The sequence below is a fragment of the Nocardia panacis genome (assembly GCF_003598715.1).
Taxonomy (GTDB): Bacteria; Actinomycetota; Actinomycetes; order Mycobacteriales; family Mycobacteriaceae; genus Nocardia; species Nocardia panacis.
Genome location: NZ_QZFU01000023.1, coordinates 343,592 through 569,628 on the forward strand (window position 1 = coordinate 343,592; position 226,037 = coordinate 569,628).

General features: G+C 67.1%; 225 protein-coding genes, 1 tRNA gene and 1 pseudogene (2 of these 227 running past the window's edge). 97 read left to right on the plus strand and 130 right to left on the minus strand.

All coding sequences use genetic code 11. From position 1 onward, the window contains the following. Positions 1-864, minus strand: the 5' portion of a protein-coding gene (gene pdhA / locus D5S18_RS20440; RefSeq protein ID WP_239003892.1) for a pyruvate dehydrogenase (acetyl-transferring) E1 component subunit alpha. 258 nt of this gene lie to the left of the window's left edge; only the first 864 of its 1,122 coding nucleotides appear in the window; the start codon lies at positions 862-864; its stop codon lies beyond the left edge, outside the window. A 154-nt stretch (positions 865-1,018) separates the two neighbouring features. On the opposite strand from pdhA (D5S18_RS20440), the gene D5S18_RS20445 reads away from it, so the two are divergent. Both D5S18_RS20445 and D5S18_RS20450 read left to right on the plus strand, forming a co-directional pair. Beyond that, entirely contained in the window at positions 1,019-1,501 is a 483-nt protein-coding gene (locus tag D5S18_RS20445; protein WP_120042895.1) for an Lrp/AsnC family transcriptional regulator, read from the plus strand. Between the two features lie 168 nt (positions 1,502-1,669). Then, complete coding sequence (locus D5S18_RS20450; protein WP_120042647.1) at positions 1,670-2,872, plus strand: PucR family transcriptional regulator; 1,203 nt, start codon at positions 1,670-1,672, stop codon at positions 2,870-2,872. On the opposite strand, the gene D5S18_RS20455 is transcribed toward D5S18_RS20450, so the two are convergent. The 3 genes from D5S18_RS20455 to curA all read right to left on the minus strand — a co-directional run bounded on the left by D5S18_RS20455 (position 2,873) and on the right by curA (position 5,017). Continuing rightward, positions 2,873-3,289 carry an organic hydroperoxide resistance protein gene (locus D5S18_RS20455; protein ID WP_120042896.1) on the minus strand — a complete coding sequence of 139 codons (417 nt, stop codon included), beginning with the start codon at positions 3,287-3,289 and terminating at the stop codon, positions 2,873-2,875. A 159-nt stretch (positions 3,290-3,448) separates the two neighbouring features. Further along, entirely contained in the window at positions 3,449-3,730 is a 282-nt protein-coding gene (locus tag D5S18_RS20460; RefSeq protein ID WP_120042648.1) for a hypothetical protein, read from the minus strand. Between the two features lie 276 nt (positions 3,731-4,006). Beyond that, a complete protein-coding gene (gene curA, locus D5S18_RS20465) occupies positions 4,007-5,017 on the minus strand; it encodes an NADPH-dependent curcumin/dihydrocurcumin reductase (protein WP_120042649.1) in 1,011 nt (336 codons plus the stop codon). Between the two features lie 248 nt (positions 5,018-5,265). Here curA and D5S18_RS20470 point away from each other — a divergent pair, with 248 nt between their 5' ends. Further along, positions 5,266-6,678: an MDR family MFS transporter gene (locus D5S18_RS20470; RefSeq protein ID WP_120042650.1), complete on the plus strand. Its 1,413-nt coding sequence runs from the start codon at positions 5,266-5,268 to the stop codon at positions 6,676-6,678. 46 nt (positions 6,679-6,724) lie between these two features. Here the strand turns inward: D5S18_RS20470 and D5S18_RS20475 are convergent, their stop codons facing one another. After that, the gene (locus D5S18_RS20475) at positions 6,725-8,152 is read right to left on the minus strand and encodes an amino acid permease (RefSeq protein WP_120042651.1); all 1,428 of its coding nucleotides are present in this window, start codon (positions 8,150-8,152) and stop codon (positions 6,725-6,727) included. 318 nt (positions 8,153-8,470) lie between these two features. Here D5S18_RS20475 and D5S18_RS20480 point away from each other — a divergent pair, with 318 nt between their 5' ends. After that, entirely contained in the window at positions 8,471-9,463 is a 993-nt protein-coding gene (locus D5S18_RS20480) for an LLM class flavin-dependent oxidoreductase (protein ID WP_120042652.1), read from the plus strand. Between the two features lie 69 nt (positions 9,464-9,532). Here D5S18_RS20480 and D5S18_RS20485 read toward each other — a convergent pair whose 3' ends face one another. Next, positions 9,533-10,498 carry an Rpn family recombination-promoting nuclease/putative transposase gene (locus D5S18_RS20485; protein WP_120042653.1) on the minus strand — a complete coding sequence of 322 codons (966 nt, stop codon included), beginning with the start codon at positions 10,496-10,498 and terminating at the stop codon, positions 9,533-9,535. A 243-nt stretch (positions 10,499-10,741) separates the two neighbouring features. Between D5S18_RS20485 and D5S18_RS20490 the strand changes: the two genes are divergently transcribed. Together D5S18_RS20490 and D5S18_RS20495 are read left to right on the plus strand one after the other, a co-directional pair. Continuing rightward, entirely contained in the window at positions 10,742-11,983 is a 1,242-nt protein-coding gene (locus D5S18_RS20490) for a YbfB/YjiJ family MFS transporter (RefSeq protein WP_158607912.1), read from the plus strand. Between the two features lie 102 nt (positions 11,984-12,085). Then, the gene (locus D5S18_RS20495) at positions 12,086-12,847 is read left to right on the plus strand and encodes a siderophore-interacting protein (RefSeq protein ID WP_120042655.1); all 762 of its coding nucleotides are present in this window, start codon (positions 12,086-12,088) and stop codon (positions 12,845-12,847) included. Positions 12,848-12,915: 68 nt separating this feature from the next. On the opposite strand, the gene D5S18_RS20500 is transcribed toward D5S18_RS20495, so the two are convergent. Next, positions 12,916-14,505 (minus strand): purple acid phosphatase family protein, encoded by a 1,590-nt coding sequence (locus tag D5S18_RS20500; RefSeq protein ID WP_120042656.1) that lies wholly within the window; start codon positions 14,503-14,505, stop codon positions 12,916-12,918. 184 nt (positions 14,506-14,689) lie between these two features. On the opposite strand from D5S18_RS20500, the gene D5S18_RS20505 reads away from it, so the two are divergent. Further along, positions 14,690-16,306, plus strand: coding sequence for a phospholipase C (locus D5S18_RS20505; RefSeq protein WP_120042657.1), 1,617 nt, complete (start codon positions 14,690-14,692; stop codon positions 16,304-16,306). A gap of 44 nt (positions 16,307-16,350) precedes the next feature. Here the strand turns inward: D5S18_RS20505 and D5S18_RS20510 are convergent, their stop codons facing one another. The 3 genes from D5S18_RS20510 to D5S18_RS20520 form a co-directional block, all read right to left on the minus strand. Next, positions 16,351-17,238: an alpha/beta fold hydrolase gene (locus D5S18_RS20510; RefSeq protein ID WP_158607913.1), complete on the minus strand. Its 888-nt coding sequence runs from the start codon at positions 17,236-17,238 to the stop codon at positions 16,351-16,353. A 92-nt stretch (positions 17,239-17,330) separates the two neighbouring features. Next, a complete protein-coding gene (locus D5S18_RS20515) occupies positions 17,331-17,996 on the minus strand; it encodes a response regulator (RefSeq protein ID WP_120042659.1) in 666 nt (221 codons plus the stop codon). Then, the gene (locus D5S18_RS20520) at positions 17,993-19,663 is read right to left on the minus strand and encodes an ATP-binding protein (protein ID WP_120042660.1); all 1,671 of its coding nucleotides are present in this window, start codon (positions 19,661-19,663) and stop codon (positions 17,993-17,995) included. The genes D5S18_RS20515 and D5S18_RS20520 overlap by 4 nt, the downstream gene beginning before the upstream one ends. A 148-nt stretch (positions 19,664-19,811) precedes the next feature. Here D5S18_RS20520 and D5S18_RS20525 point away from each other — a divergent pair, with 148 nt between their 5' ends. The 5 genes from D5S18_RS20525 to D5S18_RS20545 are packed head-to-tail and all read left to right on the plus strand — an operon-like array spanning position 19,812 to position 24,377. Continuing rightward, positions 19,812-20,618 carry an ABC transporter ATP-binding protein gene (locus D5S18_RS20525; RefSeq protein ID WP_120042661.1) on the plus strand — a complete coding sequence of 269 codons (807 nt, stop codon included), beginning with the start codon at positions 19,812-19,814 and terminating at the stop codon, positions 20,616-20,618. After that, complete coding sequence (locus D5S18_RS20530) at positions 20,608-21,483, plus strand: ABC transporter permease (RefSeq protein WP_239003893.1); 876 nt, start codon at positions 20,608-20,610, stop codon at positions 21,481-21,483. The genes D5S18_RS20525 and D5S18_RS20530 overlap by 11 nt, the downstream gene beginning before the upstream one ends. Positions 21,484-21,486: 3 nt before the next feature. Further along, positions 21,487-22,536 (plus strand): ABC transporter substrate-binding protein, encoded by a 1,050-nt coding sequence (locus tag D5S18_RS20535; protein ID WP_120042662.1) that lies wholly within the window; start codon positions 21,487-21,489, stop codon positions 22,534-22,536. Between the two features lie 58 nt (positions 22,537-22,594). Next, entirely contained in the window at positions 22,595-23,971 is a 1,377-nt protein-coding gene (locus D5S18_RS20540) for an MFS transporter (protein ID WP_120042663.1), read from the plus strand. Next, positions 23,961-24,377: a MarR family winged helix-turn-helix transcriptional regulator gene (locus D5S18_RS20545; protein ID WP_120042664.1), complete on the plus strand. Its 417-nt coding sequence runs from the start codon at positions 23,961-23,963 to the stop codon at positions 24,375-24,377. Before D5S18_RS20540 ends, D5S18_RS20545 begins: the two co-directional genes overlap by 11 nt. A 100-nt stretch (positions 24,378-24,477) precedes the next feature. Here D5S18_RS20545 and D5S18_RS20550 read toward each other — a convergent pair whose 3' ends face one another. Further along, on the minus strand, positions 24,478-25,167 hold the full coding sequence (locus D5S18_RS20550; RefSeq protein WP_120042665.1) for an HAD family hydrolase: 690 nt from the start codon (positions 25,165-25,167) through the stop codon (positions 24,478-24,480). Then, complete coding sequence (locus D5S18_RS20555; protein WP_120042666.1) at positions 25,164-26,738, minus strand: mannitol dehydrogenase family protein; 1,575 nt, start codon at positions 26,736-26,738, stop codon at positions 25,164-25,166. The genes D5S18_RS20550 and D5S18_RS20555 overlap by 4 nt, the downstream gene beginning before the upstream one ends. A gap of 699 nt (positions 26,739-27,437) precedes the next feature. On the opposite strand from D5S18_RS20555, the gene D5S18_RS20565 reads away from it, so the two are divergent. Together D5S18_RS20565 and D5S18_RS20570 are read left to right on the plus strand one after the other, a co-directional pair. Further along, the gene (locus D5S18_RS20565) at positions 27,438-28,490 is read left to right on the plus strand and encodes a Gfo/Idh/MocA family protein (RefSeq protein WP_120042668.1); all 1,053 of its coding nucleotides are present in this window, start codon (positions 27,438-27,440) and stop codon (positions 28,488-28,490) included. 59 nt (positions 28,491-28,549) lie between these two features. Then, the gene (locus D5S18_RS20570) at positions 28,550-29,332 is read left to right on the plus strand and encodes a M50 family metallopeptidase (protein ID WP_120042669.1); all 783 of its coding nucleotides are present in this window, start codon (positions 28,550-28,552) and stop codon (positions 29,330-29,332) included. Positions 29,333-29,348: 16 nt separating this feature from the next. On the opposite strand, the gene D5S18_RS20575 is transcribed toward D5S18_RS20570, so the two are convergent. Continuing rightward, positions 29,349-29,819 carry a gluconokinase gene (locus tag D5S18_RS20575; protein ID WP_120042898.1) on the minus strand — a complete coding sequence of 157 codons (471 nt, stop codon included), beginning with the start codon at positions 29,817-29,819 and terminating at the stop codon, positions 29,349-29,351. A 414-nt stretch (positions 29,820-30,233) separates the two neighbouring features. On the opposite strand from D5S18_RS20575, the gene D5S18_RS20580 reads away from it, so the two are divergent. After that, entirely contained in the window at positions 30,234-30,578 is a 345-nt protein-coding gene (locus D5S18_RS20580) for a hypothetical protein (protein ID WP_120042670.1), read from the plus strand. A 19-nt stretch (positions 30,579-30,597) separates the two neighbouring features. Here D5S18_RS20580 and D5S18_RS20585 read toward each other — a convergent pair whose 3' ends face one another. From D5S18_RS20585 to hutH, 6 genes are read right to left on the minus strand one after another with little or no spacing between them, the layout of a single operon-like run. Further along, positions 30,598-31,518 carry an LLM class F420-dependent oxidoreductase gene (locus tag D5S18_RS20585; protein ID WP_120042671.1) on the minus strand — a complete coding sequence of 307 codons (921 nt, stop codon included), beginning with the start codon at positions 31,516-31,518 and terminating at the stop codon, positions 30,598-30,600. Positions 31,519-31,565: 47 nt separating this feature from the next. Then, entirely contained in the window at positions 31,566-32,729 is a 1,164-nt protein-coding gene (gene hutI / locus D5S18_RS20590) for an imidazolonepropionase (RefSeq protein WP_120042672.1), read from the minus strand. Then, entirely contained in the window at positions 32,717-34,018 is a 1,302-nt protein-coding gene (locus D5S18_RS20595; RefSeq protein ID WP_120042673.1) for a formimidoylglutamate deiminase, read from the minus strand. Before D5S18_RS20595 ends, hutI begins: the two co-directional genes overlap by 13 nt. Next, entirely contained in the window at positions 34,015-35,214 is a 1,200-nt protein-coding gene (locus D5S18_RS20600) for an allantoate amidohydrolase (protein ID WP_120042899.1), read from the minus strand. Before D5S18_RS20600 ends, D5S18_RS20595 begins: the two co-directional genes overlap by 4 nt. A 5-nt stretch (positions 35,215-35,219) precedes the next feature. Continuing rightward, positions 35,220-36,872, minus strand: coding sequence for a urocanate hydratase (gene hutU / locus D5S18_RS20605; RefSeq protein ID WP_120042674.1), 1,653 nt, complete (start codon positions 36,870-36,872; stop codon positions 35,220-35,222). After that, positions 36,869-38,431 (minus strand): histidine ammonia-lyase, encoded by a 1,563-nt coding sequence (gene hutH / locus D5S18_RS20610; protein WP_203236828.1) that lies wholly within the window; start codon positions 38,429-38,431, stop codon positions 36,869-36,871. The genes hutU and hutH overlap by 4 nt, the downstream gene beginning before the upstream one ends. Before the next feature lie 87 nt (positions 38,432-38,518). On the opposite strand from hutH, the gene D5S18_RS20615 reads away from it, so the two are divergent. After that, positions 38,519-39,301, plus strand: coding sequence for an IclR family transcriptional regulator (locus D5S18_RS20615; RefSeq protein ID WP_120042675.1), 783 nt, complete (start codon positions 38,519-38,521; stop codon positions 39,299-39,301). 6 nt (positions 39,302-39,307) lie between these two features. Here the strand turns inward: D5S18_RS20615 and D5S18_RS20620 are convergent, their stop codons facing one another. Next, the gene (locus D5S18_RS20620) at positions 39,308-40,828 is read right to left on the minus strand and encodes a phytoene desaturase family protein (RefSeq protein ID WP_203236829.1); all 1,521 of its coding nucleotides are present in this window, start codon (positions 40,826-40,828) and stop codon (positions 39,308-39,310) included. A 236-nt stretch (positions 40,829-41,064) separates the two neighbouring features. Between D5S18_RS20620 and D5S18_RS20625 the strand changes: the two genes are divergently transcribed. Further along, positions 41,065-41,460 (plus strand): QcrA and Rieske domain-containing protein, encoded by a 396-nt coding sequence (locus D5S18_RS20625; RefSeq protein ID WP_120042676.1) that lies wholly within the window; start codon positions 41,065-41,067, stop codon positions 41,458-41,460. Here the strand turns inward: D5S18_RS20625 and D5S18_RS20630 are convergent. Both D5S18_RS20630 and D5S18_RS20635 read right to left on the minus strand, forming a co-directional pair. Beyond that, on the minus strand, positions 41,450-42,937 hold the full coding sequence (locus D5S18_RS20630; RefSeq protein WP_120042902.1) for a mannitol dehydrogenase family protein: 1,488 nt from the start codon (positions 42,935-42,937) through the stop codon (positions 41,450-41,452). The two genes, D5S18_RS20625 and D5S18_RS20630, sit on opposite strands and share 11 nt — an antisense overlap. Before the next feature lie 181 nt (positions 42,938-43,118). Beyond that, a complete protein-coding gene (locus D5S18_RS20635; RefSeq protein ID WP_120042677.1) occupies positions 43,119-43,760 on the minus strand; it encodes a hypothetical protein in 642 nt (213 codons plus the stop codon). Positions 43,761-44,070: 310 nt separating this feature from the next. Here D5S18_RS20635 and D5S18_RS20640 point away from each other — a divergent pair, with 310 nt between their 5' ends. After that, on the plus strand, positions 44,071-44,820 hold the full coding sequence (locus D5S18_RS20640) for an IclR family transcriptional regulator (RefSeq protein WP_120042678.1): 750 nt from the start codon (positions 44,071-44,073) through the stop codon (positions 44,818-44,820). Between the two features lie 50 nt (positions 44,821-44,870). Here D5S18_RS20640 and D5S18_RS20645 read toward each other — a convergent pair whose 3' ends face one another. From D5S18_RS20645 to D5S18_RS20655, 3 genes are all read right to left on the minus strand, one after another. Beyond that, positions 44,871-45,752: a bile acid:sodium symporter family protein gene (locus tag D5S18_RS20645; RefSeq protein ID WP_120042679.1), complete on the minus strand. Its 882-nt coding sequence runs from the start codon at positions 45,750-45,752 to the stop codon at positions 44,871-44,873. Between the two features lie 143 nt (positions 45,753-45,895). Beyond that, complete coding sequence (locus D5S18_RS20650) at positions 45,896-46,276, minus strand: Ig-like domain repeat protein (RefSeq protein ID WP_120042680.1); 381 nt, start codon at positions 46,274-46,276, stop codon at positions 45,896-45,898. A 146-nt stretch (positions 46,277-46,422) separates the two neighbouring features. Then, positions 46,423-47,640: a PucR family transcriptional regulator gene (locus D5S18_RS20655; RefSeq protein ID WP_345789780.1), complete on the minus strand. Its 1,218-nt coding sequence runs from the start codon at positions 47,638-47,640 to the stop codon at positions 46,423-46,425. 172 nt (positions 47,641-47,812) lie between these two features. Between D5S18_RS20655 and pruA the strand changes: the two genes are divergently transcribed. Both pruA and D5S18_RS20665 read left to right on the plus strand, forming a co-directional pair. Beyond that, a complete protein-coding gene (gene pruA, locus D5S18_RS20660; RefSeq protein WP_120042682.1) occupies positions 47,813-49,450 on the plus strand; it encodes an L-glutamate gamma-semialdehyde dehydrogenase in 1,638 nt (545 codons plus the stop codon). 3 nt (positions 49,451-49,453) lie between these two features. Next, a complete protein-coding gene (locus D5S18_RS20665; protein WP_120042683.1) occupies positions 49,454-50,410 on the plus strand; it encodes a proline dehydrogenase family protein in 957 nt (318 codons plus the stop codon). A gap of 102 nt (positions 50,411-50,512) precedes the next feature. On the opposite strand, the gene D5S18_RS34945 is transcribed toward D5S18_RS20665, so the two are convergent. The 4 genes from D5S18_RS34945 to D5S18_RS20680 form a co-directional block, all read right to left on the minus strand. After that, positions 50,513-50,671, minus strand: a complete 159-nt coding sequence (locus D5S18_RS34945; RefSeq protein WP_158607914.1) for a hypothetical protein — start codon at positions 50,669-50,671, stop codon at positions 50,513-50,515. A gap of 102 nt (positions 50,672-50,773) precedes the next feature. After that, positions 50,774-52,201, minus strand: coding sequence for an amino acid permease (locus tag D5S18_RS20670; protein WP_120042684.1), 1,428 nt, complete (start codon positions 52,199-52,201; stop codon positions 50,774-50,776). Between the two features lie 172 nt (positions 52,202-52,373). Further along, entirely contained in the window at positions 52,374-53,774 is a 1,401-nt protein-coding gene (locus D5S18_RS20675; protein ID WP_120042685.1) for an FAD-dependent monooxygenase, read from the minus strand. Continuing rightward, on the minus strand, positions 53,771-54,346 hold the full coding sequence (locus tag D5S18_RS20680; protein ID WP_120042686.1) for a TetR/AcrR family transcriptional regulator: 576 nt from the start codon (positions 54,344-54,346) through the stop codon (positions 53,771-53,773). The genes D5S18_RS20675 and D5S18_RS20680 overlap by 4 nt, the downstream gene beginning before the upstream one ends. Positions 54,347-54,444: 98 nt before the next feature. Here D5S18_RS20680 and D5S18_RS20685 point away from each other — a divergent pair, with 98 nt between their 5' ends. Further along, the gene (locus D5S18_RS20685; RefSeq protein ID WP_239003894.1) at positions 54,445-54,978 is read left to right on the plus strand and encodes an Lrp/AsnC family transcriptional regulator; all 534 of its coding nucleotides are present in this window, start codon (positions 54,445-54,447) and stop codon (positions 54,976-54,978) included. A gap of 73 nt (positions 54,979-55,051) precedes the next feature. On the opposite strand, the gene ald is transcribed toward D5S18_RS20685, so the two are convergent. Together ald and D5S18_RS20695 are read right to left on the minus strand one after the other, a co-directional pair. Beyond that, positions 55,052-56,158: an alanine dehydrogenase gene (gene ald / locus D5S18_RS20690; RefSeq protein WP_120042904.1), complete on the minus strand. Its 1,107-nt coding sequence runs from the start codon at positions 56,156-56,158 to the stop codon at positions 55,052-55,054. A 190-nt stretch (positions 56,159-56,348) separates the two neighbouring features. Beyond that, a complete protein-coding gene (locus D5S18_RS20695; RefSeq protein WP_120042687.1) occupies positions 56,349-57,164 on the minus strand; it encodes a TetR/AcrR family transcriptional regulator in 816 nt (271 codons plus the stop codon). A gap of 116 nt (positions 57,165-57,280) precedes the next feature. Here D5S18_RS20695 and D5S18_RS20700 point away from each other — a divergent pair, with 116 nt between their 5' ends. Together D5S18_RS20700 and D5S18_RS20705 are read left to right on the plus strand one after the other, a co-directional pair. Continuing rightward, positions 57,281-58,072, plus strand: coding sequence for an ABC transporter ATP-binding protein (locus D5S18_RS20700; RefSeq protein WP_120042688.1), 792 nt, complete (start codon positions 57,281-57,283; stop codon positions 58,070-58,072). Then, on the plus strand, positions 58,069-59,406 hold the full coding sequence (locus D5S18_RS20705; RefSeq protein WP_120042689.1) for an FtsX-like permease family protein: 1,338 nt from the start codon (positions 58,069-58,071) through the stop codon (positions 59,404-59,406). The genes D5S18_RS20700 and D5S18_RS20705 overlap by 4 nt, the downstream gene beginning before the upstream one ends. On the opposite strand, the gene bioB is transcribed toward D5S18_RS20705, so the two are convergent. From bioB to D5S18_RS20720, 3 genes are all read right to left on the minus strand, one after another. After that, positions 59,389-60,453, minus strand: coding sequence for a biotin synthase BioB (gene bioB / locus D5S18_RS20710; RefSeq protein ID WP_120042690.1), 1,065 nt, complete (start codon positions 60,451-60,453; stop codon positions 59,389-59,391). The genes D5S18_RS20705 and bioB overlap by 18 nt on opposite strands. Before the next feature lie 63 nt (positions 60,454-60,516). Then, complete coding sequence (locus tag D5S18_RS20715) at positions 60,517-62,022, minus strand: alpha/beta fold hydrolase (protein ID WP_239003895.1); 1,506 nt, start codon at positions 62,020-62,022, stop codon at positions 60,517-60,519. Positions 62,023-62,191: 169 nt separating this feature from the next. Further along, the gene (locus D5S18_RS20720) at positions 62,192-63,676 is read right to left on the minus strand and encodes an alpha/beta fold hydrolase (protein ID WP_120042692.1); all 1,485 of its coding nucleotides are present in this window, start codon (positions 63,674-63,676) and stop codon (positions 62,192-62,194) included. A gap of 242 nt (positions 63,677-63,918) precedes the next feature. On the opposite strand from D5S18_RS20720, the gene D5S18_RS20725 reads away from it, so the two are divergent. Continuing rightward, positions 63,919-65,829, plus strand: a complete 1,911-nt coding sequence (locus tag D5S18_RS20725) for a cytochrome c oxidase assembly protein (protein ID WP_120042693.1) — start codon at positions 63,919-63,921, stop codon at positions 65,827-65,829. Between the two features lie 26 nt (positions 65,830-65,855). Here D5S18_RS20725 and D5S18_RS20730 read toward each other — a convergent pair whose 3' ends face one another. Then, a complete protein-coding gene (locus tag D5S18_RS20730) occupies positions 65,856-68,096 on the minus strand; it encodes a heavy metal translocating P-type ATPase (protein WP_203236831.1) in 2,241 nt (746 codons plus the stop codon). A 17-nt stretch (positions 68,097-68,113) separates the two neighbouring features. Then, the gene (locus tag D5S18_RS20735; RefSeq protein ID WP_158607915.1) at positions 68,114-68,857 is read right to left on the minus strand and encodes a zf-HC2 domain-containing protein; all 744 of its coding nucleotides are present in this window, start codon (positions 68,855-68,857) and stop codon (positions 68,114-68,116) included. An 86-nt stretch (positions 68,858-68,943) separates the two neighbouring features. Between D5S18_RS20735 and sigC the strand changes: the two genes are divergently transcribed. Further along, positions 68,944-69,516: an RNA polymerase sigma factor SigC gene (gene sigC, locus D5S18_RS20740; RefSeq protein ID WP_120042696.1), complete on the plus strand. Its 573-nt coding sequence runs from the start codon at positions 68,944-68,946 to the stop codon at positions 69,514-69,516. A gap of 3 nt (positions 69,517-69,519) precedes the next feature. On the opposite strand, the gene D5S18_RS35390 is transcribed toward sigC, so the two are convergent. The 6 genes from D5S18_RS35390 to D5S18_RS20770 all read right to left on the minus strand — a co-directional run bounded on the left by D5S18_RS35390 (position 69,520) and on the right by D5S18_RS20770 (position 72,509). Further along, complete coding sequence (locus D5S18_RS35390) at positions 69,520-69,837, minus strand: ATP-binding cassette domain-containing protein (RefSeq protein WP_203236832.1); 318 nt, start codon at positions 69,835-69,837, stop codon at positions 69,520-69,522. A gap of 58 nt (positions 69,838-69,895) precedes the next feature. Beyond that, positions 69,896-70,684, minus strand: coding sequence for an alpha/beta fold hydrolase (locus D5S18_RS20750; RefSeq protein ID WP_239003896.1), 789 nt, complete (start codon positions 70,682-70,684; stop codon positions 69,896-69,898). A gap of 43 nt (positions 70,685-70,727) precedes the next feature. Further along, entirely contained in the window at positions 70,728-71,147 is a 420-nt protein-coding gene (locus tag D5S18_RS20755; protein WP_120042697.1) for an SHOCT-like domain-containing protein, read from the minus strand. 12 nt (positions 71,148-71,159) lie between these two features. Further along, positions 71,160-71,420: a hypothetical protein gene (locus D5S18_RS20760; RefSeq protein WP_120042698.1), complete on the minus strand. Its 261-nt coding sequence runs from the start codon at positions 71,418-71,420 to the stop codon at positions 71,160-71,162. Then, positions 71,417-71,779, minus strand: a complete 363-nt coding sequence (locus D5S18_RS20765) for a DUF2089 domain-containing protein (RefSeq protein ID WP_120042699.1) — start codon at positions 71,777-71,779, stop codon at positions 71,417-71,419. The genes D5S18_RS20760 and D5S18_RS20765 overlap by 4 nt, the downstream gene beginning before the upstream one ends. Positions 71,780-71,963: 184 nt before the next feature. Beyond that, on the minus strand, positions 71,964-72,509 hold the full coding sequence (locus tag D5S18_RS20770) for a TIGR03086 family metal-binding protein (protein WP_203236833.1): 546 nt from the start codon (positions 72,507-72,509) through the stop codon (positions 71,964-71,966). A gap of 212 nt (positions 72,510-72,721) precedes the next feature. Here D5S18_RS20770 and D5S18_RS36140 point away from each other — a divergent pair, with 212 nt between their 5' ends. The 3 genes from D5S18_RS36140 to D5S18_RS20785 all read left to right on the plus strand — a co-directional run bounded on the left by D5S18_RS36140 (position 72,722) and on the right by D5S18_RS20785 (position 75,949). After that, complete coding sequence (locus D5S18_RS36140; protein WP_120042700.1) at positions 72,722-74,575, plus strand: cytochrome D1 domain-containing protein; 1,854 nt, start codon at positions 72,722-72,724, stop codon at positions 74,573-74,575. A 67-nt stretch (positions 74,576-74,642) separates the two neighbouring features. Further along, positions 74,643-75,290, plus strand: a complete 648-nt coding sequence (locus D5S18_RS20780) for a TetR family transcriptional regulator (protein WP_120042701.1) — start codon at positions 74,643-74,645, stop codon at positions 75,288-75,290. Continuing rightward, positions 75,287-75,949 carry a VC0807 family protein gene (locus tag D5S18_RS20785; protein WP_120042702.1) on the plus strand — a complete coding sequence of 221 codons (663 nt, stop codon included), beginning with the start codon at positions 75,287-75,289 and terminating at the stop codon, positions 75,947-75,949. Before D5S18_RS20780 ends, D5S18_RS20785 begins: the two co-directional genes overlap by 4 nt. Here D5S18_RS20785 and D5S18_RS20790 read toward each other — a convergent pair. The 5 genes from D5S18_RS20790 to D5S18_RS20810 are packed head-to-tail and all read right to left on the minus strand — an operon-like array spanning position 75,924 to position 82,033. Further along, on the minus strand, positions 75,924-77,009 hold the full coding sequence (locus tag D5S18_RS20790) for an XdhC family protein (RefSeq protein WP_120042703.1): 1,086 nt from the start codon (positions 77,007-77,009) through the stop codon (positions 75,924-75,926). The two genes, D5S18_RS20785 and D5S18_RS20790, sit on opposite strands and share 26 nt — an antisense overlap. 8 nt (positions 77,010-77,017) lie before the next feature. After that, positions 77,018-79,345 (minus strand): xanthine dehydrogenase family protein molybdopterin-binding subunit, encoded by a 2,328-nt coding sequence (locus D5S18_RS20795; RefSeq protein WP_120042704.1) that lies wholly within the window; start codon positions 79,343-79,345, stop codon positions 77,018-77,020. After that, positions 79,342-80,697 carry an 8-oxoguanine deaminase gene (locus D5S18_RS20800; protein WP_439651152.1) on the minus strand — a complete coding sequence of 452 codons (1,356 nt, stop codon included), beginning with the start codon at positions 80,695-80,697 and terminating at the stop codon, positions 79,342-79,344. The genes D5S18_RS20795 and D5S18_RS20800 overlap by 4 nt, the downstream gene beginning before the upstream one ends. Continuing rightward, complete coding sequence (locus D5S18_RS20805) at positions 80,694-81,164, minus strand: (2Fe-2S)-binding protein (RefSeq protein WP_120042705.1); 471 nt, start codon at positions 81,162-81,164, stop codon at positions 80,694-80,696. Before D5S18_RS20805 ends, D5S18_RS20800 begins: the two co-directional genes overlap by 4 nt. After that, the gene (locus D5S18_RS20810; protein ID WP_120042706.1) at positions 81,164-82,033 is read right to left on the minus strand and encodes an FAD binding domain-containing protein; all 870 of its coding nucleotides are present in this window, start codon (positions 82,031-82,033) and stop codon (positions 81,164-81,166) included. Before D5S18_RS20810 ends, D5S18_RS20805 begins: the two co-directional genes overlap by 1 nt. Positions 82,034-82,251: 218 nt before the next feature. Here D5S18_RS20810 and D5S18_RS20815 point away from each other — a divergent pair, with 218 nt between their 5' ends. Then, positions 82,252-83,748, plus strand: a complete 1,497-nt coding sequence (locus D5S18_RS20815; RefSeq protein WP_120042707.1) for a PucR family transcriptional regulator — start codon at positions 82,252-82,254, stop codon at positions 83,746-83,748. 20 nt (positions 83,749-83,768) lie between these two features. Here the strand turns inward: D5S18_RS20815 and D5S18_RS20820 are convergent, their stop codons facing one another. Continuing rightward, complete coding sequence (locus D5S18_RS20820) at positions 83,769-84,140, minus strand: cupin domain-containing protein (RefSeq protein ID WP_147404034.1); 372 nt, start codon at positions 84,138-84,140, stop codon at positions 83,769-83,771. A gap of 81 nt (positions 84,141-84,221) precedes the next feature. Between D5S18_RS20820 and D5S18_RS20825 the strand changes: the two genes are divergently transcribed. After that, entirely contained in the window at positions 84,222-84,887 is a 666-nt protein-coding gene (locus D5S18_RS20825; protein WP_120042908.1) for a TetR/AcrR family transcriptional regulator, read from the plus strand. A 50-nt stretch (positions 84,888-84,937) separates the two neighbouring features. On the opposite strand, the gene D5S18_RS20830 is transcribed toward D5S18_RS20825, so the two are convergent. Further along, positions 84,938-85,576: an HD domain-containing protein gene (locus tag D5S18_RS20830; RefSeq protein WP_120042709.1), complete on the minus strand. Its 639-nt coding sequence runs from the start codon at positions 85,574-85,576 to the stop codon at positions 84,938-84,940. 112 nt (positions 85,577-85,688) lie between these two features. Further along, positions 85,689-86,639, minus strand: coding sequence for a GlxA family transcriptional regulator (locus D5S18_RS20835; RefSeq protein WP_282434864.1), 951 nt, complete (start codon positions 86,637-86,639; stop codon positions 85,689-85,691). Between the two features lie 158 nt (positions 86,640-86,797). Here D5S18_RS20835 and D5S18_RS20840 point away from each other — a divergent pair, with 158 nt between their 5' ends. Beyond that, positions 86,798-87,442, plus strand: coding sequence for a hypothetical protein (locus tag D5S18_RS20840; protein ID WP_147404035.1), 645 nt, complete (start codon positions 86,798-86,800; stop codon positions 87,440-87,442). On the opposite strand, the gene ligD is transcribed toward D5S18_RS20840, so the two are convergent. The 3 genes from ligD to D5S18_RS20855 form a co-directional block, all read right to left on the minus strand. Next, positions 87,410-88,381, minus strand: a complete 972-nt coding sequence (gene ligD / locus D5S18_RS20845; protein ID WP_239003897.1) for a non-homologous end-joining DNA ligase — start codon at positions 88,379-88,381, stop codon at positions 87,410-87,412. The genes D5S18_RS20840 and ligD overlap by 33 nt on opposite strands. A gap of 214 nt (positions 88,382-88,595) precedes the next feature. Beyond that, on the minus strand, positions 88,596-89,396 hold the full coding sequence (locus D5S18_RS20850) for a GNAT family N-acetyltransferase (RefSeq protein ID WP_239003898.1): 801 nt from the start codon (positions 89,394-89,396) through the stop codon (positions 88,596-88,598). Positions 89,397-89,475: 79 nt separating this feature from the next. Further along, complete coding sequence (locus D5S18_RS20855) at positions 89,476-89,730, minus strand: SbtR family transcriptional regulator (protein ID WP_439651154.1); 255 nt, start codon at positions 89,728-89,730, stop codon at positions 89,476-89,478. 23 nt (positions 89,731-89,753) lie between these two features. Between D5S18_RS20855 and D5S18_RS36405 the strand changes: the two genes are divergently transcribed. Then, positions 89,754-90,140, plus strand: a complete 387-nt coding sequence (locus tag D5S18_RS36405; protein WP_439651155.1) for an NmrA family NAD(P)-binding protein — start codon at positions 89,754-89,756, stop codon at positions 90,138-90,140. 15 nt (positions 90,141-90,155) lie between these two features. Here D5S18_RS36405 and D5S18_RS34480 read toward each other — a convergent pair whose 3' ends face one another. Continuing rightward, positions 90,156-90,542 (minus strand): hypothetical protein, encoded by a 387-nt coding sequence (locus tag D5S18_RS34480; RefSeq protein WP_147404037.1) that lies wholly within the window; start codon positions 90,540-90,542, stop codon positions 90,156-90,158. Between the two features lie 752 nt (positions 90,543-91,294). Then, positions 91,295-91,954, minus strand: a complete 660-nt coding sequence (gene lexA, locus D5S18_RS20870) for a transcriptional repressor LexA (RefSeq protein ID WP_120042911.1) — start codon at positions 91,952-91,954, stop codon at positions 91,295-91,297. 130 nt (positions 91,955-92,084) lie between these two features. Between lexA and D5S18_RS20875 the strand changes: the two genes are divergently transcribed. Beyond that, a complete protein-coding gene (locus tag D5S18_RS20875; protein WP_120042714.1) occupies positions 92,085-92,315 on the plus strand; it encodes a hypothetical protein in 231 nt (76 codons plus the stop codon). 122 nt (positions 92,316-92,437) lie between these two features. Further along, a complete protein-coding gene (locus tag D5S18_RS20880) occupies positions 92,438-92,668 on the plus strand; it encodes a hypothetical protein (RefSeq protein WP_120042715.1) in 231 nt (76 codons plus the stop codon). A gap of 41 nt (positions 92,669-92,709) precedes the next feature. Here D5S18_RS20880 and D5S18_RS20885 read toward each other — a convergent pair whose 3' ends face one another. Further along, positions 92,710-93,276, minus strand: a complete 567-nt coding sequence (locus tag D5S18_RS20885) for a TetR/AcrR family transcriptional regulator (RefSeq protein ID WP_120042716.1) — start codon at positions 93,274-93,276, stop codon at positions 92,710-92,712. Between the two features lie 119 nt (positions 93,277-93,395). On the opposite strand from D5S18_RS20885, the gene D5S18_RS20890 reads away from it, so the two are divergent. Together D5S18_RS20890 and D5S18_RS20895 are read left to right on the plus strand one after the other, a co-directional pair. Further along, positions 93,396-94,823: an MFS transporter gene (locus D5S18_RS20890; protein ID WP_239003899.1), complete on the plus strand. Its 1,428-nt coding sequence runs from the start codon at positions 93,396-93,398 to the stop codon at positions 94,821-94,823. A 9-nt stretch (positions 94,824-94,832) separates the two neighbouring features. Continuing rightward, positions 94,833-95,264, plus strand: a complete 432-nt coding sequence (locus D5S18_RS20895; protein ID WP_120042717.1) for a type II toxin-antitoxin system Rv0910 family toxin — start codon at positions 94,833-94,835, stop codon at positions 95,262-95,264. Positions 95,265-95,332: 68 nt separating this feature from the next. Here the strand turns inward: D5S18_RS20895 and D5S18_RS20900 are convergent, their stop codons facing one another. From D5S18_RS20900 to dapA, 3 genes are all read right to left on the minus strand, one after another. Continuing rightward, on the minus strand, positions 95,333-96,118 hold the full coding sequence (locus D5S18_RS20900; RefSeq protein WP_120042718.1) for an NAD-dependent epimerase/dehydratase family protein: 786 nt from the start codon (positions 96,116-96,118) through the stop codon (positions 95,333-95,335). Positions 96,119-96,237: 119 nt separating this feature from the next. Beyond that, positions 96,238-97,782: a DHA2 family efflux MFS transporter permease subunit gene (locus D5S18_RS20905; RefSeq protein ID WP_120042719.1), complete on the minus strand. Its 1,545-nt coding sequence runs from the start codon at positions 97,780-97,782 to the stop codon at positions 96,238-96,240. 44 nt (positions 97,783-97,826) lie between these two features. After that, on the minus strand, positions 97,827-98,717 hold the full coding sequence (gene dapA, locus D5S18_RS20910) for a 4-hydroxy-tetrahydrodipicolinate synthase (RefSeq protein ID WP_120042913.1): 891 nt from the start codon (positions 98,715-98,717) through the stop codon (positions 97,827-97,829). Between the two features lie 70 nt (positions 98,718-98,787). On the opposite strand from dapA, the gene D5S18_RS20915 reads away from it, so the two are divergent. Further along, positions 98,788-99,666 carry a LysR family transcriptional regulator gene (locus D5S18_RS20915; protein ID WP_120042720.1) on the plus strand — a complete coding sequence of 293 codons (879 nt, stop codon included), beginning with the start codon at positions 98,788-98,790 and terminating at the stop codon, positions 99,664-99,666. Positions 99,667-99,670: 4 nt separating this feature from the next. Here the strand turns inward: D5S18_RS20915 and D5S18_RS20920 are convergent, their stop codons facing one another. The 6 genes from D5S18_RS20920 to D5S18_RS20945 form a co-directional block, all read right to left on the minus strand. Next, positions 99,671-100,918 (minus strand): dihydrolipoamide acetyltransferase family protein, encoded by a 1,248-nt coding sequence (locus D5S18_RS20920; RefSeq protein WP_203236834.1) that lies wholly within the window; start codon positions 100,916-100,918, stop codon positions 99,671-99,673. 13 nt (positions 100,919-100,931) lie between these two features. Beyond that, the gene (locus D5S18_RS20925) at positions 100,932-101,915 is read right to left on the minus strand and encodes an alpha-ketoacid dehydrogenase subunit beta (protein WP_203236847.1); all 984 of its coding nucleotides are present in this window, start codon (positions 101,913-101,915) and stop codon (positions 100,932-100,934) included. Positions 101,916-101,949: 34 nt separating this feature from the next. Further along, positions 101,950-102,993, minus strand: coding sequence for a pyruvate dehydrogenase (acetyl-transferring) E1 component subunit alpha (gene pdhA / locus D5S18_RS20930; RefSeq protein ID WP_120042722.1), 1,044 nt, complete (start codon positions 102,991-102,993; stop codon positions 101,950-101,952). Between the two features lie 10 nt (positions 102,994-103,003). Beyond that, positions 103,004-104,446: a dihydrolipoyl dehydrogenase gene (gene lpdA / locus D5S18_RS20935; protein WP_120042723.1), complete on the minus strand. Its 1,443-nt coding sequence runs from the start codon at positions 104,444-104,446 to the stop codon at positions 103,004-103,006. A gap of 172 nt (positions 104,447-104,618) precedes the next feature. Further along, positions 104,619-105,821: a PucR family transcriptional regulator gene (locus D5S18_RS20940; RefSeq protein WP_120042724.1), complete on the minus strand. Its 1,203-nt coding sequence runs from the start codon at positions 105,819-105,821 to the stop codon at positions 104,619-104,621. A gap of 71 nt (positions 105,822-105,892) precedes the next feature. Next, entirely contained in the window at positions 105,893-106,213 is a 321-nt protein-coding gene (locus tag D5S18_RS20945; protein WP_120042725.1) for a hypothetical protein, read from the minus strand. An 84-nt stretch (positions 106,214-106,297) separates the two neighbouring features. Between D5S18_RS20945 and D5S18_RS36145 the strand changes: the two genes are divergently transcribed. After that, positions 106,298-106,906 (plus strand): TetR/AcrR family transcriptional regulator, encoded by a 609-nt coding sequence (locus tag D5S18_RS36145; RefSeq protein WP_120042726.1) that lies wholly within the window; start codon positions 106,298-106,300, stop codon positions 106,904-106,906. Between the two features lies 1 nt (position 106,907). Then, positions 106,908-107,741 carry a TIGR03620 family F420-dependent LLM class oxidoreductase gene (locus tag D5S18_RS20955; RefSeq protein WP_239003900.1) on the plus strand — a complete coding sequence of 278 codons (834 nt, stop codon included), beginning with the start codon at positions 106,908-106,910 and terminating at the stop codon, positions 107,739-107,741. Positions 107,742-107,800: 59 nt separating this feature from the next. On the opposite strand, the gene D5S18_RS20960 is transcribed toward D5S18_RS20955, so the two are convergent. From D5S18_RS20960 to D5S18_RS21000, 9 genes are all read right to left on the minus strand, one after another. Continuing rightward, positions 107,801-109,162 (minus strand): hypothetical protein, encoded by a 1,362-nt coding sequence (locus D5S18_RS20960; protein WP_120042728.1) that lies wholly within the window; start codon positions 109,160-109,162, stop codon positions 107,801-107,803. Between the two features lie 317 nt (positions 109,163-109,479). Continuing rightward, entirely contained in the window at positions 109,480-110,700 is a 1,221-nt protein-coding gene (locus D5S18_RS20965; protein WP_120042729.1) for a cytochrome P450 family protein, read from the minus strand. A 10-nt stretch (positions 110,701-110,710) separates the two neighbouring features. After that, positions 110,711-111,955: a cytochrome P450 family protein gene (locus tag D5S18_RS20970; RefSeq protein WP_120042730.1), complete on the minus strand. Its 1,245-nt coding sequence runs from the start codon at positions 111,953-111,955 to the stop codon at positions 110,711-110,713. Continuing rightward, positions 111,952-112,551, minus strand: a complete 600-nt coding sequence (locus tag D5S18_RS20975) for a GTP-binding protein (protein WP_120042731.1) — start codon at positions 112,549-112,551, stop codon at positions 111,952-111,954. The genes D5S18_RS20970 and D5S18_RS20975 overlap by 4 nt, the downstream gene beginning before the upstream one ends. Further along, the gene (locus D5S18_RS20980) at positions 112,526-112,873 is read right to left on the minus strand and encodes a DUF742 domain-containing protein (RefSeq protein WP_120042732.1); all 348 of its coding nucleotides are present in this window, start codon (positions 112,871-112,873) and stop codon (positions 112,526-112,528) included. The genes D5S18_RS20975 and D5S18_RS20980 overlap by 26 nt, the downstream gene beginning before the upstream one ends. Beyond that, entirely contained in the window at positions 112,870-113,286 is a 417-nt protein-coding gene (locus D5S18_RS20985) for a roadblock/LC7 domain-containing protein (RefSeq protein WP_120042733.1), read from the minus strand. The genes D5S18_RS20980 and D5S18_RS20985 overlap by 4 nt, the downstream gene beginning before the upstream one ends. Continuing rightward, a complete protein-coding gene (locus D5S18_RS20990) occupies positions 113,286-114,674 on the minus strand; it encodes an ATP-binding protein (RefSeq protein WP_120042734.1) in 1,389 nt (462 codons plus the stop codon). The genes D5S18_RS20985 and D5S18_RS20990 overlap by 1 nt, the downstream gene beginning before the upstream one ends. Before the next feature lie 473 nt (positions 114,675-115,147). Continuing rightward, positions 115,148-115,594: a DUF4291 family protein gene (locus D5S18_RS20995; RefSeq protein WP_120042735.1), complete on the minus strand. Its 447-nt coding sequence runs from the start codon at positions 115,592-115,594 to the stop codon at positions 115,148-115,150. Between the two features lie 130 nt (positions 115,595-115,724). Beyond that, complete coding sequence (locus D5S18_RS21000; protein WP_120042736.1) at positions 115,725-116,573, minus strand: SAM-dependent methyltransferase; 849 nt, start codon at positions 116,571-116,573, stop codon at positions 115,725-115,727. Between the two features lie 407 nt (positions 116,574-116,980). Here D5S18_RS21000 and D5S18_RS21005 point away from each other — a divergent pair, with 407 nt between their 5' ends. Next, positions 116,981-117,649 (plus strand): TetR/AcrR family transcriptional regulator, encoded by a 669-nt coding sequence (locus tag D5S18_RS21005; RefSeq protein ID WP_120042737.1) that lies wholly within the window; start codon positions 116,981-116,983, stop codon positions 117,647-117,649. A gap of 35 nt (positions 117,650-117,684) precedes the next feature. On the opposite strand, the gene D5S18_RS21010 is transcribed toward D5S18_RS21005, so the two are convergent. From D5S18_RS21010 to D5S18_RS21030, 5 genes are read right to left on the minus strand one after another with little or no spacing between them, the layout of a single operon-like run. Next, positions 117,685-118,767: a hypothetical protein gene (locus D5S18_RS21010; protein WP_120042738.1), complete on the minus strand. Its 1,083-nt coding sequence runs from the start codon at positions 118,765-118,767 to the stop codon at positions 117,685-117,687. A 46-nt stretch (positions 118,768-118,813) separates the two neighbouring features. Beyond that, positions 118,814-119,365, minus strand: coding sequence for a hypothetical protein (locus D5S18_RS21015; RefSeq protein WP_162500984.1), 552 nt, complete (start codon positions 119,363-119,365; stop codon positions 118,814-118,816). A 1-nt stretch (position 119,366) separates the two neighbouring features. Continuing rightward, positions 119,367-120,497, minus strand: coding sequence for a hypothetical protein (locus D5S18_RS21020; protein WP_239003901.1), 1,131 nt, complete (start codon positions 120,495-120,497; stop codon positions 119,367-119,369). Between the two features lie 25 nt (positions 120,498-120,522). Continuing rightward, positions 120,523-120,951, minus strand: coding sequence for a FixH family protein (locus tag D5S18_RS21025; RefSeq protein WP_203236835.1), 429 nt, complete (start codon positions 120,949-120,951; stop codon positions 120,523-120,525). Beyond that, on the minus strand, positions 120,948-122,345 hold the full coding sequence (locus tag D5S18_RS21030; protein ID WP_239003902.1) for a DUF8832 domain-containing protein: 1,398 nt from the start codon (positions 122,343-122,345) through the stop codon (positions 120,948-120,950). The genes D5S18_RS21025 and D5S18_RS21030 overlap by 4 nt, the downstream gene beginning before the upstream one ends. A gap of 191 nt (positions 122,346-122,536) precedes the next feature. Here D5S18_RS21030 and D5S18_RS21035 point away from each other — a divergent pair, with 191 nt between their 5' ends. Continuing rightward, on the plus strand, positions 122,537-123,715 hold the full coding sequence (locus D5S18_RS21035) for a sensor histidine kinase (RefSeq protein WP_120042919.1): 1,179 nt from the start codon (positions 122,537-122,539) through the stop codon (positions 123,713-123,715). Next, positions 123,712-124,359, plus strand: coding sequence for a response regulator (locus D5S18_RS21040; protein ID WP_120042739.1), 648 nt, complete (start codon positions 123,712-123,714; stop codon positions 124,357-124,359). The genes D5S18_RS21035 and D5S18_RS21040 overlap by 4 nt, the downstream gene beginning before the upstream one ends. On the opposite strand, the gene D5S18_RS21045 is transcribed toward D5S18_RS21040, so the two are convergent. The 4 genes from D5S18_RS21045 to D5S18_RS21060 form a co-directional block, all read right to left on the minus strand. Continuing rightward, complete coding sequence (locus tag D5S18_RS21045) at positions 124,343-125,194, minus strand: serine/threonine-protein kinase (protein ID WP_120042740.1); 852 nt, start codon at positions 125,192-125,194, stop codon at positions 124,343-124,345. The two genes, D5S18_RS21040 and D5S18_RS21045, sit on opposite strands and share 17 nt — an antisense overlap. Before the next feature lie 7 nt (positions 125,195-125,201). Beyond that, positions 125,202-126,653, minus strand: coding sequence for an AfsR/SARP family transcriptional regulator (locus D5S18_RS21050; protein ID WP_120042741.1), 1,452 nt, complete (start codon positions 126,651-126,653; stop codon positions 125,202-125,204). 60 nt (positions 126,654-126,713) lie between these two features. Then, positions 126,714-127,364 (minus strand): hypothetical protein, encoded by a 651-nt coding sequence (locus D5S18_RS21055; RefSeq protein ID WP_147404040.1) that lies wholly within the window; start codon positions 127,362-127,364, stop codon positions 126,714-126,716. A gap of 159 nt (positions 127,365-127,523) precedes the next feature. Further along, positions 127,524-127,814: a hypothetical protein gene (locus D5S18_RS21060; protein ID WP_120042743.1), complete on the minus strand. Its 291-nt coding sequence runs from the start codon at positions 127,812-127,814 to the stop codon at positions 127,524-127,526. 23 nt (positions 127,815-127,837) lie between these two features. Between D5S18_RS21060 and D5S18_RS21065 the strand changes: the two genes are divergently transcribed. Continuing rightward, positions 127,838-128,095: a hypothetical protein gene (locus D5S18_RS21065; protein WP_120042744.1), complete on the plus strand. Its 258-nt coding sequence runs from the start codon at positions 127,838-127,840 to the stop codon at positions 128,093-128,095. Positions 128,096-128,142: 47 nt separating this feature from the next. Here D5S18_RS21065 and D5S18_RS21070 read toward each other — a convergent pair whose 3' ends face one another. From D5S18_RS21070 to D5S18_RS21080, 3 genes are all read right to left on the minus strand, one after another. Next, the gene (locus D5S18_RS21070) at positions 128,143-128,535 is read right to left on the minus strand and encodes a helix-turn-helix domain-containing protein (protein WP_120042745.1); all 393 of its coding nucleotides are present in this window, start codon (positions 128,533-128,535) and stop codon (positions 128,143-128,145) included. A gap of 35 nt (positions 128,536-128,570) precedes the next feature. Next, the gene (locus D5S18_RS21075; RefSeq protein ID WP_120042746.1) at positions 128,571-129,440 is read right to left on the minus strand and encodes an SAM-dependent methyltransferase; all 870 of its coding nucleotides are present in this window, start codon (positions 129,438-129,440) and stop codon (positions 128,571-128,573) included. A gap of 226 nt (positions 129,441-129,666) precedes the next feature. Then, positions 129,667-130,509: a TetR-type transcription factor C-terminal domain-containing protein gene (locus D5S18_RS21080; protein WP_120042747.1), complete on the minus strand. Its 843-nt coding sequence runs from the start codon at positions 130,507-130,509 to the stop codon at positions 129,667-129,669. Positions 130,510-130,660: 151 nt separating this feature from the next. On the opposite strand from D5S18_RS21080, the gene D5S18_RS21085 reads away from it, so the two are divergent. Then, positions 130,661-132,301 (plus strand): long-chain-fatty-acid--CoA ligase, encoded by a 1,641-nt coding sequence (locus D5S18_RS21085; protein WP_120042748.1) that lies wholly within the window; start codon positions 130,661-130,663, stop codon positions 132,299-132,301. Positions 132,302-132,305: 4 nt separating this feature from the next. Here D5S18_RS21085 and D5S18_RS21090 read toward each other — a convergent pair whose 3' ends face one another. Continuing rightward, entirely contained in the window at positions 132,306-133,199 is an 894-nt protein-coding gene (locus D5S18_RS21090; protein WP_239003903.1) for a TIGR03621 family F420-dependent LLM class oxidoreductase, read from the minus strand. 278 nt (positions 133,200-133,477) lie between these two features. Between D5S18_RS21090 and D5S18_RS35840 the strand changes: the two genes are divergently transcribed. From D5S18_RS35840 to D5S18_RS21100, 3 genes are all read left to right on the plus strand, one after another. After that, complete coding sequence (locus tag D5S18_RS35840) at positions 133,478-133,666, plus strand: hypothetical protein (RefSeq protein ID WP_239003904.1); 189 nt, start codon at positions 133,478-133,480, stop codon at positions 133,664-133,666. Then, a complete protein-coding gene (locus D5S18_RS21095) occupies positions 133,663-135,732 on the plus strand; it encodes an amylo-alpha-1,6-glucosidase (RefSeq protein WP_239003905.1) in 2,070 nt (689 codons plus the stop codon). Before D5S18_RS35840 ends, D5S18_RS21095 begins: the two co-directional genes overlap by 4 nt. Positions 135,733-136,097: 365 nt before the next feature. After that, on the plus strand, positions 136,098-137,156 hold the full coding sequence (locus tag D5S18_RS21100; RefSeq protein WP_120042751.1) for a glycosyltransferase family 4 protein: 1,059 nt from the start codon (positions 136,098-136,100) through the stop codon (positions 137,154-137,156). A gap of 56 nt (positions 137,157-137,212) precedes the next feature. Here the strand turns inward: D5S18_RS21100 and D5S18_RS21105 are convergent, their stop codons facing one another. After that, positions 137,213-138,070, minus strand: a complete 858-nt coding sequence (locus D5S18_RS21105) for a GAF domain-containing protein (protein WP_147404042.1) — start codon at positions 138,068-138,070, stop codon at positions 137,213-137,215. Between the two features lie 174 nt (positions 138,071-138,244). Between D5S18_RS21105 and D5S18_RS21110 the strand changes: the two genes are divergently transcribed. Beyond that, positions 138,245-138,910: a response regulator transcription factor gene (locus tag D5S18_RS21110; RefSeq protein WP_120042753.1), complete on the plus strand. Its 666-nt coding sequence runs from the start codon at positions 138,245-138,247 to the stop codon at positions 138,908-138,910. A gap of 1 nt (position 138,911) precedes the next feature. On the opposite strand, the gene D5S18_RS21115 is transcribed toward D5S18_RS21110, so the two are convergent. After that, positions 138,912-139,421, minus strand: coding sequence for a MaoC family dehydratase (locus D5S18_RS21115; protein WP_120042754.1), 510 nt, complete (start codon positions 139,419-139,421; stop codon positions 138,912-138,914). Positions 139,422-139,486: 65 nt separating this feature from the next. On the opposite strand from D5S18_RS21115, the gene D5S18_RS21120 reads away from it, so the two are divergent. Next, positions 139,487-139,840: a hypothetical protein gene (locus tag D5S18_RS21120; protein WP_120042755.1), complete on the plus strand. Its 354-nt coding sequence runs from the start codon at positions 139,487-139,489 to the stop codon at positions 139,838-139,840. Positions 139,841-139,843: 3 nt separating this feature from the next. On the opposite strand, the gene D5S18_RS21125 is transcribed toward D5S18_RS21120, so the two are convergent. Further along, entirely contained in the window at positions 139,844-141,256 is a 1,413-nt protein-coding gene (locus tag D5S18_RS21125; protein WP_120042920.1) for an acyl-CoA synthetase, read from the minus strand. Between the two features lie 102 nt (positions 141,257-141,358). On the opposite strand from D5S18_RS21125, the gene D5S18_RS21130 reads away from it, so the two are divergent. Next, positions 141,359-142,093: an IclR family transcriptional regulator gene (locus D5S18_RS21130; RefSeq protein ID WP_120042756.1), complete on the plus strand. Its 735-nt coding sequence runs from the start codon at positions 141,359-141,361 to the stop codon at positions 142,091-142,093. A 55-nt stretch (positions 142,094-142,148) separates the two neighbouring features. Here the strand turns inward: D5S18_RS21130 and D5S18_RS21135 are convergent, their stop codons facing one another. Then, positions 142,149-143,102 (minus strand): helix-turn-helix transcriptional regulator, encoded by a 954-nt coding sequence (locus D5S18_RS21135; protein ID WP_120042757.1) that lies wholly within the window; start codon positions 143,100-143,102, stop codon positions 142,149-142,151. A 156-nt stretch (positions 143,103-143,258) separates the two neighbouring features. On the opposite strand from D5S18_RS21135, the gene D5S18_RS21140 reads away from it, so the two are divergent. Further along, a complete protein-coding gene (locus tag D5S18_RS21140; RefSeq protein ID WP_120042758.1) occupies positions 143,259-144,695 on the plus strand; it encodes an amidase in 1,437 nt (478 codons plus the stop codon). Positions 144,696-144,876: 181 nt separating this feature from the next. Then, positions 144,877-146,268: an FAD-binding oxidoreductase gene (locus tag D5S18_RS21150; protein ID WP_120042760.1), complete on the plus strand. Its 1,392-nt coding sequence runs from the start codon at positions 144,877-144,879 to the stop codon at positions 146,266-146,268. Positions 146,269-146,707: 439 nt separating this feature from the next. Here the strand turns inward: D5S18_RS21150 and D5S18_RS21155 are convergent, their stop codons facing one another. Continuing rightward, the gene (locus D5S18_RS21155; protein WP_239003906.1) at positions 146,708-147,172 is read right to left on the minus strand and encodes an NUDIX hydrolase; all 465 of its coding nucleotides are present in this window, start codon (positions 147,170-147,172) and stop codon (positions 146,708-146,710) included. Between the two features lie 314 nt (positions 147,173-147,486). On the opposite strand from D5S18_RS21155, the gene D5S18_RS21160 reads away from it, so the two are divergent. Then, positions 147,487-148,329, plus strand: coding sequence for an ADP-ribosylglycohydrolase family protein (locus D5S18_RS21160; RefSeq protein ID WP_120042762.1), 843 nt, complete (start codon positions 147,487-147,489; stop codon positions 148,327-148,329). Positions 148,330-148,400: 71 nt separating this feature from the next. On the opposite strand, the gene D5S18_RS21165 is transcribed toward D5S18_RS21160, so the two are convergent. From D5S18_RS21165 to D5S18_RS21205, 10 genes are all read right to left on the minus strand, one after another. Then, positions 148,401-149,060 (minus strand): TetR/AcrR family transcriptional regulator, encoded by a 660-nt coding sequence (locus D5S18_RS21165; RefSeq protein WP_120042763.1) that lies wholly within the window; start codon positions 149,058-149,060, stop codon positions 148,401-148,403. A gap of 97 nt (positions 149,061-149,157) precedes the next feature. Beyond that, a complete protein-coding gene (locus D5S18_RS21170; RefSeq protein WP_120042764.1) occupies positions 149,158-150,306 on the minus strand; it encodes a serine hydrolase domain-containing protein in 1,149 nt (382 codons plus the stop codon). 147 nt (positions 150,307-150,453) lie between these two features. Continuing rightward, positions 150,454-150,822: a DUF427 domain-containing protein gene (locus tag D5S18_RS21175; protein ID WP_120042765.1), complete on the minus strand. Its 369-nt coding sequence runs from the start codon at positions 150,820-150,822 to the stop codon at positions 150,454-150,456. Between the two features lie 151 nt (positions 150,823-150,973). After that, complete coding sequence (locus tag D5S18_RS21180) at positions 150,974-152,740, minus strand: ABC transporter ATP-binding protein (protein WP_120042766.1); 1,767 nt, start codon at positions 152,738-152,740, stop codon at positions 150,974-150,976. Beyond that, positions 152,737-153,456, minus strand: a complete 720-nt coding sequence (locus D5S18_RS21185) for a lasso peptide biosynthesis PqqD family chaperone (protein WP_120042767.1) — start codon at positions 153,454-153,456, stop codon at positions 152,737-152,739. The genes D5S18_RS21180 and D5S18_RS21185 overlap by 4 nt, the downstream gene beginning before the upstream one ends. Further along, a complete protein-coding gene (locus D5S18_RS21190) occupies positions 153,453-155,270 on the minus strand; it encodes an asparagine synthase-related protein (protein WP_158607916.1) in 1,818 nt (605 codons plus the stop codon). The genes D5S18_RS21185 and D5S18_RS21190 overlap by 4 nt, the downstream gene beginning before the upstream one ends. A 133-nt stretch (positions 155,271-155,403) precedes the next feature. Next, positions 155,404-155,541: a hypothetical protein gene (locus tag D5S18_RS34950; protein WP_158607917.1), complete on the minus strand. Its 138-nt coding sequence runs from the start codon at positions 155,539-155,541 to the stop codon at positions 155,404-155,406. A 477-nt stretch (positions 155,542-156,018) separates the two neighbouring features. Next, on the minus strand, positions 156,019-156,156 hold the full coding sequence (locus D5S18_RS34955) for a hypothetical protein (protein WP_158607918.1): 138 nt from the start codon (positions 156,154-156,156) through the stop codon (positions 156,019-156,021). A gap of 563 nt (positions 156,157-156,719) precedes the next feature. Next, complete coding sequence (locus tag D5S18_RS21200) at positions 156,720-157,544, minus strand: hypothetical protein (RefSeq protein ID WP_120042770.1); 825 nt, start codon at positions 157,542-157,544, stop codon at positions 156,720-156,722. Positions 157,545-157,612: 68 nt separating this feature from the next. Then, positions 157,613-158,722, minus strand: coding sequence for an FAD-dependent oxidoreductase (locus D5S18_RS21205; protein ID WP_120042771.1), 1,110 nt, complete (start codon positions 158,720-158,722; stop codon positions 157,613-157,615). A gap of 68 nt (positions 158,723-158,790) precedes the next feature. Here D5S18_RS21205 and D5S18_RS21210 point away from each other — a divergent pair, with 68 nt between their 5' ends. Next, entirely contained in the window at positions 158,791-159,471 is a 681-nt protein-coding gene (locus D5S18_RS21210) for a TetR/AcrR family transcriptional regulator (protein ID WP_120042921.1), read from the plus strand. An 11-nt stretch (positions 159,472-159,482) separates the two neighbouring features. Here D5S18_RS21210 and D5S18_RS21215 read toward each other — a convergent pair whose 3' ends face one another. After that, complete coding sequence (locus D5S18_RS21215) at positions 159,483-160,232, minus strand: class I SAM-dependent DNA methyltransferase (protein WP_162500985.1); 750 nt, start codon at positions 160,230-160,232, stop codon at positions 159,483-159,485. A 173-nt stretch (positions 160,233-160,405) separates the two neighbouring features. On the opposite strand from D5S18_RS21215, the gene D5S18_RS21220 reads away from it, so the two are divergent. Both D5S18_RS21220 and D5S18_RS21225 read left to right on the plus strand, forming a co-directional pair. Then, positions 160,406-160,618, plus strand: coding sequence for a GNAT family N-acetyltransferase (locus D5S18_RS21220; protein ID WP_120042773.1), 213 nt, complete (start codon positions 160,406-160,408; stop codon positions 160,616-160,618). 93 nt (positions 160,619-160,711) lie between these two features. Beyond that, a complete protein-coding gene (locus D5S18_RS21225; RefSeq protein WP_239003907.1) occupies positions 160,712-161,080 on the plus strand; it encodes a hypothetical protein in 369 nt (122 codons plus the stop codon). A 184-nt stretch (positions 161,081-161,264) separates the two neighbouring features. Here the strand turns inward: D5S18_RS21225 and D5S18_RS21230 are convergent, their stop codons facing one another. Beyond that, positions 161,265-161,828, minus strand: coding sequence for a GNAT family N-acetyltransferase (locus D5S18_RS21230; protein ID WP_120042774.1), 564 nt, complete (start codon positions 161,826-161,828; stop codon positions 161,265-161,267). 124 nt (positions 161,829-161,952) lie between these two features. On the opposite strand from D5S18_RS21230, the gene D5S18_RS21235 reads away from it, so the two are divergent. Together D5S18_RS21235 and D5S18_RS21240 are read left to right on the plus strand one after the other, a co-directional pair. Continuing rightward, a complete protein-coding gene (locus tag D5S18_RS21235; protein ID WP_147404044.1) occupies positions 161,953-162,240 on the plus strand; it encodes an alpha/beta fold hydrolase in 288 nt (95 codons plus the stop codon). Next, positions 162,216-162,473 carry an alpha/beta fold hydrolase gene (locus D5S18_RS21240; RefSeq protein WP_120042776.1) on the plus strand — a complete coding sequence of 86 codons (258 nt, stop codon included), beginning with the start codon at positions 162,216-162,218 and terminating at the stop codon, positions 162,471-162,473. Before D5S18_RS21235 ends, D5S18_RS21240 begins: the two co-directional genes overlap by 25 nt. Positions 162,474-162,756: 283 nt before the next feature. On the opposite strand, the gene D5S18_RS21245 is transcribed toward D5S18_RS21240, so the two are convergent. Then, positions 162,757-163,665, minus strand: coding sequence for a CPBP family intramembrane glutamic endopeptidase (locus D5S18_RS21245; protein WP_120042777.1), 909 nt, complete (start codon positions 163,663-163,665; stop codon positions 162,757-162,759). Between the two features lie 110 nt (positions 163,666-163,775). Between D5S18_RS21245 and D5S18_RS21250 the strand changes: the two genes are divergently transcribed. Both D5S18_RS21250 and D5S18_RS21255 read left to right on the plus strand, forming a co-directional pair. After that, the gene (locus tag D5S18_RS21250; protein ID WP_203236836.1) at positions 163,776-165,002 is read left to right on the plus strand and encodes a sensor histidine kinase; all 1,227 of its coding nucleotides are present in this window, start codon (positions 163,776-163,778) and stop codon (positions 165,000-165,002) included. Further along, positions 164,993-165,625, plus strand: a complete 633-nt coding sequence (locus D5S18_RS21255) for a response regulator transcription factor (protein WP_120042923.1) — start codon at positions 164,993-164,995, stop codon at positions 165,623-165,625. The genes D5S18_RS21250 and D5S18_RS21255 overlap by 10 nt, the downstream gene beginning before the upstream one ends. 19 nt (positions 165,626-165,644) lie before the next feature. Here D5S18_RS21255 and D5S18_RS21260 read toward each other — a convergent pair whose 3' ends face one another. Continuing rightward, positions 165,645-166,793, minus strand: coding sequence for a serine hydrolase domain-containing protein (locus D5S18_RS21260; RefSeq protein ID WP_120042778.1), 1,149 nt, complete (start codon positions 166,791-166,793; stop codon positions 165,645-165,647). Between the two features lie 102 nt (positions 166,794-166,895). Here D5S18_RS21260 and D5S18_RS21265 point away from each other — a divergent pair, with 102 nt between their 5' ends. Further along, complete coding sequence (locus tag D5S18_RS21265; protein ID WP_120042779.1) at positions 166,896-168,056, plus strand: ArsR/SmtB family transcription factor; 1,161 nt, start codon at positions 166,896-166,898, stop codon at positions 168,054-168,056. 62 nt (positions 168,057-168,118) lie between these two features. Here D5S18_RS21265 and D5S18_RS21270 read toward each other — a convergent pair whose 3' ends face one another. Next, positions 168,119-168,784: a hypothetical protein gene (locus D5S18_RS21270; RefSeq protein WP_120042780.1), complete on the minus strand. Its 666-nt coding sequence runs from the start codon at positions 168,782-168,784 to the stop codon at positions 168,119-168,121. A gap of 524 nt (positions 168,785-169,308) precedes the next feature. Here D5S18_RS21270 and D5S18_RS21275 point away from each other — a divergent pair. Further along, positions 169,309-170,025 carry a M24 family metallopeptidase gene (locus D5S18_RS21275; RefSeq protein ID WP_120042781.1) on the plus strand — a complete coding sequence of 239 codons (717 nt, stop codon included), beginning with the start codon at positions 169,309-169,311 and terminating at the stop codon, positions 170,023-170,025. A gap of 109 nt (positions 170,026-170,134) precedes the next feature. On the opposite strand, the gene D5S18_RS21280 is transcribed toward D5S18_RS21275, so the two are convergent. Next, positions 170,135-170,848: a hypothetical protein gene (locus tag D5S18_RS21280; RefSeq protein ID WP_147404046.1), complete on the minus strand. Its 714-nt coding sequence runs from the start codon at positions 170,846-170,848 to the stop codon at positions 170,135-170,137. A 168-nt stretch (positions 170,849-171,016) separates the two neighbouring features. Next, positions 171,017-171,979, minus strand: a complete 963-nt coding sequence (locus tag D5S18_RS21285; RefSeq protein WP_120042783.1) for a DUF5996 family protein — start codon at positions 171,977-171,979, stop codon at positions 171,017-171,019. 230 nt (positions 171,980-172,209) lie between these two features. On the opposite strand from D5S18_RS21285, the gene D5S18_RS21290 reads away from it, so the two are divergent. Beyond that, positions 172,210-172,806, plus strand: coding sequence for a putative DNA-mimic protein (locus D5S18_RS21290; RefSeq protein WP_120042784.1), 597 nt, complete (start codon positions 172,210-172,212; stop codon positions 172,804-172,806). Positions 172,807-172,833: 27 nt separating this feature from the next. Here D5S18_RS21290 and D5S18_RS21295 read toward each other — a convergent pair whose 3' ends face one another. The 4 genes from D5S18_RS21295 to D5S18_RS21310 all read right to left on the minus strand — a co-directional run bounded on the left by D5S18_RS21295 (position 172,834) and on the right by D5S18_RS21310 (position 175,748). After that, positions 172,834-174,180 (minus strand): oxygenase MpaB family protein, encoded by a 1,347-nt coding sequence (locus tag D5S18_RS21295; protein WP_120042785.1) that lies wholly within the window; start codon positions 174,178-174,180, stop codon positions 172,834-172,836. 490 nt (positions 174,181-174,670) lie between these two features. Continuing rightward, the gene (locus D5S18_RS21300) at positions 174,671-175,084 is read right to left on the minus strand and encodes a contact-dependent growth inhibition system immunity protein (protein ID WP_147404048.1); all 414 of its coding nucleotides are present in this window, start codon (positions 175,082-175,084) and stop codon (positions 174,671-174,673) included. 41 nt (positions 175,085-175,125) lie between these two features. Next, the gene (locus tag D5S18_RS21305) at positions 175,126-175,392 is read right to left on the minus strand and encodes a polymorphic toxin type 28 domain-containing protein (protein WP_120042787.1); all 267 of its coding nucleotides are present in this window, start codon (positions 175,390-175,392) and stop codon (positions 175,126-175,128) included. Further along, positions 175,341-175,748, minus strand: a complete 408-nt coding sequence (locus tag D5S18_RS21310; protein WP_120042788.1) for a hypothetical protein — start codon at positions 175,746-175,748, stop codon at positions 175,341-175,343. The genes D5S18_RS21305 and D5S18_RS21310 overlap by 52 nt, the downstream gene beginning before the upstream one ends. A 106-nt stretch (positions 175,749-175,854) precedes the next feature. Here D5S18_RS21310 and D5S18_RS35845 point away from each other — a divergent pair. Beyond that, a pseudogene (locus D5S18_RS35845) lies at positions 175,855-175,998 on the plus strand (IS21-like element helper ATPase IstB); the annotation flags it as partial. Between the two features lie 37 nt (positions 175,999-176,035). On the opposite strand, the gene D5S18_RS35175 reads toward D5S18_RS35845, so the two are convergent. Further along, the gene (locus D5S18_RS35175) at positions 176,036-176,293 is read right to left on the minus strand and encodes a hypothetical protein (protein ID WP_162500982.1); all 258 of its coding nucleotides are present in this window, start codon (positions 176,291-176,293) and stop codon (positions 176,036-176,038) included. Between the two features lie 503 nt (positions 176,294-176,796). On the opposite strand from D5S18_RS35175, the gene D5S18_RS21325 reads away from it, so the two are divergent. Continuing rightward, positions 176,797-177,111: a tyrosine-type recombinase/integrase gene (locus D5S18_RS21325; RefSeq protein ID WP_239003908.1), complete on the plus strand. Its 315-nt coding sequence runs from the start codon at positions 176,797-176,799 to the stop codon at positions 177,109-177,111. A 65-nt stretch (positions 177,112-177,176) separates the two neighbouring features. Here the strand turns inward: D5S18_RS21325 and D5S18_RS21330 are convergent, their stop codons facing one another. Continuing rightward, entirely contained in the window at positions 177,177-178,043 is an 867-nt protein-coding gene (locus D5S18_RS21330; RefSeq protein WP_120042790.1) for a helix-turn-helix transcriptional regulator, read from the minus strand. A gap of 141 nt (positions 178,044-178,184) precedes the next feature. Between D5S18_RS21330 and D5S18_RS21335 the strand changes: the two genes are divergently transcribed. From D5S18_RS21335 to D5S18_RS21350, 4 genes are read left to right on the plus strand one after another with little or no spacing between them, the layout of a single operon-like run. After that, entirely contained in the window at positions 178,185-179,234 is a 1,050-nt protein-coding gene (locus D5S18_RS21335) for an aldo/keto reductase (protein WP_120042791.1), read from the plus strand. Between the two features lie 26 nt (positions 179,235-179,260). Then, positions 179,261-179,548, plus strand: a complete 288-nt coding sequence (locus D5S18_RS21340; protein WP_120042792.1) for a putative quinol monooxygenase — start codon at positions 179,261-179,263, stop codon at positions 179,546-179,548. 27 nt (positions 179,549-179,575) lie between these two features. Further along, positions 179,576-179,992, plus strand: coding sequence for an NAD-dependent epimerase/dehydratase family protein (locus D5S18_RS21345; RefSeq protein ID WP_239003909.1), 417 nt, complete (start codon positions 179,576-179,578; stop codon positions 179,990-179,992). Positions 179,993-180,038: 46 nt separating this feature from the next. Beyond that, on the plus strand, positions 180,039-180,893 hold the full coding sequence (locus tag D5S18_RS21350; protein WP_203236837.1) for a hypothetical protein: 855 nt from the start codon (positions 180,039-180,041) through the stop codon (positions 180,891-180,893). 386 nt (positions 180,894-181,279) lie between these two features. On the opposite strand, the gene D5S18_RS21355 is transcribed toward D5S18_RS21350, so the two are convergent. The 3 genes from D5S18_RS21355 to D5S18_RS21375 all read right to left on the minus strand — a co-directional run bounded on the left by D5S18_RS21355 (position 181,280) and on the right by D5S18_RS21375 (position 186,827). Next, entirely contained in the window at positions 181,280-183,337 is a 2,058-nt protein-coding gene (locus tag D5S18_RS21355) for a PBS lyase (protein WP_147404050.1), read from the minus strand. Positions 183,338-184,727: 1,390 nt separating this feature from the next. Then, positions 184,728-184,804: transfer RNA gene (locus D5S18_RS21370), tRNA-Pro, on the minus strand. Between the two features lie 1,390 nt (positions 184,805-186,194). Then, entirely contained in the window at positions 186,195-186,827 is a 633-nt protein-coding gene (locus tag D5S18_RS21375) for a TetR/AcrR family transcriptional regulator (protein ID WP_120042795.1), read from the minus strand. Positions 186,828-186,939: 112 nt separating this feature from the next. On the opposite strand from D5S18_RS21375, the gene D5S18_RS21380 reads away from it, so the two are divergent. After that, positions 186,940-187,581 (plus strand): SRPBCC family protein, encoded by a 642-nt coding sequence (locus tag D5S18_RS21380; RefSeq protein ID WP_120042796.1) that lies wholly within the window; start codon positions 186,940-186,942, stop codon positions 187,579-187,581. Here D5S18_RS21380 and D5S18_RS21385 read toward each other — a convergent pair. Then, positions 187,578-187,811 carry a hypothetical protein gene (locus D5S18_RS21385; protein WP_120042797.1) on the minus strand — a complete coding sequence of 78 codons (234 nt, stop codon included), beginning with the start codon at positions 187,809-187,811 and terminating at the stop codon, positions 187,578-187,580. The genes D5S18_RS21380 and D5S18_RS21385 overlap by 4 nt on opposite strands. 65 nt (positions 187,812-187,876) lie before the next feature. Further along, entirely contained in the window at positions 187,877-188,740 is an 864-nt protein-coding gene (locus tag D5S18_RS21390) for an SAM-dependent methyltransferase (RefSeq protein ID WP_120042798.1), read from the minus strand. 98 nt (positions 188,741-188,838) lie between these two features. On the opposite strand from D5S18_RS21390, the gene D5S18_RS21395 reads away from it, so the two are divergent. Together D5S18_RS21395 and D5S18_RS21400 are read left to right on the plus strand one after the other, a co-directional pair. Beyond that, positions 188,839-189,474, plus strand: coding sequence for a TetR/AcrR family transcriptional regulator (locus D5S18_RS21395; RefSeq protein WP_158607919.1), 636 nt, complete (start codon positions 188,839-188,841; stop codon positions 189,472-189,474). Between the two features lie 54 nt (positions 189,475-189,528). Further along, positions 189,529-191,130: an FAD-dependent oxidoreductase gene (locus D5S18_RS21400; RefSeq protein ID WP_120042800.1), complete on the plus strand. Its 1,602-nt coding sequence runs from the start codon at positions 189,529-189,531 to the stop codon at positions 191,128-191,130. A gap of 176 nt (positions 191,131-191,306) precedes the next feature. Here D5S18_RS21400 and D5S18_RS21405 read toward each other — a convergent pair whose 3' ends face one another. Next, entirely contained in the window at positions 191,307-192,035 is a 729-nt protein-coding gene (locus tag D5S18_RS21405; RefSeq protein WP_120042801.1) for a FadR/GntR family transcriptional regulator, read from the minus strand. Between the two features lie 74 nt (positions 192,036-192,109). Between D5S18_RS21405 and D5S18_RS21410 the strand changes: the two genes are divergently transcribed. The 3 genes from D5S18_RS21410 to D5S18_RS21420 are packed head-to-tail and all read left to right on the plus strand — an operon-like array spanning position 192,110 to position 194,939. After that, positions 192,110-192,862 (plus strand): (Fe-S)-binding protein, encoded by a 753-nt coding sequence (locus D5S18_RS21410; protein WP_120042926.1) that lies wholly within the window; start codon positions 192,110-192,112, stop codon positions 192,860-192,862. After that, complete coding sequence (locus tag D5S18_RS21415) at positions 192,859-194,328, plus strand: lactate utilization protein B (RefSeq protein ID WP_120042802.1); 1,470 nt, start codon at positions 192,859-192,861, stop codon at positions 194,326-194,328. The genes D5S18_RS21410 and D5S18_RS21415 overlap by 4 nt, the downstream gene beginning before the upstream one ends. Beyond that, positions 194,325-194,939, plus strand: a complete 615-nt coding sequence (locus tag D5S18_RS21420) for a LutC/YkgG family protein (RefSeq protein ID WP_120042803.1) — start codon at positions 194,325-194,327, stop codon at positions 194,937-194,939. Before D5S18_RS21415 ends, D5S18_RS21420 begins: the two co-directional genes overlap by 4 nt. Before the next feature lie 45 nt (positions 194,940-194,984). Here the strand turns inward: D5S18_RS21420 and D5S18_RS21425 are convergent, their stop codons facing one another. From D5S18_RS21425 to D5S18_RS21435, 3 genes are all read right to left on the minus strand, one after another. Continuing rightward, complete coding sequence (locus D5S18_RS21425; protein ID WP_147404054.1) at positions 194,985-196,280, minus strand: MFS transporter; 1,296 nt, start codon at positions 196,278-196,280, stop codon at positions 194,985-194,987. A 172-nt stretch (positions 196,281-196,452) separates the two neighbouring features. Next, positions 196,453-197,310, minus strand: a complete 858-nt coding sequence (locus D5S18_RS21430) for a fumarylacetoacetate hydrolase family protein (RefSeq protein WP_239003910.1) — start codon at positions 197,308-197,310, stop codon at positions 196,453-196,455. After that, positions 197,307-198,029, minus strand: coding sequence for a FadR/GntR family transcriptional regulator (locus D5S18_RS21435; protein ID WP_158607920.1), 723 nt, complete (start codon positions 198,027-198,029; stop codon positions 197,307-197,309). The genes D5S18_RS21430 and D5S18_RS21435 overlap by 4 nt, the downstream gene beginning before the upstream one ends. 233 nt (positions 198,030-198,262) lie before the next feature. Between D5S18_RS21435 and D5S18_RS21440 the strand changes: the two genes are divergently transcribed. From D5S18_RS21440 to D5S18_RS21460, 5 genes are read left to right on the plus strand one after another with little or no spacing between them, the layout of a single operon-like run. Beyond that, positions 198,263-199,195 carry a C-terminal binding protein gene (locus tag D5S18_RS21440; RefSeq protein ID WP_158607921.1) on the plus strand — a complete coding sequence of 311 codons (933 nt, stop codon included), beginning with the start codon at positions 198,263-198,265 and terminating at the stop codon, positions 199,193-199,195. Further along, positions 199,192-199,962: an MBL fold metallo-hydrolase gene (locus D5S18_RS21445; protein ID WP_120042807.1), complete on the plus strand. Its 771-nt coding sequence runs from the start codon at positions 199,192-199,194 to the stop codon at positions 199,960-199,962. Before D5S18_RS21440 ends, D5S18_RS21445 begins: the two co-directional genes overlap by 4 nt. After that, the gene (locus tag D5S18_RS21450; protein ID WP_120042808.1) at positions 199,959-200,726 is read left to right on the plus strand and encodes an SDR family NAD(P)-dependent oxidoreductase; all 768 of its coding nucleotides are present in this window, start codon (positions 199,959-199,961) and stop codon (positions 200,724-200,726) included. Before D5S18_RS21445 ends, D5S18_RS21450 begins: the two co-directional genes overlap by 4 nt. Positions 200,727-200,734: 8 nt before the next feature. Further along, positions 200,735-201,748 carry a zinc-dependent alcohol dehydrogenase gene (locus tag D5S18_RS21455; RefSeq protein ID WP_120042809.1) on the plus strand — a complete coding sequence of 338 codons (1,014 nt, stop codon included), beginning with the start codon at positions 200,735-200,737 and terminating at the stop codon, positions 201,746-201,748. A gap of 20 nt (positions 201,749-201,768) precedes the next feature. Continuing rightward, positions 201,769-204,423, plus strand: a complete 2,655-nt coding sequence (locus D5S18_RS21460) for an alpha-L-rhamnosidase (RefSeq protein WP_120042810.1) — start codon at positions 201,769-201,771, stop codon at positions 204,421-204,423. A 20-nt stretch (positions 204,424-204,443) separates the two neighbouring features. Here the strand turns inward: D5S18_RS21460 and D5S18_RS21465 are convergent, their stop codons facing one another. Next, positions 204,444-205,286 (minus strand): phosphotransferase, encoded by an 843-nt coding sequence (locus D5S18_RS21465; protein ID WP_147404055.1) that lies wholly within the window; start codon positions 205,284-205,286, stop codon positions 204,444-204,446. A gap of 190 nt (positions 205,287-205,476) precedes the next feature. Here D5S18_RS21465 and D5S18_RS21470 point away from each other — a divergent pair, with 190 nt between their 5' ends. After that, positions 205,477-206,184 carry an SDR family NAD(P)-dependent oxidoreductase gene (locus D5S18_RS21470; RefSeq protein WP_120042812.1) on the plus strand — a complete coding sequence of 236 codons (708 nt, stop codon included), beginning with the start codon at positions 205,477-205,479 and terminating at the stop codon, positions 206,182-206,184. Here D5S18_RS21470 and D5S18_RS21475 read toward each other — a convergent pair whose 3' ends face one another. Then, a complete protein-coding gene (locus D5S18_RS21475) occupies positions 206,185-207,210 on the minus strand; it encodes a phosphotransferase family protein (protein WP_120042813.1) in 1,026 nt (341 codons plus the stop codon). 271 nt (positions 207,211-207,481) lie between these two features. On the opposite strand from D5S18_RS21475, the gene D5S18_RS21480 reads away from it, so the two are divergent. Next, the gene (locus tag D5S18_RS21480) at positions 207,482-208,177 is read left to right on the plus strand and encodes an LmeA family phospholipid-binding protein (protein WP_120042814.1); all 696 of its coding nucleotides are present in this window, start codon (positions 207,482-207,484) and stop codon (positions 208,175-208,177) included. 124 nt (positions 208,178-208,301) lie between these two features. Here D5S18_RS21480 and D5S18_RS21485 read toward each other — a convergent pair whose 3' ends face one another. Beyond that, a complete protein-coding gene (locus tag D5S18_RS21485) occupies positions 208,302-208,658 on the minus strand; it encodes a hypothetical protein (RefSeq protein ID WP_120042815.1) in 357 nt (118 codons plus the stop codon). A gap of 149 nt (positions 208,659-208,807) precedes the next feature. Here D5S18_RS21485 and D5S18_RS21490 point away from each other — a divergent pair, with 149 nt between their 5' ends. The 7 genes from D5S18_RS21490 (at position 208,808) to D5S18_RS21525 (ending at position 216,245) form a co-directional block, all read left to right on the plus strand. Beyond that, positions 208,808-209,173: a MarR family winged helix-turn-helix transcriptional regulator gene (locus tag D5S18_RS21490; RefSeq protein WP_239003923.1), complete on the plus strand. Its 366-nt coding sequence runs from the start codon at positions 208,808-208,810 to the stop codon at positions 209,171-209,173. 375 nt (positions 209,174-209,548) lie between these two features. Then, positions 209,549-210,208, plus strand: coding sequence for a pentapeptide repeat-containing protein (locus D5S18_RS35395; protein WP_239003911.1), 660 nt, complete (start codon positions 209,549-209,551; stop codon positions 210,206-210,208). Positions 210,209-210,338: 130 nt separating this feature from the next. Next, on the plus strand, positions 210,339-211,337 hold the full coding sequence (locus tag D5S18_RS21505) for an ABC transporter permease (RefSeq protein ID WP_120042817.1): 999 nt from the start codon (positions 210,339-210,341) through the stop codon (positions 211,335-211,337). A 44-nt stretch (positions 211,338-211,381) separates the two neighbouring features. Continuing rightward, entirely contained in the window at positions 211,382-213,154 is a 1,773-nt protein-coding gene (locus D5S18_RS21510; RefSeq protein ID WP_120042818.1) for an ABC transporter substrate-binding protein, read from the plus strand. A gap of 57 nt (positions 213,155-213,211) precedes the next feature. Continuing rightward, entirely contained in the window at positions 213,212-214,192 is a 981-nt protein-coding gene (locus D5S18_RS21515) for an ABC transporter permease (RefSeq protein ID WP_120042819.1), read from the plus strand. Beyond that, the gene (locus tag D5S18_RS21520) at positions 214,189-215,217 is read left to right on the plus strand and encodes an ABC transporter ATP-binding protein (RefSeq protein ID WP_120042820.1); all 1,029 of its coding nucleotides are present in this window, start codon (positions 214,189-214,191) and stop codon (positions 215,215-215,217) included. Before D5S18_RS21515 ends, D5S18_RS21520 begins: the two co-directional genes overlap by 4 nt. Beyond that, complete coding sequence (locus D5S18_RS21525) at positions 215,214-216,245, plus strand: ABC transporter ATP-binding protein (protein ID WP_120042821.1); 1,032 nt, start codon at positions 215,214-215,216, stop codon at positions 216,243-216,245. Before D5S18_RS21520 ends, D5S18_RS21525 begins: the two co-directional genes overlap by 4 nt. Here D5S18_RS21525 and D5S18_RS21530 read toward each other — a convergent pair whose 3' ends face one another. Both D5S18_RS21530 and D5S18_RS21535 read right to left on the minus strand, forming a co-directional pair. After that, positions 216,246-216,920: a DUF5995 family protein gene (locus D5S18_RS21530; protein WP_120042822.1), complete on the minus strand. Its 675-nt coding sequence runs from the start codon at positions 216,918-216,920 to the stop codon at positions 216,246-216,248. It abuts the gene before it with no gap. A 162-nt stretch (positions 216,921-217,082) separates the two neighbouring features. After that, the gene (locus D5S18_RS21535; protein ID WP_120042823.1) at positions 217,083-217,520 is read right to left on the minus strand and encodes a DUF6463 family protein; all 438 of its coding nucleotides are present in this window, start codon (positions 217,518-217,520) and stop codon (positions 217,083-217,085) included. A 201-nt stretch (positions 217,521-217,721) separates the two neighbouring features. On the opposite strand from D5S18_RS21535, the gene D5S18_RS21540 reads away from it, so the two are divergent. The 7 genes from D5S18_RS21540 to D5S18_RS21570 all read left to right on the plus strand — a co-directional run bounded on the left by D5S18_RS21540 (position 217,722) and on the right by D5S18_RS21570 (position 223,843). Further along, positions 217,722-219,281: an MFS transporter gene (locus D5S18_RS21540; protein ID WP_120042824.1), complete on the plus strand. Its 1,560-nt coding sequence runs from the start codon at positions 217,722-217,724 to the stop codon at positions 219,279-219,281. Positions 219,282-219,313: 32 nt separating this feature from the next. Continuing rightward, complete coding sequence (locus tag D5S18_RS21545; RefSeq protein ID WP_120042825.1) at positions 219,314-219,670, plus strand: YciI family protein; 357 nt, start codon at positions 219,314-219,316, stop codon at positions 219,668-219,670. Continuing rightward, positions 219,667-219,978 carry a YciI family protein gene (locus D5S18_RS21550; RefSeq protein ID WP_120042826.1) on the plus strand — a complete coding sequence of 104 codons (312 nt, stop codon included), beginning with the start codon at positions 219,667-219,669 and terminating at the stop codon, positions 219,976-219,978. Before D5S18_RS21545 ends, D5S18_RS21550 begins: the two co-directional genes overlap by 4 nt. A gap of 1 nt (position 219,979) precedes the next feature. Then, positions 219,980-221,203: an RNA polymerase sigma factor gene (locus D5S18_RS21555; protein WP_120042827.1), complete on the plus strand. Its 1,224-nt coding sequence runs from the start codon at positions 219,980-219,982 to the stop codon at positions 221,201-221,203. A gap of 324 nt (positions 221,204-221,527) precedes the next feature. Next, on the plus strand, positions 221,528-221,980 hold the full coding sequence (locus tag D5S18_RS21560) for an RrF2 family transcriptional regulator (RefSeq protein ID WP_120042828.1): 453 nt from the start codon (positions 221,528-221,530) through the stop codon (positions 221,978-221,980). 5 nt (positions 221,981-221,985) lie between these two features. Next, complete coding sequence (locus tag D5S18_RS21565; protein WP_239003924.1) at positions 221,986-223,230, plus strand: NO-inducible flavohemoprotein; 1,245 nt, start codon at positions 221,986-221,988, stop codon at positions 223,228-223,230. Between the two features lie 52 nt (positions 223,231-223,282). Further along, a complete protein-coding gene (locus D5S18_RS21570; RefSeq protein ID WP_120042830.1) occupies positions 223,283-223,843 on the plus strand; it encodes a TetR/AcrR family transcriptional regulator in 561 nt (186 codons plus the stop codon). Between the two features lie 3 nt (positions 223,844-223,846). On the opposite strand, the gene D5S18_RS21575 is transcribed toward D5S18_RS21570, so the two are convergent. After that, entirely contained in the window at positions 223,847-225,199 is a 1,353-nt protein-coding gene (locus tag D5S18_RS21575; protein WP_120042929.1) for a carotenoid oxygenase family protein, read from the minus strand. Positions 225,200-225,379: 180 nt separating this feature from the next. On the opposite strand from D5S18_RS21575, the gene D5S18_RS21580 reads away from it, so the two are divergent. Then, on the plus strand, positions 225,380-226,037 hold the 5' portion of the coding sequence (locus tag D5S18_RS21580) for a serine hydrolase domain-containing protein (protein WP_120042831.1). Its footprint extends 497 nt past the window's final position; 658 of the gene's 1,155 nt are visible here — the first part of the coding sequence; its start codon is at positions 225,380-225,382; its stop codon lies beyond the right edge, outside the window.

Consider the following 226,037-nt stretch of genomic DNA (forward strand, 5'->3'; position numbering starts at 1 on the left):
GGTCTGCACCTCGCTCGAATCCCGGTAGCGGGAGGCGTCATCGGCGTTGGTGTGCGCATCGATGCGATAGGTGTGCGCCTCCACGATGACGGGACCCCGCCCCGCCCTGGCGTATTCGACGGCGGCGTCCAGCACGGCGAGCATGGCGACCGGATCGTTGCCGTCCACCTGTTCGGACCCGATCCCGTAGCCGACACCCTTGTGCGCCAGCGAGGGCGCCACACTCTGCCGCGCCAGCGGCACGCTGATGGCGAACCCGTTGTTCTGCACCAGGAACACCACCGGTGCGCGGAAGACCGCCGCGAAGTTGAGCGCCTCGTGGAAATCGCCCTCGCTGGTCGCACCGTCGCCGCACAGCGCGAGCACCACCGTGTCGCGGCCGCGACGCCGTTCGGCGTGGGCAAGTCCGGCGGCGTGCGGGAGTTGGGTGGCCAGCGGGGTGCATTGGGGAGCGGTCCGATAGGCGGCGGCATCGTAGCCGCAGTGCCAATCCCCGGCGAGCAGCCCGAGCAGATCGACCGGGTCGAGTCCGCGCGCCGCGATGGCGACGGTGTCCCGATAGGTCGGGAACAGCCAGTCGGTGGGCGCCAGGCACATCGCGGCCGCGATCTGGCAGGCCTCCTGGCCGCGTGAGGACGGGTAGGTGGCCAGTCGGCCCTGTTTGGTCAGCGCGGTGGCCTGCTGGTCGAAGCGCCTGCCCAGCACCATCTTTCGATACATCTCGACGAGCCGGTCCGGAGTGGGCCGCGGATAGCGGGCGGTGGCCGCGACCGGTTCACCTGCGGGATCGAGGTACTGAACGGCCTGGTCGGCGGGGAGATATTCCCGATACGTCGGTGTATCGGTTCGGTCTACTAGGGGCACTTGCACCTCCAAAGGCAATCTGCCGGATATGCTGGCCGTCGAGAGGCAATGCGACGATGAATACGCGAATTCGCATGACAATCGGTGGCTCTCGGCCGCAGATCCGGGCAAAACGTCTCGGAGCACCGCGAATTCGATCGGCAGGTATGGACAGATGGCACCCGGCACCCCTCCCCTCACGCACGAACTCGACGATATCGACCGCCGCCTGATCCGCGAACTCGTTGCCAACGGCCGGATCTCGATGCGCGCGCTGGCCGAATCCGCGCACATCTCGCGCGCGCACGCCTACGTGCGGGTCGAGCGGTTGCAGGAGGCGGGCATCATCGACGGGTACACCACCCGGATCTCCCACGAGCGGGCCGGTTTGGGGGCGTCGGCGTTCATCGCGCTGTCGATCAAGCAGGATTCGTGGCGCGGGCTGGCCAAACAGCTGCGCACGCTGCCATTCGTGGAGCATTTCGCACTGGTCGGCGGCGATTTCGATGTGCTGGTGCTGGTGCGCGCGCCGGACAATCACACACTGCGCAATATTGTGCTCGACCAGCTCAACAGTCTGGAAGGTGTGCGAGCGACCCGCACCTGGCTCATCTTCGACGAGGCGAACGGTCCCGGAGCCTGGCTCGGCCTGCGCTGACCTTGCTCGTGCCGGGTTCGACCTTCCACGGGACCGGAAGCGGCAACGACATTTGTCTCCATAAGCCGACGATCAGATATCGTGCGGCCGAGCGACGGGGCCGCAGGCGGCAGCGGAGTCTAACTCCGCAGATCACCGGGAGGCCGCAAAATCAGATAGGGAGCGGCGATGTCCGGAGAGCTTCAGCAGTTGGTGGACAACGCGGGCCGACGACTCGGCCGCTCCGTCGCCATCGATGACGCCAAGGTGCGCCTGCTCGCCTACAACGCGCACGCCGCCGAGGTGGACGCGGTGCGGGTGGGTTCGATTCTGCGCCGCGAGGTCCCACCCGAACTGGTCGCCTACATCTACGCGAGCGGCGCGGGCACGGCCGAGGGCATGTTCGTCCTGCAACCCAATGACGACCTCGGCGTCGAAGTGGCCCGCTACGGGATGCCGATCCGATACGGCGAGACGCTGCTCGGTTTCGTGTGGTTGCTCGCCTCCGACGGCGCGGTGGGTCCGGCGCAGGAGCGCCTGATGCGCAGCGCCGCCGACGCCGCCGCCGACCTGCTGCATCGCGGCCAACTGCGCGACCGGTTGACCCGCGCGCGGGAATCGGAACTGGTCCGCGATCTGCTCGGCCGCGCGCCCGAACTGCGCGACCGCGCCGCCACCCAACTCGCGGAGGAAGCCCTGCTCGCGCCCGGTCCGGCGCTCGTGCTGACGGTTCTGCTGACCGGGGTGACCATTCGGGAGCGCGATCGGTTGGCGCTGGCGGTCGGCACGGATCGACTCGCGCGCCGATTACCCCGTCGCCACGCCATCCCCCTCGACCGCCCCGACCACAGCCTGATCCTGGTCTCGCTGCACGATGCGGCGACCCGCGCCGATCTGGACACCCTGGCCGAGGCGCTGCGCGAGCGGGTCCTGCGCGACAGCGGCAGGGCGCACTGCTGGATCGGCCTCGGGACGGCCCGCGACGATCCGGCCGACCTGCACGAGTCCTACACCGAATCGCGCCGGGCGGCCGAGGTCGCGCGCGCCGTGCGCACCCTCGGATCCGTGGTGCGACACCAGGACCTGGGTGTCTACGCACTGCTGTCCGAGCTGAGCCCGGAGCGGCTGCAGCGCGGTCTGCCCGCGGGCCTGCAAGCACTTCTGGTGTGCGAGAACAGCAATCGCGACGCCCTCATCGAAACCCTGGAGTGCTTCCTCGACTACGCGGGTGATATCAAACGCACCACCGACCGATTGCGTCTGCATCGCGGCAGCCTCTACTACCGACTGCGCCGCATCGAGGAGATCACGGGCACCGATCTGGCCAGCGGCGAGGATCGCTTGGCCCTGCACCTTGGCCTGAAGACCCTGCGCCTGCTCGACGTGCGCTGACTACGCCACCTGCAAGGTGACTTCGATGTTCCCGCGCGTGGCATTGGAGTACGGGCACACCTCGTGCGCCGTGGCGACCAACTTCTCCGCCTCGGCGCGCTCGATACCGGGCAGCGCCACCGTCAGGGTGACGGCAAGTCCGAATCCCGCGCCGACCTGCCCGATCGACACCGCACCCGTCACCGTCGATCCCTCGATCCGCACCCGCTCGCGCCGGGCCACCACCTGCAGCGCGCTGTGGAAGCAAGCCGCATAGCCCGCGGCGAAGAGCTGTTCGGGATTGGTGCCTGCACCGCCCGCGCCGCCGAGTCCGGTGGGCACGCTCAGGTCGAGAGTCAACACACCGTCGGAGGATTCGACGTGTCCGGCGCGACCCGCGCCGCTCGCGGTGGCCGTGGCGGTGTACAGAGCTTGCATGGTCACTCCTCGATGAATTCGACGGACCGAGCGCCCGCCCTCCCATCAAAGTAGTACGCAATTATATTGCACACAATATAATTACAGGTGATGCGAGACACATGTCAGGGCGTCGAGCCACTCGGCCCGACGCCCCAAGTATTCAGCCGATAACGGCGCTCAGCTGCCGATGACGGCGTTCATGATCGTTCCCGCACTCGTCGCGACCGCACCGCCCGCCATGGCGCCCGCGATCATCTTGGGCGACTGCAATCCGCCGCCATTCCACTTCTCCCAGGCGAATCGGCCACCGCCGTAGGTAATTGCGGTAATCCCGGACAGCTCTACCATCCAGGTGAAGTAGCGGCCCATCTGCATCAGCTTGTCCGCCAATGGCGGGGCCTCCGGCGTCGGATTGCCGACCTGCGCAAGAACCGTTTCGTGCAGCGCGGACAGAATCATGCTCACTGTCGGTGCTCCTTTTCGGATGCTGAGGTGATGCCCGAGATTCGAATAGACAGCCGTCCGGCCGCATTCGGGCCGGTAGAACACATCATCACGACACAACCCGCTGAACCCCTAGATTCAAGCGCACCAAGATCGAGCGAGCAGCCCGACACACCGGATTGGCGCCCAATGCAATCTAGTTGTGACCCGCACCACTAAGGTGCCGAAACGCCGAACGCCGCCGCTCGACGGCGTGTCGGCCGCATCCGGGGAGGCGACCGACATCCCAGCTCAGTCGACCCGCACGATGAGTTTGCCGAAGTTTCGACCCGACAGCAGGCCGATGAATGCCTCCGGCGCGTTCGCCAATCCGGTCACGACATCCTCGCGGTAGCGCACCGTGCCGTCGGCGACCCATCCGGCCATTTCCCGCAGGAACCGCGGCCGCAGTTCCTCGACGAACTCCGACTGGATGAACCCACGAATGGTGAGGCTGCGGAACAGGATTCGCCCCACGAATGCGGGCAATCGATCCGCGCCCTCGGATCCCTCCTCGTTGTAGTGCGCGATGAGACCGCAAACCGGAACGCGCGCGAAATTATTCAGCAGCGGATAGACCGCCTGCGCGACCGCTCCGCCGACATTCTCGAAATAGATATCGATCCCGTCGGGCACCGCGGCCGCCAATTGCGCCGCGAAATCCGGCGCCCGGTGGTCGATCGCGGCGTCGAAGCCGAGTTCGCGCAGATACGCCACCTTCTGCGGGCCGCCCGCGATACCGACCACCTCGAGCCCCTCGCGTTTTGCCAATTGGCCGACCACCGAGCCGACCGGTCCGGTCGCCGCGGCGACCACCAGGGTCTCCCCCGCCTTCGGCCGACCGATCTTCAGCAGACCGGAATACGCGGTGAAGCCGGGCATCCCGAGCACGCCGAGCGCCGTGGAGACCGGGGCGATATCCGGATCCAATGTGCGCAACCCGGCCGCCGCCGTCACCTGATGGGTCTGCCAACCCGACTGGGCGAGAACCACATCGCCTTTCGCGTATCCGGCGGCGCGCGACTCCAACACCTCCGACACCGTCTGGCCCACCATCACCTCGCCGATCGCCACCGGCTGGGCATAGGATTTCGCCGCGCTCATCCGACCGCGCATGTACGGATCGAGCGAGAGATAGCGGGTGCGCAGCAGCACCTGGCCCTCGGCAGTTTCGGGCAACCGGTAGGTCTCGGTGCGGAAATTCGCCGGGGTCGGCGCGCCAACGGGGCGCGCGGCCAACACGATTCGCGTCGACTCGGTCATACTCGACACCCCGCATCGGTAGCCAATGAGTAGCTGATCGCAGCGATCATCGATGGACTCCTTCGTCGTGTCCCGTCGCACGCGACAGGCGCGGTTTCGCCCTCGGCACAACAGAACACGCCTCGATCGCGAAATATGCCCGCCACGCCGAGAACATCGGTTGATCCCATCAACGGGAATGGCGGGAATAGCCGCGCGGGGAATATGTTGCTTGCGGGTGGTTTGACAGACTAACGAAAGGACCGGGGATGGCGACCGGCACAGAAGAGGTATCCGTCGGACTTCGCTCCGCACGCGGCAAGGTGCTGGCCTCGCTCATGCTGGCCAGCGGACTGGTGGCCCTGGACTCCACGATTATCGCCACGGCGGTGCTTGGCATCACCAACAACCTGGGCGGCTTCGCCCAATTCCCCTGGCTGTTCTCCATCTACCTGCTCGCACAGGCCGTCAGCACCCCCATCTACGGCAAGATCGCCGACACCATCGGACGCAAACCCGTCATCCTCATCGGCATCGGGACCTTCGCCCTCGGCTCGCTGCTGTGCGGGATGGCGACCAGCATGGTCGCCCTCATCATCTTCCGGGCGGTGCAGGGCCTGGGCGCCGGCGCGATCGGCCCGATGTCCATGACCATCGCGGGTGATGTCTACACCCTCACCGAGCGGGCCAAGGTGCAGGGCTACCTCGCCTCGGTCTGGGCACTGTCTTCAGTGCTCGGCCCCCTACTCGGCGGCATCTTCACCGACTACCTGAGCTGGCGCTGGATCTTCTTCGTCAACCTGCCGCTCGCGGCGGTAGCCGCCTGGATGCTGGTACGCCACTTCAACGAGAACACCCCGCGCCAACGCCACCGGGCGGACTACCTCGGCGCGGGCCTGCTGACCCTGGGCGCGGGCGCGCTCATCCTCGGACTGCTCGAAGGCGGCCAGGCGTGGGCATGGAACTCCCCCACCAGCATCGTCATCTTCGCGGGCGGCGCGGCGGTGCTGGCACTGTTCGCGTTCGTGCAGACGCGGGCCGCCAATCCCGTTCTGCCGCTGTGGATCTTCACCCGGCGGGTGGTGATCGCCAGCAGTACCGCATCGATGCTGATCGGCGCGATAATGGTCGGACTCACCTCGTATGTGCCCACTTTCGCGCAGGGCGTGCTCGGCAGCAGCGCGCTGCTCGGCGGACTCACCGTCGGCGCGCTGACACTCGGCTGGCCGCTGTCGGCCTCCCAAGCCGGAAAGGTGTACCTGCGCATCGGATTTCGCGCGACCGCGGCCATCGGCAGCGGTCTGGCCGCACTGGGCGGCGCGTCGACCTTGCTGATCAATCAGCAGTCGAGCCTGCTGCAGATCGCCGCCTCGTGTTTCGTCATCGGCAGCGGGCTGGGCCTGGTCGCCACGCCCACGCTGATCGCCGCGCAGATGAGCGCGGAGTGGACCGAGCGCGGCGTGGTCACCTCGGCGAATCTGTTCGCCCGCTCACTGGGCAGCGCGGTCGGCATCGCCATCTTCGGCGCGATCGTCAACGCGGCCGTGCACCATGCCGATCACCCTGCGGCCGAGCAGCTTTCACCCGCTGTGCACAAGGTCTTCCTGGCGGTGGCCGGTATGGCGATCGTGATGCTGTGCGCCTCGGCCATGATGCCGCGACGCGACGCGACCACCGCATGAGAATGCGCCGGGGCTTGTCGAAACGCCCCGGCGCACAAGGACTTTCTCAGTGCGCGACCTTGCGGGCGCCGAGCCTGTTCCACACCGCGTAGCCGCCGCAGACCAGCGCCGCCCACACCACACCGACGATGACGGCGGTGCGGCCGCTCTCGGTGAAGAAGAGCAGCACCACCACGAAGGCCAGGAAGCCCAGCGCCAGCACCGTGGTGTAAGGCGCGCCCGGCAGCCGGTAGTCACTGGCCGGCAGCTCACCGCGCGCCACCTTGGCCCGATAGAACAGATGACAGACCAGGATCATGCCCCAGACGAAGATGATGCCGATGGTGGACACCGAGGTGATGTAGGCGAACGCCTTGTCCGGGGAGATGATATTGACGATCACGCCGATCACCATGGCCGCCGCCGAGACGCAGATACCGACCCACGGCACCGACCGCCTGCTCAACGCACCCAGACTCGAAGGCGCCTCCTGCCGCAGCGAAAGGCTGCGCAACATGCGACCGGTCGAATAGATACCGGAATTGCACGAGGACAGCGCCGCGGTCAGCAGCACGAAATTGATGATGCCCGCGGCCGCCGGAATCCCGATCTGCTGGAACACCTCGACGAACGGGCTGCGACCCGCGTGGAAGGTCCGCCAACCCGCCACCGACATGATGACCAGCAACGCGCCCACATAGAACAGGCCGATACGGAACGGCAAGGTATTGATCGCCTTGCGCAGCGTGGTCTTCGGATCCCGCGCCTCGCCCGCCGTCACACCCACCAGTTCCACACCGACGTAGGCGAACACCACGATCTGCAACACCAGCAGCGCCTGACCGAAGCCGTGCGGGAAGACGCCGCCGTCATTCCACAGATTGCTGACCGTGGGATTGGCTGCGTGGCCGAAGCCGAACACCAGCACACCGATACCGATGGCGATCATCGCCAGGATCGCGGTGACCTTGATGGCGGAGAACCAGAACTCACCCTCACCGAACAGGCGCACCGAGATCAGATTGGCCGCGAACATGATGGCCAACACCACCAGCGCCGTCAGCCACGGCGGGACATCGAACCAGTACTGCACGTACTTGCCCGCCACGGTGATCTCGGCCATGCAGGTACTCACCCAGACCGCCCAATACGACCAACCCGTCACGAAACCCGCGAAGCGGCCGAGGAATTCGTGCGCGTACTCGGCGAAACTGCCCGAGACCGGCCGATAGGTCAACAACTCGCCCAAGGCGCGCATGATGACGAAGATGGCCAGACCGGCCACCAGATAGGCCAGGATCAGTGCGGGTCCTGCCTGCGCGATCGCGCCGCCCGCACCGTAGAACAGACCGGTGCCGATGGCGCCGCCGATAGCGATCATCTGAATGGTGCGGGAGCTGAGCCCGCGCGAATACCCCTCGGAGTCGGTGGTGCCGACCCCTGCCTCCGGTGCCACGCGATCAGCGTCCGGCGCCTGGCGGTCCGAGGTTGTCATACTGCGTCCTTCCCTCGTTCGGTGCCGGCCGGGCGCTGCGCGCCGACCGTCCGAACCATGTGCGGCAGGATCATCGCATGGCCGGTGTGACGGTCGTATTACGCACCCGAGTAGGTCCCGCTCCGGCCCGGCCGCTGCGCACACGGCCACGACCTGGTGTGTCGCCATGGTGACGCCGTGTGTGCCAGGACACACCCTAGTCGAATCCGAAAGTCGGGCAACGGTAAACAACAGACCACTCGGTTGCGGCCGTATGGCGGAAATAGCCGACCGGTGCGCGATGTTGCACAACGAGTCATCCGCGTCCCGAGGAGATCCATGATCGACATCCCGCTTTCCGTGCTCGAACTCGCCCCGGTGCAGCAGGGACGCAGCGCGGGCGAGGGCCTCGCCGCCGCGACCGAAACCGCGCGCCGCACGGAAGCACTTGGATACCAACGCTTCTGGGTCGCCGAACATCACAATATGCCCGGTATCGCCAGCTCCGCGCCGAGCGTGCTGCTCGCCCACCTCGCCGCCGCCACCAACCGCATCAGGGTCGGCTCCGGCGGTGTCATGCTGCCCAACCACGCGCCACTGGTGGTCGCCGAACAATTCGGCACCCTCAATGCTCTGCATCCCGACCGCATCGACCTCGGCATCGGACGGGCGCCCGGCACCGATCAGGCCACCGCGCTCGCACTGCGCCGCACCCGCGAGGGGTTGTCCGGCGATTCATTCCCCCGGGAACTGGCCGCGCTACTGGCCTACTTCCGCGACAGCGGGCCGGGCGGCATCATCGCGACACCCGGTCGCGGCGAGAGTCCGGAGATCTGGCTGCTCGGCTCCAGCGGATTCAGCGCCCAGGTGGCGGCGTTGCTCGGACTGCGCTTCGCCTTCGCCCACCACATCGCGCCCAACAACACCGAACAGGCGCTGGCCCTCTACCGGGACAAATTCCAGCCCTCCGAGTATCTGGATCAGCCCTACGCCATGGTCGCCGCCGCCGCGATCTGCGCCGACACCGACGAGCGCGCCGAAGCCCTGTCCCGACCGCGGGAACTGGCCTTCGCCTACCTCACCTCCGGGCGACCGCGCGCCCTGCCGACCCCCGAGGAGGCGGCCGACTTTCCGCGCAATGATCGGGAGCGGGAATTCGTGGCGCAGCGTCGCCAAGGACAGTTGCTGGGTTCGCCCGAGACCGTGCGCGCCCAACTCACCGATCTGGTGCGGCGCACCGAACCCGATGAGCTCATGTTCAACACCCTGGTCTACGACGTGGACGAGCGGGTTCGGTCCTTCGAATTGATCAAGGAGAAGGTCGTCGCCTGAATCGGGTGGGGCCTGAATCGGGTGAGCTGGTCAATTGTATCGTTGCGCGCCTGCGCGGCTCCGATCGCGCTAGGGAGTGAAGACGGCATCGAGGTTCTCGGCAGTCAGCACACGAAGCGCCCATCGGTCCAGATCAGCGACGTCCGCGTGATGGACGAGATAGCTGACGGCCGCCGGTAGAGTACCGAATTTGAAGGTCAACAGATTGATCAGCAGTATGGCTCGCCCACTGACTTCTCCTTCGGCCTTGAGTCTTTGTGCAGTGGACATCGCGATCTCCCTGGCGTCTTGTCCCAGTGGTTCGAACATGTTGGCCAACTCCTTAGGATCGAGACCCGCTGCATAGTAAATGTAGTCGGCCATCGCCTCGATGTCGGCAGGAGTAATCGTCCCGTACGGTGCCTCGACAAGATCGCCGATCACCTGTTTCAAATGGATCCTGACCTTGGGGTTGTTCTTCGTACCGATCAGCATGGTCAGCAACGCGAAGGCCTGCGGGGTGAGATGACGCGCCCGCAACGCGTCGACGTCCATCGCCGAGACATCGTCGAGAATAAAACGCAACTGCGGCAGGTATTCGCCGATCTCCGCGCGGGTGTCCGGGTCCGCGTCGATCAGGTCGTGCAGATCGACAGGACCGTTCCACCTGATCCCCTGTTGGTCGGCGTGCACGACCACGGGGATCACCGGCGGCAACGTCTGCGACTTCGGGTGGCGTTTGAGGTAGCGACCCCAGATCCGGACGATGTACTCCAACATCCGGAACGGCATGAGTGGATCGGTCTTCGTCTGGTGCTCGATCAGGATGTAGATGTAGGCGTCGCGTCCGTCCAGGGTCGTTCGATACACCAGATCGGAATGGCGGGCCTTCAGTTCGCTGTTGACATAGGTATCCGGTTCGGGGGACAGATCCTCCCAGTCCACACGGGCCACAAGCTTTTTCGGTAGCACCGCGCGCAGTTCGGACGCGGCATGCGGCGGCGCCTCCATCACATACCGGAAGAATTTGTCGTGGTGTGTCAACCCCCGTTCCATGCGACACAACCTACACCCGTTACCCCTCCGTGACAAAACTCAATTCCATTGATGCACAGGAGATTTGGTTGTGAAATCGACACGCCTCTGTTTCGGATTCGGGGTGCCGAGGTGCATGGAGGATGCGAACGAAACTGCGCGACCTTTCATGCCTCGCGCGCATAGATGGTGTTGATAAGGCATTTCCCGCCGAAATGTCGGTGGCATACCGTCATTTGGTGGCTCGGATGCGGAGGTATTGAGATGGCGGTGACGGTGGTGGCCGATGGGGTGGATCGGGCAGCGGTATGGCGGGCCGTCACCAGGGGCGGGGCGGCTATGGTCGCGGCGATGGGGGTGGGGCGCTTCGCGTTTACGCCGATCCTGCCGATGATGCATGACCAGGCGGGGATGTCGACGCAGACGGGTGCGCTGCTGGCGACCGGGAATTACCTCGGATATTTCGTCGGCGCGCTGGCGGTCGCGGTCGCGCCTCGACTGTTGACCGCGCGGATGGTGTGGCGGGTGGCGCTGGTGGCGCTTATCGCGACCTTGGCGGCGATGCCGTTGTCGCACAGCGGGATAGCGTGGTTCGTGTTGCGCACCATTACCGGGGTGGCGAGTGCGCTCATCATGGTTATGGCGATTCACGCCGCAGGGGTGGCGGCCGGTGGGCGAAAGGTGTTGACCGGTTGGGCATTCGGTGGGGTCGGGGTGGGGATCGCGGCTTCGGGGGTGCTGGTTCTGGCGCTGTCGCATGGGTCGTGGGAGTCGACGTGGGTGGGATGCGCGGTGCTCGGGGTGGTGTGCGTCGTATATGCCTGGCCGCTGGTGGGCGGTGCGGTGGATCCGATGCCCGCTCGGGCGACCACGCAGACAACCTCGGACGATCTCGCGCGACATGCGCCACTCGAACCGAGCGAAGGACACACCGCGCCGGAGTCGAATTCCCCTGCGCCCGTGGATGACTCCCGTACGCGGAGTCGAAAGTTCGCCGCGCTCATGACGAGCTACAGCCTCCAGGGCGTCGGGTACATCATCGCGGGCACCTTCCTCGTCGCCGCCGTCCAACGCACCGCTCCGGCCGAAATCGGCAATGCCGCTTGGATTCTCGTCGGCCTGGCGGCCTTCCCGTCGACGGTGCTGTGGACCCATCTCGCACATCGCCACTCCCCCGCATGGTTACTGATCGCGGCATTGCTGGCGCAGGCGGTCGGCATGGCATTGCCCGCACTGATGGGCGGTATGGTAGCGGCGCTGATTTCGGCGGTGCTGTTCGGGGCGACGTTCATGGGCATTGTCGCTTTGGCGGCGGGTATCGGCGGGAACCTGCGCGGTCCGCGCGCGCTCGCGGTACTGACCACGGGATACGCGGTGGGCCAAGTGGTCGGACCGCTACTGGCCGCGCCACTGCTGCACAGCGGCTACCGGTCGGCGCTGCTGCTCGGGTCGGGTCTGGTGGTGTTGGCGGCGATCGCCGCGCTCGGCGCGCGAGATCGCCGATAGGTCGCCGATAGGTCGGCGATAGGTCGGCGATATATACAATTCCAAAGTCGGGGCGTAGCTTGTAAGGTATACCTAACTAACCCTGATATCGGAGGACGATCCATGGCCCGGACTCGCACCACACTGACCGTGCTGCGCACCGAACGGCTCACCCCGCACCTGATCCGCGTCTGGTTCGGCGGACCGGGCTTCGCCGACTACCAGACCAACGAGTTCACCGACCAGTACGTGAAATTCCTGTTCCCGCGCGAGGGTGGCGAGGTCATGCGCACCTACACCATTCGCAAGGTCGATGCGGAGAAGGGCGAACTGGCCGCCGATTTCGTCACCCACGGCGATGAGGGCATCGCGGGTCCGTGGGCCGCCGCGGCGCAACCCGGCGAAACCCTCTCGCTGCTCGGCCCCGGCGGCGCGTACGCCCCGCGCGCCGACGCCGACTGGCACCTGCTGGCCGGCGACGAATCCGCCATCCCGGCCATCGCTTCCGCGCTGGAGGCCATGGCGCCCACCGCCGTCGGCCGCGTGTTCCTCGAGGTCTCCGGCCCGGAAGACAAACTGCCCCTGGACAAGCCGGAGGGTGTCGAACTCACCTGGCTGGAGCGCGGCGACCGGGCACCGGGCGAACTGCTCGCCGCGACGGTCCGAAATGCCCCGTGGGACAGCGGCAATGTGCAGGTCTTCATGCACGGCGAGGCCCACGCCATCATGCATGATCTGCGCCGCTACATCCGCCGCGAACGGACTGTGTCCGCCGAGTGGGCACAGTCCATCTCCGGCTACTGGCGGCGCGGCCACACCGAGGAGGGTTTCCGGGTGTGGAAGCAGGAGCTCGCCGAGGCGGAGTCGGTGCCGAATCCGGCCTGAATCAGGCGGTGCCGAATCCGGCCTGAATCGGCCCGCCGCACACCGGATTCGGTGTGCGGCGGCCGGTACTAATCGGTACGCGGTCGACTCAACGTGAACCGGTCCACCGGCGTCAACTCCCCGGCGGGACCGGTCAGCGCGTAGTAGGTGGCGCGCATTGTCGTCCGCCCGCCCTTCTGTCCCGGCTCGACATCGAAAGCGACGAACCCGTATGGGTTCTCGTGGTCCCGGAAGGCGGACCACACCGCGTCCTCCTCGAGATAGTTCTGCGCCTTGCGCCGGATATTCGGGTCGTAGTCGCCGACGCTCATGAGCACCCGCGCGCGGGGCGTGTCGAACAGCGCTTTGTTCGACGGCGTGGAAGTGCCGCCACCGCCGATGACCAGGTGGACCGTGCCTTTCGAGGTATCGATCTCGGCTCCCCCACCGAAAACCGGTGCGGGCGTGACGGTATCGGTGCCGAGCACACCCCGCACGGCATGCGAGCGCTCGTAGTGGTGCTCGTGCCCGCAGACCACCAGATCCACGCCGTACTTGTCGAACAGCGGCAGCCACTCCTGTCGGATGCCGAGATCGGCCCCGTTGCCGACGCGCGCGGTGGAAACGGCGGTCTGATGCATGCACACCACCACCCAGTCGATATTCCGATCGGCGCGCGCCTTGGCCAATTCCGTCTCGAGCCAACGCTTCTGCGCGCCGCCGGAGTACCCGCGGACGTAGGAGTTGCCGCCGTCCTGTAGGCAGATGTCGTCATTGGCCAGGCTGATCACCCGCATCGCGCCGACGGTGAACGAGTACCACAGCCCGCGCGTCTGCGGATCCGAACCCGAGTCGGGCAGGTCGAAATACGCCTGGTACGCGCCGAATCCGATGGGGCCGTTGCCCAGTTCGTTCTCATGGTTGCCCGGTGCGGGCATCCACGGCCGGTAGCGGGCGGAGCGGGAGTTGTTGTCGAACCAGTCCGACCAGGTGCGGACCCGGTCGGTGGCCAGGTCGGCGTAGCAGAGGTCGCCGTTCATGAGGTTGAACAGGGGGGCCATCTGTTCGATGCCCGCAGTGATATCGCCTGCGGCGGGGGTGCCGCGATTGTCGTTGGTGTACGCCCCGTTGATCTGTTTGGTGAGGGTCGGGGTGGCTTGATCACCGAAGCTGGTCCAGCGGAAGGCGGCTCGGCCGCGCGGCGCGGTGCGCAGCGTGCCGAGTTCGGGGGTGGCGCCGTCGTGGACGGCGGCGTAGACGTAGTCGGTGTCGGGGGTCAGGCCGGTCAGTCGCGCGTGGTTGACCCGAACCTCCTTCTGCGACTTGCCATCCCGATAGGTGACGGTGCGGGCCGGGAAGGTCTGGCCGAATCCGCCGGTGGGCGAGCCGAGCAGCACCCTCGGATTGGCGATCGGGGTGGTGCTGTGCCAGGAGACCACCGCCTCGGTGGCGGCGTCGCCGCCGAATTGCAGGTGCAGTCCGCCGACGCGGGGCGCGCCCGAGGTGTCGGGTCGCCGCCACAGGTCCGGCGCGCTCGGTTTGCCGAATAGCACCGCGCCGCCGCCGAGTCCGACCGCGCCGCCCGCCACGGCGGCCGCGCCCGCCGCGCCGAAGAGGGTGCGGCGGCTGATTTTTCGCGGGGTCTCGGTCGGGCGTTCGTTCTCATCTACCACCCGCATGTCCTATCGCGGGGTCGCGAATTCCAACCGAACGCCGCGTGAACTCCGGCGCGGCCCGCAGCGTTTGTCTGCTTTTCAGCGGACGTTCATCAAGGTCAGCGCATGATTACCCGAGCGTTCGCGCCGCGCCCGGTGCAGGGTCGGTGTCGCGGACGTGCGTTTGTTTCATCGACCAGGAGGTCACATGTCCACCATCCGGGGCAGCCGCGCTGCCCACCGGGTCCGGCGCGCGGCGGCGGCCGGGGCGCTGCTCGCGCTCACCGCGACAGCGTGTTCGAGCAGTTCCGACAGGGCGTCGGAGACGGCGACACCGATCAAGCACCTGGTGGTGCTTTTTCAGGAGAATGTGTCCTTCGATCACTACTTCGGCACCTACCCGAATGCCGCCAACACCGATGGCGCCAAGTTCACCGCGAAGGCGGGTACGCCGCGGGTCGACGGGCTGACTCCCGATCTGTTGACGCACAATCCGAACAGGTTCCAGCCGATCCGGCTCGGCGGTCCCACGCAGCAGGTCACCTGCGATCAGGATCACGAGTACAAGGATGAGCAGGCCGCGTTCAACGGCGGCAAGATGGATAAATTCGTGGAGCACACCGAGGTCGCCGAGGGCACCCAGTGTCAGGCCCCGCTGTATGGCCCGCAGGGTCTGGTGATGGGCTACTACGACGGCAATTCGGTGACGGCGCTGTGGAATTACGCCCAGCAGTACGCGATGAGCGACAACTCTTACGGCACCACCTTCGGCCCGTCCACGCCGGGCGCGCTGAATTTGGTCTCCGGTCAGACGCACGGGGTCGGCGCGAAGCAGCCGCCCGCGGGCAAACCCTTCCCCGAGGACACGGTCCTGGAGAACGCGGGCAATGGCCAGGACACCGTCATCGGCGATCCGCAGCCGCTCGGTGACGACTGCTCCACCCGCGACCAGGTGCGGATGACCGGAACCAATATCGGTGATCTGCTCAATAAGAAGGGCATCACCTGGGGTTTCTTCGAGGGCGGTTTCAAGCCGACGGCGACCGAGGACGGCAAGGCCGTGTGCGGTGCCAAGCACAATGTCGGCATCGCGCTCGGCGGCACCGGTAAGGACGGCGCGAAGCCGTTCGGCGTCAAGGACGACTACATTCCGCATCACGAGCCGTTCCAGTACTACGAGTCCACGGCCAATCCGCATCATCTGCCGCCGAGTGCGGTGGACAAGATCGGGCAGACCGATCAGGCCAATCACCAGTACGACATGTCCGATTTCTGGGCGGCGGCCGGTGGCGGCCATCTGCCTGCCGTCAGCTATCTGAAGGCGCCGGGCTATCAGGACGGTCACGCCGCCTACTCCGATCCGCTGGACGAGCAGCAGTTCCTGGTGGAGACGGTGAATCATTTGCAGAAGCTGCCGCAGTGGCAGGATACGGCGGTCGTGATCGCCTATGACGATTCCGACGGCTGGTACGACCACAAGCCCGCGCAGGTCGTGATGAACTCCGCCTCCGAGCAGGACGCGTTCAGTTCGGCGGGCGTCTGCGGCGAGGTCAAGGCCAAGCCCGCCAAGTATCAGGGTCGCTGCGGATACGGCCCGCGCCTGCCGCTGCTGGTCGTATCCCCTTACGCCAAGTCGAATTTCGTCGATCACACGCTGACCGACCAGACCTCGATCCTGCGCTTCGTCGAGGACAACTGGAAGACCGGCCGCATCGGTGACGATTCCTACGACGAGCGCGCGGGCCTGCTCGACGGCATGTTCGATTTCGGTGCGAAGACGCAGCCGACGTTGCCCCTGGACCCCAAGTCGGGCGCGACCCAATAGTTTTCACCGCCCCGGCATCGAGATCGCCTCGATGCCGGGGTTTTTCATGCGTCGGGATGGACGTGGGCGATGGCGGCGAAGGTGGCCGCCGAGTAGATGTCGGGATCGTCGAGGAAGACATCGTGCCCGGCGTCGAGTTCGAAGACCCTGGCATCGAGCAGTGCCGCGAGTTCGCGCTGATCGGCGGGCGGGACGGCGCCGTCGCGGGTGGTGATGACCACCGAGATCGGCAGTCCGGCGAGGATATCCGCGTGCGGTCGGAAGTCGAAGGCGTATTCGGCGAGGATGACGTCCACGATCACTCGCGGATGGCACAGCATGAGTTCGCTGCGCAGCCACGGCCACCAGGCGGCATTGCGCGCTCCGCGCGTGCGGACGTGGCGGAAGTAGGTGACCGGCGCGGAGCGGCCGATGCCGGGACTGCGGTCGGCCAGCGGGCGTAGCCCGCGAAACAGCCACCGCCCCAACCGATCCGCCGGACTCGCGAAGGCCATGGCGGTGGCCTGCAGGACCAGTCCGGCCACGCGATCGCGATGGCGGCGGGCGAATTCCAGACCTACCGGGCCGCCCAGCGAATAGCCGCACACCACCACCCGATCGATGCCGAGCGCGTCCAGTAGGGCGGCCGCGTCGTCGGCGCAGCGGGCGATATCGAAGCGGCGGCCCGGTTCCAGCGCCGGACCGCGACCGTGCCCGCGCATATCCATGGCGAGGACCCCGTACTCGCGCGCCAGCGGTTGCATGATGTGACAGAAGTTCACATCGGCGGTGATGGCCCAGCCGTGCAGCAGCAGGATCGGGACCGGGCCGTCGGCCACTCTGGCCACCACCCGCTCACCGTCGGCCAGGTCGACGCGCCGCCACGGCGGCAGTTCGGCGGGCGCGGCCTCACCGCCCGGCGTCCATTCGTGCCCCCGTCTCCGCACACCCACCCGACGCGCACCATCCACAATCCGACCGTAGCCGATGCCGGCGAACACCCGCGGTCCGGTGCAGGCGCCGTGACCGACCCGACCCTGCGTGTTCACCCTCGTGGCGAGTATTCCTGCTCCGGTCGCCCCGTCGTCCCGTAGCGCAAGCGCATCAGAATGCGCCCCGACCCGACCAGCGCGGCCAGGTAGCGCTGTGCCGTGGCCCGCGAGATTCCGATCGCGCCCGCGACCTCCCCCGCCGACAGCGGCACCGCCGATTCCAGGATCGTGTGCAGCACGAGCTCTTTGGTGGGTGACGCGGCGGCAGCGCCCGCCCCGGCCGACGCGGCGGGCCGCAACGCCTGCAATGCCGACTCCACCCGCGCATTGTCCACCTGCGCCACCGACAGCGCCCGGCGATAGCGGGCGTATCCGGCGAGGCGGGCCGCCAGCATGGTGTGCGGAAAGGGCTTCACCAGGAAGGCCAGCGCGCCCGCCGCGACCGCGGCCCGCACCGAGGAACTCTCCGTCGACGCGGTCAACACCATGGTGTCGCAGGACAGTTCGCGCACCAGGTCGAGTCCGGAGCCGTCGGGCAGATACACATCGACGAGCGCGAGGTCCACGGCGAATTCGGTGGCCGCCGTGCGCGCCGCGGCCACCGTGTTCGCGGTGCCCGCCACCGTGAAACCCGCGATGGCGGCCACGATCGCGGCGTGCAGTTCGGCGACGCGGAAATCGTCGTCGACCACCAGGACGGTCAGATCTGTCACGCTCATCCCACCTCGCTGTCTTCCAGTACGCCCGGCATCCGGGCGATGAACTCCGCTCCGGCCAGCGGCGGATCGCCCCGCCGCCCGCAGCCCAGCCGCACCTCGCCGCCGTGGGCGCGGGCGATCTGCCGGATCAGCGCGAGGCCGACCCCGCGCCCGCCCGGCACGCCCTTGTCCGCCTTAGTGGAGACGCCCTCGGTGAACAGCGCGTCCGCCAGGTCGCTCGCGACACCGGCGCCACTGTCGGCGACCGCGATGTGCAGCGTCGAATCCTCCTGCAGCAGTTCGACTTCCACCACCTTCACGGAATCGCTCACCCGCGCCGCCTCGATGGCGTTGTCGAGCAGATTGCCGACGACGGTGGTGACATCGACCGGGTCGACCAGGCGACCCGTCACCCAGGTGTTCGCACCGAGCATCAACTCGACACCGCTCTCCCTGGCGTGGGCGGCCTTCGCGGCGAGGAAGGCTTGCAAGTAGGTGTCGTGGATGGCGTCGATACCCGGTGTGGCCGGTCCGAGCGGACCCGCGCCGACCAGTTCGTCCACCACCTTCGCCGCCTCCGTCACACTGCCCCGGTGCAGCAGCCCGCTGAGCAGGTGCAGCTTGTTGGAGAATTCGTGGCGCTGGGCGCGCAGCACGGTGCTCATGGACTGCACCGCGTCGAGTTGCCTGGTCAGCGCCTCGACGTCGGTGCGATCGCGCACGGTGAGCACCGCACCGAGGTCGCGGCCGTCGCGGCTGACCGGTCGCGCGGCCACCACGACGATGTGCGAGCCGACCGCGGCGAGCCTCGGCTGCCCGTCGAGGGTCCCCAGCACCTCCGAGACCCGAGGCGTGAGTCCGATCCCCGCGACCGGCTGACCCACCTCGGCCTCGATGCCGAGCAGCCTGCGCGCCTCGTCATTGACGAAGGTGGTGCGCCCGCGCGCGTCGACGGCCAGCACGCCGCGTCCGATACCGTGCAGCACCGCGGCCTGTCCGCGCACCAGTTCGGCCAGCTCATTCGGTTCGAGTCCGAGGGTCAGGCCGCGCCAGCGCCGGGCCAGCAAGGCAGATCCGAGGACACCGAGTGCCAGTGCGGCGCCGACGAGCAGTGCCGCCGTGCGCAGATCGGCGAGCAATTGATCGCGAATGTCCTCGGTGGAGATGCCGACACTCACCGCGCCGACCACCCGATTGGCATTGGGTTCGAGCACCGGAACCTTGGCGCGCACCGAATTGCCCAGGGTGCCGCGCTCGGTCAGGATCGGTTCGCGGCCCGCCAGCGCGCCGGAGGGATCGGTGCTGACGTGTTCGCCGAGTCTGCCCCGGTCCGGGTGGGCCAGCCGGATGCCCGCGTCATCGGTGATCACCACGAACAGCGCGCCGGTGCGCTGGGTGGTGTCCACGGCCAATCGCTCGAGCGGGCCGTCGGAGAGACGTTCGCGCAGTGCGGGTTCGGGGAGCAGGTTCTGCGGCGCGTAGCCCGCGACCTGTGCGCGGACCATCGGGTCGGCGGCCACGGTGCGGGCGATGGCGAGCGCGCGCTGACCGTATGCCTCGCCGAGGCGGCGGTCGCTGATATAGCCGAAAACCGCGAACGCGACGCCGAGGGTCAGTGTCACGATCACGATCTGCAATATCAGCACCTGGGTGCGCAACCGGAAGGCCGGTGATCCCGCTCTGGCCATTGCCGCAGCTTAATGCACCTATTCCTGGTCGAGCACAATGCGCAGAACCCGCGAATCGGCCGGTTTGTCACGGTTGTGCGCAATACCGGCGGACTGTGACCGCGCCCACGTAACTTCCGGTGCACCAATCTGTAGGAGTTACATCAGCATGACCGATCCACTCATCGAGCTGCGCGACGCGACGAAGCGATTTCCCGGCTCGGGCGGCGGTATTCACACCGCCGTGGCACATCTCGATCTTCAAGTCGCCGCAGGCGAATTCGTCGCCGTGGTCGGGCCGACCGGCTGCGGCAAGTCGACCACCCTGTCGCTGGTCTCCGGGCTCGAACCCGCCTCCTCGGGCCGAACCCTGGTGCACGGCAAGGATGTTCGCGGCATTCCCGACGGCGTCGGCTACATGTTCCAGCAGGACGCGGTGCTGCCGTGGAAATCCGTGCTGGACAATGTGGCACTCGGCCCGCGCCTGCGCGGCGCGACCAAAGCGGCGGCCAGGGAGCAGGCGGCGGCTTGGGTCACGAAGGTCGGCCTGGCCGGATTCGAGGGCTACTACCCGCATCAACTTTCCGGCGGTATGCGCAAGCGGGTCGCGCTGGCGCAGACACTGGTCAACGAGCCCGAGATCATTCTGATGGACGAGCCGTTCAGCGCGCTGGACGTGCAGACCCGCCAACTCATGCAGGACGAACTGCTGCGGGTCTGGTCGGGCACCGGGGCGGCGGTCATCTTCGTCACCCACGATCTGGAGGAGGCCATCGTGCTCGCCGATCGGGTCGTGGTGATGACGGCGAGCCCGGCCACCGTGTGCGGTGATTTCCCGGTCGGGTTGGCCCGGCCGCGCGCCGTCGAGGAGGTGCGCCTGACCGCCGAATTCCGGGAAATCTACCGGGAGATATGGGAAACGCTGCGCGATCAGGTCGAGGCGGCGCGAGCGCAGGGAGCCTCCCGTGTCGCATGAGGTGATCGAGAACGAGGTCCGCGATGCGGGCGAGACCGACGCGCAGATTTTGGCCAGAGTGCGGACCACCGTGCGACGCGACCGGATTCGCACCTGGGGTCTGCGCCTGGCGCTGGTCGCGCTGTGGCTGGGCTCCTGGGAGCTGACGGCGACGCTGTGGATCGACCCGTTCTTCTACTCCAAGCCGTCGCTCATCTGGCACCGCCTGGTCGAATGGTTCGGCGAGGGCACCCAATTCGGCTCCATCTGGTTGCAGATCCTCACCACGGTGCAGGAGGCCGTCCTCGGCTTCGCCATCGGCACGGTGGCGGGTGTCGTGCTGGGCACGCTGCTCGGGCGCAGCCGGTATTGGGCCGAGGTGCTGGCGCCGTTCATCAAGGCGCTCAACGCGGTTCCGCGCATCGTGCTCGCCTCGCTGTTCATCATCTGGTTCGGGCTCGGATTGCAGTCCAAGGTGGCCACGGTGGTGGTGCTGGTGTTCTTCGCGGTGTTCTTCAACGCGTTCACCGGCGCGCGCGAAGTGGACGGCAATGTCATCAACAACGCGCGCATCCTCGGCGCGAGCAAGCGGCAGGTGCTCACCGCCATCGTGCTGCCCAGCGCGACCACCTGGATCCTGTCCAGCCTGCACACCGCATTCGGCTTCGCCCTCATCGGCGCGGTCGTCGGCGAATACGCCGGGGCCTCGAAGGGTTTAGGTCTGCTCATCAGCAATGCGCAGGGCACCTTCGACTCGGCGGGCATCTACGCGGGCATGATCATCATCACCGTGATCGCCCTCATCGCCGAATGGGCCATCGGTTTCGCCGAGGCGAAGTTGCTGAAATGGCGTCCGTCGCAGGCGCAGTCGAGTCACGGGATCTGAATCATGGGTTATGGCAAACATTTCGCGGCTGCCTTGCTGGCCGCGACCACCCTGTTCGCGGCGGGCTGCCGGGATTCGCGCACCATCCCGATGGCCGACGGACGACCGCAGATCACCATCATGGTCGGCGGTCTGGAGAAGGTGATCTACCTTCCGGCCATGCTGACCAAGCAGCTCGGCTTCTTCGAGAAGAACGATATCGATGTGAAGCTGCTCGGCGAGCAATCCGGCGCGAATGCCGAAACCGCGCTGCTCACCGGCGATGTGCAAGGGGTGATCGGCTTCTACGACCACACCATCGATCTGCAGGCCAAGGATCAGTGCCTCAAATCGGTGGTCCAGTTCGCCGATGTGCCCGGTGAGGTGGAGTTGGTGTCCAAGGCCGACACGGCCGCCATCACCTCGGTGCGAGATCTGAAGGGGCGCAATCTCGGCGTCACCTCGCTCGGGTCCTCCACCGACTTCCTGACCCAGGCGCTCACCGGTCAGGAAGGTTTGACCACCGCCGACTACACCCGCGTGAAAGTCGGTGCGGGACAGACCTTCATCGCGGGGATGAACCACAATGGCATCGACGCGGGCATGACCACCGATCCGACCGTGGCGCAGATGGTGACCTCCGGCGAGGCGAAGGTGCTGGTGGATATGCGCACCGAGGCGGGCACCCGCGCCGCACTCGGCGGGCTCTACCCGTCCACCTCGCTGTACATGCGCTGCGACACCATCGACGCGCATCCCGATATCGTCCGCAAACTGGTGGCGGCCTTCGTGCAGACGCTGCGGTGGATCACCGCGCACACGCCGGAGGAGATAGCCGCCAAGATGCCCCCGCAGTACGCCAATGCCGGAAAGGATCTCTACATCCAGTCCATCCGCGACTCCATAGGCATGTTCAACGGCACCGGCCTGATGAAACCCGAAGGGGCGCAGAATGTCCGGAACATCCTGGGCAGGTACTCCCGCAATGTGGCCCCGGTGCGGGACCGAATCAAGGTGGAAGAGACCTATACGACCGCATTCGTGGAAGAAGCGTTGCGCGGCGCGCGGCGGTGATCGTCGCCACAGCGCGAAACGTTTGCCATTCGAACAGTTGTAACGACACAATCGTTGTATGACTACAACGGTGGCGGACCCGTCCGCGCGGCGGAAATGGCTCGTCCTGGCTACCTGCTGCCTGAGTTTGTTCATCGTGTCGATGGACGCCTCCATCGTCAATGTCGCCATCCCGGCCATCCGCACGGACCTGAACGCCTCGATGACCCGGCTGCAGTGGATCATCGACATCTACACCCTCACCCTGGCCACCTTCTACCTGCTCTCGGGCGCGACCGCGGACCGGTTCGGCCGCAAGCGGATGTTCCGCATCGGGCTGATCGTGTTCGGCATCGGTTCGCTGCTGTGCAGCCTGGCCCCCAACATCGAGGTGCTCATCGCCGCGCGCCTGGTGCAGGGCCTGGGCGGGTCGATGCTGAATCCCGTCGCCATGTCGATCATCACCACCGTCTTCCCCGGCAGAATGGAACGCGCACGCGCCGTGGGCATCTGGGGCGCGGTGGTCGGCATCGCCATGGCGCTGGGACCGATCGTCGGCGGCGTGCTCATCGACGCGTGGGGCTGGCAGTCGGTGTTCTGGATCAACCTGCCGATCTGCGCGGTCGCCGTCGTGCTCACCACGATCCTGGTGCCCGAATCGAAGTCGAGTCGGGTGCGCCGATTCGATCCGGTGGGTCAACTGCTGGCCATGATCTTCCTGTTCACCCTGATGTTCGGGCTGATCGAAGCCCAGCCTGCCATCTTCCTGGCCGCCGTCCTCGCGGTGGGCGCGTTCATCTGGTACGAGCGCAGGCACGCGGAGCCGTTCATCGATCTGCGCTTCTTCCACAGCGCACCCTTCTCCTCGGCCACCGTCATCGCCGTCTTCGCCTTCGCGGGCCTTGGCGCGTTCCTGTTCACCAATTCGATCTATCTGCAGTCGGTGCGCGGATATTCGGCCGTGCACACCGGCATCCTCTACCTGGCCATGGCGATGGCCACGCTGGTGTCCTCACCGCTGTCCGGACGACTGGTCGGCCGCTACGGCACCCGCCCCTCACTGCTGATCGCGGGCATCGCCATGACCGCCGCCGCGCTCGCGCTCACCCAACTCGATCCGCACACCCCGGTGTGGGTGCTGCTGAGCATCTTCGCGGTCTTCGGTCTCGGCTTCGGCGCGGTGAACGCGCCCATCACCACCTCGGCCGTGAGCGGGATGCCGCTGGATCGGGCGGGCGCGGCCGCCGCCGTCGCCTCGACCAGCCGCCAGGTCGGCGTCAGTGTCGGCGTCGCACTGTGCGGACTGCTGAGCACGACCGGAGTGTGGTGGGTCATCGCGGTATTCACCGCGGGGGTGGCGCTGCTGGGTCTGCTCTCGAATACTGCGTGGGCGCGACGTTCACAGGAACGCGTCGCCCCGATGCTCGAACAGAAGGTGCTCGCCGATGTCCGCTGAACCCACCGCCGACACGGTCTGGTCGCTGCTCACCCACACGGTGATGGAGCACCGGGATCCGTGGCGGCGCGCCGTCGCCGAGCGAACCGGTCTGCCGTTCAGCCGGATTCGCGTCCTCAAACGGCTGCGCGCGGGAGCCATGACCCTGTCCCAACTGGCCGCCGCCGCCGTCGTCGACAAACCCGCGGCCACCGTGGCCGTCAACGACCTGGTCGAGCGCGGCTTGGTCGTGCGCGATACCAACCCCGACAATCGCCGCTGCAAACTCGTCACCCTCACCGAGGCGGGCCGCACCGTGCTGGTTCAGGCAGCGGAGATACCCGATCCGGCTCCGCCGGCCCTGACCGAGCTGTCCCCCGCCGAACTGCGCACCCTGCACGACCTGCTGACCCGACTCCAGCAGTGAGTGTTCCGCGCCGGGCGAATTCACCCGGCGCGGAACGACACTCCCCAATGGACGCTGCCGGCGAAGCCGACCTCGGACCGGCGCACGGCCGGAGCTACACCTACGCCGCGCTATCGCGCCAGGAGTTGGCCGCGGCGATGTAGTCGATGGCGCGGAACAGATCGGGATAGATGCGATGCGCCTTGCCCATCGAGGCGACGGTGGGTTGCACCAGATCCGGGATGAGCAGGCAGCGCAGCCCCGCGGCATGGGCTGCGGCCAGGCCATTGGGCGAATCCTCCAGGGCCAGCGTGGTTTCCGCGAGTCCGCCGAGTGCGGACACGGCCGTGAGGTAGGGCTCGGGATGGGGTTTGCCGTTGCTCACGTCCTGGCGGGTGATCACGGCGTCGAAGCGGTTCGCGATACCGACCAGCGCCAGATGATGATCAGCGCGCTCGCGCGAGGACGAGGTGGCGATGGCTTTCGGAATCCCGCGACGCGCCAACTCGTCGAGCAGTTCCAGTGCGCCCGGTTTGGTGGCGAGTCGACCCGCGTCGACCAGATCGCGCAGATGCCGCTCGTGCAGCGCGAAGAACCGCCGCACCGGGAAATCCGGGCCGTGCGCCTCGACGGCCAGTTCGCGGCAGCGGTCGGCGGGCACGCCGATCATGCTGCGGCACAGCGCACCCGACATCGGGTAGCCCAGTGCGCTACCCACGCTCACCAGCGACTCCATCGCCAGTGTCTCCGAATCGATGAGCAGTCCGTCCATATCGAAGACCACCGCGCGCACGGGTTTCACCGCCGTCATGCCACACTCCTCTCCAATTCCGGTGTCAGCCTGCGCCGCACCGTCGCCGAAATTCCGTCGCGGGCGAATTCGCCCAGTGCGGCGGCCACTTCGCCGCGCACCCGCCGCGGGTCGGGCAATGTCCCGAATATATCCCTGCGCCGCAGGAACTTCGCCGCCCTGCGGTGCGGATCCGGTTCGGCCGCCGCCGCCGCGAGCGTCTCGGCGTGCGGATCGAGCACCTCGAGCACCGCACCGGGTCGGTCCGCGACGGCGAAGGTCTGGATCCAGGCCGCGATGAGCAGGGTCGCGGCGGGGGTCGGGCGGCCCGCGGCGATGTTCTCGCACATCGCGCCGACCACGCGCGGCACCATCTTGTCCGAACCGTTGCGGCCGACCCTGGTCATATCGTGGCGGATCGCCGGATTGCGGAATCGGCGCAGCAGTCCGTCCACCGTCCGGCGCAGTTCGGGGGCGGGCAGCCGCAGCGTCGGCCCCTGTTCGCGCACCATGAATTGCCTTGTCAGCGCGGCGAGATCGGGATCGGCCGCGGCCTCGGCGATGGTGCGGTGACCCGCGAGCGCACCGAGGTAGGCCAACAGCATGTGGGAGCCGTTGAGCAGCCGCAGTTTCGCCTGTTCGTAGTCGGTGACATCGCTGACGAAGCGGGCGCCCGCCGCCTCCCAGGCCGGGCGCGGACCGTCGAAATCCTCGATGGTCCAGGTCATGAAGGGTTCGGCAGCGATGGGCGCGAGATCTTCGATACCGCCGAGCGCGTTGCGGGCCACCGCCAGTTCGGCGGGGGTGCCCGGCTGCACGATGCGGTCGACGACGCTGTTGGGGAAGCGCACATTGCGGGCGATCCAGTCGGCCAGTGCCTCCTCGCGCAATCCGGCCAGTTCGATGACCGCGCCGCGCAGTTTGGTTCCGTTACCGCAGAGGTTGTCGCAACTGATGATCGCGGGCGGGGTGCCGCCGCGCCTGCGCACCAGGTCGAGTCCGGCGGTGAGCATACCGATCGGGGTGCTGGGTGTCGCGGGGCTGCGCAGGTCGTGGTGGATGGCGTCGGCGCCGAGGTCGAGCCGACCGGTCACCGGCGAGAGGCCGTATCCGCTCGCGGTGACCGTCAGGGTGATGATCCGGGTGTTCGGATCGGCGATGCGAGCCGCGATGCCGCGCCGGTCGGTCGGGGCGTGGACGGCTTCGGTGAGCGCGCCGACCACCTCCACCCGCGCCCCGTCCGCGTCGTGCAGCAGGGTCGTGTAGAGGTTGTCCTGGGCGCGCAGCGCCGTCACCACCTCGGGTCGCGACATGGCGACGGCGGCGATGCCCCAGTTCCGCTCGCCCGTCGCGGTCATGGCGTGCTGGGTCAGCAGCGCCTGATGGGCGCGATGGAACGCGCCGCAGCCCAGGTGCAGAATTCCGGTGGTCAGTTCCCGCGGCAGGAATCCGGGTCGGAGCACCGATTGCGGGAGCAGCCGCAGATTTTCCGCCGAGAGCCGGGGAATAACCCGAGCCTCCGGTATTTCGGCCGACGGCCCGGCCTGGGATGTGCCATTGTTCGCGTGCGCGGTATGCAGTGGGATACGCATGAGCTGGCTCCGTTCGTTCCGTGAGATAACGAACTCACCTTGCCGAGTTCGCCGCGATCACAGGCGTCGAATCAACGTTGAATCGGATGCGTTTCAGAACCGTAGGTCAGGTCGGTGAATATTTCGATGAACACGTTCACCGCTCGGGTCGAAATCGGAGCGTGATCGGATCGCGTAGGAATTCGTCAACGAAACGTAAATCCGCATGTCAGTCGCGCAAAATGCTCGAACAAATAGAACATCGATCGTGCCGGGAAATTGCCGAAGTGACGTTTGCCACGCTAATTATCCGGAGATTGATCCGTTATGCGAAGATTTCAGGAGATATTAATATTTGCCAGAAGATTGCCACTGCGTCTCCGATTCGGGTATTCATGGACGAACGTCCAGATAGCTGAGGGATCGCCTGCGGCGCGTCAAGAGCCGATTTACGAGCGAAACCGCAGCGCCGAGCGCCGCCGAACCGTCCAGCACCGCCGACACCCCCCACCGCCGACCCGCGCACCCCGACCCGCCCTCCGGTTGCGCCCGGCGATCCACCACGGCATCCTGAACGCACCGACCCAATGTGCCGAACCGACCGTCCTTACCGAAGCCACCGGTTTGCTCGAACACCTCGAATCGTTCGGGCCGCCACCGAACCCGCCATTCCACCCACCCCGGCCCCGCAATCCGCCTGCGTCCCGTAGATTTTCGGGAATGAGCAGACTCCAGGTCGCCATCGTCGGATACGGACTCGCCGGATCGGTATTCCACGCGCCGCTCATCGCGGCCGACCCGAGAATGCGGGTATCGACGGTGGTCACCGCCTCGGCGGAGCGCGCGCGGCAGGCGCGCGCGGCGTATCCCGGTGTGCGGGTACTGGCCGACGTCGAGGAATTGTTCACGCGCCCAACCGAAATCGACCTGGTGGTGATCGCCACCCCGAATGCCGCGCACGCGCCGCTCGCCGCGCGGGCGCTGGCGGCCGGATTGCCGGTGGTGGTCGACAAACCGTTCACCGTCACCGTCGCCGAGGCCGAGGATCTCATCGAGCGAGCCGAACGCGCGGACCTGGCCCTGTCGGTATTCCAGAATCGCCGCTGGGACGGCGACTTCCGGACCGTGCGGGCACTGGTCGATGGTGGGCGGCTCGGCACTGTCGCACGCTTCGAATCCCGATTCGAGCGCTGGCGGCCGGTGCCCAAGGGCAGTTGGCGCGAACTCGGCGGCAGCGCCGAGGGCGCGGGCATCCTCTTCGATCTGGGGCCGCACCTCATCGATCAGGCGCTGACACTGTTCGGTCCGGTCCGCTCGGTCTACTGCGAATTGGACGCCCGCCGCGCCGGAATCAGTTCCGACGACGATGCTTTCGTCGCCTTGACCCACACATGCGGGGTGCGTTCACACCTATGGATGAGCGCGGTGACGCCGCGACTCGGCCCCCGCTTCCGGGTACTCGGCTCCACGGCAGGCTACGTCTGTCACGGCTTGGACCCGCAGGAGGACGAGCTGCGCGCAGGCCGCCGCCCCGATGACGGAAAGCCGTGGGGCGCAATAGCATCCGAGCGCTGGGGCACACTGGGCACCGAGCCCGATCCCACGCCGGTGCCTTCGCTGCCCGGCGACTACCCGGCCTTCTACGCCGCGATGGCCGACGCGCTGCTCGACGGCGCGCCCGTCCCGGTCGATCCGCGCGACGCGCTCGCGGGCCTCTCCGTCTTGTCGGCGGCATTGCGTTCGGCCGAGTCGGGCGCTGTTGTCTGTCCCTGAAGGCCCGGCCCTGAACAGCGGACCTGACGCGGCGGCAGCCCGGCGGCTATGGTGCGGCAGTGGACACCGCGGAATTCGTCGAGCACGGCACCTCCATCCTCGATCGGCTCACCACCACGCAGACTCCGCCGCCGTGGCAGCTCATCGCGGCGACGGCGGCGGGCGCGCTGATCCTGGTCGGCTATACGCCGCTGTGGCGGTTCGCGCGCAATGTGGTGACGATCGCGCACGAGGGCGGGCACGCGCTGGTCGCGCTGCTGACCGGGCGCAGGCTCAATAGCATTACGCTGCACTCGGATACCTCGGGTCTGACCGTATCCAGCGGTAAGCCCTACGGACTCGGCATGATCCTCACCGCCTTCGCGGGCTATCCGGCCCCGGCGCTGGTGGGGCTCGCCTTCGCGGCGCTGCTCGGCGCGCACCGCATCACGCTCATGCTGTGGGTCATCATCGCGCTGCTGCTCGCGCTGCTGATCAAGGTGCGCAATATCTACGGCCTGTTCACCGTATTCCTGGTCGGCGCCGCGGTTTTCGCGGTGTCGTGGTTCGGCACCGATGTCCTTCAGGCCGGATTCGCCTATCTCGGCGCGTGGTTCCTGCTGTTCGCGGGCCTGCGGCCGGTGATCGAATTGCAGCGCAGCCGATCCCGCCGCCACGGCGGGACCCGCGATTCCGACGCCGATCAACTCGCCCGGCTGACCCGCCTGCCCGGACTGCTGTGGGTGCTGGTGTTCGCCGCGGTGGCGCTGGGCGCACTGGTGGTGGGGACCGGGCTGCTCATCGCGGATGCGGGCGGGGTCTGCATTCCGCAGCTGTCGGAGAAGGTTTGTCCGGCCGCGTGATCCGGGCGGATCTCGGCTAGACCAGCGCCCCCAGCGCTTCGTCGACGAGTTCGGCGGGCGCCCTGGTGGCGTCCAAAGTGGTGCCCTTCTCCTCGACGGTGAGTGGTTCCAGCGCGGCCAACTGTGAGTCGAGCAGGCTAGCGGGCATGAAATGCCCGGCGCGGCCGGTCATTCGTGCCATGAGCTCGGCGCGGTCGGCGGCGAGATGCAGGAAGAAGGCCTCCGGGGCAGCGGCGCGGAGGCGATCGCGGTAGCTGCGTTTGAGGGCCGAACAGCTCACCACGCCACCCCGTTCCCGGTGCGCCGTCAGCCAAGTCGCGATCAGGTCCAGCCACGGCGTCCGGTCGGCGTCGGTGAGCGGGATACCCGCCGACATTTTGGCCACATTGGCGGGCGGATGGAATTCGTCGCCCTCGGCGTAGTCCACACCCAAGCGCGCGGCGAGCAGCGCGCCCACCGTCGACTTGCCGGATCCGGAGACGCCCATCGCGATCACGAGGCCCTGTGTCGGACGGTCGGTCACTGACAGCTCCTTCGTGGGCGGGTGCGCGATTTGTCCGGTGAAGTCTACGGAATGCAATCTCGCATCCTGTGCGCGACCAACGTGTAGTATCCCGATTCGGATGGTTTTTTGACCCATTTCGGGTGCGCGCAAGTGTGCGCAAGCCAATAATCATCACCGGGACACCCGGTGGGCGTCAATGCATCTCGCACTTTCGAGCACTTCTGTGGATCGATCTCCGACCCGGCTCCTAATGTCGAATTCCGCGCGAATACCAGGAGGCGGCGTCATCGCTCGCCCGCGCGCAGCCCAACGATAACGCAGGGGGTACATGGTGTCGGTGTCGGAAAACCATTCCGCCGCGGCGGCGGCCGCCGAATTCGGCCGGGACGGGAGCCGATGAGTACACGTCCTATCGCGCTCGGCTATCTGCGGCGCGATGTCTCCGGAGTCTCCCAGGTCTGGGACGAAACCCAGATCCGCAGCCTGGCAAAGCGATTCGGCTACGAACTGGCCAAAACGGTGACGTTCGGCCCGGATACCGCCGAACGAATGGCCAAACTGGTGGCGGCGGTGCGGCGCGCGGCGGCCGAGGCCGTATTCGTGCCCAACGTCGAACATTTCGACGGCGGCCGCGTCCCGGCCGAACTGGTGCGCCTCTGCGATGTCACCACCATCTCGCCCGAGTACACGCACGCCCGCTGGGCGATCCCGCTGGGTGGTCCGGCCCCGGAGCCGGGCTGACTCCGGAGCCCGTACCCGCTCAGAGTTGCGATTGCACCTGCGCGGCAATCAATTCCAGGTGATCCAGATCGCTCAGATCGAGCATCTGCAGATAGATTCGACTCGATCCGGTCTCGGCGTAGCGACCGATCTTGTCGACCACCTCGGCGGGCGAACCCGCCAGCCCGTTCTCCTTCAGCTCGGCAGGCTCGCGGCCGATGGCGGCGGCACGGCGCGCCACTTCGGCGTCGTTCGCGCCGACACAGACCACCAGGGCATTCGAGTAGACCATATCGTCGGCCGGACGCCCCACTCGCTCGACAGCGGCCCGCACCCGATCGAAGCGCTTGGCGGTCTCCTCGACCGAGAAAAACGGCACATTGAATTCGGTGGCGTACTGCGCGGCCAGCCGCGGCGTACGCACCGCGCCGCTCCCGCCGATCAGCACCGGCATCCGCTCCTGCGCGGGCTTGGGCAGCGCCGGGGAATCGCTGAGCTGGAAGTGCTCGCCGTCGTAGGAGAAGGTGTCACCCGGTTTGGTGGACCACAGGCCGGTGATGATGGCCAACTGCTCCTCGAAGCGGTCGAACTTGTGCTCCGGGAACGGGATGCCGTAGGCGCGGTGCTCCTCGGCGAACCAGCCCGTGCCGAAGCCGAACTCCACGCGGCCGCCCGACATCTGATCCACCTGCGCCACCTGGATGGCCAGCGGCCCCGGCAGGCGGAAGGTGGCGGCGGTCACCAGCGTGCCCAGCCGGATGCGACTGGTCTCGCGCGCCAATCCGGCCAGGGTGATCCACGCGTCGGTCGGGCCGGGCAGACCGTCGGCGGCACCCATCGCGAGGTAGTGGTCCGACCGGAAGAAGGCCGCGAATTCCAGATCCTCGGCGGCCTTGGCCACCCGTAGCAGGGTGTCATAGCTCGCGCCCTGCTGCGGTTCGGTGAAAATGCGCAACTCCATGGGCCATATCCTGGCACGGCGCGCTCGGTGTCCGCGCGCCGGCTGATTCAGATCGGATCCGGCCCGGAGATATCGAGCCGCTGCCCCTGCAACCAGACGGCGGCGGTGAGCGGCACACCCGGCCGGTAGGCGAGGTGGGTGGCCGACGGCGCGTCGAGGACATGGAGGTCGGCGCGGGTTCCTGCGGCGATGGATCCGATATCGGTGCGGCGCAGCGCCTTCGCGCCGCCCGCGGTGGCGGCGTACACGGCTTCGGCCACCGACAGCCCCATCTGCAGGACGGCGGTGGCGACGCAGTAGGCCATGGAGGTGGTGTAGGAGGTGCCGGGATTGGCATTGCTGGCTATGGCCACCGTGACGCCCGCGTCGAGGAGTCGGCGGGCCGGGGCGAGCGGCTGCCTGGTGGACAAATCGCAGGCGGGTAGGACGGTGGCCACGGTGTCGGAGGCGGCCAGCGCCTCGATATCGGCGTCGGTGAGGTAGGCGCAGTGGTCGACGCTGGCCGCGCCGTGGCGCACGGCGAGCTGGACGCCCGGACCGTGCCCGAGTTGATTGCCGTGCACCCGCAGCCCCAATCCGCGGGCGGCGGCGGCGCGCAGCACCCGGTCGGATTGGTCGGCGTCGAAAGCACCGGTCTCGCAGAACACATCGGCCCAGCGCACGAAAGGCGCTACCGCGTCGAGCATTTCACCGCAGACCAGATCCAGGTAGGCGTCGGCCGAATACCCTTCCGGAATCAGGTGCGCGCCGAGATAGGTGACCTCGTCGGCTATCTCGGCGGCCAGCCGCGCCGACCGCCGCTCGTCCGCGACATTCAGTCCGTAACCGGTCTTGGTCTCCAGGCAGGTGGTGCCCTGTCGGCGCGCCTCGGCGATGTGCCGGGCGAGATTGGTCGACAGCGTCGCGTCGGTGGCGGCGCGGGTGGCGGCGACGGTGGTGGCGATACCGCCCGCGCGGTAGGGCGCGCCGGCCATCCGCGCCTCGAATTCGGCGGTGCGATCACCGGCGAAGACGAGGTGGGTGTGGCTGTCCACCCAGCCGGGCAATACGGCCCGCCCGTCCACGCTCACCCGCGCGTCGGCGGCGGGGGCGGCGGACGCGGATCCGACCCAGGCGATGCGTTCGCCCTCGACCACCACGGCCGCTTCGCGCAGCGGGCCGCCCTCGGTATTGGTGGTGAGCTCGCCGATATCGGTGATCAGGATTGCCACAGCGCCCGAATCTCCTCTCGCAGTGTGGTTTCCACGTTTTCAATGCGGGTATGCCGTCGCTGCGACACGGTGCGGCGGCCTGCCACCAGCACCTCGGTGATATCGCTCGCCGTCGCCGCGTACAGTGCGGCAGCCGGATCGACGCCCGCCGTGCGGACCGATTCCAGATCGATGGTCACCAGGTCGGCCGCGCCGCCCGCCGCGATCCGACCCGCCTCCGGCCAGCCGACCGATTCATGCGCCGTCGCGGCGGCGAACAGTTCGTCCAGTCGGAAACGGCCGCGCTCCTGCCCGGCGAGCCGGTCGTCCAACTCCAGCGCCCGCCACTCCTCCGGACCGTCGACGATCGCATTGCTGTCGCTGCCCAGGCACAGTCGCACGCCCGCATCGGCCAGATCCCGTGCGGGACCGATACCGTCGCCGAGATCGCGCTCGGTGGTCGGGCACAAGCACACGCTGCTCGCGGCTGCGGCGAGCAGCCCGATGTCGGTCGGCGTCAAGTGGGTGGCATGCACGGCAACGGTAGTCGGTCCGAGGAAGCCCGCTTCGGACAGCAGTTCGGTGGGCGTACAGCCGTGCGCGGCGAGGCAATCCCGGTTCTCGGCCGGTTGTTCGGAAAGGTGGATGTGCAGCGGACGACCCGCGGCCTGCGCGGCGACGGTCCGCAGCGCCGCGGCGGGCACCGCCCGCACCGAATGCGCCGCGACGCCTTTGCGCACGAATTCGCCCTTCGGGTCGAATGCCGCCTCGCGCTCGGCCCACGCCGTCACCTCGCCGTCACCGAATCGGAGTTGATTCGAGGTCGGTTCCTGCGCGAATCCGCCGGTGAGGTAGCAGGTGTCGAGCAGCGTGAGTCGAATTCCGGCATCGTCGGCCGCCGCCGCGAGCGCGGCGCCCATCGCATTCGGATCGGCGTAGCGGACGCCGCCCGGAGCATGGTGCAGGTAATGGAATTCGCCGACGCTCGTATAGCCAGCCAGCACCATCTCCGCGTAGACGCCGCGCGCCAGCCGGTAGTAGCTGTCGGGATCCAATCGCGCCGCGATGGCGTACATCTGGTCGCGCCAGGTCCAGAAGTCACCCCGTCCGCCGTGGGTGCGCCCGCGCAGCGCGCGGTGGAAAGCGTGCGAATGCCCATTGGCGAAACCGGGGATGGTCAAGCCGCGCAGGATATTTCCGGTGCGCGCGGTATCGGCGGTCACCCGGGCGATGGTCGATCCGGTCACCTCGATGGTCACCGCTTCGGCCAACCCCGTTGGCAGCCAGGCATATTCGGCCCAATACCTCATCGTGCCAGTTCCTCCAGCACCAGGGCGAGTCCGTGCGCGCCTGCGGCGATATCGGCGGCCTCGGCGAATTCCTCGGGCGCGTGGCTGATTCCGGTGGGATTGCGCACATACAGCATGCCGGAGGGCACATGGGCCGCCAGCACGCCCGCATCGTGTCCCGCGCCGGTCGGCAACGCTGGCACGCCGCCGAGCACGCGGTCCATGCCGCGCCGCAAGGACTCGTCGAAGACCACGTCGTCGGTGTAGGACTCCTCGGTCACGGTGAGCGTGCACCCTTCCTGTGCGGCAGCCTCTTTCGCCACCGCCTCGATCTGCGCGACCAGCGCCGGTGTCCGTCCCGCGCCCGCCACCCGCGCGTCCAGCCACAGATCCACCGTCGAGGCGATGACATTCGTCCCGCCCGGTGTGGGCGCCAGTCGTCCGACGGTGGCCCGCGCGTCGGGCGTCGCGGCGGCCACTGTTCGCGCCGCGGCCACCACTGCCGCGGCGGGCAGCATCGGATCGTGCCGGTCGCCGATCAGCGTCGCGCCCGCGTGATTGCCCTGCCCGGCGAAGCTGAACCGGTAGCGACCGTGCGCGATGATGCTGCTGCCCGTGGCGAGGGGGCTGTCCAGATCGATCAGCCCGCGCCCCTGTTCGACATGCAGTTCCACGAAACAGCCGATCCGCGCCAGCGCCTCGGGATCGGCGCCGAAGCGCTCCGGCTCGTAGCCCGCCTTGGTGGCCGCCTCGGCCAGGGTGATTCCCGCGCCGTCGCGCAGTCCGCGCGCCCGGTCGGCGTCGAGCGCACCGGTGAGCAGCCGCGAACCCAGACACGGCACCCCGAATCGGCCGCCCTCCTCCTCGGCGAAGACCAGGATGGCGAGGGGTTTGGCGGGCCGGAATCCCTTGTCGCGCAGAATATCCACGGCGGCGAGCGCACTGGTGACGCCCAGCGGTCCGTCGAAGGCGCCGCCGCCCGGCACCGAATCCAGATGACTCCCGGTGACCACCGCTCCCGGACCCGGCGAACCCCACCACGCCCAGATATTCGCATTGCGATCGGTTCGCACCGTGAGGTCGCGGCGCATGGCCTGTTCGGTGAACCAGTCGCGCAACTCGAGTTCGCCCGCGTCGAACAGGTGCCGGGAATACCCGCCGCGCGCGACATCCCGCCCGACACCCGCGATATCGGCGAGCAGCTCAATGGCTTTCATGGTCGTCACGCGTTGTCCCGCATCGGAATTCGCACCCCGCGCTCGGTCGCGACCTCGGCGGCGCGCTCATAGCCCGCGTCGACGTGCCGAATGACGCCCATACCGGGATCATTGGTGAGCACCCGTTCGATCTTCTGCCCCGCCAACGCGGTGCCGTCCGCGACACTCACCTGACCGGCGTGAATGGAGCGGCCCATCCCCACACCGCCGCCGTGGTGAATCGAGACCCAGCTCGCTCCCGACGCGGTATTGAGCAGCGCGTTGAGCAGCGGCCAGTCGGCGATGGCGTCGGAGCCGTCGGCCATGGCCTCGGTCTCCCGGTAGGGCGAGGCGACGCTGCCCGAATCCAGGTGATCGCGCCCGATGACGACGGGCGCGCTCAGTTCACCACTGGCCACCATCTCGTTGAAGCGCAGCCCGGCCAGATGCCGCTCGCCGTAGCCGAGCCAGCAGATCCGGGCCGGAAGCCCTTGGTAGGCAACGCGTTCGCTCGCCATCGTGATCCATCGGCGCAGCGATTCGTTTTCCGGGAACAGCTCGAGGATGGCGCGGTCGGTCGCCGCGATATCGGCCGGGTCGCCCGAAAGTGCCGCCCAGCGGAACGGCCCCTTGCCTTCGCAGAACAACGGTCGAATGTAGGCGGGTACGAAGCCCGGAAAGTCGAAGGCCCGGTCGCAGCCGCCGAGTTTGGCCTCACTGCGCAGCGAGTTGCCGTAGTCGAACACCTCCGAACCCGAATCGAGAAAGCCGAGCATGGCATTGACGTGGTCGGCCATGGACTCGCGGGCGCGTTCGGTGAATTCGTCCGGCTTCTTGCGCGCGTAGTCCGACCAGTCGTCGACCTCGATACCGCGCGGCAGGTAGGACAGCGGATCGTGGGCCGAGGTCTGATCGGTGACGATATCGACCGCCAACCCACTGGCCAGCAATTGCGGCAGCACCTCGGCCGCATTGCCGATCAGCCCCACCGACAGCGCTTTTCGCGCCTTGCGCGCCGCCGATACCCGGCGCACCGCATCGTCGAGATCGGTGGCGATCTCATCGAGGTAGCGATCGTGCAGGCGCCTGCGCGCGCGGGCCGCGTCCACCTCGATCACCAGTGCCACACCGCCGTTCATGGTGACCGCGAGCGGTTGGGCGCCGCCCATGCCGCCCAATCCCGCTGTCACCGTGAGGGTGCCCGCGAGCGTGCCGCCGAAGCGCTTGTCCGCGATGGCGGCGAAGGTCTCGTAGGTGCCCTGCAGGATGCCCTGGGTGCCGATATAGATCCAGGAGCCCGCCGTCATCTGCCCGTACATGGTCAGGCCCAGCGATTCGAGTCGCCGGAACTCGGGCCAATTCGCCCAGTCCCCAACCAGATTGGAGTTGGCGATCAGCACGCGGGGCGCCCACTCGTGGGTGCGGAAGACACCGACGGGGCGACCCGACTGCACCAGCAGCGTCTCGTCGAGTTCCAATGCGGTCAGTTCGCGGGTGATGGCGTCGAAGCTGGCCCAGTCCCTGGCGGCCTTGCCGGTGCCGCCGTAGACCACCAGATCCTGTGGCCGCTCGGCGACCTCGGGATCTAGATTATTGTGCAGCATACGCAGCGCGGCCTCGGTCTGCCAGTTCTTGGCGGTCAGCGCCGTTCCGCGCGCCGCGCGCACCGTGCGAGTCATGAATCGTGCCTTTCGTTGTCGAGGTAGGGGGCCACCGCACGCCGCAGCGCGCCGGAGCGGAGCAGTGCTTCGGCGGCGGCGATCTCGGGGGCGAGGTGGCGGTCCGGGCCGGGGCCCGGGACCTCGGTGCGCAGCAATGCCAGCGCGGCGGCCGTCGCCGGACCGGGCAGCAGCGGCGCGCGCAGGTCCAAAGCCCGCGCGGCGGTGAGATATTCGATGGCCAGCACCGTCCTCAGTCCGTCCACCGCCCGGCGCAGCTTGCGCGCGGCCGACCAGCCCATGGAGACGTGATCCTCCTGCATGGCGCTGCTCGGAATGGAATCCACCGAGGCGGGCGCGGCCAACCGCTTGAGTTCGCTCACCACTGCGGCCTGGGTGTACTGGGCGATCATATGGCCGGAGTCGACGCCGGGATCATCTGCGAGGAAGGGCGGAAGTCCGTGCGAGCGCGCGACATCCAGCATCCGGTCGGTGCGCCGCTCGGCCATGCTCGCCACGTCCGCGAGCGGGATCGCCAGGAAATCCAGGACATACGCCAGCGGGGCGCCGTGGAAATTGCCATTGGATTCCAGGCGGCCGTCGGCGAGCACCACCGGGTTGTCCACGGCGGCGGCCAATTCGCGATCGGCCACCGATTCGGCGTAGGCGACGGTGTCGCGGGCCGCGCCGTGCACCTGGGGCGCGCAGCGCAGCGAGTAGGCGTCCTGCACCCGATTGCAATCCGGACCCCGGTGGCTGGCCACGATCGGAGAATCGGCCAGCGCCAGTCGCATACGCCGCGCCGATACGGCCTGCCCCGGATGCGGACGCAGCGCCTGCAGGTCGGCGGCGAAGACGCGGTCGGTGCCGAGCAGCGCCTCCACACTCATCGCGGCCGTCAGATCCGCGATATCGAGCAGGGCGCGCAGATCGTCGAGCGCGAGCACCAGCATGCCGAGCATGCCGTCGGTGCCGTTGGTCAGCGCCAGACCCTCCTTCTCGTGCAGGGTCACCGGCTCGATGCCGTTGGCGCGCAACGCTGTCGCCGCGTCGACCGGTTCGCCGTCCGCCCCGGTGACAACGCCCTCCCCCATCAGTGCCAATGCCACGGCGGCCAGCGGGGCCAGATCGCCCGAGCAGCCGAGCGAACCGTATTCGTGCACGACGGGTGTGAGGTCGGCGTTGAGCAACGCCGCCAATGCCGCCGCCGTCTGCGGACGCACCCCGGTGTGCCCGGTGGCCAGGGTGCGCAGCCGCAGCAGCATCTGCGCGCGCACCACCTCCCGCTCCACCGCCGGACCCGCGCCCGCCGCGTGCGAGCGGATCAGCGAGCGCTGCAGCGCGACCCGCCGCTCCGGAGGAATCCGGCGGGTGGCCAGCGCGCCGAATCCGGTGGATACGCCATAGGTCGCGGTGGGGCTCTCGGCCAGCGCGTCCACATGCGCGCGCGCTGCCGCGATGCGGGCTTCGGCGGCGGCCCCGACCTGGACCCTGGCCCCCGCGCGGGCGACGGCGACGACGCTGTCCCTGGTCAACGGGTCGTCCACGGATACGGTGGCGATCTGCGCAGTTTCCGGCATGGGGCTATTCCACCGTCGCGGGGGCCGCGACGGTATGAGGCCGCGCCGGAATTAGTCTGGGATCTCAGACAGTGACCTGGAGGCGACATGGGAACCAGCACCGATATCCCGGCGCTGCGGCGCGGACTGGCCGTGCTGCGGCTGATGGCGGGCAAGGCCGGACCGGTCTCGGCCTCGGCCATCGCCCGCGAACTGGCGCTACCGCGCTCGACCACCTATCACCTGCTGGCCGAACTGGAGCAGGCCCGATTCGTCACCCGGCTGCCCACCGAACGGCGCTACGGGCTCGGTATCGCCGCTTTCGAACTCGGCTCGGCATATCTGCGCCACGAACCCCTGGAGCGATTGGCGGGCACGCTGCTGCGCGAATTGGTGGAGCAGGTCGGCCACAACGCCCACCTCGGCGTGCTGCACGGCAACGAGCTGGTCTACCTCGTCAAAGAGCGCCCCGCCCGCCCCGAGACCCTGGTGACCGACGTGGGTGTGCGCCTGCCCGCGCACCTCACCGCGTCCGGTCGCGCCATCCTGGCCCACCTGCCCGCCGCCCACGTGCGCGCCCTCTACCCGACCGCCGCCGCGTTCGTCGGCCGCACCGAGCGCGGCCCGCGCACCCTCGCGGCCCTGCGCCAAATCCTCGCCGCCGAACGCCGCCGGGGCTTTGCGAGCGAGGACGGCCACATCACCCCCGGTTTCGCCTCCGTCGCCTATCCGGTCTTCGACCACGGCAGACATCCGATCGCCGCCATCAGCGTCACTGTCCGCCACCACTGCGCCGACGCCCCGTGCGGGTGCGACCGGGCACCCCTCGCCGGCCGCGTCCGCGCCACCGCCGATGCCCTCACGCACCGAATCGGCGGCCGCACCGCCTGATTCGTGCTACTGCGCGAGCACCGCCATGGCGGCATTGTGGCCCGCGATGCCGCTGACGCCGCCGCCGCGGACGGCGCCCGCGCCGCACAGCAGGATGTTGGGGTGGGCGGTGGCCACACCCCAGCGATCGGACTCGTCGGTGCGGAAGGGGAAGGCGAGGTCGCGGTGGAAGATGTGGCCGCCGGGGAGGGCGAGTTCGGATTCGAGGTCGAGCGGGGATTTGGCCTCGAGGCAGGGTTTTCCGTCCGCATCGGTGGCGAGGCAATCGGCGATCGGTTCGGCGAGAACCGAATCCAGTTGCGCGAGAGTGGCTTCCACCAGCGCCCGCGTTGCCTGGTCGTCGGTGAAAAGGCGTGCGGGGGTGTGCAATCCGAAAAGTGTGAGGGTGTGCAGGCCCGAGGCCGAGCCGGAGAGGATCGAGGGATCGGTGAGCGTGTGGCAGTAGATCTCCGAAGGTGGGGCGCCGGGCGGACGCCCCGCCGCCGCATCCCGGTACGCCCGCTCGAGTTGGGTGTAGGACTCGGCGATGTGGAAGGTGCCCGCGAAGGCGTCGCTCGGAAGGATGGAGGTATCGCGCAGACGCGGCAGCCTGCGCAGCACCATATTGATCTTCAGTTGGGCGCCTTCGGGTTTCGGTCCCGGATCGGCGCCGAGCAGGCGATCCAGCTCGTACGGTGCGGCACCGACCAGGACATACCCCGCTCCGAGGACACCGCCGCGATACCGCACCTCGGCCGCGCGGCCATCGGTATCGATACCCTCGACCGGGCAGTCGGTGACCAGTTCTGCACCCGCCGCGCGCGCCGCCGCCGCGAGGGCATCGGTGAGCGCGCCCATACCCCCGACCGGCACATCCCAGTCGCCGGTGCCGCCGCCGATGATGTGGTACAGGAAGCAGCGGTTCTGGCGCAGCGTCGGATCGTGCGCATGGGTGAAGGTGCCGATGAGCGCGTCGGTGAGCACCACACCGCGCACCATGTCGTCGGCGAAACTCGACTCGACGACCTCGCCGAGCGGGTTGTCGAACAGCGCCGCCCAAGCCGTCGGATCATCGATGCGCCCGGCCAGTTCCGCGCGGGTCGGCAGCGGTTCGGTCAGCGTCGGAAATACCCGGCGCGCCACATGATTGGTCATCGAGTAGAACTCGCGCCACGCGTCGAAATCCCGCTCCGATCCGGTCACCGCGCGGAAACTCGCCCGCGTTCGCTCCTCGGATCCGGTATCCACCAGCAGGCCGCCCGCGCCGACCGGCGTGTACGAGGAGATCCGCCTGCGCCGCACGGCGAACCGCAGCCCCAGATCCTCGACAATCCGGCGAGGCAGCAGGCTGACCAGATACGAGTAGCGCGACAACCGCGCCTCGACCCCGGCGAATGGCTGCTCCGAGACCGCCGCTCCCCCGAGGTGCGCGCGCCGCTCGAGCACGGCCACCGACCGTCCGGCCCGCGCCAGATAGGCCGCGGCCACCAGCCCGTTATGACCGCCGCCGACAACCACCACGTCATAAGACCGATGCTCGGGAATCATCCCTCCTCGATAGCACGATTCCGGTCGGGTGGAAATCCACGGGATTCCGCACGACCGAACTCGCGGCGGCCACACCGGCGTGGCGGCGGGTCCTCGACTGGTTCGGCCGCTACCTGACCTGACATTTCGGACGGATTTCGGGATGGACCGAACCCGCGAGCCCGCCGCCTCGTATCCCTTTTGGACCGGCCACCACCCGGATCAGCCGGGAAGCCGGTCGGGAACGCGAGGTTCGCATGGCCATCGAACAGTTCAACCGACGCACGGTGGTGCTCGGTGCGAGCGCGGCGGCCGTCGTCGCCGCGTGCGCCGTCAAAGCAGCAGGCAAACCCGCCCGGTCCGCCGCCGACGGCGGCCAACAACTCGCCCGCACCGGCGACGTGCCCGTGGGTTCGGGCATCATCGTCGGCGGCACGGTGCTCACCCAGCCCGGTCCGGGCGACTTCCGGGGCTTCTCGACCACCTGCACCCATCAGGGCTGTGCGGTGAACGCCGTCGCGGGCGGCACCATCAACTGCCCCTGCCACGGCAGCCGCTACAACCTCGACGGGTCGGTGGCCAACGGTCCGGCACCGGCCCCGCTGGCTCCCGTGGCAGTGCACGTCCAGGACGACTGGATCGTCACGGGCTGACCGGATGGCCTGCCGCCAACTCCCGCACCGTGGCCCGAGCGCCGCGGGTGCGCAGGGATTGCAGTGCCTTGCGATAGGCGGCGACGAAGCGCGGCTGCTCGCCGAGCGTGCCGAACAGGGTGCGTTCGCTCAGGAACGCGCCCGGCTCCCACTCCTCGCGCGCGGCCAACTCTCGCAGCCGATCGCGCAGCGGGTCCACGATCTCGATGGGTTCGCCCTGCTCGTCGACGCCCGTGCAGTAGCGCGCCCATCCGGCCACCACCGTTGCCGCGCAGGCGATCTCGCCTTCGCCTGCGAGCCTGTCGCTGATAACGGGCAGCACCCATTTGGGTATGCGGTCCGAGGCGTCGGCACCGAGCCTGGCGATGGTGTCGCCGATCGCGGCATTGCCGAACCGCACCAGCAACTCGCGCCGATAGGCGACCAGGTCGATACCCGGCACCGGCGGCAGCGTCGGCAGCGCCTCGGTGGCCATGTAGCGGGACAGGAATCCCGCGAAATCCGGATCGGCGGCCGCCTCGTGGACGAGTCGATAGCCCGCCAGGTGACCGAGGTAGGCCAGCGCCTGGTGACTGCCGTTGAGCAGGCGCAGCTTCATCAGCTCGTAGGGCGCGACATCGCCGACCAACTGCACCCCGACGCGGTCGAGATCCGGCCTGCCCAACGGGAATTCGTCCTCCAGCACCCACTGGGTGAATGGTTCGGTCAGCACCGGCCAGCTATCGTCGACCCCGAAGCGGCGGGCCAGTTCGGCCCGCATGGGCTCGGTGGTGACCGGCGTGATCCGGTCCACCATCGAATTCGGGAACGCGCCCTCCGCCGAGAGCCACCGCGCCAGTTCGGGATCGCGCAATCGGGCGAAGGCGGTGAAGCTCGCGCGCGCGATGCGGCCGTTGCCCGCGATATTATCGCAGGACACGATGGTGAACGGGCGCAGCCCGCGCGCCCGGCGCCGCGCCAGCGCCTCGGCGACGAGCCCGAAGACGGTGCCCGGCATGGCATCCGGGGCGAGGTCGGCGCGGATCGCCGGATGGTCGACATCGAATTCGCCCTCGGGGGTGCAGTTGTAGCCGCCCTCGGTGATGGTGAGGGTGAGGATCCTGGTGCCCGGCGCGGCCAGTCGCTCGATCACCGTCTCGGGATCCTCTGGCGCCCAATGGTATTCGACGATCGAGCCGACCACTCGCGGCGTCCATGCGCCATCGGGCGCGGCGACGCACAGGGTGTACATGCCGTCCTGGGTCGCGAGCGCGTCGCGCATGCGTCGGTCGGCGGGCAGCACGCCGACGCCGCAGATGCCCCAATCCGGGGCCGCCTGCGCCTCGTGCAGCAGGTCCAGATAGCGGGCCTGATGTGCGCGATGAAAGCCGCCGACACCGAAATGCACTATGCCGGTGGATATCTCGGACCTCCGGTAGCTCGGTACGGAGATCGTGCCCGCTAGGTCGGGCAGGGTTCGCGCGGTGATCGGGATCATGACACCACTCCAGAGTGAGTTGCGGGGGTGTGTTGCGTACATCACATCACTCCGAATGGTATCGCACTGAGCATCGGCTCAGTAGATGAGCATTTGCTCTCCTAGCGAGAATGCCGGTGGCGCAGTCCGATTCAGGTGCGAGCGCCCGCGGCGGGAGATCCGACCGCGGGCGTCGTTCACCTCACTTGGCCTCCTGTGCTGTTCGGATGCCGCAGGCTGCGGCGAAATCCAGAGGTGAAAGGCCATCGGCGGAGTTCATATCGCAGTTGCCGAACGGCGAGCAGCCCTCCGGCAATCCCCCGCCGTACCCCTGGCCGTCGGTGTATTGATGCGCGATCTGACCCGGTAGTCCCGGATCCGCGCCGTATCCCGCACCGATCACCCGCAGCCCGTCCGGCCGGTCCGGCCACAGCTCGAAGAAATCGGAGCGATTGGCATAGCCGATCACCCGGCGCGGATGTCCGAGCCAGTCGGCCAGATTCCAGTAGGCGCGATTGATCCCATCGGATTGATCGCCCCGCGGATTACCGCCGGACTCCACATCGATCATGGAGATCATGCGCGGATGCGGACCGCCGAGCGCGGTCACCATGTCCCGGTGGACATTCACGCAGTCCGACCAGTTGGGCCGCCAGTAGAAATAGGCGATGAAGCAACCCAACCGCCCGGAATCGGCCGCCCGGCAGGCCCATTCGTAGTTGGCGGCGAAATTATCGTCGCGAAAGGTGCCGTCATTGGAGCGAAAGCTGAAGATCCCGTACGGATAGGAATCATCGACCCGCGCCTGAAAATATGACACATCCGCGAAGAGACTGTCGACCATGCCGTTCTCCCTCGACTTCGGATTCCGAATATTTCCCGATGCGCCGCGTCCCCCGGATCCCCGCTGCCCGCGAGCGGCGTGAGATGCCCGTGAAATCCGGGTGAAGGGTATGCGCCGCAGACTTCTTCGGGTGGAGGAAACCGTTCCGACGCAGCCCGACGCACCGGGACCCATGGTGAATGTGGGCTACCGCCGAGCGAAAGCAGGCGGTCGGTTGAATGGACCAGGGGTTCCATTCGTCGAACCGAGGCACGATAACAGTTCGCGTGCTCGGTTTTTGGTTGCGGTATCTGCATTGCGGGAGGACAGAGTGGACGAGGCAACATTGGAACGACCGGCACCGGCGCTCGGGGGACGCGGGGTGCTGGAAGGGGCGTTCGCACTATTGGAGGCGCTGGCGCACGGTGCGGAGACGGGTCTGACGCAGTTGGCGACCGCCGCCGGACTGCCGAAGGCGACGGCCTATCGGCTGTTGAATCAATTGGTCACCGAGGGTGCGGTGCAACGCCGCTCGGGCCGATATCGGCTCGGACCCCGCGTGTACCGGTTGGGCCAGACCTGGGAGCCCGCGCGCCTGCTCCGGTCGGCCTCGGCGCAGCCATTGCGGCAACTGGTGGCCGGATTCGAGCGCGGCGGGTTCAGCCTGGCGGTGGCGGATCGGGGGCAGGTCATGCTGGTCGGCGGGATCGGGCGCGAGATCGATGAGATATTCCCGCTGCGAGCGGGCACGCTGCTGCCCTCGGGGACGGCGGCCGAGCAGGTGCTGTTCGCCTCACAAGGGGAACGACCGGTGCCGCACGGGTTCTCCTACCGGGAGTGGGAGCGGCTCAGCGCGGCTGCTCGCACCAGGGGCCTCGGCTACGACCTCGATGCCAAAACGCATGGCCTGGTCTGCGTGGCGGCCCCGGTGCGCGGTCCGGAGGGTGCGGTGGTGGCCGCGCTGGCCTGCACCCTCACCGAACCGCAGCGCGTTCCGGTGCTCGCCGAGGCGGTGCAGCGGGCGGCGGGGCTGGTCACCACCAATCTGGCCCGGTTGATCCGCGCCACCCGCGCGCTGTAGCCGGCGTCGCACGGCAGCGGATTCCTTTGAATCCGCTGCCGTGCAACAATTCACGCCTCTACCGCGACCGGCGCGGGCTTGCGCAGAAAGCGGGCCAGCAGGAACGCCGCGATCACCGCGGGAATATTCATCGACAGGCCGTACAGCGCGGGGGCGACGGCCATTTTCTCGTTGTGCAGCACCGAGACCGCCACCGTGATGGCCAGCGCGCCATTGTGGATGCCGATCTCCATGGCCGAGGCAATGGCCTGATCGGCGGCCACCCCGAACAATCGGGGCACGACGAAGCCGAGCGCGAAACTGAGCGTCGACAGCACCAGGCACACCGCGATGAGCGTGCCGAAATTCTCGGTGAACGTCTTGGGCTGCTGGGCGAATGCCCCGACGACGACCAGCGCCAGCACCGCGATCGACGCGATCTTCACCCCGCCGCGCATCCGCTCGGCCCGGTCCGCGAAGCGGTGCCGCACGAACATGCCGATCGCCACCGGCACCAAGACGATCGCGAACACCTGGATGAATTTATCCGGGCGCACACCGAGTTTCGCACCATCGTCGAGGAAGCGATCGAAGGCGAACGCGGCGATGACGGGCATGGTGAACACCGCGATCACCGAATTGATCGCGGTGAGTGTGATATTCAACGCCACATCGCCGCCCGCGATATGGCTGAACAGATTCGCCGACGGGCCGCCCGGCGCGGCCACCAGCAGCATCATTCCGGCCGCCAACGCACCGGTGAGTCCGAACAGTTGGATCAGCCCGTAGCAGATCACCGGCAACACCAGGATCTGACAGGCCAGCGCGACCGCGGCCGCCTTGGGATAGCGCGCCACCCTGGCGAAATCGGCGACCGTGAGGGTCACACCGAGCCCGAACATCACCAGGGCCAGCGCCAGCGGTAGGAATACCGCGAACATCGTCGAACCCACTGTGTCTCCTCATCCACGAATAGGTCGGTCGGACAATGAATCTCGACGCTATCGGCCCGCTCGGCATTTCCCATGTCTGGCACTGGAATTCCCCACGCTATGGCGCGAAGAAATAGCTTTCACCTATGGCATGGGCGCGAGGATCAGCCGAAAACGGCGCACGCGTAACCCACATGCCGCCCCTCGGCGACGCGAACCTCGGTCCGTGCCGGATCGTCGGCGGGCTGGTCCGCGCTGAGGGTGTGCATACCGATGCCCGCGGGCACCCAATCCAGCAGCGCGATCCCACCCGAGGGGCGTACGGTGCCCAGCACGCTGCCATTGTCGTAGAAGGTCACCGGCGCGACCGGGTCGCTGACCCTGGCCCGGATCGTGTACGTGCAGCCGGTGCCGTAGTTGGTGCCGAACCCGTAGTTGATACCGGGCAGCACGCCGATCCCGACCACATCCGCTCCGGCGGCGGGCGCGGCGAACAGAACCAGACCCGCGGCGAGGACGCAGGCGGCCGCGATGCGATTACCCATCTCTACCCCGTCCGGTTCGACGACGACCCCGCGTCGGGGCCGTATCGATCCTCACCCGAACCGGCCGCACGCAGCGGGCGAATCGCCGGAACCCGGTGCCGCGACCGTCACACTTTGAGCGCCGCATCCACCGCGACGGTCACATCTCAGCGCCGCATCCGCCGCGACAGTGCCAACTGGACCTCCAGCAGCATCCGATCGCCCGGATCGCCGAGGTCGATGCCCAGAATGTGCTCCACTCGCCGCACCCGGTAGCGCAGGGTATTGGGGTGCACGCACAGCAGGGTCGCGGCAGTGCGCACATCCCCGTGCTCGCGCAGGTAGGTCTCGACGCTCTCGCACAGGTTCGCCGAATGCTTGCGGTCGTAGTCGAACAGCCCCTGCAGCCGGGGATCGTGCAATTGCGGATGCGCGGCCACCAGATCCAGGATCTCCCCCAGCAGCACCGAGGTGCGGGATTCGGCCAGTGTGCTCACCCCGGCCTCGGGATTGCTGTCGAGCACCCGGTCCACCTCGGCGCGGGCGGGGGCCACATTCACCAGATCCGCCACCGGACAGGCGATGGCGGCGCGCAACCGCACCGCACGCTTGGCCTCGAGCTGTTCGACCACTTGCCGCGCCCACGCGGTGACCGCGCGCGCCGACTGGTACTGCGGGAACAGCACATACGCCCTGTCGCCCAGCATGGTGGTGACCGCGTCGGGCCGGAATGAACTGGCGCGCAGGCGAAGCAATGTCCCGAACGCGGATTGATCGCCGACGCCGGTCAGCTCGAATCCGATGACGGCGGCGGGACCGGTGGTGGGAATGTTCAAAGTGCTTGCCGCGCTGAGGATATCGACACTGCCGGGACGCGCGCCGAACAGGCGCTGAACCAGCACCGCCTCGGCCGACGGCGCGGCCAGGCTGCGCGCGATGATCCTCGCGGCGATGGCGGAAGCTCCGCGCAGGATCACCGCGGCGTCCGATTTGAGCGGCCTGTCCCCCTGCTGCAACCAGATGGAGCCGAGCATCCGGCCCGCCGTGCCCGCCTCCTCCGCGGGCCGGTGAATGCCGACGACCAGCCTGCGCTTGATGCGCAACTCCTCGTGGGCGGGCACATCGATGACCTCGTCGGTGCGCCGCAACCGGTCGAACACACCCCATTCGCGCAGCACCCGAAGGTATTCGCGCGGCCCCTCGCGCCCCAGGATCGACTGGACCCGCATGTGATCGGCGGTCTGATCCGATGCGGAGTAGGCCAGTACGTGCGACTGCGGATCCTCGATGGACACCAGACCGCCCGCGCTCTGCGCGAGCATCTGCGCGAGCCCGAACAGATCGGTATCCATCGCCACTAGGTCGTCCCCGGTCGCCACCTTCATCAAGCCTCCTGCACAACACCGCGGGGATCGCCCGCACCTGCCTAATCCACACGCGTTTAGGCCAGTACGCCAACGCACACATCCCATCTTTGTCCGACTGGCTCATCCTCCGGGGTGTTTTGCCGGTGTTGACTTCGGCTGATTCACCACGCACGACCCCGCAGGAGGACCCATGGACGCCATCGTGGCCACGCCGGCGCCGCACAACGAGCCCGTCGGCACCTTTGCGCCCGGAACCCCCGAACGCGCCCGCTTACAGGCGAAACTGACCGAAATCGGGTCGGAGACCGCCGAATTGCGCCATGTGATCGGCGGCGCGCACCGGCGCGGGACCGGACAGAGTTTCGCCGTTGTCCAACCGCACAGACACGCCGCCGTCCTGGGCACCTTCGTGGCCGCCGAGGCCGCCGACGTGCGCGCGGCCATCGACGCCGCGACGGCGGCCGCGCCCGAGTGGCGGTCGCTGTCGTTCGAGGATCGGGCCGCGGTCTTCCTGCGGGCCGCCGATCTGCTCTCGGGGCCGTGGCGCGAAACCATCGCCGCCGCCACCATGCTCGGTCAGTCGAAGACCGCCTATCAGGCCGAGATCGACGCACCGTGCGAACTGGTCGACTTCTGGCGCTTCAATGTGCATTTCGCCCGGCAGATCCTGGCCGATCAACCGGTGTCGGGTCCCGGCACCTGGAATATGGTCGAGTATCGACCGCTGGAGGGGTTCGTCTACGCGATCACCCCGTTCAATTTCACCGCCATCGCCGCGAACCTGCCGACCGCGCCCGCGCTGATGGGCAATACGGTGCTGTGGAAGCCCTCGCCCACCCAGGCCGTCGCGGCCTACTGGACCATGAAGCTGCTCGAAGCGGCGGGTCTGCCGCCGGGTGTGATCAACCTGGTGCACGGGTTCGGACCCGAGGTCTCGCAGGTGGCGCTGGCCGATCGGCGGCTGGCGGGCATCCACTTCACCGGGTCCACCGGCACCTTCCAGCAGTTGTGGCGCACCGTTGGGGCGAATATCGCCGCCTACGACACCTATCCGCGGCTCGTCGGCGAAACGGGCGGCAAGGATTTCGTGGTCGCGCACAGCTCCGCCGACCCGGAAGTGCTGACCACCGCGCTGATTCGCGGGGCCTTCGACTATCAGGGTCAGAAATGTTCGGCGGCCTCGCGGGCCTTCGTCCCGAAATCGGTGTGGGCGCGCATGTCCGGCGATTTCCTGGACAAGGTGGCGACGCTGCGCTACGGCGATATCACCGATCTCACCAATTACGGTGGCGCCGTGATCGATAAGCGCGCCTTCGACCGCAATGCGGCGGCGCTGCGCCGGGCCGAGGCCACACCGGGCCTGAGCGTCGCGGTCGGCGGCGGCGCCGAGGACAGCGTCGGCTATTTCATCGAGCCGACCGTGCTGCTCGGCGAGGATCCGACCGACGAGGCGTTCCGCACCGAATATTTCGGTCCGATCCTGGCGGTGCACGTCTATGACGACGGCGCGGCGGGCGCCTTCGAGCGGACACTGGAATTAGTGGATCGCGGGTCGGCCTACGGGCTCACCGGATCGATCATCGCGACCGATCGCGCGGCCGTCGCGCGAGCCTGCGAGGCGCTGCGGTTCGCCGCGGGCAACTTCTACATCAACGACAAACCGACGGGTGCGGTCGTCGGCCAGCAGCCCTTCGGCGGGTCGCGCGCCTCCGGTACGAACGACAAGGCAGGCTCGGCCCAGAACCTGCTGCGCTGGACCTCGGCCCGCACGATCAAGGAGACCTTCGTCCCGCCGACCGACCACCGCTACCCGCATATGGAGGCGTGAACCATGGCCAATCCGCTCCGCCCCGCACTGCTGGCCGCGGCGAGATCGCCCCGCATCGCCCGCACCCTCACCGGGCTGCGCACCACCAAGAAGGTCGTCGACCGGTTCGTCGCAGGCGATTGCGAGGATCAATTGGTGGCTGCGGCGGACACGCTGCTCGCCTCCGGCCGCCACCTCACCATCGACTATCTCGGCGAGGACATCACCGATATCGCCCAGGCCAAAGACACTGCGGCGCATTACCGCACGGTGCTGAGCGCACTCGGCGAATCGGGCGCGACCTCGGAATCGGTGCGCCCGCTGGAGGTCTCGCTCAAACTCTCGGCACTGGGTCAATCGCTGCCGCGCGACGGCGACGCCATCGCCCTCGAGCACGCCCACCAGGTGTGCGAGGCCGCGGCGGCGGTGGGCGCGTGGGTCACCATCGACGCCGAGGACCACACCACCACCGATTCCACGCTCGGCATCGTGCGCGAGCTGCGCGGCGAATTCCCTTGGCTCGGTACGGTTCTACAAGCCTATCTGCGACGCACCGAGGCCGACTGCCGCGATCTCGCCGGTCCCGGTTCGCGAATCCGGTTGTGCAAGGGCGCATACCAGGAACCCGCCACCGTGGCCTATCGGGAGCGGGAGGCGGTGGACCAGTCGTATCTGCGCTGTCTGCGGGTCCTCATGGAAGGGCGCGGCTATCCGATGGTGGCCTCGCACGATCCGGCGATCATCGAATCCGCGCTGCGCATGGTCGCGACCACCGAGCGCAAGAATGACGAATTCGAATTCCAGATGCTCTACGGCATCAGGGATGCCGAGCAGCGACGGCTCGCCGCGGCCGGATATCACCTGCGCGTCTACGTCGCCTACGGCAGCCAGTGGTACGGGTACTTCATGCGCAGGCTCGCCGAGCGGCCCGCCAACCTGACCTTCTTCCTGCGCGCCATGGCCGAGCGAAACCGCGCCTGATCCAACACCTTTCGACCCCGTCGACCCCACGAATGCCGGGATCCAACCCCCGTGACGCCCCGGATCCCGGCATTCGCCCGGTCGACGGGGTCGCCGCGCGCCTCATTCCGATTCGGGTCGCGCCTTCGGCTTCGGCGACAACCGGACCACGCCCGCCTCCAAGTCGAGGTCGACGCGCGGACGCTCCACCTGACCATTGGCCTGCTCGCCGCCCTCGTCGGTCAGCTTCTGGCCCGGAAACAGTTCGCCGATGACACCCATACCTCGACAATAGGCTTCCGCCGAAGGCCCTTCGCAAAAAACCCAAGGGACTGCCGCATCCCCTCATCCAGGATGAACAGTCCCTCGGGCGTCTGCGCGACCCTATGCGGTCGCGGGCGCGGCGCCCTCGAGCCGGGAATGGCGCCGGGAGTAGCCGAAGTACACGATCAACCCGACGACCAACCAGACCGCGAAGCGCACCCAGGTCTGCCAGGGCAGCGACCAGATCAGATAGAGCGAGAACCCGATGCCGATCACCGGAACCACCGGCATGAGCGGCAACCGGAATTCGCGCGGCTCCTCGGGGCGGGTGTAGCGCAGCACGATCACCGCGACGCTGACCACGATGAAGGCCATCAGGATGCCGATATTGGTCAATTCGGCGACGGTATTGATATTCAGCAGCCCGGCCAGCGCCGCCGAGCCGATGCCGACGATCCAGGTGACCCTGGTGGGCACCTTCCGCTTGGGATGGGTCTTGGCGAACCATTCGGGCAGCAGACCGTCGCGGCTCATGGCGTACCAGACGCGGGTCACGCCGAGCATGAAGGTCAACACCACGGTGATGATGCCGACGATCGCGCCGACGGCGATGATGTTGGCGACGCCGTCCATCCCGACCGCCTTGAAGGCGTGCGAGAAGCCGCCGGTCGGATCGATATCGGTGTATTTCTGCATCCCCGTCAGCACCAGCGTGGCCAACACGTACAGCACCATGGCGATCGACAGCGAGTAGATGATCGCCTTGGGCAGTTGCTTCTTCGCCTCGATGGACTCCTCGGCGGCGGTGCTCATGGCGTCATAGCCGAAGACCGCGAAGAAGACGGTGGCCGCGCCGGTCCACACCGCGCCGGTGCCGAACGGGAAGTACGGGTGATAGTTGGCGCTGTTGATATGGAAGACGCCGAGTCCGACGATCAGCAGCACCAGCGCGACCTTGATGCCGACGGCGACGATCTCGAACCGGCCGACACTGCGGATGCCGCGCGAGAGCAACCAGGCCGTGCCCAGACAGAACAGCACCGCGAATACATCGATCACGTGGCCGTCACCGGTGCCCATCGCGCCGAGCATCCAGGCGGGCAGGTGGACGCCGATCTGGTCGAGCAGGAAGCCGAAATAGCCGGAGACGCCGATCGCGACGACCGCCGCCACCGCCACGTACTCCAGCAGCAGATCCCAGCCGATGAACCAGCCCGCGAGCTCCCCCAGCGACACATAGCCGTAGGTGTAGGCCGAACCCGCCTTGGGCACCATGCCCGCGAATTCGGCGTAGCACAGTGCCGCGCACGCGGAGGCGACGCCCGCGATCAGGAACGAGATGAGCACGGCGGGGCCGGTGGTCTTGTGCGCCACCGATCCGGCCAGGGCGAAGATGCCCGCGCCGATGATGCCGCCGACCCCGATCGCGGTCAACTGCCACAGGCCGAGATGTTTGGACAGCCGCTCGTCGGGCGGGGTGTCCTCGTCCTCGACCAGTCCGATGGGTTTGCGGCGCAGCATTTGGCCGCGCAACTCCGCAAGGGACATGGGGCTTCCTTTCCGTCGCCGCGTCGCGCCTCGATGCGTAACGCGGGTCACACTGTGTAGCCGCAAAAAGCTAATACGACCACAGTGACGCACGGATCGGCGGATTGGCTAAATAACGTTCAGGAATGCTTGTCCGGACGGACAAACCCGGCGGTCTCCCGCCGGGTTCGCGTCACCGTGACAGATATTTCCGGACGACATCGGCTGATTCGCTGATCGCCCCGATATAGCCGTCGGGGCGGACTACAACATATGTGCCCGGCGCGACGTCGTATCCCTCGCACGGCGCCAATTCCACGGTGGGCACCCCGAAATTCGCCGATTCCGCCAGGAAGGCGAGCACCGTGTGGTGCGTGCCGCGCAACACATCGAATAGTCGCCCGGACTCCAGGACCCCGTCCGGCGCCCGATCACCGGCCCGCAACGCGCCGGGTTCGACACGATCATCGAGGGTCAAGGGGCCGAATCGGTAGCTGATATCCAGCTGATCGATCGCGGGCGCCGAACCGCCCCGGAAATCCTGCAGGTGCAGCTTGGTCGTCAGGCCGAGCACGTCCGCCGCGACCGTCATGCGTTCGGCCGCATAGGATTCCAGCAGTTCCTGATCCGCGCCCGCCTGCACGGCGGCGAGTTTCCAGCCGAGATTGTAGGCGTCCTGCACACCGGTGTTGAGGCCCTGACCACCCGCCGAGGAATGCACGTGCGCCGCATCGCCCGCCAAAAGTACACGGCCCGAGCGGAATTGATCGACCATGCGAACATTGACCCGGTACAGCGAGATCCAGCGCAGATCGTGCAGCACGATATCGTCGCGACCCGATCGCTCGGCGCACAGCCGCCGCACCGCGTCCAGGGTCAACTCGGGAACCCGGTCGGTAGGGACCGTCGCGACGAACTGATAGTAGTCGCTCTGCGGCAGGTTCCACAGCGAAAACCGTTCGCTCACATCACCATTCCCGGTGAACATATGGCAGAAGCGACCGTCGAGGCCATCGGCGCGCACATCGCCGATGAGGGTGCGCTCGGTCTCGAAGGTGTCACCGGCGAAACCGATGCCGAGCGCCTTGCGCACGGTGCTGCGGCCACCGTCGGTGCCGACCAGATAGTCCGCCCGGATCGCGCCCGCCGCGGTCTGCGCCGTGACTCCGGTGGAATCCGCTGTGACACCGATGATCTCGGTGTTGTACTCGATGCGGCCGCCGAGCTCGATCAGGCGGGCGCGCAGGATCTCCTCGGTGCGCCACTGCGGGATCAGCCAGGTATCCGGATACGGGATGGTCCGGGTGGCCGCGCGCGGCGGCGTGCCGAGCATCTGCGAGACGCTGCGCTCCCACACCACCGCATGCTTGTTGTAGAGGCGGAATTTCGGGAATGGCTCGCCGCCCGCGAGCACCCGATCGATAATGCCCATATCGTCGAATACTTCGAGGGTGCGGGGCTGCAAACCCTTCGCACGGGATCCGACGAACAATCCCGACGCCTTTTCCACCAGCCGGAACGGTGTGCCGCGCCGGGCCAGTTCGCAGGCGAGCGTCAGTCCGGTCGGGCCGGCCCCGACAATCAATACGGTCACGCTGATTCTCCTCGTTTGTTCAGCAGGACGAGCAGGACGTCATCCACCAGTCGGGTGATGAACGGGGCGTCGAATCCGCCGCCGGTCTGCAATTGCCGCAGGATCATCGCCTCGGCCACATCGTGGATCAGGTCGAAATCGGTCTCGGCGGGCAGTTCGCCGCGCTCGACCGCGCGCCGCAGCGCGTCGTGGAAGGGGGACAGCTCCTCGTTGTCCAAATGCGCGCGCAGCGCCTCGGCCAACTCCGCGTCGTGTCGCATGGCGGCGGCGAGGCCGCCGATCATGGCCAGATACCCCTCGGAACTGCGCGCGCACAACGCCTCCAGCACCGCGACCAGATCGCCGCGCAGGCTGCCGGTGGCCGGGATATCGGCATTGTGGACCGCGTCGTGGGCATCCAGTGCCGCCCGCACCAGTTCGGGTTTATTGCCCCAGTGCCGGTAGATGGTCGCTTTGCTGGCCTTGGCCCGTTCGGCGACGGCGTCCATGGTGAGCGCCACGTAGCCGCGTTCGGCGAGTACGTCCAGCGCGGCGGCGAGTATCGCGGCGATGCGCTCCGGTCCCCTTACCATTCCTGAAGTGTACGAAACTGTTTCGTACACTTCAAGTCGCCGCCACGGCCCTTGACACCGACCGGCACCGGCGAAGAATGTTCGATACCATGCCGGTCGTGCGGAAAAATGAGACGCCTCCTCGGACGCCTACCGCAGGATCATCATCGAAAGCCCGCGCGGCCTCCCCCATCGACGAGATCGACCGCATCCTGCTCGACAATCTCGCCCGCGACGGTCGCATGACCAATAACGCACTGGCCGAGGCGGCGGGCATCGCACCGTCCACCTGCCTCGGTCGGGTGCGAGCGCTGGTGGAGCGCGGCATCATTCGCGGCTTCCACGCCGATATCGACCCGGCCGCGGTCGGCCGCAGCCTGCAGGCCATGGTGGCGGTGCGGGTGCGGACCGACGCGCGCGGGCAGCTCGCCGCCTTCGGCGACAAGATGGCCGATATCCACCAGGTGCTCAACGTCTACTTCATCGCGGGCGCGGACGACTACCTCATCCACGTCGCCACCGCCGACTCCGACGAACTGCGCCGCTTCGTCCTCGACCACCTCAGCGCCGATCCGGTGGTGGCCTCCACCGAGACCATCCTCATCTTCGAGCACACCCGCACCCGAGCGGGGACGGCGACCGGAGCCCCCTGAGGCGCACCTGCGCGCCTTCGCTCCGGCCACGCGCAGGTCAGCGCCGCGCCCATGGTCTCAGGACGCCGACTACTCAGCCCACCAACTGCTGAGCGGCGTATCCGTGTGCGGCGGCGACGGATTCGTTGAGCAACTGCCCCTCGTGGGTGCTCAGACCCGCGGCCAGACCCGCGTCGGCGGCGGTCGCGGCCCGCCAACCCTTCTCGGCCAACGAGATCACATACGGCAGCGTGGCATTGGTCAGCGCGACGGTGGAGGTGTAGGGCACCGCGCCGGGCATATTCGCCACGCAGTAGAACACCGAGTCGTGCACCTTGTAGGTGGGGTCCGCGTGCGTGGTCGGATGCGAGTCCTCGAAGCAACCACCCTGGTCGATGGCGATATCGACGAGCACCGATCCCGGCTTCATCTGCGCGACAAGGTCATTGGAGACGAGTTTGGGGGCCTTCGCGCCGGGGACCAGCACCGCGCCGATCACCAGGTCGGCCGCGCGCACGGCGCTCTCCACCTCGTGGGCGTTGGAGGTGATGGTCCGGACCCGGCCGCCGTAGAGCGCGTCGATCTCGCGCAGCCGGGCGATATTCAGGTCGAGCACCGTCACCGACGCGCCCATGCCCGCGGCGATGCCGATGGCGTTGCTGCCCGCGACGCCCGCACCGATCACCACGACCTCGGCGGGCCGCACACCCGGCACGCCACCCATGAGCACGCCGCGACCGCCGCCGCTGCGCATCAGGTGGTACGCACCGGCCTGCGGGGCCAGTCGACCGGCGACCTCGCTCATCGGTGCCAGCAGCGGCAGCGAACCGTCCTTCCCGGTGACGGTCTCGTAGGCGATGGAGGTGATGCCCGAGCCGAGCAGCGCGTCGGTGCACTCCTTGGAGGCGGCCAGGTGCAGGTAGGTGAACAGCACCTGATCGCGGCGCAACCGCGAATATTCCTCGGCGATGGGCTCTTTCACCTTCAGCACCAGTTCGGCGGCCGCCCACACCCCGTCGGCGGTCGGCAGGATCTGCGCGCCCGCGACGGCGTACGCGTCGTCATCGAAGGCCGAGCCGACGCCCGCCCCCGCCTCGACATACACGGTGTGCCCGCGCGAAACCAGCTCGCGCACCCCCGCGGGTGTGCACGCCACCCGGTACTCGTGGTTCTTGACCTCGCGGGGAATTCCGATCTTCACCTTGTCTCCTGACTCGATCACGGGAAGGTCCAACCCATGAGATGGATCACCTTTCGGTGAGTGAGTATGAAGAATCGTTGGAAATCAGTCCAGAACTGTGAAGATGATTCTTGAATTGATCATACAAGTGCCTGAATATTCGGACCGCACCCGGCCTCCGGGGTTCGACTCCGAATCATCTTCGCCCGATTCAACCCACGACATCCCGGTCGGCGATCATGCCGTCGACACCGTCGAGCAGGCAGCACAGGCCGAATTCGAAGATGCTTTCCGGCTGCGAGGCGTCGAGCGCGTCCGCGCCGAAGCGGGCGATCATCGGCAGCGTTCCGGCGGCCAGCGCCTGCCGGATCTGCCCGTCGCGCGCACCGAGCCACTGCTCGCGGGAATGCCGCGCGAACTGTTCGCGCGCGAGCGGATACGCCGAACTCTGCGTGTGGGTGCCCACCATGATCGCGATCCGGACCATGGTGGGGAAGTCGAGTCCGAGATCGTCGACGGCGCGGATGCGCCAGTCGGTGTAGCCCATCATGCTGGGCGCGATCGGCGGCCTGGTGGTGAGCGCGAAAAGCTGTGGCACCCAAGGATGGTCGAGGTAGATCTGCCATTCCCGGCGCGCCGACAGCTCCAGCTTGGCGCGCCAGCCGGGCGGGCCGGGTTCCGGCAGGGGATGGTCGCCGAAGACGGCATCGATCATCAAACGCCCGAGTTCCTCTTTTCCCGGAACATAGCGATACAGCGACATCGCCCCGACGCCGAGTTCGGCCGCGACATGCCGCATGGACAGGCCGAAAGCGCCGTCGCGGTCGACCAATTCGATCGCCGCGCGCACCACGCGATCCAAAGACAGTCCGGGGACGACCGCCTCCACCGGCGCGGCGAACTGTTCCTGATTCGCCGAGACGCGCTCGCGATAGGCCCGAGCCCGGCAGGCACGGGAGCAGTAGGTGGGCGGGCGGCCGCGCACGGCGGGCGCGAGTGCGCGCCCGCAGACTTGGCAATTGGGCATTCGAGGCTCTTTTCGTCACAAGATCGGGTTGGTGTCGAAATTCTACTACTTCGTGTCGAAATCAAGATATCTCCTCTAGTTGCGCGAATATCCCGGTTTGTGGGTACGGTGTATTTATGACTCGTACGGTGTACCCGAAGGAAAGAGCTGAAGCGACCCCCGCCCGCTTCAGCGTGGAACTGCGTCAAGTGGTGAAGGTGTATGGCGAAGGCGCCGCGGCGGCCAGGGTGCTCGACGAAGTGAGCCTGGGCTTCCCGCACCACACCTTCACGGCGGTCATGGGACCCTCCGGCTCGGGCAAGAGCACACTGCTGCAGTGCGCGGCCGGATTGGACCGGCCGACCTCGGGTTCGGTCACGGTCGAAGGCACCGAACTGACCACACTCGACGAGACCGAACTGACCCGGCTGCGCCGCGATCGACTCGGCTTCGTCTTCCAGTCCTACAACTTGGTTCCGACCCTGACCGTGGCGCAGAATGTCACGCTGCCAATGGAATTCGCCTCTCGGCCGGTCCCCGCCGACGCGCTGCGCGAGATCCTCGCCCGGCTGGGCCTCGAGCGACACGCACACTCCAGACCCGCGGAACTGTCCGGCGGCCAGCAGCAGCGCGTCGCCATCGCCCGCACCCTGCTCAGCGCCCCTTCGGTGATCTTCGCCGACGAGCCGACCGGAGCGCTGGACAGCCGCGCCGCCGCCGAAGTCCTCGGCTTGCTGCGCCAAGCCGTGGACGGCGCGGGGCGCACCATCGTGATGGTGACCCACGATCCGATCGCGGCCGCGACCGCCGATGCCGTCGTCTTCTTCGCCGACGGCCGCGTCGTGGACATGATGCATCGACCCCGCCCGGACGCGGTGGCGGCCTGGATGGCGCACCTGGGCGCGGCGGCACGCGGGGGTGTCCGATGATGTGGCGGTTCGCGCTGCGCACCGTGCGGGCGCGCACTTCGGCCTACCTGGCGGCGGCGGCGGTGATCGCGGCCGGAACCGCGCTGCTCGTCGCCTTCGCCGCACTCGTGACCTCCGGGAACGCGGTCGCGGATGGTCGCGGCGAATCGTTGACCATGCTGGCGCTGATCATGGGTGGTTGGACCGTGGTCGTGGTGATCTTCGGCATCGCCGCCACGGTCTCCCTGGTGATCGCGCAACGCACCAGGGAATTGGCGCTCATCAGGTCGATCGGCGCCGTTCCCCGACAGGTGCGGGCGCTGGTGCTGGTGGAAACCGTTGCCGTCGCGGTGCCCGCACTGCTCGCGGGCGTGCTGCCGGGAACCGGACTCGGCGGGTTGCTGCTCGACCGCATGGCCGCGCTCGGGGTGGTCACGGTGTCGGCCCGGCTCGTCGTGCACGGTTCGACGATCGTGGCGGGTGCGGGCGTTTCCTTGCTGGCGGCCGTGATCGCGGCGCTGCTGGCGGGTCGACGCGCCGCGACGATCGCGCCGGTGCAGGCCCTCGCGGGCGAGGCGGGCCCGGCGGGCGTCGCCCTCTCCCGAACGAAAGCCCGTCTGGGAGCACTATTCCTGGTCATCGGATTCGGCAGCGGTGTCGGCACCCTGTTCATGGCCGACGGACCGCTGCTCGCCGCCGGAGCCGGACCGGCGTGTATCGGCGTCGCGATCGGCCTGGCACTGCTGAGCCCCGCTACCGTCGCGATACCCGATGCGCTCACCGCCCGATTGCCGAGCAGCACTTCACGATTGGCCCTGCGCAACCTCGCCGCCCGCGCCGCGGAAGCCACTCCGGTCGTCGGGGCGCTCACCCTGCTGATCGGTATCGCGACCGGCACGCTGTACATGCAGGCCACCGAGGACAGCATCACCAACCGCGCCCCCGATGACGTCGCCCCGCAATTCGCCGCGGCGAACTACATGATCGTCGGCTTGATCATCGCCTTCAGCGCGATCACCGTCGCCAACTCGCTGGTCGCGGCCACCTGGAAACGTCGCCGCGAGTTCGGCCTGCTCCGGCTGACCGCCGTGACCCGACGCCAGGTGCTCGGGATGGTCGTGATCGAAAGCGCGGCGGCGACATTCGTCTCGGTCGTCCTCGGCACGGTCGCCGCGGCGGCCACCATCGTCCCCTACAGCCTCGTCAAGACCGGCTCTCCGATACCGGGCGGACCGGGGTGGATGTTCCCCGCGATCGTCGCGAGCGGGTTCGCGGTAGCCCTCGCCGCCACGACCGCGACGAGCCTGCGGGCCACCCGCGAACCTCCGCTCACCGCTCTAGGCGTTGGCGGGTAGCTCGGTGCCCGCGCCGCGCCTGCGGACGGTGACGAGGTCGTGGCGGGCGGCGGGGAGGGTGGGCTCGTCGGCTCCCTCGATGACGAATCCGGCGTCGGCGATCAATTGTCGGTCGTCGACGCCGGGTTGGCCCTCGCTGGTGAGGTAGTCGCCGAGGAATATGGAGTTGGCCAGGTGCAGAGCGAGGGGTTGCATTGCGCGCAAATGGATTTCGCGGCCGCCCGCCAGCCGCACCTCGACATCCGGGAAGTGGAAGCGGAATACGGCCAGGATGCGCAGGCAGCGTTCAGGGGTGAGTTCCCAGCGACCTTCGAGGGGCGTGCCGTCGAAGGGGATGAGGAAGTTGACCGGCACCGAGTCGGGATCGAGTTCGCGCAGGGCACGGGCGATATCGACGATATCGTCATCGGATTCGCCCATGCCGAAGATGGCGCCGGAGCAGGGTGAGAGTCCCGCGCGACCCGCGCGGCGCACCGTGTCGGTGCGGTCGGCGAAGGTGTGGGTGGAACAGATGTCGGCGTAGCGGGATTCGCTGGTATTGAGGTTGTGGTTGTAGGCGTGCGCGCCCGCCGCGGCGAGGCGTTCGGCCTGCCCATCGCCGAGCAGGCCGAGGCAGACGCAGACCTCCACCTTCGGATGGTCGTCCTTGATGGCGGCGATGGTCTGTTCGAGGCGCGTGATATCGCGCTCGCCCGGTCCGCGCCCGCTGGCGACCAGGCAGACCCGCTTGGCGCCTGCCTCGACGGCCTGCCCGGCGACCTCGGCCGCCTCGGCGGGCGTGATCCACGAATATTTCAGCACGTCGGAGGCGGAGCCGAGCCGCTGCGAGCAGTAGCCGCAGTCCTCCGGGCACAGGCCGCTTTTCAGGTTGACGATGGTGTTGAGTTTGACGCGATTGCCGAAGTGCGCCCGCCGCAGTCGCGCGGCGGCCGCCACCACCTCGAGCAAATCGTGCGTATCGGACAGCAGTTCCAGCGCTTCGGAGCGGGTCGGCAGTTCGCGACGGAACGCCTTGTCCACCAACACGTTCAACAGATCATTTCCCATGCCGGGCAACCTAGCAAAGAACTTGAACGGCGTTCAAGTATTGACTTGAACGCCGTTCAAGTTCTACTCTGCGAGCGGATCGGGTTGGCAGGTGACGTCGGCGGCGGGCAGCACACCGGAGCGCAGATAGGCGTTCACGATTTGGCGCGCGCATTCGCTCTGCGGGATCACCCCGTGCGCCACCCGATCCGGCATGGTCACCAACCGGGACCCGGTCAAGACGCGATGCAGGCCCACGCCCTGCTGATAGGCGGTGTGCGTATCCCCCATCGCCTGCAGGATCAGCGCGGGCGCCGCATTGCGCACCACCGTGGGCGGTTCGAGCGGCGGCTGCCAGAAGGTGCAGCCGTTCGGCGCGTTGACCAAGGGACCGAAGATCGGCTGCGCCGCGCGGCTGGCCTCGATATTGCGCCAATACCAGGTCGGATCGCGCGGGGCGGGCGCGTCGCCGCACAGGATCATCGTCTGCGCCGCCTCGTCCTCCTGCGGACGCAGCGCCTGCTTCAGATAGTCCTCCAGGCTGCCCTGCGCCCGCACCGGAATACCCGCCGCCGCATCGGCGATCTGGCGCAGATTCACCGCCAGGTCCTGGTATTCCCGCGCCGCGGCCACGCCCTCGAACAGGATCATCGGCAGCAGGTGGGCGTCGAGGTCGTACTCGCCGAGGCGAATCGGCTGCCGTGCGGCCTGCTCGATCAACCCGGTGACGGTCGCGCGGACAGCCGGAGCCGTTGTGCCGAAATGATATTCGGCATCCTTGGCCGCGGCCCAAGCCGCCCACACATCGAAGGCGGCCTCACTGGGCGCGCCCATGTCCTGCACCATCGGGACGTGGTAGCGGTCCGGATCGACCGCGCTGTCGTAAACCAATCGGTCGACGCGCTCCGGGAACATCTGGGTGTAGACCGCGCCCAAATACGTTCCGTAGGAACCGCCTATGTAGTTGATCCGCTCCTCGCCGAGCACCGCGCGGATCACATCCAGATCGCGGGCGGTATTGCGCGTGGTGATGTACGGCTGGGTCGCACCATTGGTCGCCACGCAGCGCGCGGACAATTCCGCTTCCAGCGCCAGGGTTTTATCGAAGCCGACCTGATCCAGCCCGGCCGAGCGCATATCGGTGGACACCGGCCAGCCGCAGTGCAGCGGGGTGGAGCGCCCGACGCCGCGCGGATCGAATCCGATCAGGTCGTAGTTGTCCGGCACACCGCCGCCAAGGTATTCGGCCACCCGCAGGGCGAAGGCGAGCCCCGACGCGCCGGGACCGCCCGGATTGGCCAGCAGCACACCGCGCCGCTGCGCGGGATCCTTCGCCCGCGACCGCGAGATGGTCACCGTGATCGCACGATCGCGCGGCGCGGAGTAATTCAGCGGCACGGTGACCTCCGCGCACTGCGCGCCCGCCGCGTCCAACTTCTCCTCGCCACACTTGGTCCACTGCACCTGCTGCCGGTAGAACCGGTCCATCTCATCGGGCTCGGCCGACGAAATCCCGCACCCCGCCACCGATCCCGCGACAACCATGGCGGCAGCGACCACAGCGCCGCGCCGAAACATCTTTCTCAACACCGGATACCCCATCGCTCGGAACGATCCCAGCATAGGAATCGCGGCCGCTCGGCACATCGGGTGGAACCCTGATCTCGAGCGCGACCTTCGGCCTACGGGCCGCTGCCTGCCGTCATAGATCTGCGCGTGACCGCAGCGAAGGCGCAGGCTCGCCGACGTGGTGCCCGCACTACCCTCGGTCGGCCGGGCAGGTGATGTCCTCGGCCGGAAGCACCCCGGTGCCCAGATAGACCTCGGCGGCGTGACTCGCGCACGAACTCTGCTTCATGACGCCGTGCGCCACCCGATCCGGCATGGTCACCAGCCGTGATCCGGTCAAGGCCCGATGCAGGCCGACACCCTGCTGATACGCGGTGCGGGTGTCCTGCACCGCTTGCAGAATCAGTGCGGGCACCGCATTGCCGACCACGGTGGGCGGTTCGATGGGCGGCTGCCAGAAGGCGCACGCGTTCGGACCGTTGGCGAATGCTCCGAAGATCGGCTGGCTCGCCCGACTGGCCTCGATATTGCGCCAATACCAGGCCGGGTCGCGCGGGGCCTCGGCATCGCCGCACAGAATGATCGCCTCGGCGGCCTCATCCTCTTTGGGACGCAGGGCCTGTTCCAGATACTCCGCGAGGTTTCCTTCGGGCCGCACCGGCTGATATTCGGCCTGCGCGAGTTGCCGAACGCTCGCGGCCAGCTCCGGATACGCCTTCGCCTCGCGAATCCCCTCGAACAGGATCATCGGCAGCAGATGGGCGTCCACCTCGTACTCGCCGATCCGGATCGGTCGGCGCGCGGCCCGCTCGATCAACCCGGTGACGGTCGCGCGCACAGCCGGACCCGTTGTGCCCAAATGGTATTCGCCGTCGCGCGCGGCCACCCAGTCCGCCCACACATCGAAGGCGGCCTCATTGGGCGCGCCCTCGTCCTGGATCATGGCGACGTGGTAGCGCGCCGGATCCACCGCGCTGTCCAGGACGAACCGGTCGACGCGCTCCGGAAACATCTGGGTGAAAACGGCTCCCAGATATGTGCCGTAGGAGGCGCCGATGTAGCTGATCCGCTCCGCCCCCAGCACGGCGCGAATCACGTCCATATCGCGGGCGGTATTTCGGGTGGTGATGAACGACTGTGTCGCGCCGTTCCGCGCCAGACAGCGCGCCGCCAGTTCCGCCTCCAGCGCGAGGGTCGCGCCGAATCCGACCGAGTCGACACCGGCCGAACGCAGATCGGAGGACACCGGCCAACCGCAGTGCAGCGGCGTGGAGCGCCCGACGCCGCGCGGATCGAATCCGATCAGATCGTAACCGTCCCGAATATCGAGATGATCGCCCAACTGCGCCGTGAATCCGAGTCCGGAGCTGCCCGGTCCACCCGGATTGCCCAGCAGCACACCGCGTCTGCGCGCCGGATCGCCCGCCGACACTCGGGAGATCGCCACCGTGATCGCGCGGCCTTGCGGCTCGGCATAATTCAGCGGAACAGCGATATCGGCACATCGCGCTTTCGCCGCATCCAATTTCGCTTCCCCGCACGGCCCCCAGCGCAGTTCCTGCCGGTAGAACCGATCCAGCCCGGCCTCGGCGACGGAAATACCCGATCCGGCCGTCGATCCGACGATCAGCACCGCCAGCGCCAGCACACCTCGCCGAAGTCTTCCTCGCGACATCGGACACCTCCTCACTCGCAGGCAACCAGCCTAGAAATCCCGCCTGCCTGCCGCATCGGGTCCAATCCCGATCTTGCGGACGACCTTCGACCCATCCCGATACCAACTTTCGTCCAATCACGCCGTCGGACTCACATTTCGCGACAAGTGACCAAGTCTCGGGAACTTTCGCACCGCCCAACCGACCCGTAACTCATATGCGGTTCGATTCCGGTGCGCGACGCGAGGGTTGACGTTTCACGATGATGGACAAGAGGTGGCAGGTCGCGGCAGCGGTCCTGATCTCGGTGTTGGTGTTGGGCACCTTCGTGGCGGCGGGCGCGTGGCCGTACGCGTCGGCGGGCACCGCCTATCCGGGTCCCTTCGACGCGGCACTGTATTCCGGATTGCGGGCGGTGGCCGATATCGCGGGCGCGCTCACCCTGGGGGCCTTGGTCTACGCCTTGTGCGCGTCCGCGTCCACCAAACGGCTCGATGTGAACGGCTATGCCGGAATGCGATTGGTCGAGCGGGCGAGCCTGGTGTGGGTGATGGCCGCGGTCGCGCTGATTCCGGTGGCGGCGGCGCAGGCGGGCGGAATGACCACGGCCACGCTGCTGCGCACCGGCGCGCTCGTCCCGCTGCTCGAGGCGAGCGAGAAGCCCAAGGCGTGGGTGGTGGCCGCCGTTTTCGCGGCGGTGATCGGGGTCGTCTCGCGAATCACCCTGTCCTGGAATGGTTCCGCGATACTCACCTGGATCGCCGTCCTGGGCGTGCTGCCCGCCTCGATGGTCGGGAACGCGGGTGAGGGGCCGGACCACGACTACGGCACCGGGGCGATGGTCGTGTTCCGGATCGCGATCTCGGTGCTTCCCGGCCTGCTCTGGTGCACCGCCGAACACCTGTGGCGCGGCGCGGAATCCGAGATCGTCCTGCGGCGCTGCGTCCTGCTGGTGCGGCTGTGTCTCGGCGCCGCGACGGTGAGCGGGTTGGTGCTGGTCGCGGTGCTGCTGCCCCCTGCCGCGCTACCGAACACCGGCTACGGGCGGCTGGCCCTGTCGGGAGTCGCTGCCGCCGCGGCGATTGCGCTGCTGGTGCGCGGGAATTCCTCGATGAGCCGAATCGCTTGGGCGGCCGCGGTTTCGATCATCGGGCAGGCGATCGTGGTGGCCATGGCGCTGCGTCCGGCCCCCGCCTTCGCCGATCGCAAATTCACCGCCCAGCAGGTCTTCCTCGGCTTCGATCTACCGCACGCACCTACGGTCATGCGGCTGATCACGCTGTGGCGCTTCGATATCGTGCTCGGCACGGCTGCCCTCGCGGGTAGCGCACTCTATGTCGCCGGGGTGCTGCGGCTGCGCGGACGCGGGGACGAGTGGTCCCGGTGGCGCACCACGTCCTGGATCATCGGATGGCTCGCACTGCTGCTCGCCACCTCCTCCGGACTCGGCTCCTACGGCTACGGCATGTTCAGCATGCACATGATCCAGCACATGGTGCTGAATATGTTCGTACCGGTGCTGCTGGTGCTCGGCGCACCCGTGACACTGCTGCTGCGCGCCGTGGCCCCCGCGCCGCGCGGCGGGCCGCCCGGCGTGCGCGAATGGGTGCTGTCCCTGTTGCATTCGCGCGCCACGGCGATCGCCTCCCATCCCGGTATCGCCTTGGCGCTGTTCGCCCTCTCCCCCTACGCGCTGTATTTCACGCCGCTGTTCGACGCGCTGATCCGCTACCACTGGGGTCACCTGGCGATGAATGTGCATTTCCTGCTGGTCGGCTATCTCTTCTACTGGGGCATCATCGGCATCGATCCGGGTCCGCGCCGCCTGCCGCATCTGGGTCGACTCGGCATGCTGTTCGCGGTCATGCCCTTTCACGCTTTCTTCGGTATCGCGGTCATGTCCATGACCACCGTCATCGGCGACCGCTTCTACCCGCAACTCGAACTGAACTGGCCCATCGATCTGCTCTCCGATCAGCACACCGGCGGCGGAATCGCCTGGGTCTCGGGCGAAGTCCCGATTCTGCTGGTGGTCGGCGCACTGCTCACCCAGTGGGTGGCCCAGGACCGCCGCACCGCCACCCGCACCGACCGCCGCGACGAGGAATACGGCGACTCGGACCTGGCCGCCTACAACGCCATGCTCGAACAGCTCGCCCGCACCCGCCGTTGAGCCGGCCCAATCGAATACCAGCTGTGTCAGCCCAATCGAACACGACGCAGGCGCAGGCTGTTGGACACGACGAAGAACGAGGAGAAGGCCATGGTCGCGCCCGCGATGAGCGGGTTGAGCGAGCCGAGGGCGGCAATCGGGATGGCGACGATGTTGTAGCCGAAGGCCCACACCAGATTTCCCTTGATGGTGCGCAGGGTGGCGTGGGCGAGTTCGATGGCGTCGGACACCGCGCCGAGATCGGGCCGGACCAGGATGATGTCGGCGGCGGCGATGGCCACGTCGGTGCCCGCGCCCACCGCCATGCCGAGATCGGCGGTGGCCAGTGCCGCGCCGTCATTGATGCCGTCGCCGACCATGGCCACCCGCCTGCCCTGCTCCTGCATGCGGGCGATCAATTCGACCTTGCCCTCCGGGAGCAGTTCCGCGACAACCTCTTCGATGCCGATCTCGTCGGCGACCGCCTGCGCGGCATAGGCGTTGTCGCCGGTGAGCATCATGGTGCGCAGCCCGAGTCGCCGCAGCCGCGCGACCGCCGCCGCGGCACCGGGCTTCACGGTGTCGGCGACGGCGAGTACCGCCACCACCGTGTCGTCCACGGCGACGAGCACCGCCGTGCGTCCGAACCGTTCCTGTTGGCGCACCGCGCGATTCATCGCCTGCGGCGCCCGCCCGTCGAACAGTGTCGGCCTGCCGATCGTCACCGTTCGGCCCTCGACCACACCCCGCGCGCCCAAACCCGGTAGTGCCGCGAAGGATTCGACCTCGGGCAGTGCGGCGCCGCGCTCCCGAGCGGCGGCCACCACGGCGGCGGCGATCGCGTGCTCCGAGGCGGATTCCACGGCGCCCGCCAGGCGCACCACCTCGTCCTCGGTCCAGCCGTCCGCGGCGGTCACCGCCACCAGGCTCATCGCGCCCTCGGTCACCGTCCCGGTCTTGTCCAGGACGACGGTGTCGACATCGCGGGTGGCCTCGAGTGCCTGATGTCCCTTGATGAAGATGCCGAGTTGCGCCCCGCGCCCCGAGGCCACCATCAGCGCGGTGGGGATGGCCAGCCCGAGCGCGCACGGGCAGGCGACCACCAGCACCGCCAACGCGGCGGCCCCGGCCCGCGCGGCATCCGCGCCCACCAGCAGCCAACCGGCGAAAGTCAGTGCCGCGACGGCGAAGACGATCGGTACGAAGACCGCCGACACCCGGTCGGCGACCCGCTGCATGCGCGCCTTGCCGGTCTGGGCCTGTTCGACGAGCCGAATCATCCCCGACAGCTTGGTATCCGCGCCGACCGCCGCCGCCGCGACGACGAGCCGCCCGGTCAGCGCGGTGGTGCCGCCGACGACCTCCATACCGGGACCGATATCCACCGGCAGCGATTCACCCGTCATGGCACTGGCATCGATACTCGATGATCCGGTGAGCACCAGACCGTCGGTGGCGATCGTCTCCCCCGGCCGCACCACGAACCGCTGCCCTTCCACGAGTTCGCCGATGGGCACCCGCATCTCGCGATCGTCGCGGGTCAGCACGCTCACCTCCCGCGCGCCGAGCGCCGCCAGCGCCCGCAGCGCACCGCCCGCAGCGCGCTTGGCCTTCGCCTCGAAATACCGCCCGGCCAGCACGAAAGTGGTGACGCCCGCGGCGACTTCGAGATAGATGGAATCGCTCGACCAAATCGCCTGCCACACACCGACCGCCGCGGCGCCGACCCGATCCGGGTGCAGGAACATGGTGTCCAGCGACCAGAGCGTGGCCGCGAGCACACCCACCGATACCAGCGTATCCATGCTCGCCGCACCGTTTTTCGCACCGGAGAGCGCCTTGCGGTGGAAGGGCAGGGCCGCCCAGGCGACCACCGGCAACGCCAGCGCGGTGAGCAGGTACTGCCAGCCGGTGAACCTGGTGGACGGCACCGTGGCGAACATCACCGAGAGATCGGCCAGCGGGAAGAACAGCACCAGCGCGACCACCAAGCGGCGGAACAGGTCCCGGACGGCGACCGCCTCGGGGGCCGAATCCAGCCGGGGCGTGTGCGGCGAAACCGGTTCCGCGCCATAGCCCGCCGCCACCACCTCGGCGCAAAGGTCATCGGCACTCACCGTTTCCGGAGCGTCGACGGTGGCGACGCCGGTGGCGTAGTTCACCGAGGCGGTGACTCCGTCGACGCGATTGAGCCTGCGCTCGACGCGATTGGCGCAGGCGGCGCAGGTCATTCCGGTGACGGCGAGTGAGATCCGGGTGGGCTCGGGGCGCAGGGCTAGGTCGGTCATCGTCCGTTTCTCGTGGCTCAGGCGGCGGGGTCTCGGGTGGCGCGCAGGTGCGCGGTGCGGCGGCCCAACCGCGCGCCGGGCGGGAGCACCAGCTCCGTCGGCGCGGGCAGGGCTTCCCTGGCGGGCGGCGAGGTCCCGGACCGCCGCATCCGATGCACGACCGCGACCAGCACCAGCGCGGCCACCAGCACCAGATGCGAGAGCACTCTGGACACCGGAACCACACCGGAATACAGGTCGCCCGCGACGAACGCGGTGAGCGCGACCACCAGCACCCCGAGCACCGGCAGCACCCCGGAGGTGGCGCGCGGGCGCAGGGCGCAATAGAGCACCCCGATACCGATGGCCAGGCTCCACGCCGTGCTCTCGTTGATCAGATGCCGGGTCGCCTGCGCGCCGTGGTGGTGACTCATCCCGAAATCGAGACCGCCGAACTGGGCGAGCGCCAACCCGACCTGGGCGATACCGAGCAGTGCCAACAGGATTCGGGCCGCGCCGAGGCGCACCGGAGGACGGGTCCATCGATGCAGCCGCGACCAGCGCGGACGCTCGAGATCCGCGGCGGCGAAGATGGCGGCGGTGAGATCCGGCGCGGGGACCGAGGTCCCGCGCAGCTGACCCGACAACTCGACGGCGGCGGCATACCAGGAGCAGCATTCGGCGCACCCCTCGAGGTGCGCGTCCACCAGCGGCGCGGGAACGGTTTCGCGTTCGCCGTCGATGCGGGCCGACAGCGCCGTCCGGCACACTTTGCACTCCACACCAAGATTGTCGGACAAACCGGGAGCGAAGTTCCCGCCGCCGCCCCCGGATTCGCCACATCCGGGGATTGGCTATTGTCGGATCCATGCCGACGCCCGCCGAGGACGACCAGACCACTCGGCTCGCGCTCGCGGCGGCCCACGGGGACCGGCGCGCGCTGGAAGCCTTCATTCGCGCCACGCAGGGCGATGTGTGGCGGCTGCTGGCCCATCTCACCGAGGTCGGCCGCGCCGACGACCTGACCCAGGAGACCTACCTGCGCGCCCTCGGCAGCATCCGCCGCTTCGAGGGCCGCTCCAGTGCCCGCACCTGGCTGCTGTCCATCGCCCGCCGAGTGGTGGTGGATCAGGTGCGCATGGCCGTGGCACGCCCTCGCATCGCCGACGGCGTCGACTGGGTGGCCGCCGCCGATCGTCAAACCGGGAATCGCCAGGGCGGCCCCTCCGATATCGTCGAATTGAACCTGCTGCTCGACGATTTGGCGCCCGAGCGGCGCGAGGCACTGGTCCTCACCCAGGTGCTGGGGTTGTCCTACGCCGAGGCGGCCGCGGTCTGCGGTTGCCCGGTGGGCACGGTGCGCTCGCGGGTCGCGCGGGCGCGCGAGGATCTCATCACCGCGACGCGACTCGGCGGGCAGCGCAGAGCCAGCGGCGCATAGGCCCTAAGCCAAAGGTTCTGCCGCGTAGTGCAATCGGATGATGCCGTCCGAGTGGCGCCGCGCGGTGGCGACGACACCGAAGACGGTGCACAGCAGCCGCGGCGTCATCACCTCGAGCACTTCCCCTGCGGCGACGACCTTTCCGTGATCCAAGACCACCGGGCGGTCGCAGCAGCGGACGGCGAGGTCGAGTTCGTGCAGGACATGTCCACCACCACACCCGGATCGAAACCGCCCGCCCGCGCCGCCCGCACCGTCGCATCGATATCGTCGGCGCGCACCGCCCAGCTCACCAATCGCGCCTTGGTCCACTGCGCTCACACCCCCACGGTACCCACCCCAATTCCCCGACCCCCGTTGGGAATTCAGCAGAAGAAAATCAGCTCACGGCGTGGCCGCGAACGGCGGCGACCTCGCGAATCGCCTCGGCGACGGCGCGCCAGTCCTTGCGCATGATGGTGCTGTGGTTGCTCGCGACCTTAGCGCTCACCTTGACATTCGGATTGTGGGCCAGCACGGGCGCCAGCGAGGCCCGCGTCTTTTCCATCTCGCCGTCCTCACTACCGAGGCTATTGCCCGTGGCCAGGACGAAACGCACCGGGCAGGTCAACTGCTCCAGCAGCGGCACGGCGGCCGCGGCGTACCTGTTGGCGTCGATGCCGACCTCGGCGTGCTGGGCGGCCGACATCCGTCCGGCCAAACCGAACAGCGACGCCAACGGCAGCACGAACCGCATGCGGTGGAACAGTTTCCGGATCCGCGCCTCGCCCTCCGGGCCGGTCAGACCCGACGGGGCGGCATCGACGGTCACCAGCCCGTCGGTGCGGTCCGGGTTGCGTTCGGCCCAGTACCACGACAGGAGTGCGCCGTAGGACCAGCCCGCCAGAATCGCGCGCTCCACCCCGCGTGCGGCTAGTACGGCCGTGATATCCCGCACCGCCCCTTCGAAGGAGTAGTCCGCCGACCGCTTCGATTTGCCGCGCGCCCGCTCGTCATAGGTGATGTGCCGGTAGCCGTCGCCGAGATCGGCGATCACCCGCCGCCACGTGGTTTGGCTCGCGTAGCCGCCATTGAGGTAGACGATGACACGTCCCGAACCGCCGGTGTCGGTGACGGCCAGTGCGGTGTCGTCGACCGACACCATGCCGGTCCAAGGTTTGATACTCATGGTTCTCTCTTCTCTCGGTGGAAACCCGCCCCGCGAGACGGGGTCATTCGCAATAGACCTGGACCTTGTCGTCGAGCTGATCGACGTCGACAACGAGGTCGTCGAGCTGATCGATGAGCTCCTCGAGATGCTGGGGTTTGAGCTCGGTGAGGTCGACCGAGATCCCGGCGCGTTTGAACTCCGCGTTCAGCCGCGCCACCGCCCACATGGGCACGAGGCTGGTGAGCCGGACCCCGGCGCGCAGCAATTGGAGCGGGATCCGAATATTCACCCGGCCCGGCTCCGCGCCACCGGCGTTCTCGGTGACCACCACGCGCAGATACTTCGGTTTCGCGCCGCGCTCGACGCGCTGCGGCGCCTGCGGCGGCACTCGCTCGAGGGCATCGATCAGCCGCTCGGCCTCGTCGGCGGTGATCTTCCCCTCCGCCAACATCTCCAGGATTCGGCGACGCTGCTCGTTCACTGACCTCTCCTTTCATCTGACGCTTATCAACAGAGCCGTTGGCCCCTGCTCGATTTCGATCCTTGTGCCGGGCAGCGCCCACAGCACTCGGCCGATGCCGCGCAGCGCTCCCACCGGAGGCACTCCGGCGGCAAGGCAGGCGATCATCGCGACCGGCAGGGCGAGCACCAGAAATGGCCACAGCACCAGCAGTACCGGCGGCACCGGAATCCACAGTCGCAACCTGCGACCGTCGCGACGGTGCAGGCGCATCGTCACCAGATACGGAATCATCGCGGACGCTCCAACTCGGCCAGGGCCTCCTGGACACTGATCTCCCCGCGCTGCAGGCGATCGACGACATCGGAGCCGGTGGGCTCCGGATCGGTGTCGACGAAATCGAACAGTTCGGAGATCCGGTTCAACCGGGATTTGATCGTCGGGTAGCTGACCCCGAACATCCGCTCCATCTCCTTGATCGACCCGTGCGAGCGCACGAACGCCGCGACGAACACCTGGTCCTCGACGCTGAGTCGAGCCAGCGGCGGCGGCTCGAACTGCCCCTCGATCGCGATACCACTGCCCGCGAGGCGAACCCGCTCGACTACGAACGACTGTCCGTGCGTCAAGTCCGTCAGCTCCTGCCACTCCACGCTCGGCTCCCTTCGGTCGATGACATCTTTATTTCTACCTTGAATTTCTTAATATCTCAACGGGTCAGGATTAATTTTCTGAATGCCCTGGCTGCGTGAGCCGCAGACACGAACGCCCGCGCACGGCATGCCGTGCGCGGGCGTCGGTGCATCCTGCCGCTTCGACAGGGGCGATCTGTTCGAACTAGAACGGCCAAGCCGGATTGCGACCGAACCAAGCGGCGAGCCGGTCATAGACCGGCGCATCGGCGGCGACCGGGACTTCGGGGCCGAATCCCATACCCGCACCTCGATATTCGGGCAGCAGGGCAGTTCGAGCCCAGGCGAGGGAATGCTCGGCCAATGCCGGGTCGAGCGGGGTGGGCTGGTTGGTGGCGCGGGCCAAGTCCCAAGAGTGCGCGGTCAGTTCGGCGATCTGCTGGTCCAGGCTCGAGCGCAGGGGGCCGTCGAGGTCGGCGGCACGCCAGACCGGAAGCAGCGGCGCACTGGCGGCGGCGTAATCGGCGGACCAGTCGGGACCGAGCGGATCGGCGGGTTCCTGCCAGTCCGGCCTTTCGCCGCGGGCCGAGACCAGGAAGTTCCGCAGATCCAGACCGATGACGTGTTGGGCGAGGGCGCGCACATCCCAGTCGGCACACGGCGTCGGCAGGTCCGCTTGCTCCGGGCGGATATCGGCGATGACGGTGCCCAACTGATCCACGGCGCGTCCGAGAAGTTCGATGGTGTCCACGGACCTGGATTCTGCCCCGATTCGGCGAGCCCGACCTCGGGTCGACACTCCGGGCGTGGCGAGTCCGGATGATGGCCGATCGGCGCGGCCACGTGCCAAGGTGGTGAGGCGGACCCGGCGACGAATAGGCCCGGCGCGGTGGCGGAAGATGATGAGGAACAAGACCGGGTCGGCGCGGCCGATCGGAATCCGGTGCGAGCGAGGGGATATCGGTGGAATCAGGTACCGAGGCAGGCGGTTCGCTGCCGGAGATCATTGCCGCGCAGGGACCGCTGCCCGCGGACCTGGTGCGACAACTGGCCGTCGACCTCGCGCGCAAGCTGGCCCGGCTGCACGCCGCCCGCCGATCGCACGGCGCGATCACCCCCACCGCCATCCGCATCACCCCTTCCTCCGCCGAATTGCGCACGGCCGCCGCGTCCACCGCCGACGCCGCGGGCTACCTCTCCCCCGAGGCCGCCGCAGGCGGCCTGGTCGGTCCGCCCGCCGATGTCTACGGACTCGCCGCATCGCTCGTCTATGCCGCGACGGGCAACGGGCCATTCGGCAATGGCGCACCGATCGAGTTGCTGCATCGGGTTCTCGAAGCCGAACCGGATCTGCGCGCCGTCCCGGAACCGCTGCGCGAACTGCTGCGCGAGTGTCTGGCGAAGGATCCCGACGCCCGCCCGCTGGCCGCTCAGCTGGTCGTTCGTCTCGATCCCCCGATTCCGCAGACCGTCCGGATGGCGACGGTCGCGACCGCGGAGCCCGCCACACCGGTCACTCCCGAATCATCGCCCACCGAATCCCTTCGGCCCGTGGAGATTCCACCCTCCCAAGCCCCCACCGAACCGTATCGACTCCAACCCACCCCGACGCGAACCCCTGGCGGCCAACCGGTTTCGCAGCCCTACGGCCCCGCCCTCGGCAGCGCGACGCCGCAACAGTGGGATCAGCGCACGGCCGGGCTGCGGCCGGGACCGCGGGGATTACCGCCGCACCCCGGCAAACCGCCCGTATTGTCCCGCAAAGCGCGCAAGATGCTGCCGTTCCTGGTGGCCGGATGCGCCCTGGTGATGGCGCTGATCATCCTCGGCGTCCTGGTGGCGTTCTCGTCGAGCGGATCGCGAGACAGCAAGGACCGCAACGCATCCGGCCCGTCCATCGGCATCAGCACCCAGAGCGGGCCGCCCAGGGTGTATACCGCCGATGTCGGCAGTATCGCGGTGGGGCGGGATGCGCGCTGGGTGTTCGCGGCCAATCGCAAGGACAAGGCCGTCTCGGTCATCGATGCGGAGTCCACCAAGTTGGCCGCGACCGTGCCGACACCGGGCACACCGTACGCGCTGGCGGTCGCACCGGACGGCGCCTACGTCTACGTCGTGACCGATGGCGCGTTGGCCGCCATCGCCACGACGAGCAATAGCGTTGTCCGGCAGACGGTTCGGGAGGGTCACGCGTCGGGACAGACCATCGCGGTCGCGCCGGACGGGCGCAAACTGTACGTGGCCAATGGCACGAAACCGACTGTCACGGTGTACGACACCCAGACCCTGGCCCCGCTGAACACCGTCTCCTTCGGCGCGAGCGACCTGCAAGGCGTCAAACTGCTCGTCGTCTCCCCCGATGGCCGACGCGTCTATGTCGGTGACCCGCACGGGGTTTCGGTGGTCGACACCGCGACCGACACGGTGATCGCGCATATCGCCCGCGAGCAGCAGCCCACGCGCCTGGCGGTGAGTCCCGACAATCGCTTCCTGTATCTGCCGCGCCCCGGCGAGGGTCTGGACCTGGTGGACACCGCGACCAACGCGGTCGTCAGTACGGTGAACTTCCGGGTGTCCGGCGCGGCGCTCGCGGTCGCGCCGAGCGGCAAGTACGTCTTCGCCGTCGGCATGAAGGATCCCACCAGCAGTGTGGTCGAGGTGATCGATACGACCAGCCGCACCGTCGTCGACGCCATCCCGGCCCCGAACGGTTTCGAACCGGTGCTCGCCATCTCCGCCGACGGCCGCAAGCTCTACCTGGCCGCCACCATCGGCGGCAATGAGCTCACCGTCCTGGATATCGCCCGCTACGCCTGACCCATCGGACTTTTGCTCGCATAACCCATTTCTTGCTCATTTGAGCAAGGCGCGGTAAGTTTTGCTCATGCAAGCAAAAGACAGGTCGCGCAAGCAGGAGGAGCGCACCTTCACCGAGAACGCCCGCCGCGCCCAGATCGTGGACGCGGCCATCGAGGTGGTCGCCGAGCACGGATATCCGAACACCTCCTTCGCGAAGATCGCCAAGCAGGCGGGCCTGAGCAGCACCGGCATGATCTCCTACCACTTCAATGGCAAGAACGACCTGATTCGCGCGGTCACCGCCGAAATCGTCCGCGTCGCCTCGGAATTCGTCACCGCCGAACTGGATGCCGAGGCCGGGCGCGCAGCGCGACTGCGCGCCTACTTCGCCGCCAATCTCGCACTGCTGGACAAATATCCGCATCACCAGCGCGCGCTGTCCAGCATTGTCGCCAATGCGGGCGCCGAGGATCCGCAACTGTTCGGCCTGCTCGACAAACTGGCCGAATTCGCCGCCACCCAGGAGCAGTGGCTGCGGGACGGCCAGCGGACCGGCGAGTTCCGCGACTTCGACGTGCCCACGATGGTGTTGGCCATCCGGGGAGCGCGCGACGCCGCCATCGCCCGCGCCATCGCCGATCCGAATTTCGACACCGCGGCCTGCGCCCGCGAACTGGCCGACACCTTCGACATCGCCACCCGCCAAACCACCGCGACGGAGCCGAAATCATGATCCCCCAGGCCGTTTCCGCGCCGAGCACACCCGCCGAGCGCCGCGCCGCCCTGCGCCGCCACTTCGCCCGACAGCTCCTGCTCGAAGTGGCGCTGCCCCTGGGCGGCTACTACGCGCTGCGCGCGGCTGGCGCGCATCCGCTGCTCGCCCTGCTGGCCCCCGCCCTGATCACGGTGCCATTCCTGATCCATGGCGCGGTGCGGCAGCGCAGGCTCGACATGGTGGCGCTGTGCACGCTCACCCTCATCACCCTCGGCGCGGTGATGTCGCTGATCACCGGCGATGCCCGCACGCTGCTGGTGCGCGACAGCTGGCTGTTCGGCGCGCTCGGCGCGTGGATCCTGCTCACGCTATGGACCCGGCGGCCCTTCATGCGGATCACCGCGCAGGCGATCGTCACCGCGAAGATCGGCGAGGCGGGCTATCGACAGTGGGATGCGCGCTGGGACACCGACTCTCGCTTCCGCCACCACCTGCGCCTGCTGACCGCCGTCTGGGGAGTCACCTTCCTCGTCGACGCGGTGGTGCGCATCGCGCTGGCCTACACCCTGCCGGTCGATTCGGTGCCGCTGGTCAGCACCGTGCAGTGGCTGGTCGTCCTCGGCGGGCTGATCTTCTTCCAGAACGCCTATGTCACGAAGCACGGGTTGAAGGTCTGAAGACGTCCGGATCGTGGTGGATGGGAATGTCCACACCGCTGAGCGAGCGCCCGGAGCCGCCGCGCCGCACCGCCACGATCTCGGCGGCGACGGCGACGGCCGTCTCCTCGGCGGTGCGGCCACCGAGATCGAGTCCGATCGGCGAACGCAGCCGCGCCAGTTCACTTTCCGACAGTCCGGCCGCACGCAACCGGAGCAGTCGATCCGCGTGGGTGCGTCGCGAACCCATCGCACCAACGTAGGCCACCGGAAGTCGCAGCGCCGCTTCCAACAGCGGCACATCGAATTTCGGGTCGTGGGTGAGCACGCACAGCACGGTCCGCGCGTCCACCGCCGTCGCCGCGAGATAGCGATGCGGCCAATCCACCACCACCTCATCGGCCTCGGGAAACCGCGCCGCCGTGGCGAATACCGCGCGAGCATCGCAGACGGTCACCCGATAGCCGAGGAACTTCCCGATTCGCACCACCGCGGCGGCGAAATCCACGGCGCCGAAAACGAGCAAACGTGGTGGCGCGACGCGCGACTCCACGAAAACCGTGCGCAACTGCGGATCGCACCCCACCACCCGCACTCCGGTCGCGCCCAGTTCGAGCGCCACCCGCGCTTCGGCGATCACCTCGGCGCCGAATTCGGCGCCGACACACCACGACTCCCCCAACGCCATGGCCGCACCGGTCGCGAGATCGCGCACCAGGGTCACCGCCTCCTGCGCCCGCAGCGCCGCGTCGAAAACCACACGCGCGGCCGCCCGCACCGGTTGCACGAACACCTCGAGCGAACCGCCGCAGGTCAATCCGACCGCGAAACCGTCCTCCCCGCTGTACCCGAACCGCTCCCGCAGCGGCGCCCCGCTGCGCAACACCTCCCGACACAGCTCGTACACCGCGCCTTCCACACATCCACCGGAAAGGCTCCCGATGACGGCGCCCGCCGAATCCACCGCCATCGCCGCCCCCACCGGACGCGGCGCGCTGCCGCGCACGCCGATCACCGAGGCCAGCGCATACTCCCGCCCCGCCGCATGCCATTGCCGCAGCCCGTTCGCGATATCCCACATGCCATCCCCTAGGTCGCCCGAATGATGTCGTCGGGTCGGACCGGTACCCGGGTGATACGCCCGGTTCCGCCCGCTCGACGACACGCGTCGCGAATGGCCGCGACAATGGCGGGTGTCGAGGACAGGGTCGGTGGTTCGCCCGCGCCGCGCAGACCGTAAGGCGCTCGCGGGTCCGGGTTTTCGAGGATCTCGAGCCGCTGCGGCGGCGTATCGAGAATCGTCGGGATCAGATAGTCGGTGAAGGACGGGTTGCGCACCTTCCCGTCGCGCACCTGGATCTCCTCCATGACCGCCAGACCGAGCCCCTGGATCGCGCCGCCGTGAATCTGCCCCTCCAGGGCGACCCGGTGCATGACCCGCCCCACATCCTGCACCGCGTCCAGGGCAACGACTTTCACCAAGCCCAACTCGGTGTCCACATCCACCACGGCCCGATGCACGCACAGCGCCAGTTGGGTGTGGCTGTCGCCCTGACCGGTGACCGGATCCATGGGCGTGGTCGGCCGATGCCGGAATTCCCTTGTCTCCTCCAGGAAATCCTCGCCGAGCAGGTCCGCCACGGCGACCAGCACCGCACCGGAGTGTGCGACGATCTTGCCGCCGACCACCGAATCCGCCGAAAGGCCCTGCGCGGCCGCCCTTTCCAACAGCCGATCGCGCACCGCCACGCAGGCTGCTCGCACCGCGCCACCGGTCATGTAGGTCTGTCGCGAGGCCGAGGAGGAGCCCGCGTCGCCCACCGCGTTGTCGGCCGGATGCATATCGACCCGCTCGATGCCGAGTTCGGTGCGCGCGATCTGCGCCTGCACCGTCACCAGGCCCTGACCCACCTCGGCCGCCGCCGTATGCACCAGCGCGACCGGTTCGCCGCCGATGACCTCGAGTCGCACCCTGGCGGTCGAATAGTCGTCGGAACCCTCGGAGAAGCAGATGTTCTTGAGGCCGACCCCGTAGCCGATACCGCGCCGCACGCCTTCGCCATGCGTGGTCTGCGAGACGCCGCCGGGCAGATTGCGAATATCACCGGAGTCCAAAGGATCCGGTAGCGCGAGTGCCGCCGCGCGATCCAGCATCGACGCCAGTGGCGCGGGCGCGTGCAGCACCTGGCCGGTGGCCAGTCGCGACCCCTGCGCCACGGCGTTGATCTGCCGCACCCGGACCGGGTCGAGCGAAAGCGCCCGCGCCACCAGATCCATCATCGACTCGTGCGCGAAACACGCCTGCACCGCGCCGAATCCGCGCATCGCCCCGCACGGCGGGTTGTTGGTGTAAACGCCGTAGACGTCGATCTCCAGATTGGGAATCTCGTACGGACCCACCGCGAGCGAGGCGGCGTTGCCCACGACATTGGGGGTCGAGGAGGTGTAGGCACCACCGTCGAGCACGGTGCGCACCTTGGCGTAGACGATCTTTCCGGCTCTGGTCGCCCCGTATTCGTAGTGCAGCAGCGCCGGATGACGGTGCACGTGACCGAAGAACGATTCCGCGCGGCCGTACACCATTTTGATCGGCTTGCCGGTGCGCAGCGCCAACATGCCCGCATGGATCTGCATGGACAGATCCTCGCGACCGCCGAAGGCCCCGCCGACGCCCGCGAGGGTCATCCGGATCCGTTCCGGCGCGAGTCCGAGGCTCGGCGCGATCTGGGCCAGATCATTGTGAATCCACTGGGTGGCGACATAGAAGTCGAGTCCGCCGTCTTCGGCGGGAACCACCAGGCCCGACTCGGGACCGAGGAAGGCCTGATCCTGAATGCCCACCGAATAATCCTCGGACACAACGACATCGGCGAGCGCGCGAGCGGCCGCGACATCCCCGACCCGAACCGGCTGATGCCGCACGATCCCGCCGCGCTCCTGCACCCGGTGCCGGTCCGGATCCCGCAGTACCACTAGCGGATCGGTAATCGGTTCCAGCACCTCCCATTCGACGGCGATGGCGGCCGCGGCACGGCGCGCGATCTCCGGATGATCGGCCGCGACCACCGCGATCGGCTCGCCATGGTGGCGCACCTCGCCCATGGCCAGCACGGGTTGATCGGGCACCCGGTCCAGTCCGTACAGCTTGCGGCCCGGCACATCCTCGTGGGTGAGCGCCGCGCGCACGCCGGATATGGCCAGCGCGGGTCCGAGGTCGATCCGAACGATCCGGGCGCGCGGATGCGGGCTGCGCAGCGTCGCGCCCCACAGCATTCCGTCCAGCCAGAGGTCGGAGGCATAGGCGAATTCGCCCTTCACCTTCAGCGCGCCGTCCGGACGCGCCGGGCTCGCGCCGATGCCGTCGCGTCCGGGGGCCGCGACCGCGCCGGGGAATCGGGTGGTCCTGGTCTCGGTCATCGCCCCTCCTGCTCGAATCGCCGCAGCCGCCGGTGCGCCAACGCGCCCGCTCGACCGACCACATCCTGTGCCGCCGTCCGCAATTCGCCGTCGGCCACCACGGTCCGCCCGCCGACCAGCAGTCGAACCAGCGGCGGTCGCGGTCCGAAGACCAGCGCGCACACCGGATCCGCCACCGCCGCGCGGAAGCCGTCCACCCGCCACACCGCGATATCGGCCAGCTTGCCGGGTTCCAGGGTGCCGATCTCGCGCTCGCGCCCCAGGTTTCGGGCACCGCCCACCGTCGCCAACTCGAGCGCCTGTCGCGCGGTGAGCGCCCGAGGTCCGCGCACCGCCCGCTGGAACAGCAGGGCTTGGCGCATTTCCCCGGCGAGCGAGGTCAATTCGCTGGAGGCCGCGCCGTCCACTCCCAGCCCGATCGTGGCGCCCGCCGCCAAAAGATCTGTCACCCGGGCGATTCCGGCGCCCAGGCGGGCATTGGAACTGGGGCAGTGTGCGATTCCGGTGCCGGTCTCGGCGATGCGGCGAATATCGGTGTCGCGCAGGTGCACCGCGTGCGCGAGCCACACATCGGGACCGAGCCAACCCAGTTTGTCCGCGTATTCCACCGGGGTACAGCCCATTTGCGCGCGGCAGTGCTCCTCTTCGTCCAGTGTCTCGGCCAGATGGGTGTGCAGTCGGACACCGCTGCGGCGGGCCAACGCGGCCGATTCGATCATCAGGTCGGCGGTCACCGAGAACGGCGAGCACGGTGCGACGGCCACCCGCAGCATGGATTCGAAGGACGGATCGTGGTACTCCGCAATGGTTTCCAAGGTGCGGGTCAGGACCTCCTCCCGGTCCTCCACCACTTCGTCGGGCGGCAGTCCGCCCGCGCTGCGGCCCCGGTCCATCGAACCGCGACACGGATGGAAGCGCAGTCCGATCTCGCGCGCCGCGCGCACCTCGGCCGCGAACAGGTCGCCACGCCCCTTCGGGAACAGGTAGAGGTGGTCGCTACTGGTGGTGCAGCCGCTGAGGGCGAGCCAACCCAATCCCGCCGCGGCGGTGTCGTGGACGATCTCGGCGTCCATCCGCGCCCACAGGCGGTAGAGGCCGGTCAACCATTCGAACAGGGAGGCGTCTTGATACAGGCCCTGGGTCGCCCACTGGTACAGGTGGTGGTGGGTGTTGACCAAACCGGGCGTCACCAGGCAGCCGGTGGCGTCGAGGCGGCGCGCGGCCGGGAGGTCGGGGCCGGGTCCCGCACCCAGCGCCGCGATCCGACCGTTCTCGATGACGAGATGACCGGAGGCGATCTCCGGACCGGCGACCGGGGTGAGATAGGCGTGCTCGATGATCAGCGCGGTCACTGTTCGGCCCGCCGGCGCACCGCGAGTCGCACCGCGTCCACGATCTTCTCGTAACCCGTACAGCGACAAAGATTTCCGGCCAGCGCCTCGCGAATCTCGGCATCGGAGGGATCGGGCACCCGCGCGAGCAGATCGTGCGTCTGGACAATGAGACCCGGTGTGCAGAAACCGCATTGGACCGCACCCGCGTCGAGGAAGGCGCGCTGCACCGGATCGAGTTCACCGCCCGGCGTCAAACCCTCCACCGTGCGCACCGAACGCCCCTGTGCCTGACCCGCCGCGACCAGGCAGGCGCAGACCGCGACGCCGTCCAGATACACCGTGCACGAGCCGCATTCACCCTGTTCGCACGCGTTCTTCGCCCCCGGAAGACCCATTCGCTCGCGCAGCATGTACAGCAGGCTCTCGCCCTCCCAGATATCGTCCACCGTCTCGCGAACCCCGTTGACCTCGCAGTTGACCCGCATCACGCCGCCTTCCCGTGCGCCACATGGTCTTTCCAAGACCAGTCGAGGGTGCGGCGCGCCAGCACCGACAGGGCGTGCCGTCGATAGTCCGCCGTCCCTCGCACATCATCGATCGGCTGCGCCGCCTGCGCGACCATCGCCCCGAATTCGCGCCCGATCCCTGCCGAGAGCGGTGCGGGATCGTTCCAAGGCAACCGTGCGGCGAGGAATTCCTCGGCGGCGACTGCCCGCAGCGGGGTCGGTCCCGCCGAACCGATCCCGGTGCCAACGGATCTCGTGCCGGGATGCAGGGCGATGGCAAAGGAGCACACCGCGATGACCATGGCGTTGCGGGTCCCGACCTTCGCGAAATACTGTGGCCCGTCTGCCTTTTCCATCCAGATCGCGGCGATGAGCTCATCGGGCTCGAGCGCATTGCGCTTGGGTCCGAGGAAGAACTCGTCGATGGGGATCATCCTGGCGCCGCGCGCCGCCGAGGCCACCTCGATCACCGCATGGGTCGCGAGCAGCGCGGGATGGCTGTCACCCGCCGGGGAGGCCGCGCCGAGATTGCCGCCGACGGTGCCGCGATTGCGGATCTGCGGTGATCCGACCGTGCGCGCCGCCTGAGCCAGCGCGGGTGCGTCGCCGCGCAGGTCGCGAATGATCGCCGCGTACGAAACGCCCGCGCCGACCCGTAGCGCGCCGTCCACCTCGCGCACGGCGCCCAGTTCGCGGCAGGGCGTGAGGTCGAGCAGCGCGGGTGGGCGGCCGCGATCGAAATTGAGTTCCACCATCACGTCCGTACCGCCGTGAATCGGCAGGGCGTCGGGGTGGTCGGCCGCGAGACGCAGTGCGTGCGACCAGCTTTCGGGTCTCAGGAAATCCATGCTCGCTCCAGAAGCTCCGCGGCTCGGGCCGCCCGAACGCACCGGATAGCGCGGGAAGTGCGGGCAAGCGGCCCGGTGCGTCGCGGTCGAACCGGGTGCCGATCCAAGTACACCCGCTGTGGACATCCACGAACCAGGACCGATATCTCCGAATTCGGACCGGACTACCGGCGGCGTTTTCGTACTTTTGTCCAACAGCGGCGCTAACGTTCGCAAACGTGCGCCTACGATCCCTGCTGACCATGCCCGAACTGGGCTTGGAGCTGGTCACGGGCGAGGACGAGCTGGACCGGTTCGTGCGCTGGGTGGTCGTCACCGACATGCTCGACCCCAGCCGCTACCTCTCCGGTGGCGAACTCGTGGTTACCGGCCTGTACTGGCATCGGGAGCCCGCCGACAGCGAGATCTTCGTGGCCGCGGTGGCGCGCGCGGGCGCGGCGGCGCTGGCCACCGGCGACGCCCGCTACGGTGGTGCGCCACCGGATATCGTCGCCGCATGCCGCCGCTATCGGCTGCCGCTGTTCCGTGTTCCGGAGAACATCGCCTTCGCGCAGGTCACCGAGCGGATCACCCGGCGGCTGTCGACCGGGAGGGCGGCGGATCTGACGGCGGTGCTCGACCGGCACCGGCAACTGGTCGCCGGTGACGGCCTTGGCCCCGTGCTCGACCTGATCGAACGCGATCTCGGGATGCGCTGCTGGGTCCTCTCGACGACCGGGCGGCTGGTCGCCGGACGGGCCGAACCACCGCCCGGCGTCACCGCCGCCTTTCTGGCGGCCGACCGGCTACCGCGGTTGATCGCCGGCGACGAACCGCTGTCGCTGTTCGCCGTCGACGAGCACGCCACCTCGCGGGCCGCCGATTGGCTGCTCGTCTTCGAGGGCGATCACCGCTACTGGCCCGAGGAGCGGCGCGCGCTCGCGGCGGAATTGGCGGCGGTGGCCGCGCTGGAACGCGCCCGCCACGACGACCGCCAACACACCTCGGGACGGCTCGCGCAGGAGTTGATTCAGCTCATCGTCTCCGATGCCGCGCCCGCCGAAGTGCGGTCCCGGCTGGAATTGACCGGCGCGAGTACGGGCGAACGCTATCTCGCGGTGGCCGCCGACGCCACGCCGCTGCGCCCTGGCGAGGTGCGAATGCTGGTGCGCGAGATACTGTTCGGCCGTGACCCCGCCGTCGGCGTCGTCGAATCCGAGGTGATCGCGCTGGTCGCCACGCACCGGGCCGATGCGGTGGTGCACGAAATACGCACCGCCGTCGCGGCTTTGACTGCCGGGCTGCGCGGCGGCAGGCTCTCGGTCGGCGTCAGCGGGGTGGTGGATCCGGACGGGGTGCGCGGCGCGGTCGAGGAGGCCCGCTACGCCCGACGGATGGCCGCGGCCCGCCCCGAACCCGCCTGCGTCGTCGAACACGGCGAATTGGGTACGCACATGCTGCTTTTGGCAAGCGTCCCCGATGAGGTGCGGCATATGTTCCGGCTGCGCCTGCTCGACCCGCTCACCACCTACGACCAGGACAACCGCGCCGACCTCGTGCACACCCTGGAATCCTTCCTCCAGGTCTCGGGCTCGTGGACCAAATGCGCCGAACTGCTGCACGTCCACGTGAACACCCTGCGCTACCGCGTCCAACGCATCGAGGAACTGACCGGCCGCGACCTGTCCCGACTGGCCGACCGCGTCGACTTCTTCCTGGCGCTGGCGCTGCGCTGAACTAAGGCCCCGAAAGCGCCTCAGGCCGAGACGGGTTCGTGTTCGGTGTCGACCCTGGGCGTGATGCTCAGCAGGTCGCCGGGCTCCTCGACGGTGAGTCGATGCCAGGCGCCCGCGGGCACCAGGTAGTAGGCGCCGGGCCGCAAGGTGGTCGGCGGGTGATCCCCGTGGCGCAGGTGGACGGTGAGCACGCCGGACAGGACCAGCAGCAGTTCGTCGCCGACCGGATGCCGCTCCCAGTGGTCGGCGTGCAGACTGGTATTGCTCTGGGCGTGAAAGGCCGAGATGGTCCACAGTCCGGCGTCGCGGTTCCCGCTGCGTGGCGTGGCGTCGATGACACCGCCGTCGCGCAGGTGGATCAGGGATTCGAACATATCGATCGGTGCGCTCACCGGTTGCTCCTCCACTTTTCGAACATGTACGAAAAGTATGCCGACGCGACCGGGAAATGTCGAGGGACCGAAGATGGTGTGATGCCATCGACAGCACGGCGCACCGGCCGACCCCCGCGCACCTCCCGCGCGGAAATCCTGGCGGCCGCCCAACGGCTGATCGACCGAGACGGCTGGCAACAGCTCACCATCCGCCGCCTCGCCGCCGAGACCGGCACCGCCGCGACCACGCTCTACCACCACGTCCGCGACCGCGAGGATCTGCTCATCCAACTGCTCGATCACTACGCCGAGGCGATCGAACGCCCCGCACTCCCCGACAACCCCCGTCAACGGATCCGCACCGCCGCCACCACGATGCGCGACGCCCTCGCCGCCGCACCGTGGATCGTCGAAATCCTCACCGCCGACGACCTTTTGGGCGCGGGTGCCCTGTGGATGGTCGAGGCCATGGTGTCCGGCGCGCTCGACGCGGGCTGCACCGAAGACGAAGCGGTGCGCCTGTATCGGAGCATCTGGTACTACACCGTCGGGGAGATCCTGGTCCGCACCCGCGCCGGACAACGCCGCGAACGCACCGACCCGATCTTCCGCGACGCCGTATTGCATTCCCGGACAACCGAATCCGAATGGCCACGATTGGCCGCACTGGCCGACCGCTGGCCCGAACTGGCCGCCCGCGACACCTACGCGGATGGCCTGCGCGCACTGGTCGACGGACTGCTCCCACCGCGACCGGCGGATTGAACGGCTCAGCCGACTGATGGCGGACGCCACCCCGGCACGCACCGAAAGCGCTACTGCGGCCAGACACTGTCGCGGATGACGGCAACGAAATCCCCGCGGTGGAAATTCGGGTCGAAATGGGCCAGAACGTCGGCGTTCACGGTACCGAATGTGGTGTCGGGGCGGTGGGAAATGCCGTCGTAGAAAGCTCGCAGGATGCGGTTCTTGAAATCGGGCCGCGGGTGGGCTGCCACGACTTCGGCGCGTTGGCGGTCGGTGATCTCGAGCAGGTCCAGGCCGAGGACATCCGTCTCCACGCCCAGGGTGACCACGGCGACCTCCGGAGCCAAGTGCAGCGGGATCTCCGGGGTGGTGTGCAGGGCGATGGCCAGCCAGACGGCGCGGGCCTCGTCCTCGGTGCGGCCGTGTTCGAGCAGGAAGGCGCGGGCGGCTTCGGCTCCGTCGAGTTCGAAGCGCTGATTCCTCGTCATATAGGTCGGGGTGAGGCCGAGGTCGTGGAAGAGGCCGCCGACATAGGCGAGTTCGAGATCGACTTCGAGTCCGCGCGCGGCCGCTTTCAGCGCACCCCATAGGAATACCCGGCGCGAATGATGGAAGAGGGTGTCATCGGCCGCCTTTCGGACGAGTGTGGTGGCGGCTCGGGTCAGTTCGGTATCGGGAATGGTGATTCCCGCGATGATTTCGGACATCGGTTCCTCCGGGATTCGCGCGTCATGCTGACCACTTCCACTTTTCGGGAGGGTGCGAAAGTTTCCCACCGAGGATTTTGTCCGGTTGCCCACAGATCCGGACACCGGCGCGTCAACGCCCCGTCGTACCGAACCGGTCCCGATAGTGGCTCGGCGAAACACCGAGGCGCGCGACGAATGTCCGCCGCATGGTCTCCGAACTGCCGAATCCGGCGGCCCGCGCGGCCGAGGCCACACCGTGACCGGCGTCCAACAGCGATTTGGCGTGATCGAGCCGCACCCGCTCCACGAACTTCGCGGGCGTGGTGTCCAACTCGTCGGCGAACAGTCGAGCCAACTGGCGCGGGCTGACCCCGACCCGCGCCGCCAGGGTGCGCGCACTGTGATCCAACGCGGGCCGCGCCGCGATCAGATCGACCACCGTCCGTACGGTCGGTGTCCGCACCGGCCGCACCTCGAGCGGCGCCGAGAACTGCGACTGCCCACCCGGCCGCTGCATGAACATCACCAGACTCCTGGCCACCTCGCGCGCCAGCTCCGGCCCGTGGTCCTGTTCGACGAGCGCGAGCGCCAAATCCATCCCCGCCGAGACGCCTGCCGTCGTGAAAACACCGGTGTCCTCGACGAATATCGCATCGGGCAGCACCTCGACCTCCGGATATCGCCGGGCCAGCAGCGCCGCGTGCCGCCAGTGCGTGGTAGCGCGCCGCCCCGCCAGTATCCCGGCTGCCGCGAGCACGAACGAGCCCGTACAAACCGAGACCATCCGCCGCGGCTCGACCATACGCACCGAGGCCGTCAGGGCATCCGGAAGCGGTTCGGCCACAAGCACATCCCCGCCCGACACCAAGACGGTATCCGCGTCGAAAACCTCGGCCACAGCCCCCTCGACAGGCAACCGGATCCCTGTCGAAGTGCGCACCGACTCCCCCGACGGCGAGAAATACCCGATCGAGTACGCCGCACCCGACAGATTCGCCTCGGCGAAAACCTCCGCGGGTCCGGCCACATCGAGCATCTTCATGCCATCGAACACAATGAACACGATCGACCGCCGCGCCACAACCCTCCCTCGATTCGATGCGCCGAGTATGTCAGAGACTGTGGGCTATCCCGACAATCGAGAGCGATGCTCTTGCCATGGGCGTCGAACTGTGAGACTCTTGCTCTCCAGAAAGATCAATGCTCTCTGTTCTGTTTCGGATCTCGGCTGGAGTTATCGTGCATGAATCACGCGTTCGTATCGGCGCTTTGGGGCTTGCCCTGGCCGGCATCCTCTTCCTCGTCTACGAGACAGTTGCCCCGCGCACCGCGCAGAACACGCTCGAGGGGGCGGCATCCTGGACCTCGCCGGGGTGGTCGATCGGTCATGTCGCCGCCATCATCGGCCTCATCCTGATTCCGCTCGGGTGGGCCGGGCTTCGAAACACCCTGGCAGACAAGCGGACCGAACGCCTGGCCGATCTCGCGGCGACGCTCGGCCAGATCGGCTCGGCGCTGGCCATCTCGTACTACGGTGCGGAGGTGTACGGACTGCGGGCAATCGGCGCGCGTGCCGTGGCCGACGGCGACGCCTCGCTGACCGCGATCGGGGAAGACTTCCGAATGAATCCCATTGCGGCCGCGGTCTTCGCCATCGGACTGGCCCTCATCGCCGCGGCGGCGGTGCTCGCGGCTGTCGCGCTGTGGCGATCGGGCACGGTGCGGCGGTGGAGCGGCGTTCCGATGGCCACCGCCATGGTGCTGTACCTGCCGCATTTCTCACTTCCGCACGCGGCGCGTATCGGCTGGGGCGCGCTGGTGACGGTCGGTGCAGTGTGGATCGCGACCGAACTATGGCGTTCCGCTTCGCGCATGCCGGATTAGTTCCCGCTTCACCTGTCGCGGTTCTTTGTCGAGGCGGAGTCCACGCCAGGACGGGTGGCGCAGGCGGCCGTCACCGGTCCATTCGCTGAAGGACACCTCGCCGACAAGACGGGGTTCGACCCACCTGACATCGGGAACGTCGGCGTCCGTGGTTGGCGTCTTGCGTTGCAGCGGTTCGAGCCTCGCCGCCAGATCGTCGAGCGCGGATTGGGTGAAACCGGTGCCGACGTTGCCGATGCAGGTCAACTCGCCGGCGTCGGTGTAGACAGCCATCAGCAGTGAGCCGATGTGACCGGCGCGGCGCCCGGCGCCGGGTTTCCAGCCGACGATCACGATCTCTTGATCGCGAATGTTCTTGACCTTGAGCCAGTGTGGGCTGCGGCGACCGGGCAGGTAGGGACTGTCGAGGCGTTTGCAGAGGATGCCCTCGAGCCCGAGTCGTCGTGATTGGTCGACAACGGCGGCGCCGGGACCGCTGAGGCGGGGTGGCACCTGCCAGCGCGGGCCGCGCAGGTCGAGTTGTTCGAGTAGTTCTCGGCGCTGCAGGTAGGGGAGTTCGATCAGCGAGCGATCGCCGATGTGAAGCAGGTCGAAGATCAGGTAGGTGGCCGGGATCGCCGCGGCCAGGGCGCGGATGGTGGCCGGGTTGCGCTGATGCATCCGCGGTTGCAGCGCTTCGAACGAGGACCGCCCGTCCGCGGTGAGCGCCACGATCTCGCCGTCGACGACGAAGGGCGGGTCGGCGGGCGCGAGCGCGGCGAGTTCGGGCCAGGCCGCGGTGATGTTCTTGTCGTTGCGAGACAGAATGCGCAGTTCATCGGTGATGTAGCCGATGGCGCGGATGCCGTCGAATTTCACCTCGAAGTTCCACGCGGTGTCGTCGCGGGGCACGATGCCCGCCGTGGCCAGCATCGGCGCGTACCGTGGCAGCTCCGCCATCGCCGATCCTCTCGCGAACTCCTGGATCGCTCGACAATGGTTCGAATAATACCGACCGGATGGGCTCTTACTCGGTCGCGGCGAGGTAACCGACTGCGGCCTGCTCCTGGGCGAAGACGAAGTCGAACCCGCGCCACTCGCCGAATTCGACGGCGCGAGCCGGTTCGGCTGAACTCCGGTCCCGCCCACCTCTCGTTGCGGATCGAACCGAATCTCAGCTCGCCAGACTGTAGAAGTGAATCGGCGAATTGGGCACGAACCCGATCCTCCGGTACACCGGACCACCGGCGAGCGTGGCATGCAGGGTGGCGCGGGTCAGCCCGGTCGCGCGCCCGCCCTCGTGGAGCGCTTTGCGGGTCACGGCCTCGCCGTAGCCGCGGCGTTCCCAGTCCGGGTGGGTGGCGACCAGCACTACGAACAGGCGGCCCGCCGCCTCGATCGTCGCGGCGCACGCCACCGGAATCCCTTCCCGCACACCGAGATAGGCGTAGACCCCACTCTTCCACAGTGCGGAGCCGACGAGTCCCGCGCGACCGTGCGCCACTGGGAATCCGTAGGCGGAGGAGTTGAGATCCGCGTAGGCGAGCAACTGTTCGTCGGTCCGCACCCGCGTGAACGTCAACTCGGGGTGCTGCGGTTCGGGAATCGGGAGCAGATCACCCGCCATACCGGTGGCGGGGAATGCGTGTACGAGGCCCGCGCCCGCAGCCGCCTGAGGCAGCCCCGCACGGGCCTGCTCGTCGAGGAGATCCTCGAACACCCACAGGAAGCCGGGTCGCTGCTTCGAGCGCATGATGTCCACGGCCTGGCTCAAACGCTGTCGCAGCAGTTGCGGACCCGCTTCGATCTCGGTCAGCGCGACGCAGTTCCAGAACAGGAAGCGAGAATCGGCCCAGCGGACCGCGATTCCGGGGAGATCGCGCACATCGGCCCCCGCATCCCGATCGAGAACCAGGTCGCGCCACCCCGACGCCAGTTGTTCCATCGATTCGATCGAGTCCGCGAGATCCGTCACCGAGTTCCTCCGGGTTGTCGTCAACAGAGCGGTCCACGCGCACGGCATCGTATCGAAATCCCTGCCGCACCGGCGGCATTCACCGCACCCGTTTCCCTTTGGACGACGACGAAACCCGTTCGGCGACGCGCAGTCCGGCGAGCGTCACTGCGAGCAGGTCGGCGCCGGAACCGCGTTGCCGGGCGCGACGCTGCGCGGCTGCGGCGCCGATCACCAGATCCAGGACGTCGGCGACATCGAGATCCGACCGCACGGCGCCCGCCTCCTGCGCCCGCCGCAGCAGTTCGGTGAACAGTCGCACGAACTCTTCGCGAACCGCTGCGGGCACCGCGATCCCGGCGCTCGGACGACGGCGCGCTGCGCACCGCCGCCGCGCCGCATATCAATCAGCAATTCATCGCGCTGGCCGATATCGCCGCATTCGCCGCACTGGCCCTGGCGCGACCCGACGACTACCGCGGCAAAACCCTCGAACTCGTCGGCGACGTACTGACCCCACCGCAGGTAGCGGCCGAGATCAGCGCCGCCGCCGGCCATCGGGTCCCCTACATTCAGCGTCCGATCGAGGAGCTGCGGCGCATCAACGAACGATTCGCTCAGGGTTACGAGTGGCTCAACAAGGGTGACGGCTCGATCCCCTACGTCGATGTGCACGAACTGCGGGGTCTGCACCCGGATCTGATGACCATACGCACCTGGCTCAACCGCACGGGCGCGCGAATGCTGCGACCACTGTTGGGCTGAGCGCCGCAGACATATTCAGAGCGCGCCCACCGCATCGCGTACACAGTCACGGAAGTTCTTGTAGCCCACACCTCCACGGGCGGGGCTCGATTGAGCGCACTTGTAGAAAATGTTGCTGAGTTTATCGGCGGTGGGCGCTTTCCTGATCATGCACGCACGAAAATTTCGATAGCCCGTCCCCCGCCTGTTCGGACGATTGTTCTTGATGCAAGCGACTTCCGGGCGGCCCGGACCGACCCGATTTCGTACACAGCGAAAAAGGCTCGGATAGTTCTTCCCCACCTTGTCGAGGCAGACATACACGGGTTGGTCCTTCGGCCCCTTCGGCGCGGAAGCCGCCGCCGTCACGGGACCGAGAGCGAGCATCGCACATGCCGATACCAGGCAAACGAAGTATTTCATCGGGCTCCGATCTTCCATCGATGTTCGAACATGAGGCCGTTCGGCCGGACCACCACATTGCGATCCCCGCCCAGATTGCCGACCCGAGGGCACCGGCTCCCGCCTGAATCCGATCTTCGGCTTTCGCAGACTACTTATCGGCCGATACCCCATCGAGAGCGACACGCCGATGATCGGCCGGAACGCTATTGCCGCCGTTTCCGAATTCTGAGCGATCCCACCTCCGAGACCGACAAATCAGAGGTTCCAAGCCCCGCCGACGCGGCGGGCGCCGAATTCCCTTCGGCGCGCACGGACAACCACCGACCAAGCCACTAGAATTGACCGAATCCTCTGTCATCCATGCGAATTGCATTCGCAAATGCCGAACCTCCTGCCGTCACGAGGAATTCGCGATGTTCACGGATCGACTGAAATCCGCACCGCTACTCCCCCTCTATGCCGCAGGATTCGTCACCGCATTCGAATCCACCGCGGTGGGCGTAGTCCTCGCGGCCCCGCGCATCGGTGCGGGCGTTGGACCGGTCCCGCCCCTCGGCTTCACGCGCTTGGCGGCCACCGCTCCCCCAGATCGCCTCGGCCAAACCATGGGTGCCCACGGAGGTGGGCCGCGAACTCGGCGATGCGGGCGGCCCGCTCCTCGTCGGCGCGATAGCCGCCGGCACGCACCACGCCCGGCCTTGCCGGCCCTCGCTGTGCTGACACTCTGCTCGCAGGTTTCAGCGCCACCGCCCCACGTCCCCGAACCGACCTCAGATCCGACGCATGACCGAGACGACCCGCCCGAGAACGACGGCCGCATCACCATCGATCACCCCATAGGCCGGGTTGCGCGGTTCGAGGTAGGTGTGGCCGTTGCGGCGGCGGTAGACCTTGACGGTGGCCTCGTCATCGATCATGGCCGCGACGATATCGCCGGAGTGCGCCTCGTGCTGTTGGCGGACGACGACCATATCGCCGTCGCAGATGGCAGCATCGATCATGGAATCGCCGCGCACCCGCAGCGCGAACACATTGCCGCGCCCGACCAGTTGCCGGGAGAGGGTGAGCACCTCGTCGGCATGCTGCTCGGCCAGGATCGGAGTGCCCGCGGCGATATCGCCGACCACCGGCACCGGGACCGAATCACTGTCCGCGACGCGGGTTTCGGTCGACCGCAGGAACATCCGCACATCGATCGGCCGGGACACCGAACCGCTGCGCCGCAGAAATCCCTTCTCCTCCAAGCTGTTCAGATGTTTGGACACTGAGGAGGTGGAGCGCAGACCGACCGCATCGCCGATTTCCCTTGTGCTGGGCGGATATCCATACCGGACGACCCAGTCGCGAATGGTCGCGAGAATCCGCTGCTGACGCTGCGAGAGCACCGAGGTGTCAAGTTGATCGAAAGGGTCGTGGTCATATCCGGTCACCGACGGATGATATCGGCGGGGCCATCGGGCCGACACACGCCGCGCCAGGGACGCCTCGAAATGCGAGACTCGCCCTGTTGCCGGCAGGATCGGTCGACATTCGAGGTACCGACCCGAGGAGGAATTTTCCATGCGATTGGTCAGGAAAGGTGTTGTCGGACTACTGTTCGCGACCGCCGCGGTGCTGGCCGCCGGGGCCGCGCACGCCGATACCATGGTCGTCGTGACATCCCAGATGGTCTCCTGCGTGCAGCAGGCCGGAATAGAGTCACCGCAACTGAGTCTCACCAATGTCGGACGGACCGTCACCGTCTCGGAGTTGCTGTATGAACAGCTCACCGCCAAGGGCTGCCTCGCCTGACGGGCCGACATTCGCGGCCGACCGGCGCGAATGTCGCGGCTACCGGACCGATCGGCGCCGTGCCGGCAGGATCTGCACCGTAATTTGAAGTACCCAACTGCGATTCGAAGGAGGACTATCTCATGCGACTCGTCAAGACAGGTGCTTTCGCGGTGCTGCTCGCCGGTGCGTCGGTGATCGGTGCGGGCCTGGCCCATGCCAATGTGGATATCGAATTGAATGGCGGGACGGTCGCCTGCGCCATGCAGGCCAATATCTCCGCACCCCAACTGACCTTCGAGAGGGTCGGAACCAGGGTCACCCTTTCCGACTCGCTGGTCAACGAGCTGCTGGGCGCGGGCTGCGACCTCTGATGACCGGGCGGTTGCCCCGGCTGCCTGCCGAGGCAACCGCCCTACTTCCGCATCCCGTCCAGCGCCACCGCCAGCAGCCGATCCGCCGCGGCGGGCATCGTCTCGCACGCCACCCCGATCCCGTGCCCGAACCGCAACAGGTCCCGAGGTTCCAGATCCGCGCGCACCTCCCCGGACTCCTGCGTCGCCCGCAGAATGGCTCCCGCCGCATCGGTCATGATCGTCCGACACAGCATGAAGGTGTCCGAGTCGTGGTCGATCATCGACTTCAATGTCACCGCGAGACTTCGCCGTTCGATCACCCAGCGCACGTGTTCGTGCATCCACTGATCCAGCGCCGCTCCCGGCGGGAGTTGTTCGAGTAGTTCGTAGGCGCGCGCGGAGATCCCTTCGATGGCGGATCGATAGACGGCCTCGATGAGCACGTCCCGGCTGGGGAAGTGACGGTAGAGGGTGCCGGGGCCGACGCCCGCCCGGCGGGCGATCTCGTCCAGCGACCCCAGTTCCGGCCCGCGTTCGGCGAAGACGTCGCGGGCGGCCTCGAGGATCAGTCCGTAGTTGCGGCGCGCGTCGGCGCGCATCGGCCGGTCCGGCGCTGGTGTGCCCACATTTCCTCCAGTGGAAACGGATGAACTCTCCGGTTAGGGTTGCACAAACGGAGATGCTCTCCATATGCTAACCCGGTACAAGCGGAGACTGTCTCCGCTTATCGGTTCCTGGAGCATCCTTGTCTACCAACACCATTCCCGCGGACGTTCGCGCGCCCGCCACCGACCGAATTCGGCCGGGTATCGTGCTGGCCACGCTGCTGACCTGCCAGTTGATGATCGTCCTCGACATCACCGTCATGAATGTCGCACTCCCCCGCATCCACACCGACCTGCACTTCAGCACCACCGGGCTGTCCTGGGTGATGAATGCCTACTCGCTGGTCTTCGGGGGGCTGCTGCTGCTCGGCGGACGCGCGGGCGACCTGTTCGGGCGGCGCACCCTGTTCATCGTGGGGATCACCCTATTCACCCTGGCCTCACTGGTGGGCGGACTCGCCCCAACCGCACCGTGGTTGATCGGCGCGCGCATCGCACAGGGCATCGGCGGCGCGATGGCGGGTCCGAGCACCCTCGCGCTGCTCACCACGATCTTCACCGAGCCCAAGCAGCGAATCCGCGTGCTGGCGCTGTTCTCCGGCATGTCCAGCGCGGGCTTCGCGATCGGGCTCATCATCGGCGGACTGCTGACCGAGTGGTTCGGTTGGCGCTCGGCGCTTTTCATCAATGTGCCGTTCGGCGCGGCCGCAGCCGTACTCGCCCTGCGCTACCTGCCCGGTTCGGTCCGCCAACCCGCACGACTCGATCTGCCGGGCGCGTTCACCGCGACGGCGGGTATCGCCACGCTCGTCTACGGCTTCATCCACGCCGCCGCCGACGGTTGGGGCAATACCACCACCGTCCTCACACTGGCCATCGGCGCCGCACTGCTGGCCACCTTCCTGACCATCGAATTCCGTACGGCGCAACCACTGCTGCCGTTGCGCCTGTTCGCCGATCGCACCAGGGCCGCCGCCTACGCCAATATGTTCCTCGGCCCGATGGCGGGTATGTCGATGTTCTTCTTCCTCACCCAGTACCTCCAGGAAGTGCGCGCAATGAGCGCGCTGGCAACGGGTTTCGCCTTCCTGCCGACGGCTGCGCTGATGTTCGTCATGGTTCGGCTCATCCCGAGGCTGCTGCCCCGCCTCGGCCCGAAGCCGCTGACGATCACCGGGACCGTCTTGATGGGAACGGGTCTGGCCCTGCTCGCTTTGCTGCGCACCGACACCGGCTACTTCCCCATGCTGTTCGTGGCCACGGTGCTGCTGGGTTGCGGTCTCGGACTGGCCTTCTCGCCGCTGAACGTGATCATCATGTCGACCGTGCCCGCACAGGACGCGGGTGCGGCGGGCGGTGCGCTGCAAACGCTGCAGCAAACCGGATCGGCGCTCGGGCTGGCCGTGCTGGTCACCATCTTCGGCACGGCGGCACGGGCGACCACGGGCTCGCCGGAACAGGTGCTCGTCGGCGGGATCACCGCCGCTTTCACGGCCGCGGTCTGCATCGTCGTGCTGACTTTCCTGGTGGCGCTGACCTTCCCCGGCAAGACCGCCCGCACCGGTTAGCATGCGCGAGTGGCAAAGCTGAAGGTGTCCGTTGATGTGCCGATCCCGCCCGACGATGCCTGGGCGCATACCGCCAACCTCGCCGCACTCGGCGACTGGCTGACCATGCACGAGGCGTGGCGCGGCGCGGTGCCCGATGAGTTGGTCGCCGGAACCCAACTCGTCGGCATCGCCTCGGTCAAGGGCTTGCGCAATCGGGTCACCTGGACCGTGCAGGCGGCCGAACCCCCGCGCAGGCTGGTGCTGCGCGGCGCGGGCAAGGGCGGCACCAAACTCGGACTCGAACTTCTCGTCGCACCCAAGGGTTCCGGCTCGGAGGTCACCGTCGACCTCGAACTCGGCGGCGCACCGCTTTTCGGTCCCATCGGCGCGGGGGTGGCCCGCGCCGTCAAGGGCGACATCCACCGCTCGCTGGAGAAATTCGTCGCCCGCTACGCCTGAAATTTCCGCGAAACCCGCAAACGTCACATGACAGGACGGTCAGTATGCGCATCGCGCAATATTTCGGACTATTGCGGATTCGGTACACCGAGCGGAGTTTCACAGAATAGACCCCCGATAAATGGGGGCATATTCGATGACGCGGTATCGATATCGGGAGCGAATCGTTCGGCATTATCGGCGCTGCGATAGCCGATCGCTCTGGCCTCGCGCAGTGAGGCGGCGGCGCGGGTATTCGCGGACACACCCCAGATCAACCGGTAGCCGGGGTCCTTCACGGTGAGGCAGGTGTCGAGCAGATGGGCGCAGTCATCGGGTGAGAGCCACAGCGACAGATCGCGCAGGTTCGAAGGGCGTTCGGCGCAGTGGCCGATGCGCACGCACAGCACGTCCATGCCGAATCGGTGGTGGTAGAGCGCACCCAGCGCCTCGGTCGCCGCCTTGCTCACCCCGTAGTAGGTATCGGGGCGGGGAAGCGCCTCGGCGGCAATCGGTTCCGGGCCGACCGGCGCGAACCCGACGGCGTGATTGCTGGAGGCGAGTACGACACGGGAGACACCCGCGCGCCGCGCCGCCTCCAGGACCGTCCTGGCGCCATCGATATTCACCGCGAGCACCCGCTCCCAGGTGTCCTCGCGACTGATACCGCCCAGGTGCACGATGGCGTCCACCTCGACGCAGGCGGCGGCCATCGTCGCCGGATCGGTGAACGAACCGATCACCGTTTCCTCCCCCGCGGCGGGATCGGGCACCGGCCGCAGGTCCAGCAGTCGCAGCACCCGATCGGGGCGGGCCAGGCGCGGGCGGACGAGGGCGCCGATACTGCCCGCCGCACCGGTGATGAGCAGCCGCATGATCGGACCTCCCGAATGATCCGGCGCCGGAACACGATCCGGCGTCCATCGCGAGCGCGATGGACGCCGGATATCCGAACAACCCTAGTGGGTTGCCGCGAACCCACGCGGAGGTACGCCTAAACCATCATGGACGCCTCGGCGTCCTGTATAGGTGTCTTGGGTTTCGAGCGCGGCAGGAAGAACGCCGGGATCAGCGTCAGGGCGATCAGAACCACCGCGACGACGTAGGTATTTCCGAAGGCCGTCGACGCCTGCTGCAGCCCCGCGTGCAGCATATCCTCGCTGAGCTTGACGCCCGCCTGCTGCATCTTCGCCGGGTCGTGCTCGTATGCCATGGCGATACCGGCGAATTCGTGATTCTTCAACGCGTTGGTGAGCAGCACGGAGAAGGTGGCCGTACCGATCGAGCCGCCGGTCTGGTTGATGATGTTCATCAGCGTGGATCCGCGCGCCACCTGGTGATGGGTGAGCGTCTGGATCGCGGCGGTCATGATCGGCATCATGGTGCAGCCCATACCGAGACCCATGATGAACAGCGCCACCAGGATCAGCGGGTAGGAGGTGTCGGCGTGCAACTGGGTGAAGAAGGCGACGCCGATGGTGATGACCGCGATACCGGTCATGACGATCTTGCCGGGGCCGATCTTGTCCACCAGGCGCCCCGCGATCGGCATGGTGAGCATCGCACCCAGACCCTGCGGCACCAGCAGCAGACCCGCCGACATGGCCGATTCACCGCGCACCTGCTGCAAATACAGCGGAAGCAGCAGGCCGGAGCCGAAGAAGGCGGCGGCGAACATGATCATGGTGCCTGCCGCGATGCTCACCGAGCGGTTGCGGAACAGGTGCAGGTCGATCAGCGGATGTTCGGTCCGCAGCGCGTGCACCACGAACAGTGCCAGCAGCACCACGCCGATGATCGCCGGGATCAGCACCTTCGGCGCGAGCACCTTGCCCTCACCCGGAATCGAGGAGATACCGTAGAGCAGGGCCGCCAGACCCGGTGAGGCCAGCAGCATGCCGAGCAGATCGAAGGATTCGCGCGGCTCGGGATTGTCCGACGGGAAGATGGTGAAGGCCAGGATGAGCCCGATGATGCCGAGCGGCACATTGATCAGGAAGATCCACTTCCAGTCGTAGCCGATGAGCCAGCCGCCCAGGATGGGGCCACTGATCGGCCCGAGCAGCATGGGCACGCCGAGCACCGCCATAACCCGCCCGATGCGCTGCGGACCCGCGGCGCGCGTCATGATCGTCATACCGAGCGGCATGAGCAGGCCGCCGCCGAAGCCCTGCAGCACGCGGAATGCGATGAGCGATTCGATATTCCACGCCGTACTGCACAGCGCGGATCCGAGCACGAACAGGGTGATCGCCAGCATGTAGGGGCGTTTGGTGCCGAATCTGTCGGCGACCCAGCCGCTGAGCGGGATGACCGTGGCCAAGGCCAGGGTGTAGCCGGTCATCGTCCACGCGGCGACGGCGGTGGTTGTCTGGAAGGTGTCCTGGAAGGTGGGCAGCGCGATGACGACCACGCTGATGTCCAGAATCGACATGATCGAGCCGAGCACGACCACGCCCGCGATCCTGAGCACCGCGGGGTCTAGTTTGTCGCTCGCCGGGTCCTGTGCCGACGCCGCGCTATCCGGAGGATGTGTCACCGGTTCAGCCTTACATCACTCCGGCGAATTCACCAGTGCATTTTTTAATATCCGGCGGTCGAAAATTCGTCGAGGGCGATGAGAGCGGCCTCCGCGGCATTTTTACCGGCAGGTAACAATGGCAGTCGCACGGTCGGCGCGGGAATTCGGCCGCCAACCGCGAGAACGGATTTGATGACGGTCGGGTTCGGTTCGGCGAACAGTGCGGCCGAAAGTGCGGACAGGCGATGACCGAGCGCGCGCGCCTCGTCGACCCGCCCTTCCCGCCAAGCGCGAATCAGTTCGGCGAACGACGCCGTGGCGACCGCCGACGAGGCCAGAATGCCGCCCGCGCCACCGAGGGCCAGCAGCGGGGTCAGATACAGATCGTCACCGGCGAGGACCGCGAAATCCGCTGGCCGCCTGCGCATCAGCTCGATCGTGGTGTCGTCGATCGCGCCGACCGCGTGCTTGACGCCGACGATATTGGGGTGTGCCGCCAATTCCAGGAGGGTGTCGGCACTCAGGGTGCGGCCCGTGCGATAGGGAATGTTGTAGACGATCAGCGGCACCGGGCTCTGGTCCGCCATGGCGTGGAAGTGGGCGATCACGCCCGCCTCCGAGGGGCGGGTGTAGTACGGAACCACGGTGAGCGCGGCCGCGATTCGCCCGTCCAGGGCGGTGACGGCCTCGATCGAAGCCGCCGTGGCATTGGAACCCGCACCGACGATGAGCGGCGCGTCGAACTCGGCGCAGACCCGCGCGCAGATCTCGAGAACCCGAGCCCGCTCCGGTGAGGTGAGGGTGGCCGGTTCGCCGGTGGTGCCGAGGGCGACCAATCCGGTCGCACCGTCGCACAGGTGGGATCGCGCCAAGGTTTCCAGCGCGTCGGGCGCGAAGGCGCCGTCCTCGGTGAACGGGGTGACCAGCGGGACGAAGAGACCTGCGAGCGTCATGGTTTCAGCCTCGCCCGCCCGAATCATCAGGTCCAGTTCACAAATCTGTGGTCGAGCATAAGGTGGACTGATGCTTGACATTCGCAGACTGCGGTTGCTGCGCGAATTGGCCCAGCGGGAGACCATTGCCGCCGTCGCCGCCGCCCTCAACTACACGCCGTCTGCCGTCTCCCAGCAGTTGACGGCGCTGGAGCGGGAGGCGGGCGTCCCACTGCTCGAACGCACCGGCCGACGGGTGCGGCTGACCCCGGCCGCCCGCACCCTCGTCGGCCATGCCGAGACCATTCTGGCCGTCCTCGAACAGGCCACCGCCGAACTCGCCGACGCCCGCACCCAACTCACCGGCGCGCTGCGGATCGGCGCGTTCCCCACCGCCGTGCGCACCATCGTCTCCCCCGCCCTCGTCGCGCTCAGCTCTGCCCATCCGCGCCTGGAACTGTTCGTCTCCGAACTGGATCCGGCACTGGCCCCCGGCGCGCTGCGCGCGGGAACCCTCGATATCGCCCTGGTCCAGGACTACGACTACGTCCCGGTCGAACCCGATCCGGCCCTGGATACCGAACCCCTGCTCACCGAAACCATCTATCTCGCCGCACTTTCCACCGAATCGCTCCCCGCACACCGCGATTCGCCGTGGATCGCGAGCACGCCCGAGACCCTGTGCCACACCATGACCGTAAGAGCCTGCCAGGCAGCGGGATTCACGCCGCGAATCCGCCACCACGCCGACGATTTCGGCACGGTGCTCGCCTTGGTGGCGGCGGGCCAAGGCGTCGCACTCGTCCCCGAACTCGGCATCGCTCACCCGCCGCCCTCCCTCACGCTGACACCGCTGCCGACCAGCCGCCGCACCCACCTCGCCTACCGCCGAGGCACCGCCGACCATCCGGCTATCCGTGCCGCCCGATCGGCACTGCATCGGACGGTGGAAGGTACGTATGTCGCGTGAGAAGTTACGTGACGATACGCAGCGGGTGCTCCATGATGCCGCGCAACTGTTGCAGGAAGCGGGCGCCGGTCGCACCGTCGACGGCACGATGATCGGCCGACAGGGTGACGCGCAGGATCTTGCGGGCCACCACTTCGCCGTCGGCCAGACGCAGTTCGTCGGTGGCCGCACCCACGGCGAGGATGGCGGCCTCCGGCGGGTTGATGACGGCGGCGAACTGTTCGATCCCGAACATGCCGAGGTTGGAGATGGTGAAGGTGCCGCCGGTCATCTCGTCGGCCTTCAGTCGGCCCGCGCGGGCGCGCTCGGCCTTCTCGACCGTCTCGACGGCGATCTCGGAGACGCCCTTGCGATCGGCGTCCCGGATCACCGGCACCACGAGTCCGGCGGGCACCGCCACCGCGACACCCAGATGAACACCGTTGTGCCGCAGTAATTTATCGCCCGCGAAGGAGACGTTCACCGCCGGTTCGGCACGCAGCGCGGCGGCCACCGCCTTGACGATCAGGTCGTTGACGCTGACCTTGTGTTTGCCCGCCGCCTCGAGGGTCTTGTTGATCTCGGCGCGGAAGCCCAGCAGGTCGGTGACATCGATCGCGCTGGTCAGGTAGAAGTGCGGGGCCTGCTGTTTGCTCTCGGTCAATCGCTTGGCCGCCACGCGTTGCAGCGTGCTGAGCGGTTCCTCGATGTAGTCGCCCGCTGCCACCGGACGGGTGGCGGTTTCGGCTACCTGCGCCGGAATCGCCGCGGCTTGCGCCGCAGCCGCGCCCGCGCCGTGGGCGGATTCCACATCGCTGCGAATGATTCGTCCACCGGGGCCGCTGCCGGGCACCTGAAGCAGATCGACACCCAACTCGGCGGCGATCTTTCGTGCCAGCGGTGAGGACTTCGGCCGCCCGTCGCGTGCGAGAACCTGTTGTGCCACAACGGGTTCGGAATCGACCACCGTTTCGGGCACGGCAGAACCATCGGGGGCGGCCCCGGCGCCCGCCACGGGAGCGGTGTCCCCGATCCGACTCCCGTCCCCGACGAGCGCGATCGGCGTCCCGATCGGCACCCGACTTCCCGGCTCGGCGAGGATGCGCTCCAGCACCCCGTCGTCGTAGGCCTCCAATTCCATGAGGGCCTTGTCGGTTTCGATCTCGGCGAGGATCTCCCCGCGCACGACCTTGTCGCCGACCTGTTTGAGCCAGGTGACGACGACGCCGTCCTCCATGGTGTCGGAGAGCCTGGGCATGGTGATCTCGGGCATATCTGTCCTCGTTTCAGCGCCGCTTGCCCACGGCGGCAAGGGTTTCCAGGGCGGCGGCGTGCAGGGAGTCGGCCGACGGCAGGGCGATCTGCTCGAGCGGTTTGGCGTAGGGCAGCGGCACCTCGGCGGCGGCCACCCGGCGCACGGGCGCGTCGAGGTAGTCGAACGCGCCGTCGGAGATCGTCGCGGCGACCTCCGCGCCGATACCGTAGGTGAGCCAGTCGTCCTCGGCGACCACGGCGCAGCCGGTTCTGCGGACCGAGGCGACGAGGGTGTCGCGGTCCAGTGGACGCAGGCTGCGCAGGTCGATCACCTCGGCGGAGATGCCGGAGGCGGCCAGCCTTTCGGCGACCTGGGTGGCCACCGTCGCCATGCGCGAGTAGCCGATGAGGGTGATATCGGTTCCCGGCCTGGTGATGGCCGCCTTGCCGATCTCGGCGGGCGGAAGGTCGTCCGGCACTTCGCCTTTGGTGTTGTAGAGGGCGAGGTTCTCCAGGAACAGCACCGGGTCGTTATCGGTGATGGCGGCGCGCAGCAGCGCGCGCGCGTCGGCGGGCGTGCTGGGCGCGACGACCTTGAGACCGGGCACGAACGCGTAGTAGAGCTCGATATTCTGCGAATGCGTCGCACCGAGTTGCTGTCCGCCGCCGCCCGGTGTCCTGATGACCATCGGCACGCTGGTCTGTCCGCCGAACATGCCGTAGATCTTGGCGGCGTGGTTGACGATCTGGTCCAGGGCGAGCAGGGAGAAGTTGATCGTCATGATCTCCACGACGGGTCGCAGCCCGAGCATGGCGGCGCCGATGGCCGCGCCGACGAAACCTTCTTCGGCGATCGGGGTGTCGCGGACCCGCTTGGGGCCGAATTCGGCGAGCATTCCGGCGGTGATCTTGTAGGAGCCCTCGAAGATCCCGATCTCCTCGCCCATGAGGAAGACGTCTTGGTCGCGACGCATTTCCTCGCGCAGAGTTTCGCGCAGCGCCTCGCGGTAGGTGATGACAGGCACGGTTGTCCTTTCGCGTCCGGCGCGGTCAGAAGAGCGGATCGGCGGGGAGCCTGGGGGAAACCCCGGCCACGGGCGTGGCGTAGGTGTAGTCGAACAGGCTCGACGGCTCCGGATGCGGACTGGCGTCGGCGAAGGCCACGGCCGCGTCGACCCCGGCCTCCACCTCGCGCGCCAACTCCTCGGCGCTCGTCTCGTCCAGCACGCCCGATTCGATCAGCTCCGCGCGCAGCCGAACCACCGGATCGGATTCGCGGGCGGCGCTGACATCCGCGCCGCTGCGGTATTTGGCCGGGTCGACCACCGAGTGGCCCTTGAGCCGATGGCTGATGGCCTCGAGCAGCGCCGGTTTCCCGTCGCGCCGAGCGGTTTCCACCAGGTCGGTGGCGATATCGCGGACGGCGAGCACATCGGTGCCATCCACCTGCTCCCCGCGCATCCGATAGGAGGCGGCGCGCTTGTAGAGGTCGGGTTCGGCCGAGGACGCCTCGACGGTGGTGCCCATCCCGAGCTGGTTGTTGATGACGATGAAGACCACGGGCAGGTTCCAGAGCGCCGCGATATTCAGCGACTCGTGGAACGCGCCGATATTCGTCGTCCCATCGCCCATCTGACACACGACTACGTCATCGCCGCCGCGGTAGTCGATGGCCAGTGCCGCGCCGACCGCCAGGGGCAGTTGGCCGCCGACGATGCCGTAGCCGCCGAGTAGGCGGGTCGCGGTGTCGAACATGTGCATGGAACCGCCCCAGCCCTTGGAGGTTCCGGTGCTGCGGCCATACAGCTCGGCCATGACCCGACCCGGTTCGATGCCCTTGGCCAGGGCGTAACCGTGCTCGCGGTAGTTGGTGAACAGGTAGTCGGTCGGGCGCATGGCCGCGCCGACGCCGACCACCGTGGCCTCCTCACCCAGGTTGAGGTGGCAGTAGCCGCCGATCTTGGCCTGGGCGTAGCCCTGTGCGGTGCGCTCCTCGAAGCGGCGCACGAACAGCATGTCCCGGTAGTAGCCGCGCAGGGTCTGCGGATCCTCGGCGGCGAAAAGGTGTGGCGCGCGGTCGATTGTCTCGGTCATCGAATCCTCCTCAACGCTTTCGCGGGGCGATGTGCACGGGCAGGCCGAGCGCGGTCAGCGCGGCCTCCATCCCGATCTCGCCGAGGGTGGGGTGGGCGTGGATGGTGTCGGCCAACTCGTCGAGGGTGGCCTCCAGCGCGATGGCCAGCGCGCCCTCGGTGATGAGGTCGCTGGCCGACGGGCCGATGATGTGCACCCCGAGCACCTCGCGGTGCCGGGCGCCCGCGACGATCTTCAGGAATCCCTCGGTGTCACCGAAGGATTGGGCGCGGCCCAGCGCGGCGAACGGGAATCGGGCGGTGATCACCTCGTGCCCGGCGGCGCGGGCGGCGGCCTCGGTCAGACCGACACTGGCGATCTCCGGATGGGTGAAGGTGGCCGCGGGGATGGCGGCGTAGTCGATCCGAACATCGTGTCCGGCAATGACATCCGCCGCCGTCAGGCCCTGGTGCGAGGCGACGTGCGCCAGCAGCGCGCGGCCCGTCACATCGCCGATGGCGTGCACGTGCGGCACACCGGTCCGCAGTTGGTCGTCGACGGGGATGAAACCCCGCGCGTCCGTGACGATTCCGACCGCAGCCAAACCCAGGTCGGCGGTGTTGGGTTTACGGCCGACACCGACCAGCACCACATCGGCCTCGATCTCGCGCGCCTGCGGTCCGGCCACGGTGACCCGCAGACCTTCGGCGATGGCCGTGACCGTCGCGCCGGTGAGCACGGTGATACCGCGCTTGGTGAACGAACGGCCCAGTGCGGCACCGATATCGGCATCCTCGGCGGGCACCAGCCGGTCCTGCATCTCGACAATGGTGACTTCGCTGCCGAAGGTGGCGAACAGGCTCGCCCATTCGGCGCCGACCGCGCTGCCGCCGACGATGACAATGCGCCCCGGCACCTCGGTCAGTCCGAACGCGCCGTCGGAGGTGATGACGCCGGGCAGGTCCGCGCCGGGAATCGGCAGGCGGGCGGGCACCGAGCCCGTCGCGATGATCACGTCCTTCGCCGAAGCCTTGTCCAGCAGTTCACCGGGTGCGGCGGCGTAGCGGGGACCGTATTCGCCGATGGGCGACGGACCGTTCTCGAAAATGTCGACGCTCAACGGTCCGGTGAAGCGGGCGTGCCCGGACAGCACGGTGACCCCATTGGCGGCGAGCAGACCCGCGACGCCATCGGTCAACTGCTTGACGATGCCGTCCTTGCGCTGCCGCACGGCCGGGTAGTCGAAGCGAACGTTCTCCGCGTGCACGCCGAATTCGGCGGCGGCGCGCACGGTTTGGTAGACCTCGGCGGAACGCAGCATCGCCTTGGTCGGAATGCAACCCCAGTTCAGGCACACACCACCGGGGCGCTCTTTCTCCACCAGACCCACCGACAGACCACGCTGGGCGGCGCGGATGGCGGCCACATATCCGCCCGGTCCACCACCGACCACCAGCAGATCGAATTCCGGCACTCGTGGTGCTCCTCAATCTCGAAATGATTCGCCCGCGCCGTGGTTGTGGCGCGGACCATGTCGGATGAGTGTCGCGCGCCGAGAATGCACACACAATGCCCGCAAAGCCCAGGATTCACCGCCCCAAAATGGGCGCTGCGCCCAATCTGTACTCGAAAGTAGGCGGCTCGACTCAGCGCGAGCCGGTCAGGCCGAGCGCCGTGAGAGCGAGCGTCATTTCGAGGTAAACGCGCTGGCCATCGAGCGATCGACCGAGCAGGGTCTCCATGCGCTGCAAGCGATTCAACACGGTGTTGCGGTGACAGTGCAGGCGCAGCGCGGCATTGGCGGCCGAGCAGTTGTAGGTCAGCCAGGCGGCGAGGGTTTCCAGCAAGACATCGCGATCCTTGGCGGGCAGCGCCAAGACCGGACCGAGAGCGTATTCGGTCAGCAGTCGGGTCAGATCCGGGGAGCGGACCAGCAGCGCCTCCGGATAGCGCTCGTCGAGCGCGGCGAGTTCGACGGCGTCCTCGGGCACCGTCTCCAGCGCGACGAGCGCCAACTCGTGCGCCGAATCCACCTGGGCGAGAACAGGAACCGCGGGCGAGCAGGCCGCGCGTCCGCGAATCAGCTCGCGCAGCCGCAGCAGGACGGCCGATTGATCGCGATGTTCCAGCGCGATCACGCCGATCGTATTGTCCACCCTGCTGTGCCAGAGCGAGCGAATCCCCAACGCCGCCAACACCGTTTCCGCACCGGGCAGCACCGGCGCGCCATCGAGCGGGGCCGCCGTGGCCACCACCAGATACGCGCCGTGTGCGGGCAGATTCAATTCGCGCGCGGCCTGCGCGGCGAAGGCCGGATCGTGCGCGCGACCCGCCAGCAGATCCTCGATCAGGGCATGCCTGCGCCGCTCGTCCCGACGCACCTGCTCCAGCTGGGTATTTCGATACGAGGTGGACAGTGCCGAGGACAAACCGTCGATCACCGTCCACATCGCCGTTCCGGTCTCCCGAATTTCCTGCGGGCCGATTCCGACCGTTTCGGCATTGTCCAGCAACGCTTCCCAGACAATGCCGCCGCCGAGCCGGAAAGTGCGCAGCATCGCCTCCATCGGCACGCCCTGTTCGGCGCGCAACCGTCCGATGGCGGCGGCGACATCATCGCGATCCGGATCGACCGCGGCGCCGGTCAACACATCGAGAATTCGGGTCAGGTAGCGCCGACAGCCATCCCGCAGATCCGCGCGCGCCACCGCCGAATAGTCGGTCCATTCCGGATTGTCGGTGAAGATCGCCGTCAGCAACCGCCGGGTCAGCACCGGGACCTGCCCCCGACACACCTCGGCCAACCTCCGGGTTCCCGGCGTGAACAGCGGTGTGCGCGGTGCGGCCATCCACCCGACGCTACCCAATGGGCGCGCTATCGGCGCAGCGCCCTTGAACCGCGCACGGCCGGAGGTGCGCCTCAGGCCGCCGCGCGCGGCGGATTGGTCAGTTTCAGGGCGGAATTCAGCCGGAACGCTCCGCCCAGCCCATGGAACACCGCCATCACCAGAGCTCCGATCAGGCCGCTGAAGAATGCCGCCGCCATGTGGGTCGGAATATCCGCCCAATACCCGAAGGCGACCGCCAGCCCGATCCCGAGGGTTCCGGCCACCGAGTTGCGCAGCGCGGAATTCCCCCACACGTTCGGGAACTGTTCTCCCACTATACCTTTGACGAAATGCGGAATCGCATTCGCACCCATGAGTCCGGCCAGTGCCGAGAGCAGGATCGTATGCCACACGACGGATCACCTTCTATTCAGTCAACAGTGTTGACTGAGATTAGTCGCGCCGGATCGCTTCAGTCAACATCGTAGACTGACCGCATGAGTCCCGAATCCGGCAACCGCGCCGAACAACGCCGCCGCACCGAGTCGCGCATCCTGCGCGCGGCCCGCCGCCAATTCGCCGCGGCCGGCTTCGAGGCCACCACCATCCGCGCCATCGCCGCCGAGGCCGAGACCGATCCCGGCCTCGTCATGCGCTACTTCGGTGCCAAGGCAGACCTTTTCGCCAAGGTCGCGGGCGTCGAACCCGACGCCGAGATCAGCGGAACCCCCTCCGAAGCCGCCGAACAACTCCTGGCCGCCCTCACCCACAAACTCGAAGAACAACCGCTCGACGCACTCGCCGCCCTGCGCGCCATGTTCACCCACCCGGCGGCCGCGACCGAAATCCAGGCCGCCATGTCCGCCCGCCAAACCCAGGCCGCCGCCCACCTCTCCCCCGACGACGCCGACCTGCGCGCCGCGCTGATCAGCGCCTTGACCCTCGGCACGGTCCTGTCCCGCCATCTCCTGCGACTCCCCGCCCTCGACACCGCCACTCCCGACCGAATCGCCGCCCTCCTGCGCCCGGCGTTCCACCATCTCGCATACGGCACCCCCCGGAATGCGGAGGGCCGGTGGGATGTTCGGGATTCATATGACGAATGACATGTTCGGCAAGTTTGGCGTGTGGCTGATGTACCCGGCGATCACCGGGCCGCTGGTGCGCGAGTTGGAGGAGTTGGGGTACGGAACCATCTGGGTCGGCGGGTCGCCCGCCGGGGACTGGCAGGGGTATGAGGAGTTGCTCGCGGCGAGCGAGTCGATCGTGGTCGCGCCGAGCATCGTGAATGTCTGGGCCTCGCCCGCGAAGGCGGCGGCCGAAACGTATCACCGTCTGGCGGAACGGTTTCCCGGTCGGTACCGGTTGGGCATCGGGGCGGGGCATCGGGAGCACACCGATGTGTATCGCAAGCCGTACGACGCGCTGGTCGAATATCTGGACGAGTTGGACGCCGCCGGAGTCCCCAAGGAAGGGCGACTGCTCGCAGCACTCGGGCCTCGGGTCGCGGCACTGGCGGCCGAGCGCACGGGCGGCCTCCTCCCGTACTTCGTGCCCACCGCGCACACCGCCGCCACCCGCGCCGCCATCGGATCCGATCCGCTCCTCGCGCCCGAACACAAGTTCGTCCTCGGCGCCGATCCGCAGGCCGCCCGCGCCATCGCCAGGGACACCGTCACCCTCTATCTGGGCCTGACCAACTACGTCCAGAATCTGCGGCGCTTCCCCTACACCGAGCAGGATCTCACCGCGCCCGGCACCGACCGGATCACCGATGACGTCGTCGCCCACGGCACCCCCGAGCAGGTCGCCGACAAGCTGATCGAACACCTGCGGGCCGGCGCCGATCACGTCGCCGTTCAGCCTCTCGGCAGCGACCCGATCTCCGCCCTGCGCACCCTCGCGCCGGTACTTGCCGAGCGAGCGGCCGCGCTCGGCTGATCAGTGTCCGTGCGCAGGCCGCGCGCCCAATTCCTGCCCAAGCCTGATTGCCTGACTACTCAACAAAAGTCGGGATCTCGAACAATCTCCAAACCGTGCGTCAGAATGCGGAACCGGATCGCATCGGACGCCGCGCCACCAGGCAGATCGATGTGGACGGAGAGATTAGGAGGCAGGGGCAGGAGCTGGGCGAGGAACGGGAACGACTCGCACAGTTCCCAGATCGGCCTGGCGTTCTCGGCGGCGTGGTCGTGTTCTCGGTCGCAGGTCAGCGTCCAGCCGCTGAACCGGGAAAGGCCGTCCTCCTCGGCACGAGCGAACACCAGCGCCGAGGTCGTCTCGTTCACACACCAGCCGACCCGGACCTGCTGATGGTCGGCCGGGAACTGGAGCCAATCGTCGGGCGCCCCCATTGAGCGCAGGAAGCGGCGCTGCCGCGATTGTTCACGCAGGGTGTTGTCCACCTGTTCGGACCACTCGTTGCCAGGGAGGCGTTCCTGGAGGCCGATGAATCCATCGGGTCGGTCGATCAACCGCAATGTTCGCGCACCGCACTGGATGGTTTGCCCTGCGGTGAACCGGAACCCCTCCTCGCAGATCCGGTATTGGATATCGTCGAGCACCCAGCTGACATCACCGGCGGCCGGATCATTCACTCGCGCAACGACATCCGGCAACCCTGCCGACTCACCCACCGAGGTCCGGCAGTGCCCCGGAGCGAATTCCCACAGCGCACGGCGGATCCAAGGAAATTGGTGCCCGAGTTCGGGAAACCACGTCGGCTGACCGGAATTCAGTAGCTCCTCCTGATACCACGCATGAACCGCGATGACTCCATCCGGCGATTCCGGTGGCTGGAAGGACACTCGTCCGCGGTCGGGCAACCGAAGAAACTGCGCCGCGGACGGGCAGGCCGCCACCACCTCGGACAATGGCGGATAGGTCAGATCTCGATGTTCGTGCGCCGTACCGCAGAAGACTCGCCAACCCGAATGACCCTTCCAGGAGCTGTCGACCTTGCGATCGAGGATGATCGACTCCGACTCCAGCGCGCAGGGTTGGATGATGGCCAGATCGGATTCGTGCAGCCAGTCTTGGGATATCGGGAGACCGAGCCTGTCACAGGCGTTCAACTGCGCCACGTGTTCGGCAAGCGTTTGGTCGACCTGTTCGGTCCACTCCCCCGACTCGGTTCTTTCCTCGAATCCGAGCGTGTCATCGTCGCGGGCGACAATTCGCAGGCCCCGCATGCCGAGCGGAACCGGGTGCCCCGGCTCGAACCAGCGTCCGCCCTGTACAGCTTTCTCCAGGAGCGGCAGGAACGCGAGCACTAGGCCGGTTTTCTGCATGGAGGCATCCGACAACGTCGCCGTGAATTCGGCATGCCCCTTCTCGACACACCTCGTGGTACGAATTCGCATTGCTGGACCGACTCCTCCCTTGTCGCGCAAGATCCTGTCACAGTGTCGAGACCGACCGATTCACACGACTGGGAACGCCGCGAGCCGATCCCGTTGTGTCACATGAATACAAACCGGCTTCCCACCCATGGCGGGACTACCCTCCGGCGACACCGCGGATTCGGGCATACTCGATCGACAGTCCAGTAGCGGATAGCTGTCGACGACGACCACGGAAGGCGATCCCCTCAGTGCCGCAGCATGATTGGCGAGCCCGACAAGCTCGAGATCGGATGCTGCCCGGCGGGTCGACTCCACACCGGGCGGCAGGTCCGGGACTACTCCCCCAATGTCACCGGCACTCGCCGATGACCATTCGAAATAAAGCTCGGCACCGCCCCGAGCTCCGAAACATCCACCGCCAGACCCATATTCGGGAATCGCTCGAACAGCGCGGGCAGGGCCAGCTCGGCCTCCAGTCGAGCCAGCGGCGCGCCGAGGCAGTGGTGCGCCCCGTAGCCGAAGGCCACATGCTCCTTGTTGGGGCGCGTGGGGTCGAAGACATCGGCGGTGTCGCCGTGGATCTTCGGGTCGCGGTTGGCGGCGGCGTAGGAGGCCAGGATCGGATCGCCCTTGGCGATGCGGATCCCCTCGCCCAGCTCCAGATCGTCGGTGGCGAAGCGCAGCGGCAGATGGGCCACCGGAGCCTCGTAGCGCAGCGACTCCTCGACGATATCCGACCAACTCACCTGTCCAGCAAGGACTTTCGCGCGCTCGACCGGTCGGGTCAGCAGCGCGGAAATCGCCTGATCGAGCAGGTTGACGGTGGTCTCATGGCCCGCGCTGATCACCAGCAGCAACGTATCGATGAGTTCCTGCTCGGTGAGCTGCGCCCCCTCGTCCGCAGGCGCGACGAGCAGGCTGGTCATATCGTCGCCGGGATGTTCGCGACGGAAGGCGACCAACTCGGTGAGAATGCGGTACATCTCCAGATAGTTGGCCTGCGACTCCTCCGGGGTGAGCGAGGTGTCGAAGATGCCGTCCACACAGGTGCGCAGGCCCGGATTCAGTTCCTCCGGCACACCCATCAACTCACTGATCACCCGAATCGGCAGCGGATAGGCGAAACCCTCACGCAGATCGACGATTCCGTCGCGGCGGGCCGTCGCAGCCAACTCGTCGAGCAGTTCGGCGGTGATGGCGGCGATACGCGACCGCAGCGCCTCCGTGCGCCGGGCAGTGAACGCGGGGGCCACCAGCTTGCGCAGCCGTCGATGGTCCGCACCGTAGGCGGTGAACATATTGCTGACCGCCACCCACAGGAACAGCGGCCAATCCGGCGGTATCTCCCCGGCCATGAAGGCGGGCCAATGCTGTTTGGCATCCTTGGACACCCGCGAATCCACCAGCAATCCCTTGAGCAGCGCCTGATCGGTGATCGACCACGCCCGCACGCCGCCGGGCAACTCCACCAGCGCGGCCGCGCCGCGCTCCCGAATCCGCACGGATTCGCCCTGAATATCGGTTCCGGTCGGATCGAGAACCAGGGGATGATCCATCGGAATCTCCTTAATACACATGCAACGGCGGTGACTTCGGAAAGGTGACCGGGAGGGACACCAGAGCTCGATGGAAGGGTCCTGGCCGCCACACCAGATGTTCGGGCCGAACGGACAACCGCATCTCTGGCAGCGCGTCGAGAAGTTGATCGATCGCGTCCTGCACCACCAGGTAGGCCACCGACCGCGCCGGACAGGCGTGCGGACCGACACTCCACGCCAGATGCGAACGATTGTCGGTGTAGTCGCCGGTGTCGATAGCCGGATCGTTGTTGCATCCGGTCATGCTGATCACCACCGGCTGATGCGCGGGCAGCCACACCTCGTCGATGAGTATCGGCTGCTTGGGATAGCTGATGCAGTAGTTGGCCATCGGCGGGTCGGTGAACAGCACCTCGTCCAGCGCATCGCGGGTGGATAGACTGCCGCCCAACACATTTCCCGCGAAACGATCGTCGGTGAGCATCAGCAGCAGCGTATTGACGATCAGATTCTGCTGCGGTTCGATACCCGCGCCGTAGAGGGTGACGAGCTGATGGATCATCTCCTCGTCGGACAGGCCCGCCGAATGCGCGATGAGCCGGGAGGTGACATCGTTCTCCGGCTGCGCGCGCTTGAGCCGGGTCAGCTCGAACAGCGCGTCGGCGATCATCTGATTGGCCTGGTCGGTTTCGACGCCCTCGAAAAGGTCCGCCATGGCGGTGGATACCTGCTGACCGAGATCGGGCGGGCACCCGAGAATGGCATTGAGCACCGCGAAGATCAGCGGATAGGCGTACTGGCCGATGAGATCGGCACTGCCATCGCCCACGAAATCATTGATGAGCGGGATCGCGAGCTGCTCCACCGTGGAATGCAGTGCGTGCAAATCAATTTCGCCGATGGCCGCGGTATTGGCCTGACGCAGGCGCAGATGTTCGAGTCCGGCGCTGCGCAGCGCGTTGGGCCGCCACCCCAGCATCGGCAGCAGCGGACAGTCGGCAGGCATCTCGCGCTGCCACAGGCGCGGATCGGCCGGAAAATGCTCGGGATCATTGAGAATTCGCAATGCGGTGTGATAACCGATCACCAGGGTGGCGGGTAGGCCGGGCGCGAGATCGATCGGCACCAGCGAACCGAATCTTTTGCGCATATGCCGGTAGGCGGTATGCGGATCGGCGGCGAATTCTTCGGAATACAGGGCAACCCGCGGTCCGTCGGTATTGATCGGCGACCCGTGCGCCGGGCCGCCATTGAGGGACTGGGGTGGAATCACTGACTGCCTTCCATGCGATGGAATAGGTATTCGACGAGGGTGATCAGCGAACGCAGACAGGTCCCCCGATCGCGCGCATCCAAAATCGTCAACGGTGTATCGGGTGTGAGATCCAGCGCGTCGCGCACCTCGGAGAGCGGATAGGCGGGCATGCCCTCGAATTGGTTGACGGCCACCGAATACGGCACCCCGCGCTCCTCGAGCACCGCGAGCACCTCGTCGGCCTTATCGATGCGTCGGGTGTCGACGAGCACCAGCGCGCCGAGCGCACCGCGCGCCAACTCCTCCCACAGCGGCACGAATCGCTGCTGTCCCGGCGTGCCGAACAGATACAGGGCCAGCTTGGGACTCAGCGTGATACGACCGAAATCCATCGCCACCGTGGTGGTCGACTTACCGGACAGCCCGGCCATATCGTCCACGCCGACGCTGGCCTCGGTGATGGTCTCCTCGGTGCGCAGCGGCTTGATCTCCGACACGCTGCCGACGAAAGTCGTCTTGCCGACTCCGAAATTGCCCGCCACCAATAACTTGACCGACCTGATCACCGTCTCGGGGACGTAGTCGACCTCAGACGGCGAGAGCACGGAGCCCATTGAGTACCTCCTCCAAGAGGGCCAGGTCCGGCAGCGCCTCGGCCGGGGTCGGTGAACTGAGGTGTCCGCTGTCGAGAAGATCGGAGGCGATGATCTTGATCACCGACGGCGGTTGATCGAGGTAGGCGGCGATCTCGGCGATGGACAGCGATCCGCGCCGGACCACATCCATCACCCGGCGCGCATCGGCGCTGGCGCCCTGCGCCGGATCACCACTGGCGACCACGAGGGTGACCAGATCGAGGTCACGCGTGGCCCGCGAGCGTCCCCCGGTGCGCACATACGCGCGCACCAGGTCTGGATCGCGACGTGGCCTGCTCATGGCACGTCAGCTCTCCTGCGCGGTTCCGCCCCCAACTCGCGGCCCACCCGGCCCGCGAGCTCGTTCATTCGGTGCGCGATGAGACCCACATCGATATCGCTGTAGGTCGAAACACCGAGCAGCGCACCCTCGCCCGCCGCGGTGATCATGATCATGCCGCTGTCGTACTCGGTCATGTTCTGACGCACCGCGCTCGCGGGGCCGCCGCAGAACTCGCTGAGCGCCTTCCCCAAGGAACGCAGCCCGGAGGCGGCGGCCGCGAAACGCTCGGCATCATCCTTGGCCACGCCGGACGAATGCGCGATCCGCAGGCCGTCCTCGGATAACAGGACCGCGAAACGAACCCCTGGCACTTGAAGATCCTCGAGTAGCCAGGCCAACTTGTTACCGCTGTCGGTTGCCGGTGTGCCCATCAGGAACTCATCCCTTCGCTCTCATCGGATACGGCGGCACGGCCGCTCTTGGATCCGGTCTGCCAGGCGGCCGCGATTTCCGGACGCGCCAGACCGGGGTCGGTGCGCGGGCCGTCGGCCCGCAGCGCGGGCGACACCTCCCGGCGACGCCGCTTGGGCAGACCGCCATTGGTGATGTCGTGCACCGCGAACGGCGGCTCCTGGGTGTACTCCTCACCGTTGGGGCTGCTGGTCACCATGACCGGCTCCGACACTCGGGCCGGTTCGATGAACTGGTGCTGCGGTAGGGGTTCGGACGTCGCCTGCGGCGTAACAAGAAGCGCCTCCGGGATGTAGACCATGGCGCGCATGCCGCCGTACGCGTTCGGGCCGTCGATGTAGACCGTGAAACCGTAGCGGCGGGCCAGCGCGGCGATACCGGGAAAACCGACCTTCGGCGAGGGGCCGAGCTGATGGATATCGACCGGGCGCTCGTTGGCGAGCACCTGCCTGGCCTCCTCCATCTGCTCGGAGTTCATTCGCACGCCCGCGTCGTCCACGATCACCGTGACCCCGTGATGACCCTCCTGGAAGGAGATGTCGACATAGGAGGTGGGTGGGGAGTAGCGCAGCGCGTTGTCGAGCAGGGTGGCCAGGGTGTGCACCAGCGGTTCGACCGCGCGGCTGATGACAATGCGATCGAGCTGATTCGGGCGCACCCGCAGATAGTCGCGGACGCGGCCGATCGCGCCGCCGACCACGTCGGTGAGCGACTGGGCGGGCCAGCGGCGTCCGGGCAGACCACCGGAGACGATCACATAGGACTGGGCCTGGCGGATCATCTGCTGGACGGTGTGGTCGATGCGGGTCAGGGTGGCGTACACCTCGTCGTCGCGGTGCTCGCGCAGCGCGGCGCTGACCACCTGGCCGACATCGGCACCGAGGCTGACCACGGAGGTGCCGAAGGAGCGCACCGCCGCGCTGGTCGCTTCGCGGGCGGTGTTGTTGATCTTGCCGCGCACCGCGTCCTCGGCGGTGACCACGGCCTGCTGGGTGTGCTCCTCGGCCTCGTGGACCGCGCGCTCGCGCGCCTCGGCCTGCACCACGCGCAGGTCGTCGGCACTGCGTTCGGCGATCCAGCGCAGATACTGGGCGAAGCGCGAATCCTCCAGTCCCGCGGGCAGGTCCACGGCGGGAGCGGTCTCGAAGCGGCGCACCGCGTCGGTGACCGAGGGTAGTGTGGTGACGGCGAAGTGCTCGAGGGCGTCCTCACGGGCGCGCTGTTCGCTCGTCAACTCGTCGATCCGGACCTTCTTGCTCCGTCCGGACCACGCCGCGTACCACACCGCGGCGAGTACGAGGACGGCAGCGATGATCCACGGAAGTACCACGGCCATATCCAAATTCATCAATTCTCTCGTCGTCGACCGGCTCGAGGATCGCCCGGAAATCTGACCACGTCACGAGGGGGATGGCGGGCAGGGTGCTCCCAGTACAGTCTCGTCTCACCTTCCTCACACCGACCCTCACCGATCAGCCCGGATGCGGTCCGCGTCGGACACCCGGCGACCCGCGATCCCGCACCGCGCGGCGCACCGCCTCACAGTGCCTGCGGGACAGGCGATTCCGCCCACAGTTGGACCCGCCAGCAACCCGGAGCCCGACGATTGGATCACCCTAGCAGGGTTATCGATCACACTCGACGGATCACCCGACATGCCTTACCAATGACAACGTTTCGCATGATCACGACCCGCAACGGCCGAGTTGTCTTGTGCACAACCCCATCTCGCCGCACCCGCGCACCTTGCGGTTACCGATCGGTTGTTTCTCCGGAAATGACCCGGCAAGTATTGGGCTATGACATCGATTGTGATACCGGTCACTCTCCCCAGGTCGGGGAGACGTCCACGCGAAACGCCAGGTCCGCGTCGAGCGGATACGAACGCTCGGGCGGCAGTAGCGGTTTGGCGCGATCGACGTTCCCCGCGCGCAGATGCTGCGCCATCCGGTGCGCCACCGGGGTCATATCCCTTATCTCAACCGTCCAGTCCGCCACATACCGCTCGATAATGTGACGGGAAAGCCCCACCTGGATGCTGCGATGGGCCAACTTGCCGCCGCGCAGCGCGTATTCGGGATCCCACTGGACATGCACCGGCGCCCGCTTGAACCGCGCCCGCCACTCGTTCGCGTCCTTGTATATCCGTCGCACCGGACTTGTCAGCACCGCCTCCCCCAACGCCGCCGCCGCGATCTCCGGCCCGAACGCCTGATAAACCACGATCGTCTCCCGATCGAAGTCGGCCCGAATCTCCCGCTGTTCCATGCACCGAAACGCTAGATCTCCCCCGCCGGGTCCGCCACCAAATTTCTTGCACACAAACCCATTTGACAATTCCGCGATGGGTGATCGATGTTCTTCCGACCGGAAAGGTCAGGTGAATAATTCCTACGCTTCAAAGCTTTTGAGCGAAAGCGCAGTGTTCCAGTTCGAGAATGGGGCCGGGGCGATTCGATTCGGTGAGGTATTTGATTCGAAAATCGGCGGCGGACTGCTGTTCCAGCAGGTTCCAGCCGTATTCGGCCAGGAGGGGGGCGACAGCTTCCGGGGCTATCCCATACAGCCAGATGCCCTTGTCGACCATGCTGTGGCGCAGGATTGGGGTGCCGTAGTCGGCGGTGCCGTCTATGAAGTCGGCGCTGACGAAGGTGAAGCCGAGGCGGCTGCCGGGGGCGGCGTGCGAGAGGGAGGACAGGGTGGTGCGGACGGCGGATTCGGTGAGGTACTGGGTGACGCCCTCCCACACGAAGACGGTCGGGAATTCGGCGCGATAGCCGTGGGCGTCGAGAACGGTTGCCAGGTCATCCTTTTCGAAGTCGATGGGGACCAGGGTGACATTCGCCGGGATGGTGGCGCGGGCGCGCTTGGCAGCGATATTGCGCGCCTGATCCACTTCGAAGACCGGAGTGTCGCACGCCAGGCGGCGACCGCGGGTATCGAAGCCTGCCCCGAGGATCACCACCGACCGACAGCCCGCGGCAAGGGATTCGACCAGGGCGTCGTCGAAATACCGTTTGCGGCACAGCATCCAGAGCCACAACCCTGATGCCTGCCGCTCGACCGCGGACACCAGCGCCCGCCGCAGTGGCGGCCACTTGGCGGCCGCCACCAACCACCGCGCGGCCAGGGGCAGCATGCCGAGGGCCAAGTCATCGGTGATCAAGCGCCGTTCGGGTGGTTCGTACTGTTCGATCGCGGTGACCAGCATCGGACCGACCGCGGTCTTGGCCGCTTTCTCCGCCATCTGCGCCTCCCTGGGTGCCGTTATTCGCCAGGGTAGGTCGGCGTCGGGGCCGAACGAGGCAGGATACGCCGACCGCGTGTCGCCCCCTCTCGAAGGCAACCCCTGCGCTCACAACGAATTCACCAGTGCCGCATACTCTTACGCATGTATGGCCATTGTTCGGCCGATTCGGGGCCGGGGCGGGGTGGATTCTCGGAGCCGAGAGCCAATAGTTTCAGCAGCGTAACCGAGGTCATCGGGCAGGTGGGGTGCGTCCGAAAAGGTCTATCGGGTATTCCGCTGGGCCGCACCCGAACCGAACCGCCGGTGGCAACACCCCATAATGGGGTCCTTGCCGGGCTCGAGTCGCGGGTCCTGGCGTCGGGGAGCGTTCGAGTCGACCCGACGGGACGCGAAAGAGGGAATGGATGCCCGAAGAGCAGTTGCGCGCGAACCCACCGGAGCACACCGGTTTCGCCGAACGGCACCGGATCACCAGGGCGGCCGTCATGACCTCGCAGCGCGGCAGGCTCATCGGAGCGATGGTGGAATGTGTTGACCGCAAAGGGTATTCGGCGACGACGCTCAGCGATATCGTCGGCAGCGCCCGCGTCTCGCGCAGCACCTTCTACGAGCATTTCACCAATAAGGAGCAGTGTTTCGTCGAGGCGGTGCACACCGGGATCGAGATCGTGGCCTCGCGCATCGCCGACGAACTGGTGCGTTTACCGGCCGATGCCACCGCCTCGTCCAAGATCTCCTGCATGATCACCACCTACTGTCACACGGTGGCCAGCGAATCCGATTTCGCGCGGGTGGTCTTGGTCGAATCGTTCAAGGTCGATCAGGCCGCGGTGGCCTATCGCGATCTGGCGGCGGACCGCTTCACTCAGCTCTATCGCGCCTTCTACGCGCAGGCCCGCACGGCCGATCCGACGCTGCCGGAACTCGCGGAGACGCATATCGCCCTCATTCCCGACGCGATCGGGGAACGCAGCCGCCGCATTGTCGTCTCGGAGGGTCCGGATCGGGTTCCGGAGCAGTCGGGCACCTTCATAGATTTCGCGCACACGGTCCTCGGTCTGGTGCGTACGTAGTGGTCGTCCCGGACCATCGAGTCCGGGACGCCGACTTACTCTCCGACCGCGGCGTAGTAGCGCGTCCGGAAGCGAATCAGCATCCACAGCAGCAGTGCCTCGGCGATCGCCGTGAAAACGGTGAGGAACTGGCTGAAGTAGCTCGCCAGCACATTCACCACGGTGAGCGAGACGAGACTGGACCAGATACCCAGGCGTACACCGAGTTCCGTGCGACCTCGGGTCCAGAGCACCGCGGCCGCACCGTATCCCAGCGCCACGACCACCTGCGCCACGGCCGCGATACCAAGGCCGACAAGGGATTTCCAGCCGTGATTCTGGCTCGGATCGAGCAGGTGATCGAGTTCCCGCCATGGTGTGTGCCAACCCGCCATCACCACCACCGCGAGCACCAACCGCAGCAGTGTCCAGATCGCGTGCGCGAACATGACGGCGATGAGCAGCGCGCGCAGCAGCGGCAGCGGTAGCAGCGCCGCCTCGACACGGGTCGCGGCGCGCACCACGCGGGTCATCAGCGCGGGACGGGTGTCCTCGTGGGCGGCCTTCAGATAGTCGGTGAGCGCGGTGCACAATTCCACCATCTCGGGTCCGAATGTCCTGCGGTCCAACCGATTCAGTTGGTCGAGTAGTTGATCGCGGCGTTGCGGGCCGATGCGCGCGCCGACCTGATCGCCGACCTGTTCGGTGATCTCGGCCAAAACCAGTGCGGGCGGCCGTTTCCTGGTGCGCGCGGCATAGCGTGCCACCAGCACGATCAGCAGGAAGGCCAGGTAGATGATCGGCGCGGCGAGCGGGAAGAAGTAGTTGTTGTCGGCGGTGATGAATTTGCCCACCTCGTCGATGAACAGCCCGAGCCCGACTCCGGACAGCACCGCCGCGGTGGTGAGCGCCGTGCGCCCGATGAGCAGCAGCATCATCAGGCAGGCGATGACCAGCAGCAGTCCACCGAACAGCGCGTGCGCGATGTGGTAGGTGTTGCCACCGATCTTCGGATAGCCGGAGGCCATCAGGTACAGCCGGGTGATCACCACGGTGAGCCCGAATCCGACGGCCATCACCGTCACCAGCCGGCCGGCTTCGGACCGCCACCGCATTCTGCTCACCCGCGTGCCGAACATCAGGACACCATGGCACACGGGGTGGTTCGTCGACCAGCGAACCGCGCTACAGCGGTGTCTTCGCCGCCATCCGTCCCGGCCGCACCCGCCGCCAGCACACCGCGAGCAGGCCGATCAGAGCCAAGAGCGGCAGTGAGCACACCGCCCAACTGAGCGCTATCGGCGGACCGGGCTGATCCAGCACGGTCAGGTTCTCCAACCTGCCCTCGCCGTGACCGGCCGGACCATCGATCTTGAAACCAATGGTGTAGGTGCCGGGGGCGTCGAGTGAGCGCACATCCAGACCCCAGTCATCGCGCTGGCGGGGATGGCGGACCAGTGGCTCATTGCGATCCTTGCGTTTGATACCAGGTCCGGTCATCATCAACGCGCCCGATTTCCCGGCGATCCCACCGTCAGGACTGAAGGTGAAGTCCAATGACTGCATGGCGCGCAGCGGCCAGACCGAGAAACCGAGGGTCACGTCGTAGGGTCCGGCTTTGATGTGTTCGGTGTGCACGATGGTCACCGGGGTGACCGCCGAGGCGGTAGTGCCCGGCAGCAGCAGCATCAGCAGTGTGATGCCCAAACAGGCTGCGAGGGAACGGACTACCCGCATCTCATGCCTCCGTTCGTTCGCGGTAGCGCAGCATCAGCGCCAGTCGGTGACCGAGGAATCCGGCGAGCGCGCCGATCGGGATCCCCCAGAGCGCGGCCATGATCACAAAATTCACCGGCGGCAGCGGATAATTCGCGAACATCGATCGTTGCGCGGCCATGGTGGATCCGATGATCACACCGCCGAGCGCGCCCAGCGCCACAGGCACCAGCCTGCCGGACCAGCCGCGGCGCCCGGCCAGTAGGCGAATCGCGTCGACAGCCAGCGCGAAGACGATCAGAAACATCGGCAGTGCGGCGGGAATGGGTGGCAGTCGCCCCTCGATCCCGTCGCGCAGCGGCAATCCGACCCAATCCGCGTAAACCCTTGCCGCCCAGGGTGAGAAGAACCACAGGACGACCTGCATGACACCGGCCGACATCGCGACCGCGGTGGCGCCGAACGGTCGGCGCAGCACCCCCGCCGCCAGCACCACCAGCAGCACCACGAAGAAGATGGTGCCGAGCAGGTGCGGGTCGATCGGCAGATGGAGCACCTGAAATGCCAACGCCGTGATCGGAGTGAAGGTCATGAGAATCGGCACCGCGACCGCGATCCCCGCACGGCCCCACCGTTCCTCGCGCGCGGCGGCGAAAACAATGACACTTCCCGCCATGGTGATGGACATGGACAGAAACAGCGCGATATGCGGCGGTGAGTTCAGCACCGCGTCGAATCCGTAGATGGAATGCCACATCAGATCGAGCAACCCGTACAGCAGGAACGAGGCGGCGCCGGTGCCGGCGACCAGATAGCCCAGTGGCGCGGTGAAGTATCCGCCGAATACCCTTACGGGCGCGCCGCCCCCCAGTTGGCCCGCAGAACGCCCGGCGCGCTGGGCAGCAGTGGCCCGCAGCACCATCGCCAAGCCGGCGAATCCGGCGATGGCACTGCCGGAGTAGAGGAATAGGTGCGGCAGAGTGAAGAAGGTGTCGGGGCCGACATCGTCGTGCCACTGCACATCCCAGCTCAACCCGATCAGGGTCACCAGGGTGCCCAGCAGCACCGCCACCGCACCCGCTTGTTCGGCGTCAAGACGCACCGCCGATCGGGATCGGCTCAGCTCACCCGCGTGGGTCGCCGAGATATCCATGAAAGATCCTTTCTCACTTGATTTTTCAGGTACCGACCTGGACGGGGACGGACAGCCGGTCGGTGCCGCCCCGGTCGACCAGGGTGACGGTGATCTGCCACTGACCCGTCATGGTCAGCGCAACACCTTCGGCCCGAAAGTGACCCGCCTCGGTGGGCGTGGCGACCACCGCGCCGATCGCATGGCCCATCATGGCCATGACAGGTTCCACCCGCACCTGATCGGGCGCGGCGGGCTGCCCTTGCGCATCCTTGACGTCGAGCTCCACCGTGGTGGTGCCGACGCGCAGATTCGAGGCGGTGAGCACCACCGAATGCCGCGCGCTGGTGGCGGACACCACCATTGGCCCCTCGGGCGCGGGCCACAGCGACCACACCAGAACCACTGCCGCGGCGAGCACAGCCAGTCCGACCACCAAGCCGACCCCGCGCCTGCGCGGATGTTCGATGGTCACGGCGTTACCTCGACTGTGAACGGCACGGTCAACACCTGGTAGCCGCGCTCGGCCTGAATCCAGATCCGGTAGCGGCCCGGCATGGGGAACAGGTAGGTAAAGGGTACGGCAGGACCGAGATTCGCCACCGATTCATCGGGTGAGCTGTCGCCATTGGCGGGCGCGGTGTTGTAGAGCAGGGAGCCCGCGCGCCCGGTCATCGAGTGGACGTGGGCCAGCAGCGGGGCGCGCTGGGTGGCACTGCCCGCGGGTTCGGCCGGATTCAGCGGACCGGCGACGATCATGTGCCCGGTCATCCCCAGCCAAGGTTGCAGATCGGCCGCAGTGCCGAAAGTCGCGGTCAGCGAGGTGGGCGCCCCCAATGACGCTGCTGCCACGGTGGAGACCGTGACGTCTACCGGGTTGCCGTTGATCAGGTGCGTACCCGGTCCGGCAGGAACGGTGACGGGAACCGGTGTGCCCTCGCCGATATCGAATCCATCGGCGACCCGGACCTGCTGCACGCCGCCGCCGCGCCGGGAGAATTCGGCGGCCACCGCGTAGTGTCCCGGCTCCGGCGCGGGCAGGCCGACCTCGTAGCTACCGGGAGCGGTGCGGATCGGATGCAGGTGCCACAGTGTGCCGGAGGGGGCGATCAGCAGCAGATGCACCAGTGCGCTGTCGTGCACGACCAGGTCGTCCACCGGATAACCCGTTGCGGCGTCGGTGAGTTCGAAGGTCAATCGGGGTCCGTCGGGCGAAGACTGCGCCGCCGCCGTCAGATTCGCGGGCGGCCGGGAGAAATTCGTGATGGGTGGCTGGATTCGAGTGTAGGGATCGGTCACATTGCCGACCGTCGGATCCAACTGCGCGCCCGGTTGCGGCGGCAGCGGGAACAGCACCGAGAGGATCGCGGCGGTGACGGCGACCGAGATTCCGGCGACCAGTCCCCCGGCCGGAATCAATGCCCAACCGCCGCGCCGAGTCCGGGTCGCGACGATCACCGTGAGCACCAGACAGATTCCGGCCGCGGCGAATCCGCCGTAGACGACGCGTTCCGGCGGCGAGGTCACCTGGGGACTCGCCAGGAAGGGGATGCGCGCGACATGCTGTCCATCGTCGATGGCCAGTTCCCACGGACCCGCTCGATCGATCTCGAGCGTGGTGCTGTACATCCCTGGCGTGCCGGGCAATTCGACGCTCGCGCGCGGCACATCGCCCGGTGTGCCGCCGGTGCACAGCCCGGTGAGCGCCAGCCGCCCCGGTCGGTCCCCGACGTGGCTGACCACATCGATCCGCAGCGGACCTGGCACCGAGGTCAGTCGCCGCAGGATCACCGTCAACTCCCGCCCGCCGAGGCTCTGGGCGACCTGAACATCACCGCCCGAGGACGGACTATCCGCCCGCGCAGGCACTCCCGGTCCGATCAAGATCAGACCGACACCACACAGGACCCCACAGAGACTCGCGATTCTTCCGCGAATGGTATGCATCATCGACCACCACGCTAGAGACGAAAGGCCGGTCATACATCACCGCAGAAGGTGAGTGCCCGTCCCTCCCGAGGGTGATGTTCGAACAACACCTGTGTCAGGATTCGGCGGATATGGATACAGCGGCAGTGGGCTCGAGAAAGCCGAACAACGTGAAGAGCCTGGCCAGGCAGTCCCAATTGGTCGCGCTGGGCTGCCTGGTGGCCGATGTGGGCTGGATTCTGCGGGTCTTCGATGAGATGGCGGGCCAGTGGGTGTACTGGGTGGTGATCGGCCTGATCGTCGTCGCGGATCTCGCGCTCATCGCGCCCGCTCAATACTCGAGTCAGGTCGCAGTGCTGAACGTGGCGGTTATGCTGATCGCCGAGGTGCTGTTGGCAGGCACGATCGCCACGCACGGGCACAACGACACCGGCACGATGATCGCAGCCTATCGGGTCGGCGCGTGGTCGCGCGGGTGGCCGGGGGCACTGGCCATTGCCACACTTTTCGGCGGGGAGATCGCCACGCGAATGCTGGGCAGTCACTACGATCTCGCGGTGCTGCTGCTCATCGGACTGCGCGGTGCGGCGCTGCCCTGGCTGGTCGGCCGGTACACCACCGCGCGCCGCGCCCACCTCGCCGAACTCGATCGCAAGGCCGACAACGCCCGCCGCGACGCCCAAGCGGCCATCGCGCAGGCGGTGGCCGATGAGCGCCGCGCCATCGCGCTGGACCTGCACGATATGGTCTCCCACCACGTCAGCGCGATCGGCGTGCACGCGGGCGCGGCGCGGCTGGGCATGGGCACGCCGACGGGTGCGCCGATCCTGGAGCGGGCGCTGAACGAGGTGGAGGGGTCGAGCCGGGCGGCGATGGCCGATCTGCGCCGCATGCTGGATCTGCTGCACGGGACCGACGAGGACGGCGCACGGCAACCGGGTCTGGCCAATCTCGACGAATTGATCGACGGTGTGCGTGCGGCCGGACTGCAGGTGCTGGTGGAACCGACCGGTGACGGTCCGGTTCCCGGTTCGCTCGATATCGCCCTGTACCGCATCACCCAGGAGATGCTCACCAACGCACTGCGCCACGGCGCGGGTCCGGTCCGGCTGCGCATCGATCGCGGGCACGACACCCTGACCCTGTCGAGCGAGAATCGACTGCAGACCCGGTCGGCTCCCGCCGAGTCATCGGGTCGCGGTTTGGCCGGGATACACCGTCGCGCCGTCCTTTTCGATGGAAAGGTGGACTACGGCATCGAGGACGGCGTTTGGCACACCACCGTCACCTTCCCGCTGGCGGTGTCATGACCCTGCGCATTCTCCTGGTGGACGATCACGCCACGTTCCGCTCCGGATTGCGGCTCGCGGTGCAAACCCAGCCCGATATGACCTGCGTCGGCGAGGCGGGCGACGGCCGCACCGCCATCGCCGAAGCTCTTCGGCTGCGGCCGGATATCGTGCTCCTCGATATCCGCATGCCCAAACTCGACGGGCTCGCCGCCGCGGAGGCCATACTCGCCGTGCCCGGTACGGGGGTGCGTGTCGTCGTGCTGACCACCTACGACATAGACGACTACGTCTATCGCGCGCTGCGGGCCGGGGCCAGCGGCTTCCTGCTCAAGAGCATGCCGACCGCGGAACTCGTCGCGGCGCTGCGCGTCGCGGCGCGCGGTGACGCACTGATCGATCCCACCGTCACCCGGCGGCTGATCGAGCGTTTCACCGCATCTCTGGCGCCGCGACCGGAGCCGGTCGGTTTGGACCGGCTCACCGCGCGCGAACGCGAGGTGCTCGGGCGGTTGGCCGAGGGCAAAGCCAATGCCGAGATCGCGGCGGCGCTCGGCGTCAGCGAGGAGACGGTGAAAACCCATGTCTCCCGGATACTTTCCAAGCTCGGGCTGCGGGATCGAGTGCAGGCGGTGGTCTACGCCCACGTCAACGGTTTGGCCTGAGCCGTGGTGGATCCGCATCGCGCAAAGCGCGGGTGATCAGCCGAATCGGTTCGGCGCACGAGGCGTAGCGGGCTTCGGGTCGCTTCGCCAGCGATTTGGCCAGGATCGAATCGACCGCGTGCGGTATCCACGGCCGACGCCACGACACGTCGGGCGGTGCGCTGCGCAGGTGCGCGGTCAGCACCGCGCGGCGACTCGGCAGCGGGAAAGGCGGGTGGCCCGTGAGGAATTCGATGGCCGAGCAAGCCAGCGAGTATTGATCTGCCGCAGGCGTCGGCGCGGCGCCGGCGAGCACCTCGGGCGCGGCATACGGCAGTGACCCAACCCCGACCGGCGCCCGCGACCGGGGGCCGGTCCATCCCCTGGCAATGCCGAAATCGGTGAGCACACCCGAATCCCCCTCCCCCACAAGCATATTCGTCGGCTTGACATCGAGGTGCACCAATTCGAGGCCGTGCAGGTAGTCCAGTGCGTCGGCGACGCCCGCCAATACCCGAAGCACCCGCGCGATCTCGATACCGCCACTCGGGCGCGCCACCAACTCCCCCGCGCAGCCACCGGGAAAATAGGGATAGGCCAGCCACAGCATCGCCTCCCATTCCCCATGCCCGTAGATCGGCGCGATGTTCGGGTGCCGCAATCCGCCCGCGATCACGATCTCGTTCCGGAAACGGCGCCGCACCTCGTCGTCGCCCGCCACCGCGACCTTCAGTGCCACCAACTCCTCCCGCACCGCGTCCTCGGCCAGATACACCTCGGCGGATCCACCGACGCCCAGGAGCGCACGCACCGAATAGTCGCCGAATCGGTCCCCGATCCGCAGGACATCCGACATATCTCCATTATGGGCATCCGACTCGCCGCGCCAGTTGGGCCACGGTGAACATGCGGGTCAAGCCCGCGGCGAGTTCGATGCCCAGGGGAATCCAGTCCACCGAGGCGCAGACGGCCCATGCGGAGGCCAGGTCGACCCCGATCAGCGGCCCGGCCGCGCGATCGGCGAAAAGTTCCAGTCCCGCACCGTGGTTCAGCGGCCCCACGGCGATCCTGAGTTCACCGCGTCCGCCGAGCGGGCGCCGCGAGGTGGTCAGCACCGTCAGGCCCGGTGCGGCGCGCAGCAGAGCGGCTACCAGGTCGCCGATACCGTCGGCGAGGTGGTCGGCATTGTCGAACAGCAGCAGTCCGCCGCGGAGGGCGTTCGCGGCCGCGCAGAGGTCGGGGTCGTGGTCCACGCCCACCGCGCGGGCGATCGCCCGCCCGACGCTGTCCGGGTCGGACAGCACCGACAGGTCGGTGTAGACGACAAGGCGTCCCGTCGCGGCGGCGCGACGCGCGGCCTCGATGGCGAGCCGGGACTTGCCGCTGCCCGGACCACCGACCAGCGTTGTCGCGCCGGACTTCTCGAGTCGAGCCAGCAGCGCGGGCAGTGCGCGACCACGCCCGACGAAACTATTGGTTGGCGCGGGAAGCGATGTGGCGGAAGCGGTTTCGGCGGAGGGCAGCACCGAGCGGTTGCGCGGTCGGCGCAGCGCCGGATCATGGTGCAGGATGCGCTGTTCCAACTCCACCGTCTCCGGGGCCGGATCCACACCGAGTGCGCGAACCAGGCCGCGGCGCAGCCGGTGCAACCGGTCGAGCGCATCGCCCTGGGCTCCGGTGCGGTAGAGCGCGAGCGCGTGCACCCTGGCCAGCGGCTCGTGCAGTGGATCGGCCCCCACCAGGCCCGCCAGTTCGGTGACGACCTCGGTATCGGCCCCGAGCCGCAATCCGGCCTCCAACCCGGCGACCACCAGACCGAGCCGCCATTGCTCCAGCCGCGCCGCCTCGACGGCGGCGAACGGCGCGGTCACCACATCTGCCAGCGCGGGCCCCCGCCACAGCGCCGCCGCCGCCCGCGCGGACCGGCGCACCTGCGCGCAGCGACCCGCGCGGGCGGCGGCGTGCAACCGCTGGGCGATATCCTCGGCCACCCGCAGATCGGACACCTCGACATCGGCACGATAACCGCCGGGCGTCCGCGTCACCGCGCACGCGCACTCACCCAATGCGGCACGCAGCCGAGAGACCAGCACCCGCAGTCGGGGCGCGGGACGGGTCAGGTACCCGTCGCCCCAGAGATCGGCCACCAATCGCGCGTCCGGAACCGGATTGGTGCGGGCCAGCGCCAAACGAACCAGCAGCGCCCGCTCGAGCGGGCGCGCCACTTCGAGGACCCGGTCGCCGTCGAATACTTCGATCGGGCCGAGAATACGCAGCCGGACGCGGCATTCGGACCCGTCCCGGTTGATCGTCATACCTGTATTTCGGGCCGCGCGGGCGCGGTGCGGAAGATTCGGGTCGGCTGGGCGGACCGGTCAGGACGCGATGGTCGGCCAGGGATAGAACGCCAGGTGCAACAGCAGGATCACCAGTAGCGCCAGCAGAACCGCCGCGACCGGATGGGCGCGCCGCTCGAGATAGCCGATGGTGCGGAACAGCGTCGGGAACGGCACCTCGCGGCGGAACAGCGCCAGCACACTCGGCACGACGATCCACATGAGCGCGATCAATCCGTAGAGGACGTACGCGCCGAGATAGGAGTCGGGATGGATCCTGCCCTCGGCCACGGCCACCGCGATCCCCACCGCGTAGGAGGCGACCGACGCAAGCAGGTAGCCCTCGAAGTTCACGTAGCGCACCGACGAGATATCCGTTGTCACACGGCCGTTCGCGGTGAGTTGGCGGCCGTTGACCACCTTCGGCTCGGTTGGATCACCGCGCAGTTGCGCCACCGCGTAGTAGGCGAGCACGACGATCACGAACACCACCAGCAGTCGAACCCAGTTGTGCTGCACGGCAAGATGGCCGATGGTCGCGGAGATGGTCGGCCACGGCCCGAGCCGGAACACCGACGCCAACTCCGGAACGGCGATGGCCACCCCGGCCAACCCCCACATCGCATATCCCCAAAATTCGGCCGAGCGAGCGATTATCGGCGCGCCTGCCCTGCCCACCGCTTCTGTCATGTAGTTGGTGTACCACCGAACGCCCCCGCTCACTCACCCGCGCGCGAACCGATATCCTCCGGCGGCCCGTTCGTGACGGACCCGGCGAGCGCGCTGCGCTATCGCCGGTACGAATCCTACCGATCGTCCGAACATCCCCCCGATTCGGACTTACCGAAATCAAGCAAGCCTTGCCATTCCCCTTCGATGCTTATTCCAGACGGAAGAGATCTCGATCGCATTCACGGCGAGCGCATTCGGAATTTCCTGCGCGCCACCTTGGACGAACACATCCGCACCGAGTTGGTCGTCGATGTGCACGGCGGACTCCCCTCGGACCCGGTGGCCACCCGCGCCGGTGTACTCGATGTGGCCCGCATTCGCGCGCTGAACCGCGGCGGCATCCCGAATCCCGCGCTGGTCGAGCGCTTTTCCCGCCCCTTCGCGGGCAGCCTCACCCTGTTCGGGCATCGCGGCGTCGCCGCGCGAACCACTTGGCCGCAACTGCGGCGGAACTCGCCGCCTACGCCGCGATCGGCCCCATCTTCCAATCCGGCATCATCCGCGCCGCGGGCCGCGACCAGGACCGCGCCTCCGCCGTCTACGTGACCTGCTACCAGATCGGCATCGCCTCCGGATCGGCCTGCGGCGCAGCCCTTCTCGGTCTCTCGCTCACCTGGCTCCCCCTGACCACGCTCGCGGGCACGCTCATCGCCTTCCTCGGCATCACCAGATCGCGGCACGTCTACTAGGACTGCCTCCGCCTTTGCTCCGGCCGTGCGCAGGTCTATTGCGCCCGCTACGCGGCAGGCCAGCGACTGGCTACATTGTCACGGAAGTCCGGGCAGGTGTGCAGTTCGGCATCGAGGGGGCAGCTGATCAGAGTGTCGAGATAGGCGCGGGCGGAGGTCAATGCCGCGATCTGTTCCTCCATCTCGACCATCCTGGCCTTCACCACCGTGCGCCAATCCGGTTCTGCCCCTGCCTCATCCAGGACGGCGGCGATCTCGCCGACGCGCAATCCGACGGCACGACAGGTGGCGATGAGCGCGATGCGGAAGACCTCTTCCTCGCCGTAGTAGCGCCAACCCGCCCGCCGACGCGGCGTCAACAGACCCCGCCGCTCCCAATAGTGCAGGGTCGAGGGTCGCAGCCCGAAGCGGCGGGTGACCGCGCCAATGGGGACGTCCATCAATCGACGATAACATCGAATAAGGTACGCCTTAGTCAGTGGCGGATCGCACTCAGGAAGACCGAGCTGTCGAACATCGGCGCGTATTCGGGCGGGATCTCCGGCATGGGTCGGTGGTAGCGCTCGGCCAACTGCGGCGTGGTGGTCATCTCGACCGACCAGCCGTGCGCGGTGAACCACGCGTCCGGATCGGCGCGCTCGTCCACGTAGACGAGTTGTCGCAGATCGATTCCGGTGAAGGCCGGGCACAGCGCCTGGAATTTGCCGATATCGGCCATGGCCGACGGGTCGGTGAGCATCTCGGTGGCCAGGCTGCTGCCGGGCGCCGAGAGTCGGTCGATCCGTTCGAACAGCGCGTCCTGCGCCGGACCGGGCAGATACGGCAGCAGCCCCTCGGCACTCCACACCGTCGGGGCCGCCGCGTCGAATCCGGCGGCGACGAGGGCGGCGGGCCAGTCCGCGCGCAGGTCGATCGGCACCTCCACGCGCCGCGCCGCAGGCTGCGATTCGGTCAACACCCGCGCTTTGAATTCCAGCACCCGCGGCTGATCGAGTTCGAAGACGACCATCCCCGCGGGCCAGTCCAGCCGGTAGGCCCGCGCATCCAGTCCGGCCGCGAGAATCACCGCCTGACGCACTCCGGCCGCGGCCGCCGCCGAGAAGTGATCGTCATAGAACTTGGTCCGAAAACCCATGAGCGCCACCGGTACGCCCGTGTCGTCCAACTGGTCCCGCACGAATTTCCGCATACCTTCGTGTCCGGCCGCCTCCACGAAACGCGCCGCGTATTCATCGTGCACCAGCGCGTCCGGACGGGTGGTAGCCAAGGCCCGCGCTGCCGCCACACCCAACGCCGTGACGCCGACGCTGCTGACGATGTCCCAGGTATCTCCCTCAGTGCGCACGACATTCTCCTCTGCTCAAACCCCCTGAGAGACAGGTGTTCCAGTCGAGCTCGACACCCCATTCGATCTTAGCCCCGCCGTCGGGCGCGGGTCGGATCAATCGTCGGGACAATCCAGCAGTCGCTGAAGTATCGTCCGCAACGCGCCTCCACTCGCGGCGCCGTGCACGGCTGAAGGGTAAACCCCGTCTCGGCGGGAGGAAATCAGCGAAACGTACCGCCCGACCTCACCGCGCGGATGCCCGCAGCAGATCGAGCGCGAACCCTACATACTGTCTGGCTATATCTTCCGGCCCGGAAGGACCACCGGGACGCCACCAAGTGGGCAGCGCGGTGCAGAGGGTGACGGCTGAGCGGGCGGCCTCATGGGGTAGATCGGCGCGGAAGTGTCCGGCGAGAACAGCCTGTTCGACCTCGTGGTCGACCATACGCTGCTGGGCATTGCGGCGGGCCGCGATCTGGCGGTGGTTGCTCGGGGTGAGGCTGCGCATTTCGGCGGCGCCGACGAATCCCAGTTCGCGGCGGTGGGTGTGGAAGAGGGCGAGGTTCTCGATGAGTAGACAGAAGCGTTCGACCGGGTCACGGCCCGCGGCCCTGGCCGCCTTCGAGCGGGTGAGCAGTTCGGACATGGTGTGTTCGAGGATGTTCAGCAGCATCTGCTGTTTGCTCGCGTAGTGGTGGTAGATCCCGGAAACCGACAGGTCGGCGCGGGTAGCGATGCCGCGGACGGTGGCGCCGTGGTAGCCGACCTCGAGGAATTCGGCGAGGGCCGCGCGCAGGACCGGATCGAACTCGAGTCGACCATAGACGCGCCAATCGGATTGGATAGGTGAATCTCTCTGGTGCGCAACAAACGTGTCCGCGGCGAGGATCTCCGTCACGCTCATACCGAGTCGATCCGCGATGCGGTGCAGCCGGGTGACGCTCAGTTTGGTGTGCCCGTTCTCGATCTGGCTGAGGGTAGCCGGGCTCACCTCGATCATCGCCGCGAGCGCGCGCAAGCTGATTCGGCGCGACTGCCGCGCCGCGCGGATCCGCGCGCCGACCGCCTCCTCGTGGGGAAGGGCCATCCGGAACTCCCATCATGCGTGTTTGATATATCTAAACATGCCAACCATAGGACAAACGCGAAAGTTGACGACTGCCAGCGTGACCCGCATCATGGCTGAACATCTACCGAACGATCGCTCGGCCGGGTAGGTGCCAGACGAGGAGGCGAGGATGACCGACTACGACCGCAGACCATGGCTCGCGCGCTACACCCCCGGCCACCCCGCCGAGATCGAACCCGAGTATCCGAACACTGTCGCCATGTTCAAGGCCGCGGTCGCGCGCAATCCCGAGGGTGATGCCCTGCGCTACTTCGATGGCCGAATCACCTTCGCCGAACTCGACGCGATGACAGACGCTTTCGCCTCCGGACTGCTCGCGGCGGGCTTCGCCGCGGGCGATAGGGTCGCGCTCTATCTCCAGAACGTGCCCCAGTTCGTGATCGCGCAACTTGGTGCTTGGAAGGCGGGCGGCTGCACGGTCTCCATCAACCCGATGTACAAGGAGCGCGAACTCGCCGAACTCCTGACCGACAGCGGCGCAACGGTTCTCGTCTGCCTGCAATCGCTGCACCGGGACGTGGCGGCGCGGGTCGCGCCGAACACCTCGGTGCGCATCATGCTGACCACCTCCGAATTGGACCTCCAAACTCGGAACGACCAAACGGTTTTCGCGGGGATTGCCCGAATCGACTGCCCCGGCGCCACCGATCTGCTCGAGTTCCTGCAACAGCACCGCGACACGACCCCACCGCCGAGCGAACTCGGCCCGGACGATATCGCCTTCCTCACCTACACCTCGGGCACCACCGGCCCACCCAAAGGCGCGATGACCACCCATCGCAATGTGGTGTTCAACGCCCGCACCTACCGCGACTGGATCGACCTCGACGGCACGGATGTCACGCTGGGGATCGCGCCGCTGTTCCACGTCACGGGTTTGATCGGGCACATAGCCGTGTCACTGCTGACCGGTATGCCGCTGGTACTCATGTATCGGCTCGATCCGGAACTGACGCTGCGAACAGCGCGCGAACAGTCCGCGACCTTCACCGTCGGGTCCGTCACCGTGTTCATCGCTTTGCTGAATTCCCCTGCCGCGCGACGAGAGGACCTGGCCACCCTGACCAAGATCTACTCCGGTGGCGCACCCATTCCGCCGAGCACCGTTCAGGATTTCGCCGCCGCCTTCGGCCACTACATCCACAATATCTACGGGCTCACCGAAACCACCTCGCCGTCGCACGCCGTCCCGTTGGGTGCCGAGGCCCCCGTCGACCCGACCCCGGGCGCGCTCTCGGTCGGGGTTCCCGTCTACAACACCGTGGTGCGGATCGTCGGCCCGGACGGCACGGATCTGCCGCCCGGCGAGGTGGGCGAACTGGTGATCTCGGGTCCGCAGGTAGCGGCAGGTTACTGGAATAGGCCAGGGGAGCAAGCGATTTGCGATGGCACCCTGCGCACCGGTGATGTCGGCTACATGGATGCCGATGGCTGGTTCTACATCGTCGACCGGAGCAAAGACCAGATCAACGCGGGCGGTTTCAAGGTGTGGCCGCGCGAGGTCGAAGACGTCCTGTACGAGCATCCGGCCGTTCGAGAGGCGGCGGTGGTCGGGGTGCCCGACCCGTATCGGGGCGAGACCGTGCACGCGTTCGTCTCGCTCAAACCCGGTGCGGCGGTGACACCCGAGGAACTCATCGCCTTCGCGAAGCAGCGCATGGCCGCCTACAAATATCCGCGTCGGGTGGAGATCCTGGCGGAGATTCCGAAGACGGCCACCGGCAAAATCCTGCGGCGCGAACTGCGATGACCGCTCAGCGCAGCAGTTCGATCGCCTTCGCGAGTGCGGTCATATCGGTTTCCGTGACGGCGTAGTGCGAGAGGGCATATGTGTCGCGGTAGTGCCGGAGCGTATCGGCGATATCGCTCGCGGAACCGGAGAGGAAGCCGGGCAGGTGACGCAACTGCGCGTCGGTCAATCCCTGGTTGAACATTCGCGGCAGGGTGAGGTCCGGCTCACCGGATCCGTGCAGATCCACGGCCTGAATCATCAGGCCGAGTTCGATATCGGCGAAACGGGATCCGGCGGCGGCGCGCACATATTCGACGCGCTCGGCGAGCGCGGCCCTGCCCGTCTCGTCGGAATCGATGTCGGCGGGAATGTCCACCCCGGCCAGCGAAACCGTATCCGCGTGCTCGGCGGCCAAACGCACCACCCGGTTCCCGTGGCCCGCCACCAACAGCGGGATGTGACGATTGACCGCGGGCACATGGTCTTTGGCGAAGAGCGCCCGGATTTCGCGGATCGTCTCCCCCAGGTATTCGATGCGCTTGCCCCCACTGGGAAACGGCAGCCCGGCGAGTTCGAATTCGGGTTTCGCGAAGTTCGGCCCCGCACCGAGACCGACTTCGAATCGCCCGTCCGTGAGCTGGTCCACGGTGGCGATATCGCGGGCGAGCAGGGCGGGCCGATAGAAACCCGCATTGAGCACCATGGTGCCGACCCGAATGCGCTCGGTCGCCTCCGCCATGGTGATGAGGGTGGGGAACGGGGAGGTCATTCCCAGATGATCGGGTACCTGGACGACGTCGAATCCGAGGTCTTCCGCGCGCCGCGCCTTGTCCTGCCACTCTTTGCGCGAACCGGCGATGTGAACGCCGACCGCGAACCGAAAAGCACGGGATGCCATCTCATTTCGATCTTCCACAGCTCGAAGCCTACGCCCGTTCGCAAGGAGTTATCGGCGCGTGGTTTCGCACGGCCGACCGAATCCTCGACGTGTATTGCGAGATGCGACCCAGCGCAATATCCGCTCGAACACGGTGCAGACCAACCTCCCTGTTCCACCTGGACAACCCCTGTTTTCACTCTAGATAACACGTGCAGCACCAGCCTCGCCCGGCTCGACACGCCCACCGCCGCGACACCCGCAGATAGGGACCTCCGACTCTGGAGAACGCGATTCGCGCGCGGTGTGCTGGAATCATGAACTATTCGGCCGCGCTCGACTTCGGTGCCATCTTCGGACCCCTCACCGCATGTCCGCACTGCGGTTCGGACAATGTCGCCATTGTCGGCGGCTGCGAGGAGACCACGCTGCGCTGCGAGGACTGCGGCGAGCGCTGGCGCATGGGCGACCCGCAGGTCGATCCGATAGCGGAATCCGTCCGGTGACCACACCGTGGACGAGCGCCCCCGAATCGGGCGGCGCGGAGATCACGCTGGTCGAAGGGTCCACCTTCTGTCTGAGCGGACCGGGTGGCGAGGTCGCCGCCGACCGCCCGCAGGGCCTGTTCGTCCGCGATACCAGGGTGCTCTCGCACTGGCGACTCACCATCGACGGCGCGGCCCCGCAACCCCTCACCGTCGAGTCGGGCGAACCCTACAGCGCCACCATGCTCGGCCGCCGCGCCCCGCAGCCGGGGCAGGCCGACAGTCCGGTGCTGGTGGTGCTGGCCCGCCACGTCGGCGACGGTATGCGCGAGGATCTCACCGTGCGCAATCTGTCCGCACACGGGATCGACTGCCGCATCGCGCTGGAATTGGGCTCCGACTTCGCCGACCTCTTCGAGGTCAAGGAGGGACGCCGCTCCGAGCAACCCCCGCCGAGTATCGAAACCGAGGACGGCGCACTGCGATTCGTCCACCAAGGTACGGGCCTGGGCATGTCGGTGCACGCGACGGGGGCGAGCGCGGCGGGGCAGGCCCTGCACTGGGACGCCCATATCCCGGCCCACGAGGAATGGACCACCTGCCTGGAATACCGCCCAGCACTCGGCGACGCCCCGCTCGCGCCGCGCTATCCGTGCGGCACCTCGGTGCAGACCAGCGCCCCGGCCGTGCGGCTGCGCGAATGGCAGGCCAGCGCGCCGCGGGTGGAAACCGGCAGCGAACTGCTGGCCAGGGTGCTGCGCCGCACCCTCGCCGACCTCGGCACCTTGCGCATCTTCGATCCGCGTCACCGGGATCGGGCCGTGGTGGCCGCGGGCGCGCCCTGGTTCATGACGCTGTTCGGCCGCGATTCGCTGCTCACCTCGTGGATGGTGCTCCCGCTCGATCGCCAACTCGCGCTCGGCACCTTGCAGACCCTCGCCGATCTGCAGGGCAGCGCCGAGAACGAGGCCACCGAGGAGCAGCCGGGCCGCATCCCGCACGAGGTGCGCTTCGGCCGGGCCGCGACGAAACTGCTCGGCGGCGATACCGTCTACTACGGAACCGCCGACGCCACACCGCTTTTCGTCATGCTGCTCGGCGAGTTGGCGCGCTGGGGCATCGACCCCGCCGTGCGCGCGGAACTGCTCCCGCACGCCGACCGCGCCCTGGCCTGGATCACCGAATACGGCGACGCGGACGGCGACGGTTTCGTCGAATACAGTCGCTTCGCCGAACACGGACTGGCCAACCAGGGCTGGAAGGATTCCTGGGACGGCATCAACCGCGCCGATGGCGCCATGCCCGAACCGCCCATCGCGCTGGCCGAGGTCCAGGGCTACGTCTATGCCGCGTATCTGGCGCGCGCGGAACTGGCCGACGCCGCGGGTGAGAACGGTGTCGCCGGGAAGCTGCGTCTGCGCGCGTCCGCATTGAAGACCGCGTTCAACGACGCCTTCTGGCTGCCCGAACGCGGCTGGTACGCCGTGGGTCTGGATCGCGACAAACGCCCCATCGACGCGCTCACCTCCAATATCGGTCACTGCCTGTGGACCGGCATCATCGACGAGGACCGCGCCGAACGCGTCGCGGATCTGCTGCTGTCCCCGACGATGTTCAGCGGCTGGGGAATTCGCACCCTCGCGGCCGATATGGGCGCCTACAACCCGGTCAGCTATCACAACGGGTCGGTGTGGCCGCACGACAACGCCATCTGCGCGGCGGGCCTGACCCGCTACGGCTTCCGCGACCACGCCGCCACCGTCATCGACGGGATGCTCGATGCCGCCGCCCGCTTCGGCTACCGACTGCCCGAGCTGTTCTGCGGCTTCGACCGCGACGAATTCCGTGCTCCCGTACCATATCCCACTTCCTGCTCACCCCAAGCGTGGGCGGCGGCCGCCCCGCTGCTTTTCGTACGCTCTCTGCTGCGATTGGAACCAGGGGACGGGGGCGTCCCCTCTTTCGAACCCGCCGTCCCCGCACGCTATCTCCCGTTGCAGGTCTGCGGGGTGCGCATCCGATCCGATGTGCTGACCGTCAGTGTCGACAAGGACGGATGGCAAATGCGCGGCGCTACCGGCACATAGCCGCCCATCGAGGGGCAACCCGTTCGGCACGCGGGCTCGCTCGCCGTGCCCGCGTGTTCGACGTCCCACCGGAACGCACAGTCGGCTACCACTTTCGAGCCCGAGGCACCAGGGCCGAAAGGCAGGCAATCGCGAGCCTGTGACACCGGTGGATGAGGTGACGCTCGCCTCTCCTGCCGCAGCCCCATTCCGAGGTCTCCTGGGATGAGCAACAAACCGCCGACCGAACATTCGCGATCCCCGCGGAGCCGCGCCGAGTCCGGTGGGTGCGGCGGATGGCGAGTCACGGTGTTGCAGTTGGTGAATTCGGCAGGCGGAAGCAACCACCCGGTTACCCGCACAACCGGCCCGTCGAAGGAGAGACCATGCGTATCGGCTTGATCGCGCCCCCCTGGGTCCCCGTCCCCCCGCCCGCCTACGGTGGCACCGAGGCGGTGGTAGACAATCTGGCCCGCGGCTTGGCCGCGCTCGGGCACGACGTGCGACTGTTCACCATCGGCGAATCGACCTGTCCGGTCCCCCGCCTGCACCTCTACGACGAGGCATTCACCCCGATCGGCATCACCGTCGCCGAGGCCGCCCACGTGCTGGCCGCCTACGAGCGGCTGACCGATGTCGACATCATTCACGACCACACCGCGCTCGGCCCGCTCATCGGCCCGAGTATCGACGGACCGCCCGTCGTCAGCACCTGCCACGGCCCCTTCGACTCCATGAACGCGCGCAATATCGGCAGTTTCGCCGGTCGTGTCGCGGTGGTGGCGATCTCGCACGATCAGCGGCGCACCGCCGCGACGATCCCGATCACCCAGGTGATCCATCACGGCATCGACCTCGATGCCTACCGCTACGGTCCCGGCGGGGGCGGCTATCTGATCTTCATCGGCCGCATGTGCGCGGCGAAGGGTGTGCACCGCGCCGTCGAGATCGCCCGGCGCGCGGGCCGAAAACTGGTGATAGTCAGCAAGATTCGTGAGCAGGAGGAATTCGACTACTACAACGAGCGGGTGCGGCCGCTGCTGGGACCCGACGATCCCGAACCCCGCGAACTCGGCCGCGAGGATCGGATCCGGCTGCTGCGCTCGGCCGACGCGCTGCTCAATCCGATCGACTGGCCCGAACCCTTCGGCCTGGTCATGGCCGAGGCATTGGCCTGCGGCACACCGGTTCTGGCCTTCCCCAGCGGCGCCGCACCGGAAATCGTCGAGCACGGCCGCACCGGATTCCTGTGCCGCGACACCGATGCCATGGTGGCCGCGATCGACCGGATCGATTCGATAGATCGGCGCACCTGCCGCGCCGCCGCCGAAGCGCAGTTCGATATGCACCGCATGGCGCGCGAGCACGCGGTGCTGTACCACCGGATCCTGAACGCCCGCCCCGGTGGTCCGCGCACCGCACGTCAGCCGGTCGCGGTGGCCTAGTCACCGTGTCGGAGTCCCATTCGGAGGCGCCGGATGGGACTCCGACACAGGCCCACCTAGTCGCGCAGGTCGTCGGCGACGACGTGGAAGACGTCGCGATAGATCTGGCGGATGGTCTCGTCGAGGTCGGCGACCGCGGAGTCGACGCGGTCGCCTGCGGGACCCTCGCGCAGCAGGCTGCGTGCGCCGTGCAGGGTCAGCCCGACGGAGTACAGCTTGTTGACGATGTCGCCGGCGAACTCCGAGACGGTGACCTTCGCCCCGACCTCGTGCTCGCGGAAAACCCTTGTGCCGGGCGGAAACTGAACTCCGGACAAACCGGGCGTCCATGAGGGTGCGAGCAGGGCCAGCATCAGCGCGCGACCGATCGGGTCGGCATCGTCGCTCGGACCGAGGCCGCGCGCGATGGCGTCGCCCGCCGCGTCACCGAACAGCTGCATGATCCGGCGTTCCCGCCCCGAGAGGTGGCGGGTGCGCCGGGTGCGGGTGGTGATCATGCCGATCAACTCGCCGTGGAAGGCGAACAGCGGTGTCGACCCGACCGAGCCGAACGGTGTCTCGTCCTCAGGTGTCTTCCCGGCTTCGACGGCGAACTGTTCGGCGCCGTGGTGGGCCACCATCCGCAGGATCCCGGTCTCGGGATCCACCAGGCGCACCTCGCCGAAATCGGCGCCGGTCAGCTCGATCGCGCCTTCGAGCGCCCGCTCCAGTAGCTGCTCGAGGCCGCAGGGGCGGGCCAGCGCCTGGGTCGCGGCGTGCAGTCGCCGGATAGCCGCGGGATGGGTCATTCCGAAGCGGACCGCCGAGGCGAGGTGGTGCGCCCGCCGCACCTGAACCACCGAATCCCGCACGGGTGGCCGGGTCCGGTATTTGGCCGCGATCTCGCGCACGACCGCACGGAGGACGGTAAGCATGAACACCTCCAAAGAGCATTCACGTCTACGCTGCGCACCGCACGAACAGCGCCATCATATTCCGCGCCCGCGCTCCCCAACCCGCGATCGAGCCGCCCGACACGAGCCCGACACCACACCGCACCTGCGGAAACGTTCGTAGGCTTGCCTCATGAGCTATGACAGAGCGCCCCGGTGATCACGGTATTCCTCGTCGACGACCACGCCATCGTCCGCCGCGGGGTCGCGGATCTGATCCGAGCCGAACCCGATCTCGTGCTCATCGGCGAGGCGGCCGACGTCTCCCACGCGCTGGCCCGCATCCCCGCCCTGGCCCCCGATATCGCGGTGCTCGATGTGCGGCTGCCCGACGGTAATGGCATCGAACTGTGTCGCGAACTGCTCGATCGACTCCCCGGCCTGCGCTGCCTCATACTCACCTCCTTCACCGACGAGCAGGCCATGCTCGACGCGATTCTGGCGGGCGCGAGCGGCTACGTCGTCAAGGACATCGGCACCGTCGAACTCGTCGACGCCATTCGCGAGGTCGGCGCGGGCCACTCGCTGCTGGACAATCGGGCCGCCGCCACCCTGATGAGCCGACTGCGCGAGGAGGCCGCCACCAAAACCAGCCCGCTCGCCGAACTCACCGAGCAGGAGCGCACGCTGCTCGGTCTGCTCGGCGAGGGTCTGACCAACCGGCAGATCGGCGCCCGCATGTTCCTGACCGAGAAGACCGTCAAGAACTACGTCTCACGGGTACTGAGCAAACTCGGCGTCGAGCGTCGCACCCAGGCCGCGCTCATCGCCGCGAAACTGACACCGCCGCCGAAATGGCCGCTACCATCGACCGGCGCGTGACTCATGAAACGGACTCTCGAGTGCGCAGGATATTGATCGCTTTGAAACCGATAACTACTTCGCTGTCGCTCGTTCGAAGCTCGGCAGTGGTGTGGACCAGCCCACGATCCGGCTTGGACCGCGACAGGCGGGCCTCGGTGATCGTGGCCGGCAACTCGAGTCGAGCACCGGGCCGCAAAGGCGTGAACCAGCGCAGTTCGTCGACTCCGGGCGACGCCAGACTCGCCACCCTGGAGAGGTAGTGGTCGGCGAATAGTCGCATGAGGATGCCCGCCGAATGCCAGCCGGAGCCGATGATTCCGCCGAAGGGGCCGCGCGCGGCGTAGTCGGGATCGATATGGATGGGCTGCGGGTCGAATTGGGTGGCGAAATCGATGATCTCGGCCTCCGACACCGTCCGATATCCATACCGGTAGCTCTCCCCCGGCAGATAGTCCTCGAAATAGCGATCCGTGATCGGCGCGGGAAAGTCCTTCGCGCTCAACAGCTTCGTCTCATCCGTTGTCGTCATATCGTCAGCATGGCATCGAAAAGGTTCGGGCTGCGCCGAACAATCAGGGCGGTACCGTGTCGAGTATGCAGCGCGCGGACGGCGGATCGCTGTCGGTGACCATCTGCGGAGGTCTGGTCGCCGCGCGGGTGATCGACCCGATCAGCGGCGACCAGCCCGCACACGTGCGCACCTTCGAGCATCCGCTGCTGCGCGCCTTATCCATCACCGCGTTGCCACCGGGCTCCGCACCCACCGTGCGCAGCTGCCGGGATTGGACCGAGAACAAACCGCATATCGCGGGCCGGTTGGGCAGCACGCTGCTGACCGCGATGCTCGCACAGCACTGGTTGCGCCGCCGACCCAACGATCGAGCGCTCACCATCACCGCGCGTGGATACGAGAATCTGAGCAGCACAGTGTCTTTCGAGAAAGACTAACGGTCAGCTCCGACTCGCGTCCGCGAGCAGCCACTTCTTCTGCACCTTGCCCATGGCATTGCGCGGCAATTCGTCGACAACGCGAATCTCCCTGGGGCGCTTGTGGATCGACAGCGTGGCCGCAATGAAGTCGATGATCGCCTGCTCCTCGCGCACCTCGCCCACCACGTAGGCGACGATGCGCTGGCCGAGATCGTCGTCCGGCACGCCGATCACGGCGGCCTCGCGAATCGTCGGGTGGGTGAGCAGCGCGTGCTCGACCTCGCCCGCGCCGATGCGATAGCCGCCGGACTTGATCATGTCGACCGATTCGCGGCCGACGATACGGTGCATACCCTCGGCATCGACCACGGCGATATCGCCGGTGCCGAACCAGCCGTCGTGGGTCATGACCTCGGCGGTTTCGGCATCATCGCGCAGATAGCCGTCGAACAGGGTGTCGCCCGCGATTTCCAAGCGCCCCAGCGTTTCTCCGTCGTGCGGGACCGGATCGCCCGATTCCGAACGGATTCGGGCACGCACGCAGGCCAGCGGGAGTCCGACCCAGCCCGGCCGACGCGCACCGTCGAATCGGGTGCTCAGTGTGATGACGGTTTCGGTCATGCCGTAACGCTCGATCGGGCGATGGCCCGTCAAGGTCGCCAGGTTGTCGAAGACGGGCACGGGCAGCGGCGCGCTACCGGAAACCAGCAGGCGGGCACCGCTGAGCGCCCGCGCGGATCCAGGGTCGGCGCAGACGCGCGACCAAACCGTCGGGACACCGAAATACAGCGACCCGGCCGCGGCCGCGTAGCGCTCCGGCTTTGGGCGCACGGTGTGGACCAGCGGTGAGCCGACCCGCAGCGCGCCCAGCACCCCGAGCACCAGGCCGTGCACATGGAACAGCGGAAGGCCATGCACCAGAACGTCATCGGGGGTCCAGTCCCACGCCGCGCGCAAACCGTCGAGGCTCGCGGCGATCGCCCTGCGGGACAGGACGACTCCCTTCGGGACGCCCGTGGTTCCCGAGGTGTAGACGATCAACGCGGGCGAGCTCGGCGCGGGTTCCGGACCGGTCCACAGCGAGAATGCCTGCGGGTCAATGGGAATCGCGGGAACCCGCACTTCGGGATGCGATGGCCCGAGCCACAGTTCGGCGCCCGAGTCGGCGAGGATGTGGCGGCGCTCGTCCACCCCCGCGTCCGGCGGGACAGGGACGGCGGGCACGCCGACCAGCAGGCAGGCGAGGACCGCGATCACCGTGTCGAGCTCGGCGCGGGCATCGATCGCGACGCACCGTGATCCCGCGATCCGGTGGGCCAGCGCGCCCGCCGCGCCGAGTAGCGCGTCCCGGTGCAGGCTGCGATCGCCGATCGTGACCACCGGACGGACATCGTCGGCCGCGGTGTGCAGGGCCGTGAGTAGAGGAACTGGCATCGCGACCACTCTCTGCTGTATGGTCCATATCGTGGACCGACGTGCTACATTATGGACCAGTGACACTATTGCCGGATACGCGGTCCGTCAAGGAGTTCCGACATGAACAGCGTGCTGACCACCCTGCGGATCTTCGAGGAAGTCGCCGGCAACCAACCTGCGGGACTCAGCGACCTGGCGCGACGATTGAACATCCCCAAAAGCACCGTCCAGCGCAGCCTCAAGACCCTTCAACAAGCGGGCTGGGTGCGCTCCACCGCCGACGGCCACTGGGAAATCACCGGGCTCGCATTCCGTTTGGGCAGCACCGTGGCCGCCCGCCACAATCTCCGCGATATCGCGCTGCCCGAACTGTCCGCCCTACAGGCCGCGACCGGCGAGACCGTCCACCTCGCCGTCCCCGACGGCGCGGAACTCGTGCTCATCGAACGCCTCGACAGTTCGCACCAACTGCGCGCCTTCCTCCCCCTCGGCACCCGACTCCCCCTGCACGCGGCCGCCACCGGCAAGGCGTACCTCGCCACCCTCCCCGACGCCCGCATCGCGGACCACCTCGCCCGCACCCCCGCCCAAACCACCGCGCACACCATCACCGACACCGAAAAGCTCTGGGACGAAATCCATCTCATCCGCGAACGCGGCTACGCCACCACCGTCGACGGTCTGCACGAAGGGATCAGCGCCGTAGCCGTCGCCCTGCGCGGCTCCCCCGGCCCCGCCCGCGCCTGCTTCAGCATCTCCGGCCCCTCCTCCCGCCTCACCCCCGGCCACTTCGACAGCTACGCCGCCCGCGCACTCGCCACCCGCGACACCATCGAGCGCCTACTTCCGGCCTAGGGGTGTCGCAGGACAGTTCGCGATAGTAGAGGCTTGCCGAATCAGCCAAGGACCACTAGGCAGCCGCGACGGCGCGCAGGGCATCGAGCGTATCGAATTCCCGTTCGAAAGCCATTCGGGCCAACGCGGTTCGATTCGGGCAGGCGATTTTGACCAGTGTCGATTCGATATGGCTGCGGACGGTGCGGACCGCGATACCCAGTGCCGAGGCGATTCGCTCGTTCGGCCAGCCTCTGGCGACCAGTCCGATGACGTCGAGTTCGCGGCCAGTAAGGTGGCCGAGTTCTCCCGCCCGGCCCATGCGGACGAGGACACCGTCCACGCGGCGCACCGCACGCACGTGCCACCAGGTTCCGTCGACGGCGCGGTGCTGGAATCCGATGCGACCCACCGCGTCGGCGCAGGTCGCGGTGATGCGCAGTTCCGTGGGAGTCAGTGGTGCGCCCTCGCCTGCCCGCACCTCGATCGCATCCCGCGCGATACGGACGACCACCTCGGCCGCCATGTCATCGGGTTCTGCGCCCGGATCGGTGAGTCCGGCGAGATCATGGGAAAGCAGCGTCAATGCGAGACGCGACTCGTCGTCCAGGGGTGTGGGGTGCGTCGAACTCATGGCAAGGAAACCCGGCTTGGACGCGCACGCGAGCGGTAGCGTGAGTCCCTCACGAAAACCATTGGGCTGTAGTGCGTCCCGATAGGTTCGGGTTTCGCGGACATCGAAGGGCACGTCGATGAATCGCAGGGCGATGCCGTCGCGCACCGCGATCCGATGCACCGGGCAGGATCGACTGTAGGTCGTGGTCAGGTAGGCGAGGGTCGCGTCCGGGTAGTCGAGGTTGACCAGCGCGGTCCGCGCCTCGCCGCCGAACCCGCGCGCGACCAGTGCGGCGCAGTCGTATCCGAGTCTGTCGCGCAGGGCACGCACCGGATCCGCGATGGGTATCTCGCCGCGGCCCGCCGCACGGATCTCCCCGGCGAGCCGGGTCCACCACTGTATTTCCGCGACCATTGCGAACCTCCAATGTCAGACAGCATTGCGGCGGTCCGATGCCACGTCAAGCTTCCGCCGCATATCCGGGCGGCGACCGGAACGGCTTTTCGGCCGATGTGCGCTACCTCACGGCTGGGTAGCGTCGCGCCGAACACTCGCAGTAAGGAAGTCACGATGAAGATCGACGAATACGCCGCACTCGACGCGACCGCGCTGGCCGCGGTCATCGCCGCCGGGGAGGTCACCGCCGACGAGGTGGCCGCAGTCGCCACCGCGGCGATCACCGAGGTGAACAAGGAACTGAACGCGGTCGTCGCCGGACCGTTCGACCGTCCCCTCGACTATGCCCCCGATGGCCGATTCGCGGGCGTGCCCTTCGCGATCAAGGATCTGGTCTGTCAGATCGCAGGCGTGCCGACCCGCCTGGGAACACGCCTCACCGGCACCGGGCTCGTCCCGCCCGCGGATTCGCATCTGATGGAACGCTTCCGCGCGGCCGGTCTGGCGACACTGGCCGTGACGACGACACCGGAGCTGGGTTTCAACGGCAACTCCGAGGCCCTGGCCTACGGTTCCACGCGCAACCCATGGCATACGGCCCACAGCGCGGGCGGTTCGAGCGGCGGCTCGGCGGCGCTCGTCGCGGCCGGTGCGCTGCCGGTCGCGCATGCCAATGACGGTGGCGGGTCCATCCGTATTCCGGCCGCCTGCAACGGGCTCGTCGGGCTCAAGCCGAGTCGCGGGCGGGTGCCCTCGGGACCGGGCCATTCCGAGGGCCTGTTCGGATGCGGTGTCGAACTCGCGGTGAGCCGGACGGTGCGCGACACGGCGGCGCTGCTGGACGAGGTGGCCGTGAGCTTTCCGGGCGATCCCTTCGTCATCGCCCAGCCCGCGCGCCCCTGGAGCCAGGAGGTGGGCGCCGATCCGGGCAGGTTGCGCATCGCCTTGCACACCGAATCCTGGGCGGGAAGCTACGTGGATCCCGAGGTCGCCCAAACGGTCGAGGCCGTCGCGCAGGTGCTGGAAGCCGCAGGGCATCACGTCGAGCGAGCGACGCCGCGAATCGAATGGCAGACGGTGCTGAACTCGACCATCACCCTGTGGACCACCTTCTTGGCCGAGGCGGTCGCGGGACTCGAGGCCATGACCGGAACGAAAGCGAGCGCCGAGAATCTCGAACGCGCCACGCTGGCATGCGTCGAACACGGGCGCTCACTCGACGCCTTGGCCCTGTGCGCGGCCCTCGACGCGGGCAACACCATCACCCGCGAAGTCGGACGATTCTTCACCGAATACGACCTGCTGTTGACACCCGTGCACAACACGCCCGCCCCACCGCTGGGCCACCTCGACCAGAACGCGGACCTGACCGCTGTCGAATGGGCCACGCACCTGTTCGACAACTGCTCGTTCACGCCGCTGTACAACCAGACCGGCATGCCCGCGATCAGCCTCCCGCTCGGCCAGTCCACGCGGGGGCTGCCCATCGGCGTTCAACTCGGCGGGCCTGCCTGTTCGGAGGCGTTGCTGCTGCGGGTCGCCGCCCAGCTCGAGCAGGCGATGCCGTGGGCGGATCGGCGGCCGAGGGTGCACGCGGCGAACTTCGGGTAGCGATGTGTACCGCCGAATGGTCGGCGGTACATCCCGACAAGCCCAACCCGTCGGATGCGCGAATCACGCCTCATGGCAGCGTATCGCGTGACTCGCCGATCGATGGCGCGGTCGTGAACCGGTATCGACCGGTGCGACTTCGGATCGACGAGCCGAGCAGCAACGAACTTCAGAGGACATCGTGACCCGCACAGACACCACCATCGCCGCCGAACTCATCCGGATCCTCCCCGCGGGCCGGGTAATCACGGACCCGGATGTGGCGCTGGGCTTGTCACACGATCAGGCCGCGTGGGGTCCGGTCGGCACACCCGCCGCCGTCGTGCGGGCACGCGACAGCGCCGAGGTCCAGCAAGTGGTGCTGGCCTGCTTGAAGCACGGCGCGCCGCTGGTCCCGCGCGGCGCGGGAACAGGGCTGTCCGGCGGGGCCAATGCCATCGACGGCGGCGTGGTCCTCGTCTTGGAGGCGATGGACTCGATTCTGGAAGTCGATCCGCTCGAACGCATCGCCGTCGTACAGCCGGGCGTCGTCAACGACGATCTGCGCTCGCATGTTGCGACGCAAGGTCTCTGGTACCCACCCGACCCCGCCAGCTCGCCGTGGTCGACGATCGGCGGGAATATGGCGACGAACGCGGGCGGCGTCTGCTGCGTGAAGTACGGCGTCACTCGCGATTACGTCATCGCGGCCGAGGTGGTGACGGGCACCGGAGAGATCGTGCGATTGGGTCGCCGCACCGCCAAAGGGGTCGCCGGATACGACCTGCTCGGTCTCATGGTCGGCTCCGAAGGCACCCTCGGGGTCATCACGGAGATCACCGTCAAACTGCGCCCACTGCCGCCTGCCGGGGTCGTGGTGGTCGGATCCTTCGCGAAAACGGTCCAGGCCGGTGCCGCGGTCCGCGCCGCCCGCGCCGCCGGATTGCAGCCCGCCGCACTGGAACTGGTCGACCGACACTGCCTCGCGGCGGTCGACGCGTGGAAGAACATGGGCCTGTCCACCGAGGGCGAGGTCCTACTGCTGGCCCGCTTCGATGACGCCGAGGCCGTCACCGACGCGGAACGGATGCTCGAATGCTTCCGAGCTGCGGGCGCTACCCTCGCCGACCGGTCGGAAACGGCCGAGGAAGCCGAAATGCTGTTCGCGGCACGCCGACTCGCCTATCCGGCCCTCGAACGACTCGGACCGGTCATGACGGAAGATGTCTGCGTCCCGATCGCGGCGGTAACGGAAATGCTGGCCCGCATTGACCGAATCGCCCAGCGACACAATGTCACCATCGCCAATATCGCCCACATCGGCGACGGAAACCTGCACCCACTACTGATTCTCGCCCCCGGCGACGAAGCCAAGAATGCGCGAGCACACGCGGCATTCGAGGAGATCATGTCCGAAGCCATCGACCTCGGCGGCACCATCACCGGCGAGCACGGCGTCGGGTTGCTCAAACAGCCCGGCCTCCACCGCGAACTCAGCCCGGCTGTCCTGGAGATGCATCGCGCCGTCAAACGGGCACTGGATCCTGCGGGAATTTTCAATCCGGGGAAGATCTTCGACGCCGCGCGTTCTTGAGTTCCCGGCATCGTTTGCTGCCGACTGCTACCGGAATGGCACAGGCCGCAGGCCCGACCATGGTCGCGGACCGAGTCTTCCTCGGAGACAAGCTATTCGGTGGGCAGCCTGTGCGCCGTCGGCTTCGATCGTCACCGCGGTTTGTGTAGCCATGGTCGTCATCCCGTGATGGCAAGCCGCGCTGGAATACAATGGTCAGCCTGATCTCCAGAGGATCAAGCTTGGACTCGGCGACGACGTGCCGACCTACGGCAGCCACTGGCGGGCGCTGGTGGCGTACATCAAACTCCAACTCTCGGAGCCGGGCCTGAAGATTCCTTGGAATGATGACCCGCCGCCATCGCGCGAGCGTCCTGAGTCGAAGGCTCGGCAGAACAATCACCCGGACCGCTCCGGTAGGTTCTGGCGCGCCCGGGCTCACTGTCCCATGGTCATGCTGCTACCAGCCGAATACCGAGAAGGGCTCGGCATCGGCCACGTGCCCCATCGCCGCACGACAGTACTCAATCATGTGGTCCGGCAGGTCGCCGATCGGAAAGAACTCCAGTGCAGCGCATTTGTCCGGTTCACGGTTGGTCGGTTCACCATCCCATCGGTCCACCGTGAAGAAGAACGCCACCCGACCACCGGACGACGAGTTGTGCATGATGTGGCTGAAACGGACATCCGCAGCCGCGATACGCACGCCGATCTCCTCATCAGCCTCCCGAATCAGTGCGTCCACAACCGACTCATCGGCTTCGAGATGACCGGAAGGCAAATGCCACGCACCATCCTCGTACCCGGTGTTCTGGCGTTGCCCGAACAGCGCCGCATCGCCACGACGCAGGATCAGGTGCACGTCACCGGTGACCTTGTGTCGCTGCGGCTTTGCCGCCCGACTTGGCTCGATTGTCGTTTCCAAGATATCTCCCTCCGGGACGAAACGTATGTGTTGACCTGGACAGTTGGAGCAACCGTCGGTCGAGCGATTCGAGCGTAATCCGTTCAACGCGAGCAGGTTATGCGCCGAGTACATAGGAGGGATCGCGTCGAACCGTCTGTTCAGACGTCACTCTGCCTGCTCGCTGCCGAATCAGCCTCGACCGCGCTGCGCAGGCTGGGTATCTCTGTCGATCCGAGTCGATCGAATCACACCGCACCAGTTCTAGTCGTATCGACCAATTTACTGCTACGCTGCGTCCGCACCGGGAGTTCACCACAGGAAGGGGAGGGCGCATGCTGATCGAGTTGGCGATCGGAGACGCGTACGGAGCCGGATTCGAGTACGCGGACCGGGGATTCGTCGTCGCACACAATGATCTGACCGGCTACCTTCAGCATCCGGGGCACGACACGATTCGTCCCGGCGACTACACCGACGACACCCAAATGACCTTGGCGATAGCGGAATCGATCGTTTCGGGCGAACCGTGGACGCCCGAGCACCTCGCCGACCGTTTCGTCGCGGTCTTCCACCGCGATCCGCGCGACGGGTACGCGGGCCGATTCCGCGACTTCCTCGACACGGTCCACACCGGAGCCGAATTCCTCGAACGCATCATCCCCGCCAGCGACAAGAGCGGTGCGGCGATGCGCGCCGCCCCGGTCGGTCTACTGCCCGATATCGCCGAGGTATTGGCCCGCACCGAGATTCAAGCCCGCATCACCCACGACACCGCCGACGGCATCGAATCCGCCCAGGCCGCGGCCCTCGCCGTGCACTACTGCAGGCGCCACCTCGGCCCGACCGCCGAAATCCGTTCCTGGATGGGCCGACAATTGGGATCGCGCTGGGCCACCCCATGGCGCGGGAAGGTCGGGTCCAAAGGGTGGATGAGCGTCCGCGCCGCCCTCACCGCCCTGTCGACCGGCCAATCCCTCACCGAAATCCTGCGGACCAGCATCGCTTTCACCGGCGACGTGGACACCGTCGCCACCATCGCCCTCGCCGCGGCCTCGCATTCCTCGGATGTTCGCCAAAACCTTCCCGCCGCACTGCTTTCCGGCCTGGAGAACGGCCCCTTCGGCCGCGACTACCTCTACGACCTCGACCAGCGCCTCCACGCGGCGGTCGGCTGACGGCACGACTCGACGGGGAGTGCGCTGCCGACACCGATGTGGCGTTGTCCAGGCCACAGGGTCGAGAAGCGTTAGGGGACAGTGATTGTGAGCGGTTTGTCGAAGTCGATGGTCACGCCCGCATCGGCAGCCGCGCCCGCGACTATCGCGTGGACGACCGGTTCCATGCGGCGCACGAACTCCTCGGCCGAGTCCGCGTGGTCGGCGGTGCGATGCCACCAGTTCGCCGCGCCCTTCACCGCTCCGACAACCATCGATGCGTAGAAGTCGGCATCGAATTCCGGGGTGGCGCTCGGTGATCCGACGAGAAGGGTGATCAGGTCGGCGACTTCGACGCGGACGGCCCGCCAGTTCTCGAGTGTCCTGGCGGCGGGATTCTCCGTGCCCTGGAACAGGAATCGCGCGATATGCGGATGTTCCACGATCAGCGCGGCGTATCCGGTGAGTGCGGAGTTCAGGATCGCCGCCGGGCTCCCCTCGGGATGCGTGCGCACCTGCGCCAGTCCTGCCGCGATATCCTGCTTGGCCCGGTTCGAGATCGCGAGCGTCAATTCCGCTTTGTCGGCGAAGAATCGGTAGAGGGTGGGTTTGGAGACCTCCGCCGCCGCGGCGATGGCGCGCATACTGGCCTGCGGTCCCTCGGTCTCGATGACCTGGATGGCGGCATCGATCAGCTTGCGGCGCATCCGCACCCGATTGTCGGCCCACCGCTCGGTCCGGGCGTCGCCCACGGTTCACCTTTCCGACGGTCTTCGCCGATCGGCGCGAATACCGCCTTGTATCAGCGATTTTAGCAGGGTGGGCCGCTGCGTCGGCGGTCATGGCGCACTACTTCGCGCAGAGTGCGTGGTCGATCAATTCGTTGGCCAGGTGCAGTTGCGCGAATCCCTTGCTGTGGGTGATGTCGTCGCCGACGGCGAGTGTCCCGGACATGGCGACGACGGCGCTGCGGCTGCCGTCCTCGGTGGTGGCGGCATTGGTGAGGTATCCGGTCTGGCCGCCGTTGTGCATCCAATAGGTCCCGCCGCAGGAGAGCGGGACCGAGATCAGACCGAGTCCGTAGCCCGCGCCGGGCCAGGCCAGTGCGGTCGGGCCGGAGACGGGAACCACGGTGCGCATCATCTTCAGTTCATCGGGCCGTAATAGTTTGCCGCCCAAGAGATTTCGGTAGAAAATCCCGATATCCTCGGTAGTGGACAGATATCCGCCCGAGGCATCGGCGTCGACCAATTCGGTGACCTCCACCATCGGCCCGTCCACCTCGAATTGCTGATAGCCCTTCGCGTGCGGCGCGGGCAGCGCGGGATCATCGCCGGGCCAGCGGGTGTCGCGCAGGCCGAGGGGTTCGAGGATTCGAGCGCGAACCTCGTCGTGCCAGGGATGGTGGACTACCTGCTCGATGATCAGACCCAGTAGGACGTAGCCGACGTTGGCGTAGGCCCAGCCGGAGCCCGGTGCGAAGTCCGGAGCGTGCGCCATGGCCGCCGCAACGGTCTCCTCGGGAGTGCGGGTCTGCAATCGCAACCGGTAATAGTCCTCGGCGGTGGCGATTTCGAACGGGCTATCGTGAATTCCGCCGGTGTGCTGAAGAAGCTGCCGGATGGTGAGGCGAGTGCCGTCATTGCCATTGCCGCGCACCATATCCGGCAGCCACCGCTGCACCGTGTCGTCGAGGGTGAGTCTGCCCTCGCCGACCAGCATCAGGACCACGGTCGCGACCAGCGTCTTTGTCAGGCTGCCGGTGCGGAAGTAGCCGTCCGGCGAAACCGGTTCGGGCGCGGCTATATCCGCGCGTCCCGCCACTGCCGTCCGGTTGGTCCCGGCCACGGTGTCCACCACTCTGGCCTGTACGCCCGCGGTGCCCACCGCGACGATCGCGTCGACATCGCGTTGCAGTGGGTCGGGTTCGGGTTGGCTGCCACATCCACCGACCGCCAAGGCCGCGACCAGTGTCGCGGCCAGTAACGGGTATCGCATCGCTTCTCCTCTCGGATCCGCGACAATCCTTCAGTCCCGCACCCGCGCCGACATCCCGCTGTGGTAGCGGTCCGGCACATACTGCGGTACGGGAAGAACATGTCGCACCGTACCCGGGTGTCGGTGCGATCATCGGTCACGTGAAACCTATTGAATGACGATCTCGACCTTGTCCGGGTAGAAGGCGACATGCCCCGCGATGGGGGCGACGGCCGCATAGGGTTCGCGGTAGGACCAGATCGCGTCGGTCAGCTCACCTTCGGGAGTGGTGAGGCTGCAATAGGACGCGTCACCTTTGAAAGGGCAGTAGGTGGTGGTGTCCGAGGGGACCAACAGGCTCTGGTCCACATCCTCGAGCGGAATGTATTGTGCGGCCGGATATTCGGCCTCGCGCAGGGACAGCGCCCTGGTGGTGTCGGCGACCACGGTATCGCCGCTGCGAACGACGACGCGGCCGCCGGTGGGCTCGATCGTGATCGGGTGGTCCGGTCCGGGAATCCTGGGTGTACGCGTCATGGCTGCGTCTCTTTCGCATAGCGGCGGTCGTATTGTTCGGCGTTCTATCCGAGGCTACTGCGGATGACCCACTGCCCCGTATACAGGGAGGTGGACCGGGAAGAAGTCAAGCGGCTATCGGCCCAGCCGCTGTGCGCGCCTCCGGTCGGGATCAGATTTCTCGCAGCGATGGAGCGGTGCTGAATTCGGGTTCGCGCATATTGACGAGTCGACCGAACTCGGCGGGGGATTCGAATAGTTCCGTCCAGGTTCCGGTGGCGCGGGCGGTGCCGTTGGCCAACAAGAGAATGGAGGAGGCGGAGCGAATGGTCGACATGCGGTGCGCGATCACCAAAAGGGCGCATTCGCCGCGCAGGTTGTCGAGCGTGGTGGTCAGCGCCGCTTCGTTGGCCGGGTCCAGGTGGGCGGTCGGCTCGTCCAGGAGCAGCAGGCGGGGGCGGGCGAGGACGGCTCGGGCGATGGCGACGCGCTGGCGTTCGCCGCTGGACAATCGCGCGCCGTGTTCGCCGACTTGACTGTCCAAACCGTCGGGCAGCTTCTCGACCTTCTCCCGCAGATTGACCAGATCGATGGCGTGCCAGAGGGCGCGGTCGTCGGCGTCGTGGGCGATGTAGCGGAGGTTGTCGCGCAGTGTGCCGTGCAGTATCTGGCAATCCTGTTCGACCCAGCCGATGCGGGCGCGCCAAGCGGCGAGGTCGAGTTCGGTGGCCGCATATCCGTCGAGATGAATGCTGCCCTGCCACGGTTGGTAGAACCGGTTGATCAGCCCGAGGGCGGTGGATTTGCCCGCACCCGACGGCCCGATCAGGGCGACCAGCGAGTTGTGCGGCACGGTGAGGGAAAGGTCTTGCAGCACAGGCGCGTCCGGTGTGTAGCCGAAGCGCAGATTCCGGATCTCCAACACAGGGGCGGATCGCGGCGGCTCATCGATGACGGTGGCGGGCGCGGATTCCTCGACGGGCAGCGTGAACACCTCGGTGGCGCGCTGAGCCGCGCCCCGAACCTTGTAGACCGTCGCGATGCCCTCCACGAACTGGGCTACGGGCAGCACGAGCTGGTTGGCGTAAAGCAGCAGCGCCACCAGTGAACTCAAGGCGAGCGCGTCCTGCCCGACCCGCACCGCGCCGACCAGCAGCACGACGACGAAGGCCCCGTTGACGGCCACATTGATCAGCGAGCTCACGGCCGCCATCAGGAACGCGCTGCGCACCCCGGCGGTGTAGGCGTCGTGCGCGAGCTCGGTCAGGCGCTGTGTTTCGCGCTGTTCGGCGCGACTGGCCCGCACCGTGCGAATCGCCCCCATCACGCGTTCCAGGTCGGCCGACATCGCACCCACGGTGTCCTGGAGTTTGGTGGAGACCCGACCGATCGCGGCGGTCAGGCCGCTGATCGCGGCGGTGGCCGCGATCAGCACCCCGACGACGACGCACATCAGCACCGGGTCGATCAGGAACATCACCACCAGGGTGGCCGCGATCATGACCACGCTCGCCGCGAGCTCCACCGCCGCCCTGGTGGCGGCCTCCCGCACCTGGATCACATCCGTCGATGCCCTGGACATCAAGTCGCCCAACCGGAATCGATCGAAGGTGGGCATCGTCAACCGCAGCAGTCGGCTGAACAGCCGGGTCCGCAGCCGCAGCAGGAATCGTTCGCCGGTGCGTTCCAACACATACGAAGCGGCCGCGTTGACGACCACTTCGAGCGCCATCAGCACTACCAGCCCGATCACCAGCAGCACCACGGATCGACTCGCCGTCAGCCCGTCGATCACGGCCTTCATGGCGAGCGGCTGTGCTATCCCCAGCCCGGCCGCCACCAGCATCAGCAGCAGGCCGAGGGCGAGGGCGCCCCGATGCCCGGCGAGCATCTGCCACAGTTGGCGCGGCATCCGGTCCTCCTTCGCACGAGAACTCATGGCCCGACCAGGAATCCGGCTTCCCTCAGTTGGTCCGTCATGACGGTGATGTCGCGGCGCGGCCCGGCCGGATCGATAGCGTATTCCGCCGCGAAGTCGGTGGCGATATCCTCGACCGAACGTCCCGACAGCAGGTGCCGCAGTGAATCGAGACCGACCGGGTTGAGCTGCCAGTAGTGACCGGTCCGCAAGTGCAGCAATACCGCGCCGTCCGATGTGCCGACACTGAGCACCTGCCGATGCAGTCGGAAATCTCCTGTGCCCGTACCCATCTCGGAGTAGTGGTCGGGATCGGCCGCGACCTGCGCCGGCGCGACGGTCAGCATCGGCGTGTAGTGCCCGGCAGGCATCGGCTCATCGATCATCCGCCCTTCGGCCTCCACCCAGGCGTGCGCGCCGAACGGCGCGGTGCACACACCGAGTCGCCAGGTGGGCCAGACTCCGCGCACGCGACACAGCAGTGCTGTCGCGATCGAGCGCTGTAGACAACCGTTGACGGCACACCGCAGGCTGACCGCCATGATCGCCTGCCGCGCACGGGAAGTCTGGTCGGCAGGGGCGGGACGCGCGCCGCGCCGGGCGAATTCGAGCACCCACCGCAGATTCTTGGGCGGCAGTATGGTCAGCGGTGCCGCCACCGCGACCGCGATGAGTGGCAAAACCCTTTGCCGCCAAGGCAATCGGATCCGCTCGGGTGGCGCGCACGGCGTACTCACAGCTTCACCCGGACGGTCGCGACCTGTCGCAGCCACAGTTCGCAGCCCATAGTCATCTCCAGATTCGGCGCCGGATCGTCGTCCGCGCCGCCGACCGGGGTGTACAGGTACCTCCGCAGCGCATCGACGTCGATCAGGCCGCGCGTGGCCAACGCGGAATCCGCGAACAGTTCCAGCAGGTCCGGAACATGCTGATTCAGGGCGTTTTCGACCTCGCTGTCGTACTCGCCCTTGGTGCGGCGATCAAGGATCAGATCCGGAACCTGCCCCCGCATGGCCGCCGCCAGCAGCGGTTTGTAGTGCCAAGGGTTGAACCGTTCTTCGCAGCGGACCGCGAGCGCGGCCTCGATCACCCGATCGTCCAGATACGGAAGATCAAGGCGGAGACCGCCATTGGCATAGGTGCGACACAACTGCCGGAACAGCGGACCGGCGAAACGCAGGTAGGTGAGCGCCTCGTGCTGACCGCGATCATCCGCCAGGGGCACCGCCTCGTCGGCGATATCGCGCAGGACCCGCCGCGCGGTGTGCACCGCATCGGCGGTGGCCCACGGTGTGATTCGCAGCGGATAGGCCCAACCCAGCTGCGGCGCATTGGGTGGTGGCGGCGGATCGGTGAGATGGTCGGCGGTGTGCCGCCACCACGAACTCAGGCTTGCACCGGTGGCGAGTGCCACCATGGTGGACCCCAGCGGCCAGCGGCCCAGCGCCCGGCGTACGCGGAGGTCTCGCAATGCCCGCAACGGATTTCGGCGCAGCAGCGTGTGCAGGTAACCCGCTCCGCCGGAGAACAGTTCGTCGCCGCCGTGCCCGGCCAGATGCAAAGTGGCCCCGCGCCGGACCAACTCTTGGATCTGGTGATCCATGGTGTTGACCCCACGGGTCAGCGCATGCGGCGCCTCGGTATCCGGCAGGATATACGGCGGCTCGAAAACCTTTGGCCCGTCCTCGCTTTGGAGATGGATATAGTCGGCCCGATCCAGAAGTTTCGCCGCCTCGCCCGCGTAGAAGGGGTCGTCGTTGATCGCGCTGCTCCCCGTCCGGCGGAAGATCAGCAAGTTGGGCGTGTGCTCGGCGGCGAGAAAGCACAGCGAGGTGGAATCCATACCGCCCGACAGATCCGCCGACAACCGCCCACGCGTCGGCCTGCGCCATGCCACGGCCTCCCGCAATGCGGCCCGCACCTGTCCCGACCCCTCGGCGATCGACAGATCCGGTTCCGGCGGTGTCCACCAGCGCACCGGGCGCGCGCGGTCCTCGCCGTCGAGCAGCAGGTAGGAGTCCGGAGCGATCCGCCGCACACCGCGCCACCAGGTGCGTTCGCTGAGCGGTGGAATCAGTTGCTGGCAGGCGATATTCACCGCGAGCATATCCTCGTCCGGCTCGGCATCGATCATGACCGCCAATGTGTCGGCCCGGTCGCTCGCGATGGTGATGCCGTCGAGTCGGGCCGTGCAGACCTGCCGGGTGCCGGTGAGCGTTCCCTGAAATCGGACCCGCCCATGCACCGAGGCGATGAGGTGCGCGCTGCCCGGCAGTGTGCGGGCGAGTGCGTCGAGATCGGACGGAGTGCGAATACCCGCGGCCGCCGCCGTCAATTGCTCGGGACCGATCGGGCACTCCCCGAATACCGCGACCCGCACGCCACCCGCATCGGCCACGACCAGATTCTCGGCTGCCCAGTGACCGATCAACCACGGTCGTCCGGACGAGTGATCGATGATCTTCGGATCGTGGTGGGGAACCCGCCGTCCGGCGAGAACACCGCCCGGTGAGTCGGGAAGGACGACAAGACTATTGGTCAGCGCGTACATGGGCGACCTCGCTGGCAGAAGGGGATGAGGTAATACGGTGGGAATCGAAGGGACTCGATCCCCCACCGTATTCATCGTGCTTCTCGGAACCGGAATCGGCTCCCATACATGGGATTACCTCGCTCGACGCCGACTAGCCCTTCTTGAAACCGAAGGTTGTCGCGTCCTTCTTGGTGTGGATGGTGCCGAAGGTGTCGGTGGCAACGCGACCGACTTTGGCAGCGACCGGAGGAACATAACGCTTCGCACCGGTCCGAGAGGTGTTCTGCATCGGTATTCTCCATTCTCTCGTTGTCACTTTCCTTTTCCCCCGTGTCGTCGCGATTCTCCGCGCGACCCGGAAGCTCTCGCCTGCGATTGACACAGCAGTGGCGACAGTTTCGGATGAAGCTGACAGTCGAATCCAGGATGATCACACCGGCCGCACCAACATATCGGTCGCCACGGTCGCAGCGTCTCAGTGACACGCCCACGTTTCGCCTGGTGCGTGTCCCGTGAAGAAGGAGAGGTCCGCTCGGCGTCGAAGATCCTCCCCGGTTGGGGAATTCGCGCCGGATCCAGCGATGGTTCCGCGGCGTGACGCGTCTGCAGGACCTGAGGTGTCGCCGCAGCAGATCGACATCGATCAGGCAGGAGGGGATCAAGGCAATACGGTGGGGATCGAAAGGACTCGATCCCCACCGTATTCATCGTGCTTCTCGGAGCCGGAATCGGCTCCCACGCATGGGGTTACCTCGCTCGCCCCCTATCAGCCCTTCTTGAAGCCCCAGGTTGTCGCGTCCTTCTGGGTGTGGATCGTGCCGAAGGTGTCGGTGGCAACGCGACCGACTTTGGCAGCGACCGGAGGAACATAACGCTTCGCACCGGTCCGAGAGGTGTTCTGCATCGGTATTCTCCATTCTCTCGTTGTCACTTTCCTTTTCCTCCACGTCATCGCGATGTTCCGCGCGACCCGGAAGCTCTCGCCTGTGATCGATACAGCAGTGGCAGCAGATCGAGATGAGGATGGCGTCCGAATCCAGGATGATCACATCGGCCGCACCAACATATCGGCCGCCAATGCGGCCGCGTATCCGTGACACACCTTTCTTTCATCGCCGCTTCGAAGTAGGCGTGCGCTGTCGACGTCGAGATATCGAATGCTTGGGCGAGTGCGTCCCAATCGAGTTCACCGTGAGTTTGTCGAGCGCGCAACTCTTCAGGCCCGGCCACACCGCCTTCGACAGGCGCACGGTGTCCAGGACCGTGAGCGGCTACCAGTCGGGTAGATGAGGGGTCAGTCCCTTCTGCTCGACGTTCGCGTTGTGCGCCACCAGGGTTCGCCCGAACATGAGACGGCCGATCGACGGGGAGACCTGCCTCCGTTCCGGACAGCGCAAAGCAGCGTCGGCGACAACGGGTTTCGTCGAACTCGTTGAGCGGAGGCCCGGTTTGCACCGGCCGATCGGCTCAGCGAGCCGATGGATGGCCCGTCACACCCGGAGGTAGGGACAGATGCACAGCGGCGTGGTAATAGCCCTCGGTCTCCTTCCCGGCGGGGTCAGCACCGGCTTCGGTGACGGCGGCGATGGCGTACCGCTGCTCATCGAGGTCGGTGAATCGGCGCTGGAGGACCGTGCGCGCCGGATCGACCTCGGTGACCAGACCGTACTCGGCCAGGGCGTCGGCGATGGGCCGGTAGGAACCGGTCCGCAGCACGAACGCGGCGACCCACACCGGTTCGACTGCCGCGCCGAGCAATTGCTGAAAGGTGCGCGCGGTCAGGAAACTCGCGCCACCGGTCACGGTGATCAACCCGGCGGGACCTGCCGCCCGTAGCAGGGCAGGTGACGCGGCGCCGGTTTCCAGGTTCTCGACGAAGCCCGCGTCGAGCAGACCCACGGCCAGCGCGTAGTCGATCGCGGGAGCGGCGATGTCCACCCCGACCACCGGTACGGCATCGTCACGGCGACGTGCGGCGTAGAACTCCTTGTCGGACTCGATCAATTCGACCGTGTCCAGCTCGGCTATCTGCGGAAGGGTGTAGCGGGCGTAGAGGTCGGCGAGGGTCAGATCGTGGTTGAGCAGCGCCGCATTGATGCCGTACGAGCAGCACAGGTCCACCACCGTCACCGGTCCCGACTGTGCGCGCGCGGCGACCAGACGGCGGAATACCGCCTGGGCATGATGCGGGGTCCGGTAGTCGAACCGACCGAGACTGCCGAAGTATCCGCGCGGGTCGGGTTGATCGTAGATGTCGTCGAAAGGTGTTCTGCCTCCGAGGATTTGCGACATACCCGATCTTGGCACGCCGGGTCCACCGAGGAGCGCGGTTGGACTCGATCGGGCCACAATCGAATCCTTCAGTCCGGCTGGAAGAATGCGAGCATTCGGCGGCTCGCGTCCGGCGCTGTCAGGAGTTCCTGCACGCGGGCCGACATTCGGGCGGCAGCGCCTGTGCGTTCGAACATTTCGCGTTCGTAGGTTGCGACGGCGGTGGGGATGTCGCCCTGGTGTGCGGCCAGTGCGAGACCGAGGGAGGCGCCATCGAGCAGGGCCATATTGGCGCCCTCGCCCACCGGCGGCATCAGGTGCGCGGCATCGCCGACCAGGGTGCGGTCCGGCTGTGACGGCCAGATCAGGCCGACCGGGAGAGCACTGATCGACCGGGGCGCCACCAAGTCGTCGCAGGCCGCGATCAATGCGGTGAACCGTGCGTCCCAGCCGGGGAGCAGTTCGATCAGTCGCGCTCGGACGGCGGCTGGGTCGTCGAATGGGATTGCGCTGGTGGCGAACCAGTTTTCGGGGGTGTTGTAGAAGCAGACGCCGATGCGGACGCGGCCGTCGCCGTTGCGTTGCGCTGCCAACGACAATCCGTTGCCGATCACCCAGAAGTTGCCGCGCCCGACCATCGCCGCGAGTTCGGGATGCGTGCGGTCGATATCGGGAATGCCGACCTCGACGACATTCTGACCGAGATGGGCCGGGCGGGCGTCGGTGAGCAGCGCCCGGACCCTGGACTGTGCGCCGTCCGCGCCGACCAGTAGGTCATAGGTCGCGCTGCTGCCGTCGGCGAAGCGCAGCAGGCCGTTGTCGGCGGAATTGAACGCGTGCCCCCAGCGCACCGCGTCCGCGGGCAGGGAATCCAGCAGCATGTCACGCAGATCGGCGCGGTCGACCTCGGGACGGTCGAGGGGGGCGTCCTCGGGGGTGTCCTGCCGCAGCAGCAAGGTGCCGTCCGGTTCCAGCAGGCGCATATCCTGCCCTTCGCTGCGGGCGATCGCATGGAACCGGTCGATCAGCCCTGCTTCGCGCAGTGCTCGCTGCCCGGAATGGATGTCGAGCATGCCGCCTTGACCGCGGGCGGCTCGCGAGGATTCGCGTTCATAGACGACGGCCTCGATACCGTGTAGGTGCAACACCCTGGCGAGGGCGAGTCCGCCCATTCCGGCTCCGACGATGGCGATGATCATGACTACCCTTCGATACACTGGCTCGTGTCGATACACTGTATCGGACCATGCGATGTATCGTCAGCGACATGTTGGTGTGGGAGCGGCCGGAGCCGCAGGATCGACCGGTGCCTGCCCCATTGAGCCGAGAGCGGATCGTCGGTGCGGCAATCCGACTGGCCGACGAGGATGGGCTCGCGGCGGTTTCACTGCGCAAAGTCGCTGCCGCGCTGAACGTAGGGCCGATGCGACTCTACGGCTATATCGCCACCAAGGAGGAGTTGCTCGACCTGATGGTCGATGCGGTCCATGCCGAGATCCGACCGATCGGAGACGGTTGGCGAGAAGTGCTGCGGTCCCTCGCCGAAACCACTCGACAGGCAGCTCATCAGCACGAATGGTTCGCCGACCTGCTCGGTGGCCGACCCCAGCTCGGACCGCACGCCCTGGCCGGGGGCGAGGCCGTGGTCGCCGCGATGGGCGGTGTCGACGTGGATACCGTCATGCCGGTGGTCGCCGCGGTCAACGCGTATGTGATCGGCGCGGTGCGTGGCGAGATCACCGAGCGCCGCGCCGAACGAACCACCGGAATGGATACGCGGCAGTGGCAGGCCGCCTTCGGGCCATATTTGGAGCGGACCTTCGCGACCGGCCGATACCCCGCACTGGCCACGGTCATCCGCGACGGCGCCCACCTGGACGCCGACCAGACCTTTGACGTCGGCCTCGAACTCCTCCTCGACGGCATCCAATCCCGCATCTCGAGCTGATGCCGCACCGGCTACAGCGGGCGGCCTCGAACCGGCTTGCGCCACACGGAAATGTGCTTGGTGGAGTCGGCGGCGAACGGCGTCCCGGCCCAGTCCGCGTAGCGATGCTCGGGCTCGAGACCGGCGATGCGTGCCATCAGGTCGAGCTCGGCGGGCCAGGCGTAGCGGTGGCGGGAGGTATCGCGGCGGTAGTGGTCGCCGTCACGGGTGAAGTGATGTGAGACGAGGAGCTGCTCGACCACGTCGATGGTGTCGAAGCCAAGATGTCGCGCGGACACGTCGAAAGGGACCGCGACCTGACCGGGTGGCAGCAACCGCAGCGGAGGCACCTCGAGTTCGATGACGAAGCGGCCACCGGGCCTCAAATGCCGTGCGGCATTGCGGAAACACCGCACCTGCGCGTCCTGGGTGAGCAGGTTGGAAATGGTGTTGTAGACGAGATACACCAGGGCGAACTCGCCGGGGACGACGGTGGTGGCCATATCCCCGATGGTTACCGGGAGGGTGTCCTGGTCGATCTTGCGGCGCAGCACCGCGACCATATGCTCGGAGAGTTCGATGCCCGCGACCGGCACGCCGCGTCCGCGCAGCGGGATGCCGACCCGCCCGGTTCCGATGGCGAACTCCAGTGCCCGACCGTCCCCGGCGAGCTCGGCGAGGAAATCCAGGGTCGGTGCGAGAACAGCCGCCGAGGACATGACCGTCTCCTCGGCGTCGTAGCGCTCGGCGCTCGCCCGTCCCCACAGCTCGCTATCGGTCACAGCCGACCACTCTGCCCGCCGCCGCGAACGCTGTCGACCCATTTACCGCTGCGGGCAGGCGGTGCACACTCGGCCCGAGATCGGTTGCACCGCAACATCTCAGCCGTCCGGAGCCATGCATCGGATTGCGTCCTCGGGTGGAGCAGGCCCGCAGAAGATGGAAGTCTTGTCGGATGACCGAGCACGCAGCCAACGAAACGATCGTGCCCGCGACCACACGGGATTTGCATGAGGTGGTCGAGAACTACATCCGACTGAGAGCCATTACCTCGCCGGGCAATCAAGGCTCGATCGGCTTTCACCGAAGTCTCGGCTTCGAAGCAAATCTCGTCGCCGACTACAACGGGCCGGGAATGGCCCGAATCGTCTTCAGCAGGGATCTGTAATACGCCCGAGGGATTCCACGCTTCGACCGTTCGCACTCGTAACATCCCGGTATCCGCATCCGATGATCGGATGACATTTCGAGAGGATATCGAATGAAAACAACGACAATCGCCGCCACCCGGGTAGCGGCCGCGGCCGCATCGGTTCTGGGTTTCGCCGCAGTAATCGGCACCGGTACCGCCCAAGCCTCCGCCCAAGATTGCACCGTCACGCGAGACCTGTTCGGCGCGACGGCGGCATGCCGCGACACCGAGGCACCGGCAGGCAGGGAGTACACCCTGGTCGTCGAATGCGTCGGCCTGCACGGTATCCCGAACGCCTTCCCGCTCATGACCATCGGCCCCTACCAGGGTTCATGGGGTGGCTCCTTCGGCCCGTCCGGCCAGGGCACGGCTTCATGCTTGGGTCCCACCAGTGTCGGAACAGTCACCAATGCCTACGTAGCGGTATACCGCGACTGATCAAATGCGGCGCCTTTTCGAGACCAGCCGCCGCCATTGGGCCAATTTCAAATGGCAAACCCCGAGGGATGGGTGAGAAATGTTTCGTCGGCCAGGAATTGGCGATCGTGCTCGAGAACATTCGCGAGGTGCGAGAGCGATCCGCGCTGATAACGAGGCATGATCCACAACGGGATTCGCAGTCCTACAGCGTGTCTCGCCGATCCGAGGCAGGTATCCCCGGATGGACCGTTGTGGCTCGGTCCCTCCGGTGCGTTGCGGGGCAGATTTCCAGTGCCATCAAAACGTCGTCGACGTAGCGGTCTTCGATCAGGAACTGGCCGACGAGAGTGCCCTCGATCCGAAAGCCGTGTGCGAGATACAGCTTCTGAGCACGCACGTTGGTGCCCAATACTCGCAGGGTGATTCGTCGGGCGAGGCGTTCGACGGCCGCGGCGCGGGCGGCGTCGAGCAGCAGGTGGCCGATGCCGCGTCTTTGGTGGTGTGGGGCGACGGCGAGGCCGTTGATCTCCTGGACATGTCCGCTGGAGGCCCGCATCGGAGCCGGCCGGAGTTTCACATATCCGAGGATGTGGTTGTCCTCGTGCGCGAGCAGCACGTTGCGCGGTGCGGTCCCCTCGTCGAAGAAGGGCGTGTCCGACGGCCAGAGCGGGATGGGATGCACTTGCCTCGACCAGGTGGCGTGGTCGATGGCGGCCAGTGCCCGTTCGTCGTTTTCGGTGGCGGTGCGGATGGCGATTCCGTCCATGCGTCACGATCCTGTCGCGAGCCGGTCCGGCCGGCAAGCGATTTCGCGAATCCACCGATCGGCTCGCACCGCAGTGCAAGGTCCGCGCAAGCCGGGTGACAGATCCGGCGCGCACAGTGGGTCCATGCGAACAACCGACAGCGTCGCCTCGGCCGACGGCACCCGCATCGTCTTCCACACGCTCGGCGACGGGCCTCCGCTGGTGATCGTGCACGGCGCGCTGGTCACGACGGAGGCGTATCGCCCGATGGCCGAACTGCTCGCCACCAGCTATCGAGTAGTGCTCATCGGTCGACGCGACTACGCTCCGAGCGGAAACGGCCCGCGGCCAAGCACTTTCATCGATGCGCCGTTTCCGACAGCGCCCTGCGCGCCATGGGAGCAGCCATGGCCGACCGCGCGCCGGGACTGATCGCCGACCTCGAATGCCTCACCGCCATGGATCCGGACCCGAACCGCTGGTCCGCCACGACCGCACCGGGGCTACTGCTGGCAGGCTCGTCGAGCGACCGGTACGGGCTGGAAAGCATGGCGAAACTCGAGGCGGCCCTGCCGAATTCACAGTTCACGGTGCTGGAAGGGCTGACCCACAATCCCGATGATTTCACTCCGATCGCGACCGCCATGAGCGAATTCTTCCGCTAGGTTCCGAGGCCCGCGGTCGAGTCCGAGCGAGCACTCCTTCCTTCCCAAGTCGATCAAGTCCCAAAAGAGATCCCAGATAACCACTTTGAAGTCGTGCTCACTGAAACCCGGTGCGAGCACCAAACGTTTGAACAACTGAGGCATGCCGCTCACCCTAATCTCCCGGCAACCACTGGAAACGCCCCGAATACCGAGGGGCGCACCCGCCCGCATCGACGAAACCGCCACGCGGTCTTCCGGATTCGTCGCGCCGTACTCGGACATCCGCCCGCCGACGGCGAGGCTATTTGGAATGCGCTGCGCCGCTGGATAATCCAGGACGTCTCGTACGAAGGGAATAGAGTGCGAACCCGGCCGCGACCATGAGAATCGGCCAGGTGATCAAGCCGAGCGGGCCTACGATCAGCGGGTCGGGGATGTGGTCGCGGGCGGCGAAGAATCGCGGCAGACGCAGGGCGAACTCATTGAGACCTGCATGCGCCGCGACCGCGGGCCACACCGAGCGCGTGTGGATCCGGATCGCCGCGATCACCGCGCCGATACCGACCGCGGCGCCGACGGCCATCGGAATCGCGACATACAGCGGATGGCCCGGATAGCTGCCCCCGAGCGCTGTCATCGGCAGATGCCACAGCCCCCACAGCACACCGCCCACGCCGATGCCGAGCACCGGTCCGTAGCGAAAGGTCAACCGCGGCAGCATATATCCCTGCCAGCCGATCTCCTCGCCGAGATACAGCGGCAGCGAGATCAACGCCGAGACCAGCATGGTCAGCAGCGGCGCCCAACTCTGCGGCCAGCCGGGCCGGAAGACCCCGATCGCGGCCGCGGGCAGTAACCCTACCGCCGCGATCGCCGGAAAGATCACCCCGGCGCCCACACATTGGGCAAGGACCCGCGGCCCCGGCAGACCCAGCGAGAGCACCTGCGGCACGGCGCGCCACGGGTGCCGCCACCTGGTGAGCACGACAGCGACCGTCGCCGGGACCACCATCATCGTGAACAGGCAGACCGTCGCCAGCGTGGTCGCCTCCTGCCCCGGCGCCACCCGCCGGAATCCGGTCACCCACAGCGGCGCCGCCACCAGCCAGGCGCCGAGGTAGGCGGCGACGAGGAAGATCACCAACTCCCGGCCGGATCGTCGGCGCGAGTCGCCTGCTCGCGGTGAGAGCACCGCATTCCCATTCGTCATGTTCGGCAACGGTAGGCACCGCGCAGCGCCCGCGCGGTGCAGCGGCCTGCCCCTGCGAGGGTGGAGCCCGCTACACCGCGGCAATCGGCGCGGCGTGCGAGACTGCGGGGATGTCGTTCGCGATGTGGTGGGTTCGATGGCGTGGCGCGCTGGTCGACGGCGTGCGCACCCTCGCGCTCGGCCTGTACGCGATCCTCGCGCTCCCGCTACTCGTCTACACCGCCGTCACCTGCCTGGTCGGCATCGGATTCGTGCTCGTCCCGCCGCAACTGTGGGTGCTCGGGCGGGTCGCCGATGCCGAGCGTCGCCGGATCGCGCGCCGCCGGGGGACGATCGCGGAAACGGTGGATCGGCCCTTCCGGTGGTTGCCCGCGCTCGTCACCGACCCGACGGTGTGGCGCGAACTGCGCTGGGTCGCGTTCCTCGCGGTCGGCGGGACCGTGCTCGGCGCTCTGGGCACCGGCGTCGCGGTTCTGCCGTTGCTCGCCTTCGCGGCGATCTGGCTGTGGTGGCTGTTCCCTGCCGACGACCCGATCCGCATCGTGGCCAATATCCCGATCGCGGGCTGGCCGTCCGCACTGACCATCGGCGTCGCCCAGTGCGCGATCACCGCCGCGGTGGCCGTCGCGGCCGGACCCGCACTCGGCCGCGCCGGACTGTGGCTGTCCAACGCGGGTCTGCGAGTGAGCGCGAAAAAGCGACTGACGCAGCAGGTAGCCGCACTGCGGCGGACCCGTTCGGGGGCGGTCGACGCGCACACCGCCGATTTGCGGCGCATCGAACGCGATCTGCATGACGGAACCCAGGCGCACCTGGTCGCCCTCGCGCTGCGGCTGGGACTGGCCTCGCGGGCGCTCGACCGCGATCCGTCGGCGGTCGGCCCGCTGCTCGAGGAGGCCAGGGCAGGCGCGGAGGCCGCGATGAGCGACCTGCGGACCGTCCTGCGCACTACCTATCCGCCCATCCTCGCCGATCAGGGGCTCGACGGCGCGGTGGCCGCGGTGGCGGCGCGGTGCACCGTGCCGACCGCGGTGCGGGTGGAACTCGACCGCGAACTCCCGGCCGCGGTCGAGGCGGCGGTGTATTTCGTGGTCACCGAGGCGCTGACCAATATCGCGCGGCACGCGGGCGCGACCTCGGCCGCGGTCGAGGTGCGGACCACCGCCGACGGTGTGGCGGTGGAGATCCGCGACAACGGTCGCGGCGGCGTGGATCCCGCCCGCGGGACCGGCGTGGCGGGCATGCTCCGCCGCCTGGAAGCCCTGGACGGCGTGCTCACCGTGGACAGTCCGCCGGGCGGGCCGACGGTGCTGCGGGCGGTGTGCCCGTGCGGATAGTCATCGCCGAGGACAATGTCGTCCTGGCCCAGGGGCTTGTGCTGCTGCTGCGCCAGGAGGGGCACGAGGTCGCGGCCGTCACCAGCGACGTCGAGACATTCATTGCCGCCGTGATCGCGCACCGACCCGATGTCACCATCGTCGACGTCCGGCTGCCGCCGACCTTCCGCCACGAGGGCATTCACGCCGCGCTGCGAGCGCGCGCGGAGATTCCGGGACAGCCGGTCCTGGTGTTCTCGCAGTACGTCGAGCACAGTTACGCGCGGGAACTGCTGCGCGCGGGCGGCGGCGTCGGCTACCTGCTGAAGGACCGGGTCGCGCGGGTGGACGACTTCCTGCACGCGCTCGACCACATCGCCCGCGGCGGCACCGTCATGGATCCGGAGGTGCTCGACCAGCTCATCACCCGCCACGACCCGGTCGCCACACTCACCGCCAGGGAACGCGAAGTACTCGAACTGATGGCCCAGGGCTATGCCAATGGTGAGATCTCCCGGCTCCTCGGCGTCACCGACCGCGCCATCCACAAGCACATCGGCAATATCTTCGCCAAACTCGACCTGCCCGCCGAGGATTCGGGCCACCGCCGCGTCCTCGCCGTCCTGGCATTTCTGAGCCGCTGATCCCACCGCGAAACGCGTGTCAGCGGCCGCCGGATGATGCCGTGGCGAGATGCCCGGTGAGCAGGGATTCCGATTTCCGAATGACCGGGGCCACGGCCCTGTCCTGGTTGGTCAGCACCGCGACCGTCCACCCGTGGTCGCGGTAGATATCGAGCTGACCCTCATAGCCCGGATTTCCGCCGTTGTGCCCGACGAAGTGAATATTGTCGATGGCTTGGTCCTCGAATCCGTATCCGTACATGTCGTACGGCGGGCCGCCGGGGCGACTGACTTTTTGCCTGCCTGTGAGCATGGTGGAAATCATTTGGCGGTCCAGCAATTGATCCGTCATCATCGCCCGACCGAACCGGATCATATCGTCGGCGGTGGAATAAGCTCCCCCGGAAGGGTTCCCGATTTGGAGGGCGTCGGCCGTATCCTGAGTCGACTCGCCGACGCGAGCGTAGCCCAACGCCATATTGGGAATATCGGTCGCCTTGTAGACCGCGACCTTGGTCTGCTCCAAACCCGCAGGCTCGAAGACGCGCTGCTGCACATAGTCCTCGTACGGCTGGTTCGCCACCGCCCGGACGACTCCGCCGAGCACTATGAAACCCGAATTGCTGTAGGAGAACGACGTACCGGGCGGAAACGACAGCGGTGTTTCGGCGACCGCGGCCAGCAGACCGTCCAGGGTGGTCGGCGGCGTCGGACCCCCCGGAGTCCTGGCCAGTACATCGCCCATTCCGGAGGTATGGGTGAGCAGTTCCGCGATGGTGACCGTATCCGCGATAGCGGACGGAAAGCCCGTCAGATACTTCCCGACTTTGTCATCGAACGACAGGCGTCCCTGCTGGACCAGCTGACAGATCGCCACGGCGGTGAACATCTTGCCCATGGAGCAGATGCAGAACAGGGTTTCGGGTGTATTCGGAATTCCCTTCGACCGATCGGCCGACCCGTAACCCTTGCGCAATACAGGGCGATCATTGTCGTAGACCAGCACCACCCCGGAGAAATTCCCCGCCCCGGCCAACCCGTCCACATATTGGTCGAACCCATCCCAATCCGGTCCGGACGGATCGGCCCGCGCCGTGAATACCGTTCCAGCAAGCCCACTTTGGGCCGCTGCGACAATTCCGGGAGTCAGCAGCATACCTGCCAGCAACGACCTGCGACGGATGGTCATATCACCCTCTCCAGCTTGTTGATCTTCGATGCTCGACACCGTACGTTCGAGTTCGCCACCCGCCCGACTGTTCAACCGTTCGGCTGAACACAGGAGCAACCGATGACCGTCCACCTGCGCCTACCCGATGACGACGCCGATCTCGTCGTCTTCGGCTACTCGGCAGCGCACGAGGCACTGCGCAGCCTGCGGGTGCTGCACCACGCCAAGCGCTACCCGCTGCACGTGTCATGGGTGCTGCGCACCAGAGAGCGCATGGATACCGAATTACGTTCCGCCATGGCCGAATTCGCGTTCTGGCTGGACCGCCGCTCGCTGGTGATCGAGGAGATCTGGCCACTCGACGGCGCAGCCGCGTGGCCGGAGGAACTGAACGCGTTGCGCCGCGCACCGGTCGCGACGTTCGCGGCGGCCCTGATCCACGCGATGCTGCTCGAACAACAGCGCGGCGCGCGGATTCCCTCGACCGAGTTCTCGGCATCCACCGAGCTACAAAGTCGCGCCATGTCCACTGTCGGACTAGAACATCCCGACTCGCTCCCCACCGTGCGTCGGCTCATCGAGGATCCAGAAGAATGCCGCACCCGCTTCGCGGCGTTTCTGGAACGCTATTGGGACTGCTGCCTGGCACCGGACTGGCCCCTCCTGCAGCGGCAGTTGACCGACGATATCGCCGAACGCGGTCTGCAACTTTCCCGACTCGGCCCAACAGCGATGCTCGCGCACCTCTCCCCCTATGTGCACGCGGCATCGCGATCGGTGACCGTCCATCCCCCGCAGCCCGCGCAACGCCTCCCCCCACTCACGGTCGAACTGACCCCCGAGGACCGAATCCTGCTCATACCTTCACATTTCGCCTGGCCCGAACTGAGCATCGCGGTGCATCACGACATATCCGAAGCCGGCACCCGACAGAGCGTGTACGTCACCATCGGACTGACCGCGATGCATCAGCAGGGAACCCCACCGACGCCGCCCGCGCAGGTGCTCGAACTGCTGCGCGCCGCAGGCGACCGAACCCGACTCCAAATCCTCACCCTGCTCTCGACCCGCCCCCGCTCCACCCGCGAACTCGCAGGCCTCATCGGCCTCACCGAAGCAGCCGTCTCCAAACACCTCGGCCAACTACAGGCCGCAGGCTGGGTCCACTCCGAAAGACGCAGCTACTACATCTACTACCAACTCGACCCGCACGCGGCCGAGCGCCTGTCCGACGGGCTGCGCGAGACATTGGGCTCCCCACGTCGGCGTCGCACCGAATAGAACCGCCGCCCGCCCGCGAACGGGTCAAGGGCCGACCGGGGTGCAGGACAAGGACATTCGCGTCAGCGCGGGAACGTGTACTTCAGAATCGATCGATACTCGGCGGGCATCTCCTTTCCCGGTATCGTGAACATCTCGCGGATCAGCTTGTGCGGCTTCCCTTCTCGATCGGCCTGCCAGCAATCGAGGGTGTAGTTGCGGTACGCACTGCAAGCGATGCGGGTGCTGACGCCGAACGGCGAATCCAGCCGGTCACCCTTCTCCTTCGGGTCGAGGTAGCTCGGATCCGAGGACAGCACCCACTTCGTCGCATAGTCCATCGTGTGGACTTCGTTCGCCTGCGCCCATCCATCCGGCACGCATGACGTGGTCACCGTCGTCGCGAAGTGGTCCGCGGCCGTGAGCTCCCGCGGCCAGGTCCGGGCCGTGACCTCGATCGTGTGCTTGCCGTTTACCGAGGGGGACCACCTGACCGTCACTTTTCCGGACTCATCCGCGACCGCGTAGCGTGACAGGAATCCATTGTGGTTTTCCCGATCGTCGGTGTTGTCCGCGAGCGTTACCTCTGTCCCCGGGGTGGTTGTCGCCGTCACCGTATACGAGCAGTCCCATACGGGGTTGCTTCTGTCGTTGGAAGCCGGGATCGGGCTGACGTCGACGGCCGTGACCGCCGCCGACGCATCGGCCGCGGCAAATATTGTCGCGGCGGTCGACGTGGCGAGCGCCATCAGAGCAGCAGTAGCGGTCCTCCGCAATATCACGTCCAATTTCCCTTTCCCACAATGGATTTCCGCGCAACCGAGAAGCGTCGGATCACCCTAGGGGAACAATCGACGATCGGTTGACGACTGTTCCAAGGCATGGGAAACCGGTTCCAGCTTCTCGCGACGACCCATTCTTCCCGGACGCCGAATCGCGGGTCGGCCGTTGACGCCGTCCGAATCGGTGGCCACCCTGTCCGCTCGGAGTCATAGCCACCCCGCACCGCGGCTGAATACTGCACAGCGACAGCGATATCGGCGACGGCCTCCGCCGCCCCCTCGGCCGCGCCTGGGTATTCCGCGGAGTCGCAACAGGATTCGGCGAATCACCGGCATCCGTGGCGATCCGATCCGGTCGACCATCGCGACTCGACCGACGGAGTGTGATCAAGTCCGCGGTCCGGGTACCAAACCGCCTGTCGGTCGAGGCGACCGCGACCCGCTATAGAATTCCACGGGTACCCATCGCAGGAAGAAATCGGAGTCGACAGATGGAAGCGCTGAACATCGCTGAGTCCGAACGCATTTCAGCTCTGCTGGCGGCCGAGGCGAAGGCTGTCGCGCTGTTCGACGAGGTCCTCGCCCGCGGCATCATCGCACCGGGGGCCGGTGAGATCGAGGTCAGCGATACGATCCGCGACCTGGCCGCGGAGATGTTCGGCACCGGCAAGTTCTGGCACAAGCGCATCGTGCGCGCCGGGATCAACACCCTCGCGCCCTACGACGAGAACCCGCCGAACCGGATCATCGGCGAGGACGACATCTGCTTCCTGGATTTCGGACCGGTCTTCGCCGAATGGGAAGCCGACTTCGGACGCACCTACGTCCTGGGCGACGATCCCGCCAAACTCGCGCTGCGCGACGCTTTGGAACCACTGTGGCAGCGGGGCCGCGACCACTTCGAGGCCAACCCCGACATCACCGGCGCTCAGTTGTACACCTGGGTCGTCGAGCAGGCGAACAACCTCGGATGGGAATTCACCGCCCCCATCGCCGGACACCTGGTCGGCGAATTCCCCCACAAAACCATCTCCGGCAAAGCCGTCACCAACTACATCGCACCGGGTTCGACCGCACCGATGCGCCGCCCCGATCCCACCGGCAAAGACTGCCACTGGATCCTCGAGATCCATCTGATCGACCGCGAGCGCAACTTCGGCGGCTTCTTCGAACAACTCCTGGACCTCCGGTCCCCCGACCAGTCCTGAACCGGCCGAAGCCGGCACTGCGCGACGTGATCCGGTCCGGAGTCGAAGGCTACTGATCCGAGCGGGGTTGCCGCCACGCAATTCGGGCGGCCCCCTATCGGGGACGGTGCTACGGCATCGCCGCCAGTGCGTCGGCGGGAGTGAACTCGTGACCGTTCTCTGTGCATACGGCGTGACCGAATAAGAACGTCAACTGCCGGGCAATGGTCGCCTGCCGACCCGCCACGGCAAGCCGGCGCAGACGAGCCCCGAGACCGGTCAACTGATCGGGATTCGCCGGTATCAACTGCCGCTTGGTGACCTTGTCGAGCGGATAGCCACTGGTGCAGGTGAAAGAGCCGGACGCGCCGATATGCATCGTCATCGCCGCCCAGCACACCGGGCATTCGATCTCGAGTTCCGCCTCGACCAACTCGAGCAAACGATGCGACCAGCCCGCGGCATCCTCGAACGTCAACATCGCATGCACCCGATCGAGGAACACGACGGGTTCGCTGTCGATCGCAGGACCACCCGCCGCCAACTCGGATCCAACTTCGGTCAGCAGGGCACAGATGTCCTCGGCATACCGATCGCGAATCTCGGCGGTGTACGGATCAGCCGCCGCGAGCAACGCTCCCGCGAGCGAGACCGCCCGATACCGGTCACCTGGAACACCACCGGCAGCAATGGCAGCGAGCTCAGGTAGCGCCGCGCACGCAACCGCGCTGTCGTGCCGGTGATACAACTCGTTCCACAACTCCTCCCACACCGCGGAATCGGTGCCTGCAATGGACAGTCTCCCCAACAGCACCAGGGTCTCCGGATCAAAACGATTCACCACCAACTCATCGAACCAGGCGCTCTCGAACGCACAGTCCAGACGGGGCGTGTGCCGACCAGCCCCAAGGGGATCAGGGCCGGACCAGGTCATTGCGCACTTCCTGAACTTCATCGACAGCCGCGACCCCGTCCGGCCCTGAGACCTGACGAAGTTCGAGATGAATTTTGTTCAGCGCAGCGACCAGGGCGCCGCTGCCCGCTTCTCGGCCCAGCGCTGTGGATTGCATTCGAGCACGTTTCGATCCCACTTGCCGAGTTCGGCTGCGGCCTCATACGTTTCGCGTAGGAACTCGGTCACCAAGGCGTTCGGATCGTCCGCCGCGCGCACCGTTTCATAGGGCAGGATGAACTCACCCAGATCCGCGGCGTAAGTCGCGCCGGGCACCTGCAGCCGATGGTCGCGATAGCCGTCGGGTTCGGGATAGGAGTAGGCGTAGAACGCGCCCTCATCACCGCCGCCGGGCCAGAATCCGCAGCTGCTGAGCTCGTGGGAGTAGCCCTCCACCATCACCCAATCGGCACAGTGCGGCGCACCGCCGTCGTGTTCGGGCGCGGTTCGTCCCGAAAAGCGGGTATAAGCCAGATCCATTGCACCCCAAAAGAAATGCACCGGACTGGACTTGCCGGTGAACGCGGAACGAAACTCGTTGAGCAGGCGGTTGGCATGCACGAGCTGCCGCCAGAACGCCTGCACCGCCTGTGCATCGTAGGAGCAGTGCCGGGTGTCCTCGAGGAACGGAATCGACGGGTTGACTTCATTGGGGCGGCCCTGAATCCGGGTCTCGAGCCCCAACTCGTCCAGGGCTCGCATGGTTTCGGTGTAGAACTGCGCCACCGATTTCGGCACGAGCGCCACCGTGCGAGTAGCGCCGTTGTCGGCGCGGATCACCAATCGGTGTGCGAAGAAATCGAATTCGATGTCGAAGAGCCGATCGGCATAGGGGATCGAAGAGGTCGTCAAGCCGCGCGGACTCAGATAGAGGGTCACCTGCCACCAGTGATTCAACAAGGGGGCATGCGCGAGCCGGATCTTGCCCACCACCTGCGTCCACATGTGCAGGGTGTCGCGCGTATCCGACCACTCCGCCAGCCGCAGCTTCGGCCACGCCGCGCTGGAACTCGACTCCGACATATCAGCAATTCCCTTCGCCGCTGGTTCCGATTCAGGTCCGAATTCCGAGGAGTTTCCGCCACCAGTGTATGAAGGTTCGTCGCGTCCGGTCACGAAACGACATCCACTCGATCTCGGGGGTGACGGCGACAGGCTGTTTCGGAGTTGACCGTGCGAGCGGAAGTCGACATATGCTTCGCCCCGCCAATGGCACGCTCCTGCCGTAGGTGGGAGCCCGTTACGGTGCACGCATGGGGCTTGCGATCGCGATCGGCGATGACGACTACCAAGAAGAGCTGGACGAGCTCGCCATGCTGTTGAAAGAAGAAGGGATCGTATGGCAGCAACCCGAGTCGTGCGTATTGCCACCCGGCCGCGCGACCATGACATCGGTGCCATATTCCGCGCTCTACTGCCTGCATCGGGTTTACGCGCGCTGCAAGGCCGAACTGCCCGTCACACCGGTGTCCGACATGGCGGAGGTGGAGGCGGACCACGAGGTGATCGCTGATGAGCGGAGTATGTGCGAATCTCACCTGCTCTGCCACTCGGACGTCGACGGCTACTACATACCGGTCGATTTCGACGCCCCGGAAGTCGTCGGAGACGACTACGAGCGGGTGGGCTCCAGCCAAGGCCTGCTCGCCGAACTACAGTACTGTGCCGCGGCGATAGGGATTCGACTGGAACCGGATCTCTCGTTGTCGGACAACGAAGCCCAGCGCATCGACGAACTGATCCGGGCCGACAGCGGAGAATTCACCTACGAGTGGATGGCGTGGCTGGCATTGCACGAAGCATGCAGGCAGAGCATCGACAGCGGCCACGCCATAGTGTTCATCGGATAATCGGCTGCCTCCAGTCGAGGGTGCTCCTCAGGGTGTGTGGCGGTGCGCGGAAACGGGATCGCGCACCTCCGCGGTGAATTCGGGAACACCATAGGTCGTGAGACGTGCCCGCACGAGACCGATGGTGTACTCATCGACTCTGTCGCGGAGAACGGACCATCGACCGGCCGCCAGCACGGCCAGGAATCGGCCGAGGATGAAGGGCGCCGTCACGAGAACGCGTGCGGCGTCGGCGATTCCGAAGCCGACGCTCATGCCGGCGGCCTGTTTGCGGTTCCCGCCGCAGAATCCCAGAAAGAACGCGCGGCTCCAACTGCGTTCCACGGCGTCGGCGGCCCGGTCGAACCACGACCGCCCCGGACGCAGATAGGCCGACATCGTCGAGCGGACGAGCGCCCCGCAGGTGGCGTCGTCGAATCCGTCCCGCAGCAGTGCCGCGCGCGCGTGCAGCAACTCGATGACGCCCGTGGCGGTGGTGGGCAGCAACTCCTCGGGCAGTCCGAGCAGGAAGCAGCGATACCGGCTGAATTCGAGCATCGCCCGCTCACGCGCACCGAATTCGGTGCGTCCCCGACGCGCGGCGCTCATGGCGAGCAGATATATGTCGACAAGTCCGGCAGGCACCTGATCGATCTGCGGCACCGGAACGCCGTAAACGCGGTGATCCCACTGCTCGGGATGGGTCAGGGCGTGATAGCGCACCAGCGAATGCATCAGTCGCACCATGGCGGCGGCCTCGAAACCCGCCCCGTGGCGGGTCAGCGCGCCCGGCAGGGTGGTGACGGTGAAGAAACCCGCCGTCTCGTTGACCCGGCGCGCGGCGCGGCGGCCGGACAGCGCACCGGTCAGTGCCATGGGAAGTGCCGCATAGGTATTGAGGAAGGTCGCCAGGAACGCGCCGCGCGCCAGGAACGGGGCGAGCAGGGCCGTGGCGAGGCGGGAGTAGCGTGCGCCCTCCTCGACCAGTCGCAGATCGATCCATGGCGGCGTAGCCTCCATCGCGGCGAGGAAGGTGCGCAGTTCCGGCGGGGCGTCGACGACCGAGTCGATACCGGAGCGGCATGCCCGCCGCAGCATATCGATCAATTCCGCTACGGTGTACCGCTGCGCCAGTGCCGCATAGGGATCGGCGATCACATCGCCGAGAAGTGTCGCGGTTCGGATCAATTCGACGAGGCGATCGTCGGCCAGAATCGGTGCGCGTTCGGCGACCCAGCGCGGCAGGGTCGATTCCACCGTCGGGTCGGTGGTGAATCGGTGAGGTTCGGCGTCGAAGTCGATCGCACCATAGAGCGCGGCCAACTGGGAGCGCTGGTCATGGGCGCGTCGGGCCAGGCGCGGGTAGTGCGGTGTCCCGGGGCAGTACGTTGTCATCGTGGTGAGCCTCGTGCTTCCAGCAGACCTCAGGTCTTGGGTTGAGCCCGGCTGCCGGTTCGGCGGTGTCCGCCGCGTGCGGTGGCAGCGAAGCCGGATCGATATGGCGGGCTTCGGTGACCGCGTACAGGGATCGGGTCGAAGTGGCGACGAATCGGGAGATCGACTCCACCGCCGCGGATTCCGTGGGACTGGCGCGTCATCGGTGCGTTTCCCGCAGGGCGCCGACGCCTCGGGCGGCGAGGTCCAGCGCACCCGACGATCGGCCCATGACAGTCCCCTACCTGCCGGGTCGACTCCGGCTCCACTTCCAGTAGTCCCTACCGCGAGCAGGGTAGAGCATCGAAATCGGCATCCGCTCGGACGCAATCCCAGGGGTGGGCAGCCGTCGATAGATCAGATATCGCCGCCACGAGTGCCTTCGGCCGCTTGGTTGGGTTGTGACAGACAGACCCCGGTCCGGGCCGTCCTATCCGGTCGCGACCGGACTTCACAGCACGCCGGTGGACTTCAACTCCGCTATCCGAGACCAGATTTCGTCATCCGGCGGCAGGTAGATATCGAGATCGTCCCGCTGCGACAGTTTCTCGATCACAGCGCGGAGACGGGTAGCGAGTTCCGGGTGGGCGGCCCACTCGCCTTCGGGGACTGTCAGTGCGGCGGTGAGCAGGTCGCCGGGGTAGAAGTCGCCTTCGGCCAGCGGGTTCCGTTCGAGCACGTCCAGGGTTCGCGGCAGCAGCGCGAGCGTTCCTTCGCGCTGGTTCAGCATGATGCGCAGGTCTTCGGCGGTGAACATGCCGATGGGTTTGCGGCGCAGCGCGTGCACGGTCTTCACGACTCGCGTCGCGTCGGCCGGTGGCTCCGGCCAAATGACACCGTCGACCTGTTCCAGGGTTCGGTTCATCTGCGCGTTCACACTTTTCGATTCCGGTCGGCAATACGGGTTCACCTGGGCACGAACTGTTCACTGTAGTCGAGCAGGCGGCTGGCTTCGGAAAGCTCCTGTTCGATGAGCGGCCGTTCCGCCTCGGACAGGCCGGGCCAGCTCAACTTGCGGTTCAACTGCCCGATTCGCTTGACGAGCCCGTTTTGCGCGTCCTTGACCTCATTGACGTGATCCCACGGGGTCCCGTCCGGTTTTCTGGCCATGACTTCGCCGTTCAGTTCCCGCCGGGCCGCGTCCAGATCCCTGTCGGTGAGGTGTTCCTTGATGCGATCCGTGGGATTCGGCTGTCCGGCTTGTCGGACTCGCCGAGGTCGCTAGCGTCGTCGATCGCTGCCTTCATGGCGATGATGGCGGCGAGCCTGGCGATGGCTTTGTCGAGATCGATGGCGGGCAGTGCGTGGAAGGCATCGATGACACCGACCGCGCCGAGCGCCAGACCGGTCATGCCGAGAACCTTGACCATCTGGCTCGCGCGGTAGGACGCCTGGATCGCGCTGATGGTGGCGAGTACGTCCGCATCGATCGCGGCGGCCGCGACGACCGCGGAGCTGCCGAGACTGAACAGTGCCGGCAGCCCACCAGCGATAGCGGCGGCCACGGCGAGATGGGCGTTGGCGAGCACGGCCAGGGTGATCTGCCGATATCAGGCCTCGTAGTGACGGACCCGGTATTGATCGAGCCCGACCTCGGTCTCGGTGGTCTGGAAACAGTCCTCTGCGGCCCATCGGGCCGAGTTGCTGCTCGTCGAATACGACGACCGGGCGCGACGGCGCTCCAAACGCCGCATCCGCGCCGCCGGGTTCCCGCGCGATAAATCGTTGCGGACCTTCGACTTCGACGCCAAGCCCAACATCGACCCCGCCGTGATCAACAGGCCGGATTACCTACCGAAGGTCGCGCGACGAGGCACTAGCAGTATCGGATGGGTCCCGAACTGGTCGACCTCTCTCCGTAGTAGAAGATGACACACATGTGGCCGCTGCCGTTCCACGGCCCGTAGTACCAGTCCGGACCATCCAGCCTGGTGTCCCGCCCGGACGTGAAGGTTGCCCCCCAGACGTCCTGCCAGGCCAGGCCGCCCCCGGCGTCGAATCCATCGTGGTACACCGTCAACCAGCAGGAGTGGTCGGGATTACCGGGCTGCTGGTAGGCGTGTACCTGGACCATGTACTGGCTCCAGGTCGTCCAGAAGAAGCAGCCTTGGCCATCGGGTCCGATCTGGTCGGACCAGTTGTAGCCGGCCGCGCCGGCCGGCGATGCCGTGAGGAGCAGCGATATCGCCGCGCCTGCCGCAAGAACGGCAACCGACCGCGAACCATGTTTCGCTGCACGCAATTCCGAGAAACTCATCACGAGTAATACCCCGTTCCCAGCACTTATCGAATAGTTATCGATAAGCCGTCGACTCAGCGACGGGACGTCGCGATGAGTCCGTATAGGAACGGTAAGCAGCACAGCCCACAGCTGTCAATGGAATACCGAAATCCAGAATCTGAAACAGTTTTCGTTGGCAGTCGGTCGGTTTGCTTAGTTGCTCAACAAGATTCGCATTTCGACCACCTACAACGCCATCTACCGCCGCAGGCAGAACTACCTCGGCGGTCCCGCCGGTCGCGGGCAGGCACGACACCGGAATCCCGAAGTGGATCATCGCCACACAGGTCCAGCGGTTGCTCGATGCCTTTGACCGCGACGATCCGGTGCAGATCCGCGATTACGCGATGCTGACGCTGGTCGCGCGGCTTGGACTGCGGTCGATCGAGGTCGCCCGGCTCGAGGTCGGCGACATCGACTGGCGTGGCGGTCGGATCATCCTGCGCGGCAAAGCATCCCGCGAGGACGCCACGCCGATGCCGTTCGACGTCGGGCAGCGGTCAGCACCTATCCGACGACCGCTCGCGCGGCTACCACGTTGCGGCCGTGTTCGTGACCTGCAGCAACTGAACCCCAGCACCGGCGCAGACACGCCATCCGCCGCGGCGTAGGTCAGCCGGGAATGGCGCAACTCGTGCACGGACGGGTCTTGCGGTCGGTGAGTCGTCGACGTTCATCAGCCATCTCGGTGCCCGACCGGCCGTGTCTCCTCGGCCCAGCTCGCGAGTAGCCGCAGCGCGGTGTGCGAGGGTGATCCTTGTTCGACCGTGTGCGCGATGAGTGCTTGGTCCGGATCGTCGGGTAGGCGCAGGGTTTCGAAGCCGAGGTCCACTTCGCCCACTACCGGATGCCGGTAGATATACCGCCCGTGGGTTTTGTCCTGGAGGCGGTGCTCACCCCAAGTCGTCCGGAATGCAGCGCTGTGCGCCGAGAGTTCGTCGAGCAACGCTGTCGTGGCCGGGTCGTCCGGGTGGCGTCCAGCGTCGAGGCGGAGGTACGCGGCCACGTCACGGGCCTTCTGCGGCCAGTCGGCGTAGAGATTGCGCATGCCTTCGTCGAGGAAGACCAGGCGGGCCAGGTTCCGCTGCGCGGGTGGCAGAGCGCCGAAGTCGGTGATCAGTGCGGCGGCGAGTCGATTCCAGGCCAGGACATCGGTGTTGCGGCCGACGATGTACGCGGGCACGTCGCCGACCGAATCCAACAGTCGCTGCAAACCCGCCCTGACCTGCTGCGGCTCCTCCGAACGGCCGCTGTCGGGCCAGGGCCGCGCGAGCCGGTAGAAGTGTTGCCGTTCGACATCGTCGAGGCGCAGCGCGCGGGCGACCGCGTCCAGCACGGCTTCGGAGAAGTGCAGGGTGCGGCCCTGTTCCAGCCGAACATAATGATCGACGCTGACGCCGGCGAGCTGGGCGAGTTCCTCGCGGCGTAATCCGGGAACGCGGCGCCGACCGCCGTAGCTCGGCAGGCCGAGTTCCTCGGGACGCAAGCGGGCCCGCCGAGACCGCAGGAATTCGCCGAGCTCTGCCCGCCTGTCCAATGCCATACGGCCACTATGCCTGACTCTTCGCAGGCGAGGCAGGTCACGCGGCGCCCGGGCTCGAGCCGGCACTGGGTACCTCATGGCACGGCGATCAGGGTGGGAGACACCGCAAAACACCACCATCGAGGAAATGAGCACTGCGCGATGACGAACCTGACCACCACACCGCTCGGCACCACCGGCATGGACATCACCCGACTCGGCTTCGGTTCGTGGGCCGTGTCCGGCGCGGGATGGACATTCAGTTGGGGGGCAACCGACGATGCCGAGTCGATCACCGCGATCCGCCACGCGCTCGACGCAGGCGTCAACTGGATCGACACCGCCGCGGTGTACGGGCTGGGCCATTCCGAAGAATTGGTCGGCAAGGCCATCGCCGACCTGCCCGAAGCCGACCGCCCATATATTTTCACCAAGGTCGGCCTGGTCTGGGACCCGGCGAACCGGTCGGCCGCACCACGGCGGATCATGAAACCGGCCAGCGTACGCCGCGAGATCGAGGACTCCCTGCGGCGGCTGGGGGTCGACCACATCGACCTGTACCAGGTGCACTATCCCGATACCGGCGAATCCTTGGAGTACGCCGGTGGCGGGTTCGGTGCGGTGTCGCCCAACGCCACCCCGTTGCAGGAGTACTGGCAGGTCATGGCGGAGTTGAAGGCCGAGGGCAAGATCCGTGCCATCGGATTGTCCAACCACACCCCTGACCTCCTCGAGGCCGCCGAGCAAATCGCTCACGTCGACGTCATCCAGCCGCCGTTCTCGGCGATCAACCGGTCGGCCGCAGCGGAGATCGCCTGGGCCAACACACACGGAACCGGCGTGATCGTCTACTCACCACTGCAATCGGGCCTGCTCACCGGTGCGTTTTCCGCTGAGCGTGTGGCCGGCCTGCCTGCCGAGGATTGGCGGACCGCCCACCACGACTTCACCACCGGCCTGACCGCCAACCTCCGGTTGGCAGAGGCGTTGCGGCCTATTGCAGCACGGCACGACGCCACCGTCGCCGAGGTGGCCATCGCATGGGTGCTGGCCTGGCCCGGCATCACCGGCGCCATCGTCGGCGCGCGCAGGACCGCCCAGGTGGACGGCTGGATCGGCGCGGACTCGGTGGTACTCACACCGGACGACCTGGCCGAAATCGCCACCGCGATCACTGCTTCCGGAGCGGGCGCCGGTCCCGCCCGGTCCTGACAACCCGCACCACACAGGAGACGACGATGTCACTGACTGTTATTGCCGAGTGCCTGGCCGCATCTGGACAGGAGGACCGGCTTCGCACCGCGTTGGAGGCGATGATCGAGCCTTCGCTGGAAGAACCCGGCTGCCTGTCTTACCGCCCCTACACCGACCTGAACCAAGTGGGCCGGATGGTGATCGTAGCGGAGTGGACCGATGCGCAGGCACTGGCCGAGCACTTCACCACCGCACACTTCCAGCACGTCGAGCAGGTCCTCGACTTCGTCCTGGCCGAGCCGATGATCATCCGCAAACTGGTCGCCGCCTGAACTGCTGTCTCGCCACACAGGCCCGGTGTGGCGAGACAGCAGGCCGCACTCGGGCAACGTGATTCGTTCACGCTGTACGGCACCGACTATCCGACGGCCGATGGAACCTGTATCCGCGACTACATCCACGTCAGCGACCTCGCCTGCGCGTATCGGCTCGCGCTCGACGCCATCGAGCCGGGCCGCCACGAGATCATTCAACCTCGGCAACGGGCACACCAACCGCCAGGTGCTCGACGCGGTGCGGGAAGTGACCGGCCGAGACTTCCCGGTGCGGATCGGCCTGCTCTGCGAAAGTCTTTATCTCGCAATATGATTGATCGCAGAATCAGCGCCGCACCCGCAACCGGAGAATCAGCCTATGTCCATCCACCGGCGCGGCGGCCAGGTAGCGTTCGTACCGGCTGTGCACCCTCGCGCCTGTCCAGCAACGCACGACAATAGCCGATGTCAGTGCGGTGGTTCGACCGTGTTAAGTTGCCTTCGGGGCATGGACATTCGGATGTCGCGCGGTGGCCGTGCGGCGGTGGGGATGGGGATGCGGGCGTTTGATCTGGGATTCGGGCACAGCCCGGATACGTTGCGTACCCACCCCGATGTGGGTGATCGGCTCGAGCTTGCCGATGCGGTGCGGGCGGGGTGGGTTGGATTCAGCGGGCCGGGAATCGATCCGGCGACTTGGCCGCGGGGGCCGTTCACCGGTTTGCCGATGGTGCATGTGCTGACTCTTCGGCTACCGGAGGAGTATCGCCGTCGAGGGCCGCGGCTTCCCGCGATCGCTTTCTTCCAGGGTGATGGACCTGACGTGGACCACGGCGATCCCGTGGTCGCGGATCCCGAATCCAGTGCGCCTTTCGTGCGGGGTTCGGCGGCGGCGCGGCGGCATCCGCAATTGCGTTTGATGGAAGACGTGATCGGCGGGGGGTTCGCGTTGATTTGGTTGACCGAAGAGGAGTTCGGCGCCGGACCGATCCCCCCGCCGGGTGACCGTCGCGACGGTGGGAATGGCGACGGCGATCAGGGGCCGAACGCCCGCTGTGCCACGTATCCGGTCACCCCGGTCTGGCTCGGCACTCGCGATGATCCGAACGCCGGTCTTGTCCCGTCGGAGTCGGGGGATACCGGATACCGGGATCGGTTCGACCCTGCCGGCGGGCACTGGTATGGCTGGGCCGAGGCTCTGTGGGGGCGATGCCACTTGGGCGGTACAACGTTCTGCTACCAGGCTGTGCCCGCAGGGCTGACGCCGTTCTATCTGGAACTGACGGAGTTCGGTGGTTTGAACTTCGGCACCGGCAACGCCCAGATCGACCTGGATTCCGATGTTTTCGACTGGGCCTGCTGATCGGCCTGCCGTGAAGGGCGTCGGCGAATAGCGGCGGGGCGCACGGTGGTCGACTGTCCGAAATCTGGCTCGAATCGCTTGGCGGCACACACCTTTGCTCGCTGCGATGGGGCCGCGGCGCGCGGGTACCCTCAGGACCGCGGACTTGAGACCTGATCACGAAAAGTCGGCCAGATCCCCATATTGGCGCTCACCAGCAATGGCGAGCTGATCAGTCTCGGCATGCCGGCCCAGCCATGTGAAGGCGGCAGTCCGGACCAGGGCGCGGTAGAGCAGAGCGTGGCCGGTTCGCCCGACCTCGGATAACACGCTGCCGCCCGCACATCCGCATCGCCCCAGCCGTTGCGCGGATCCGTTTCGATCCGTGCCCACAGCCGATCACGTGCCTATACCTGCGCGGTGATTCGGTCGATCGCCGAAGCGCAGAGTGTCAGCAGCTTCTCGTCCTCCTCGAGGAAGCCGGACATGTGAAGGCCCGCACGCGCGATCAGGCGTCGCGGCTCGGCCAACTCCTTACGCAGCAGGGGCAGAAACGATTCGGCCGCCGCGCCGAGCATGCCCACACACTCAGCGATCCTGCCGCGCCCGAGTGTGTGTTCTTGCCACTCAGCCGTGAAAATCGGTAGCACCGGTACGGCTTCCCCGGTGATACGGACCAGCGCCTCTGCGGCCTTGACCCTGTCCCATATCTCGTCCGAGGCCAGCAGGGGTAGCAGGGATTCGACCAGCGGCGCACCGTGCTCGCCCATCTGCCCGGCCACCATCGCCGCTTGATCCGAATCCTCGGTACCGAGCCGGGACCGCACCACCGCCACGACCAGGTCGCTGTCGCCGGTGATCGACCACGCTGTCTCTGCCGCGCGCAGCGACACACACGGGTTTGGACTCCGCATCAGCTCATCGACCATCGGCAGCGCAGCGGCCGCTGCCGGCCCGAAGTATTTCAGTGGGTACAAGGCCTTGTATACATGCGAGTCGCTCTCGGCTCGGATCGCGGCATCGAGTATCCGCGTGACATCCGGCAGCGCCTCGTACACGCCGAGGCAACGAACGGCCGTGAGGAGGTTGTCGTGCGCCGAACCATAGCCGCTACCGAGTTCCCGTGTGGTCTGGGCGAACTGCTCCAGGAGAGCGGGGACGAACTCGTGGCGGTGCGCGGTATATGCGCCCAGCCTATAAACGAGCCGTCCTGTACCGTCACCGCTGTACAGTGCCGCGACCATTCCGGGAACGGCCCGCGCGTCGCCGAGCCGGGCCAAGGCGCACAACATGTTCCGATAGTGGGCCTGAATCTCCTCGTCGGGGTGGCACCATGACTCCGGTCCGGCCGAGATCACCTGCTCGGCGAGGGCGTCTGCTGCCGGCGCAGCCAGACTGTAGGTGTCCGACAATACTTCCGCCGCCGCGTGGCGGACCTCGCGTTCCGGTGCACGGAGCCGACCATCGATCATCTCGATCAGATGCTCGAACGATCCGCGCCGAGTTTGAATAAGCCGATCAGCCAGGTGTAGCGCGTCGACGCGCCGCCCCGGATCCGGGTCACGCAGACGGTGTTCGAGGAGCGCGATGCGATTGTCCGTGTGTCCGGTGAGCGCTTTGTCCAACACGAGCAGAAGATCCCCGGTCCACACATCGGCACGGGCCGCCTGTTCCGGAACGAGCTCACGCAGTATCCCGAATAGGGTCGGCGTGAACGGTCGGTCGTCCGGCGGGGCGGCGGCGTAGCCGGGAAATTCGCTGATCTCTCGCAGCAGGGCAACGGTTTTCGCGCCGAGGTCATCGACCCATCGCTGCGGCGCCAACCGCGTGGCATGGACCAGCGCCGCCAGGCGCGTGCCGGGATCGTCGGCATCGACGGCGATCCGCCCCAGCCAGTCGGCGACGGACGAGGTGTCGGTACGCAAAGCCACGTCGGCAGTAGCACGGATCAGCGCGATGCGGCATTCGATCTCGGACTCGGATTCCAGCTGTCCCCGCAACGATGCCAGCGCATGTTCGGTGTCGGCCGAAAACAGCGCCAGCGCTGCGGCGGCCGCCGACCGTACCTCGGCATCCCGATCCGCCAGCAACGGCACGAAGTCCTCGGCGCGGTCCTGGATAACCAAGTGCGCCCGCGCATATGGCACGCGCGTCTCGGACATGTCGGACTCGTCCACGTCTCGCGCCGCGGCGGACTCGCCGATGGAGACGAGCAGCTCTGCCACCGGCCCACGGTCCGCAATGGAAGTGTCCGTGATCAATTCGAACAGAAACGGCAAACATGCGACCGTCGAATCATAGACATCACCTTGGTGGTGCACCGCCCCCAGAAACCGATCCAGAGCAATCTCCCGCTCGCACGGATCTTCCGACGCGAAACCCAGCAGAATCTCCGGCACATCCCCGGCCGGACCGTAGGCGTGTTCCAGTGAAGACCAATCGATATCGAGCAATCCAGCGAACATGACCCGCACTATGCACCACCGCACCGACATCCCGATGCCGGCCGCAGGGGTGACGCGCTCATGCCGCGCTGTTGCGGAATCGCCCGTGTCCCAAGTCACTTGCGGCAACGGTGCGACCGGCATCGGGCGACTCCGAACGCCCGCATGCACCAACGACTCTCGGCCGCTCGGCCTCGAGCGTCGACGGTTCGGTACTGCTCACAGCGCGACCCCCAACTCTCCCATCAACCCACGGTAGTAGTTCCGCAAGAGACTTTCCACCTCAACAGAATTGAAGGATGCGGCACCATCGACAGGACCGGCTGGGCCGAGTGTGAAGAACTACGCGATTCTTTCGGCCCACAGCTCCCCTGGCTTATGTTGCTCGATGGCCAATGAACATGATCCCGGCCTGAGCGCGATGGTGTGGGGCGACGACCGCGGCGGTGTCGGCGGCGCGCCGCGCCGGGTGAGTACGGCGGGAGCCTCAGAGCACCCGAAACTGCTACGCCTCAGCGAAAACAGACACCATCCCGGTGGTCACCGAACAACCCACCGCTCAGCCAGGAAGGCGAGTTACGGCACATCCGTTGTTTCCACGCCGTTTCTACCGGGACCCCGCCAACATGAACAACGCCACCAATCACGATTCACGCTGGTTGTTCCCCGGCCGGCGGACCGGACAACCGATGCATCCGCCGACGATGGGCTGCCTGCTGAAAGCGCTTGGTGTCCTCAATGTTCCGGGCCGGACATCGGCCATGCGGCAGCACGTCCTGCAGATGCCTCCCCCCTGTCGTCGCCGACCCGCTCGGCTACTACTGCGTCGCGCAGTGCCACATCCCGGCCATCTCGGGAGCGAGCAAGTAGTAGGGGGCTCGGCGATCGGCGAGTTGCGCAGCTGATCCTGCTGTGGCGATGCAACGATTCTGCGTCCGAGGCTCGTGCGGAAGAACCAGTGCTCCGGTGGGGCGGCGCGATTGGCGCGATACCAGCGCAGCAGTTCGCCGTCGCGGGCGGCCCGCTCCGCACCTTCGAGGAAGTGAGGTGTCACCGCGCAATCCAAGCCGTGCTCGACGGTCGCGGGATGGTCGGGCAGCACGGCGTCGCCGGTGAAGACCGCAGTGTACATACGCTGACTCAGTAGCGAAACGTCGTAGGCCGCGTTCTCCATCGCGAACCCCCTTCCGACAGCAGCTGCCGACCACGTCGAAACGCACTGGCCGAGCGCTGTCCGATCCCGCATCCGGTTCCGCAGCGGCGGGAACCGGGACTCTCCCACGAACAGGAGCTACGCCGAGCGAAAAACGCCTCGGCGAGCAATGGCACACATCCAGGTTCACAGTTGGCGCCGTGGTCCACGATTGGTCCCCAAAACGCAAATGGTCAGAGGCGGAAACCGCCTCTGACCTGGTCGGGCTGACAGGATTTGAACCTGCGACCACTTGACCCCCAGTCAAGTGCGCTACCAAACTGCGCCACAGCCCGTTGTGTACCCCGCTTGGGGTGCTTGAAGAGATTACCTCAGGTTCTGCTCGTACAACGAATCGGCTGGTGAGGGCGGGGTTTTGCTGGTTCGGCGTTCGGTTCGCGGCGGGTTGACTCGGTGGCATTTGTCTACTTCCGGCGAGGAAGGGAGCTGCGGATCGGATCGAGGTTCGACGGCTTGGGGTGTGGAGTAGCCGCTACTACGGGAGGCGCTGTGGCGAACTGGAGATGCACCCGAGGCATTCGGGGCTCGACCGGAGGAGGCGCCGCGCGGAAGAGGACTGTCAGGTTCGGTTACGAATGATGGTGTGGCGCATCTGATGTCGTTGTGGGTCGGGAGCGTAGTGATGGATTGACGACGAGGTGGTCGCCAGGGCGGGCGAGCAGGGTGTCGAGCAGTTCGACCGAAGGCGATGGGGCAATGTAGGGACCGAAAGCGCTTGCGCTCGGTGCGGATTCGTCCAAACCGGCCGCGACGGCGTACCGGGCGAGGATGATTCGCGCGTCGCATTCCAGATGATTTGCGTGGTAGCAGCGGCTGCGACACCTTGGAAACAATGCGGAAACTCACGAACTCAAAATTAAGCAAACTACGAGTGAATCGAGAACCAATAGGAGTTGATTGCACGAGATATTCACCCGACGAATACTCATCAGCCATCCGAATACGCTAGCAACAGCCCCTTTCGATCCCAAGATTCCGCGCACTCTACACTGTTCTCAACATTGGCGGCACGCAGAATTTTCGGATCGATTCCCGCTCCCCTCTTGCACACCCGGCAATCGATCCGATAACGTATGTTTCACACCCGAAAGGGAACAAAACTTCAGAAGCGGCGAAACTCCGAGAGTTGCGAGCGGACTTAAAATCTGCGGACGAACCTGTCGGATTGGACTCTAAATCCAAATCGCGGCGCGGACTCAAAATCCGATTGCCCACGATGTCTCGCCGCTTGCGAACTCAATAGCGGCGAATACTCCGATGCTGCGACCGACCTTAAAAGTCGCGATCGTATCGATCCGGGGGCGGATTCAAAATCCGTCGCGTCGAGCATGGACTCAAAATCCATCGCCCGAACGTTCGCCGCACAGAACTCGAGATGGTGGCGAGAGCTCCGATCCGGTGAGAACGATCTCAAAAGTCGCGATCGAACCAGGTCGGAGCGCGGACTCAAAATCCGCCGCACTGCGGCCCGGACTCAAAATCCGGCAACCCGGTGACTCGCGAAGTGCGACCCCCGCGAGACGCAGCGATCTCAAAAGTCGCGATCGCATCCATGGGAGCGGACTGAAAATCCGTAGCACCACCGCGTGGGCTCAAAAGCAGCCGGTACACCGAAGAACGCCGAGACCCCCTCAGCAATCACCGAGGGGGTCTCGGCGTATCTGCTCACTGAGCATTGAGGGAATTCAGTTCCTCGGCGAACAGCAGTCCGGAATCGAACCCCATCCCCGCGAAATGCCCGGCGAGTTCCAATGAGAGAACCCCGTGGATCCGAGTCCAGAACGATAGGGCACGGTGCAGAGTCCCGGCCGGGATCGAGGAGTCCGCGGCCCAATGGCGATGGGATTCGAGGTGGGCATCGAAAGGTGTCGACGGCCGGTCCGTTGCCGAAGCGTTGAATGCGCCGATCAGCATGGTCATGATTTCCGTGGAGATCTCGGTGGTGTCCGCAGGCGCGTGATAGCCGGGGACGGGGGTCCCATAGATGAGGAAGTAACGCTGCGGGTCGACCAAGGCCCATTCGCGTAGGGCTCCGGCGAGCACGGTCAGTTCCGTGCCTGCGGCCTGAAGGGTGTCGGCGAGGCTGCGGTATGCGTCGCGAATGAGGGCGGTGAAGAGTTCGTCGCGGTTGGCGAAGTAACGGTAGAGGGCCGGACCGCTCATCCCCAACTGTTTGGCGATCGCGTTGAGCGACAACGCGGATGCGCCTGCCGCCGCGATCTGCTCCCTGGCGCACTGCTTGATCTCCGCCTGGATCTGAGCCCGGTAGCGCTCGCGTGGGCTCTGCATCTCCGCCATGAACCACTCCCTCTCGAGCACGACTGTTAGAGGGTATCACTTTGGCTCTTGCCTCTCGCACCTTAGAGTTATAACCTCTAACCAATGCGATAGCCGATAACAGGGAGTCGAAGTGAGCAGAACCAGCCGATTCAATACCGCTCAGGCACAAGCGAATCCGACCAGATTCCGACGCGCCGCCGCAGCCATCGGCCTCGCACTGACGGCGGGTGTACTGGCCGCCCCGGCACCCGCGGTCGCCGACGGCCCCACACCGCCGACCTGCGAGGGAATGGGTATCGATCCCGCTGCCCCGATCCACTACCGCGCCGAGGCGGTCATCAAAGCACCGCTGGAGAAGGTGTGGAACCTCCAGACCGATGTGGAGCGCTGGCCGTCATGGCAGCAGCCGGTCACCAGCAGCAAGCGCCTTGATTCCGGTCCGCTGCAACCGGATTCGCAGTTCCGCTGGACCACTCCGCTTCCCGCCACGGCTATGACCGCGGCGACCACCTTGACCATCACGTCCACCGTGCACCAGATGCGCCACGAGCAGTGCATCCGCTGGAGCGGCCCCGCCATAGGCGCAGGGTTGCGCATCGACAACGGCATCCATGTATGGACCTTCACCCCGGTGGATGGCGGCGTCCTGGTGCGCACCGAAGAGAATTGGAATGGAGCCATGGTCGAGGCGGATGTGGCGACCTCCACCCGCTTCCTGGGCGCGGGCCTCGACGCGTGGCTCGCCGACCTGCGGGCAGCCGCCGAGAGTTAGCGGCCGGGCGGGCGACACATGGTCCAGGATTCGGGACCGACTCCCGCCTGCCACGGGCCATTCACGACTTCCGCCACGTAGACCGCACCGAACCCGACGGCATCGGCCACCGTCGTCAACGCACGCGCCCTGACCTCGGGGTCCGGGAAGAAGCCGCACATTCCAGGATCATCGATATGACTGTCCGCCAACGGTTTCGCCGCCGACACGACCTCGCCGACCTGCGCCACTCACGGTACGGATTCGATCCCCACCGCACGACCGTACCAACCACTCCCCCGTCGGCGTCCGGAGATCAGCGCCACGGCTTGCGCAGCAGGAAGAGGTGATAGTTGAGGTGATCACGGCAGAAGTCGCGGAACAGCGGTATCGATCGGTCCATCTCGGCGACCATGTCCGCACCGTAGCGGGCGAGGATTCGGGCGCGATTGTCGGCGAACTGCATAACCATGATCTCGGAGGTGACCAGGCAGTTCTGCGTCAGATCCACGACCCGCAGTAGGTCGAAGCCGACATCCACCGGCAGCGTCAACGCTCGCGCGAGAGGCAAAGGTGGTGGGGTGCACCATAGTTGGGTGAAGGCGGCCACCTGTTCCGTCGGGGGATCCTCGCGAATGGTGAACTGGCTCAGCATGAATCGGCCGCCGGGCCGCAGCACGCGCAGGACTTCGGCGAAAGCGCGTTCCTGATCGGCCAGATGGGCGAAGACATCGATGGCCATTGCCGCGTCGAAGGATTCGTCCGCGAATTCGAGAGCGTTGACATCGCCGTAGTCGAAGCCGACACGGTCGGATAGGCCCGCCGCCTCGGCCCGCGCGGTGGCCGCGAGGGTCTGCGATCGACTCACGGTGATGCCGGTGACGACACCGCCGCTGCGCTCGGCCACCAGCACTGCGGGACCGCCTGTGCCGCAACCGATATCGAGCAGATACTGTTCGGGCTCGAGTCCGAGGGTCTCGATATGGAACTCCGTCATCCGCCGCTGCGCGAGATTGGCGAGGTCGCCGAGACCGGTGACGGGGTGCTTCTCGCTCGGATCGACCCACATTCCGGCGTGGATGCCGAAATCGCCAATGGTCCATCCGTAGAGTTCGCCGAATCGGTCGTAGTTCGCCCCTACTTGTTCCGGCGTGGGAACCGGGTGCGCGGAGTCGATCATGGGAACCACCACCGTCCGTGTCGTGGTCGCAAGAATGACTTGTGGAAATGATATCTCGCGGTTCGGCGCACGATCGCGCCCGTGGCAGACTCGCCACGATGAGCGACACGGTGCGGCGACGAGGGCGACCTGCGAAGTTATCCCTCGAGGCGATTGTGGCGGCGGCGGAGGAGATCGTGGGTTCGGAGGGGGTCGGCGCGCTGACGATGCGTCGGGTCGCCGACCGGGTCGGGTCCTCGCCGATGGCGATCTACCGCCATGTGCGCGACAAGGACGAACTGCTGTTGACGCTGCTCGATCGGGTCGCGGCCAGGGTCGAGCGGCCCGAGTTGCCCGCAGATCCGCGCGAGCGGCTGACGGCGCTGTGGCGGCTCATCTACGACACGCTGACCGAGCATCCGTGGGTCGTCGCGGTGTTGGCCGGGGGCGATCTCGCCGGGGCGTCGATTCTCTGGGCGGTCGAGGAGATTCTGCGGGCGCTGCTGGACTGCGGGCTGAGCAGGCAGCAGGCGGCGGCCGCCTATCGGGCGGTGTGGCAGTACACGGTAGGGGTGCTGACCATTCGGATCGCTATGGCCGGATCGGCCATGGATCGTCCGAGCGGGCAGCTACGGATCCTCGCGTCTGTCGACTTGCCGCTCATCGCCGCGTTCGCGGCGGACTGGCCGCATCCCTGGGACAACTACGACTACGGCCTCGGGCGGCTCCTCGATGGGCTGATCACAAACCCTTGACGTCGACCCCACCCATTTTGAGTACTTGTACTCAAAATAGCGTGGAGGTATTCGATGAGCGAAGTGGATGTGGTCGTAATCGGTTCCGGCGCGGCCGGATTGGCCGCGGCGCTGGCCGCCGCGCACGGCGGGGCAAGTGTGCTTGTGCTCGAAGCGTCCTCGCGCTGGGGCGGATCGACCGCGGTCTCCGGCGGGCAGGTGTGGGTTCCGGCCAACCCGTGGATGGCCGCAGCGGGATTCGACGACTCTCCCGAGGAGGCGCTCACCTACTGCGAGACCGCGGCGCCCGGACGCGACAGCGAACTGGTGCGGCGATTCCTGCAGGCGGCTCCGCTGATGGCGCGCTTCCTGGAAGATCGGACACCGCTTCGGTTTTCGGCCGTGCCCGCCTATCCGGAGACCTTCGTCGAACTGCCGGGCGGGAAACCGGCCCGACATATCGAGACCGGCCCGGTCGCAGTCGGCGACCTGGGCGATGCCGGTGAACTACTGTGGCCCGCACCACTGTTCGAGCCGGTGCTGACGAATCAGGAGATTTTCGAGCACCGGTTGTTCGCAGGCGGCCCGCCGCCGCTGGATCTCATCGCACGCCGCAAAGCCCTGGGTGTGGTGACGCTCGGCGCGGGGCTCGTGGTCGGGCTGCTGCACGGTTGTCACGCCGCCGGGGTCGACCTGATCCGCGACCGCCGGGTCACCGAATTGTCGTGTGAGGAGAGCGGACGAGTCGTCGGTGTGCGAACCGCCGAGGATCGTACCGTTATCGCGCGGCGAGGTGTGGTGTTGGCGAGCGGCGGATTCGAGCACGACACGCGGTTGCGATCGCGCCTACTGTCCGGTCCGCTCACCCATCCGGTGACGCCGCCGATCCAGCACGGGGATGGGATCCGCTTGGCAGGCGCCGTCGGCGCGGCGTTGGAGTACACGGCCGAATACTGGTCGTGGCCCGCGTGCCAGGTGCCGGGCCGGGTGTGGCCCGATGCCGAGGCAACCCCGCAGCCGCAACTGGTCCTGCCGGAAAGGTCACTGCCGCATACACTTTGGGTAAATTCGGCGGGCCGCCGATTCGTCAACGAGTCGAGCCACAACTGCGCACTCGTCTTCGCCGACCTCGACCCGAACACGCACCGCCCCCGCAATCTGCCCGCTTGGACGATCGGCGACGCCCAGTTCCGCGCCAAGTATCCGGTCGCGGGCATCCCGGCAGGCGCACCCGCCCCCGATTGGCTGATCCGCGCCGACACCGTCGCCGAACTCGCCGAACGAATCGATGTCGATCCAATAGCGTTGCAGCACACCGTCACACGCTTCAACACCATGGCCGCCGCGGGTCGCGACGACGACTTCCACCGCGGACAGACCCGCTACGAACACGCCTTCGGCGATGCCACCGCCCCGAACCCCAACCTCGGCCCCGTCACCGAACCCCCCTTCTTCGCACTCCCCGTCCACCCCGGCGCGGTAGGCACGAAGGGCGGCGCCCGCATCGACCGCGACGCCCGCGTCCTCGACTGGCACGACCGCCCCATCCCCGGTCTCTACGCCGCAGGCAACTCCGCCGCCGCAGTCTTCGGCCCCGGCACCTTCGCGGGCGGCCTCACCATCGCCTCCGCCCTGACCTGGGGCTGGATCGCAGGCAACCACCTGACCTCCGCCTGAAGCCCCGGAAGGCGTCATCCGACCGGCGAAACACGCACACAGGTAGCGGCAGAACACGCACTACCGCAGCACATTCATCCGAATGACCTCCATCTCGCCGATCGGCTGGGCGAGGATCTGATCGCCGGCCATGTTCTCTACATCGGTGCCGACACCTTGCCTTTCCGGCCCGAAGTTCAGCGCTGTGCCGGTGGCTGCGCTGTGGAACGCGGCTCGGTAGGCGGGTCGGTCAGGTGGCCGTAGAAGGTTTCGATGTGGTGGCGGGTGTGGGTGGCGGCGGCGGGGCCGTCGCCCGCTCGGAGGGCGGCGACTATGGCGTGGTGTTCGCGACGGAGGGCGGCGGCAATTTCGGGCCAGTTGTCGAGTTGGGCGACGGTGCGCATGACGTAGGCGCGGATGGATTCGCGCAGGGAGATCATCATGGCCTCGATGAGGACGTTGCCGGATAGGGCGGCCAGGGCGACGTGGAGATCGGCGTCGAGGTTGTGGAATTCGTCGGGGGTCAGGGTCGGGTCGTCCATGGCGGTGAGGAGGGCGTCGACTCGACCGAGGTCGCGGGATTCGGCGCGGGCGGCCTGGTCGACGGCCCAACATTCGAGCAGGGTGCGGGTTTGGACGATATCCCGGACGGGAACGGTGCCGGTGGCGACGTGCAGGCGCAGGGCCGCGCCGATGGAGGCGGCCGGGTCGGCGGCGACGACCGCGCCCGCGTCCGGTCCGGATCCGACGGCGGTGCGAACGATGCCCATGGCCTCGAGCACGCGCATGGCCTCGCGCACCGAGGAGCGGCCGACGCCGAGTTCCTCGGCCAGGCTGCGTTCGGGGGGCAGTTTCGCGCCGACGGCGATGCGGCCCGCCGCGAGATCCTGTTCGATACGGCGCAGGACCACCTCATGTGTTCGCACGGATTCACCATAGCCGGATGTGGTCGGACCACAGTGGGGTACTGTGGTCCGACCACAGATCCCTGGAGGTGTCGATGAGAATCGCCCTGTTCGCCACCTGTTTGGCGGATGCACTGCTCCCCGCGTCGGCGGTGGCCACGGTCCAGTTGCTGGAGCGGCTCGGCCACCAGGTCGTGTTCCCAACCGAACAGACCTGCTGCGGCCAGATGCACATCAACACCGGCTATTTCGCCGAGGCGCTGCCACTGGTCCGCCACCACGTCGAAGCGTTCGAGGACCGGTCCTGGGACGTCGCGGTCGCCCCGTCGGGCTCCTGCGTGGGCTCGGTCCGCCACCAGCACGCCATGATCGCCCGCCGCCACGGCGACGACGACCTGGCCGCCCGCGCCGACGAGATCGCCGCCCGCACCTACGAACTCTCGGAGCTGCTGGTCGATGTGCTCGGACTCACCGATGTCGGCGCGTACTACCCGCACCGGGTCACCTACCATCCGACCTGCCATTCGCTGCGCATGCTGCGGGTGGGTGACAAACCGCTGCGCCTGCTGCGCGCCGTGCACGGCATGACGCTGATCGAATTGCCCGCCGCGGAGTCGTGCTGTGGCTTCGGCGGCACCTTCGCCATGAAGAATGCCGAGACCTCCACGGCCATGCTCGCCGACAAGATGAGCAATGTGCTGCGCACCCGCGCCGAGGTCTGCAGCGCGGGCGACTCGTCGTGTCTGATGCATATCGGCGGCGGTCTGACCCGATTGCAGACCGGGGTCCGCACCGTGCACCTCGCCGAGATCCTGGCCAGTACCGAGCCGACGGGAAGCCGACGATGACCACCTTCCTCGGAGTACCGGGCACCGGAAACCTGCGTGGCGAAGAACCTTTCCCCAAGGCCGCGCGAACCGCGCTGGCCGACACCCAATTGCGCGCCAATCTCGGCGCGGCCACCACCACCATCCGGGACAAGCGTCGCGCCGCCGTCGCGGAGGTGCCCGACTGGGAGCAGTTGCGATTCGCGGGCAGCGCGCTGAAAACCGAGGTCCTGCGCCGACTTCCGGAACTGTTGGAACAGTTCGAACGCAACGTGGTCGCGCGCGGCGGCGCCGTGCACTGGGCGCGCGACGCCGACGAGGCGAATCGTATTGTCACCGAGCTGATTCGAGCCACCGGCTCGGATGAGGTGGTGAAGGTCAAATCCATGGCGACGCAGGAGATCGGGCTCAACGAGCACCTCGCCGGTGCAGGTATCGCGGCCATCGAGACCGATCTGGCCGAACTGATCGTCCAACTCGGCGACGACAAGCCCAGCCATATCCTGGTTCCCGCCATTCACCGCAATCGGGCCGAGATCCGCGAGATCTTCCTGAATTCGATGCCGGGTATAGATCCGGATATCTCGGATGTGCCGCGCGAGCTGGCGATGGCGGCGCGCGCACATCTGCGCCGGAAATTCCTGCGCGCCAAGGTCGCCGTGAGCGGGGCGAATTTCGGTGTGGCCGAGACGGGAACGTTGGCGGTGGTGGAGTCGGAGGGCAATGGGCGCATGTGCCTGACGCTGCCCGAGACGCTGATCACCGTCATGGGCATCGAGAAGCTGGTGCCGTCGTTCACCGATCTCGAGGTGTTCATGCAGCTACTGCCGCGCTCGTCCACCGCGGAACGGATGAATCCGTACACCTCGATGTGGACCGGTGTGCACCCCGGCGACGGACCGCAGCAGGTGCACGTGGTGCTGTTGGACAACGGCCGCACCAACGCGCTCGCCGACGAGGTCGGGCGGTCGGCGCTGCACTGCATTCGTTGCAGCGCCTGCCTGAATGTGTGCCCGGTCTACGAACGGGTCGGTGGACACGCCTACGGCTCGGTGTATCCCGGACCGATCGGCGCGATCCTCAGCCCGCAGCTCACCGGCAACGCGGGCCGCGACGATCCGAATGCCACACTGCCCTATGCCTCCACGCTGTGCGGTGCCTGCTTCGATGCCTGCCCGGTGCGGATCGATATTCCGAGCATCCTGGTGCATCTGCGCGCGCAGCAGGTCGACGCGACGCGGCAGGGGCCGCCGAGTCCGCAGGATCTGGCCATGCGCGCGGCGGGCTGGGTGATGGGTTCGGCGAAGCGGTTCGCGGCGGCGGAATCGGCGGCCAAGGGGGCGCGGCTGCTGGGCGGTCGCAAGGGTCGGATCACCGCGCTGCCCTATCCGGGTTCGAAATGGACAGCGGGCCGGGACTTTCCGGCTCCGCCGCGAGAGACATTCCGCCAGTGGTGGTCCCGCACCCACACCGAAGGGGAAGTATGAACGCCCGCGCCGAGATGCTGGCTCGCATCCGATCCGCGATCGGGGAAGTGCCTGCGGCACAGCCTATTCCGCGCGACTACGAGCGCGCGCCCGCATCGGGTCCCGGCGATGTGGAGCGGTTCGCGCACACCGTCGACGACTATCGGGCTCAGGTGCATCGGGTCACCTCTGATCGGGTCGCGGCACTGATCACCGAATTGATCGCCCCGGATGGTCGGGTGCTGTTGGCGCCGGGTCTGTCACCTGATTGGCGTCCCGATCGGGAATGTGTCGTCGACGGGGAGCCCAGCGCGCTGTCGGTCGCGGATCTCGACGCGGTGGACGTCGTGGTGACCGGCTGTGTTCTCGGTATCGCGGCCACCGGCACCGTGGTCCTCGACGGCGGGACCGGACAGGGCAGGCGGGCGCTGACCTTGGTGCCCGACCACCACATCTGCGTCATCCGGGCCGATCAGATCGTGGACACCGTGCCGCAGGCGTTCGCCGCCCTCGATCCGCACCGGCCGCTGACTTTCATCAGTGGTCCGAGCGCGACCAGCGATATCGAATTGGATCGCGTCGAGGGTGTGCACGGACCGCGCACGCTCGATGTGGTGATCGTCTCCCGATAGCGGAGAAGGCCCGGTTCGGCGAACCGAACCGGGCCGAAATCACTTTCAGGACACCGCGACTCGACGCGCGGCCTGCATCGATTCCGCGTTGTCGCGCCTGATCAGCAGACTGCCGAGCAACAGCGCACCGGTGGCGCACCCGACCAGGATCCACAGCAGCAGACTCGGGCTGTCATCCATGATCTGCGGTGTGATCGCCGCGAAACCCGCGAAGACGAAGCGCGCCACCGCATTGGTGAATCCCTGCGCCGTCGCGCGGGCGTTGACCGGGAAGCTCTCCTGGGTCCACACCTTGTAGATCGCCTCGCCCGCGAACGGATAGCCGAGGTTGAAGCCGAACAGCACCAGCACCATGATCCAGAAGGTCTCGCCGCCGGTGAGCGCGCCGAGGAGCATGGCGATGATCTGTCCCACCGCGCCGAGGAAGAACAGCGGCCTGCGCCACGGTCCGTCGGCGATTCCGGCGAACACCACACCCGCGAGCACGCCGACGACCGTGGCGATGAAAAGCCATGCGGTGGCGGAACTCTGAGTCGCCCCGCTCACCGTGGTGAGGAAGTACGCCTTGAACTGGCCCCAGGTATTGGCCATCAGCCCCCATGCCACATAGAAGCAGGCGGTGAGAATGAGCGCGGTGCGGAATTCCCTGCGGCCGAACAGTTCCCGCAGCGGCAATGCCGGACCGCCCGCCTGCGCGGCATCGTCGGCCCGCGCGTGCGCCTGGTCCTCCAACTGCTGCATCAGTGTGCTGAAAGTGCGCACCGCCCAGGTCATCGCGCCGAGCACGGCCAGGTGGACGAACAGCAGCCGCGCACCGGAGATACCCATCTTCGACACCACGAAGCCGAGCGCGGTCACCACCGCGATACCTATCCCCCACATCACCTGGGTGAAGGCGACGAGACGTCCGCGCACCTCGGCAGGGGCGAGTTCGGCGACCACCGCGACGGAGGTCGGCAGATCGGCGCCCGCGGCCAATCCGGCGATGACGACGCCGACGACGATCATGCTCGGATTCACGGCGGCCGCGATCAGCGCGACACCCACCACATAGACGAGCAGGTCGAGGGTGAACATGCGCCTGCGTCCGAACATATCGGCCAGCCGCCCACCGAACAGCGAGCCCACGGCGATGCTGAATGTCAGTGCCGCGCTGATCATTCCGATGGTGCCCGCGGTCAGTCCGAATTCCCGCCGCCACAGTGACAGGCTCAGCCCGACCGAGACGATGACGCCCGCGTCGAGATAGGAGGCCATGCCCGCGACGGTGGCGAGGTACCACAGCTTCTTGCCCACCGGTCTTTTGGCGGGCGATGCCGCGCGGTTGGTCGATGTACTCAATTCGATGCTCCTGACTGGTTTTCGAGCAGGGAGGGGCGGGAGTCTGGAGCCGGTGGTTGTCGAGCCGGTGCGGGCAGAACCAAGGCACTGCGGGACTTCCGCAGGGAACGACCCGTGCGGGTCGACGCGCCGGGGATACCGAACAGCGCGGTGTTCGGTATCCGGGCACGAATCAGGGTGCGGGTACGAAGGTCTGGCGCTGCGCGCCGAGTCCCTCGATTCCCATTTCCACGACGTCGCCGCCGCGCAGATAGGGGAAGCGGCCCGAAAGCGCCACGCCCTCGGGGGTTCCGGTATTGATCAGGTCGCCCGGCTCGAGCACCATGTACTGCGACAGGTGGCGGACCAACTGGGCGACGGTGAAGATCTGGTCGGCGGTATTGGAGTCCTGCCTGCCCGCGCCGTTCACCCGCGACCACAGTCGCAGCCGCTGGGGATCCACCGCCTCGGCGGGCACCAACCACGGGCCGACGGGGTTGAAGCCCTCGGCGGTCTTGCCTTTCGACCACTGTCCGCCGGAATGCTGTGTCTGCCAGTCGCGTTCGGAGACATCGTGGCTGACGACATAGCCCGCCACATGGTCGAGCGCTTCCGCGTCGGAGGTCAGGTATTTGGCCCGCCTGCCGATGACGACACCCAATTCCACCTCCCAGTCGACCGTTGTCGCGCCGTGCGGGATCGTGACGTCATCGGTCGGCCCGACGACGGTGTTGGGATGTTTGAAGAAGATGATGGGCTGCTCGGGAGCCGCACTGCCGGATTCGGCGGCGTGCGCGGCGTAGTTCTGACCGATACAGATGACGGCGGTGGGGCGGGCGATGGGTGCGCCGATGCGCAATTCCGCCGCGCCGGACCACTTTTCGAGCCTGCCCTCGGCCAGTGCCCGCCTGGTCACGGCGACGGGGTCCGCCGCCAAGAACGCACCGTCGATATCTGCGGTGAGCGATCGTAGGTCGAAGACCGTCCCGGATTCGTCGATGACACCGGGCCGTTCGCTGCCGTGAGCGCCCAAGCGAACGAATTTGATCATTGTGTGCCTTTCTTCTGGCGCGGCTCCTCGGGGATGCGCGCCGCAGTCTGGACCGCGGACAGTTCGCCGCGAACCTGCCGCAGATGCATCCGCATCGCCGCCTCCGCGGTATCGGGATCACCCGCCGCGACCGTCTCCAAAATCTGGTGGTGCCAATGGATGGCCCGCTCGACCGCGCCGGGTATGGCGGCCGACGCGGCGCGGGTGCGGTGGCCCATGTTGCTGATGGAGTTGTGCATGGACACCAGCACCGTGTTGCCCGTGGCGGTGGCCAGGGTTTCGTGAAAGCGCACGTCGAGTTCGGCGTGCTGCTCGGGATCGGCGCCCGCGGAGATCATTTCGCTGTGCAGCCGCTGCAGCGTATCGATCAGCTCCGGTGGCCGCCGGGTGGCGGCCAGTCGGGTGATCAAGGGCTCCAGCAGTTCTCGGGCCTCCTGCAACTCCTCGTAGAACGCCGCCCCCGAGTTGGCGGCGAGGAAGTCCGGATCGAGCACGCTCCACTGGGTGCGTGGCGCGACCGTCGTAGTACTGCCCTGGCGGGATACGAGGAAACCCTTCGCCGCCAGTCCGCGCAGCGCCTCGCGCATCACGCTGCGGCCGACCCCGTATTGCGCGGCGAGCGCCGCCTCAGCGGGCAGCACCGAACCTTCCGGTAGTTCACCGCTGCCGATCTTTCCGAGGATGTCGTCGACGATTCCGTCGCTCAGCTTCTGCCTCACCGATTCCCGGCCTTTTGCTCGGGCGCGGCCCTGCCGCCGCGCTGGCCACCATGGTCGAGTCAACATATCTGAGAAGTTGACCGAATGGAATAGATCACAGTGAAGCATCCTGGAACCTGTTCGGCAAGTATCCACTGGTCAATAGCCACAAGACATGTCACAAATCCACTGTTGCGCAAGACACAGTCGCGGCCATACTCTCGAATGACCGACCACTTATCAGAGGAGTTGCTGTGCGTGTTCTGATCACGGATCTGGATCTCGGGGATCCGGGCTACGAGGTGGCGCGGTTGGAACGCGAACTCGGCGCGCAGGTGCGGGTCGCGCGGTGCGCCTCGGAGGCCGAGGTGCTGCGCGAGATCGAGGAATTCGACCCGCACGCACTGCTGGTGCAGTGGGCGCCGATCACCGCCGCCGTACTGGCCGCCGCGAGCTCGTGCAGGCTGATCAGCCGGGTCGGAATCGGCATCGACATGATCGACACGGCCGCCGCGCGGGAGCGCGAGATCGAGGTGCGCAATGTGCCGGACTACTGCGTCGAAGAGGTCGCGGGCCACGCGGTGGCACTGGGCCTGGCGCTGTGGCGGCGGCTGCCGCAGTTCGACGCCGAGGTCCGCGCGGGCGCCTGGGACGCCGCCACCGGCGCCCCGACGATGAAGCGGCTGAGCACCGCCACCGTCGGCCTGTTCGGTTTCGGCCGGATCGGCACCCTGGTCGGCCGCGCCTACGCCGCGATGGGCGCGCGGGTCCTCGTCTGCGACCCCTACGCCACCGATATCGGCTACCAGCGCGCCTCCTTCGACAACTTGTTGCGCGAATCCGACCTGATCAGCGTGCACGCTCCCCTCACCGACGACACCCGTCACGCCATCGACGGCGCGGCGCTGGCCCGCACCCGCCGCCAACCGATCCTGGTCAATACCAGCCGTGGACCGATCATCGACGCGCACGCGCTCAACGGCGCATTGCGCGACGGCACGGTATCCGGGGCCGGACTGGATGTCTTCGACAGCGAACCGCTGCCCGCCGACAGCCCGCTGCGCACAGCACCGAATACGATCCTGACCCCGCACGCCTCGTGGTGTTCGCGCGAGGCCATGCCCGCCCTGCGCGCGGGCGCGGTGCAGAACATCATCGATGCGTTCGCGGCGGCGGAGCGGTCATGAACTACCGAATCACACTGCTGTCCATGGGAATCGGCGAGGTCCCCGGACCCGAGGTGCGCTGGATGCGCGATTTCGACCGGTGGCGCACCTTGCAGTTCCAGGTCGCCCTGATCCGCAGCGGCGACCGGACCGCCCTGGTCAATACCGGACCGCCGGAGGATCTCACCGAACTCAATCGCGGTTGGGCGGGCTTCCTCGGCGAACGGGCCGCGCTGCGCCGCGCCGACGGCGAGTTCCTGCTCGACCAATTGCGGCGTGTCGGCGTGGATCCGACCGAGGTCACCGATGTCATCCTGACGCCCTTACAGCTCTACACCGTCGGCAATGTCATGGCATTCCCCGCGGCCACCATCCATCTCGCGCGCCGCGGCTGGGTGCACTTCCACACCAGCCACGACCACCCGCACGACGATCGCCGCACCTCCATCCCGCAGCCGCTGCTGAACTACCTCACCGGTCCGGCCTGGCCGCGCCTGCATCTGCTCGAAGACGAGGACACCGTCGCGCCCGGACTGCGGACCTGGTGGTGCGGCGGCCACCACCGCGCCTCGCTGGTGGTCGAGGTCGACACCGAGGCCGGTGTCGCCGCCCTGTCCGACAGCTACTTCCATCTCGACAATGTCGTGGACAACCATCCCATCGGCATCACCGAGAACATCTACGAGAGCCTGCAGACCTACGCGCGGGTCAGGCGGGACGCGAAGATCATTGTCCCGCTTTATGACCCGCAGAACTTCGTGCGCTTTCCGAACGGAGAACCGGCATGAGCCGCGATGAGGGGCGGCTCGTACTGGTGACCGGCGCGGCGCGCGGCATCGGTCGCGCCGTCGCCGAGGCGTTCGGTCGGCATGGCGCGCGCGTGGTGGTCAATCATCCACCCGGCGAACAGGATTCGGCCGAGCTGACGGCGGATCTGGTTTCGGCGGCGGGTGGGACACCGATCGTGGTCGAGGCCGATATCGGCGACGCCGAGGCGGTGGCGGCGCTGGATGCGGCGGTGGCGGCACACGGTGTGGTCGACGTACTGGTGAACAATGCCGGGATCTGCCCGTTCGCCGATTTCTTCGAGATCACCCCCGAACTGTGGGACCGGACGCACGAGGTGAATCTGCGCGGCGCGTTCCTGCTCACGCAGGCGGTGACGAAGCGGATGGTCCGGGCCGGGCGGACCGGTGGTCGCGTGATCGCGGTGTCGTCCATCTCCGCCTTCACCGGCGGTGCGCATCAGGCACACTACTGCCCCACCAAGGCCGGACTGTCGGCCTTCATGAAGTCGATCGCCATCGCACTCGCGCCACACCAAATCACCTGCAACACGGTACAACCCGGCATCATCGCCACCGATATCAACCGCGCGGACCTCGCCACGCCCGGTCGACGTGGCGCCATCGAAGCACGGGTGCCACTCGGCATCGGCCGACCCGAGGATGTCGCGGCGGCCGTCGTCCTGCTCGCCGATCCCGGCGCGCGCTACATCACCGGCGCCGACCTCGTCGTCGACGGCGGACTGACCATCAATCCAGGAACCTAGGAGCTGCCTTGAAAGCGCTTGTCTACGAAGGCCCCACCCGACTAGCCCTGCGGGACACCGAAACTCCCGCTCCCGGCCCCGGTGCGGTCGCCGTACGTCCCATAGCGGTCGGCATCTGCGGCTCGGATGTGCACGGCTACACCGGCAGCACCGGGCGACGGCGGGCCGGGCAGGTGATGGGGCACGAGATCGTCGGAACCGTCACCGAAGTCGGTGCGGGCGTCGATCTTTCGGTCGGCGATGCGGTGGTCGTCAATCCCGTCCTCGGGTGCGGGCGGTGCGCGGTATGCGCGGACCGGCGCTCGGACCTCTGCGAGGAGGTCAAGGTCATGGGCGTCGACACCGCGCTGCCCGGCGGATTCGCCGAATGTCTGATCGTGCCCGCGCGCAACGCGATTCGAGTACGGCAGGCGCATCCGGCCTGCGCGTTGACCGAACCGCTCGCGGTGGGTCTGCATGCCGCGCGGCGCGCGGGCGTCGGGCCGGGAGCGCGGGTCGCCGTCATCGGCAGCGGCATGGTCGGCGTCGCCACCGCTTGGGGCGCGCTGCACGAGGGCGCGGCCTGCGTGCATGTGGTCGACATTGATCAAGAAAAGCTGGAGGGGGCCAACAGAATCGGCGCGACCGGTTTGCGCACGGCTCCCGGCCGTCCGCTCATCGATGTGCTCATTGAGGCCGGGGTGGCGAAGGTCGATATCGTCCTGGACGCGGTCGGCAGCGACGACACCGTGCGCTCCGCACTCGGCGCGACCCGACGCGGCGGAGTGGTCGGGTTGGTCGGCATGGCGACGCCCTCGCTGCGACTGCCCGACTTCACGCTGATCACCAATCAGCAGCAGTTGGTGGGCACCTGGTGCTACGCGGAGCAGGATTTCGCCACCGCCGCCCACGCCGTCGCCGCCGATCCCGACCGATTCTCCTGGCTGATCGACCGCCGAGTGGAGTTGGCCGGGGCCCCGCGCGCCTTCGAGGAACTGTCGTCCGGCTACTCCCCCAAGTTCAAGGTGCTCGTCACCCCCTGAGATCACGATCGCGAGGAATCATGAAATCGCATGTCTCCGCACCGTCGTTCGAACACCATCGCCAAGCACTCGGCATCGGCGAGGCGCGGCCCCGAATCTCCTGGACCACAAGGGCGCCCGCCGAATGGCGACAGGACGGCTACGAGATCGAAGTGGTCCGCGCGAACGGCGAGGTGTTCCGCAGCGGGCGGATAGCGGGGGCCGATTCGGCGCTCGTCGCGTGGCCGACGCGCGCCTTGGACTCGCGGGAATCGGCGCAGGTGCGGGTCGGGATCTGGTCGCAGGGCACCGAATCGGTCTGGGGTCCGAGCGCGACCGTCGAGGCCGGGCTGCTCGATCCGGCTGACTGGGTGGCCGTACCGGTGGGCGGCGCGTGGCCCGATGGCCCCGACAAGGATCGCCGTCGTCCGCCACTGGTTCGCACCGAATTCCCGGTGCAGGGCAAGGTGGTTCGCGCCCGGTTGTATATCACCGCGCACGGCGTCTTCCGGGCCGAGATCAATGGCAGGCGGGTCGGTATCGACGCCATGGCGCCCGGTTGGACCGTCTATCCGAAACGCTTGCGCTACTACACCTATGATGTCAAGGATCACTTGCAGCCGGGCGCCAACGCGCTCGGCGCGCTGCTCGGCGACGGCTGGTACCGCAGCCGCATCGGCCTCGGCGTCTACGGCGACTGGGACCGCTTCGGCACCGATCTGTCCCTGTTGGCCCAGTTGGAGATCGACTATGCCGATGGCCGCAGGCAGATCGTGGCGACCGGTCCGGACTGGACCGCCACGCCCGGACCGATCCTGTTCAGCGGCAACTACGACGGCGAGACCTACGACGCCCGTCAGGAAATCGACGGTTGGTCCGAGGCGGGCACGAACGCGGGCCGGTGGGAGCCCGTCGCGGTGGCCGCGCGCGATCCGAGAACCCTTGTCGCCCCTGAGGGTCCGCCGGTGCGGTGCACCGAGGAGGTGCGGCCGGTCGCCGTGCTGCGCACGCCGTCCGGCAGGTCGGTGTTGGATTTCGGGCAGAACCTGGTGGGCCGCTTGCGCATTCGAGTCGCCGGGCCGGTCGGCAGCAGGATCGTGCTGCGACACGCGGAGGTCATGCAGGACGGTGAGATCTACACCGTCTCGCTGCGCACGGCCAAGGCCACCGACACCTATGTGCTGCGCGGGCGCGGCACCGAGACCTGGGAACCCGCCTTCACTTTCCACGGCTTCCGCTACGCCGAAATCGACGGCTGGCCGGGCGATCTCGCGCACGCCGTCGCCGCGGGCGATATCGTCGCCAGGGTCTACCACACCGATATGGTGCGGACCGGCTGGTTCGACTGCTCCGATCAACTGCTCAATCGTCTGCACGAGAACGCCGTGTGGAGTATGCGCGGCAACTTCCTCGACATCCCCACCGACTGCCCGCAGCGCCATGAACGCCTCGGATGGACCGGCGATATCCAGCTTTTCGCGCCGACCGCCGCCTACCTCTACGACTGCTCGGGCATGCTCTCGTCCTGGTTGCGCGATGTCGCCGCCGACCAACTGCCCGACGGCACCGTCACCTGGTACACGCCCTACGTGCCCACACCGGGTTTCTGGACCTACCCGCCCGAGCCGAGCGCGGTATGGGGCGATGTCGCCGCACTCACCCCGTGGGTGCTCTACGAACGCTTCGGCGATCCGGAAATTCTACGGCGACAATACGATTCGGCGCGGGCCTGGGTCGACCTGGTCGATCGGCTCGCAGGCGAGAGCCGCATCTGGGAATCGGGCCACCAGTTGGGCGACTGGTTGGATCCGAGCGCGCCCGCGCACGATCCGGCCGACGGTCGCACCGACCGATACCTGGTCGCCACCGCGTATTTCGCGTGGTCATCGGCGCACCTCGCCCGCTACGGCGAGGTTTTGGACCGACCCGATGACGCCACCCACTATCGCAAACTCGCGCAGGAGGTTCGCGACGCGTTCGTGCGCCGCTTCTACGACCGCGACACCCACCGCCTGACCAGCGACTCCCAAACCGCCTACAGCCTCGCCCTCGCCTTCGATCTACTGCCGGAGGACGAACGCGCCGCCGCGGCGGACCGGCTCGCCGAACTGGCCGCCGCGGAAGGTTTCCGAATCGGGACCGGACTCGCGGGCACCGCGAGCATTCTCGACGCGCTGAGCAAATCGGGGCGCTTCGATATCGCGTATCGCCTACTGCGCCAAACGGAATGCCCCTCCTGGCTGTATCCGGTCGTGCGCGGGGCCACCACCATCTGGGAGCGGTGGGATTCGTTGCGCCCCGACACCGGGCGGGTGCTCGAGGACAAGATGGTGTCGTTCAACCACTACGCCCTCGGCGCGGTCGCCGACTGGATGCACCGCAATATCGCCGGACTCGCCCCCGCCGCGCCCGGCTACCGCACGGTGCTCTTCCAGCCCCGCCCCGGCGGGGGCATCACCTCGGCGCGGGCCAGACACACCACGCCATTCGGGGATGCCGCCATCGAGTGGCGTATCCATGAGGATGTGCTCGATGTCGGGGTGTCCGTTCCCCAGGGGTCCGATGCGATCATCGATATTCCAGGGACGCCGCGACACAAGGTCGGTTCCGGTGCACACCGGTATCGGTCGCCGTGGACCGGGGAACTCGCGGCCACCGCTTGGTCCAGCGCCGGAGGTATCGGACTCAGCGAGTGATCGGTAGCGGTCCCGGACCGCTACGACCATCCCACTCTGCGCCGCAGCCAGTCGCGGCTCACCCGGTAGGCATTGGCGTGATGCTCGCGCAGCCGAGGTGAGCGCGACGGCACCGGCATTCGACTGCTGTGCGCCCAATACCCCACCAGCGCACAGAGATACGCGTCCACAGCCCGAGGATCGATGGCGCGGGTAACGGGATGTTCGGCCAGGATCGGATCCGGATCCACCCCGCACGCGGCGATCGATGGTCCCAGCGAGACCAGGTCCACCCATGCCGCACCGCGACACGGCCACGCCCAATCGACCACCACCACCGTGCCATCCGCGCGCCGCAGCATATTGTCGGGCCGAAGATCGGTATGCAGCAGCGTATTTCCCATCGTGCGCGTCGACCACTCACCTTCCAGCTCGGCCAGCCGCGTCAGATTCCGCACCGCCCACACGTCGAGATCCGCAGGCGCATCCGATTCGGCGAAAGCAAGCCAGCGACCGAACACCGCCCCGTAGCTCTCGGCGATCGTCGGAATCCCTTCAAGGGGACAGGGATTCAGAACCTGCGCCAACTGTGCGACCGCCGCGAGCGCAGCCGCCAGCTCACCGGGTCGGTCGAACCGGGGATGGCGCCCCGCCACATCCTCGAATACGGTCACCAACCACCCCGCGTGTTCCAGATCGAACAAGACCCGCGGCGCGGGCACGTCTTTCGGCAATCGGGCCGCGGTCCGCGACTCCACGCGATACATCCCTGCCAGTTCATCCGCCACGTCGATCGCCTTCGCGAAAACCCGACGCCCATTCGCGAATTCCAGCCGCGCCGCCATCCCGTGACTGAACCCGCCGACCGGCGTCCAAGCCCTCATCAGGCGGGCACCCAAGCGCTGCTCGACAGTTGCCCGAACACCTTCCGGCAGCTGATCCCACTCGATCCGTTCCGCAGTCCGCACCGCACCATGCTCGCCCTCGAACCAGCCGGCAGGCCAGCGGTTTCCGCCGTGGCGGCAAGCTTATTCCAGTTGACTTGGACCGCACTGCAGACCCTAATCTGGTGCCATGAGGTCGACACTCATTACCGGGGCCAACAAGGGGCTCGGATTCGAAACCGCACGCCAACTCATTTCCGCAGGTCACTGCGTCTACATCGGCAGCAGGGACGTCGAGCGCGGGCAGCGGGCCGCCGAACTGCTGGGCGGGAGGTTCGTTCAGTTGGATGTGGGCGACGACGCGGCGGTGCAGGCCGCCGCGAAGGTGATCGAAGCCGACGGCGGCGTGGATGTGCTGGTCAACAATGCCGGGATCGCACCGGAGTGGCAGGACACGGGCATCGTCGGCGCTGCCGACTTGACCGCGGACCTGATGCGGGAGACCTTCGAGACGAATGTCTTCGGTATGGTGCGGGTCCTGCACGCTTTTCTCCCGCTGCTCGAGCGGTCCGCCGCGCCGGTGGTGGTGAATGTCAGCAGCTCTCTGGCCTCGCTCAGCCGAGTGTCCACCCCTGGGTCGGATGGTCACGCCTATCCCGGTGTCGCTTATCCGGCGTCGAAGGCGGCGGTCAATATGATCACCGTGCAGTACGCGAAGGCATTCCCGAACATGCGCGTCAACGCTGTGGAGCCCGGATTCACCAACACCGACCTGAATCGAAACTCCGGCACTCGAACCGTCGAGCAGAGTGCCGAAATCATCGCCCGCATGGCGCAGTTGGGTCCCGATGGGCCGACCGGAGGCTATTTCGACGCCGAGGGCGTGCTCCCCTGGTAGCTATATGCCCGCCGCAGCGGCGATTTCGCGGGCCTTGTGCACCAGGGCATCGATGCGTTCGGGGGTGGGAGTGCCTGCGGCGGCCCGGTTTTCGGGTTCGTCCAGGGCACGGCGCATGACGCCCTCGGCGATGATCGCGAGCTTCCACAGTCCCAGGGTGTGCCAATAGTGCAGCGCCGCCGGGTCGCGGCCGGTCTCGTCCAGGTACAGACCGGCCATCTCGGCGCGGGACGGGAATCCCGCCAAGGTGGAGGGGGCGAAATCGCCGCCGGTGGTCTCACCGGGTTCGGGCCAGTAGGTGAGCAAGCTGCCCATATCGGCCAGCGGGTCGCCGAGGGTGGACAACTCCCAGTCGAGGACGGCGATCACCGCACCCGAGTCCGGGGCGGTGATGAGGTTGCGGAGGTGGAAATCGCCGTGCACCAGGCTGATCTCGCGCTGCTCCGGGACGGCGGCGGCCAGGCGGCGGGTCAGGTCGTCCAGTTCGGGAAGTTCACGGGTCTTCGACATCTCCCACTGGCCGGACCAACGTTTGAGCTGGCGCTGCGCGTACGGCTTGTGACCGGCGAGGTCGGCCAGACCCACCTCGGCAAGGTCGACGGCATGGATCCGGGACAGGGTGCGCGGCAACGACATCGCGATGCGGCGCCGCTGCGGCTGAGTCAACGCCCGCGCGACCTGCATCGTGTCGACCACGGTGCCGTCGACGAATTCCATCAGCACCAGCGGGACTTCGGCGAATTCCGCTGTGACGCCGAGGATGCGCGGGACCGGCACCTCGGTGTGCTCCAGAGCCGCGATAATCCGCGCCTCACGTGCCACATCGTGCGCGGAGGCCAACAGGTGACCCAAGGGCGGGCGACGCAGTACCCACACCCGGCCCTCGGCATCGGTGACGCGGTAGGTCAGATTCGACTGGCCGAGGCCGATTCGCTGAAACCCGAGTGGGGCAGCGTATTCCACTGCCAGTTGGTCGAACCAGCGGCGGATGGCGGCGGCATCGACACCGGCGACGGTCTCGGTCATCGCTGCCCCGCCCCGGCGCGACCCGCACTCGCGTGCACCTCGTCGATCTGTCCGTTCGGCGCGAGTATGGCGGAATCGCTCGACGCTGCTATCGAATTCAACCGAGCCTCCATTCAGTCGATGATGTCTCAACTAGTCCCTATCACAGTCGGGACCGCTGTCGGCGGCAGTTGTCGACATGATCTTCCGGGGCAACCTCCCACGCCGTACCCCGGCAACCCCGTGCTCCGAACTGCCTGGATGATGGTGGGATGGAAGGGAGGGCGAACGGATGCGAACACTGGTGCTGCTGATCGGGGTACTCGGGATCGGGTTGATCGCGGGTGATCGGGGCGGAGTTGTGCTGGTGCAGAATGAGGTCGGCAGGCAGATCGCCGCCGGCTATTCGCTGCCGGATCGACCGCACGTCGAGATCAGGGGCGTTCCGTTCCTGACGCAGGCTATCGACGGCACCTATCGCGACATCGATATCCGCGTCGGGGACTGGAGTGGGCAGCAGATTTCGGTTCACGACCTGGACGTCGCCCTGACCGGGGTGTCCGCACCGTTGACCGATATGGTCCAAGGCCGAACGTCGAATATTGTCGCGCAAACAGCCACAGCGACGGCACTGGTGCCGTTCGACACCATCCAACATTTCGCGCCGCCGGAGGTGGAGTCGATTTCCAATGGCCCGGACGGGCTGCGCGTCTCGGGAACATTCCCGGTGGAAGGAGTTCCGGTAGCCGGAACGGTCGTCGTCACTGTCGCACCGACCGACAACGGTATCGAAGTCACTCCGGTCTCGGTTCGAACCGCCGGGGACGGTCCCACGATTCCCCTGGCACTGCTGCGCCGAAACCTCACCTTCACCGTTCCCCTGCAACGACTTCCACTCGGCGCTCAATTGACGGCCATCCAATCGGCGGCAACCGGGCTGCGGGTGACCGCCGTCGCCCACACCGTGCGCTTGTCCGACATGTCGTGAGTACCGTATCTCGGCTCGGCCACCGCGCACGGCGGGTGCGGTTTCCGGCCCAGCCCTACAACCGGCGATGATCAGCACCCGCCGCATTCGCCTTCGAGGTCGCGCCGCAGCCGATAGCGGTGCCTCAACCCACCACCAACAGATGCGCCATCGACGCCAGATGGACCCCACCGACGATCACCGACCCCGCCACCTGCCCCGGTATCCGCCGCCACAAACCAATCACCGCATCGCCGACCTGGCACGCACCCGCCACTGCCAGCAGCGCGATCCACACGCCATGCGGAACAGACAAGAACGCCGCCACAACCACCGCGATCCCGACCGGAACCGCCCGCGTCGCATACATCGCGGCGAAATACCGGGTCGAAACCACCACCTCGGATCGCGCCAATGCTGCGGGCGCGAGCACTCCCGCAATCGCGAAACCCACACTGACCAGCGCGACAACCGCATTCACCCAGACGAGCCAGATCGACATTGAGCACCCCCACTATTCACTCTTAGAATCGTTCAGATTCTAAATGATCTGAGGACGATAGTATCTGCGCCATGGATCGTGTCAACGGTGAAGATCTCCTCGGATCACTGAGCTTCAAACTCGGCGTGATCGGCACCCGGATCACCCAAATGTTCGGAGCCCGAATCGAACCCCTCGGCCTGACGCACCGCCAAGTCGGTGTACTCGCCGTGGTCGATGCGGGCCACGCCCGATCCCAGCGCGAGGTAGCCGACACACTCGGCGTCGCACCAAGCCTCGTCGTCGCCCTGGTCGATCGCCTTGTCGCCATGGGCGCCATCAATCGCGTTCAGGGCTCCACCGACCGCCGCGTACATACCTTGGAGCTGACAGATCAGGGCCGCGAACTCCTCGCCCACAGCATCGCCATCGTCAATGAACTCGACCGTGACCTGCGCGGTCCCCTCGATCGGCAGGACACCACCGCCGTACATTCCGCGCTGACACATTTCCTGACCAAGGTCCAGCGCCAGTGAACTGAACGGAAAATCGTTCAGCAGAAAGCTATTGTCTACCAGGATATTCGACACATATATCGGTGGCGATCCGGACGCCACCCTCGCACTCATCTGCGCGGCACGCGCTGTCCCCCAGCCGGCCCTCGTGCTGACCACCGACGAAATCGACGGCCAGCGAGCACGATTCGCGCGTCTGCTCAATCTGCTCGCCGCCGCGACTACACGCCGACGCCGACCTGCACCTGACACTCACCGATCACATCGACGATCCGACCTGGATCTGCACCCCGGCGACGACCGCGGGTGCGAGGAAACGGGATCACCGGAAGCCGGTAGCGCAAGACAGGCACCGTGTTTCGCGCCCCATGCCTGAGAACAGTGTGAAATCACCTCATGGCCGACACCATGTTCACCCGGCTCCTCCAGGTGACCGACCGCCTCGGCGCGCCGAGCCCCTTGGTGCGCGCCAATGCCCTGCGCATGCTCGAACCGTGGCTGTCCGGCCCGAATCCCGATGACCGAGTTCTGGTTCTCGGCATCTACGCCGATATCCTGCGCCACCGCCCCACCCCGCCGGGCAACGATCTCGAGTCCGAGACGGTCCTCGACATCCTGCACCGCAGGCTCGGCAAGACGGCCGAACACCCGATTCCCCCAATGAATCTCACCGGTGTCGCCCTACCGGGCACTGATCTGCGCGCCCTGTGCCTTCCGGGCGCACGCCTGTCCAACGCCGACCTGCGGCGCGCGGATCTGCGGGGCGCGTTCCTGGCCGACGCCGATTTGCGCGGCGCGAACCTCACCGAGGCGAATCTGGCGGGCGCGCATCTGACCAATGCGGATCTCACCGGAACCCGCTGCGACGGTGCGAATCTGCGCGAGGCGGATCTGGCGGGAGCGACCATGATCGCCACCTCGCTCGAGGCAACCGACCTCACCGACGCGCACGGCGCACCCCGCTCCCTGCGCGACACCGTCCTCACGGCGGCGAAAGGTCTGTCCCCCGACCGTATCCGAGACTTCTACCGCGCCACCAGCGAAGACGGGTTTTAGGCCCCGCCCGATTCCGTAGCTGCGCAACCACTTTCGATGTCTCTAAGGCGAACTAGGGGTTGACGGCGACACCTCGGCGGCTTTACCGTTCGCCCATTCTTTCTTGAATTACGGGTAACTTGGGGGTTCCGTGGCCGCCCTACTCACGAACGAGAGCGCGCCGGATGCCGGTTCGAGCGCCGGGAAAGGGCCGGTCGGCCGCTCCCCCGGCCGACTCGCGTGGCTGCGTTTCAAACGGGACCGGGTCGGTGTGCTCGCCGGGATCGTGGTGCTGTTCTTCTTTGTGGTCGGCCTCGGAGCGCCATTGATCTCGCTCGGCTACGGCAAGGACCCTTACACGCCGTACGCGACGCCGGGCAATGGTCTGCTCACCGATACCGGCTTCCCCATCAAACCCAATGGCGGTATGGACGGCGATTTTTGGTTCGGCATCGAACCCCATACCGGCCGTGATGTTCTCATGGTGCTGGTCTACGGTATCCGCACCTCATTGCTGATCTCGGTGGCCGTCGCATTGCTGACGACGGTGGTCGGCGTGGTGCTCGGCGTCACCGCGGGATATCTGGGCGGCCGGATCGACTATGTGATCAGCCGGATCACCGACACCTTGCTCTCGGTGCCATCGACGCTGTTCATTCTCGCGTTCATGCCGGTCGCCTGGGCCAGTTATCAGGCGGTGGGGCAGGAGGTTCCGGTGTGGGTGCGCGTGGTCAGCATGATCGGCATGCTCGCCCTGTTCGGCTGGACCCGCAATGCGCGGCTGCTGCGCGGGCAGGTGTTCTCGCTGCGGGAGCGGGAGTTCGTCGAGGCGGCGCTGGTGACTGGGGCGGGTCCGGGTCGCATCATCTTCCGCGAGCTGCTGCCGAATCTTTGGGCGCCCATTCTGGTGTTGGCGACACTGGATCTGCCCGCGTACGTGACGGCGGAGGCGGCGCTGTCGTTCCTCGGTGTCGGCATCGCCCAGCCGACGCCGGACTGGGGCGTCATGGTGCAGAACGGGTCGGGCCTGATCTCCACGGACATCACGTATCTGGTGTTTCCCGGTATCGCGATGATCCTGTTCGTCCTGGCCTTCAACTTGCTCGGGGATTCGGTGCGCGACGCGCTCGACCCGAAGGGAAGCCGCTAACCATCTGGTCGCCGGTGATCCGGTAGGAGGAGGCAGGAAGTGGTATGAGGACAAGGAAATTCGCGCGCGCCGCCGCATTGGCGGCGGTCGCCGCGTTGGCCATGGCGGGCTGTTCGGCGGGCGGCACCAATGCGGGCGGCGGTGATCAGCCCAAGGCCACCCAGGACAAGCTGACCCTGGACGCGGAGGGCAAGCAGTCCCGCGGTCCGGCCGCGCCGGTGCCGGGCGCGCAATCGGGCGGCACACTGAATCTGACCTGGCGCGCCGACTTCCCGCACTACGATCCGGCCAAGATCTACACCGCGCCCGACGACGAGGCGTTCCGCGTCATGAACCGTCGCCTCACCCTGCTCAAGCAGAACGACGACGGCACCATGGTGCTGGTAGGTGATCTGGCCACCAATACCGGTGAACCCTCCGACGGCGGCAAGACCTGGAAGTACACCCTCAAGGACGGCGTCAAATACGCCGATGGGACGCCGATCAAATCCGAGGACATCAAATACGGTGTCGAGCGTTCCTTCGACACCAAATTCGCCACCGGACCGCAGTGGGTGCAGATCTGGTTGTCCGGCAAGGACGATTTCCACTCCTTCTATCCCGGCCCGTTCTCGGGTCAGGAACTGGGGTCCGACAAGATCGAGACTCCCGACGCCAAGACGATCATCTTCCATCTGGCCGCGCCGCAGTCGGATCTGCCGTTCGCCGTGTCCATGACGCAGACCGTGCCGATTCGCCGGGACCGCGACGCCAAACCGGACGTGCTCGACGCCGAAGGTTTGGGCGATATGGCCACCGGGCCGTACAAGATCGGCTCGCACGAGGTGGACAAGACGCTGACCCTGGTGAAAAACCCGCAGTGGGACCCGAATTCGGATTCGGTGCGCCACCAGTATCCGGATCAGATCCACTTCCAGTTCGGCGTCAAGGCCAAGCAGGAGACCGATCAGCTCAAGGCCGACACTGATCCGAATGCCGCCGCCTACTACAGCGGTGTCGACGCCGACCAGGTTCAGGCGATCATGCAGGACCCGAATCTGAAGAAGCGCGTCGTCGACGAGGAGACCGGCGGGCTCCAGGCATTCGCCATCAACACCGCCAGGGTCACCGATGTGAATGTGCGTCGCGCCATCGCGACCGCCTTCCCGACGAAGGATGTCGTCACCACGCAGGGCGGACCGTTCTTCGGCACCATCGCCACCACCCTCAGTCCGCGCACCTCGGTGGGGTATGAGAAGGAGCCGAATCCGTTCGGAGTCGGCGAGAATGGCGACCCGGACAAGGCAAAGCAGATCCTGACCCTGGCGGGCAAACTCGGCTACACCGTCAATATCGCCTGGGATTCCACCCCCACGGCCGATCGGTGGGGTGCGCCGATTAAGCGGGCGCTGGAGGCTGCCGGTTTCAAGGTGAATCTGAATCCGGTGCAGGACAAGGGTTTCTACGATGCCATCAAGAATCTGGACAACCCGTACGACCTGATCTGGAATCAGTGGAGCGCGGACTGGCCGACCAATCGGACCGTCTACAGCGCACTGTATTACGGCGGCGCCGTCATGGACGGCGGCAACAACTTCGCCCAACTCAAGGTCGGCAAGGTGGACGAGGAGATCAACCGGGTGCAAGCGGTGCAGGACATCGTTGAACAGGGCAAGCTGTACATGCCGCTGGACCAGATGATCCAGAAGGATTACGCGCCCGCGGTGCCGCTGGTCTACTCCCGCAAGCAGATCATGTTCGGCTCCAAAGTCGGCGGCGCGCGGATGGATATCCTCGCCTCCAGCCTCGACCTGTACAACGCCTATCTCACGAAGTAGCAGATCCGGGCCGGGCCGCCCGCCCGGCCCGGACGCGACCGATTCGGAGACTCCCGAATGCTGGCTTTCCTTGTCCGCCGCCTACTCGGCGGGATCGTGATCCTGCTGGTGATCTGCGCGGGCACCTTCGCTCTTTTCTATATCGCCCCCGGTAGCAATGTCGCGAGGTTGGCCTGCGGGAAGACCTGCACGCCCGAACTTGTCGCCGCGGTGGCCCATCAGATGGGCGTCGACCAACCTGTCTGGCAGCAGTTCCTCGACTATCTCACCGGAATCTTCGCAGGCCGCACCATCGGCGACACCGACTGTGCCGCGCCGTGTCTCGGCTATTCCTTCCACAACCACCGCCCGGTGCTCGACACCATCATCGACCGGATACCCGTCACTTTCTCGCTTACCATCGGCGCGGCGGTGATCTTCCTGATCGTCGGCGTCGGTCTGGGCTTGCTGGCCGCGCTGCGCCGGGGCAAGCTCGCCGACAAGATCGCCAAGGGCTTCGCGGTGCTCGGCGGCGCGCAGCAGATCTTCGTCCTCGGCCCGTTCCTGCTGTTCCTGTTCGTCTACTCGACGCGAATCATGAACGTGCCCAGCTACACTCCGTTGCTCACCGATCCGGTGCGCTGGGCGACGGGCCTGGTGCTGCCGTGGGTCTGCCTGGCCATCATCAGCGCCGCCTACTACGCGCGATTGACCAGATCGTCGATGGTGGAGGTGCTCAACGAGGACTACATCCGCACCGTGCGCGCCAAGGGGATGGGTCCGGCGAATGTGTATCTCAAACACGCCTTTCGGGGCACCATGAGTCCGATCGCCACCCTGCTCGGCCTCGATATCGCCGTACTGCTCGGCGGGGCCATCATCACCGAGACCGTCTTCAATCTGCCCGGCATCGGCCAGTTGGCCGCGAATTCCATTCAGGATTCCGATCTTCCGGTGATGATGGCGGTGGTGCTGCTGGCGGCGACCGCGATCGTGGTGGCCAATATCGTGGTCGACCTGATCTACGCGTTCATCGATCCGAGAGTGAGACTGCGATGACCATCCTTTCGCTGCGGGATCTGCTGGTGCACTTCCGCACCGAGGACGGTGTGGTCAAGGCCGTGGACGGTCTGTCATTCGATCTGCGGCGGCGCACCACGCTCGGGATCGTAGGCGAATCCGGGTCGGGCAAGAGTGTGGCCACCATGGCGATCCTCGGCCTGCACGACCGCACCACGACCACCGTCGGCGGCCGGATCCTTTTCGAGGGAACGGATTTGGCGCAGGCGTCGGAGCGGACCATGCACCAGTATCGGGGCAAGCGGATCTCGATGATCTTCCAGGATCCGCTCACCGCGCTCTCGCCGTACTACACCATCGGCGATCAGATCGTCGAGACCTACCGCAGACATACCGGCGCGAGTCGAAAACGCGCCCGCGCCAGGGCAATCGAGATGCTGGGCAAGGTCGGCATCCCGCAGCCGCAACGCCGAGCCGACGACTATCCGCACCAATTCTCCGGCGGTATGCGGCAGCGGGCCATGATCGCCATCGCCCTGTGCTGCGATCCGGATCTGCTCATCGCCGACGAACCCACCACGGCACTGGATGTGACGGTGCAGGCGCAGATCCTGGACCTGCTGCGCGACCTGCAACAAGAGTTCAACACGGCGATCATCCTGATCACCCACGATATGGGTGTGGTCGCGCAGATGGCCGATGAGGTTCTGGTCATGTACGCGGGGCGGGGCATAGAGCGGGGCGGGGCGCACGAAGTGCTGAGACAACCGCGTCACCCCTACAGTTGGGGCCTGCTGTCGTCCATCCCGCACCTCGGCGGCGATGTCGAGCACCCGCTGACTCCCGTGCGCGGCACACCGCCGAGCCTGATCGACGTACCGCCGGGATGCCCCTTCCATCCCCGCTGCGACTATGTGACGCGCGTCGACGGCGCGCGCTGCGAAACCGAACGGCCGCAACTCGTTTCGGAGCGGAGCGCGGCCTGCCACCTGGCCGACACCGCAGCCGACCGCATCTTCGGCGACGAGATCCGGCCCAAGCTCAGCACCGGGAAGGCGTCATGACCGCACAGACACCGCTGCTCACGGCGACCGGCCTGCAGATGCATTTCCCCATCCGCACCGGGTTCGTCTTCAAACGCCACACGGCCGCGGTGCGCGCGGTGGACGGAATCGACCTGAGTATCGGGGCGGGTCAGGCATTCGGCCTGGTGGGCGAGTCCGGCTGCGGCAAATCCACCACCGGGCGCATGCTGGCTCGGCTACTCGAACCCACCGCGGGCAGCATCGTCTACGACGGGCGCGATATCACCCACCGCACCCGTCGCGAGCTCACGCCCATCCGCTCGCAGATCCAGATGATCTTCCAGGACCCGTACTCCTCGCTGAACCCGCGCCAGACCGTTGGCGCGATCATCTCCGCGCCGATGGAGATCAATGGCATCAAACCGCCCGGCGGTCGCCACAATCGGGTGCGCGAACTACTCGAGACGGTCGGGTTGAATCCCGAACACTTCAACCGGTTTCCGCACGAATTCTCCGGCGGGCAGCGGCAGCGCATCGGCGTGGCTCGCGCGCTGGCGCTGCAACCCCGGCTGATCATCGCCGACGAACCGGTGTCCGCGCTGGATGTCTCCATTCAGGCGCAGGTGGTCAACCTGTTGCAGCGTTTGCAGCGCGAGCTCGGCATCGCCTTCGTCTTCATCGCCCACGACCTGGCGGTGGTGCGACATTTCAGCGAGCGGGTCGCGGTCATGTATTTGGGCAAGATCGTGGAGGTCGCCGATCGCGCCGACCTCTACGGCCGACCGCACCACCCCTACACCCAAGCGCTGCTGTCCTCGGTGCCCGAGGCCGATCCCGACAGCGCCCGACATCGGGAACGGATCCGCCTCACCGGCGATGTTCCCTCGCCCATCGATCCGCCTTCCGGATGCCGGTTTCGCACGCGCTGCTGGAAGGCGCAGGCGATCTGCGCCGAACAGGAGCCGCCGCTGGTGCAGTTGGGCGCGGCCACCGACGGTCATCGGGCGGCGTGTCATTTTCCGGAGCCGCGACAGGTGCTCGCGCGGGAGTTCGCGGCGGCGCCGTAGTCAGTTCGGTGGCGGCACCACCGGGGTGAGGAGTATTCGGCCCGTGGTGGCGACGGTTTGTTCGAGCGCGCGCTCGGTCATGGCGCGCACCTCGCCGTTGTCGCGCTGCGCCCACAGGATTTCGACGGTGGCCGAAACGGTGTCGCGCGACTTGGCGACGCTGAAGCCGGCCAGGATGTGTTCGAGCGCCTCGGCGTCCCTGGTGGCCAGTTTCCGCAGTCGCGGTTGCGCTTCGGCCCTGAGTTCGGCCTCGATCTCGGCGAGCGAGTCGATGACTTTCCGGACGACGTGCCGATCCGCCCCCGTCTTGGTCACCGCGAGCGGCAGGTCGTGATTGAGGTGCGCGTTCATACCCGCCAGCGCGAATTGCAGCGGCCAGACGGTGCGGTTGGCGCGCGCGTCGAAGACCGGATGCCAGGCCGGATTCGGCCACACGCCGTGATCATCGGCGGCCAATGCCGCGAAATACGCCTGGGCGCAGAGTGTTTCGAGATTGTCGACCTGTTGCGGATCGGCGAAACATCCGGCGGCGATCCGCGCGGCGATGAGTTCGTTGCCGCGCATCCGCATCGCGTTGCACCAGGCGATACCGTCGCGGGGATCGAGCGCCGCGCCGATCTCGCGCAGGCGCCGGAGGACCTCGGCGACCGGATCGGGAATGTGCAGCGTGGCCATGATCTCCTCCTCGGACTCCTACACACGGGTTGAGGGTGATCCGCCGCCAATCCTACTGGGCGTTTTGTCGGATATCTGCGGCTTCGCGCGACGACGCCGAGATGGTTCACGAGTGGGCGCACCCCGACCAACTTCTGCCCGCAATGGCGGCAACAACGCGGCCTACTGCGACGCGACACTGCCTGCAGGCTGCATTTGTTGTGGTTCAACGGCTTTCGTGGCGGATCGAATGCTGCGTAGAAGTACGGCGGCGGCGACCACCACGACGGGGGCGGGAGTCGGCTCGGCCATGAAAGCTATTGCGAGACTCCAGATGAGGACGGTCCAGGCCAGGAAGGCGGGTGGGACGATGTTGTTTCGGTTCATCCAGACCACGAGCACGCCGATGAGCGCCAGCGGCAGGCCGAAACCGCCCGGATTCGCCCAGAAGGACATGGCGGGCACCGTGTCCTCCCACCAGTGGTTCCACAGTCGCAATGACAGCCAGTCGCCGAAGTAGCCGGAGCTGAGCGACAGTCCGACAGCGAGGTGGCCCGCACTGATCCCGGCGATGATTCCGCCGGTCCATTTGATTGTTCGATTGCCGTGCGGCTGCTTCATCGCGGCCCTCCAAAGTCCTATACGGTGACGTACAAGTCGGAGCGTAGCCCTGCTTATACGGGACCGTATAGATCCTTGGCCTGTGATGCGAGCCATGTTGTCCCCTCTGAGGACCCAAGTCTGATCCCGCAGGCGCGGTGTCAAGAATCGGGCGGTGGCCACGACCCTCCGGTGACTGTCCAATTCACCGGAAGGCTCCCCATGTCAGACACCACCCCGGCACGGGCCGGGCGGCGCGAGTGGGTCGCGCTCGCGGTGCTCGCCCTGCCGACATTGCTCGTCTCCATTGATGTCTACGTCCTGCTGCTCGCGCTACCCCAACTGAGCGCCGACCTCGGGGCGAGCAGCGTCGAACTGCTGTGGATCACCGATGTCTACGGATTCCTGCTGGCCGGATTCCTCATCACCATGGGCACCCTCGGCGACCGGATCGGGCGGCGCAGGCTGCTGCTGATCGGGGCCGCGGCCTTCAGCGTCATCTCTGTCGTCGCGGCGTATTCGACAAGTCCGCCCATGCTGATCGCGGCCCGCGCCGCGCTCGGTGTGGCCGGGGCGACCCTCGCGCCCTCGACCTTCTCGCTCATCCGCACCCTTTTCCGAGATCCGAAGCAGTTGGGTACGGCGATCGGGCTGTGGGGCCTGTGTTTCTCGGCGGGTGCGGTCATCGGGCCGCTGGTCGGCGGCACAATGCTCGCGCATTTCTGGTGGGGTTCGGTCTTTGTGCTCGGCGCGCCCGCGATGCTGCTGCTGGTCGTGCTCGGTCCGTTCCTGCTGCCGGAATACCGCGACCCGGCGGCCGGGCGGCTGGACCTGTCCAGTGTCGTCCTCTCGCTGGCGGCCGTGATCCCGGTGAGCTACGGGCTCAAGGAACTGGCCAAGAATGGTTGGCACGCAGTGCCTTCGGCCGCTGTGGTGCTCGGTGTCGCGCTGGGCGTGGTCTTCGTGCGCAGGCAGCGCGCGCTGCCGCGTCCATTGCTGGATCTGCGACTGTTCGCCAACCGCTCCTTCGCGACCGCGCTCGGCGCGACATCGACCTGCGCGCTGCTCAATGGCGCGATCATGCTGTTCATCACCCAGCACCTGGAATTGGTCGATGGTCTTTCGCCGGTAGCGGCCGGGCTGTGGATGATGCCCGCCATCGGGCTCAACGCACTCTCGTTCGTCGTCGCGCCGATACTGGCCCGCCGCTTCCGACCCGCGTATGTCATCGGCGGCGGATTGATCATCTCGATCTGCGGATTGTTGCTGCTCACCCGAACCGACTCCGTCTCGGGACCGCTCGTATTGGCGACCGGATTCGCCCTCAACTTCCTGGGCGCGGGTCCGATGGCGACCCTGAGCATCCACCTGGTCCTGACCTCCGCACCGCCCGAGCGAGCAGGTGCGGCGTCCGCGCTCAACGAGACCAGCGGACAGTTCGGCTTCGCCTTCGGACTGGCCGCGCTCGGCAGTATCGGCGCGGCCGTCTACGGCGCGCGCTTCACGCCGCCCAGCGGGATACCCGCGCACGCCGCCGCGGCAGCGCGAGAAGGCTTGACCGACGCGGTGGTCGCCGCGCGTGAGCTTCCGCCGGATCTCGCCGGGGCTCTGCTCGCCCCGGCCAAGGCCGCATTCGTGGATGGATTGCACCTTGTCGGCGCGCTGAGCGCGGCACTGCTCGCGCTCGTCGCGGTGACGATCACCCGCCTGCTGCGGCATGTGCCGCCGACCGGCGCACCCGAGGATGTCAAAATCCGCCGGACGACAACGACCAGTCAATGAGGCGTCATCGGGACGCCATCCGAGGAGATGTCATGAAGTTTATGTTGATCATGCACAGCAACCCGCAGGTCTGGGACGCACTGACCGATGCGGAGCGCGAAGAGGTGATGGCCGGACACGGCCCGTTCATGGAGGCCGTGCGCGCCTCCGGGGAGCTCGTCGGCACCGCCGCGCTGGCCGGACCCGAAGGCAGCGCCGTCGTCCGGGTGCGCGATGGGGTGCCCGCCGTCAGCGACGGACCCTACCTCGAGGCGAAGGAATTCCTCGGCGGCTACTACATGGTCGAATGCGCCGACCGGGCGCGGGCGCTGGAACTGGCCGCCATGATTCCGGACGCCAAGGTTCCAGGGCTGGGCATCGAGGTGCGCGAGGTGGTCTTCAGCGCATGAGGTTCCTGCTGACCGTGTACGCCGACGGTGCGCCGGATGCGGCGGAGTTCCTCGCGGCGGTGCGGGATTCGGGTGAACTCATCGACGGTCACCAACTGGCCGACCCGTCGACAGGCGTGCTGGTCCGGGCGGCGGGCCTGGTCGCAGAGGGGTCCTATCTGGACTCTCCGGTGGACCTGGCCGCCTATTATCTGCTCGATTGCGAGGATCGCGACCGGGCCGCGCGATTGGCGGCGCTGCTGCCTGCGGCCGGATGCGACGCGGTGGAGGTGCGGCCGGTGATGGCCGCCGCCGGATTGGAGATGTGACGTGGGCGCCGAGTATCCGGGACCGCTGCTGCGGGATTCGGCCCCCAGGGTGCTCGGCGCGCTCGTGCGCCGGTTCGGCGATTTCGACGCGTGCGAGGACGCCCTCCAGGAGGCCATGCTCGCGGCCAGTATCCAGTGGCCCGCCGAACCGCCCGACAATCCGTACGGCTGGCTGGTCACCGTGGCCTCGCGGCGGGTGGTGGATCACATCCGCGGCGAGCGCGCCCGCCGTGACCGCGAGAGCTCCAGTGCGAGCAGGGAACTGCCCGACGCGCTGGTCGCACCCGGTCCGGAGGACGAGGTCGGCGACCAGGACGACACCCTGTCGCTGCTGTTCATGTGCTGTCATCCGGCGCTGACACCCGTTTCCCAGGTGGCCTTGACGCTGCGCGCGGTCGCGGGTTTGACCACCGGCGAGATCGCGGGGGCGTTCCTGGTGCCCGAATCGACCATGGGCGCGCGCATCAGTCGCGCCAAGGCGCGTATCCGGGCCACCGGTTCGACACTGACTATGCCCGAGGGACCCGAGTTCGCCGAGCGCCTCGACGCCGTCCTCCAGGTGCTGTATCTGACCTTCAACGAGGGCTACACGGCCAGTTCCGGCCCCGAACTGCAACGCCGGGACCTCGCCGCCGAGGCCATCCGGCTCACCAGGGTCATCCACCGCGTGCTGCCCGAGGACGGCGAGGTCGCCGGACTGCTGGCGCTGATGCTGTTGACCGACGCTCGCCGCGCCGCGCGCACCGATGCCGACGGCGGCCTCATTCCGTTGGCCGAACAGGACCGAACACGGTGGGATAGTTCGCTGATCGCGGAGGGCGCCCAACTGATCACCGAGACCATGCGTCACGCGCCGCTTGGTCCCTACCAACTCCAGGCGGCCATCGCCTCCCTGCATGTCCAGCCCGAAACCGATTGGCCGCAAATCGAATTCCTCTATCGGGTGCTGTGCCGCATCGCGCCGAACCCCATGGCGACCCTCAATCACGCCATCGCCGTGGCCATGTCGCGCGGACCCGAGGCGGGTTTGGCCATGCTCGCCGACCTCGCCGCCGACGACCGCATGGCCCGCCATCACCGCCTCGCGGCCACTCGCGCCCACCTGCTGGAACTGGCGGGCGATACCGCCGCCGCACGGGCGGACTACCTGTTGGCCGCCCGTCGCACCACCAGCCTTCCCGAACAGCGCTACCTGCGCGCCCGAGCGGAGCGGCTCTCTTCCTGAGTCGCAACGGTTGCTCAGTTGAATTCCCACACAAGAACATTCCGAAATCAGATTCGCCCGCACCGCCATTTTTGGACGCGCAATTCGTGGAATAGGGTCCTAGTGCCCATATTTCGATGACTTTCGGAAAGACACGAGCCGCGGCGTGCCGCCACCCAGTCGCCACCAGCGTCAATTATGGCCCTGTACAGCAGGTTTCACATTGAATCCGCTTCAGGGAACGTCGATCGAACATCCCGAAAGATAATCCGCACCGGAATGCGTAATAAAGCACACGTCGGTCGAGTGATGAATTCTGGAATCCGAATGGATAGCGTTGCGGGCATGCAGCTTTCACGGTTCACCGATTTGGGTTTGCGGGCGATGATGCGCCTGGCGGTGAGCGAAGCGGCCGAGGCTCGGGTGACCACGCGGTTGATCGCGCGGCAGGTGGACGCCTCCGAACACCATATCGCCAAGGCGGTGACGCGACTGGTCGAACTCGGGCTGGTGCGATCGCATCGGGGACGGACCGGCGGTCTGTTCATCACCCCCGCAGGCCGGGCGATCTCGGTGGGTCGGCTGGTGCGGGAGTTGGAGCGCGATCGAGAGGTCGTGGCGTGCACCGGGATTCGCCCGTGCCCGCTGGTGGCCGCCTGCCGACTGCGACTCGCGCTCGCCGATGCGCAGGAGGCGTTCTACCGCGAATTGGACCGCTACACACTCGAAGATCTGGTCTCGGGACCCGCGATCGGACTGCTGCATGTGCTCGCGCCACCGCGCGCCGTCGCCAATTGAGAGGGATAACCGTGCACACCGATCTCGCGACCGAAATAGAACTCGAGGCTGTTCTAGATCATGGCCACGCCGAAACCATCAAGGCCACACTGCCTTTGGTGGCGTCCAAGGTGGACGAGATCACGGCGGTGTTCTACCGCACCATGTTCGGCCGACATCCGGAGCTGATTCGCGATCTGTTCAATCGCGGCAATCAGGCGCAGGGCTCCCAGCAGCGGGCGCTGGCCGCCTCGATCGCCACCTTCGCCGCCTACCTGGTGGATCCGCAGCGACCCCACCCGCACGCCGTGCTGTCCACCATCGCGCACAAGCACGCCTCGCTCGGCGTGATCGCGGAGCAGTACCGGGTGGTGCACGACAATCTGTTCGCCGCGATCGTCGAGGTGCTCGGCGCCGACATAGTGGACGGAGCGGTCGCCGCGGCATGGGAGCGCGTGTACTGGTTGATGGCCGACGCCCTGATCGAACGCGAACGCGACCTCTACGCCGGGGCAGGAGTCGCGCCGGGCGATGTTTACCGCAGGGCGCGGGTCCTCGCTCGTGACGACCAACCGGGTGATATCGCCGTCTTCACCGTCGTATCGGCCGATCCGGACGCACCGCTGCCGAATTTCGCCGCGGGACAATATGTCTCGGTCGGTGTCGAACTGCCGGACGGTGCGCGGCAGTTGCGCCAGTACAGCCTGGTCAACGCGCCGGGCGGGGGTCGGTACAGCTTCGCGGTCAAACGCGTCGAGGCCGCGCTCGGATGTCCGGCGGGCGAGGTCTCCACCTGGCTGCACGACTATCTGCGAGTCGGCGCGGTCATCGATGTCACCGTGCCGTTCGGCGACGGCACGATCGACGCGGCGGCGGACGTGCCGCTGGTGCTCGTCTCGGCCGGTATCGGCGCGACGCCGATGATCGGCATGCTCGAGCAGTTGGTGCGTGCCAATCCGGAGCGGCGCACCCTCGTCGTGCACGGCGACCGCTCCCCGCGGACCCATCCCCTGCGCGCTCGCCTGGACGAGCTGATGGGCAAGCTGCCGTCGGGGCGTGTCGAACTCTGGTATCAGGATTCGGTGCCCGGCGCCCGGCAAGGTCTGGTCGATCTCACCGAGGTCGAGGTCCCCGCCGACGCCGACATCCGGGTGTGCGGTCCGGTCGGATTCCTGCACGAGGTGCGGATCCAATTGCACGCCTTGGGGTTCGCCGACGAGCGGATTCGGGTCGAGCAGTTCACACCGACAGATTGGCGGTTGGCGGACTAACGTCTCAAATGCTTGTCACTGACGGCTGTATGCCGGCTGGTACGGTGACGACGTGGGCACAAGAGACGACCTGTTGGCGGCGGCCAAACACAGCCTGGCCGAGCGGGGCTACGCGCGGACCACGGTGCGCGATATCGTCGCGGCCTCGCAGACGAATCTGGCCGCCATCAACTACCACTTCCGCACGCGCGACGCACTGCTCAGTCAGGCCATGCTCGAATCGACCGCCGAGGCGATGGATCGCGTACTGGAATCGGCGTCCACGACCGCCGAGTCGAGCCCGGCCGACCGATTCGACCGGCTCTGGTCGGAGCTGATCGACTCCTTCGGCACGGATCGCGAACTCTGGGCCGCCAATATCGAAGTCCTCGCCCAGGCGCTGCACACCGAGGATATCCGCGACGAACTGGCCGCCGAGCAGGACGAGGCCCGAACACAATTGGCGGCCAGGCTCTTTCCCGATCAGGAGGGTGCGGCGGCCGCAGGGGCGACGGTCATGACCCTGGTCACCGGCCTGCTCGTGCAATGGATGATCGATCCCGACAACGCGCCCACCGGGGCCACCCTGGCCGAAGGGATCGCGACCATCGCCGCGGTGCTGCACGAGAAATAGTTCCTATTCATCGGGTATCCAATTGCCGTGGAAGCCGAGCGGAACCCGTCCCGGTAGGTGGATGCGGGCCACCGGTTCGCCATCGAAATCCTGTGCCGCGAGGATCACCAGGTCGGCCGCGCCCCGTATCGGGTTGTGTACGAAGGTCATGATGTAGCCGTCGTCTTCTGTTTTCGGCGCGGCACAGGGGACGAAAACCGGTTCGCTCACCGCCGCGTCCGCGCCGAATTCGTGTGTCTCGGTGCGGCCTCGTTCCAGATCGTGTTTGAGCAGAGCATTGCGGTAGGCGGCTTCCGGCCGCTGGGCGAGCACCGAGGCGCCCCGATAGAGTTCGGTCCCCGCCGTATATCCGTAGCGGTGCGGACGCACTTCCCGCAAGCCGTTCATTCGCGGAAAGTCCTGTGGGCGGTCATCGATTCCGGTGCGGTGCACGATTCCGGCCGCTGTATCCACCCGCCAGCGCTCCAGGGTGCGGGGGACGCCGAAGACATCGGTGATATCGGCGTGCGCGGGCGCGACGATGAGATCGATGACGATCTCGGCGCCCATCTCGTACGCGTTCAACACGTGGGAAACCTCGCACGGGGCGGTTTCGATCCAGGTCGGCACCGCGCCCGTGCGCGGGAGGACACCGACTCTGGTCGGCCGATCGTGGTCCCACTCGACCGGCACCTGTCCCTTCCCGAGTCGTTCCACGCTGAATACGAACGGGGTGTCGAAGAGGACCACATGGTTGTCCGTCAGCGCGAAATCGTGCATATTCGGATTTCCCGGCACCGGGATATCGACCGCGCGTCGCACCACACCGCCGCGATCGGTGACAATGTGCTGGACATATTCGACGCCGAATTGGATCGCGACGGAGTGCAGTTCGCCCGTCGACCGATCCACCTTCGAATGGGCGTTGGCACAGAATCCGGCGGGAGTTCGGCCCAGATCCGATTCGCCGACGGTGTCCAGTTCGTAGGTCATCGCGTAGGGTGGCGGGCCGCCCTCGACCAGTGCGATCGTGTGGCCACTGTGTTCGACCACCTGGACATTGGGTGCGAATCCCCACGGCGAACCCCCCACCACCTTCGGTTCCTCCCCCAATTGCGCACTGACCGATGGACTGCGCACCCACCGATTGCGGTACCACTCGGCCCGGCCGTCGCGCAGCCGTACGCCGTGCACCATCCCCGCCCCCATCGTCCACTGGTAGGCGGCGGGTTCGTGAACCCGCACCGGGTTGGGTCCGATTCGTAGGTACCGTCCGGCGAGTTCCCTCGGCACCGTTCCGGTGCTGGGCAGGTCGAATGCGGTGACCTCCTCGGTCACCGGCGCGAACGGACCGTCCAGATATCTATTGATTGACATTGAAATCTCCTGTGGCACAAGCACTTAACGCGCCGCGTCGAAAATGGGAGTGCTGACACCAGGCTACGTTGTCTTGATCAAATGAGCAATACAAGCGTTTGAAACATGTGTAATATATGCGACGTGGGCCGGCAGGACGGCTGGCCGCGCAGCAGAGCATCGTCATCGAGGAGAGACAGCATGACGCGAACCAAGCCCGGTATCAACGGCATCGGGCTGTTCACCGGCATCGCCCAGCACGAGAACTTCGGCCGTATGCCGAGCCTGGCCGACTCGGTCCGCATGGCTCCCGCCCCGAAGCCGTACGAATTCCCGAGCGCCCCGATGCGATTGCCCGACACCTACACCTACGATGACAGCCGCCGCCCCGTCGCGAATCTGCTGGTAGAAACCGAGACCGCCGCACTACTCGTCCTCGTCGACGGCGTCATCGTCAGCGAGCAGTACTGGCTCAGCGGCGGTGTCGACGTGCCGTGGCTGAGCATGTCGGTAGCCAAGAGCGCGGTCTCGATGCTGGTCGGAATGGCCGTGGCGGACGGCGCGATTCGCGATATCGGCGACCCGATCAGTGACTACGTCCAGGTGCGCCCCGGATCGGCGTATGACGGCGTCTCCATCAAGGCGGTCCTGCAAATGTCCTCCGGCGCGCGCTGGAACGAGGACTACAGCGATCCCGACTCCGATGTCCGCCGACTCGGCGCGGCCATGTCGGGCGAATCGACGCTCGACGACATGGTTGCCAACATGGTCCGCGAGCACGCGCCGAATACGCTGTGCCGCTACAACTCCGGCGATACACAGGCCCTCGGTTCGCTCGTCGTGGCGGCCACCGGACGCA

Bases quoted from the DNA above. Each gene is read 5' to 3' on its own strand.
- D5S18_RS20445 (WP_120042895.1), top strand. From the start codon at position 1,019: ATGGCACCCGGCACCCCTCCCCTCACGCACGAACTCGACGATATCGAC.
- D5S18_RS20450 (WP_120042647.1), top strand. From the start codon at position 1,670: ATGTCCGGAGAGCTTCAGCAGTTGGTGGACAACGCGGGCCGACGACTC.
- D5S18_RS20455 (WP_120042896.1), bottom strand. From the start codon at position 3,289: ATGCAAGCTCTGTACACCGCCACGGCCACCGCGAGCGGCGCGGGTCGC.
- D5S18_RS20460 (WP_120042648.1), bottom strand. From the start codon at position 3,730: ATGATTCTGTCCGCGCTGCACGAAACGGTTCTTGCGCAGGTCGGCAAT.
- curA (WP_120042649.1), bottom strand. From the start codon at position 5,017: ATGACCGAGTCGACGCGAATCGTGTTGGCCGCGCGCCCCGTTGGCGCG.
- D5S18_RS20470 (WP_120042650.1), top strand. From the start codon at position 5,266: ATGGCGACCGGCACAGAAGAGGTATCCGTCGGACTTCGCTCCGCACGC.
- D5S18_RS20475 (WP_120042651.1), bottom strand. From the start codon at position 8,152: ATGACAACCTCGGACCGCCAGGCGCCGGACGCTGATCGCGTGGCACCG.
- D5S18_RS20480 (WP_120042652.1), top strand. From the start codon at position 8,471: ATGATCGACATCCCGCTTTCCGTGCTCGAACTCGCCCCGGTGCAGCAG.
- D5S18_RS20485 (WP_120042653.1), bottom strand. From the start codon at position 10,498: ATGGAACGGGGGTTGACACACCACGACAAATTCTTCCGGTATGTGATG.
- D5S18_RS20490 (WP_158607912.1), top strand. From the start codon at position 10,742: ATGGCGGTGACGGTGGTGGCCGATGGGGTGGATCGGGCAGCGGTATGG.
- D5S18_RS20495 (WP_120042655.1), top strand. From the start codon at position 12,086: ATGGCCCGGACTCGCACCACACTGACCGTGCTGCGCACCGAACGGCTC.
- D5S18_RS20500 (WP_120042656.1), bottom strand. From the start codon at position 14,505: ATGCGGGTGGTAGATGAGAACGAACGCCCGACCGAGACCCCGCGAAAA.
- D5S18_RS20505 (WP_120042657.1), top strand. From the start codon at position 14,690: ATGTCCACCATCCGGGGCAGCCGCGCTGCCCACCGGGTCCGGCGCGCG.
- D5S18_RS20515 (WP_120042659.1), bottom strand. From the start codon at position 17,996: ATGAGCGTGACAGATCTGACCGTCCTGGTGGTCGACGACGATTTCCGC.
- D5S18_RS20520 (WP_120042660.1), bottom strand. From the start codon at position 19,663: ATGGCCAGAGCGGGATCACCGGCCTTCCGGTTGCGCACCCAGGTGCTG.
- D5S18_RS20525 (WP_120042661.1), top strand. From the start codon at position 19,812: ATGACCGATCCACTCATCGAGCTGCGCGACGCGACGAAGCGATTTCCC.
- D5S18_RS20535 (WP_120042662.1), top strand. From the start codon at position 21,487: ATGGGTTATGGCAAACATTTCGCGGCTGCCTTGCTGGCCGCGACCACC.
- D5S18_RS20540 (WP_120042663.1), top strand. From the start codon at position 22,595: ATGACTACAACGGTGGCGGACCCGTCCGCGCGGCGGAAATGGCTCGTC.
- D5S18_RS20545 (WP_120042664.1), top strand. From the start codon at position 23,961: ATGTCCGCTGAACCCACCGCCGACACGGTCTGGTCGCTGCTCACCCAC.
- D5S18_RS20550 (WP_120042665.1), bottom strand. From the start codon at position 25,167: ATGACGGCGGTGAAACCCGTGCGCGCGGTGGTCTTCGATATGGACGGA.
- D5S18_RS20555 (WP_120042666.1), bottom strand. From the start codon at position 26,738: ATGCGTATCCCACTGCATACCGCGCACGCGAACAATGGCACATCCCAG.
- D5S18_RS20565 (WP_120042668.1), top strand. From the start codon at position 27,438: ATGAGCAGACTCCAGGTCGCCATCGTCGGATACGGACTCGCCGGATCG.
- D5S18_RS20575 (WP_120042898.1), bottom strand. From the start codon at position 29,819: ATGGGCGTCTCCGGATCCGGCAAGTCGACGGTGGGCGCGCTGCTCGCC.
- D5S18_RS20580 (WP_120042670.1), top strand. From the start codon at position 30,234: ATGAGTACACGTCCTATCGCGCTCGGCTATCTGCGGCGCGATGTCTCC.
- D5S18_RS20585 (WP_120042671.1), bottom strand. From the start codon at position 31,518: ATGGAGTTGCGCATTTTCACCGAACCGCAGCAGGGCGCGAGCTATGAC.
- D5S18_RS20595 (WP_120042673.1), bottom strand. From the start codon at position 34,018: ATGAGGTATTGGGCCGAATATGCCTGGCTGCCAACGGGGTTGGCCGAA.
- D5S18_RS20600 (WP_120042899.1), bottom strand. From the start codon at position 35,214: ATGAAAGCCATTGAGCTGCTCGCCGATATCGCGGGTGTCGGGCGGGAT.
- hutU (WP_120042674.1), bottom strand. From the start codon at position 36,872: ATGACTCGCACGGTGCGCGCGGCGCGCGGAACGGCGCTGACCGCCAAG.
- hutH (WP_203236828.1), bottom strand. From the start codon at position 38,431: ATGCCGGAAACTGCGCAGATCGCCACCGTATCCGTGGACGACCCGTTG.
- D5S18_RS20615 (WP_120042675.1), top strand. From the start codon at position 38,519: ATGGGAACCAGCACCGATATCCCGGCGCTGCGGCGCGGACTGGCCGTG.
- D5S18_RS20620 (WP_203236829.1), bottom strand. From the start codon at position 40,828: ATGATTCCCGAGCATCGGTCTTATGACGTGGTGGTTGTCGGCGGCGGT.
- D5S18_RS20625 (WP_120042676.1), top strand. From the start codon at position 41,065: ATGGCCATCGAACAGTTCAACCGACGCACGGTGGTGCTCGGTGCGAGC.
- D5S18_RS20630 (WP_120042902.1), bottom strand. From the start codon at position 42,937: ATGATCCCGATCACCGCGCGAACCCTGCCCGACCTAGCGGGCACGATC.
- D5S18_RS20635 (WP_120042677.1), bottom strand. From the start codon at position 43,760: ATGGTCGACAGTCTCTTCGCGGATGTGTCATATTTTCAGGCGCGGGTC.
- D5S18_RS20650 (WP_120042680.1), bottom strand. From the start codon at position 46,276: ATGGGTAATCGCATCGCGGCCGCCTGCGTCCTCGCCGCGGGTCTGGTT.
- D5S18_RS20655 (WP_345789780.1), bottom strand. From the start codon at position 47,640: ATGAAGGTGGCGACCGGGGACGACCTAGTGGCGATGGATACCGATCTG.
- pruA (WP_120042682.1), top strand. From the start codon at position 47,813: ATGGACGCCATCGTGGCCACGCCGGCGCCGCACAACGAGCCCGTCGGC.
- D5S18_RS20665 (WP_120042683.1), top strand. From the start codon at position 49,454: ATGGCCAATCCGCTCCGCCCCGCACTGCTGGCCGCGGCGAGATCGCCC.
- D5S18_RS34945 (WP_158607914.1), bottom strand. From the start codon at position 50,671: ATGGGTGTCATCGGCGAACTGTTTCCGGGCCAGAAGCTGACCGACGAG.
- D5S18_RS20670 (WP_120042684.1), bottom strand. From the start codon at position 52,201: ATGTCCCTTGCGGAGTTGCGCGGCCAAATGCTGCGCCGCAAACCCATC.
- D5S18_RS20680 (WP_120042686.1), bottom strand. From the start codon at position 54,346: ATGGTAAGGGGACCGGAGCGCATCGCCGCGATACTCGCCGCCGCGCTG.
- D5S18_RS20695 (WP_120042687.1), bottom strand. From the start codon at position 57,164: ATGCCCAATTGCCAAGTCTGCGGGCGCGCACTCGCGCCCGCCGTGCGC.
- D5S18_RS20700 (WP_120042688.1), top strand. From the start codon at position 57,281: ATGACTCGTACGGTGTACCCGAAGGAAAGAGCTGAAGCGACCCCCGCC.
- D5S18_RS20705 (WP_120042689.1), top strand. From the start codon at position 58,069: ATGATGTGGCGGTTCGCGCTGCGCACCGTGCGGGCGCGCACTTCGGCC.
- bioB (WP_120042690.1), bottom strand. From the start codon at position 60,453: ATGGGAAATGATCTGTTGAACGTGTTGGTGGACAAGGCGTTCCGTCGC.
- D5S18_RS20720 (WP_120042692.1), bottom strand. From the start codon at position 63,676: ATGTCGCGAGGAAGACTTCGGCGAGGTGTGCTGGCGCTGGCGGTGCTG.
- D5S18_RS20725 (WP_120042693.1), top strand. From the start codon at position 63,919: ATGATGGACAAGAGGTGGCAGGTCGCGGCAGCGGTCCTGATCTCGGTG.
- D5S18_RS20730 (WP_203236831.1), bottom strand. From the start codon at position 68,096: ATGACCGACCTAGCCCTGCGCCCCGAGCCCACCCGGATCTCACTCGCC.
- sigC (WP_120042696.1), top strand. From the start codon at position 68,944: ATGCCGACGCCCGCCGAGGACGACCAGACCACTCGGCTCGCGCTCGCG.
- D5S18_RS20750 (WP_239003896.1), bottom strand. From the start codon at position 70,684: ATGAGTATCAAACCTTGGACCGGCATGGTGTCGGTCGACGACACCGCA.
- D5S18_RS20760 (WP_120042698.1), bottom strand. From the start codon at position 71,420: ATGATTCCGTATCTGGTGACGATGCGCCTGCACCGTCGCGACGGTCGC.
- D5S18_RS20780 (WP_120042701.1), top strand. From the start codon at position 74,643: ATGCAAGCAAAAGACAGGTCGCGCAAGCAGGAGGAGCGCACCTTCACC.
- D5S18_RS20785 (WP_120042702.1), top strand. From the start codon at position 75,287: ATGATCCCCCAGGCCGTTTCCGCGCCGAGCACACCCGCCGAGCGCCGC.
- D5S18_RS20790 (WP_120042703.1), bottom strand. From the start codon at position 77,009: ATGTGGGATATCGCGAACGGGCTGCGGCAATGGCATGCGGCGGGGCGG.
- D5S18_RS20795 (WP_120042704.1), bottom strand. From the start codon at position 79,345: ATGACCGAGACCAGGACCACCCGATTCCCCGGCGCGGTCGCGGCCCCC.
- D5S18_RS20805 (WP_120042705.1), bottom strand. From the start codon at position 81,164: ATGCGGGTCAACTGCGAGGTCAACGGGGTTCGCGAGACGGTGGACGAT.
- D5S18_RS20810 (WP_120042706.1), bottom strand. From the start codon at position 82,033: ATGGATTTCCTGAGACCCGAAAGCTGGTCGCACGCACTGCGTCTCGCG.
- D5S18_RS20825 (WP_120042908.1), top strand. From the start codon at position 84,222: ATGCCATCGACAGCACGGCGCACCGGCCGACCCCCGCGCACCTCCCGC.
- D5S18_RS20830 (WP_120042709.1), bottom strand. From the start codon at position 85,576: ATGTCCGAAATCATCGCGGGAATCACCATTCCCGATACCGAACTGACC.
- ligD (WP_239003897.1), bottom strand. From the start codon at position 88,381: ATGGCGGAGCTGCCACGGTACGCGCCGATGCTGGCCACGGCGGGCATC.
- D5S18_RS34480 (WP_147404037.1), bottom strand. From the start codon at position 90,542: ATGAAATACTTCGTTTGCCTGGTATCGGCATGTGCGATGCTCGCTCTC.
- D5S18_RS20875 (WP_120042714.1), top strand. From the start codon at position 92,085: ATGCGATTGGTCAGGAAAGGTGTTGTCGGACTACTGTTCGCGACCGCC.
- D5S18_RS20880 (WP_120042715.1), top strand. From the start codon at position 92,438: ATGCGACTCGTCAAGACAGGTGCTTTCGCGGTGCTGCTCGCCGGTGCG.
- D5S18_RS20900 (WP_120042718.1), bottom strand. From the start codon at position 96,118: ATGCGGCTGCTCATCACCGGTGCGGCGGGCAGTATCGGCGCCCTCGTC.
- dapA (WP_120042913.1), bottom strand. From the start codon at position 98,717: ATGACGCTCGCAGGTCTCTTCGTCCCGCTGGTCACCCCGTTCACCGAG.
- D5S18_RS20915 (WP_120042720.1), top strand. From the start codon at position 98,788: ATGCTTGACATTCGCAGACTGCGGTTGCTGCGCGAATTGGCCCAGCGG.
- D5S18_RS20920 (WP_203236834.1), bottom strand. From the start codon at position 100,918: ATGCCCGAGATCACCATGCCCAGGCTCTCCGACACCATGGAGGACGGC.
- pdhA (WP_120042722.1), bottom strand. From the start codon at position 102,993: ATGACCGAGACAATCGACCGCGCGCCACACCTTTTCGCCGCCGAGGAT.
- D5S18_RS20940 (WP_120042724.1), bottom strand. From the start codon at position 105,821: ATGGCCGCACCGCGCACACCGCTGTTCACGCCGGGAACCCGGAGGTTG.
- D5S18_RS36145 (WP_120042726.1), top strand. From the start codon at position 106,298: ATGAGTCCCGAATCCGGCAACCGCGCCGAACAACGCCGCCGCACCGAG.
- D5S18_RS20955 (WP_239003900.1), top strand. From the start codon at position 106,908: ATGTTCGGCAAGTTTGGCGTGTGGCTGATGTACCCGGCGATCACCGGG.
- D5S18_RS20960 (WP_120042728.1), bottom strand. From the start codon at position 109,162: ATGCGAATTCGTACCACGAGGTGTGTCGAGAAGGGGCATGCCGAATTC.
- D5S18_RS20965 (WP_120042729.1), bottom strand. From the start codon at position 110,700: ATGGATCATCCCCTGGTTCTCGATCCGACCGGAACCGATATTCAGGGC.
- D5S18_RS20975 (WP_120042731.1), bottom strand. From the start codon at position 112,551: ATGGGCTCCGTGCTCTCGCCGTCTGAGGTCGACTACGTCCCCGAGACG.
- D5S18_RS20980 (WP_120042732.1), bottom strand. From the start codon at position 112,873: ATGAGCAGGCCACGTCGCGATCCAGACCTGGTGCGCGCGTATGTGCGC.
- D5S18_RS20985 (WP_120042733.1), bottom strand. From the start codon at position 113,286: ATGGGCACACCGGCAACCGACAGCGGTAACAAGTTGGCCTGGCTACTC.
- D5S18_RS20990 (WP_120042734.1), bottom strand. From the start codon at position 114,674: ATGAATTTGGATATGGCCGTGGTACTTCCGTGGATCATCGCTGCCGTC.
- D5S18_RS20995 (WP_120042735.1), bottom strand. From the start codon at position 115,594: ATGGAACAGCGGGAGATTCGGGCCGACTTCGATCGGGAGACGATCGTG.
- D5S18_RS21000 (WP_120042736.1), bottom strand. From the start codon at position 116,573: ATGGCGGAGAAAGCGGCCAAGACCGCGGTCGGTCCGATGCTGGTCACC.
- D5S18_RS21005 (WP_120042737.1), top strand. From the start codon at position 116,981: ATGCCCGAAGAGCAGTTGCGCGCGAACCCACCGGAGCACACCGGTTTC.
- D5S18_RS21010 (WP_120042738.1), bottom strand. From the start codon at position 118,767: ATGTTCGGCACGCGGGTGAGCAGAATGCGGTGGCGGTCCGAAGCCGGC.
- D5S18_RS21015 (WP_162500984.1), bottom strand. From the start codon at position 119,365: ATGCGGGTAGTCCGTTCCCTCGCAGCCTGTTTGGGCATCACACTGCTG.
- D5S18_RS21020 (WP_239003901.1), bottom strand. From the start codon at position 120,497: ATGGATATCTCGGCGACCCACGCGGGTGAGCTGAGCCGATCCCGATCG.
- D5S18_RS21035 (WP_120042919.1), top strand. From the start codon at position 122,537: ATGGATACAGCGGCAGTGGGCTCGAGAAAGCCGAACAACGTGAAGAGC.
- D5S18_RS21040 (WP_120042739.1), top strand. From the start codon at position 123,712: ATGACCCTGCGCATTCTCCTGGTGGACGATCACGCCACGTTCCGCTCC.
- D5S18_RS21045 (WP_120042740.1), bottom strand. From the start codon at position 125,194: ATGTCGGATGTCCTGCGGATCGGGGACCGATTCGGCGACTATTCGGTG.
- D5S18_RS21050 (WP_120042741.1), bottom strand. From the start codon at position 126,653: ATGACGATCAACCGGGACGGGTCCGAATGCCGCGTCCGGCTGCGTATT.
- D5S18_RS21055 (WP_147404040.1), bottom strand. From the start codon at position 127,364: ATGACAGAAGCGGTGGGCAGGGCAGGCGCGCCGATAATCGCTCGCTCG.
- D5S18_RS21060 (WP_120042743.1), bottom strand. From the start codon at position 127,814: ATGCCCGAACAGGGTGAGGCTGCCCGCGAAGGGGCGGGAAAAGCGCTC.
- D5S18_RS21070 (WP_120042745.1), bottom strand. From the start codon at position 128,535: ATGGACGTCCCCATTGGCGCGGTCACCCGCCGCTTCGGGCTGCGACCC.
- D5S18_RS21080 (WP_120042747.1), bottom strand. From the start codon at position 130,509: ATGGCCCTTCCCCACGAGGAGGCGGTCGGCGCGCGGATCCGCGCGGCG.
- D5S18_RS21085 (WP_120042748.1), top strand. From the start codon at position 130,661: ATGACCGACTACGACCGCAGACCATGGCTCGCGCGCTACACCCCCGGC.
- D5S18_RS35840 (WP_239003904.1), top strand. From the start codon at position 133,478: ATGAACTATTCGGCCGCGCTCGACTTCGGTGCCATCTTCGGACCCCTC.
- D5S18_RS21100 (WP_120042751.1), top strand. From the start codon at position 136,098: ATGCGTATCGGCTTGATCGCGCCCCCCTGGGTCCCCGTCCCCCCGCCC.
- D5S18_RS21105 (WP_147404042.1), bottom strand. From the start codon at position 138,070: ATGCTTACCGTCCTCCGTGCGGTCGTGCGCGAGATCGCGGCCAAATAC.
- D5S18_RS21115 (WP_120042754.1), bottom strand. From the start codon at position 139,421: ATGACGACAACGGATGAGACGAAGCTGTTGAGCGCGAAGGACTTTCCC.
- D5S18_RS21120 (WP_120042755.1), top strand. From the start codon at position 139,487: ATGCAGCGCGCGGACGGCGGATCGCTGTCGGTGACCATCTGCGGAGGT.
- D5S18_RS21125 (WP_120042920.1), bottom strand. From the start codon at position 141,256: ATGCCAGTTCCTCTACTCACGGCCCTGCACACCGCGGCCGACGATGTC.
- D5S18_RS21130 (WP_120042756.1), top strand. From the start codon at position 141,359: ATGAACAGCGTGCTGACCACCCTGCGGATCTTCGAGGAAGTCGCCGGC.
- D5S18_RS21135 (WP_120042757.1), bottom strand. From the start codon at position 143,102: ATGGTCGCGGAAATACAGTGGTGGACCCGGCTCGCCGGGGAGATCCGT.
- D5S18_RS21140 (WP_120042758.1), top strand. From the start codon at position 143,259: ATGAAGATCGACGAATACGCCGCACTCGACGCGACCGCGCTGGCCGCG.
- D5S18_RS21160 (WP_120042762.1), top strand. From the start codon at position 147,487: ATGCTGATCGAGTTGGCGATCGGAGACGCGTACGGAGCCGGATTCGAG.
- D5S18_RS21170 (WP_120042764.1), bottom strand. From the start codon at position 150,306: ATGCGATACCCGTTACTGGCCGCGACACTGGTCGCGGCCTTGGCGGTC.
- D5S18_RS21175 (WP_120042765.1), bottom strand. From the start codon at position 150,822: ATGACGCGTACACCCAGGATTCCCGGACCGGACCACCCGATCACGATC.
- D5S18_RS21180 (WP_120042766.1), bottom strand. From the start codon at position 152,740: ATGAGTTCTCGTGCGAAGGAGGACCGGATGCCGCGCCAACTGTGGCAG.
- D5S18_RS21190 (WP_158607916.1), bottom strand. From the start codon at position 155,270: ATGTACGCGCTGACCAATAGTCTTGTCGTCCTTCCCGACTCACCGGGC.
- D5S18_RS34950 (WP_158607917.1), bottom strand. From the start codon at position 155,541: ATGCAGAACACCTCTCGGACCGGTGCGAAGCGTTATGTTCCTCCGGTC.
- D5S18_RS34955 (WP_158607918.1), bottom strand. From the start codon at position 156,156: ATGCAGAACACCTCTCGGACCGGTGCGAAGCGTTATGTTCCTCCGGTC.
- D5S18_RS21200 (WP_120042770.1), bottom strand. From the start codon at position 157,544: ATGTCGCAAATCCTCGGAGGCAGAACACCTTTCGACGACATCTACGAT.
- D5S18_RS21205 (WP_120042771.1), bottom strand. From the start codon at position 158,722: ATGATCATCGCCATCGTCGGAGCCGGAATGGGCGGACTCGCCCTCGCC.
- D5S18_RS21210 (WP_120042921.1), top strand. From the start codon at position 158,791: ATGTTGGTGTGGGAGCGGCCGGAGCCGCAGGATCGACCGGTGCCTGCC.
- D5S18_RS21220 (WP_120042773.1), top strand. From the start codon at position 160,406: ATGACCGAGCACGCAGCCAACGAAACGATCGTGCCCGCGACCACACGG.
- D5S18_RS21225 (WP_239003907.1), top strand. From the start codon at position 160,712: ATGAAAACAACGACAATCGCCGCCACCCGGGTAGCGGCCGCGGCCGCA.
- D5S18_RS21230 (WP_120042774.1), bottom strand. From the start codon at position 161,828: ATGGACGGAATCGCCATCCGCACCGCCACCGAAAACGACGAACGGGCA.
- D5S18_RS21235 (WP_147404044.1), top strand. From the start codon at position 161,953: ATGCGAACAACCGACAGCGTCGCCTCGGCCGACGGCACCCGCATCGTC.
- D5S18_RS21240 (WP_120042776.1), top strand. From the start codon at position 162,216: ATGGCCGACCGCGCGCCGGGACTGATCGCCGACCTCGAATGCCTCACC.
- D5S18_RS21245 (WP_120042777.1), bottom strand. From the start codon at position 163,665: ATGACGAATGGGAATGCGGTGCTCTCACCGCGAGCAGGCGACTCGCGC.
- D5S18_RS21250 (WP_203236836.1), top strand. From the start codon at position 163,776: ATGTCGTTCGCGATGTGGTGGGTTCGATGGCGTGGCGCGCTGGTCGAC.
- D5S18_RS21260 (WP_120042778.1), bottom strand. From the start codon at position 166,793: ATGACCATCCGTCGCAGGTCGTTGCTGGCAGGTATGCTGCTGACTCCC.
- D5S18_RS21265 (WP_120042779.1), top strand. From the start codon at position 166,896: ATGACCGTCCACCTGCGCCTACCCGATGACGACGCCGATCTCGTCGTC.
- D5S18_RS21270 (WP_120042780.1), bottom strand. From the start codon at position 168,784: ATGGCGCTCGCCACGTCGACCGCCGCGACAATATTTGCCGCGGCCGAT.
- D5S18_RS21275 (WP_120042781.1), top strand. From the start codon at position 169,309: ATGGAAGCGCTGAACATCGCTGAGTCCGAACGCATTTCAGCTCTGCTG.
- D5S18_RS21285 (WP_120042783.1), bottom strand. From the start codon at position 171,979: ATGTCGGAGTCGAGTTCCAGCGCGGCGTGGCCGAAGCTGCGGCTGGCG.
- D5S18_RS21290 (WP_120042784.1), top strand. From the start codon at position 172,210: ATGGGGCTTGCGATCGCGATCGGCGATGACGACTACCAAGAAGAGCTG.
- D5S18_RS21295 (WP_120042785.1), bottom strand. From the start codon at position 174,180: ATGACAACGTACTGCCCCGGGACACCGCACTACCCGCGCCTGGCCCGA.
- D5S18_RS21300 (WP_147404048.1), bottom strand. From the start codon at position 175,084: ATGAACCGAACCCTGGAACAGGTCGACGGTGTCATTTGGCCGGAGCCA.
- D5S18_RS35175 (WP_162500982.1), bottom strand. From the start codon at position 176,293: ATGGTCCAGGTACACGCCTACCAGCAGCCCGGTAATCCCGACCACTCC.
- D5S18_RS21330 (WP_120042790.1), bottom strand. From the start codon at position 178,043: ATGGCATTGGACAGGCGGGCAGAGCTCGGCGAATTCCTGCGGTCTCGG.
- D5S18_RS21335 (WP_120042791.1), top strand. From the start codon at position 178,185: ATGACGAACCTGACCACCACACCGCTCGGCACCACCGGCATGGACATC.
- D5S18_RS21340 (WP_120042792.1), top strand. From the start codon at position 179,261: ATGTCACTGACTGTTATTGCCGAGTGCCTGGCCGCATCTGGACAGGAG.
- D5S18_RS21350 (WP_203236837.1), top strand. From the start codon at position 180,039: ATGGACATTCGGATGTCGCGCGGTGGCCGTGCGGCGGTGGGGATGGGG.
- D5S18_RS21355 (WP_147404050.1), bottom strand. From the start codon at position 183,337: ATGTTCGCTGGATTGCTCGATATCGATTGGTCTTCACTGGAACACGCC.
- D5S18_RS21375 (WP_120042795.1), bottom strand. From the start codon at position 186,827: ATGGCGGAGATGCAGAGCCCACGCGAGCGCTACCGGGCTCAGATCCAG.
- D5S18_RS21390 (WP_120042798.1), bottom strand. From the start codon at position 188,740: ATGATCGACTCCGCGCACCCGGTTCCCACGCCGGAACAAGTAGGGGCG.
- D5S18_RS21395 (WP_158607919.1), top strand. From the start codon at position 188,839: ATGAGCGACACGGTGCGGCGACGAGGGCGACCTGCGAAGTTATCCCTC.
- D5S18_RS21400 (WP_120042800.1), top strand. From the start codon at position 189,529: ATGAGCGAAGTGGATGTGGTCGTAATCGGTTCCGGCGCGGCCGGATTG.
- D5S18_RS21410 (WP_120042926.1), top strand. From the start codon at position 192,110: ATGAGAATCGCCCTGTTCGCCACCTGTTTGGCGGATGCACTGCTCCCC.
- D5S18_RS21415 (WP_120042802.1), top strand. From the start codon at position 192,859: ATGACCACCTTCCTCGGAGTACCGGGCACCGGAAACCTGCGTGGCGAA.
- D5S18_RS21420 (WP_120042803.1), top strand. From the start codon at position 194,325: ATGAACGCCCGCGCCGAGATGCTGGCTCGCATCCGATCCGCGATCGGG.
- D5S18_RS21430 (WP_239003910.1), bottom strand. From the start codon at position 197,310: ATGATCAAATTCGTTCGCTTGGGCGCTCACGGCAGCGAACGGCCCGGT.
- D5S18_RS21445 (WP_120042807.1), top strand. From the start codon at position 199,192: ATGAACTACCGAATCACACTGCTGTCCATGGGAATCGGCGAGGTCCCC.
- D5S18_RS21450 (WP_120042808.1), top strand. From the start codon at position 199,959: ATGAGCCGCGATGAGGGGCGGCTCGTACTGGTGACCGGCGCGGCGCGC.
- D5S18_RS21460 (WP_120042810.1), top strand. From the start codon at position 201,769: ATGAAATCGCATGTCTCCGCACCGTCGTTCGAACACCATCGCCAAGCA.
- D5S18_RS21465 (WP_147404055.1), bottom strand. From the start codon at position 205,286: ATGAGGGCTTGGACGCCGGTCGGCGGGTTCAGTCACGGGATGGCGGCG.
- D5S18_RS21470 (WP_120042812.1), top strand. From the start codon at position 205,477: ATGAGGTCGACACTCATTACCGGGGCCAACAAGGGGCTCGGATTCGAA.
- D5S18_RS21475 (WP_120042813.1), bottom strand. From the start codon at position 207,210: ATGACCGAGACCGTCGCCGGTGTCGATGCCGCCGCCATCCGCCGCTGG.
- D5S18_RS21480 (WP_120042814.1), top strand. From the start codon at position 207,482: ATGCGAACACTGGTGCTGCTGATCGGGGTACTCGGGATCGGGTTGATC.
- D5S18_RS21485 (WP_120042815.1), bottom strand. From the start codon at position 208,658: ATGTCGATCTGGCTCGTCTGGGTGAATGCGGTTGTCGCGCTGGTCAGT.
- D5S18_RS21490 (WP_239003923.1), top strand. From the start codon at position 208,808: ATGTTCGGAGCCCGAATCGAACCCCTCGGCCTGACGCACCGCCAAGTC.
- D5S18_RS35395 (WP_239003911.1), top strand. From the start codon at position 209,549: ATGGCCGACACCATGTTCACCCGGCTCCTCCAGGTGACCGACCGCCTC.
- D5S18_RS21510 (WP_120042818.1), top strand. From the start codon at position 211,382: ATGAGGACAAGGAAATTCGCGCGCGCCGCCGCATTGGCGGCGGTCGCC.
- D5S18_RS21515 (WP_120042819.1), top strand. From the start codon at position 213,212: ATGCTGGCTTTCCTTGTCCGCCGCCTACTCGGCGGGATCGTGATCCTG.
- D5S18_RS21520 (WP_120042820.1), top strand. From the start codon at position 214,189: ATGACCATCCTTTCGCTGCGGGATCTGCTGGTGCACTTCCGCACCGAG.
- D5S18_RS21525 (WP_120042821.1), top strand. From the start codon at position 215,214: ATGACCGCACAGACACCGCTGCTCACGGCGACCGGCCTGCAGATGCAT.
- D5S18_RS21530 (WP_120042822.1), bottom strand. From the start codon at position 216,920: ATGGCCACGCTGCACATTCCCGATCCGGTCGCCGAGGTCCTCCGGCGC.
- D5S18_RS21535 (WP_120042823.1), bottom strand. From the start codon at position 217,520: ATGAAGCAGCCGCACGGCAATCGAACAATCAAATGGACCGGCGGAATC.
- D5S18_RS21540 (WP_120042824.1), top strand. From the start codon at position 217,722: ATGTCAGACACCACCCCGGCACGGGCCGGGCGGCGCGAGTGGGTCGCG.
- D5S18_RS21545 (WP_120042825.1), top strand. From the start codon at position 219,314: ATGAAGTTTATGTTGATCATGCACAGCAACCCGCAGGTCTGGGACGCA.
- D5S18_RS21550 (WP_120042826.1), top strand. From the start codon at position 219,667: ATGAGGTTCCTGCTGACCGTGTACGCCGACGGTGCGCCGGATGCGGCG.
- D5S18_RS21560 (WP_120042828.1), top strand. From the start codon at position 221,528: ATGCAGCTTTCACGGTTCACCGATTTGGGTTTGCGGGCGATGATGCGC.
- D5S18_RS21575 (WP_120042929.1), bottom strand. From the start codon at position 225,199: ATGTCAATCAATAGATATCTGGACGGTCCGTTCGCGCCGGTGACCGAG.